175 protein-coding genes and 11 pseudogenes (1 of these 186 cut by a window edge) are annotated in these 230,686 nt (G+C 73.8%); 71 read left to right on the top strand and 115 right to left on the bottom strand.

All coding sequences use genetic code 11. The features are described 5' to 3' along the window. Positions 1–1,041 carry the 5' portion of an FAD-dependent oxidoreductase gene (locus ACYVOM_RS31930; RefSeq protein ID WP_460307268.1) on the bottom strand. It extends 84 nt beyond the left edge of the window, so only the first 1,041 of its 1,125 coding nucleotides appear in the window; its start codon is at positions 1,039–1,041; its stop codon lies off the left edge, out of view. 57 nt (positions 1,042–1,098) lie between these two features. On the opposite strand from ACYVOM_RS31930, the gene ACYVOM_RS31925 reads away from it, so the two are divergent. Continuing rightward, a complete protein-coding gene (locus ACYVOM_RS31925; protein WP_460307419.1) occupies positions 1,099–2,763 on the top strand; it encodes a BTAD domain-containing putative transcriptional regulator in 1,665 nt (554 codons plus the stop codon). Between the two features lie 47 nt (positions 2,764–2,810). Here ACYVOM_RS31925 and ACYVOM_RS31920 read toward each other — a convergent pair whose 3' ends face one another. After that, positions 2,811–4,226, bottom strand: a complete 1,416-nt coding sequence (locus tag ACYVOM_RS31920; RefSeq protein WP_460307267.1) for an MFS transporter — start codon at positions 4,224–4,226, stop codon at positions 2,811–2,813. 103 nt (positions 4,227–4,329) lie between these two features. On the opposite strand from ACYVOM_RS31920, the gene ACYVOM_RS31915 reads away from it, so the two are divergent. From ACYVOM_RS31915 to ACYVOM_RS31900, 4 genes are all read left to right on the top strand, one after another. After that, positions 4,330–4,926 (top strand): TetR/AcrR family transcriptional regulator, encoded by a 597-nt coding sequence (locus tag ACYVOM_RS31915; RefSeq protein WP_460307266.1) that lies wholly within the window; start codon positions 4,330–4,332, stop codon positions 4,924–4,926. Between the two features lie 89 nt (positions 4,927–5,015). Beyond that, positions 5,016–7,757 carry a LuxR C-terminal-related transcriptional regulator gene (locus ACYVOM_RS31910; protein ID WP_460307265.1) on the top strand — a complete coding sequence of 914 codons (2,742 nt, stop codon included), beginning with the start codon at positions 5,016–5,018 and terminating at the stop codon, positions 7,755–7,757. Positions 7,758–7,873: 116 nt separating this feature from the next. Continuing rightward, complete coding sequence (locus ACYVOM_RS31905; RefSeq protein WP_460307264.1) at positions 7,874–8,419, top strand: allene oxide cyclase barrel-like domain-containing protein; 546 nt, start codon at positions 7,874–7,876, stop codon at positions 8,417–8,419. A 2-nt stretch (positions 8,420–8,421) separates the two neighbouring features. Beyond that, complete coding sequence (locus ACYVOM_RS31900; protein ID WP_460307418.1) at positions 8,422–9,420, top strand: aldo/keto reductase; 999 nt, start codon at positions 8,422–8,424, stop codon at positions 9,418–9,420. Positions 9,421–9,654: 234 nt separating this feature from the next. Here the strand turns inward: ACYVOM_RS31900 and ACYVOM_RS31895 are convergent, their stop codons facing one another. The 19 genes from ACYVOM_RS31895 to ACYVOM_RS31805 form a co-directional block, all read right to left on the bottom strand. Further along, positions 9,655–9,849, bottom strand: a complete 195-nt coding sequence (locus ACYVOM_RS31895) for a ferredoxin (RefSeq protein ID WP_460307263.1) — start codon at positions 9,847–9,849, stop codon at positions 9,655–9,657. An 8-nt stretch (positions 9,850–9,857) separates the two neighbouring features. Then, on the bottom strand, positions 9,858–11,069 hold the full coding sequence (locus ACYVOM_RS31890; protein WP_460307262.1) for a cytochrome P450: 1,212 nt from the start codon (positions 11,067–11,069) through the stop codon (positions 9,858–9,860). A gap of 16 nt (positions 11,070–11,085) precedes the next feature. After that, on the bottom strand, positions 11,086–12,270 hold the full coding sequence (locus ACYVOM_RS31885; RefSeq protein WP_460307261.1) for an acyltransferase family protein: 1,185 nt from the start codon (positions 12,268–12,270) through the stop codon (positions 11,086–11,088). After that, positions 12,267–12,473 (bottom strand): ferredoxin, encoded by a 207-nt coding sequence (locus ACYVOM_RS31880; protein ID WP_460307260.1) that lies wholly within the window; start codon positions 12,471–12,473, stop codon positions 12,267–12,269. Before ACYVOM_RS31880 ends, ACYVOM_RS31885 begins: the two co-directional genes overlap by 4 nt. Continuing rightward, positions 12,470–13,657 (bottom strand): cytochrome P450, encoded by a 1,188-nt coding sequence (locus ACYVOM_RS31875; RefSeq protein ID WP_460307259.1) that lies wholly within the window; start codon positions 13,655–13,657, stop codon positions 12,470–12,472. The genes ACYVOM_RS31880 and ACYVOM_RS31875 overlap by 4 nt, the downstream gene beginning before the upstream one ends. 99 nt (positions 13,658–13,756) lie before the next feature. Then, the gene (locus tag ACYVOM_RS31870) at positions 13,757–15,361 is read right to left on the bottom strand and encodes a dipeptide ABC transporter ATP-binding protein (RefSeq protein WP_460307258.1); all 1,605 of its coding nucleotides are present in this window, start codon (positions 15,359–15,361) and stop codon (positions 13,757–13,759) included. Continuing rightward, positions 15,358–16,179: an ABC transporter permease gene (locus ACYVOM_RS31865; RefSeq protein ID WP_460307257.1), complete on the bottom strand. Its 822-nt coding sequence runs from the start codon at positions 16,177–16,179 to the stop codon at positions 15,358–15,360. Before ACYVOM_RS31865 ends, ACYVOM_RS31870 begins: the two co-directional genes overlap by 4 nt. Continuing rightward, entirely contained in the window at positions 16,176–17,162 is a 987-nt protein-coding gene (locus ACYVOM_RS31860) for an ABC transporter permease (RefSeq protein WP_460307256.1), read from the bottom strand. Before ACYVOM_RS31860 ends, ACYVOM_RS31865 begins: the two co-directional genes overlap by 4 nt. After that, positions 17,147–18,790: an ABC transporter substrate-binding protein gene (locus ACYVOM_RS31855; protein ID WP_460307255.1), complete on the bottom strand. Its 1,644-nt coding sequence runs from the start codon at positions 18,788–18,790 to the stop codon at positions 17,147–17,149. The genes ACYVOM_RS31860 and ACYVOM_RS31855 overlap by 16 nt, the downstream gene beginning before the upstream one ends. Before the next feature lie 96 nt (positions 18,791–18,886). Then, complete coding sequence (locus ACYVOM_RS31850; protein WP_460307254.1) at positions 18,887–19,861, bottom strand: LLM class flavin-dependent oxidoreductase; 975 nt, start codon at positions 19,859–19,861, stop codon at positions 18,887–18,889. Between the two features lie 71 nt (positions 19,862–19,932). Further along, positions 19,933–21,807: an HAD-IIIC family phosphatase gene (locus ACYVOM_RS31845; protein WP_460307253.1), complete on the bottom strand. Its 1,875-nt coding sequence runs from the start codon at positions 21,805–21,807 to the stop codon at positions 19,933–19,935. Beyond that, positions 21,804–25,016: a type I polyketide synthase gene (locus tag ACYVOM_RS31840; protein WP_460307252.1), complete on the bottom strand. Its 3,213-nt coding sequence runs from the start codon at positions 25,014–25,016 to the stop codon at positions 21,804–21,806. Before ACYVOM_RS31840 ends, ACYVOM_RS31845 begins: the two co-directional genes overlap by 4 nt. A 9-nt stretch (positions 25,017–25,025) precedes the next feature. Next, positions 25,026–34,970: an SDR family NAD(P)-dependent oxidoreductase gene (locus ACYVOM_RS31835; protein WP_460307251.1), complete on the bottom strand. Its 9,945-nt coding sequence runs from the start codon at positions 34,968–34,970 to the stop codon at positions 25,026–25,028. 12 nt (positions 34,971–34,982) lie between these two features. Beyond that, positions 34,983–53,405 (bottom strand): SDR family NAD(P)-dependent oxidoreductase, encoded by an 18,423-nt coding sequence (locus ACYVOM_RS31830; RefSeq protein WP_460307250.1) that lies wholly within the window; start codon positions 53,403–53,405, stop codon positions 34,983–34,985. A gap of 22 nt (positions 53,406–53,427) precedes the next feature. Beyond that, complete coding sequence (locus ACYVOM_RS31825) at positions 53,428–54,171, bottom strand: thioesterase II family protein (protein WP_460307249.1); 744 nt, start codon at positions 54,169–54,171, stop codon at positions 53,428–53,430. Continuing rightward, a complete protein-coding gene (locus ACYVOM_RS31820; RefSeq protein ID WP_460307248.1) occupies positions 54,168–55,241 on the bottom strand; it encodes an alpha/beta hydrolase in 1,074 nt (357 codons plus the stop codon). The genes ACYVOM_RS31825 and ACYVOM_RS31820 overlap by 4 nt, the downstream gene beginning before the upstream one ends. Then, positions 55,238–55,993: a 2-oxo acid dehydrogenase subunit E2 gene (locus ACYVOM_RS31815; protein WP_460307247.1), complete on the bottom strand. Its 756-nt coding sequence runs from the start codon at positions 55,991–55,993 to the stop codon at positions 55,238–55,240. Before ACYVOM_RS31815 ends, ACYVOM_RS31820 begins: the two co-directional genes overlap by 4 nt. Continuing rightward, positions 55,990–56,256 (bottom strand): acyl carrier protein, encoded by a 267-nt coding sequence (locus tag ACYVOM_RS31810; RefSeq protein WP_460307246.1) that lies wholly within the window; start codon positions 56,254–56,256, stop codon positions 55,990–55,992. Before ACYVOM_RS31810 ends, ACYVOM_RS31815 begins: the two co-directional genes overlap by 4 nt. After that, positions 56,249–57,286 carry a 3-oxoacyl-ACP synthase III family protein gene (locus tag ACYVOM_RS31805; protein WP_460307245.1) on the bottom strand — a complete coding sequence of 346 codons (1,038 nt, stop codon included), beginning with the start codon at positions 57,284–57,286 and terminating at the stop codon, positions 56,249–56,251. Before ACYVOM_RS31805 ends, ACYVOM_RS31810 begins: the two co-directional genes overlap by 8 nt. A gap of 289 nt (positions 57,287–57,575) precedes the next feature. On the opposite strand from ACYVOM_RS31805, the gene ACYVOM_RS31800 reads away from it, so the two are divergent. From ACYVOM_RS31800 to ACYVOM_RS31785, 4 genes and pseudogenes are all read left to right on the top strand, one after another. Further along, on the top strand, positions 57,576–59,183 hold the full coding sequence (locus ACYVOM_RS31800) for a hypothetical protein (RefSeq protein WP_460307244.1): 1,608 nt from the start codon (positions 57,576–57,578) through the stop codon (positions 59,181–59,183). Between the two features lie 34 nt (positions 59,184–59,217). Next, positions 59,218–59,664, top strand: a complete 447-nt coding sequence (locus tag ACYVOM_RS31795) for a universal stress protein (protein ID WP_460307417.1) — start codon at positions 59,218–59,220, stop codon at positions 59,662–59,664. A 57-nt stretch (positions 59,665–59,721) separates the two neighbouring features. After that, a complete protein-coding gene (locus ACYVOM_RS31790) occupies positions 59,722–60,288 on the top strand; it encodes a universal stress protein (protein ID WP_460307243.1) in 567 nt (188 codons plus the stop codon). A 96-nt stretch (positions 60,289–60,384) separates the two neighbouring features. Next, positions 60,385–60,483: pseudogene (locus ACYVOM_RS31785) on the top strand (cation-transporting P-type ATPase); the annotation flags it as partial. 280 nt (positions 60,484–60,763) lie between these two features. On the opposite strand, the gene ACYVOM_RS31780 reads toward ACYVOM_RS31785, so the two are convergent. The 9 genes and pseudogenes from ACYVOM_RS31780 to ACYVOM_RS31740 all read right to left on the bottom strand — a co-directional run bounded on the left by ACYVOM_RS31780 (position 60,764) and on the right by ACYVOM_RS31740 (position 65,074). Then, positions 60,764–60,991, bottom strand: coding sequence for an SHOCT domain-containing protein (locus ACYVOM_RS31780; RefSeq protein WP_460307423.1), 228 nt, complete (start codon positions 60,989–60,991; stop codon positions 60,764–60,766). A gap of 126 nt (positions 60,992–61,117) precedes the next feature. Beyond that, a complete protein-coding gene (locus tag ACYVOM_RS31775) occupies positions 61,118–61,954 on the bottom strand; it encodes a WS/DGAT domain-containing protein (RefSeq protein WP_460307242.1) in 837 nt (278 codons plus the stop codon). A 40-nt stretch (positions 61,955–61,994) separates the two neighbouring features. Further along, entirely contained in the window at positions 61,995–62,303 is a 309-nt protein-coding gene (locus ACYVOM_RS31770) for a wax ester/triacylglycerol synthase domain-containing protein (protein ID WP_460307241.1), read from the bottom strand. Positions 62,304–62,382: 79 nt separating this feature from the next. After that, positions 62,383–62,559: pseudogene (locus ACYVOM_RS31765) on the bottom strand (phosphotransferase); the annotation flags it as partial. Positions 62,560–62,580: 21 nt separating this feature from the next. Beyond that, positions 62,581–62,820: a hypothetical protein gene (locus tag ACYVOM_RS31760; RefSeq protein ID WP_460307240.1), complete on the bottom strand. Its 240-nt coding sequence runs from the start codon at positions 62,818–62,820 to the stop codon at positions 62,581–62,583. Between the two features lie 43 nt (positions 62,821–62,863). Then, positions 62,864–63,103 (bottom strand): annotated as a pseudogene (locus ACYVOM_RS31755) (ArsR/SmtB family transcription factor); the annotation flags it as partial. Beyond that, positions 63,100–63,255 (bottom strand): hypothetical protein, encoded by a 156-nt coding sequence (locus ACYVOM_RS31750; RefSeq protein WP_460307422.1) that lies wholly within the window; start codon positions 63,253–63,255, stop codon positions 63,100–63,102. The gene ACYVOM_RS31750 and the pseudogene ACYVOM_RS31755, both read right to left, overlap by 4 nt. Before the next feature lie 181 nt (positions 63,256–63,436). Then, the gene (locus tag ACYVOM_RS31745) at positions 63,437–64,039 is read right to left on the bottom strand and encodes a Uma2 family endonuclease (RefSeq protein ID WP_460307239.1); all 603 of its coding nucleotides are present in this window, start codon (positions 64,037–64,039) and stop codon (positions 63,437–63,439) included. Between the two features lie 747 nt (positions 64,040–64,786). Then, positions 64,787–65,074, bottom strand: a complete 288-nt coding sequence (locus ACYVOM_RS31740) for an SRPBCC domain-containing protein (RefSeq protein ID WP_460307238.1) — start codon at positions 65,072–65,074, stop codon at positions 64,787–64,789. Between the two features lie 366 nt (positions 65,075–65,440). Between ACYVOM_RS31740 and ACYVOM_RS31735 the strand changes: the two genes are divergently transcribed. After that, entirely contained in the window at positions 65,441–65,644 is a 204-nt protein-coding gene (locus ACYVOM_RS31735) for a cold-shock protein (RefSeq protein ID WP_049562746.1), read from the top strand. A 133-nt stretch (positions 65,645–65,777) separates the two neighbouring features. On the opposite strand, the gene ACYVOM_RS31730 is transcribed toward ACYVOM_RS31735, so the two are convergent. Next, positions 65,778–66,245, bottom strand: coding sequence for a Mut7-C RNAse domain-containing protein (locus ACYVOM_RS31730; protein WP_460307237.1), 468 nt, complete (start codon positions 66,243–66,245; stop codon positions 65,778–65,780). Between the two features lie 100 nt (positions 66,246–66,345). Here ACYVOM_RS31730 and ACYVOM_RS31725 point away from each other — a divergent pair, with 100 nt between their 5' ends. The 10 genes from ACYVOM_RS31725 (at position 66,346) to ACYVOM_RS31680 (ending at position 78,677) form a co-directional block, all read left to right on the top strand. Then, positions 66,346–66,585 (top strand): Hsp20/alpha crystallin family protein, encoded by a 240-nt coding sequence (locus tag ACYVOM_RS31725; protein WP_460307416.1) that lies wholly within the window; start codon positions 66,346–66,348, stop codon positions 66,583–66,585. Between the two features lie 222 nt (positions 66,586–66,807). Further along, on the top strand, positions 66,808–69,447 hold the full coding sequence (locus ACYVOM_RS31720; RefSeq protein WP_460307236.1) for an ATP-binding protein: 2,640 nt from the start codon (positions 66,808–66,810) through the stop codon (positions 69,445–69,447). 225 nt (positions 69,448–69,672) lie between these two features. After that, entirely contained in the window at positions 69,673–72,060 is a 2,388-nt protein-coding gene (locus ACYVOM_RS31715) for a glycoside hydrolase family 65 protein (RefSeq protein WP_460307235.1), read from the top strand. Between the two features lie 279 nt (positions 72,061–72,339). Beyond that, the gene (locus ACYVOM_RS31710) at positions 72,340–72,813 is read left to right on the top strand and encodes an SRPBCC family protein (protein WP_460307234.1); all 474 of its coding nucleotides are present in this window, start codon (positions 72,340–72,342) and stop codon (positions 72,811–72,813) included. Continuing rightward, positions 72,810–74,237 carry an MFS transporter gene (locus ACYVOM_RS31705; RefSeq protein ID WP_460307233.1) on the top strand — a complete coding sequence of 476 codons (1,428 nt, stop codon included), beginning with the start codon at positions 72,810–72,812 and terminating at the stop codon, positions 74,235–74,237. Before ACYVOM_RS31710 ends, ACYVOM_RS31705 begins: the two co-directional genes overlap by 4 nt. Positions 74,238–74,300: 63 nt before the next feature. Further along, positions 74,301–74,741, top strand: coding sequence for an SRPBCC family protein (locus ACYVOM_RS31700; protein ID WP_460307232.1), 441 nt, complete (start codon positions 74,301–74,303; stop codon positions 74,739–74,741). A 53-nt stretch (positions 74,742–74,794) separates the two neighbouring features. Continuing rightward, positions 74,795–76,141: a carotenoid oxygenase family protein gene (locus ACYVOM_RS31695; RefSeq protein WP_460307231.1), complete on the top strand. Its 1,347-nt coding sequence runs from the start codon at positions 74,795–74,797 to the stop codon at positions 76,139–76,141. A gap of 60 nt (positions 76,142–76,201) precedes the next feature. Beyond that, positions 76,202–76,759: a hypothetical protein gene (locus tag ACYVOM_RS31690; protein ID WP_460307230.1), complete on the top strand. Its 558-nt coding sequence runs from the start codon at positions 76,202–76,204 to the stop codon at positions 76,757–76,759. Continuing rightward, complete coding sequence (locus tag ACYVOM_RS31685; RefSeq protein WP_460307229.1) at positions 76,756–77,139, top strand: hypothetical protein; 384 nt, start codon at positions 76,756–76,758, stop codon at positions 77,137–77,139. The genes ACYVOM_RS31690 and ACYVOM_RS31685 overlap by 4 nt, the downstream gene beginning before the upstream one ends. Beyond that, positions 77,136–78,677 (top strand): multicopper oxidase family protein, encoded by a 1,542-nt coding sequence (locus tag ACYVOM_RS31680; protein ID WP_460307228.1) that lies wholly within the window; start codon positions 77,136–77,138, stop codon positions 78,675–78,677. Before ACYVOM_RS31685 ends, ACYVOM_RS31680 begins: the two co-directional genes overlap by 4 nt. A 563-nt stretch (positions 78,678–79,240) precedes the next feature. Here the strand turns inward: ACYVOM_RS31680 and ACYVOM_RS31675 are convergent. Both ACYVOM_RS31675 and ACYVOM_RS31670 read right to left on the bottom strand, forming a co-directional pair. Further along, on the bottom strand, positions 79,241–80,650 hold the full coding sequence (locus ACYVOM_RS31675) for a sensor histidine kinase (protein ID WP_460307227.1): 1,410 nt from the start codon (positions 80,648–80,650) through the stop codon (positions 79,241–79,243). Beyond that, positions 80,647–81,375 (bottom strand): response regulator transcription factor, encoded by a 729-nt coding sequence (locus ACYVOM_RS31670; protein ID WP_460307226.1) that lies wholly within the window; start codon positions 81,373–81,375, stop codon positions 80,647–80,649. The genes ACYVOM_RS31675 and ACYVOM_RS31670 overlap by 4 nt, the downstream gene beginning before the upstream one ends. A 119-nt stretch (positions 81,376–81,494) precedes the next feature. Here ACYVOM_RS31670 and ACYVOM_RS31665 point away from each other — a divergent pair, with 119 nt between their 5' ends. The 6 genes and pseudogenes from ACYVOM_RS31665 (at position 81,495) to ACYVOM_RS31640 (ending at position 86,838) form a co-directional block, all read left to right on the top strand. Further along, complete coding sequence (locus tag ACYVOM_RS31665) at positions 81,495–82,835, top strand: ferredoxin reductase family protein (RefSeq protein WP_460307225.1); 1,341 nt, start codon at positions 81,495–81,497, stop codon at positions 82,833–82,835. Further along, the gene (locus tag ACYVOM_RS31660; protein WP_460307224.1) at positions 82,832–83,281 is read left to right on the top strand and encodes an FMN-binding protein; all 450 of its coding nucleotides are present in this window, start codon (positions 82,832–82,834) and stop codon (positions 83,279–83,281) included. The genes ACYVOM_RS31665 and ACYVOM_RS31660 overlap by 4 nt, the downstream gene beginning before the upstream one ends. After that, a complete protein-coding gene (locus tag ACYVOM_RS31655) occupies positions 83,274–84,005 on the top strand; it encodes an FAD:protein FMN transferase (protein ID WP_460307223.1) in 732 nt (243 codons plus the stop codon). Before ACYVOM_RS31660 ends, ACYVOM_RS31655 begins: the two co-directional genes overlap by 8 nt. A gap of 213 nt (positions 84,006–84,218) precedes the next feature. Next, positions 84,219–85,274, top strand: a pseudogene (locus ACYVOM_RS31650) (HAD-IC family P-type ATPase); the annotation flags it as partial. Between the two features lie 121 nt (positions 85,275–85,395). Further along, positions 85,396–85,479 (top strand): annotated as a pseudogene (locus ACYVOM_RS31645) (hypothetical protein); the annotation flags it as partial. Then, positions 85,462–86,838, top strand: coding sequence for a cation-translocating P-type ATPase (locus tag ACYVOM_RS31640; protein WP_460307222.1), 1,377 nt, complete (start codon positions 85,462–85,464; stop codon positions 86,836–86,838). The pseudogene ACYVOM_RS31645 and the gene ACYVOM_RS31640, both read left to right, overlap by 18 nt. Here ACYVOM_RS31640 and ACYVOM_RS31635 read toward each other — a convergent pair. Then, a complete protein-coding gene (locus ACYVOM_RS31635; protein ID WP_460307221.1) occupies positions 86,816–87,079 on the bottom strand; it encodes a CBS domain-containing protein in 264 nt (87 codons plus the stop codon). The two genes, ACYVOM_RS31640 and ACYVOM_RS31635, sit on opposite strands and share 23 nt — an antisense overlap. Here ACYVOM_RS31635 and ACYVOM_RS31630 point away from each other — a divergent pair. After that, a complete protein-coding gene (locus ACYVOM_RS31630; protein WP_460307220.1) occupies positions 87,063–87,263 on the top strand; it encodes a hypothetical protein in 201 nt (66 codons plus the stop codon). The genes ACYVOM_RS31635 and ACYVOM_RS31630 overlap by 17 nt on opposite strands. A 69-nt stretch (positions 87,264–87,332) precedes the next feature. Then, a complete protein-coding gene (locus ACYVOM_RS31625) occupies positions 87,333–87,638 on the top strand; it encodes a universal stress protein (protein WP_460307219.1) in 306 nt (101 codons plus the stop codon). 12 nt (positions 87,639–87,650) lie between these two features. Here ACYVOM_RS31625 and ACYVOM_RS31620 read toward each other — a convergent pair whose 3' ends face one another. Beyond that, positions 87,651–88,364: an ABC transporter ATP-binding protein gene (locus tag ACYVOM_RS31620; RefSeq protein WP_460307218.1), complete on the bottom strand. Its 714-nt coding sequence runs from the start codon at positions 88,362–88,364 to the stop codon at positions 87,651–87,653. Beyond that, positions 88,361–89,449: an ABC transporter permease gene (locus ACYVOM_RS31615; RefSeq protein WP_460307415.1), complete on the bottom strand. Its 1,089-nt coding sequence runs from the start codon at positions 89,447–89,449 to the stop codon at positions 88,361–88,363. The genes ACYVOM_RS31620 and ACYVOM_RS31615 overlap by 4 nt, the downstream gene beginning before the upstream one ends. Before the next feature lie 169 nt (positions 89,450–89,618). Here ACYVOM_RS31615 and ACYVOM_RS31610 point away from each other — a divergent pair, with 169 nt between their 5' ends. The 3 genes and pseudogenes from ACYVOM_RS31610 to ACYVOM_RS31600 form a co-directional block, all read left to right on the top strand. Next, positions 89,619–90,821 carry a sensor histidine kinase gene (locus ACYVOM_RS31610; protein ID WP_460307217.1) on the top strand — a complete coding sequence of 401 codons (1,203 nt, stop codon included), beginning with the start codon at positions 89,619–89,621 and terminating at the stop codon, positions 90,819–90,821. Continuing rightward, the gene (locus tag ACYVOM_RS31605; RefSeq protein ID WP_460307216.1) at positions 90,818–91,465 is read left to right on the top strand and encodes a response regulator; all 648 of its coding nucleotides are present in this window, start codon (positions 90,818–90,820) and stop codon (positions 91,463–91,465) included. The genes ACYVOM_RS31610 and ACYVOM_RS31605 overlap by 4 nt, the downstream gene beginning before the upstream one ends. Beyond that, a pseudogene (locus ACYVOM_RS31600) lies at positions 91,360–91,602 on the top strand (hypothetical protein); the annotation flags it as partial. The gene ACYVOM_RS31605 and the pseudogene ACYVOM_RS31600, both read left to right, overlap by 106 nt. 57 nt (positions 91,603–91,659) lie before the next feature. On the opposite strand, the gene ACYVOM_RS31595 reads toward ACYVOM_RS31600, so the two are convergent. Further along, complete coding sequence (locus ACYVOM_RS31595; protein WP_460307215.1) at positions 91,660–91,848, bottom strand: SHOCT domain-containing protein; 189 nt, start codon at positions 91,846–91,848, stop codon at positions 91,660–91,662. 170 nt (positions 91,849–92,018) lie between these two features. Then, positions 92,019–94,526, bottom strand: coding sequence for a cation-translocating P-type ATPase (locus tag ACYVOM_RS31590; protein ID WP_460307214.1), 2,508 nt, complete (start codon positions 94,524–94,526; stop codon positions 92,019–92,021). 252 nt (positions 94,527–94,778) lie between these two features. On the opposite strand from ACYVOM_RS31590, the gene ACYVOM_RS31585 reads away from it, so the two are divergent. Together ACYVOM_RS31585 and ACYVOM_RS31580 are read left to right on the top strand one after the other, a co-directional pair. After that, positions 94,779–95,912, top strand: a complete 1,134-nt coding sequence (locus ACYVOM_RS31585) for a site-2 protease family protein (protein WP_460307213.1) — start codon at positions 94,779–94,781, stop codon at positions 95,910–95,912. A 638-nt stretch (positions 95,913–96,550) separates the two neighbouring features. Further along, complete coding sequence (locus ACYVOM_RS31580) at positions 96,551–97,753, top strand: cytochrome P450 (protein ID WP_460307212.1); 1,203 nt, start codon at positions 96,551–96,553, stop codon at positions 97,751–97,753. A gap of 299 nt (positions 97,754–98,052) precedes the next feature. Here ACYVOM_RS31580 and ACYVOM_RS31575 read toward each other — a convergent pair whose 3' ends face one another. Beyond that, positions 98,053–99,990 (bottom strand): WD40 repeat domain-containing serine/threonine protein kinase, encoded by a 1,938-nt coding sequence (locus tag ACYVOM_RS31575; RefSeq protein WP_460307211.1) that lies wholly within the window; start codon positions 99,988–99,990, stop codon positions 98,053–98,055. 297 nt (positions 99,991–100,287) lie between these two features. Between ACYVOM_RS31575 and ACYVOM_RS31570 the strand changes: the two genes are divergently transcribed. Then, a complete protein-coding gene (locus ACYVOM_RS31570; protein ID WP_460307210.1) occupies positions 100,288–100,452 on the top strand; it encodes a hypothetical protein in 165 nt (54 codons plus the stop codon). Between the two features lie 560 nt (positions 100,453–101,012). Here ACYVOM_RS31570 and ACYVOM_RS31565 read toward each other — a convergent pair. Continuing rightward, a complete protein-coding gene (locus ACYVOM_RS31565; protein WP_460307209.1) occupies positions 101,013–102,350 on the bottom strand; it encodes an MFS transporter in 1,338 nt (445 codons plus the stop codon). Here ACYVOM_RS31565 and ACYVOM_RS31560 point away from each other — a divergent pair. Further along, positions 102,330–103,163, top strand: a complete 834-nt coding sequence (locus ACYVOM_RS31560) for a cytochrome P450 (RefSeq protein WP_460307208.1) — start codon at positions 102,330–102,332, stop codon at positions 103,161–103,163. The two genes, ACYVOM_RS31565 and ACYVOM_RS31560, sit on opposite strands and share 21 nt — an antisense overlap. Before the next feature lie 2 nt (positions 103,164–103,165). Beyond that, positions 103,166–103,363 (top strand): ferredoxin, encoded by a 198-nt coding sequence (locus tag ACYVOM_RS31555; RefSeq protein WP_460307414.1) that lies wholly within the window; start codon positions 103,166–103,168, stop codon positions 103,361–103,363. A 115-nt stretch (positions 103,364–103,478) separates the two neighbouring features. Here the strand turns inward: ACYVOM_RS31555 and ACYVOM_RS31550 are convergent, their stop codons facing one another. After that, a complete protein-coding gene (locus ACYVOM_RS31550; RefSeq protein ID WP_460307207.1) occupies positions 103,479–103,703 on the bottom strand; it encodes a hypothetical protein in 225 nt (74 codons plus the stop codon). 53 nt (positions 103,704–103,756) lie between these two features. Between ACYVOM_RS31550 and ACYVOM_RS31545 the strand changes: the two genes are divergently transcribed. The 3 genes from ACYVOM_RS31545 (at position 103,757) to ACYVOM_RS31535 (ending at position 105,526) form a co-directional block, all read left to right on the top strand. Next, positions 103,757–104,071, top strand: coding sequence for an alcohol dehydrogenase catalytic domain-containing protein (locus ACYVOM_RS31545; RefSeq protein ID WP_460307206.1), 315 nt, complete (start codon positions 103,757–103,759; stop codon positions 104,069–104,071). A gap of 138 nt (positions 104,072–104,209) precedes the next feature. Continuing rightward, entirely contained in the window at positions 104,210–104,683 is a 474-nt protein-coding gene (locus ACYVOM_RS31540; protein WP_460307205.1) for an SDR family NAD(P)-dependent oxidoreductase, read from the top strand. Between the two features lie 105 nt (positions 104,684–104,788). Further along, complete coding sequence (locus tag ACYVOM_RS31535) at positions 104,789–105,526, top strand: SDR family NAD(P)-dependent oxidoreductase (protein WP_460307204.1); 738 nt, start codon at positions 104,789–104,791, stop codon at positions 105,524–105,526. A gap of 18 nt (positions 105,527–105,544) precedes the next feature. Here ACYVOM_RS31535 and ACYVOM_RS31530 read toward each other — a convergent pair whose 3' ends face one another. From ACYVOM_RS31530 to ACYVOM_RS31490, 9 genes are all read right to left on the bottom strand, one after another. Further along, a complete protein-coding gene (locus tag ACYVOM_RS31530; RefSeq protein WP_460307203.1) occupies positions 105,545–107,158 on the bottom strand; it encodes an aspartate aminotransferase family protein in 1,614 nt (537 codons plus the stop codon). Positions 107,159–107,184: 26 nt separating this feature from the next. Continuing rightward, positions 107,185–113,229, bottom strand: a complete 6,045-nt coding sequence (locus tag ACYVOM_RS31525; RefSeq protein WP_460307202.1) for an SDR family NAD(P)-dependent oxidoreductase — start codon at positions 113,227–113,229, stop codon at positions 107,185–107,187. 64 nt (positions 113,230–113,293) lie between these two features. Continuing rightward, a complete protein-coding gene (locus ACYVOM_RS31520) occupies positions 113,294–119,653 on the bottom strand; it encodes a thioester reductase domain-containing protein (protein ID WP_460307201.1) in 6,360 nt (2,119 codons plus the stop codon). After that, positions 119,632–125,013, bottom strand: a complete 5,382-nt coding sequence (locus ACYVOM_RS31515) for a type I polyketide synthase (RefSeq protein ID WP_460307200.1) — start codon at positions 125,011–125,013, stop codon at positions 119,632–119,634. The genes ACYVOM_RS31520 and ACYVOM_RS31515 overlap by 22 nt, the downstream gene beginning before the upstream one ends. Before the next feature lie 27 nt (positions 125,014–125,040). Next, positions 125,041–125,961, bottom strand: coding sequence for an NAD(P)-dependent oxidoreductase (locus ACYVOM_RS31510; RefSeq protein WP_460307199.1), 921 nt, complete (start codon positions 125,959–125,961; stop codon positions 125,041–125,043). Further along, entirely contained in the window at positions 125,954–126,976 is a 1,023-nt protein-coding gene (locus ACYVOM_RS31505) for a methyltransferase domain-containing protein (RefSeq protein ID WP_460307198.1), read from the bottom strand. The genes ACYVOM_RS31510 and ACYVOM_RS31505 overlap by 8 nt, the downstream gene beginning before the upstream one ends. Positions 126,977–127,073: 97 nt before the next feature. Next, complete coding sequence (locus ACYVOM_RS31500; protein ID WP_460307197.1) at positions 127,074–127,619, bottom strand: EF-hand domain-containing protein; 546 nt, start codon at positions 127,617–127,619, stop codon at positions 127,074–127,076. Positions 127,620–127,720: 101 nt separating this feature from the next. Next, a complete protein-coding gene (locus ACYVOM_RS31495; RefSeq protein ID WP_460307196.1) occupies positions 127,721–129,292 on the bottom strand; it encodes an aromatic amino acid lyase in 1,572 nt (523 codons plus the stop codon). A 114-nt stretch (positions 129,293–129,406) separates the two neighbouring features. Then, positions 129,407–130,252 (bottom strand): SDR family NAD(P)-dependent oxidoreductase, encoded by an 846-nt coding sequence (locus ACYVOM_RS31490; RefSeq protein WP_460307195.1) that lies wholly within the window; start codon positions 130,250–130,252, stop codon positions 129,407–129,409. 362 nt (positions 130,253–130,614) lie between these two features. Between ACYVOM_RS31490 and ACYVOM_RS31485 the strand changes: the two genes are divergently transcribed. Both ACYVOM_RS31485 and ACYVOM_RS31480 read left to right on the top strand, forming a co-directional pair. Next, complete coding sequence (locus ACYVOM_RS31485; protein ID WP_460307194.1) at positions 130,615–131,544, top strand: class I SAM-dependent methyltransferase; 930 nt, start codon at positions 130,615–130,617, stop codon at positions 131,542–131,544. Then, positions 131,538–133,568, top strand: a complete 2,031-nt coding sequence (locus tag ACYVOM_RS31480) for a carbamoyltransferase family protein (RefSeq protein ID WP_460307193.1) — start codon at positions 131,538–131,540, stop codon at positions 133,566–133,568. The genes ACYVOM_RS31485 and ACYVOM_RS31480 overlap by 7 nt, the downstream gene beginning before the upstream one ends. A gap of 272 nt (positions 133,569–133,840) precedes the next feature. Here ACYVOM_RS31480 and ACYVOM_RS31475 read toward each other — a convergent pair. Further along, a pseudogene (locus tag ACYVOM_RS31475) lies at positions 133,841–134,434 on the bottom strand (amidohydrolase family protein); the annotation flags it as partial. Positions 134,435–134,477: 43 nt separating this feature from the next. On the opposite strand from ACYVOM_RS31475, the gene ACYVOM_RS31470 reads away from it, so the two are divergent. Together ACYVOM_RS31470 and ACYVOM_RS31465 are read left to right on the top strand one after the other, a co-directional pair. Beyond that, on the top strand, positions 134,478–134,651 hold the full coding sequence (locus tag ACYVOM_RS31470) for an ABC transporter ATP-binding protein (RefSeq protein WP_460307192.1): 174 nt from the start codon (positions 134,478–134,480) through the stop codon (positions 134,649–134,651). A gap of 166 nt (positions 134,652–134,817) precedes the next feature. Further along, a complete protein-coding gene (locus tag ACYVOM_RS31465; RefSeq protein ID WP_460307191.1) occupies positions 134,818–135,780 on the top strand; it encodes a helix-turn-helix domain-containing protein in 963 nt (320 codons plus the stop codon). A gap of 23 nt (positions 135,781–135,803) precedes the next feature. Here the strand turns inward: ACYVOM_RS31465 and ACYVOM_RS31460 are convergent, their stop codons facing one another. Beyond that, positions 135,804–136,640 carry an alpha/beta hydrolase gene (locus ACYVOM_RS31460; protein WP_460307190.1) on the bottom strand — a complete coding sequence of 279 codons (837 nt, stop codon included), beginning with the start codon at positions 136,638–136,640 and terminating at the stop codon, positions 135,804–135,806. A 517-nt stretch (positions 136,641–137,157) separates the two neighbouring features. On the opposite strand from ACYVOM_RS31460, the gene ACYVOM_RS31455 reads away from it, so the two are divergent. After that, positions 137,158–137,811 carry a hypothetical protein gene (locus ACYVOM_RS31455; protein ID WP_460307189.1) on the top strand — a complete coding sequence of 218 codons (654 nt, stop codon included), beginning with the start codon at positions 137,158–137,160 and terminating at the stop codon, positions 137,809–137,811. Here ACYVOM_RS31455 and ACYVOM_RS31450 read toward each other — a convergent pair. Beyond that, on the bottom strand, positions 137,789–139,105 hold the full coding sequence (locus tag ACYVOM_RS31450; RefSeq protein WP_460307188.1) for a wax ester/triacylglycerol synthase domain-containing protein: 1,317 nt from the start codon (positions 139,103–139,105) through the stop codon (positions 137,789–137,791). The two genes, ACYVOM_RS31455 and ACYVOM_RS31450, sit on opposite strands and share 23 nt — an antisense overlap. Positions 139,106–139,333: 228 nt before the next feature. On the opposite strand from ACYVOM_RS31450, the gene ACYVOM_RS31445 reads away from it, so the two are divergent. Together ACYVOM_RS31445 and ACYVOM_RS31440 are read left to right on the top strand one after the other, a co-directional pair. Then, on the top strand, positions 139,334–139,534 hold the full coding sequence (locus tag ACYVOM_RS31445; protein ID WP_460307187.1) for a hypothetical protein: 201 nt from the start codon (positions 139,334–139,336) through the stop codon (positions 139,532–139,534). Positions 139,535–139,632: 98 nt separating this feature from the next. Beyond that, entirely contained in the window at positions 139,633–140,802 is a 1,170-nt protein-coding gene (locus tag ACYVOM_RS31440) for a site-2 protease family protein (RefSeq protein WP_460307186.1), read from the top strand. An 11-nt stretch (positions 140,803–140,813) separates the two neighbouring features. Here the strand turns inward: ACYVOM_RS31440 and ACYVOM_RS31435 are convergent, their stop codons facing one another. Then, positions 140,814–141,146 (bottom strand): hypothetical protein, encoded by a 333-nt coding sequence (locus ACYVOM_RS31435; protein ID WP_460307185.1) that lies wholly within the window; start codon positions 141,144–141,146, stop codon positions 140,814–140,816. An 81-nt stretch (positions 141,147–141,227) separates the two neighbouring features. Between ACYVOM_RS31435 and ACYVOM_RS31430 the strand changes: the two genes are divergently transcribed. The 5 genes from ACYVOM_RS31430 to ACYVOM_RS31410 all read left to right on the top strand — a co-directional run bounded on the left by ACYVOM_RS31430 (position 141,228) and on the right by ACYVOM_RS31410 (position 145,743). Beyond that, the gene (locus ACYVOM_RS31430) at positions 141,228–142,850 is read left to right on the top strand and encodes a molybdopterin-dependent oxidoreductase (protein ID WP_460307184.1); all 1,623 of its coding nucleotides are present in this window, start codon (positions 141,228–141,230) and stop codon (positions 142,848–142,850) included. Beyond that, a complete protein-coding gene (locus tag ACYVOM_RS31425; protein WP_460307183.1) occupies positions 142,847–143,455 on the top strand; it encodes a fasciclin domain-containing protein in 609 nt (202 codons plus the stop codon). Before ACYVOM_RS31430 ends, ACYVOM_RS31425 begins: the two co-directional genes overlap by 4 nt. 65 nt (positions 143,456–143,520) lie before the next feature. Next, positions 143,521–144,096, top strand: coding sequence for an ECF RNA polymerase sigma factor SigK (gene sigK / locus ACYVOM_RS31420; protein WP_460307182.1), 576 nt, complete (start codon positions 143,521–143,523; stop codon positions 144,094–144,096). Then, entirely contained in the window at positions 144,093–144,785 is a 693-nt protein-coding gene (locus ACYVOM_RS31415; RefSeq protein ID WP_460307181.1) for an anti-sigma factor, read from the top strand. The genes sigK and ACYVOM_RS31415 overlap by 4 nt, the downstream gene beginning before the upstream one ends. 118 nt (positions 144,786–144,903) lie before the next feature. Beyond that, positions 144,904–145,743, top strand: a complete 840-nt coding sequence (locus ACYVOM_RS31410; protein ID WP_460307180.1) for a potassium channel family protein — start codon at positions 144,904–144,906, stop codon at positions 145,741–145,743. A gap of 174 nt (positions 145,744–145,917) precedes the next feature. On the opposite strand, the gene ACYVOM_RS31405 is transcribed toward ACYVOM_RS31410, so the two are convergent. From ACYVOM_RS31405 to ACYVOM_RS31390, 4 genes and pseudogenes are all read right to left on the bottom strand, one after another. After that, entirely contained in the window at positions 145,918–148,251 is a 2,334-nt protein-coding gene (locus ACYVOM_RS31405) for a phosphoketolase family protein (RefSeq protein WP_460307179.1), read from the bottom strand. 70 nt (positions 148,252–148,321) lie between these two features. Then, positions 148,322–149,236, bottom strand: coding sequence for an amino acid kinase family protein (locus ACYVOM_RS31400; protein WP_460307413.1), 915 nt, complete (start codon positions 149,234–149,236; stop codon positions 148,322–148,324). A 220-nt stretch (positions 149,237–149,456) separates the two neighbouring features. Next, positions 149,457–149,570: pseudogene (locus tag ACYVOM_RS31395) on the bottom strand (Atu4866 domain-containing protein); the annotation flags it as partial. A 155-nt stretch (positions 149,571–149,725) separates the two neighbouring features. After that, positions 149,726–149,806: pseudogene (locus ACYVOM_RS31390) on the bottom strand (hypothetical protein); the annotation flags it as partial. On the opposite strand from ACYVOM_RS31390, the gene ACYVOM_RS31385 reads away from it, so the two are divergent. Together ACYVOM_RS31385 and ACYVOM_RS31380 are read left to right on the top strand one after the other, a co-directional pair. Next, on the top strand, positions 149,793–150,089 hold the full coding sequence (locus ACYVOM_RS31385; RefSeq protein WP_460307178.1) for a hypothetical protein: 297 nt from the start codon (positions 149,793–149,795) through the stop codon (positions 150,087–150,089). The pseudogene ACYVOM_RS31390 and the gene ACYVOM_RS31385 sit on opposite strands and share 14 nt — an antisense overlap. Before the next feature lie 718 nt (positions 150,090–150,807). Further along, on the top strand, positions 150,808–152,487 hold the full coding sequence (locus ACYVOM_RS31380) for a YVTN family beta-propeller repeat protein (RefSeq protein ID WP_460307177.1): 1,680 nt from the start codon (positions 150,808–150,810) through the stop codon (positions 152,485–152,487). Positions 152,488–152,810: 323 nt separating this feature from the next. Here the strand turns inward: ACYVOM_RS31380 and ACYVOM_RS31375 are convergent, their stop codons facing one another. The 7 genes from ACYVOM_RS31375 to ACYVOM_RS31345 form a co-directional block, all read right to left on the bottom strand. Further along, positions 152,811–153,422: a hypothetical protein gene (locus tag ACYVOM_RS31375; protein ID WP_460307176.1), complete on the bottom strand. Its 612-nt coding sequence runs from the start codon at positions 153,420–153,422 to the stop codon at positions 152,811–152,813. Between the two features lie 87 nt (positions 153,423–153,509). Continuing rightward, the gene (locus ACYVOM_RS31370; protein WP_460307175.1) at positions 153,510–153,644 is read right to left on the bottom strand and encodes a hypothetical protein; all 135 of its coding nucleotides are present in this window, start codon (positions 153,642–153,644) and stop codon (positions 153,510–153,512) included. Positions 153,645–153,866: 222 nt separating this feature from the next. Next, a complete protein-coding gene (locus tag ACYVOM_RS31365; RefSeq protein WP_460307174.1) occupies positions 153,867–155,129 on the bottom strand; it encodes an ABC transporter permease in 1,263 nt (420 codons plus the stop codon). After that, complete coding sequence (locus ACYVOM_RS31360; RefSeq protein ID WP_460307173.1) at positions 155,126–155,824, bottom strand: ABC transporter ATP-binding protein; 699 nt, start codon at positions 155,822–155,824, stop codon at positions 155,126–155,128. The genes ACYVOM_RS31365 and ACYVOM_RS31360 overlap by 4 nt, the downstream gene beginning before the upstream one ends. Next, positions 155,821–157,047 (bottom strand): efflux RND transporter periplasmic adaptor subunit, encoded by a 1,227-nt coding sequence (locus tag ACYVOM_RS31355; protein WP_460307172.1) that lies wholly within the window; start codon positions 157,045–157,047, stop codon positions 155,821–155,823. The genes ACYVOM_RS31360 and ACYVOM_RS31355 overlap by 4 nt, the downstream gene beginning before the upstream one ends. Continuing rightward, positions 157,044–157,952: a hypothetical protein gene (locus tag ACYVOM_RS31350; RefSeq protein WP_460307171.1), complete on the bottom strand. Its 909-nt coding sequence runs from the start codon at positions 157,950–157,952 to the stop codon at positions 157,044–157,046. Before ACYVOM_RS31350 ends, ACYVOM_RS31355 begins: the two co-directional genes overlap by 4 nt. A 28-nt stretch (positions 157,953–157,980) precedes the next feature. Then, complete coding sequence (locus ACYVOM_RS31345; RefSeq protein ID WP_460307170.1) at positions 157,981–158,364, bottom strand: hypothetical protein; 384 nt, start codon at positions 158,362–158,364, stop codon at positions 157,981–157,983. 288 nt (positions 158,365–158,652) lie between these two features. Here ACYVOM_RS31345 and ACYVOM_RS31340 point away from each other — a divergent pair, with 288 nt between their 5' ends. Continuing rightward, complete coding sequence (locus ACYVOM_RS31340) at positions 158,653–159,042, top strand: hypothetical protein (RefSeq protein ID WP_460307169.1); 390 nt, start codon at positions 158,653–158,655, stop codon at positions 159,040–159,042. A gap of 70 nt (positions 159,043–159,112) precedes the next feature. Here ACYVOM_RS31340 and ACYVOM_RS31335 read toward each other — a convergent pair whose 3' ends face one another. Beyond that, positions 159,113–160,372, bottom strand: coding sequence for an FAD-dependent monooxygenase (locus ACYVOM_RS31335; protein ID WP_460307168.1), 1,260 nt, complete (start codon positions 160,370–160,372; stop codon positions 159,113–159,115). A 113-nt stretch (positions 160,373–160,485) separates the two neighbouring features. On the opposite strand from ACYVOM_RS31335, the gene ACYVOM_RS31330 reads away from it, so the two are divergent. Beyond that, positions 160,486–161,022 carry a TetR/AcrR family transcriptional regulator gene (locus ACYVOM_RS31330; RefSeq protein WP_460307167.1) on the top strand — a complete coding sequence of 179 codons (537 nt, stop codon included), beginning with the start codon at positions 160,486–160,488 and terminating at the stop codon, positions 161,020–161,022. A 134-nt stretch (positions 161,023–161,156) separates the two neighbouring features. On the opposite strand, the gene ACYVOM_RS31325 is transcribed toward ACYVOM_RS31330, so the two are convergent. Next, on the bottom strand, positions 161,157–161,633 hold the full coding sequence (locus ACYVOM_RS31325; RefSeq protein WP_460307166.1) for a MarR family winged helix-turn-helix transcriptional regulator: 477 nt from the start codon (positions 161,631–161,633) through the stop codon (positions 161,157–161,159). Positions 161,634–161,726: 93 nt separating this feature from the next. Between ACYVOM_RS31325 and ACYVOM_RS31320 the strand changes: the two genes are divergently transcribed. The 4 genes from ACYVOM_RS31320 (at position 161,727) to ACYVOM_RS31305 (ending at position 164,537) form a co-directional block, all read left to right on the top strand. Further along, complete coding sequence (locus tag ACYVOM_RS31320; RefSeq protein WP_460307165.1) at positions 161,727–162,065, top strand: antibiotic biosynthesis monooxygenase family protein; 339 nt, start codon at positions 161,727–161,729, stop codon at positions 162,063–162,065. Then, positions 162,062–162,709 carry a DsbA family oxidoreductase gene (locus ACYVOM_RS31315; RefSeq protein WP_460307164.1) on the top strand — a complete coding sequence of 216 codons (648 nt, stop codon included), beginning with the start codon at positions 162,062–162,064 and terminating at the stop codon, positions 162,707–162,709. The genes ACYVOM_RS31320 and ACYVOM_RS31315 overlap by 4 nt, the downstream gene beginning before the upstream one ends. A gap of 71 nt (positions 162,710–162,780) precedes the next feature. Then, the gene (locus ACYVOM_RS31310; protein ID WP_460307163.1) at positions 162,781–164,331 is read left to right on the top strand and encodes an MFS transporter; all 1,551 of its coding nucleotides are present in this window, start codon (positions 162,781–162,783) and stop codon (positions 164,329–164,331) included. Continuing rightward, positions 164,328–164,537, top strand: coding sequence for an SDR family oxidoreductase (locus ACYVOM_RS31305; RefSeq protein ID WP_460307162.1), 210 nt, complete (start codon positions 164,328–164,330; stop codon positions 164,535–164,537). Before ACYVOM_RS31310 ends, ACYVOM_RS31305 begins: the two co-directional genes overlap by 4 nt. A 153-nt stretch (positions 164,538–164,690) precedes the next feature. On the opposite strand, the pseudogene ACYVOM_RS31300 reads toward ACYVOM_RS31305, so the two are convergent. From ACYVOM_RS31300 to ACYVOM_RS31240, 13 genes and pseudogenes are all read right to left on the bottom strand, one after another. Then, positions 164,691–165,087: pseudogene (locus ACYVOM_RS31300) on the bottom strand (DUF6069 family protein). Between the two features lie 178 nt (positions 165,088–165,265). Then, a complete protein-coding gene (locus tag ACYVOM_RS31295) occupies positions 165,266–166,456 on the bottom strand; it encodes a glycerate kinase (protein WP_460307161.1) in 1,191 nt (396 codons plus the stop codon). 38 nt (positions 166,457–166,494) lie between these two features. Further along, complete coding sequence (locus ACYVOM_RS31290) at positions 166,495–167,403, bottom strand: sugar phosphate isomerase/epimerase family protein (RefSeq protein ID WP_460307160.1); 909 nt, start codon at positions 167,401–167,403, stop codon at positions 166,495–166,497. Then, a complete protein-coding gene (locus ACYVOM_RS31285; RefSeq protein WP_460307159.1) occupies positions 167,400–168,557 on the bottom strand; it encodes a dihydrodipicolinate synthase family protein in 1,158 nt (385 codons plus the stop codon). Before ACYVOM_RS31285 ends, ACYVOM_RS31290 begins: the two co-directional genes overlap by 4 nt. After that, complete coding sequence (locus tag ACYVOM_RS31280) at positions 168,554–169,696, bottom strand: Gfo/Idh/MocA family protein (protein ID WP_460307158.1); 1,143 nt, start codon at positions 169,694–169,696, stop codon at positions 168,554–168,556. Before ACYVOM_RS31280 ends, ACYVOM_RS31285 begins: the two co-directional genes overlap by 4 nt. A gap of 106 nt (positions 169,697–169,802) precedes the next feature. Further along, positions 169,803–170,813, bottom strand: coding sequence for a LacI family DNA-binding transcriptional regulator (locus tag ACYVOM_RS31275; RefSeq protein WP_460307157.1), 1,011 nt, complete (start codon positions 170,811–170,813; stop codon positions 169,803–169,805). Positions 170,814–171,155: 342 nt separating this feature from the next. Then, a complete protein-coding gene (locus ACYVOM_RS31270) occupies positions 171,156–171,779 on the bottom strand; it encodes a DUF6461 domain-containing protein (RefSeq protein WP_460307156.1) in 624 nt (207 codons plus the stop codon). A 195-nt stretch (positions 171,780–171,974) separates the two neighbouring features. Next, complete coding sequence (locus ACYVOM_RS31265; RefSeq protein ID WP_460307155.1) at positions 171,975–174,782, bottom strand: heparinase II/III family protein; 2,808 nt, start codon at positions 174,780–174,782, stop codon at positions 171,975–171,977. Positions 174,783–174,944: 162 nt separating this feature from the next. After that, the gene (locus ACYVOM_RS31260) at positions 174,945–175,727 is read right to left on the bottom strand and encodes a sugar phosphate isomerase/epimerase family protein (protein WP_460307154.1); all 783 of its coding nucleotides are present in this window, start codon (positions 175,725–175,727) and stop codon (positions 174,945–174,947) included. 62 nt (positions 175,728–175,789) lie between these two features. Next, positions 175,790–176,830, bottom strand: coding sequence for a hydroxyacid dehydrogenase (locus ACYVOM_RS31255; RefSeq protein WP_460307153.1), 1,041 nt, complete (start codon positions 176,828–176,830; stop codon positions 175,790–175,792). Next, positions 176,827–177,810 (bottom strand): carbohydrate ABC transporter permease, encoded by a 984-nt coding sequence (locus tag ACYVOM_RS31250; RefSeq protein ID WP_460307152.1) that lies wholly within the window; start codon positions 177,808–177,810, stop codon positions 176,827–176,829. The genes ACYVOM_RS31255 and ACYVOM_RS31250 overlap by 4 nt, the downstream gene beginning before the upstream one ends. Beyond that, positions 177,807–178,688, bottom strand: coding sequence for a carbohydrate ABC transporter permease (locus ACYVOM_RS31245; protein ID WP_460307151.1), 882 nt, complete (start codon positions 178,686–178,688; stop codon positions 177,807–177,809). Before ACYVOM_RS31245 ends, ACYVOM_RS31250 begins: the two co-directional genes overlap by 4 nt. Positions 178,689–178,785: 97 nt before the next feature. Continuing rightward, positions 178,786–180,087 carry an ABC transporter substrate-binding protein gene (locus ACYVOM_RS31240; RefSeq protein ID WP_460307150.1) on the bottom strand — a complete coding sequence of 434 codons (1,302 nt, stop codon included), beginning with the start codon at positions 180,085–180,087 and terminating at the stop codon, positions 178,786–178,788. Between the two features lie 144 nt (positions 180,088–180,231). Here ACYVOM_RS31240 and ACYVOM_RS31235 point away from each other — a divergent pair, with 144 nt between their 5' ends. Beyond that, positions 180,232–181,326 carry a LacI family DNA-binding transcriptional regulator gene (locus tag ACYVOM_RS31235; RefSeq protein ID WP_460307149.1) on the top strand — a complete coding sequence of 365 codons (1,095 nt, stop codon included), beginning with the start codon at positions 180,232–180,234 and terminating at the stop codon, positions 181,324–181,326. A 77-nt stretch (positions 181,327–181,403) separates the two neighbouring features. Here the strand turns inward: ACYVOM_RS31235 and ACYVOM_RS31230 are convergent, their stop codons facing one another. Next, a complete protein-coding gene (locus ACYVOM_RS31230; protein ID WP_460307148.1) occupies positions 181,404–182,045 on the bottom strand; it encodes a hypothetical protein in 642 nt (213 codons plus the stop codon). A 207-nt stretch (positions 182,046–182,252) separates the two neighbouring features. Between ACYVOM_RS31230 and ACYVOM_RS31225 the strand changes: the two genes are divergently transcribed. Together ACYVOM_RS31225 and ACYVOM_RS31220 are read left to right on the top strand one after the other, a co-directional pair. Beyond that, complete coding sequence (locus tag ACYVOM_RS31225) at positions 182,253–182,759, top strand: DNA-directed RNA polymerase subunit alpha C-terminal domain-containing protein (RefSeq protein WP_460307147.1); 507 nt, start codon at positions 182,253–182,255, stop codon at positions 182,757–182,759. 1,146 nt (positions 182,760–183,905) lie between these two features. Next, entirely contained in the window at positions 183,906–185,123 is a 1,218-nt protein-coding gene (locus tag ACYVOM_RS31220; RefSeq protein WP_460307146.1) for an esterase/lipase family protein, read from the top strand. 60 nt (positions 185,124–185,183) lie between these two features. Here ACYVOM_RS31220 and ACYVOM_RS31215 read toward each other — a convergent pair whose 3' ends face one another. Further along, the gene (locus ACYVOM_RS31215; RefSeq protein ID WP_460307145.1) at positions 185,184–185,537 is read right to left on the bottom strand and encodes a hypothetical protein; all 354 of its coding nucleotides are present in this window, start codon (positions 185,535–185,537) and stop codon (positions 185,184–185,186) included. Positions 185,538–185,784: 247 nt separating this feature from the next. Here ACYVOM_RS31215 and ACYVOM_RS31210 point away from each other — a divergent pair, with 247 nt between their 5' ends. Beyond that, entirely contained in the window at positions 185,785–185,964 is a 180-nt protein-coding gene (locus ACYVOM_RS31210) for a hypothetical protein (protein ID WP_460307144.1), read from the top strand. Between the two features lie 109 nt (positions 185,965–186,073). Further along, entirely contained in the window at positions 186,074–187,165 is a 1,092-nt protein-coding gene (locus ACYVOM_RS31205; RefSeq protein WP_460307143.1) for a winged helix DNA-binding domain-containing protein, read from the top strand. 45 nt (positions 187,166–187,210) lie between these two features. Here the strand turns inward: ACYVOM_RS31205 and ACYVOM_RS31200 are convergent, their stop codons facing one another. The 20 genes from ACYVOM_RS31200 to ACYVOM_RS31105 all read right to left on the bottom strand — a co-directional run bounded on the left by ACYVOM_RS31200 (position 187,211) and on the right by ACYVOM_RS31105 (position 209,592). Further along, on the bottom strand, positions 187,211–187,810 hold the full coding sequence (locus tag ACYVOM_RS31200) for a TetR/AcrR family transcriptional regulator (RefSeq protein WP_460307142.1): 600 nt from the start codon (positions 187,808–187,810) through the stop codon (positions 187,211–187,213). A gap of 322 nt (positions 187,811–188,132) precedes the next feature. Further along, positions 188,133–189,806 carry a PucR family transcriptional regulator gene (locus tag ACYVOM_RS31195; protein WP_460307141.1) on the bottom strand — a complete coding sequence of 558 codons (1,674 nt, stop codon included), beginning with the start codon at positions 189,804–189,806 and terminating at the stop codon, positions 188,133–188,135. Between the two features lie 27 nt (positions 189,807–189,833). Next, positions 189,834–191,009, bottom strand: coding sequence for a M20 family metallopeptidase (locus tag ACYVOM_RS31190; protein ID WP_460307140.1), 1,176 nt, complete (start codon positions 191,007–191,009; stop codon positions 189,834–189,836). A gap of 94 nt (positions 191,010–191,103) precedes the next feature. Further along, positions 191,104–191,874, bottom strand: a complete 771-nt coding sequence (locus ACYVOM_RS31185) for an SDR family NAD(P)-dependent oxidoreductase (RefSeq protein ID WP_460307139.1) — start codon at positions 191,872–191,874, stop codon at positions 191,104–191,106. Then, the gene (locus ACYVOM_RS31180; protein WP_460307138.1) at positions 191,871–192,890 is read right to left on the bottom strand and encodes an alpha-ketoacid dehydrogenase subunit beta; all 1,020 of its coding nucleotides are present in this window, start codon (positions 192,888–192,890) and stop codon (positions 191,871–191,873) included. Before ACYVOM_RS31180 ends, ACYVOM_RS31185 begins: the two co-directional genes overlap by 4 nt. Next, positions 192,887–193,855, bottom strand: coding sequence for a thiamine pyrophosphate-dependent dehydrogenase E1 component subunit alpha (locus tag ACYVOM_RS31175; RefSeq protein ID WP_460307137.1), 969 nt, complete (start codon positions 193,853–193,855; stop codon positions 192,887–192,889). Before ACYVOM_RS31175 ends, ACYVOM_RS31180 begins: the two co-directional genes overlap by 4 nt. 27 nt (positions 193,856–193,882) lie before the next feature. Continuing rightward, positions 193,883–194,767: an allophanate hydrolase-related protein gene (locus ACYVOM_RS31170; RefSeq protein ID WP_460307136.1), complete on the bottom strand. Its 885-nt coding sequence runs from the start codon at positions 194,765–194,767 to the stop codon at positions 193,883–193,885. A 53-nt stretch (positions 194,768–194,820) separates the two neighbouring features. Continuing rightward, positions 194,821–196,629 carry a gamma-glutamyltransferase family protein gene (locus tag ACYVOM_RS31165; RefSeq protein WP_460307135.1) on the bottom strand — a complete coding sequence of 603 codons (1,809 nt, stop codon included), beginning with the start codon at positions 196,627–196,629 and terminating at the stop codon, positions 194,821–194,823. A gap of 47 nt (positions 196,630–196,676) precedes the next feature. After that, positions 196,677–197,564, bottom strand: a complete 888-nt coding sequence (locus tag ACYVOM_RS31160; RefSeq protein ID WP_460307134.1) for an SMP-30/gluconolactonase/LRE family protein — start codon at positions 197,562–197,564, stop codon at positions 196,677–196,679. Continuing rightward, positions 197,561–199,105 carry an amidohydrolase family protein gene (locus tag ACYVOM_RS31155; protein WP_460307133.1) on the bottom strand — a complete coding sequence of 515 codons (1,545 nt, stop codon included), beginning with the start codon at positions 199,103–199,105 and terminating at the stop codon, positions 197,561–197,563. The genes ACYVOM_RS31160 and ACYVOM_RS31155 overlap by 4 nt, the downstream gene beginning before the upstream one ends. Then, positions 199,102–199,917: an ABC transporter permease gene (locus tag ACYVOM_RS31150; RefSeq protein WP_460307132.1), complete on the bottom strand. Its 816-nt coding sequence runs from the start codon at positions 199,915–199,917 to the stop codon at positions 199,102–199,104. Before ACYVOM_RS31150 ends, ACYVOM_RS31155 begins: the two co-directional genes overlap by 4 nt. Further along, positions 199,914–200,735, bottom strand: coding sequence for an ABC transporter permease (locus ACYVOM_RS31145; protein ID WP_460307131.1), 822 nt, complete (start codon positions 200,733–200,735; stop codon positions 199,914–199,916). Before ACYVOM_RS31145 ends, ACYVOM_RS31150 begins: the two co-directional genes overlap by 4 nt. Beyond that, positions 200,732–201,550, bottom strand: a complete 819-nt coding sequence (locus ACYVOM_RS31140) for an ABC transporter ATP-binding protein (RefSeq protein WP_460307130.1) — start codon at positions 201,548–201,550, stop codon at positions 200,732–200,734. Before ACYVOM_RS31140 ends, ACYVOM_RS31145 begins: the two co-directional genes overlap by 4 nt. Next, positions 201,547–202,314 carry an amidohydrolase family protein gene (locus ACYVOM_RS31135; protein WP_460307129.1) on the bottom strand — a complete coding sequence of 256 codons (768 nt, stop codon included), beginning with the start codon at positions 202,312–202,314 and terminating at the stop codon, positions 201,547–201,549. The genes ACYVOM_RS31140 and ACYVOM_RS31135 overlap by 4 nt, the downstream gene beginning before the upstream one ends. A 101-nt stretch (positions 202,315–202,415) precedes the next feature. Next, positions 202,416–203,474, bottom strand: a complete 1,059-nt coding sequence (locus tag ACYVOM_RS31130; protein WP_460307128.1) for an ABC transporter substrate-binding protein — start codon at positions 203,472–203,474, stop codon at positions 202,416–202,418. Positions 203,475–203,785: 311 nt separating this feature from the next. Beyond that, the gene (locus ACYVOM_RS31125) at positions 203,786–204,409 is read right to left on the bottom strand and encodes a TetR/AcrR family transcriptional regulator (protein WP_460307127.1); all 624 of its coding nucleotides are present in this window, start codon (positions 204,407–204,409) and stop codon (positions 203,786–203,788) included. A 4-nt stretch (positions 204,410–204,413) separates the two neighbouring features. Then, entirely contained in the window at positions 204,414–205,538 is a 1,125-nt protein-coding gene (locus ACYVOM_RS31120) for a hypothetical protein (RefSeq protein WP_460307126.1), read from the bottom strand. A gap of 10 nt (positions 205,539–205,548) precedes the next feature. Then, positions 205,549–207,042: an FAD-dependent oxidoreductase gene (locus ACYVOM_RS31115; protein WP_460307125.1), complete on the bottom strand. Its 1,494-nt coding sequence runs from the start codon at positions 207,040–207,042 to the stop codon at positions 205,549–205,551. A 91-nt stretch (positions 207,043–207,133) separates the two neighbouring features. Then, positions 207,134–207,256, bottom strand: coding sequence for a hypothetical protein (locus ACYVOM_RS31110; protein ID WP_460307124.1), 123 nt, complete (start codon positions 207,254–207,256; stop codon positions 207,134–207,136). 101 nt (positions 207,257–207,357) lie between these two features. Continuing rightward, complete coding sequence (locus ACYVOM_RS31105) at positions 207,358–209,592, bottom strand: MMPL family transporter (RefSeq protein ID WP_460307123.1); 2,235 nt, start codon at positions 209,590–209,592, stop codon at positions 207,358–207,360. Between the two features lie 175 nt (positions 209,593–209,767). Between ACYVOM_RS31105 and ACYVOM_RS31100 the strand changes: the two genes are divergently transcribed. Together ACYVOM_RS31100 and ACYVOM_RS31095 are read left to right on the top strand one after the other, a co-directional pair. Next, the gene (locus tag ACYVOM_RS31100; protein ID WP_460307122.1) at positions 209,768–210,991 is read left to right on the top strand and encodes a sensor histidine kinase; all 1,224 of its coding nucleotides are present in this window, start codon (positions 209,768–209,770) and stop codon (positions 210,989–210,991) included. After that, positions 210,966–211,628 (top strand): response regulator, encoded by a 663-nt coding sequence (locus ACYVOM_RS31095; RefSeq protein WP_460307121.1) that lies wholly within the window; start codon positions 210,966–210,968, stop codon positions 211,626–211,628. The genes ACYVOM_RS31100 and ACYVOM_RS31095 overlap by 26 nt, the downstream gene beginning before the upstream one ends. Before the next feature lie 135 nt (positions 211,629–211,763). Here the strand turns inward: ACYVOM_RS31095 and ACYVOM_RS31090 are convergent. The 6 genes and pseudogenes from ACYVOM_RS31090 to ACYVOM_RS31065 all read right to left on the bottom strand — a co-directional run. Further along, positions 211,764–211,885 (bottom strand): annotated as a pseudogene (locus ACYVOM_RS31090) (DNA-binding protein); the annotation flags it as partial. 647 nt (positions 211,886–212,532) lie between these two features. Beyond that, the gene (locus ACYVOM_RS31085; protein ID WP_460307120.1) at positions 212,533–213,186 is read right to left on the bottom strand and encodes a CocE/NonD family hydrolase; all 654 of its coding nucleotides are present in this window, start codon (positions 213,184–213,186) and stop codon (positions 212,533–212,535) included. A gap of 27 nt (positions 213,187–213,213) precedes the next feature. After that, positions 213,214–213,891 carry a response regulator gene (locus ACYVOM_RS31080; protein WP_460307119.1) on the bottom strand — a complete coding sequence of 226 codons (678 nt, stop codon included), beginning with the start codon at positions 213,889–213,891 and terminating at the stop codon, positions 213,214–213,216. Continuing rightward, on the bottom strand, positions 213,888–215,102 hold the full coding sequence (locus ACYVOM_RS31075) for a sensor histidine kinase (protein WP_460307118.1): 1,215 nt from the start codon (positions 215,100–215,102) through the stop codon (positions 213,888–213,890). The genes ACYVOM_RS31080 and ACYVOM_RS31075 overlap by 4 nt, the downstream gene beginning before the upstream one ends. Before the next feature lie 55 nt (positions 215,103–215,157). Further along, positions 215,158–216,369, bottom strand: coding sequence for an acyltransferase family protein (locus ACYVOM_RS31070; RefSeq protein ID WP_460307117.1), 1,212 nt, complete (start codon positions 216,367–216,369; stop codon positions 215,158–215,160). Further along, positions 216,369–217,301, bottom strand: a complete 933-nt coding sequence (locus ACYVOM_RS31065) for an alpha/beta hydrolase (protein WP_460307116.1) — start codon at positions 217,299–217,301, stop codon at positions 216,369–216,371. Before ACYVOM_RS31065 ends, ACYVOM_RS31070 begins: the two co-directional genes overlap by 1 nt. A 271-nt stretch (positions 217,302–217,572) precedes the next feature. Here ACYVOM_RS31065 and ACYVOM_RS31060 point away from each other — a divergent pair, with 271 nt between their 5' ends. Then, positions 217,573–218,502, top strand: coding sequence for a hypothetical protein (locus ACYVOM_RS31060; RefSeq protein ID WP_460307115.1), 930 nt, complete (start codon positions 217,573–217,575; stop codon positions 218,500–218,502). A gap of 361 nt (positions 218,503–218,863) precedes the next feature. Here the strand turns inward: ACYVOM_RS31060 and ACYVOM_RS31055 are convergent, their stop codons facing one another. Beyond that, positions 218,864–219,439, bottom strand: a complete 576-nt coding sequence (locus ACYVOM_RS31055) for a helix-turn-helix domain-containing protein (protein WP_460307114.1) — start codon at positions 219,437–219,439, stop codon at positions 218,864–218,866. A gap of 106 nt (positions 219,440–219,545) precedes the next feature. On the opposite strand from ACYVOM_RS31055, the gene ACYVOM_RS31050 reads away from it, so the two are divergent. Next, positions 219,546–219,929, top strand: coding sequence for a hypothetical protein (locus ACYVOM_RS31050; RefSeq protein ID WP_460307113.1), 384 nt, complete (start codon positions 219,546–219,548; stop codon positions 219,927–219,929). 65 nt (positions 219,930–219,994) lie between these two features. Here ACYVOM_RS31050 and ACYVOM_RS31045 read toward each other — a convergent pair whose 3' ends face one another. From ACYVOM_RS31045 to ACYVOM_RS31035, 3 genes are all read right to left on the bottom strand, one after another. Further along, positions 219,995–222,460, bottom strand: coding sequence for an FG-GAP-like repeat-containing protein (locus ACYVOM_RS31045; RefSeq protein WP_460307112.1), 2,466 nt, complete (start codon positions 222,458–222,460; stop codon positions 219,995–219,997). Beyond that, entirely contained in the window at positions 222,457–223,383 is a 927-nt protein-coding gene (locus ACYVOM_RS31040; protein WP_460307111.1) for an FG-GAP repeat domain-containing protein, read from the bottom strand. Before ACYVOM_RS31040 ends, ACYVOM_RS31045 begins: the two co-directional genes overlap by 4 nt. Before the next feature lie 551 nt (positions 223,384–223,934). Then, positions 223,935–225,020 carry an alkene reductase gene (locus ACYVOM_RS31035; protein ID WP_460307110.1) on the bottom strand — a complete coding sequence of 362 codons (1,086 nt, stop codon included), beginning with the start codon at positions 225,018–225,020 and terminating at the stop codon, positions 223,935–223,937. A gap of 111 nt (positions 225,021–225,131) precedes the next feature. On the opposite strand from ACYVOM_RS31035, the gene ACYVOM_RS31030 reads away from it, so the two are divergent. Then, positions 225,132–225,515 (top strand): MerR family transcriptional regulator, encoded by a 384-nt coding sequence (locus ACYVOM_RS31030; RefSeq protein WP_460307109.1) that lies wholly within the window; start codon positions 225,132–225,134, stop codon positions 225,513–225,515. A 426-nt stretch (positions 225,516–225,941) separates the two neighbouring features. Further along, positions 225,942–226,283: a hypothetical protein gene (locus ACYVOM_RS31025; RefSeq protein ID WP_460307108.1), complete on the top strand. Its 342-nt coding sequence runs from the start codon at positions 225,942–225,944 to the stop codon at positions 226,281–226,283. A gap of 219 nt (positions 226,284–226,502) precedes the next feature. Here ACYVOM_RS31025 and ACYVOM_RS31020 read toward each other — a convergent pair whose 3' ends face one another. After that, entirely contained in the window at positions 226,503–227,954 is a 1,452-nt protein-coding gene (locus ACYVOM_RS31020) for an ATP-binding protein (RefSeq protein ID WP_460307107.1), read from the bottom strand. A 425-nt stretch (positions 227,955–228,379) separates the two neighbouring features. Between ACYVOM_RS31020 and ACYVOM_RS31015 the strand changes: the two genes are divergently transcribed. Further along, positions 228,380–228,943: an alpha/beta fold hydrolase gene (locus ACYVOM_RS31015; RefSeq protein WP_460307106.1), complete on the top strand. Its 564-nt coding sequence runs from the start codon at positions 228,380–228,382 to the stop codon at positions 228,941–228,943. 135 nt (positions 228,944–229,078) lie between these two features. Here ACYVOM_RS31015 and ACYVOM_RS31010 read toward each other — a convergent pair whose 3' ends face one another. Together ACYVOM_RS31010 and ACYVOM_RS31005 are read right to left on the bottom strand one after the other, a co-directional pair. Beyond that, on the bottom strand, positions 229,079–230,326 hold the full coding sequence (locus ACYVOM_RS31010) for an MFS transporter (protein WP_460307105.1): 1,248 nt from the start codon (positions 230,324–230,326) through the stop codon (positions 229,079–229,081). A 3-nt stretch (positions 230,327–230,329) separates the two neighbouring features. Continuing rightward, on the bottom strand, positions 230,330–230,530 hold the full coding sequence (locus ACYVOM_RS31005; RefSeq protein ID WP_460307104.1) for a hypothetical protein: 201 nt from the start codon (positions 230,528–230,530) through the stop codon (positions 230,330–230,332). Between the last annotated feature and the right edge of the window lie 156 nt (positions 230,531–230,686).

The raw sequence follows: 230,686 nt of genomic DNA, 5'->3' as shown, positions 1-230,686 counted from the left end.
CAGCGCCATGAGGCGCAGGGCGGGCTCGGACTGGGCCAGGGCGGCGGGGCCTTCGGCGTAGCGGGTGCGGCCGGCGACGAACGAGGCGAGGCGGGCGCGGCGGGCGCGCAGGGGGCCGAGGCGGGCGAGGCGGCCGGTGCGCACGAGGGCGAGAAGGACCGAGACGTCCTCAAGCCCCTGGTTGGCGCCCTGCGCGAGGATCGGGGGCATGCCGTGGACCGCGTCGCCGATGAGGACGCAGCGGTTCCGTCCCCACTGCCGCGGGATGCGCCGCCGGCGGTTCGGGTAGTGCTCGACGTCGGCGTCGGCCAGTTCGGCCAGCAGCTCGGGCACGGGGGCCGCCCACGAGCCGAAGCGGTCGGCGAGGTAGTCGAGCGGACGGGCCGTCGGGGCGGTCTCGGGCACGCTGAAGAACCACTGCAGGAGGCCGTCGCCCACCTGGGTGAACCCGGCGTCGCCCTGCCTGCCGAGGAGCAGGAGGGACCGCCCGCCGAGGTCGATCTTCGACGGGGTGAGCCCCTGCCATGTCGCCAAGCCCGTGGAGCGCGGGCTTTCCGCGCCGAACAGGGCGGCGCGGACGCGCGAGCGGATGCCGTCGGCGCCGACGAGGAGGTCGGCCTCGTAGGCGGTCCCCGCCGCCGTCGCGACGCGGACGGCACGGCCGTCGTCGGCGAACCCGGTGAAGCGCTCCCCGAACCTGACGGTCCCCTCCGGCAGCGCCGCGAGGAGCCGCCCGGTGAGGTCGCGCCGGGTGACGCAGACGCTCGGCGCGCCGAGCCGCTCCTCCAGTTCCGCGCCGGGCAGCTCCATCACCGGCCGGTCGCGCGCGCTCCGCAGGGAGACCCCGGACACGACGGTGCCGACGCCGTCGAGGCCGAGGTCGCGCAGGACCGTGACCCCGTTCGGCCACAGCATGACGGCTCCGCCTTCCGTGCGCGGCTCCCCCGCCCGCTCCAGCACCGTGACCTCGTGCCCGTCCCGCAGCAACCCCAGCGCCGCCGCGAGCCCGCTCACGCCCGCCCCCACCACCAGAACCCGCATCCCGGCCTCCTTGTCTACGATTTGTAGTACTACAAGTCGTAGAGCAATGTCGGCAGCCTGCCCAGGCCCAATTTCGAAGGCCCGGCGTGCGGAACCCTGCGAATATATGTAACGCTCATTGCGGCCGAGAGGCTGATGAGCGAACGCGGCTTCGCCGGCACCCCGGTGTCGGTCGTGTGCCGGGAGGCGGGAGTGCCCGCGCCGTCGGTGTACTGGTACTTCGGGAGCAAGGACGGGCTGCTCGCCGCCGTCATGGAGCGCGGCGCCGCGTGGTGGTTCGCCGGGCTTCCCGCCTGGGAGAGCCTCGAAGGGACCGCGGAGGAGCGGATGCGCGCGCTTCTGGCCGCGGGCGCCGCGGCGCTCGGCGGCCTCCTCACCTGGGCCGGCGACTGGCGCTGGAGCCTGCTCGTCAACGTCCCGGTCGGGCTCGCGCTCATCGCCGTCGCACTGAAGGCGCTCGGCCTGCGCGACCCGGAGACGAGACGGCGCCCGCTCGGCCTTCCCAGCGCGCTCCTGGTCACCGCGGCGCTCACCAGCGCCGTCTACGGCCTCGTGCACGCCGCGGAGAAGGGCTGGGGCGACCCCTGGACGATCGGGGCGCTCGTCTGCGACGCGGGCGTGCAGGTCGTCTCCGGGACCCGCACCACCGCCGACGGATTCGAGGAGACCTTCGCGGTCAACCACCTCGCCCATTTCGCCCTGGTCCGCCTGCTTCTGCCCTGGACCTGCAGGAGGGCGGCGCGGTCGGAGCCGGGTTCTCCCGGGCTGTCGGGGCGGCTGTGGGCGAGGGTGCGGACGGGGTGGGCGGGGCGCACGGGGTCGGTGGGGGGAGTAAGTGTGCGAAGTGGGGCGAAGTACGCATTTTCGCTGATGTGCGGGTGGGCCGGAGGGATGAAAATCTTTCCTGTCGGATTTGTCGGGAGTCGGCCGTCCACCCCGGGCCGCCGTGGCCTTGTGGGAGGACCCATGGACTACCAGTTGCTCGGACCGCTGCGGATGGGCGGCGCGGAGCCGCGGACGATCAGCGCGCCCAAGGTCGAGGCGCTCTTCGCCGCCCTGCTCATCCGCGCCAACCAGCCCGTCTCGACCGACGAGCTCATCGACGAGCTGTGGGGCGACGGGCCGCCGCGGCGGGCGCGCGCGGCGCTGCACGTCTATATCTCGCAGCTGCGCAAGAACGTGCTGCCGCCGGGCGGCGCGGAGATCCACACCCACGCCCAGCGGTACGTGCTGGCGGTGGACGAGACGCTGGTGGACTCCCATCACCTGCAGAGGCTGCACGCCCAGGGCGTCTCGGCGCTGCGCGACGACCCCGAGCGCGCGCTCGCGGGATTCACCGCCGCCGCCGCGCTGTTCCGGGGCCCCGTGCTCTCGGGCGTGCCGCAGGGGCTCATCGTGGGGACGTTCGCGCGGTGGGCCGAGGAGGTCCGGCTGGAGTGCCTGGAGGCCATCGCGCAGTGCTCGCTGCGCACCGGACGGCATCGCGAGCTCATCCGCGACCTGTCGCGCTGGGTGGAGGAGCATCCGCTGAACGAGACGTTCCGCGAGCAGCTCATGCTGGCGCTGCACCGGTCGGGCCGGCGGGCGGAGGCACTGGAGGCGTTCCAGGCCGCGCGCCGGGTGCTCCGCGACGAGCTGGGGCTCGACCCGCGCCACACGATGCGCCGGCTCCAGTCCGCGATCATGGAGGCCGACCCCGACCTGCTGGCCGTGGCGGGCTGAGCGCGGGCGGGGCGCGGGCCGATCGGCCCGCGCCCCGCCCGCCCCCTTCACTCCTGCGCGGCCTCGGCGCGCCGGGCGCCGGGCCCGAACCAGAAGGCCAGCGCGACCAGGAGGGCGAGGACGAGGATCCCCGCCGCCACCGTGAAGACCCCGGAGATCGTCTCGGCGGGACCGCCCGCCGCGGTGTAGGGCAGCAGGAGCACGGCGAGGCCGAGCGATCCGCCGATGGTGAGCGCGGTCTGCAGCACGCCCGCGGTGACGCCCGCGTACTCGGCGGGCGCCGTCGTCAGGATGATCATGTTGAAGGGGATGATGGCGACACCCACCCCCAGGCCCATGAGGACGATCGGGCCGAGTACCCCGGTGAGGTAGTCGCTGCCGCCGTCCAGCGCGGTGAGCCAGGCGACGCCGGCCAGGATCGGCAGCAGCCCGGCCACGCCGCGGGCCTTCAGCGAGAAGCGCGCGATGTGCTTGGTGAGCAGTTGGGTGCTCACCAGCAGGGCGAGCCCGAACGGCAGGATCGCGAGGCCGCTGCGCAGCGCGTCGAAGCCGAGCACGTTCTGCAGGTACTGCACGAGGTAGATCAGGAAGCCGGTGAGGACCGCGGCGAGGAGCAGCAGGTCGAGCACCGCGCCCGCGCGGTCGCGCGAGGCGAAGATGCGCAGCGGCAGCAGCGGGTCGGCCGCGCGCGCGTCGACGAGCAGCAGCACGGCGGCCAGGACCGCGGCGGCGGCGAGCGCCCCGATCGTCCAGGGGTCGCCCCAGCCCTTCTCCGCGGCGTGCACGAGGCCGTAGACGGCGCTGGTGAGCGCCGCGGTGACCAGGAGCGCGCTGGGAAGGCCGAGCGGGCGCCGTCTCGTCTCCGGGTCGCGCAGGCCGAGCGCCTTCAGTGCGACGGCGATGAGCGCGAGCCCGACCGGGACGTTGACGAGCAGGCTCCAGCGCCAGTCGCCGGCCCAGGTGAGGAGGCCGCCGAGCACCATGCCCGCCGACGCGCCGAGCCCGGTGACGGTCGAGTAGAGCCCGAAGGCGCGCTGCTGACGGTCCGCGGAGGAGACCGCGGCGAGGAGCGCGAGCCCGGTGGGCCCGGCCAGTGCGGCGCCGGCGCCTTGCAGGACGCGCCCGGCGATGAGGACCTCCAGGTTCTGTGCGAGCCCGGCGACGAGCGAGGCCACGACGACCAGGCCGATGCCGGACAGGAAGACGCGCCGGTGGCCGAGGACGTCGCCGAGCCTTCCGGCGAGCAGGAGCAGGCCGCCGAAGGCGAGGAAGAACCCGTTCGGGATCCACGAGCCGTCGGCGACCGACAGCCCCAGGTCGGACTGGAGCGTCGGCAGCGCGACGTTCACGACCGTGCCGTCGAGCTGGAGCATGAACTCCGCCCCGACGATCGCGGTAAGGGCCAAGGCCCAGGTACGGTCCACCGGCGCACTGGTCGGGCCGGGGACGGTCTCAGCGCTCACGGAGCCTCCAAGATGGGCGCGCATATTATGTTGAGACAGCCTCAGTTTAGGCGATGCGAGTTTAACCTGAGGCATCCTCAGTTAGTCAAGCGGGAGATCTGCCGTGGCGAAGACCAACCCGTCACCCGGGGACGGATCCGGCGTCGCCCGGCGCCCGGGACGCGCCGACGGGCGGCGCAACTACGACGCGATCCTCACCGCGGCCCGCGCCGCGTTCGAGGAGTCCGGCTCGGCCGCGTCACTGGAGGACATCGCGGCGCGGGCCGGTGTCGCGGTGGGGACCCTGTACCGGCACTTCCCGACCCGCGAGGCCCTGGTCGAGGCGGCCACCCGCGAGGGCCTCGCGGCCCTGGAGGCCGAGGCGGCGCGGCTCGCCGGCTCGCCCGACCCACTGGCCGCGCTCACCGCGTGGATGCGGGGCGCCGTGCGCCATCTCGGCACCTACCGGGGGCTGGTCGGCATCCTGGCCAACGGCGCGGAGGGCACGCCGTCGGGCGCGGTGTGCGGCGTCCTGCACGCGAGCGGCTCGGGACTGCTCGCCGAGGCGCAGGCCGCCGGGGCGGTGCGCCGGGACGTCACGCCCGGCGACGTCCTCGACCTCGTGACGGCCGCGGCCTGGGTACACGAGAACACGGGCCGTTACGACGGCGTCCGCTTCCTGCACCTGTTCCTCTCCGGCATCACCACCCACAGGATGTGATCCGAATCATAGGACCGGCCTCAGCCAGCCCCTCGCCTTGAAGTTCTACTAAATCTACTTTTTAAGTTGGGTATCCCTGGAGGTGAGTCATGACGGAGTCTCCGGAGCACGGTCCGACTTCGGCCCGCGGCGACCTGCTCGACCGGTTGGGCGCCCTCACCCACGAGGCGGGGCCGCAGGGCAGGCTCATCGCCGTCGTCGGCGAGCCCGGGTCGGGCAAGACCCACCTGCTCGCCGCGCTGGTGCGGGAGCGGCAGTGGACGGCGCTGCCCGCCACCGTGCACCGGTGCGCGCGCGACGGCAGCGGCGGGGCCGCGATCGACACGGCCCGCACGCTGCTGCGGCGGGCCCGGGCGCGCGCGGAGACGACCGAGGTCACGGTGCTGCCGCGGCGGCGCAGGCCCTCGCGCGAACTGCTGGTGCTGGAGGACGCCCACCTCGCCGACGAGCGGACGGTCCGCGAGCTCGTCGCGCTCGCGCACGGCGATCCGGCCCCGCTCGTCGACGTCGTGGTGTCGCTGCGCCCCGGCCAGGCGCCGCCCGAGCTGATCGAGGCGATCTCGCTCACCACCGCCTTCGGCAGGACCGCGCGGATCGACCTCGAACCGCTGACCGACGAGCAGATGACCGCCATCTCCGAGGTGCGGCCGTCCTACGAGCTGCGCCGCCGCAGCGGCGGCAACCCGTTCCGGCTGCGCGCGCTCCAGGCCCTGGAGCACGCCGCGCGCACCCGCGACGGCGCGGCGGTCGCGCCCTTCGAGTTCGCGGTGCTGCACGAGACCCGCGACCTCGGGCTGAACGAGCGGTACGTCCTGCACGCCGCGGCGATCCTGCGCAGCCGGTTCGACCTCGACCTGCTCTCCGAGGTCGCCGGGCTCGACCCCGTGGTGGTCTCCGCGGTCATCCGCAGCCTGGTCCGGCGCGACCTCGTGCGCGTCGAGCAGCCGATCGAGACGCTGTTCTCCATCCGCGACGAGGTGTTCGGCACGCTGCTGCGCCGCACGATCGACCCGTGCTGGGCGGCCAGCGCGCACCAGCGCGCGGTGCAGCGGCTGTCGGCGCGCGGCCAGGCCGGGCCGCAGCTCGGCTTCCACCTGGTCAGCGCCTCGGCCAAGGTGCGGGCCGGGGAGCTGGAGCAGATCGTCTCCGCCGCCGAGGAGATCCTCGACAGCGATGTCAGCGAGGCGGTCTTCTGCCTGACCCCCGTCCTCGCCGAAGCGCCTCCGGCCGACCCGCTGGGCGTCCGAGCGCGCCTGGCGCTCAGCACGGCGTTCGGCAGGCTCGGCCGCCTGGAGGAGAGCCGCGAGCTGCTGTTCCTGGTGCACGAGACCCAGGCCGAGCGCCCCGACGAGGACGCGATCGCCGCGTGCGCCGCCTTCGTCTCGGGAGTGGAGGCCGTGCTGAGCCAGGACGTGCAGACGCTCGCCCTGCTCCAGGAATACGCGCGCAGGCCGTCCCTGCGCGAGGGGCCCGCCCGCGCCCGCGTCGTGTTCGCCCGCGGATTCCGCGAGGTGATGTTCGGGGGTCCCGCCGACGCCGCGGAGGTCGCCGAGGCTCTGCGCGCCCATGACGCCGCCGACCCCGTGCGCGCCGGGCTGCTGTCCCTGATGGGGCTCACCGCGATCGCCGAAGGGCGGGTCGCCGAGGCCGCCGAGGCGGTGGCCGAGACCGGCAGGCTGCTCGACCGCCTCCCCGAGCACCAGCTCGCCCGCCACCTGGAGGCGGTGTGCACCCTTGCGCTGGCGGGCCTGTACCTCGGCCGCTACAGCGAGGCCCAGCGGCACCTGCGGCGCGGCGTGGAGATCGCCCGGCGCAGGCAGGGCACGTACCTGCTGCCGACGCTCCTGGTGATGCTGAGCGAGTCCGAGCGGCATCTCGGCCTGCTGCGCCAGGCGCGCGACTCCGCCGACGCCGCCATCATCGAGTCCGCCGTCGGCAACGCGCTGCGGCACTGCCAGGCGGTGGCGCTCAAATCCGCGGCCGAGGTGTGGACGCAACCCCCGGGCAGCGACCGGGCGCGGGCGTTGGCCCAGCAGGCGCTCGGCAGGCACACGCCGCTGCGGGTCAACGTCAACGGCAGTGCCTCGCTCGCGGTGCTGACCCTCGCCCAGTGCGCGTGGCTCGACGGCGACCCGGCGCACTGCGTCGCCCTCCTGCTCAACGAGGGCCGCGGCCCCGGCCTCCCGGGCGTCCCCTCGGGGCAGCGGACCATGATGTGGGAGCTGCTGTGCGCCGCGGGCATGGACGCCGGCACGCCCATACGGGAGTGGGCGGAGGCCGCCCGCGCGCACACGGCCGAGGCTCCCCTGCCGCACAACCTCGGCTACGCGGACCTGTGCCACGGCCACCTGTGCCGCGTGCAAGGCTCGCTCGCCGAGGCGGGCGGCCTCTATCGGCGGGCCGCCGAAACGTTCGCGTCGGTCGGGATGGCCATCGCCCAGTGCTACGCGCTCGGCCACGCGGCGCGCGCGCATGCCGAGCTGGGCCGTGCGACGCAGGCCGCGCAGTTCACCGACCTGGCGCTGGAGATCGCCCGCCGGGCGGGCGCTGAGACGATGACCGCGTGGCTGCGCGCCAAGGCCGCCGGCCCCGAGGGCGGCCCCGGCGAGCCGATCGCGGCATTGGAGGCGTTCGGCACGCTCACCGGGCGCGAGCGGGAGGTGGCGCTGCTGCTGTGCTCGGGCCTGAGCCGGCGGGAGATCGCCGAGCGGCTCTCGATCAGCCAGCGGACCGTGGACGTGCACCTGACCCGCGTGTACCGCAAGACGGGGGTCAATTCGCGGATGCAGCTCGCCCTCGCCGTCCGGCAGGCGGGCGCGGCAGAGAGCTGAGCACGGGAAAGAGTCGACATTTAGGACGGCTTTTGCGGGCTTGCCTAAGGTCGGCCTTCCGGAGGGCCGCCCGAGCGGCGGGCGGCCCGGCCTGCCCGACGGAGGCGACCGTGCCCGTGGACCTGCGCTTGCTTGCCGACCAGATCGGCCCCCTGCTGGACACCCTCGGCACCTGGGCGGTGCCGCTCGTGGCGGCCCCGCCCGCGACCGTGGACGACCGGATCGCGGGCCTGGCCAGGCCGGAGGCGGCGCTGCTGCTGCACGGGCTGACCGAGAAGGTCGTCAAGTACCACTCCACCAACCCCGACCCGACCGGCGGCACCCCCACCCTCGACGACTTCGCCGAGGTCGAGCTGGAGATCTTCGGCCCGGACGGCGAGCCGCTCGGCCGGACCGCCGGCGCGGGCCGCATGCTCTACCGGCGCGAGTCCGACGGCCACTTCATCGCCTACTTCGGCGAGCGGATCGAACTGCTGGACGGCAACGTGATCCGCGCGGGCGGCCTGGTGGACGACGCGCTGCTCACCGAGGGCGAGGCCGCGGGCTTCCCCGCGGTGGTCGTGGACGGGCCCTTGCGCGGCGCCATCGGCTTCCGCCAGTTCCGGCCGCTCAAGGACGCGCACACCACGTACGCGTCGTCGATCGTGCTGTACCGGGCGTGACCATGACGCTCACCCGCCTTCCCACCCGCAGGATCGGCGCGCTCACCGTCGGCGCCCAGGGCCTCGGCTGCCTCGGCATGTCGGAGTTCTACGGCCCGACCGACGAGCGCGAGGCGATCGCGACGGTGCGGCGTGCCCTCGATCTCGGCGCGACGCTCCTGGACACCGCCGACGTGTACGGCCACGGCGCCAACGAGGAGCTCCTCGGCAGGGCGGTGGCGGGACGTAGGGACGAGGCGGTGCTCGCCACCAAGTTCGGGGTCGTGCGGCCGGGTCCGGGCGTGGGCGCCGGCGTCCGCGGGGACGCCGCCTACGTCAGGCAGAGCTGTGAGGCCTCGCTGCGCAGGCTCGGCACCGACCACGTCGACCTGCTCTACCTGACGCGCGTGGACGCCGCCACGCCCATCGAGGAGACCATCGGGGCGATGGCCGAGCTCGTCCGCGAGGGCAAGGTCAGGGAGATCGGCCTGTGCGAGGCGGGGCCGCAGACGCTCCGGCGCGCCTGCTCGGTGGCCCCGGTCGCGGCCCTTCAGACCGAGTGGTCGCTGTGGTCGCGGGGGCTGGAGGACTCGATCCTGGCGGTCTGCCGGGAGCTGGGCGTCACCGTCGTCCCCTACGCCCCGCTCGGCCGCGGCTTCCTGACCGGCACTATCCGCTCGGCCGACCAGTTCGGCGACGGCGACTTCCGCGCGTTCGGACTGCCGCGCTTCGCCCCCGGCAACCTCGCGGCCAACCTGCCGCTCGTGGACGGCCTCTCCGCGGTCGCCGACGGCCTCGGCGCCACCGCGGCGCAGCTCGCGCTGGCGTGGCTGCACCACCAGGGCCCAGACGTGGTGCCGATCCCCGGCTCCAAGCGGCGCAGCCACCTGGAGGAGAACATCGACGCGGCGTTCCTGTCGCTCAGCCCGTCGGACCTCGCGGCGGTCGAGGCCGCCGTCCCACCGGCGGCGGTCGCCGGAACGCGCTGGAACGAGCAGAGCATGGCCTATATCGAGTCCTGATCCGGTGGATCCGGCCGCCGTCGCCCTCGGGCGCCGGCGGCCTTTCTGTGTCCCCGGCCTTTCTGTGTCCCCGGCCTTTCTGTGTCCCCGGCCTTCGGCGGCCCCGGCCTTTCGGCGGCCCCGGCCCTGCCCCGGAAGCGCTCCGGGCGTGCCGCCGCCCGGGGCACGGCAGGACGCGCCGTGTCACCCGGGCGGGGTCAGGGGTCCGGGACGCGCGCGCGTCCCGGAGCGGGGTCAGGCGTCGTGGGCGGAGACGGCCTGCGACGGGCACAGGCGCGCGGCGAGCAGCACGTCGGCGTGCGCGGCTGCGTCCGGGGCGGGGTCGGTGACCACGACCAGGCCGTCGTCGCCCTGGTCGAAGACCGTCGGCGCGGTCACGGCGCAGTGGCCTGCGGCCATGCAGCGGGTGCGATCGGCGGTGACCTTCATGGATGTCCTTACCACTCGACGGGGAGGCGGTGCACGCCCTGCATGGTGCCGCCCTTGCGGAAGGCGAGCTCCTCGCGCGGGACGGCGAGGCGGAGGCCGGGGAGGCGCTGGAACAGGACGGTGAACGCGACCTCCAGTTCCATGCGGGCGAGGTTCTGGCCGAGGCACTGGTGGATGCCGAAGCCGAACGTGAGGTGCTGGCGGCCGACCGAGCCCTCGGTCCTGCGGACGTCGAACCGGTACGGGTCGGGGTAGACATCCGGGTCGCGGTTGGCCATGGAGGACGAGACGAGGACGCCCTCCCCCTTGCGGACGGTGTGGCCGTCGATCTCGATGTCCTCCAGCGCCACCCGCACCCCGGACACGTCCGTCACCGAGACGATCCGCAGCAGTTCGTCCACGGCGGCCGGGACCCGGTCCGGCTCGGCCAGCAGTAGCTCCACCTGGTCGGGGTGCTCCAGGAGGGTGACGACGCCGAGCGCGATCATCTGGGATGTGGTGTCGTGCCCGCCGAGGAGCAGAGCGAGCGCGATCCGCAGGAGGTCGTCGCGGGTGAGGTCCGCGCCGTCCACGTGCGCGGCGAGCCTGGCGATCACGCCGTCGTCCGCGCCGTCGCGCTCCTTGGCGGTGATGAGCCGGTCGAGGTAGTCCCACAGGGCCTGGCCCGCCTGCTCGGCTCCCTCGGGGGACGTGGCCTGGAGCAGGTCGACGGTCCTGGCCTCGAAGAACTCGTGGTCGTCGTAGGGGACGCCGAGCAGTTCCGAGACCACCATCGACGGGATGGGCAGCGCGTAGGCGTCGAGCAGGTCGGCCGGGGCGCCTGCCTCGACGATCCGGTCGATGAGCCGGTGCGCCAGCGCGGTCACCTGCTCGCGGAGCGCGCGCACGTGCTTCAGGCTGAAGTCCGGCGCGAGGAGCCTGCGGTGGACGCTGTGCACCGGCGGGTCGAAACCGATGAGCGCGAGCGGCTTGAAGATGGGCGCCTCGAACCGCGGGAGCACCACCGGGAAATCCTCGCGGGACCGGTCGGCCGACATTCTCGGGTCGCCGAGCAGGCGCCGCCCCTGGGAATGGCCGGTGACGAGCCAGAGCCATTTACCGTCGAAAAGGCGGACCCGGTGCAGCGGACCCTGCTCGCCGAGTTCCTGATAACCGGGCGAGGGCTGGTAGGGACACTGCCGGTCCTGCGGATAGGCTGGCAGGTTCGTTTCGACGGTCATTGCCGCGGCCACCTTCTCACGAGAGTTCCGGAACGGGCGCCCCGCCGCCGGGAACGGCGGGACGGGAGGGCGGCCGGGTCCCGCGAGGACCGGCCCACAGGCGCATCGCCGGGGTCTCGGCGAAGCGGTAGAGCGCCCACGCCAGCGCCGTCGTGACGATCCACAGCCCCGCGACGATCGCGAAAGCGACCGGCGCGTCCCAGCTCCGCGTGGCGCCGAACGGCACGTGGGCGAAGGAAAGCACCAGGAAGTGCACGAGGTAGGAGGCGAAGGAGACCTCGCCGAGCCACCGCAGGGGACGGGTGCGCAGGAACGACCGGTCCCCGCGCACGTCGGAGACGGCGATGGCCGGGATGAGGAGGGCGATCGGGACGACGACGGCCGCGGTGAGCCCGTACACGGTGGGCCACAGCGCGATCTGCGCGGCGAACCCGACCGCGAGCAGGGCGAGCGCCGCGAGCGGCGGCAGGCCGATCCAGCGGCGGGCCCGGACGATCCGGGCCATCAGGATCCCCAGGGTGAAGTCCAGCGCGCGCACGGGCGGGAAGGACACCAGGAACCAGTTCTGGGTGAGCGACATCTCCTGGCCGGGCAGCCTCGGCTCACCGGGCAGCGCGGCGAGCGCGATCGCGGGGAGCGCGATGACGAGTGCGGCGACGGCGGCGGCCGAGGCCCACAGCAGCCGCTCGGGGATGCGCCGGACCAGCGCCCACAGGAACGGGAAGGCCAGGTAGAAGAACAGGTCGCAGGCCAGCGACCAGGTGACGACGTTGACGGTGAGGATGTACTCCGCGCGCGGCAGCCAGGTGTGCACGAGGAACAGGGACGGCAGCAGGTCCACCAGGTCGAGGGTGCGGCCCGCCCAGGCCGCCAGGGCGAGCGCGCCGAGCCAGGTGATGACGTGGTTGGGGTAGACCTTGGTCAGGCGGCGGCGCCAGAACTCCCTGCGGCTCTGCCCCTCCCGCACCGCCCAGGCCAGGACGAACCCGCTGAGGACGAAGAAGAACTCGACGCCGAGCCAGCCCGAGGCGAACGCGAAGTCGCCGAGGGCGGCCTGGGTGCCCGGGTGGAACCAGCCGGTGACCAGGGAGTGGCAGACGAAGACGAGGAAGGCGGCGAAGAACCGCATCCCGGTAAGGGAGGGCAGGCGGGTCAGGGAGGGCAGGCGGGAGCCGGACGGCGGCGCGGGGTGGGCGGTCACGGCTCGCTCCTGAGCTTGATCGCCCCGGCGGGGCAGAGATAGGCGGCTTTGCGGACGCTCTCGCGGTGCTCGGCCGCCGGAGCCGGCGCGAGCACGACGACGATGCCCTCCTCGTCCTGGTCGAAGACGGCTCCGTTCGCGGCCATGCAGCGGCCCGCGCTGATGCAGGACTCGCGGTCGGCTTCCACCAGCACGGCGCTCACCACTCCACCGGGAGGCTGAGGACGCGCTGGACGGTGCCCGCGCCCAGGATCGGCAGGTCGGCGACGTCGGCGGCGAGGCGCATCCCCGGAATCCTGGTGATCAGCTCGCGGAAGGCGATCTCCAGCTCCAGCCGGGCGAGGTTCTGCCCGAGGCACTGGTGGATGCCGAACCCGAACGTCACGTGGTGGGGATTCTCGCGGCGGATGTCGAGCACGTCGGCCTCCTCGTGCACCGCGGCGTCGCGGTTGGCCAGGGTGCCGGAGACCAGGACTCCCTCGCCCGCCCGGATCGTGTGCCCGGAGATCTCGATGTCGCCCTTGGCCACCCGGGTGGCCACGAGGTCGGTGGTGGCGATGAAGCGCAGCAGCTCCTCCACCGCGCCCGGCACCAGGTCCGGGTCCTCCCGGAGCTGCGCGATCTGCCCGGGGTGCTCCAGGAGGGTGATGACGCCGAGCGCGAGGGACGAGGAGGTGGTCTCGTGCGCCGCGATGAGCAGCACCAGCGCGATCGACACCAGCTCGTCGTGGCCGATGTCGCCGGTGGCGACGCGCTCGCGGACCAGCGTGCCCAGCAGGCCGTCGGTGGGGTTCTTCACCTGATCGGCGACCAGCCGGTCGATGTAGTCCACGAGCTGCTGCGCGGCGGTCGCCGACTCCTCCTCGGTGCCGAGCATGACCGCGCCGCTGGCGTCCTGGAAGAACTCGTGGTCCTCGTAGGGCACGCCGAGGTGGCGGCAGATCACCAGGGACGGCAGCGGCACCGCGAGGAGCTTGACGAGGTCGGCCGGCGGGCCGTGGTCGAGGATGTCGTCGACGTATCCGGCGACGATCCGCTCCAGCTCCGGCCGCATGCGCCGGACCGCCTTCAGGCTGAAGTGCGGGTTGAGGTAGCGCCGGTAGGTGTCGTGCACGGGCGGGTCCATCGCGATGAGCGCGAGGGTCCTGGCGATCTGCGAGCGGAACCGCGGCGCGACGATGGGGAAGTTCGGGTGGGTTCGCTGGGACGACAGGTTCTGGTGGGTGAGGATCTCGCGGGACTCGCGGTAGCCGGTGACCATCCAGGCCTCACGTCCGTCGTAGAGCCTCACCTTGAGCACAGGTCCGCGGGCGCCGATGTCGGCGTAGCCGGGGGGCGGCTCATAGGGGCATGTGCGGGGCTGCGGATACGGCGGAGCCTCCGTCATCTTTCGCTCCCTTTCGCTTCTTCTGCATTTTCCGGTCGATGCGCTGCTGCAAAAGGTAGGCATTATTCGAATGGGGAACAAGGGCGGTTAAGCCGGGCCTTAGAAGGGGTTAAGCCGAAGGCGGGGAACGGAGTCGAGTAGCTCTTTCGTATACGGGTGCTCTGGTGCGTCGAATACTTTCGACATTTCTCCGGATTCGACGATCGACCCGTCCTTCATGACCGCGACGCGGTCGGCGAGGCTGCGGATGACGCCGAGGTCATGGGAGATGAACACGTAGGCGACCGAGCGGCTCTCCTGGACCTCGGCAAACACGTCGAGGACCTGGGCCTGGACCGAGGCGTCGAGCGCCGAGACCGGCTCGTCGGCGACGATCACGTCCGGGTCGCAGGCCAGCGCCCTGGCGATGGCCAGCCGCTGGGCCTGGCCGCCGGACAGCTCGCGCCCCTTGCGGTCCAGCACGTCCGGGGACAGGCCCACCTGGGCGAGCAGCTCGGCGGCGCGTTCCGCGCGCTCGGTGGCGCCCGCGCCCGCCGCGCGCAGCGGCTCCTCCAGGAGGCGGCGCGCGGTGAGCCGGGGGTCGAACGAGCCGACCGGGTGCTGGTAGACCATCTGGACGCGGCGGCGCGCGGCCCTCAGGTCGGCGCCGCGCAGCTCGTGCCAGGCGCGCCCGCCGACCCGCACGGCGCCCGCGTCCGGCGTGACGAGCCCCATGAGCAGCCGTCCGACCGTCGTCTTGCCTGAGCCGGACTCTCCGACGATCCCGAGCGTGCGGCCCGCCTCGACGGTGAACGACACCCCGTCCACGGCGCGCAGGAGGCGCCCGCCGGGGAGCTTGAAGGACTTGGCGAGTCCTTCGGCGGCCAGGACCGCGACCGGTTCGGCCGGCGGCTCCGCGCGGCGGCGCCGCGCCGTGGCGCCGACGAGGGCGCGGGTGTAGGAGTGCCCGGGCTTCTCCAGCACCCGGCGGGCCGGACCCTCCTCGACGAAGGCGCCGTCGCGCATGACGTGCACGTGGTCGGCGATCTCGGCCACCACGCCCAGGTCGTGCGTGATGAGCAGGATCGCGGTGCCCGCGTCCGCGCGGGCGCGCAGCAGCCGCAGCACCTGGCGCTGGACCGTCGCGTCCAGGGCGGTGGTGGGCTCGTCGGCGATGAGCAGGTCGGGGCGCGCGGCGAGCGCGGAGGCGATGAGGGCCCGCTGGCGCAGCCCGCCCGACAGCTCGTAGGGGTACTGGCGGGCCCGCACCGCGGGCGCGGGCACCCCCGCCTCGTCCAGCAGCCGCTCGACCTCCGCGCGCATCGCGGACGGCGGTACCGTGCGGTGCTCGCGCAGGGGTTCGGCGATCTCGGCGCCGACCCTGCGCAGCGGGTCGAGCGAGCCGAGCGCGTCCTGCAGCACGAAGCCGACGCGCCGCCCGCGCAGGGCGCGCCAGCCCCGGGTGTCGAGGCGGGTGAGGTCCTGGCCGTCGAACTCAAGGGCGGAGGCGCGGACCTCGGCGCGCTCCCCCGCCAGGCCGACGAGGCTGCGCGCGGTGACGCTCTTGCCCGAGCCCGACTCCCCCACCACCGCGACCACCTGGCCGGGCGCGACGGTGAAGGAGACACCGCGCACGGCCTCGACCCGGGCGCGCCCGCGGGCACGGGTGAAGGCGACCCGCAGGTCGCTGACGGTGACGAGCGGCTCCGCCGCCGGATGGGTCACTGGTGCCTCCCGTCGGCACGGCGCTGGAGGTCCTGGCCTACCGCGGTCACGGCGAGGACGGCGAGGGTGAGGGCGATGCCGGGGAACGCCGCGGGCCACCAGGCGACCGAGAGGGTGCGGCGGCTCGCCGCGAGCATCGCGCCCCATTCGGCGGTGGGCGGCTGCGGGCCGAGCCCGACGAAGCTGAGCGAGGACCCGGCGACGATCATCGCGCCGAGGGTCACGGTGGCCACCGCGAGCACCGGTCCGAGCGCATTGGGCACGACGTGCCGGAGCGTGACGCGCGAGCGGCTCCACCCGAAGCCGCGGGCCGCCTCGACGAAGGGCGCCGCACGCAGGCGCAGCACCTCGGCGCGCACGACCCGCGCGAATCCCGGCAGGGTGACCAGGGCGAGCCCGACCATCGCGGGAAACGTGCCGGGGCCGAGGACCGCGACGACGAGGAACACCAGCAGGAGCCACGGCACCGACAGCAGCACCTCGAGGGAGCGGCTGAGGGCCTGGTCGACGAACCTGCCGAGCTGGGCCGCGGCGACGCCGACGACCGCGCCGCCGAGCAGCGCGACGACGACGGAGCCGGTGCCGATGAGCAGCGAAGGCCGGGCGCCGTAGACGATGCGGGCCCACAGGTCGCGGCCGTTCTCGTCGGTGCCGAGCCAGTGCTCGGCGCCGGGCGGGGCGAAGGTCGCCGACAGGTCGGCGGCGTCGGGGTCGGTGCCGGTGAACAGCCCTGGCGCGGCGGCCATCGCGGCGAAGAGCACCAGCAGGGCGAGCGCGGGCCACAGGGCGGGCCGCACGCCGGTGAGCGAACGCCTCACGCGTCCTCCCTGGTCCTGGGGTCGGCGAACCAGGTGACGAGGTCCACGACGATGGTGAAGAGCACGAAGACCAGTGCCGACAGGAGCACGACGGCCGTCACCAGCGGCAGGTCCTTGTTCTGCACGGCGGTCAGCACGAGCCTGCCGACGCCCTGGCGGGAGAAGACGATCTCGATGATCACGGCTCCGCCGATGAGGGTGCCGGCGATCCAGCCGAGGAGGCTCGTCGCGGGAAGCAGCGAGTGCCGCAGCACATGCCTGGCCCGCACGGCGGTCTCGCTGATGCCGCGGGTGCGCGCGGTGAGCACGAAAGGCTCCTCCAGCGCCCGCAGCATGCCCTCGCGCAGGACGCCCGTCACGAGCCCGACGGGCCCCGCGGCCAGCGCCAGCGTGGGCAGCACCAGCGCGCTCAGGGAGGAGCCGGAGGCCGGGAACAGCCTGAGCGAGAAGGAGAACGCCGTCAGCAGCATCAGCCCGAGCCAGAACGGCGGCACCGCGACCAGCAGGGCCTCGACCGCCGCGAACAGGGCGCGGGTGCCCCGGCCCGCCCCGGCGCTGACGAGGGCCAGGACCACCGACGCCGCGACGGTCACGACGAGCGTGGCGGCCAGCAGCGCCATGGTGTGCGGGATCTGCGCGCCGAGGACCTCGGTGACGGGCCTGCGCAGCACGTAGGACTCACCGAAGTCGCCGCGCAGGATCCGGCCGAGATAGGCGATGTACTGGGCGGCGACGGGATCGTCCAGGCGGTAGTCGGCGATGATCCGCGCCCTGGCCTCCGGCGTCACCGTCGTGCGGGCCAGCAGAACGTCGGCGGTGTCGCCCGGCATGAGGCGCATCAGCAGGAACGTGGCGGTCACCGCGCCCCACAGGACCGCGGCCGAGCCGCCCGCCCGGATCAGTACCAGGCGGGCCAGCTCGCCGCGGCCGGCGCCGGCGGGGGCGCCGCTCCCCGCCGGGCCGGTCTTCAGGACTCCAGCCATATCTCGGCGAGGTTGGCGGTCCCGTCGACGGCGAAGGCGACGCCGCCCACGCCCGTCCGCGTCGACAGCGAGGACAGCGGCGTGTAGATCGGCAGGACCGCCGCGTCCTCGGTGATCCGCCGCTGGACCGCACCGTAGACGCCGTACTGCTCCTCGGCGTCCTTGGCCCGCAGCGCCTTGTCGAAGTCGGCCTCGACCTCGGCGTTGTCGTACCGGGCCATGTTGTTGCTGATGCCGCGCTCGGGCGTGGGGATGTTCTCCTTGCCGAACAGGACGCGCAGCACGTCCGGGCCGGGCGAGGAGAAGCTCGTGTCGATGAGCTCGTAGTCGCCCTTCAGGAGGCGCTCGACGAACGTGCCGCCGTCGAGGTTCTCCTCGACGAGTTCGATCCCGAGCTCCTTGGCCGCCGCCTGGATCTGCACGGCGAGCGTCTCGACCGAGGGATCGGACCACATGTGCCGGAGCTTGAGCCGCTTGCCGTCCTTGGTGCGGTAGCCGTCGGCGTCGCGCGCGGTCCAGCCCGCCTCGTCCAGCAGCGCCGCCGCGGCGGCCGGGTCGTGGGCGTAGGAGGGCTTGACGGACGCGTCGAAGCCCGGCGTCGACTCGGACAGCACGCCTTCGGCGCCGGTGTAGACGCCGAAGAAGACGTTTCGCACGATCTTGTCCCAGTCGATGCCCGCGCGCAGCGCCTTGCGGATCCGCACGTCGCTCAGCGGGCCCTGCGCGGTGTTGGGCCAGTAGCTGTAGTTGGCGCCGGGGTAGGGCACCGTGTGCACCTTGAAGGAGGCGTCGCCCTTCAGCTCGCGGACGGTGGTGGGCGGCAGTGCCGTCACCGCGTCGACCTGGCCGCTGGTGAGGGCGCCCGCGCGGGCCGGGTCGTCGGGCAGGACCTGGACCTCGACCCCGTCCAGGTGCGCCGCGCCCTGGTTCGCCGCGCCCTCCGGGCCCCAGGCGTAGGCGGTGTTCCTGGTGTAGGTGATGCCCTGCTGCGGGACGAATCCGCCGGCGCTCGCGAACGGCCCCGATCCGACGATCTTCGCGCACAGGTCGGCGGGGTCGCCTTCGAGCGTCTTGGGCGAGTGGATCCCGAGGTTCGGGGTGGCCAGCGCCGCGAGGAAGCCGGAGTCCGGCTCGCTCAGGGTGACCTCGACGGTCTGGGCGTCGACGGCCTTGGCCGAGTCGTAGGCGCTGACGAGGCTGGAGGCCAGCAGCGACTTGGTCTTCGGGTCGACCACGTGGTCGAGGTTCGCGACGACCGACGCGGCGTCGAAGACCGCGCCGTCGGTGAAGGTGACGCCCTGGCGCAGCTTCAAGGTGTACTTCAGGCCGTCGTCGGAGACCGTCCACGCGGTGGCGAGCCACGGGTGCAGCGCGCCCTTCTGGTCCTGGTAGACCAGCGAGTCGAGGATCGGGCGGGACAGCAGCCGGCCCGACTGCGTCGGAGTCTGGTGCGGGTCGAGGCACTCCGGTTCCTTCTCGATGGCGAGCTTGAGGACCCCGCCGTCGCGCGGCTGCCCCGCGGCGCCGCCTCCGCCATCGCCGTCCCCGCCGGCGGAGCAGCCCGCCGCCAGGAACAGCGCCGCCGCGGCTCCCGCCGCACTCCATCTCAACGCTGTGCTCGCACCCATCCTCGTCCTTGTCCTCGGGCGGCCGTGTTGCGCACACCCTGCACGGGAGCGCTAAAGCGCGGCTGAAAACGCCGCCCGGGGACAGGGAACGCCCGCTCAGAGCGAGGAGACCGTCTTCGCCACCAGTTCGTAGGACCGGACGCGGGCCGCGTGGTCGGGCACCTGGGTGAGCACGAACAGCTCCTCGGGGCGGGTCCTGCGCAGCAGCGCCTCCAGCCGCGGCGCGACGGTCGCGGGCGATCCGACGAACTGCGGGTCGATGCGCTGGCGCAGGAAGACCTCCTCCGAGCGGGTGAACCTGTGCGCCGCGGCCTCCCGCTCGGTGGGCAGGACCGTCATCGGGTCGACGGTGCGCATGAGGATCTGGCCGAGGACGAAGGCGCCCGCGAGCCGGTGGGCGCGCGCCTCGTCGTCGTTCACCACGGCGATGACCGCGACGCCCGCGTAGGGCTCGGCGAGGTCCGCGGACGGGACGAAGGACTCCCGGTAGGCGTCCAGGGCCTCGGGGGCCCCTCCGCCGACGATCGCGTGGGCGTACACGTACGGCAGGCCGAGGCGTCCGGCGGTCGCCGCGCTGGACGCGCTCGATCCGACGAGCCACAGGCGCGGCGGGGTCTCAGGCTCCGGGATGGCGCGTACTCCGCCGTGCCCGCCGGAGAAGTAGCCGCGCAGCTCGGCGATCTGGTCGTGGAACGCGCCGCGGCGCGGGTCGCCGAGGCGGGCCGAGGCCTGCGGGGAGCCTCCGGTGGCCCTGCCGAGCCCGAGGTCGACCCGCCCCGGGTACAGCGAGGCCAGCACGCCGAACTGCTCGGCCACCGCGTAGGGCGCGTGGTTGGGGAGCAGGACCGCGCCGGACCCTGCGGTCAGCGTCGTGGTGGCGCTGAGGATCTGCCCCGCGAGGACGGCGGGGGCCGAGGTGGCCAGCGCCGGGGTGCTGTGGTGTTCGGCCACCCAGTACCTGGCGTACCCGAAGCCCTCCACCGCCTTGGCCAGGTCGATCGTCCGGCGCAGGGCGTCACCGCCGGTGTCCCCGCGCCATACCGGAACCGTGTCGTGGACCGAGAGCAACACGCAGAACCGTCCTTTCCCATCCTGAGGCAACCTCAGTTTAAAGTTGTGGCCAAGTTTAATTCGAGCGATCCTCAGGTTGTCAACGGCAGGGGGACCAGGCCGTCGGCGGCCGTCAGCGCCAGGTGCCCCGGGACCTCCGGGAGTTCCCCGAGCCGGTGGGTGTGCCGCACCGTCCCGTCCGGGTCGGCCCCGTCCACGGCGAACCCGTAGTGCGGGTACAGGTCCCGCACCTTGGCATTCTTGGCCGTCGGCCGGTAGGCGGCCCGCACCTCGGCGAACCCGGCGACGCGCGCCGCGGCGAGGACCGCGGCGAGGACCGCCTGCTCGATCCCGCGGGCGAAGACACGGCAGCTCAGCAGCATGTTCTCGACGCGCAGCGCGCTTCCCTCGGCGCGCAGGAACAGCGCCCCGACGGTCCCGTTGGCCCCGAACCTGTCCGAGGCGGTCACGGCAAGCACCCGGGCCGCGGGGTCGGCCGAGCGCGCCGCCACCTCCGCCTCGGTGAGGCGCTCGGTGGTCAGGTTGAACTGGTTGGTGCGCAGCGTGAGCTGGGCGAGCCGCCCGGCCTGCGCGGCCGCGGCCGGGGCGACCTCCACCGCGACCTCCAGGTCCGCGAGCAGGGACGCGGCCGGCCCCGCCGCGTCCAGGAACCGCGCCCGCTCGGCCTCCTCCCGGTAGAGGCGGGTCCGCGCCTTGTCCTCCGCGGTGAGGGCTGCCGCGGCGAACCAGCCGTCGGCCAGCAGCGTGCGGACGTGCAGGGCGGGATCGCCCGCCAGGTGCAGCACCGTCGTCTCGGGGACCTCCGCGGCGACGGACGCGCACTCGTACGCGCTGTCGTCGGCGAAGACGAAGGCGTCCGGGCCGAGGTTCAGCTCGCCGGCCAGCGCGCGCAGCGCGGCGGGCTTGGGCTGCCAGCTCGCCCGGACCGCGGCGAAGTGCTCCTCGCGCAGCCGCAGGTCCGGGTGGTCGCGCAGCGCCGCCAGCACCGTGTCCTGGTCGTTCTTGCTCACCGCGGCCAGCAGCACGCCCTGGGCCTGGAGCTGGCGGACCACGCCCTGGAACCGCTGGAAGGCCGGGCCCCGCCCTCCGTCGGCGACCTCGATGCCCTCCACGCCGTCGTCCCCGAGCACGCCGCCCCAGAGCGTCTCGTCCAGGTCGAGCGCCAGCACCTTCTTGGCCCGGCCCGTGTGCGCACGGACGAGGTGGCCCAGTTCCCGGGCGTAGGCGGCGAGGAGTCCGTCGGACAGGTGGGCGTGCGCGTAGACCGCGAACCGCGGCTCCGCCAGGGACTCCCCCTCGGTGAGCAGCGGGTCGAGGTCGAGGACGACGACGCGCGGCCCCGCGAGGCGCAGCAGCGCCGCGTTGGCCTCGCGCCAGACCGCGCCGAGCCGGGCCCGGCCCGGGTAGTCGAGGATCTGGACGTGAACGTCCCGGGGCAGCGGGACCGTGTTGAGCACCAGCACGCCCGCGCCCCGGTCGGCGAACCTCCCGGCGAGCCGCCGCCACAGGGCGAGCTTGTCGGCCAGGACCCGCGCGACGTCCTCGGGCGTGAACGGGACGGGGACCTCGTCGAACACCGCGGCGTGGTCGAGCACGCAGACCGCGAAGTCGGCGGAGTACAGGGCGCCGCCGGGGTCGTCGAGGTCGAAGGCGTAGGTGCCGAAGTCGCCCAGCGCGACCTCGGGCACGTAGCCGTGCCGGGCCAGCTCCCCGGTCAGGGAGGTGCGCAGCGCCTCCAGCATGCCGTGGCCGGTGACCGCGACGCGGACCGCGGGCAGCCCGGCGTGCGCCGCCCTGGCCCGCGCGGCGTCCACCCGCGTCAGCAGCCGCGCCGAGCGCGCCGCGTCCTGCGGCCCCATCTCGGCCAAGAGCCCGGCGACCTCGTCGTAGCGGGCCTCCAGCAGGCCGTCCTTGTGCAGCGACCGCAGCCGCTCCCGGGCGTTCACCGGCCGCCCGCCCACGCCGTCTCGGCCTCGCGGAGGCCGCCGGCCGCCGGTTCGGCGCCGTCCCCGGTCTCCAGCAGGCCGAGGAGGAGCCCGGCGAGCGCGTCGGCGGTGCGGTGGTCGAGGACCGCGCCGGGCCCGACCTCGACCCCCAGGTCGTGGCCCAGCCGCTCGGCGATCCGCACCGCGCCGAGCGAGGTGATGCCCACCTCGGTCAGGTCGTCGCCGGCGCCGATCCCGCCCTCGGGATGGCCGAGCGCGTCGGCCACGGCGGCGAGCACGATCCCGGTGACCGCGGCGCGCCGTCCCGCCTCCGGCACCCCGGCGAGCGGCGAGGGCTGGACCCGCGGCCCTGCCGGGGTGCCGCGGGCCGGTGCGTCCGGGGCGGCGCGGCGCCAGCGGCGGAGCGCGGCGAGCACCTCCGCGAGCGCCTCGCCGGGGACGGGCACGCCGCCCACCAGCGCGGCGAACCGTTCGGGGTCGGGGTCCTCCACCGCCTCCCACAGGGCGCGGTCGCGGCCCGTGGCGGGCGCGGCGTCCTGGACGAGCCAGTAGTGCTCGTGCTCGAACGGGTAGCTCGGTATCCGCGCGGGGTCGGCGGCGGGGCCCTCGCCCAGCAGGGCGGTCCAGTCCACCGCGACGCCGTGCGCGAACGCCTCTCCGGCGCCGAGCGCGGCCGCCCCCGCCTCGTCGGAGGGGTCGCGGACCAGGGCGAGGGCGGCGGCCCCGCCTCCGGCGCCGGTGAGGCAGTCGGCGGTCATCGCGGTCATCGTCGCGTCCGGGCCGATCTCCACGAAAAGCCGGACGCCGCGCTCGTGCAGGGCGCGGACGCAGGCGTGGAAGCGGACGGGCGCGCGGACCTGCGCGGCCCAGTGCGCGGGGGTCAGGTCGGCCGCGCCGACCGGCCGCCCGGTGACCCCGGTGACGAGCAGTGCGCGGGGTTCGGCGGGCGCCAGCGCCGCGGCCGCCTCGCGCAGCGGGCCGAGCGCCCCGTCCATGTGCGCGCAGTGGAAGGCGTGGGAGACCTTCAGCGCCTTGGTGCGCACGCCCTCGGCCCGGAACCGCGCGGCCAGCGCGCGCACCGCGTCCGCGTCGCCGGAGACCACACTGGAGCGCGGCCCGTTGACCGCGGCGATCTCCGCGGCGGCGCCGGACTCGGCGAGCACCCGGGCGACCTCGTCTTCGGACGCGCGCACCGCGGCCATGGCGCCGCCGCCCGGCGCGGCCTGCATCGCGCGGGCCCTGGCCACGACCAGGCGCGCGGCGTCGTCGAGGGTGAGCGCACCCGCGATGTGCGCGGCGGCGATCTCGCCGATCGAGTGGCCCGCGTGCGCGCTCGCGCGGATTCCCCAGCTCTCGGCGAGCCGGGCCAGCCCGGTCTGGAACGCGAACAGCGCGGGCTGGGTGAACTCCGTCCGGTCCAGGTCGGCGCCGCCCGCGGCGACCACGGCGCGCAGCCGCGTCCCGTCGCCGCGCGCCCGGTCCACCGCCGCGCAGGCCGCCTCGTACGCCGCGGCGAACACCGGGTGGCGCGCGCTCAGCGCCTCCCCCATGCCGGGCCGCTGGGTGCCCTGCCCGCTGTAGACGAAGGCGACCATGGGGGCGCCGTGCGCCTCCCTGACGGCGGAGGAGGCTCCGGACAGCGCGTCGAGGGCCTGGACGTCGCCGCCGGGGACTGCGGCGCGGTACCGGAAGGCGGTGCGCCGGAGGGCGAGGGCTCGGGCGACCCGCAGAGGGTCGGCGCCGGACAGGGCGGTGTCGCGGAGCCGGGCGGCCTGCCTGCGCACCGCGCTCTCGGTCCTGCCGGTGAGGATCCAGGGCACCGCTCCCGGGGACGCCTCCTCCGGATGCGGTTCCTCCGGATGCGACTCCTCGGCGGCGGGCGCCTCCTCGATGAGGAGGTGGGCGTTGGTGCCGCTGATGCCGAAGGAGGACACCGCGGCCCTGCGGAGCCTGCCGTGCGCGCGCGGCCATGGGCGGGGCTCGGCGAGGACCTCGACGCCGTCCGGCCAGTCGACCAGCGGCGAGGCCGCCTCGGCGTGCAGGGTCGCCGGGAGCGTCTCGTGCCGCAGCGCCTCAAGGATCTTCAGCACGCCCGCCGCGCCGGCGGCGGCCTGGGTGTGCCCGAGGTTGGACTTCACCGAGCCCAGGCCGAGCGGCGGCGTCCCGGCGGGCCGGTCGCCGTAGGCGGCGATGAGCGCGCCCGCCTCGATCGGGTCGCCGAGCGCGGTCCCCGTGCCGTGCGCCTCGACCGCGTCCACGTCCTGCGGGCGCAGGCCGGCGGAGTGCAGCGCGGCCTCGATGACCTTGCGCTGCGCGGTCCCGCTGGGCGCGGTCAGCCCGTTGCTCGCGCCGTCGGAGTTGACCGCCGAGCCGCGGATCACCCCGAGCACCGGATGGCCGAGGCGGCGCGCGTCGGCGAGCCGCTCCAGCACCAGGACGGCGGCGCCCTCGCCGAACCCCGTGCCGTCGGCCCCTGCGGCGAAGGCCTTGCACCTGCCGTCGGCGGCGAGCCCGCCCTGGAGGCCGAACTCGGTGAAGACCCGCGACGTGGCCATGACCGTCACGCCGCCCGCCAGCGCGAGGTCGCACTCGCCGCGGCGCAGCGACCCGGCTGCCAGGTGGATCGCCACCAGCGAGGACGAGCACGCGGTGTCCACGGTCAGGGCGGGACCTTCGAGGCCGAGCGTGTAGGCGATGCGGCCGGAGGCGACGCTGGAGGCGTTCCCCGTCATGAAGTAGCCCTCCAGCTCCGGCGGGACGGCCGAGGCGGGAGGCGCGTAGTCCTGGTAGATGACTCCGGTGAACACACCGGTGCGGCTGCCGCGCAGCGTCCCGGGGACGATCCCCGCCCGTTCCAGGGCCTCCCAGGACACCTCCAGGAGGTGGCGCTGCTGCGGGTCCATCGCGATGGCCTCGCGCGGCGAGACGCCGAAGAAGGCCGCGTCGAAGCCTCCGGCGTCGTCGAGGAACCCTCCGGGGAGGTCGCCTTCCCAGCCCCGCCCTTCCGGTGGAGGCCCGATCGCGTCCACACCGCCGGCCAGCGCCCGCCACAGGTCCTCGGGGGTCGCGATCCCGCCGGGGAACCGGCAGGCCGCCGCGACGACCGCGACGGGCCCCGCGTCGTCGAACTCGGCGAGGCGCCGTTTGGCCTTGGCCAGCTCCTCGCTCGTCCAGCGCAGGTACTCCACGAGTTTCTTCTCGTCGGCCATGGCGTCCCCCTAAGGTCGCAGCTCGGAGTCGATGAAGGCCAGCAGTTCCGCGACGCCGTCGCCGGCCTCGGCGGGGTCTTCGGGCGGGGCGATCAGGCCCAGGACGTGGGCGGCCAGCGCGGCCGGGGTGGGGTGGTCGAACACGACGGTCGCGGGCAGCCGGACGCCCGCGGCCTTGCCGAGCCGGTTGCGCAGCTCGACGGCGGTGAGGGAGTCGAACCCCAGCTCGCGGAAGCTGCGGCCCTCCTCCACGCCCTCGCCGGGGGCGCGGCCGAGCACCGCCTGGACGTGCTGGAGCACCGTCCGCGCGACGATCGCCTCCCTGTCTCCGGGCGCCGCCGCGGCCACCCGTTCGGCGAGGGCCCGCACGTCGGCGGGCGCGGCCTGCGCGGGCCCCGCCGGGCGGCCCAGGCCGCGCAGCGGCGGCGATGGCTCGGCGGGCAGCCTCGACGGGTCGAGCAGGACGGCGGCGAGGTCGGGGTCTCCCGCCGCGAGCGCGGCGTCGAGCAGGGCGAGGCCGCGGGCGGGCGGCAGCGGCAGCAGGCCGGAGCGCGCCATCCGGGTGGCGTCGGTGGCGGTCAGCGAGCCGAGCATCGTGCTCTGCGACTCCCACAGGCCCCAGGCGACGGACGTGGCCGCGAGGCCGCGCCTGGCCCGTGCGACGGCGAGCGCGTCGAGGAAGACGTTCGCCGCGGCGTAGGCCGCCTGTCCCGGGCTCCCGACGATCCCCGCGGCCGAGGAGAACAGGACGAACGCCGCGAGGTCGTGCCCTTCGGTGAGCCGGTGCAGGTTCCAGGCGCCGTCCGCCTTGGGGCGCAGGACGGCGTCCAGCCGGTCCGGGGTGAGCGAGGCGAGCGTCGCGTCGTCCAGGACGCCCGCCGCGTGGAACACTCCGGTGACGGGGCGGTCCAGGCCGTCCAGGACCGCGGCGAGCGCCGTCGCGTCGGCGACGTCCACGGCCGCCGCCCGCAGGTCGAGGTCCGCGGTTCCGGCGAGGCCGGACAGGTCGGGCAGCGCGCCCGACCTGCTCAGGACCAGGATCCTGCGCACCCCGTGGGCCTGGACGAGGTGCCGGACGACCAGCCGCCCGATCCCGCCCGCGCCGCCGGTCACGACGACCACCCCTTCGGGGTCGAGCGGGGCGGGCAGGCGGACGGCCACCTTGCCGGTGTGCCGCGCCAGGCCGAGGTGGCGGACCGCCGTAGAGGCGCGCGCCACGTCCCAGGCGGTGACCCGCAGGGGCCGCAGGACACCGGACGCGAACAGGCGGGAGAGCTCCGCGAGCATCGCGCCGATGCGGTCCGGGCCCGCCTCGTTGAGGTCGAGCGCGTGGTAGGCGACCCCGTCGGGAACGGTTTCCCGGATGTCGGTCTTGCCCATCTCCAGGAAGCGGCCGCCGGGCCCGAGCAGGCCGAGCGAGGCGTCCACGAACGGGCCGGCGAGGGCGTTCAGGACGATGTCCGCGCCGCCCAGCGCGGCGGTGACGTCCTCGGCGAAGGACAGGTCGCGGGAGCTGGACAGGCGCTCGGGCGGCAGATCCACCGAGGCCTGCTTGCCGGGGCTCGCCGTGCCGAAGACCTCAAGGCCGAGGTGCCGGGCGAGCTGCAAGGCCGCCCCGCCGACGCCTCCTGCGGCGGAGTGCACCAGCAGCCGCTCCCCCGGCCTCGCCCGCGCGAGGTCGTACAGCGCGTAGTAGGCGGTGAGGAACACGGCGGGGACCGTCGCCGCCTCGGCGAAGGTCAGTCCCGCGGGGATCGGCACCAGCAGCCGGTGGTCGGTGACCGCGACGGGCCCGATCCCGCCGGGCACCAGGCCCATGACGCGGTCGCCCGGCGCGAGCGTCCGCACGGCGTCCCCCGTCTCCAGGACGACGCCCGCGCCCTCGGTGCCGGGCATGGTGGCGCCCGGGTACATGCCGGTGACCAGCATCGCGTCGCGGAAGTTCAGGCCGGACGCCCGGACGGCGAGGCGCACCTCGGTCGGGGCCAGGGGCGAGCGCGGCAGCGGCCGGGGGACGAGGTCGCCTTCGACGGCCTCCAGCCGCCAGTCCTCCTGCGGGGTCGAGGGGCCGGGCGTCCAGGAGGCGAGCCGGGGGACGAGCACCCTTCCGGCGCGCAGCGCGATCTGCTCCTCGCCCGAGGTCAGGGCCTCCAGCAGGCCGTCGGCGTCGGCGCCGGAGTCGGCGGCGGACCCGACGTCCACCAGGACGATCCGTCCGGGCTCCTCCGACTGCACCGACCTCACCAGTCCCCAGACCGCGGCGCCTTCCAGCGACGGCACGCCCTCTCCTTCGACGGCCTCGACGGCGCCCCGGGTGCGGACGACCAGGAGGCCCTCCCCGGCGAGCCCCTCGCGCAGCCCGTCCAGGACGGCGAGGGCGGCGCGCCGCACGCCGCCGGGCACGTCCTCGCCGGCGCCCGGCACGTCCGGCACATTTAGAACACGGACGTTCTCCGGGCGCGGCACCTTGCCCGTCGCGGCGCCCTCCCAGCGCAGGCGGTAGAGCGCGTCCTCCCCCGCCGTCGGCGCCGTCCGGAAGGTCACCTCCGCGACGGACGCGACGGGCTCCCCCAGGTCGGTGGCGATGACGGCGCCCACCCCGCCGCCGGTCGCGCGCAGCCTCACCCGGAGGACGGCGCCCGTTCCCCTGCCGTGCGCGGTGAAGCCGCGCCACCCGAACGGCAGGCGCACCGCCCCGTCGTCGGGGAAGAGCCCGGCGAGGGAGGCCGCGTGCAGGGCGGCGTCCAGAACGGTGGGCGCCACCGCGAAGCCGCCCGGCTCCTGCGGGGCGATCTCGGCGAAGACGTCGCCGCCGCGCCGCCAGGCCCGGCGCAGCCCGCGGAAGGCGGGGCCGTACCCGTAGCCGCGAGCCGCCAGCGTCCCGTAGTGGCCGCCGACCGGCAGCTCCTCGGCCCCCTCCGGAGGCCAGGCCGCGGGCAGGGGCTCGGCCTCCTGCTGGGGCTCGGCGGTGAGGGTGGCCTCGGCGTGCGGCGTCCAGGGCTCGGTCAAGGGGTCGGCTGCGGCGGCGGGCCGGGAATGGACGGTGAGGGTGCGCGTGCCGTCGGCCTCGGGAGGCCCGACCGCCACCTGGAGGTCGGCGGGCTCGTCCACCGGCAGCGGCCGGCTCAGGACGAGCTCCGCGACGTGCGGCGTCCCGGTGAGCCCGCCCGCGTAGGCGGCGAGCTCGGCGAAGGCGGCCCCGGGGAGCAGGGCGGCGCCGCCCACCGCGTGGTCGGCGAGCCACGGCTGGTCCGCCGACGCGACCCTGCCGAGCAGGAGCACGCCGTCGGTGCCCGCGGGCCGCACCACGCCGCTCGCGAACGGGTGCGCGGCAGGGCCGACGCCGGGGGCCGCGCCGCGCGGCCGGGCGGCCTCCAGCCAGTGGCGGCGGCGGTCGAAGGCGTAGGCGGGCAGCTCGGGCACCGCCTCGCGGGCCCTGCCGGTGTGCGCGGCCCAGTCGACCTCGACGCCGTGCGTCCACGCCTCGGCCGCCGACAGGAGGAACCGGGCGAGGCCGCCCTCGTCGCGGCGGAGCGTGCCGACCGCGACGGCCTCCGCCTCGTCAAGGACGTCCTGGAGCGGCAGGCGCAGCACGGAGTGGGGGGCCACCTCGACGAACGCGTCGTGCCCGGCCGCGAGGGCGCCGCGCACCGCGTCCTCCAGCAGGACGGGACGGCGGAGGTTGTCGAACCAGTACGCGGGCCGCGCGAAGGCGGCGTCGGCGGGCGCGCCGGTGACCGTCGAGAAGACCGTCGTCCGCCGCGGAGCGTGGGGTCCGGGGTCGGGCAGGACCTCCAGCAGCTCCGCCTCCAGCCCTGCGACCTGGGGGGAGTGCGACGCGTAGTCGACGTCCACGAGCCGGGCGCGCACCCCCCTGCCGGTGAGGAGGTCCCGCACCCGGTGGACCGCCGCGGTCTCGCCCGCCAGGACCGTCGACTCCGGCCCGTTGACGGCGGCCACGGCCACCGCGGGGTCCAGCCCGGACAGCTCCGCGGCGGGAGCGGCCACCGACAGCATCGCGCCGGTCCCGGCGAGCGGCACCAGGGCCCGCGCGCGCAGCGCCACCACCGCGGCGGCGTCGGCGAGCGGCAGCCCGCCCGCCGCCAGCGCGGCGGCGATCTCGCCCTGCGAGTGTCCGACCACGGCGTCCGGCACCACCCCGAGGGACTCCCACAGCGCCGTCAGTCCGGTCATCACCGCCCACAGCACCGGCTGGACCACCTCGACCCTGGCGAGGTCGGCCTCACCGCGCAGCGCGCCGAGCAGCGACCAGCCCGTCACCGGGTCGAGCGCCGCGGCGCACTCGGCGATCCGCGCCGCGAACACCGGCGACTCCTCCAGCAGCCGCAGCGCCATGCCCCGCCACTGCGTCCCCTGCCCGGGGTACAGGAACACCGGGGACCTGCCGCCCGCGCGGGCGCGGCCCGTCACCGCGAACGCCGACGGCTCCCCGGCCGCCACCGCGCCGAGTCCCGCGAGGGCGTCGGCGCGGCTCGCGGCGACGACCACGGCCCGCCGGTCGAACACCGCGCGGGTCCGCACCACCTCGGCCGCGACGTCCGCGAGGTCCACCCGCGGGTGCCGCTCCAGGTACTCGCGCAGCCTTCCCGCCTCCGCGCGCAGCGAGTTCCCGGTCCGCGCGGAGAGCACCAGGACGACGGGGCGCGACGCGTACTCCGCCGTGCGGTCCGCGTCGGGCGAGGGCGCGGCACCGGCCGCGGCCGCGCGGCCCTCCGGCGGCGGCGCGTCCCCGGGTGCGGGCTCCTCCAGGATGACGTGGGCGTTGGTACCGCTCATCCCGAACGCCGAGACGCCGAAGCGGCGCGGCGCGCCGCCCGCGGGCCAGGGGGTGTTCTCGGTGAGCAGCGCGAGGCCCCCGCGCGACCAGTCGACGTGCCGGGTCGGCTCCGCGACGTGCAGGGTCCGCGGAAGGACCCCGTGCCGCAGCGCGAGGATCATCTTGATGACGCCGCCGACCCCCGCGGCGGCCTGGGTGTGGCCGACGTTGGACTTGAAGGAGCCGAGCAGCAGCGGCGGGCGGCCCTCCCGGGCCGCGCCGTAGGTGTTGAGCAGCGCCTCGGCCTCGACCGGGTCGCCGAGCCGCGTCGCGGTGCCGTGCGCCTCGACGGCGTCGACGTCGGCGGGGGTGAGCCCGGCGTCCGCGAGCGCCTCCTTGACCGCCCGCTCCTGCGCCGGCCCGTTGGGCGCGGTCAGGCCGTTGCTCGCCCCGTCCTGGGTGACGGCGCTGCCGCGCAGCACCGCGAGCACGCGGCGGCCGCCCGCGCGCGCGTCCGACAGCCGCTCGACCAGCAGCAGGCCGACGCCCTCGCTGAACCCGGTGCCGTCGGCGTCGTCGGAGAAGGCGCGGCACAGGCCGTCGGGCGACAGGCCGCGCTGCCGGCTGAACTCCACGAAGGTCTGCGGCGTCGCCATCACCGTCGCGCCGCCGACCAGCGCCAGGTCGCACTCGCCGCGGCGCAGGCCCTGCGCCGCGAGGTGCAGGGCGACCAGGGAGGACGAGCACGCGGTGTCCACGGTGACGGCGGGGCCTTCGAGCCCGAGGGTGTAGGAGATCCGGCCGGAGGCGACGCTGCCCGCGCTGCCCGTCCCGAGGTAGCCGCCGTGCTCGCGCGGGTCGTCCTGGGCGCGGCCGCCGTACTCGGTGTAGATCAGGCCGACGTACACGCCGGTACGGGATCCGCGCAGGCTCGTCGGGTCGATGCCCGCACGCTGGACGGCCTCCCAGGACGTCTCCAGAAGCAGGCGCTGCTGAGGGTCGGCGGCGCGCGCCTCGCGCGGGTTCATCCCGAAGAAGTCGGCGTCGAACTCGGCGGCGTCGTAGAGGAATCCGCCGCGGCGGGTGTAGGACGTGCCGGGCGTGTCGGGATCGTCGTCGAAGAGCGTCGCGAGGTCCCAGCCCCGGTCGGCGGGGAAGGGGCCGGAGGCCTGACCGCCGGACTCCAGCAGCTCCCACAGCGCCTCGGGCGTGTCGGCCCCGCCGGGGTAGCGGCACGCCAGCCCCACGACGGCGATCGGGTCGTCGTCGGTGGCGGGCGCGCGCCCGCGCGGCGCCTCGCTCCGGCTAAGCCCGTCGAGGTGGCGGGCGAGGTCGCGGGGCGTCGGGTGGTCGAACACGACGGTGCTCGGAAGACGGCGGCCGGTGGCCTCGCTCAGGTGGTCGCGCAGGCGGACCGCGAGCAGCGAGTCGAGACCGAGGTCGCGGAAGGGCCGGTCCGGCGCGACCGCACGCGGCGAGCCGTGCCCGAGGATCGCGGCGACGGCGCGGCGCACCGTGTCGAGGCCGTCGCGCGCCTCGGCCCGTGCCTTCGCCCTCGGGACGGGCGCAGGTGCCGCCGCGGACGGCGCGGGAGCCGCGGCGAGGTCTCCGGCGGGCCGCAGCCGCAGCTCGCCCGCGGTGAGGACGGTGCGGCCGGTCTCGTCCGCGGCGTGCACCGCGACGGCCTCCTCGCCCACCGGGACCAGGCGCACGCGCAGGGCCCGCGCGGCGTCGGCCCCGGACAGGCGCACGTCGCGCCAGGCGAAGGGGACGGACCGCGTCCGGTCCCCGGCCAGCAGGAACGCCTGGACGGCGCCGTCCAGCAGGGCCGGGTGGATCTCGTGGCCTCCGGCATGCCCGGACAGCGCGATCTCGGCGGCCAGTCCTTCGCCGTCGCGCCACAGGGCGCGCACCGACCGCAGGCCCGGCCCGTACTCGACGCCCAGGTCCGCCAGCTCGGCGTAGGCGGCTTCGACGGCGATCGGCTCGGCGTCCTCCGGCGGCCAGACGGCGTAGGGGAAGGCCGGCGCGTCGTCTCCCGCGTCCTCGGCGAGCAGGCCGGACGCCAGCGCGCGCCATGGGCCGGATCCGTGCCGTCCGTGCAGGGTCACCGTCCCGTCGGGGGCCGCCTCCGCCTGGAGGGTGACGGGGCCCTCGGGAAGGTCGAGCGGGGCGAGGAACGCGAGTTCGGCGAGCACGGGCAGGCCCAGGCGCACTCCCGCGGCCAGGGCGAGCTCGGTGAGCGCGCTACCCGGCAGGAGCGTGCGGCCGTCCAGGGAGTGCCGCCGGGTCCAGCCGCCCGGAAGCTGCCGGGTGAACAGGGTGCCCCGCCCGCTCGCGGCCTCCACGGGCGGCCCGAGCAGCGGGTGCCCCGGCGCGTCCGCGGTGTCCAGCCAGAAGCGGCGCTCCTGGAAGGCGTAGGTCGGCAGGTCGGTGAGCGCGCCGCGGGTCAGCGGCGACCAGTCGACCGCGCCGCCCGCGACGTGCAACTCGCCCGCCGCGGTGAGCAGGCGGCCGAGCCCCCCGTCGCCGCGCCGCAGCGTCGGCACCGCGGCCGCGGCGACGCCCGTCTCCTCGGCGGTGTCGAGCAGCGCGGGCACGAGCACCGGGTGCGGGCTCACCTCGACGAACAGGCGGTGCCCCGCCGCGAGCAGCCCGCCGACGGTCTCGGCGAGCCGGACGGGCTCGCGGAGGTTGGCGTACCAGTAGGCCGCGTCGAGCTCCCGCCCGTCGAGCGGGCCGGCCGTGACCGTCGAGTGGAACGGCACCCCGGCCGCCCGGGGCGCGAGCCCGGCGAACCGCTCGGTCAGCTCCGCCCGCAGCGGCTCCACCGAGGGCGCGTGCGAGGCGTAGTCGACCGGGACGAGCCTGGCCCGCACCCCGTCGGCGGCGCACGCCTCGACGTACGCGGCGACGGCCTCGGCCTCGCCCGACACGACGGTCTGGGCGGGGCCGTTGAGCGCGGCCACCGTCACCCCGACGCCCGCGCGGCGCGCGGCCTCGGCGGCGGGCAGCGCCACCGAGGCCATGGCGCCTCTCCCGGACAGCCGCGCCACGGCGCGCGCCCGTCCCGCGACGAGCGCGGCGGCGTCCTCCAGCGTGAGCGCGCCCGCCACACAGGCGGCGGCGATCTCCCCCTGGGAATGCCCGACGACCGCGCCGGGCTCGACGCCGAGGGAGCGCCAGGCCTCGGCGAGCGCGACCATCACGGCGAACAGCGCGGGCTGGACCACGTCCACCCGCTCCAGCGCCGCCCCCTCGCCGGTGACGGCGTCGAGCAGGTCGGGGGCGTCGTCGGCGAGGTGCGGCCGCAGCGCCCGCGCGCACCTGTCGAACGCGGCGCGGAACGGCTCGGACGCGGCGTGCAGCTCGCGCGCCATGCCCGCCCACTGCGCGCCCTGGCCGGGGAAGACGAAGACGGGCCGCTCGGCGGGTCCGGCCTCGCCCGCGGCACTCCGCGGCGTCGGCAGACCGGCGGCGACCGCGGCGAGGCCGTCCAGCAGCTCGGCCCGGCTCCGCCCGACCACGACCGCCCGCGCGCCCAGCAGCGCCCGGCCCGCCCGCAGCGTGTGCGCCACGTCCCCCGCCCGCAGGCCGTCCCGCGCGCCCAGCGCCTCCCGCAGCCTCCCGGCCTGCGCCCGCAGCGCATCCCGCCCCTCCCCCGACACCAGCCAAACGACGTGCTCCCCGAAGCGCTCCTCCTCCGTCTGCGCGGCGTCGTCGGCCTGGGCGGCGTGGGCGGGAGGGGCAGCCGGGTCGGCGTCGTCGGCGGGGGTGGGCGGGATGGCGGGGGCGGGCGGGGCTTCGAGGATGACGTGGGCGTTGGTGCCGCTGATGCCGAAAGAGGAGACGGCGGCGCGACGGGGACGCGGGCGGGCCGGCCAGGGGCGCGCGGAGGTGAGGGGGGCGAGGGCTCCGGACGACCAGTCGATGTGCGGGGACGGCTCGGCGAGGTGGAGGCTCGCGGGCAGGACGCCGTGGCGCAGCGCCCCGATCATCTTGATGATCCCGCCGACGCCCGCCGCCGCCTGGGTGTGCCCGAGGTTCGACTTCAGGGAGCCGAGCCAGACCGGGTCGTCGGCGGGGCGCGCCCCGCCGTACACGTCGAGGAGCGCGCCCGCCTCGACGGGGTCGCCGAGCGGGGTCCCGGTGCCGTGGCCCTCGACGGCGTCCACGTCGGCGGGGGTGAGGCCCGCGTCGGCGAGCGCGGCCCGCACCACCCGGCGCTGCGCCGAGCCGTTCGGCGCGGACAGGGTGCTGCTCGCCCCGTCGGAGTTGACGGCGCTGCCCCGCAGCACCGCGAGGACGGGACGGCCCGCCTCGACCGCGTCCGACAGCCGCTCGATCAGGACGAGCCCCGCGCCCTCGGCCCAGCCCGTGCCGTCGGCGCCCGCCGCGTAGGACTTGCACCGGCCGTCGGGCGACAGGCCGCGCTGCCGGCTGAACTCCACGAAGGTCTGCGGCGTGGCCATCACCGTCGCGCCGCCCGCCAAGGCCATGCGGCAGTCCCCGCGCCGCACGGCCTGGGCCGCGTAGTGCAGCGCGACGAGCGAGGACGAGCACGCGGTGTCGACGGAGACGGCGGGGCCCTCGAGCCCGAAGGTGTAGGCGACGCGGCCGGAGGCGATGCTCGCGGCGCTGCCCGTGCCGATGTGGCCCTCGAACCCCTCGGGGGCGCGAGCGTGCCGTGATCCGTAGTCGGCGTACATGATCCCGGCGAAGACGCCGATCGGCTCGCCCGCCAGGGAGCGCGGGTCGAGTCCCGCTCTTTCGAACGCCTCCCAGGCGGTGAGCAGGAGCAGCCGCTGCTGCGGGTCGATGCTGAGCGCCTCGCGCGGGCTGATCCCGAACGGCTCGGGGTCGAAGTCGGCGGCGCCGTGCAGGAAGCCTCCCCGCGCGGCGTAGGTCGTGCCCTCGCGGTCGGGGTCGGGGTGCACGAGGTCCTCCAGCGGCCAGCCCCGGTCGCCGGGGAACGGGCCGATCGCGTCGGTCCCCGCCGCGACGAGGTCCCACAGGTCCTCGGGGCTCCGGACGCCGCCGGGGTACCGGCAGGCCGCCGCGGTGACCGCGAGGGGCTCGCGGGCGGCCTGCTCGGCCCGTTCCAGGGCGGCCCGGGTGCGGAGCAGGTCCGCGGTGGTCCTCTTGAGGTAGTCGCGCAGTTTCTGCTCGTCGGCCATGAACCGCTCCTCTCACTCGCTCAGTTCTCGGTCCAGCAACCCGAAGAGTTCGTCGTCGGACGCCGAACCCACGGTGAAGCCGTCTTCGTCCGGGTTCTCTCCGTCCGGGTTCTCGCCGTCCAAGGCGACGAGCGCCGCGCGCAGGGCCGCGGCGAGGTCGTCGCGGGCGCGACCGGCCGCGCCGTCCACCCAGGTGTGCAGCAGGTCCGCGTCGAACCCGGGGGGCGCGCAGCGTTCCAGCAGGTGGCTTGTCAGCGCGCGGACCGTCGGGTGGTCGAACAGGACGGTCGCGGGGAGCCGCTCGCCCAGGTCGGCGCCGAGCCTCGTGCGCAGTTCCACCCCGGTCAGGGAGTCGAGACCCAGGTCGAACAGGCCACGGTCGCGCGGGACCCGGGACGCCTCGCCCAGCCCGAGCGCCTCGGCGACCCTCGCCGCGACGGCCTTCTCGATCTCCTCCTCGGCCGCCTCCTCGGTCAGCCCGGCCACCCGCTCCTTGAGGGGGACGCGGACGGCGGCGGCGCGTGCGGCGCTCGGCGGCAGGAGGTCGCGCAGCACCTCGGGCACGTCGGTGTCCGGGGCGGGGCTCAGCCGTGCCGGGACCGAGACGGCGCGGGCCGCCTGGGCCGTCCGGTCGAACAGCGCGAGCCCTTCGGGGACGCTGAGGGGGCGGATCCCGAGCCGGTGCAGGCGGCCCCTCCCGGCGGCGTCGAGGGAGGCGCCCATGCCGTCCTCCCACAGGCCCCAGGCGAGGGATGCCGCGGGCAGTCCCTCGTCGCGGCGCCGCTCGGCGAGCGCGTCCAGCCAGGCGTTCGCGGCGGCGTACGCGCCCTGGCCTGCGTTGCCCAGGGTTCCGGCGAGGGAGGAGAACAGGACGAAGGCCTTGATGTCGTGGCCTTCGGTGGCCCGGTGCAGGTTCCAGGCGGCGTCCGCCTTGGGCCGCAGGACGCGGTCGAGCGCCTCCGGGGTGAGGTTCTCCAGGACGGCGTCCTCCAGGGCGCCGGCGGCGTGCACGACGGCGGTGAGCCTCCGGCCCGCGACGAGCGCCGCCACCGCGGCGGCGTCGGCGAGGTCGCAGGCGGCGGCCTCGGCGTCCAGTTCCGCGGCGAGTCCGGCGAGCACCGGGTCCGCGCCGCCCCTGCGGCTGACCAGCAGCAGGTCGAACGACCCGGGCGCGCGGGCCGCGAGGTGGCGGGCGACGGCCGAGCCGAGCGCTCCCCCCGCCCCGGTGACCAGGACGGTGCCGTCGCCGAAGTCGGGCGCGGGAGGGGCCTCGGCCGCGGCGGGGCGCAGCCTCGGGACGTGCGGGACGCCGCGCCGCAGCGCGGTCTGGCCGGGGCGGGCCGCCGCGAGCGCGGGCAGCGCCGCCAGCGAGTCGGGATGCCCGTCGAGGTCCAGGACGCCGACGCGGCCCGGGTGCTCCTGGAGCGCGGTCCTGACCAGGCCCCACACGGCGGCGCCGTCCAGGCCGGTGACCGCGTCGTCCACGGCGGCGCGCACCGCGCCGCGCGTGACCACGAGCAGGAACGCCTCCGGCGGCAGCGCCAGCAGGAGGTCCCGAACGGCGAGGACGCCTTCGCGCAGGGCGCCTTCGGGGGCCTCCGCGATGAGCGTGCCCGCGGCGTCCTGAGGGGCCTCCGTCACGGGCAGTCCGGACGCCGCGAGGGCGTCGGCGCGGAACGGGCCGAAGGACAGCACGGAGACCGGGGCGGCGGGTGCGGGCGCCGCCTTCGGCGCGGGCACCCAGGCGAGTTCGTAGGGCCGCAGCGCGGGGGCCCGCGACGCCAGGGCGTCCGCGGGCAGCGGCCGGGTGCGGACCTCCGCCACGGACAGGACGGGGTCGCCGTCGGGCGTCGCGAGGTCGAGCGCGAAGGAGTCCTCGCCCGTGGGCGCGAGGCGGGCGATCAGGCGGCCGCGCGGGGCCGCGTGCAGGCGCACGGACCGGAACGTGTGCGGCACCTGGAGCGGTCCGCCGCCGCCGGTCGCCCTCGCCCCGGCGACGCGGGCGTGGAAGGCCGCGTCGATCAGAGCCGCCGCGACGTCCTCGTCCTCGCCGGTCCCTTCGGCCTCCACCTCCGCGTAGAGGGCGTCGGGCGCCCGGTGCAGGGCGCGCAGCGCGCGGAAGGGCCCGGTGTAGTCGTAGCCCTGTTCGGCGAGGGCGGGGTAGAGGCCGCCGAGGTCCTCCGGCGGCGTCGCGGCGGGCGGCTCGATCGGCTCGAAGGCGGGGGCCTGCGCGCTCAGGACCGCCTCGGCGTGCAGGGTCCACTCCTCGTCCGCCGCGGCTCGGGCGTGGACGCGCACGTCGTCGCCCTGGACGGTGACGCGCAGCCGCACCTCCTCGTCCGCCGCGACGGGCAGCGGGGCGTGCAGGGTCAGCTCGGCGAGTCCCGCGGCGCCGTGTTCGCGGGCCAGCGAGCCGAGCAGGTCGAGCAGGGCGGCGGCGGGCAGGACGGGGACGCCGCGCAGCGCGTGCCCGGCCAGCCAGGGGACGCGCCGGTGCGACAGCACCCCTGTGTGCACGGCCTGCCCGCCGTCGGGGGTGCCGACCGAGGCGGCCAGCAGCGGGTGCGCCGGCTCGTCCGCGCCGACCCCGGCGGCGGTGGCGTCGCCGGGCGGGGGCATGAGCCACAGCCGCTCGCGCCGGAACGGGTAGGTGGGCAGCGCGACGACGGAGGCGCGCGCGCCGAACAGGGCGCGCCAGTCCCAGGAGACGCCCGCGGTGAACGCTTCGGCGACGAAGGCCCACAGGGAGGCGGTGTCGTCCTGGCCGCGGCGCAGCACGGCGTGGGCCGCGGCGTCCGGGTCGCTCTCCTTGACCATCGCGGTGAGCGCGGCGTCCGGGCCTAGTTCCAGGAAACGGGCCGCGCCCAGGGCGCGCAGCCGGGTGACCGCGTCGGCGAAGCGGACCGTCCCGCGCACCTGCGCGGCCCAGTGCGCGCCGGAGCCGAGCACCTCGGCGGAGGCCTCGGCGCCGGTGAGGGTGGAGACGACCGGGACGCGGGGCGGCCGCGCGGGCAGTGTCCCGACCGCGGCGCGGAACGGCCCGGTCATGGGCTCCATGTGCGCGGAGTGGAAGGCATGGCTGACGGTGAGCCGCCGGACGCGGTGGCCGCGCGCGGCGAGTTCCGCCGACGCCCGCGCGACGGCCTCGGCGTCGCCGGACAGCACCACCGAGCCCGGACCGTTCACCGCGGCCAGGTCCACACCTTCCCCGAGGAAGGGCGCGACGTCGTCGGGGGACGCCTGGACGGCGGCCATCAGACCTCCCTCGGGGAGGTCCTGCATGAGCCGCGCCCGCAGCACCACGAGCGCGGCCGCCTCCGCCAGGCCGAGGGAGCCGCTGACGTGGGCGGCGGCCAGTTCGCCGATGGAGTGCCCGGCCAGGAGGTCCGCGGCCAGGCCCCAGGACTCCAGCAGCCGGAACAGCGCGACCTCGACGGCGAAGAGCGCGGGCTGGGTGTGCCGGGTCCTGTCGATGCTGCCGGGGTCGGCGATCGAAGCGGCGACATCGGGGCCGTCGGCGGCGCGCACGGCCTCGGCCGCCGCGGTGAAGGCGCGGTCGAACACCGGGAACTGGCGGCGCAGCGCCTCGGCCATGCCGGCGCGCTGGCTGCCCTGCCCGGTGAAGAGCACCGCGGTGCGGCCGCGGCGCGCCGTCCCGGTGGCGACGTGGGGGTAGCCGCCGCGCTCGGTCGGGGTGCCGGCGAGCAGCGCTTCGAGGCCGCGCAGCAGCTCGTCGCGGTCCCGGCCGGCGATCGCCGCGCGGTGCTCGAACGCGGTGCGCGCCGTCGCCAGGGAGAACGCGACGTCGGCGGGACGCAGTCCGGGGTCGGCCGTGACCCTGTCGCGCAGCCGCGCCGCCTGGTCGGCCAGCTCCTCCGGCGAGCGGGCGCTCAGCACCCAGACGACGGGGCGCGCCTCCTCCGGCGCGGCGGGCACCGGCTCGGGCTCGCCGCCCTCCAGGACGACGTGGGCGTTGGTGCCGCCGATACCGAAGGAGGAGACCGCGGCGCGGCGCGGGCCGCCGTCGCCGGGCCAGGCGACGGTCGCGTCCGGCACCCGGACGGTGCCCGGCGACCAGTCCACGTGCTCGCTCAGCCCGGCGAGGTGCAGGGTGCCGGGGACCTTTCCGTGCCGCAGCGCCTGGACGGTCTTGATGATCCCCGCGACGCCCGCCGCGGCCTGGGTGTGCCCGAGGTTGGACTTGACCGAGCCCATGAGCAGCGGCGCGCGTCCGGCGCGCTCGCCGTAGGTGGACAGGACGGCGCCTGCCTCGATCGGGTCGCCGAGGCGGGTCCCGGTGCCGTGCGCCTCCAGGACGTCGACGTCGGCGGGACGCAGGCCCGCGGCGCGCAGCGCGGCCCGGATGACCCGTTCCTGGGCGGGTCCGTTGGGCGCGGTGAGGCCGTTGCTCGCACCGTCCTGGTTGACGGCCGAGCCGCGCACGACCGCCAGCACGCGATGCCCGTTGCGGCGCGCGTCCGAGAGGCGCTCCAGCAGGAGCAGTCCCGCGCCCTCGCCCCAGGCGGTGCCGTCGGCGGCGGCCGAGAAGGGCTTGCACCTGCCGTCGGGCGCGAGGCCGCGCTGGCGGCTGAACTCGATGAACGTCGCCGGGCTCGCCATCACGGTCGCGCCGCCGGCCAGGGCGAGGCCGCATTCGCCGAGCCGCAGCGCCTGCGCCGCCTGGTGCACCGCGACCAGCGAGGACGAGCACGCGGTGTCGACGGTGACGGCCGGGCCCTCCAGCCCGAGGGTGTAGGAGATCCGGCCGGAGGCGACGCTGCCCGCGCTGCCGCTCACCAGGTAGCCCTCCAGGTCGCGGCCCGAGCCGCGCCGCTGGTGCAGCCGCGCCCCGTAGTCGGCGTACATGACGCCGACGAAGACGCCGCTCTGGCTGCCGCGCAGGGTCGCCGGGTCGATCCCGGCGTCTTCGATCGCTTCCCACGCGGTCTCCAGCAGCAGCCGCTGCTGCGGGTCCACGGCGAGGGCCTCGCGCGGGCTGATGCCGAAGAAGCCCGGGTCGAACTCGGCGGCGTCGTGCAGGAACCCGCCGTGCCGGGTCAGCGACGCGCCGGGCCGGTCGGGGTCGGGGTCGAACAGGTCGGCGTCCCATCCGCGGTCGTCGGGGAACGGGGTGATCGCGTCGCGGCCCTCCGCCACCAGCGCCCAGAGGTCGGCGGGGGTGCGGACGCCGCCGGGGAACCGGCACGCCATCCCGATGATGGCGACGGCGTCGTCGGCGGGATCCGGTACGCCGGGCCCGGGGAACGCGGCGCCGTCCGCCGCGGGCGGCTCGGCCGGGCCGTCCTGCGCGGTGAGGTACCGGGCGAGCGCCTCGGGCGTGGGATGGTCGAACACGACGGGCCCCGGCAGCCTCCGCCCGAGCTCAGCGCCGAGCCGGTTGCGCAGCTCGACGGCGGTCAGCGAGTCCAGGCCGAGGTCGGCGAACCCGCGGTCCTCCTCGATCTCCTCGGGCGCGTACCCGAGCACCTCCGCGACGGCCCCGACGACGAGCGCGAGCCGCTCCGCGAACCCCGGGCCGGCGGACCCCGCCGCGCCGCCGGGCTCCGCCCATCCGCCCTCCACGGCCCACGTCTCGACCTGTTCGACGCCCCCGCTCGCACCCACCGCACCCGCGGAGGCGCCCCCGGGTGTGGGGTGGGCGGAAGGCGCGAAAGCGGAGTTACCGGACAGCTCGTCGTGGGCGGGCCGCACGGCGGGGGTAAGCGCAGGGGCGGACCCGGCGGGTTCCAGTGCCGCGGCGACGACGGCGGGCAGGTCCGCGGCGAGGGCCGCGTCGAGCAGGGCGAGGGCGTCGGCGGGCGGCATCGGGGCGAGGCCCGCGGCCGACAGGCGGGCCAGGTCGCGCGGCGTCAGCGCCGCGCCCATTCCCGCGTCGAGGTCCCACAGGCCCCAGTGCACGGTCAGGGCGGGCCGCCCGGCCGCCCGGCGCTCGCGCACGACCGCCTCCAGCGCGGCGTTGGCCGCCCCGTAGGCGGCCTGGCCCGCGGTGCCGAGGATCCCGGCGACGGAGCCGAAGGCCACGAACGCGTCGAGGTCGAGGTCGCGGGTGAGCGCGTCGAGGTGCCGCGCGGCGTCGGCCTTGAGGGCGACGACGCGGGCGAGCGCCTCGGGGGCGAGGCGCGCGACGGTCGCGTCGCCGGTGATCCCCGCGGCGTGCACCACGCCGGTCAGGCGGGGAATCCCCGCGAGCAGCGCGGCGAGCGCGGCGCGGTCGGCGGGGTCGCAGGCGGCGAGCCGGACCGTGGCACCGGCCTCCCGCAGCTCCCGCTCGATCGGCCCGGCCTCCGGGTGCGCCGCGCCGCGCGCCCCGGCGAGCACCACGTCGCGGACCCCGTGCGCGGTCACGAGATGCCGGGCCACCGCCCTGCCGACGGCCCCGGTCCCGCCGGTGATGAGGACGGTCCCTCCGGCGGCGCTGCGCGGCCAGGGCCCTCGCCCGCCGCCCGGCGCACGCGGCGCGGCGCTCCTCGGGCCGGGGACGGCCGGGGTCCGGGGGCTGCGGGGCGGGAGCGGGGCGAGGACGGGGGCGAGGACCGGGACGAGGAAGGCACCGTCGCGCAGCGCGGCGCGCGGGGCCTCGGGCAGGAGGGCGGGCACGGGCGCGTCGGCGTCGAGGAGGAAGAAGATCCCGGGGTGCTCGGCCTGCGCCGCCTGGACGACGCCCCACGCGGCGGCCGCGTCCGCGCCGGCCGCCTCGCCGTCGCGGACCGCCCGGCCGCGGGTCACGACGGTGAGCGGCGCGGGGTCGGCCTCGGCGAGGCGTTCCCGGACCGCGCGCAGGGCGTGGTGCGCGTCCGTCACCTCGACGGTCTCGCCCGCGGCGCGCGCGGCGCCGTCCGCAGGCTCCCAGACCTGCGCGAGGAGCCGCGCCCTCGGCGGGAGCGCCCTGACCCGCAGCCTCTCGATGGTGAGGACCAGTCTGCCCTCGGGCGTGGCGGCCTCCACGCGGTAGGCGTCCGGCCCGGTCGGCACCAGCCTCGCGCGCAGCCGCGGCGTGGCGGGCGCGTGCACCCGGACCCCCTCCAGCGAGACGGGCACCCGCCGTGGGCCGCCTGCGCCGCCCAGCGGGAGCACGTGCAGCAGCGCGTCGAGGAGCGCCGGGTGCACGAGGAACCGCGCCGCGTCCTCGGCGAGCGCCGACGGCAGCGTGGCCTCGGCGTAGAGCACGCCGTCCTCGGCGCGGGCGGCCCGCAGCCCGCGGAACGCGGGTCCGTAGGCGAGCCCTTCTCCCGCCAGCCGCTCGTAGGCCTCCTCCGCGGCTCCCTCTTCGACCAGGACCTCGTTCCTCTCCTTGCGCGCCACTCCTTCGGGCGGCGGAGCGGGGCTGACGGGATCCGAGGTCAAGGAGGCGGTGCCGTGAGTGGTCCACGGGGAGGAGGGTCCGGGGCGGGTGCGGAAGCTGAGGGTGCCGTCGGGGGCGAGGGCCGCCTGGAGATGGAGGTCCGCGGTGAGGACGACGGGGACGTCGAGGGATAGGTCGGCCAGGTACGGGCGGGACGCGGCCGCGCCGACGGCGAGGGCCAGTTCGGTGAGGGCCGCGGCGGGCAGCAGGGGCGTCCCGTCGATCCGGTGGTCGGCCAGCCAGGGGTGACGGGCGGGCGACAGCGCCCCGGTGTGCAGGCGCCCGCCGTCCGGCAGGTCCACGGCGGTGCCGAGCAGCGGGTGCGGCGCGGCGTCGAGGCCGAGCGCGGCGGGGCTCGCGGCGTCGTCGGAAGGCAGCAGCCAGTAGCGGCGGGTCTGGAACGGGTACGTCGGCAGCGGGACGAGCCTCCCTTCCGGCGCGAAGGCGGTGAAGTCGACCGGGACCCCCGCCACGTGCAGGTGGGCCAGGGCGGTGCGGAAGGCCGCGGGCTCGGGCCGGTCCGCCCTGAGCAGCGCGACGGCGACCACCTCCTGCGCGTCGGCGCCGACCGTGTCGTCGCTCACCGTCTCCTGGACGGCCGCGGTGAGCGACCCGTCGGGGCCGAGTTCGGCGAACCGGGTCGCCCCGCCCGCGCGGGCCGCGCGCACCGCGTCGGCGAAGCGCACGGGGCCGCGCAGCTGCGCGGTCCAGTAGTCCGGATCGGCCATCTCCAGGTCCCCGGCGGGCCGCCCGGTCGCGGTGGACACGATCGGCAGCGCCGCCGGCCCGAAGGAGACTTCGGCGAGGAACTCCCGGAACCGCCCGAGCACGCCGTCCATGTGCGCGGAGTGGAACGCGTGGCTCACCTTGAGGCGGGTCGCGCGCCTTCCCGTCGCCTTCCAGCGCGCGACGAGCGCGTCGACGGCCTCGGCGTCGCCGGACAGGACCGCGGCCGACGGCCCGTTGACCGCGGCGAGGTCGGCGGTGCCCGCGGCGAGCGCGAGCGCCTCCTCCTCGGTCGCCTCGAACGCGGCCATGGCGCCGTCGGCGCGCGCCTCCTGCATCAGGCGGCCGCGCGCCTCCACGAGCGCGCACGCGTCGTCGAGGCCGAGCACGCCCGCGACGTGCGCGGCGGCCACCTCGCCGACGGAATGGCCGATGAGGACGTCGGGACGCACCCCGTGCGCCTCGGCGAGCCGGTAGAGCGCGACCTGCACCGCGAACAGGGCGGGCTGGGCGTTGCGGGTCTCGCGCAGCGCCGCGCCGTCCCCGGCGAGCAGGCCGCGCAACCCGCCGCCGAGCCTGCGGTCCACCTCGTCGAAGGCCGCCGCGAACACCGGTGAGGACGCCAGCAGTCCGAGTGCCATGCGGGGCCGCTGGGAGCCCTGCCCGGAGAACACGAACGCCAGGCGCTGGTCGGGGACCGCCGCGCCGGTGACGACCGCCGGATGCCGCCGCCCTTCGGCGAGCGCGTCCAGCGCCGCGGCGAGCCCCGCGGGCGGCGCGTCCACGACGGCGCGCCGCGGGAACCGGGTGCGCCGGGCCAGCGTGAAACCCGCGTCCGCGGCCTCCACCGCCTCCCGCTCCAGCGCCGCGCGCAGCCCGGCGGCCTGCGCGGCCAGCGCCGCCTCCGTGGCCGCCGACAGCACCAGCGGCGCTCCGCTCCCCGCGTCGGCCCGGCCTTCGGCGGCCCGGCCTGCGCCGTGTGCGGACCCCTCGGACGAGGCGGAGAGCCAGGCCGGGGGGTTGCCGGCGGGGACGGGGCCGGGGGTCGGGGGCTCCTCCAGGATGACGTGGGCGTTGGTGCCGCTGATCCCGAAGGAGGACACGCCCGCGCGGCGCGGCGCGCCCCGCTCCGGCCAGGGCGCGGGCTCGGTGAGCAGGGCCACGGGCGCCGCCGCCCAGTCGACGTGGGGCGAGGGCTCGTCGGCGTGCAGGGTCCGGGGCAGGACCCCGTGCCGCAGCGCCTGCACCATCTTGATGACGCCGCCCACCCCCGCCGCGGCCTGCGCGTGCCCGATGTTCGACTTCAAGGAGCCGAGGAGAAGGGGTTCGCTGCGGTCGGCCCCGTAGGCGGCGATGAGGGCGCGGGCCTCGATGGGGTCGCCCAGGCGGGTCCCCGTGCCGTGCGCCTCGACCGCGTCCACGTCCTGCGGATGCAGGCCCGCGTCGGCCAGCGCGCGGGCGATGACCTGCTCCTGCGCACGGCCGTTCGGCGCGGTCAGGCCGTTGCTCGCGCCGTCCTGGTTGACCGCGGTGCCGGCCACCACGGCGAGGACGGGATGGCCGAGCTCCCTGGCCCGCGACAGCCGCTCCACCACGAGCACGCCCACGCCCTCGGCCCAGCCGGTGCCGTCGGCGCCCGCCCCGAACGCCCGGCACCTGCCGTCGGGCGACAGCCCGCGCTGCCGCGAGAACTCCACGAACATCGACGGCGAGGCCATCACCGCGACGCCTCCGGCCAGCGCCAGGGAGCACTCCCCCGAGCGCACGGCCCGCACCGCGAGGTCCAGTGCCACCAGCGACGAAGAGCACGCGGTGTCCACGGTCAGGGCCGGACCGCGCAGACCCAGCTGATAGGCGATCCGGCCGGAGGCGACGCTGGACTGGTTCCCGGCCAGCAGCAGCCCCTCCAGGTCGGCGGGGGCGCTGCGCAGGCGGGAGGCGTAGTCGTCGTACATCGCGCCGACGAACACCCCGGTCGCGCTCTCCTTCAGGGCGCGCGGGTCGATCCCGGCGCGCTCCAGCGCCTCCCAGGCGACCTGGAGCAGCAGCCGCTGCTGCGGATCGGTGGCGAGGGCCTCGCGCGGGCTCATCCCGAAGAACGCGGCGTCGAACTCGCCGGCGTCGTGCAGGAAGCCGCCGTGCCGGGTGGTGGAGGTGCCGCGCCGTTCGGGGTCGGGATCGTAGAGCGCCTCGACGTTCCAGCCGCGGTCGGCGGGGAACTCCCCGACGGCGTCCCTCCCGGCGGCGACGAGGTCCCACAGGCCGTCCGGTGAGTCGACGCCGCCCGGGTAGCGGCATCCCATCCCGACGATGACGACGGGGTCCTCCTGCCGCCCGTCCCCGGTGGCGGGGCCGGAGGGCACGGGCGCGGCCTGCCCGTTGAGCGCCGCCTGCCCGTTGAGCTCCTCGGTGCCGTCGAGGGAGGCGAGGAGGTGCTCGGCGAGGGCCGTCAGAGTCGGGAACTCGAAGACGACGGTGGCCGGCAGGTCGAGCCCCGTCAGTGACGTGAGCCGGTTGCGCAGCTCCATCGCGGTCAGCGAGTCGAACCCGAGGTCCTTGAAGGCGCGGTCCGCGGGGATCTCGCCGGCCCCGCCCAGGACGGCGGCCACCTGCTCGCGCAGGAGCGCCGCCGCGGTCCGCGCACGGTCCTCGGGGCGTGCGGCGAGCAGCCGGGAGGCCCACGCGCCCAGCGGCCCGTCCGCGCGGACGGGGCGGCGCACGAGGCGGGCGAAGAGCGCGGGCAGCCTTCCGGCGGCGGCCTCGGCGCGCAGGGCCGGGAGGTCGGGCGGCGCGACGAACGCGCGCGGCGCGGTGAGGCGGTCCAGCACCTCCAGGCCGCCGGCGGCGGGGACCGTGCCGACGCCCGCCCTGGCCAGGCGGGCCCGGTCCGCGGCGTCGAGGTGCCCGGCCATCCCCGCCGCGGTGTCCCACAGGCCCCAGGCGACCGACGCCGCGGGCAGCCCGAGCGCGTGGCGGTGCTCGGCGAGCGCGTCGAGGAAGGCGTTGGCCGCGGCGTAGGCGGCCTGCCCCGCGGCGCCGACGACGCCGACCGCGGAGGAGAACAGGTCGAACCGCTCCAGCGGGAGGCCGTCGGTGAGCTCGTGCAGATGCCATGCCGCGTCGGCCTTGGGGCGCAGGACGCGGTCCAGGCGCGCGGCGTCGGCGCGGGCGACCGTCGCGTCGTCCAGGACGCCCGCGGTGTGCACGACGCCGCGCAGCGGACGGTCGGCCGGGATCGCCGCGAGGAGCGCGGCGAGCGCCTCGCGGTCGGCGACGTCGCAGGCCGCGAGCGTCGTCTCGGCTCCGGCCTCGGCGAGCTCCGCCGCCAGCGCCTCGGCGCCGGGCGCGGCGGCGCCCGCCCGGGACACCAGCAGCAGGTGCGGGGGGCGCGGGGCGGCGGCGAGGCGGCGCGCCACGAGGCCGCCGAGCACGCCGGTGCCCCCGGTGACGAGCACCGTGCCGGACGGCGCCGGACGGGGCTGCTCGGCGACCTCGCCGGGCACGAGGCGGGGCCCGTGGGCGATGCCGTCGCGCACCGCGGTCTCGGGCTCTCCGTGGTCGGCCGCGACCGTCGCCGCGGGCGCGGAGCCCGCGACCGACACCACCGCGACGCGGCCCGGATGCTCGGTCGCGGCGGTCCGCGCGAGCCCGAGCACGGGCGCGGAGGCCAGGTCCCCCTCCTCGACCGCGAGGACCAGGCGCCCCGCGCCCGCGAGCACGTCCTGGATCAGCCCCAGCGCCCGCGCGGCGCGCGCTCGCGCCTCCCGCGCGGTGTCCCCGCGCGCGCCGGTGACCGGCACCACGACGGTCTGCCCCTCGCCCGCGGCCCGCAGCACCTCCCCCGCCTCGGTGCCGCCCGGCGCGCGGGCGCCGTCCGGCACGTCGGTGAGGAACGCGGCGGCGCCGAACGCCGGGAGCAGCGTGAAGGAGACCGGGGCTGCGGAGGGAAGCGGTTCCCAGACGACGTCGTGGACGGGCGGGAGCGCCGCGGTGGGGAGGCCGAGGGGTCGGAACGACAGCGAGGCGATCTCGGCGACGGGCTCTCCCGCCTCGTCGGCGAGGGCGAGGCGGTAGCGGTCGGGGCCGAGCGGGCTGATCCGCGCGTGGAGGGTCTCGGGCACGGGCCGGTGGAGCCGCAGCCCCTCGAAGGCGAACGGGAGGAGGGGACGCTCGGGGGCGTCGCCGAACAGGCCCGCGACCACGGGGTGCAGGGCCGCGTCCAGCAGCGCGGGGTGCGCGGCGAAGTCGCCGGAGGGCCGCCCGTTGACGACGGCGTGGATCTCCGGCGCCCGGTCGGTTCCGGTGCGTGACGCCGAGATGAGCCCCTGGAAGGCGGGCCCGTAGTCGTAGCCGCGGGCGAAGAGGGTGTCGTAGACGGTCCGCACGTCCACCGGGACCGCCTCGCCCCGGACGGGCGGGGAGGGCGGGGTGCTCAGGGACTCGGCCAGGACCCCGCGCGCGTGCAGCGTCCAGGGCGCGTCTTCGGACGGGCGGGAGTGCACCGCGAGCGTCCTGCGCCCCTCCTCGTCGAGGGGTCCAGCGAGGATCTGGAGCCGGGCCGGGGCCAGGGCCAGCGGCGCGAGGACGGTCAGCTCCGCGACCGCGGGGGCGCCGGTGAGCGCTCCGGCGTGCAGGGCGAGTTCGGCGAACACCGTGCCCGGGACGAGGGCGCGGCCGAGGACGCCGTGGTCGGCGAGCCACGGCAGCCGGTCGGGCGCCAGGGCCGCGGTGAGCAGGACGCCGCCGTCCGCGAGCGGCACGGCGTCCTCCACCAGCGGGTGCCGGGACGCCGAGGGCCCGCGCCTGGACGGGGTGAGCCAGAACCGCTGCCGGTCGAAGGCGTAGGTGGGCAGGTCGAGGACGTCCGCGGAGGCGGAGGGCGTCCGCCAGGCGACGGGCACCCCGCCGAGGTGCGCCGCCGCGAGCGCGCGGCCGAACGCCCCGGGCCCGCCGTCGCCGCGCCGGAGCGTCCCGATGACGGGGCCGGTGACACCGCGGTCGGCGAGGACCTCCTCCAGCGCGAACGTCAGCACCGGGTGCGGGCTGATCTCGACGAACCTGCGGTGTCCGGTGTCCAGGAGCCCGCCGACGGCGTCGTCGAAGCGCACCGTGTCGCGGAGGTTGCGGTACCAGTGCGCGGCGTCGAACGTCCCGGTGTCGGCCGCCGTGCCCGTCACCGAGGAATGGACCGGGATCCGGGAGGGTCCGCCCACGATGTCGGCGAAGGTCTCCAGCAGTTCCGCGCGCAGCTCCTCCATGGCGGAGGTGTGCGAGGCGTAGGTGACGGGGATCCTTCGGGCCCGCACTCCTTCGGACTCGCAGCGCGCGACCATCCGGTCCAGGGCGTCGGCGTCCCCTGCGAGGACGACCGAGCGCGGTCCGTTGCGCACGGCGAGCTCCAGGCCGTCCAGGAGGCCGCGCGCCGCGGCCTCGTCCGCGCCCAGCGCCACCGAGGCCATGCCTCCGGCGCCCGAGACGCGCCGCAGCGCGATACTGCGCAGGGTGATCAGCCGGGCCGCGTCCGCCAGGCTCAGCGCGCCCGCGACGTGCGCGGCGGCGATCTCGCCCTGGGAGTGCCCGACCACCGCGTCGGGGACGACGCCCGCCTCCTCCCACAGCGCGGCGAGCGCGACCATCACCGCGAACAGCGCGGGCTGGACGACGTCCACCCGGTCGAGTCCCGGGGCGCCGTCGGCGCCGCGCAGCACGTCGAGGAGCGACCAGGACACGTGCGGCGCGAAGGCCCGCGCGCACTCCTCGACCTTGGCGCGGAAGAGCGGCGCCGCGTCGAGCAGCTCGCGCGCCATCTCGGGCCATTGGGAGCCCTGGCCGGGGAACACGAAGACCGTCCCGCCGCGCGCCGCCGTCCCGGTGACTGCGCCCGCGGGAGCCTGCCCCGCGGCGAGCGCGCGCAGCGCCTCGGGGAGGGACGCGTCCGCGGGCAGCGCGGCCCCGTGCGGGAACCGCGTGCGGCGCGCGAGCGCCGCGGCGACCGCGGTGGGCGCCAGGTCTGGACGGGCCCGAAGGTGGGCTTCCAAGGCCGCGGCCTGCCTGCGCAGGGCGGCTTCGTCGGGTGCGGACAGCAGGACGGGCGGGGTCGGCCCCTCCGCGGGCCCAGCGGGCTCCTCCTCGGGCGCCTGTTCGAGCACGACGTGGGCGTTGGTGCCGCTGATCCCGAAGGAGGACACGCCCGCGCGGCGCGGCGCCCCGCGCTCCGGCCAGGGCTCGGCGGCGGTGAGCAGGGCGAGGCCGGAGCCGGTCCAGGAGACGTGCGGGGAGGGCTCGTCGGCGTGCAGCGTCCGGGGCAGGACCCCGTGCCGCAGCGCCTGCACCATCTTGATGACACCGCCCACCCCCGCCGCGGCCTGCGCGTGCCCGATGTTCGACTTCAAGGAGCCCAGTCGCAGCGGCTCCCGCCTCTTCTCGCCCGCGTAGGCCGCGCTCAGGGCCTGGGCCTCGATCGGGTCGCCCAGGCGGGTCCCCGTGCCGTGCGCCTCGACCGCGTCCACGTCCTGCGGGTCCAGGCCCGCGTCGGCCAGCGCGCGGGCGATGACCTGCTCCTGCGCACGGCCGTTCGGCGCGGTCAGCCCGTTGCTCGCGCCGTCCTGGTTCACCGCGGTGCCCGCGACGACCGCCAGCACCCGGTGGCCGTGCCGCCGCGCCCGCGACAGCCGCTCCACCACGAGCACGCCCACGCCCTCGGCCCAGCCCGTGCCGTCGGCGCCCGCCCCGAACGCCCGGCACCTGCCATCGGGCGACAGCCCGCGCTGCCGCGAGAACTCCACGAACATGCCCGGCGACGCCATCACCGCGACACCCCCGGCCAGCGCCAGCGAGCACTCCCCCGAACGCACCGACCGCACCGCCAGGTCCAGCGCCACCAGCGACGAAGAGCACGCCGTGTCCACGGTCAGCGCCGGACCGCGCAGCCCCAGCACATAGGCGATCCGGCCGGAGGCGACGCTCATCGTGCCACCGGTCAGAAGGTAGCCGTCGGAGACGCCGTCGCCCTCGTGCAGGCGCGGCGTGTAGTCCGAGGCGGTCGCCCCCACGAAGACGCCGGTGTCGGTCTCCTTGAGCGCGCGCGGATCGATCCCCGCGCGCTCCAGCGCCTCCCAGGCGACCTCCAGCAGCAGCCGCTGCTGCGGGTCGACCGCGAGCGCCTCGCGCGGGCTGATGCCGAAGAACTCCGGGTCGAACTCCGCGACGCCGTCCAGGAACCCTCCGCGCCTGGTGCGGGACGTCCCCGGGCGGCCCTCCTCGTCGAACAGCGCCCCGAGGTCCCAGCCCCGGTCCTTGGGGAAGTCCTCCGTGGCGTCGCGGCCTTCGGCGACCAGGGTCCACAGGTCCTCGGGCGAGCGCACCCCGCCCGGGTAGCGGCAGCCCATGCCGACGATGACGACGGGATCGCCTTCGCCGCCGCGCGCCTCGGTCTCCGCCGCCTCCTCCCCTGCTCCGGCGAGGTGGTCCACCAGGGCGTCCACGGTCGGGTGCGCGAAGAGCGCGCCCGCGTCCAGCGCCGCCCCCAGTGCCTCGCCGACGCGCTCGCGCACCTCGACCAGGCCCAGGGAGTCCAGGCCGAGGTCGCGGAAGGCGGTGTCGCGGGCTACCCGTGCGGCGTCGGCGTACCCGAGGACCGCGGCGACGGTCGCGAGAACGGCGCGCTCCACCTCGGCCCTGTCGCGCGCCGCCGGCGCACCGGGCGCCTCCCGGCCGGAGGAGACGCCGCCCGTCGGCGCGGGATCCCGGCGGACGGCGTCCGTCGCGGGCCCGCCGTCCCGGGGCGCGGCGGGCAGCCAGTGGTGCTCGCGCTGGAACGGGTAGGTCGGCAGGTCTACGCGCGGCGCGGGCGGGAGCACCCGCGGCCACGCCGCCTCGACGCCCGCGGTGAACAGGCGGCCGAGGGCCGCGGCGGTGTCGCCGTCGCGGGCCAGCAGCGGCACGACCGGCGCCGTCCCCGCCTCGCGGGCGAGCGCGGCGAGAGTGGCGCCGGGGCCCGCCTCGACGTGGACGGCGGCGCCCAGGTCGGCGAGGCGGGCGAGGGCGCGCGCGAACAGCACGGGGCGGCGGGCGTGCTCGACCCAGTGGCCGGGGTCCGTGGTGGCCACGAGGTCGCCGGTGAGCGTCGAGACGAACGGCAGGCGCGCCTCATGGTAGGTCAGCCCGGACAGGACGTCCCGGAACTCCGCCAGCATCGGCTCCATGAGCGGCGAGTGGAAGGCGTGGCTGACCTCCAGGAACCGGGTGCGGTACCCCGCCTCCGCCGCCCGCCCGGCCGCGACGGCCAGCGCGGCCGCGTCGCCGGACAGCACGACCGCGGCCGGGCCGTTGACCGCGGCGACCCCGGCGCTGGCCTCGATCCCCTCCAGGAGCGCCGCGGCGTCCTGCTCGGCGGCGCCCACCGCGAGCATCGCGCCGCCCTCGGGCAGCGCGTCCATGAGCCTGCCGCGGGCGGCGATCAGCGCCGCGGCCGACTCCAGGTCCAGCACCCCGGCGACGTGCGCCGCCGCGACCTCGCCGATCGAGTGCCCGGCGACGAACGCGGGCCGCACCCCGAACGACTCCAGCAGCCGGTAGGAGGCCACCTCCACGGCGAAGAGCGCGGGCTGGGTGTACAGGGTCCTGCGCAGCAGCCCCCGTGTCCCCTCCGCCTCCGCGACGACATCGGCGAGCGGCAGCGGGAGCAGCGGGTCGAGCGCCTCGGCGGCCGCCGCGAAGGCCGCGCGGTAGACGGGCTCCGCCGAGCCCATCCCCGGCCGCTGGCTGCCCTGCCCGGGGAAGAGCACCCCCACCGGGCCCCGGACGGCGTTCCCGGTGACCAGCCCGGCCGCCGGGAGCCCTGCGGCCAGCGCCTCCAGGCCCGCCTTCCGGTCTCCGGTCACCGCGGCCCGCCGGGAGAACGCCGTGCGCGCGGTCGCGAGGGTGCGGGCCGTGCCCGGGGGAAGGTCGCCGAGCTCCAGCAGTCGCCGCGCGGACTCCTGCAGGGCGCGGTCCGTCCGCGCGCTCAGCAGCAGCGGTCCTTCCTGCGCCCCGTCGGCTTCCCGGAGGCCGTCCCCGTCCCGGTCCCGTGCAGGCGCCGCTGCGGGCGCGGACGCCACGACGAGGTGGCAGTTCGTGCCTCCCATGCCCCAGGAGGAGACGCCCGCGAGGAGCCGGGGGCCGTCGCCGGGCCAGGGGCCGGTGGCGGTCCGCACCTTCAGGCGCCATCCCTCGAAGTCGATGTCGGGGTTGGGATCGGTGAAGTTGAGGCTGGCGGGCAGCTCCCGGTGCGCGACGCTGAGGACCGCCTTGAGCAGCCCCGTCACTCCCGCGGCGCCCTCCAGGTGGCCGACGTTCGTCTTGACCGAGCCGACGTGCAGGACGGGGCCGTCAGGGCGGGCGAGGCCGAGCGCGCGCGCTTCCACGGGGTCGCCTACAGGCGTTCCCGTGCCGTGCAGTTCGACATAGCTCAGGTCGGCCGGGGAGATCCCGGACGCGGCGCACGCCTTGCCGATCACCTCGGCCTGCGCCCGCGCGCTGGGCACGGTGAGCCCCTCGGTCGCCCCGTCGTTGTTGACGGCGCCGCCCAGCAGCACCGCGTAGACGCGGTCGCCGTCGGCCACGGCGGCCTCCAGCGGCTTGAGCAGGAGCAGCACCGCGCCCTCGCCGCGCACGTAGCCGTTGGCGCGGCGATCGAAGGTGTGGCACGCCCCGTCCGGGGACAGCCCGCCGAACCTCGCGACGGCGGCGGTCCCGTCGGGGTCGACGATGAGGTTGACGCCGCCCGCCAGCGCCAGGTCGCTCTCGCCGCGGCGCAGGCTCTCGCACGCCAGGTGCACCGCGACCAGCGACGACGACTGCGCGGAGTCCACCGCGACGCTCGGCCCGCGCAGTCCGAAGGCGTACGACAGGCGGTTGGCGAGGATGCCCCGGGTGGTTCCGGTCAGGGTGTGCCGTCCGATGGCGGCGGGCCGCGACAGCGCCGCGTACTCGTCGGCGATCCCGCCGACGAACACGCCGGCGGCCGCGCCCCGCACCGTCTCCGGAACGGTCCCGGCGTCCTCGAACGCCTCCCAGGCCAGCTCCAGCAGCAGCCGCTGCTGCGGGTCCATCGCGGCGGCCTCGCGGGGGGAGATCCCGAAGAACTCGGCGTCGAAGCCCGCGATGTCGTCGAGGTATCCGCCGAAGCGCACGCCCGGATGGTCGTCGGCGAGCCGGGTCGCGCGGTCCGGCGGGGTCTCGCCCACCGCGGTGCGCGACTCGCGCAGCAGACTCCAGAACGCGGCGGGCCCGGACGCGCCGGGCAGCCGGCACGCAGCGCCCACGACGGCGACGGGGCGGACGGGCTCGTGCAGTTCGCTGGTCACAACGGCTCCCCGAGAACGAAGGTCAAAGGATCGCGGCGCGTATCGCCTCGGCTACTTCTCCTAGCCTCGGCGTCAGGTAGAAGTGGTCGCCTTGCAGCACCTTCAGCTCGAACGGCCCGGCGGTGCTGTCCTGCCAGGCCAGGGCGTCGCCGATGGGGACGAGGGGGTCGCGGTCGCCCGCGAGCGCGGTGACGGCGCAGCCGATCCGCGCGCCGGGCTCGGGCACGTAGGCGCGCAGCGCCCGGTAGTCGCCGCGCAGCGCCGGGAGGACCAGCTCGCGCAGGGCGGTGTCGTCGAGGAGTTCGCTGGAGGTGCCGCCGAGCTGGAGCACCTCGGCGATGAGCGCCTCGTCGTCCAGCAGGAGGGCGGGATCCACGCGGGTGCGCGCGGGAGCGCGCGCCGCCGAGACGAACAGCCGGTCCGGCGCGAGCCGCCCGGACCGCACCGCCTCGAAGGCGATGAGCGCGCCCATGCTGTGCCCGAACAGGGCGGCGGGTCCGGGTCCCGGCTCGGCGCGCACCGCCTCGGCGACCCGCTCGGCCGTCTCGCGCAGGTCGCCGGGCACGGGCTCCCTGCGCCGGTCGAGCCGACCCGGGTACTGCACGGCGAGGACCCGCACCCGGGGGGCGAGCGCCCTGGCCAGGGGGGCGAAGAAGCCCGCCGATCCCCCGGCGTGCGGAAGGCAGACCAGCCGGGGCGCGTCCGCGGCGGCGGGCGCGAACGCGCGCAGCCAGTCGCCGCTGACGGGCGCGCGCGCCGCCGTCACCGTCCCTCCCGTGCCGCGGCCAGCGCGGCCTCCAGGCCGCCGACGAGCGCGGGGTCGGCGTCGGGCCGCATCCGCAGCACGGCCAGCAGGCTCCACAGCCGGGTCTCGGCGAGATGGGAAGGCGCGCCGTGGACGTCGTCGTGCTCGATGACGCGCAGGTCGGGAAGGGTCGCGCGCAGAAGCGCGAGATCGCCCTGCGGGATGATCTCGTCGCGGCGCGCCGCGACGACCGCGACGGGGACCTTGACCGACCGCAGCAGGTCCGGGTCCAGCGCCCAGTCCCGCACCCTCCCGTACACCGCGCCGGGCTCGGTCCCCACGAGGTGGGCGAGGGTGTCGGTCGTGACGGCGGGCACGCGGGACTGCCAGGCGGCGTCGGTGAAGAAGTCGCTGACGGGCGGCCCGTTGCCGACCACGCCGCGGATCCTCGGGTCGTGCGCGGCGGCGGTGAGCGCGGCGTGCCCGCTGAAACTGAGCGCCAGCAGGTAGGACTCCTCCACCCTGGCCTGCGGCGCGAGCGCGTCGAGGATCGCCGGGAAGAGCCGCCAGCTCTCGCGGTGGTAGCGCAGCGGGCTCTCCCCGACGCCCGGAAGGTCCGCGACGGCGCCCGCCATGCCGAAGCCGGCGATCTGCGGGAGCACCGCCCCCCACTGCTCCTTGGGGCTGACGATCCCGCCGGTCATGAGCAGCAGCGGACGGGGTTCGCGCGCGGACAGGCCCGCCGTCCACACCCGGATCCGCGCGCCCTCGAACGGGACGGTCACCGGGACGATGTCCTGGTCGGCCCGCCAGGTGTCGAAGGCCGCCACCGCGAGGTCCAGCGCGCGGGCCCGGCCGGGGCCGTCCACGTAGGGGAAGCGTCCCATGATGTGGTGCTGGGCGGCGGCGAGGTGCGCGCCCTGCGCGGCGTGCTCCAGCCCGGCGCGGATCCACTCGTGCGGCCACGAGCCCGGGGCGTCGCCCTCGTCCCGCTCGATCGCGTCGAGGATCCGGGCGTAGTGGTCGGCGGGCAGGTTCTGGGAGACGGCGTGCGCGACGGCGAACCGCTTGAGCTCGGCGAGGTCGTTCATCCGGGGATGTCCTCCAGCGCTTCCTTGGTCTCGGTGAGGATGTCGGCGGCCTCCGCGCCGTCGATGACCCGGTGGTCGAAGGCCAGCGACAGCCTCAGCACCGGGGCGACGGCGAGCGCGCCGTCCCGCACGACGGGCCGGTCGGCGATCCTGCCGACCCCGAAGGTGAGGGTGGTGCCGCCCACGGAGTGGAAGCCGTCCACGGCACGGTGGCCGAGCGAGGTGACGCTGAACGTGCCGGTGAGCGCCGGGCGCAGGTCGAGCCGGCCGGCGGCGGCGCGGAACCGCTCCAGCGCCTCCGCCGCGGGCCCGTCCCGCAGCGCCCTGATCCCGGCGAACTCCGGCGCGGTGTCGGGGTCGGCGGCCACCGCGCGGTCCAGGTGCGCCTGGATCCCCGCCAGCTCGGTCTTCTCCAGTTCGGGGATCACGGTGGCCAGGACGACGCGCCTGCCGTCCAGCCGCTTGTCGAGCGTCACCTTGGCCGCGATGGTGGGGTAGCGGGCGACGACGGGCTCGGGCGCGGTGCCGGCGATCGCGGCGTTGGCGTCGGGATGGCGGGCCAGCACGCCCGCCGCGGCGTGCACGATGTGCGAAACGACCGAGCGCCGCTCCCCCGCGGCCCGCGCGCGTTCGCGGTCCGCGACCAGGGCCGTCGCGTCGACCTCGGTGTCGAGGAACACCGGGGCGAAGTCGCGGATCTGGTCGAGGAAGAACAGGGTGTGGCGGCGGCGGTCGTCGAACGGGGCGCTCACCGCGTCGCCGTCTCGTGCACGGCGGCGAGGGTGCGCGCCTCCAGCAGGTCGGGCAGCGACAGGGCGGCGCCGGTGCGCTGCTCCAGGGCGACGAGGAGGGTGAGCAGCTTCACCGAGTCCCAGCCGGGCAGCTCGTCCAGGGAGCGGACGAGGTCGGCGGGCTCGACGTCCAGGTCGAGCTCGTCGCGGAGCAGGTCGAGGAACCATCCGGGAGTCGGCTCGGGAGTCGGCTCGGGAGTCGGCTCGGTCGTCGGCTCAGACATCGGCGCTCCGTTCCAGGGCGAGGCCCGACCTGATCCACTTGCTCGACTCGATCGCCACGGCCAGCGCCCGCGAGGGGGCGGCCATGTCCGCCAGGAGCCGTTCCAGCTGGAAGAACAGCAGGGCGTTGCCGGTGTTGCCCGTGTCGGCGACGCACGAGATCTCCTTGGCCAGCGGGAACGCCAGCCGGGTGGTGATCTTGTCGGTCATGACGGGCGACAGCTGCGGCGGCAGCAGGTAGGACACGTCGTCGCGGTCCCAGTCCAGATCGTCGAGCAGCTCCTTCGCCATCTCCTCGGCGAGCTCGGGCACGAGGTGCTCGATGGCCTTGTAGTCCTCGCTGGCGGGCGGCTCGGCGGAGTCTCGGTCGGCGAGGCCGTACCAGCGCAGCGTCTGGCCGGGCCGCCGGTCCAGCCCGCACACCCTGGTCCGCACGGCGCGGACGGCGGGCGCGCCCGGCACGTCCTCGGTGGTGAGGACGGCGGCGCCCGCGCCGTCGCCGAACAGCACGTAGTTGACGAGTTCCTCCGGCGGCAGCGCCGCGAGGTCGGCGGTCACGTCGTAGTGCTTGGCGATGACGTCGCCGCCCAGCACCAGGGCCGTGCGGTAGGCGCCGCTGCCCAGCAGCGCGACGGCGACGTCGATGGCCTGCACCGCGCCCGAGCAGCCCGACTGGAGCTGGAAGGACGCCACCCCGTCGATCCGCAGCCGGTCGGCGACGACGTTGACCACCGTCGGCATGAGGGTGTCGGGGGTCGCGGTGCCGAGGACGAGCACGTCCACGTCCTCCGTCGACAGCCCCGCCCGGTCCAGCGCGCCGCGCGCGGCGGCGGTGGCGAGGTCGGCGAGGGTCTGCCGCTGCTCGCCGGTGGCGAGGTCCAGCGCGAGATGCCGCGTCCTGGTCCCGATGAAGGTGTCGACCCACTGGCGCCACAGCCGGTCCATCCCGAACCGCGCGGCCAGCGCCGCGGTGTCCAGGGGAGGCCCCGGCAGCGCCGTCCCGGCGCCGACCACCCGAACCGTCCGTCCCACCCGGCACCCCCTTCCCAACGTCCATAACCAACACCCCAGACGCTAAGAAACCCTTCTAAAGTCCCCCTAACCCGCCCCCAAACGCACAGTCCACCCACGGTCAGACCAATCCCCACGAACACCCGAGACCGGCAGGTGAATCAGGTGAACCAAGCGGACGGCGGATCCGCCACAACCCGGACCACCGGGATCACCTGGGCATTGGCGAAAGGTGAGTCGTGTCTGGCTTTGTTGGGATTGTGGGGTGTCTCGGGGGCGCGGTTGGGTGAGGGGCGAGGAGGAGGTGCGTGTGAAGTTCACCTGGATGAAGGTCAACGGCTCCGTGGTCGAGGTGGACACGGCGAACCCGAACCACCGGTCGAAGGGTGCGGCGAACCATCTGGCCAAGAACCTCGCGCGGATCTGCGGCGGGGACCTGGCCCGGCTCTCCGAGGCGCAGCGCTGGCTGGGCACCTTCATGCTGGACGGCAGCCGCGCGTCGCAGCGGCGCTACGCCGCGATCGACGAGATCAACGGCTTCCTGTCCCGCGCGGCCCGGTTGAGGTACGTCGAGTTCACCTCCCTGGCAGTGGAGGGCGAGAGCGCGGCCGCGGCACTGCACAGGCAGATGACAGACGCCGCCGTGGACTACCTGATGCTGTACGAGGCCGCCATCCTCACCTCGCGGCCGTTCCTCAGCCCGCTGCTCGTCCGCGGCGGGGAGGCCGCACCCGAAATCCAGCCGCAGGAGCCGCGTGCGGTCTTCGAGGCGCTGCTGTCCCTGCCCGCCGGACCCGCCGAGGGCGGGGTGTGGAGCCGGGACGGCCTGCGCATGCCGATCGCCCGCGCGCTGGACCGGCTCTACCCGCACGGCCGCTCCTGGATCGAGCCGCACGTCCTGGAGGCCTGGCACACCGCGCTCTACACCAAGTGGCAGCCCGGACTCCACCTGCTCCCGCTGATCCGCCGGCCCGCCGAACCCGCCCGAAGCCAACCGCCTTCCACCACTCCCCCACTCCAGCCGTCACCCACCCAGCAGACGCCCCCGCAGAGCCCCGGGGTCGTTCCCGCGCAGAGCACTCCCGTCCGGGTCCGGATCGTCACCACGCAGGAGGCGGAGCGGCAGCCGCAGCCCGAGCCCGACGGGGACCCCCACGATCAGGAACTCACCGCCCCCGCCCAGAGCACCGCCGAGGACGACATCCGGCATGCGAGGGAGCTCGCCCGACTGGAAGCACTGGTCGACAAGCAGATGGCGACGCTCAGTCGCCGCGACCGCGAGGCCCTCATCTCCGTACGGAACGGGGCACCGCTGCCGACGCTGCTCGCCCTGTCACCGACCAACACACAGCGCCTGGCCGCGCTGCGCGCGACGATCACGCAGCGCCGTGCCCTCACGGCCGAGCGGATCGAGCAGTGGGCGGAGGTGTTGATGGCCGACGGCTTCGACCTGCGCGGCATGCCCGCCACCATCAAGCGCCTGAAAGAGGAGGGAAAGACCGCCCAGGCGCACGGCTACGAGTTCCAGGTTCAGGAGACGCTCAAGGCCTGGTCGGAGTACCGGCTGGTCGCGGTGGAGGCCAAACTGCCAGGCGACACCCAGCCATGGCCCCGCAACGACCGCTTCATCGACACCCTCGAATGGATCAGCCCCGGCACCTTCCGGTTCCGCGAGTACAAGGCCTACAACGCGGACCTCAACCTGCCACTGGAAATGCAGACGTCCTTCAGGGACCAGAGCGACGACTACTGGGCGGCGATCTTCGGCAACCCCTTCGGCTACGCCGTCGAGTACATCTTCGAACAAGGCGTCCCCGAATGGGCGCGGAACTTCCTCATCGGCAACGCCCGCCACTTCCACAACGGCCTCGTCCTCACCGACCTCCGCGCCGGGGTCACCGAATACCTGAACGCCTGAGCGGCCCGCCTCGACCGAAGCCCGCCGCCCCGTCATCGTCGTCGGCGCGCGGCCCGAGACCGAGATCCGAGACGTCGTCGTGGGCGTCGACCTCGCGGAGGACTCGCCGGCGTCCACGGACTACGCCCTCGAAGCGGCGCTCAGCCGGGGAGCGCGCCTGCGCGCGATCTACGCCTGGGACTTCCCCGGATCGCCGAACGAACTGCACGGCTTCGACGGGCTCGTCGACCCGGCGGAGGAGCTCGCAAGGCGCATCCGGGACGCGGCCGCGCGCCATCCGGGAGTGGAGACCGAGACCGCCGTGCTGGAGGGGCATCCCGTGGAGGTCCTGGCCGAGGCCGCGAAGGACGCGGCACTGCTCGTCGTCGGCTCGCACGGGCGCGGCCCCGTCAAAGGCCTGATGTTCGGCTCCGTGGGCCACGGAGTCCTGCACCACGCGCACTGCCCCGTCGCCGTCGTCCCCGAGCCCGAAGCGCCGTGACACCGTCGACGGCCAAGGCGGGCCGCCGCCCGCTCCGCAGCGATCGAGGAGACAGTGATGCATCCGGCAGAACCCGTCATCGTCGGGACCGACGGCTCGGCTATCGCCGCCAAGGCGGTGCGCTGGGCCGCCCGGGACGCCGCGCTCCGCGGGCGCGGCCTGCTCATCGTGCGCGCCTGGAACCCCTGGGATCCGTGGCCCTCCGAACTCCCCCGCCGCGAACCCGGCGACGACGCGCAGGAGCCGGACATCGTGCTGCGCGCCGCGCGGGTCATCGCCGAAGCCGAAGCCGGCGACCCCGAGATCAGGACCCAGCCGGTCGACGGGCCCACCATCCCCGCGCTGCGCGCGCTGTCCCAGCAGGGACGCCTGCTCGTCCTCGGCCACCGCGGCGTCGGCCGGGTCGAGGGCCTCCTCATGCTCGGCACCACAAGTCTGGGCGTCGCCTGCCACACCGCGCTGCTCTTCGACCAGCCGCTCGCAGCGCTCACCGAAGAGTCCACCGAAGTCGACCTCATGGTCGTCGGACCGTCGCGCCGCTCAGACCTCAAACCGCACCTCGGCTCCGTCAGCAGCGGCCTCCTCCACCACGCGGCATGCCCCGTCGCGGTCGTGACCCACTGATCGGAGGTGTGCACACGGCCATCGATCTGACGGACGCCGGATGAAGGACGAGCCCGCGGCGGGCCCTACCTGCCCGATCCGCGTGAGCCGCTTCCGGTGCTGCGCCGGGAACTCGACGGCGGACCCGACGGCCTGTCCGAGCGCGAGGCCGCCCGCAGGGCGGCCGTGTACGGGCCGAACGAGGTCCAGCGCAGGCACGAGACCTCGTGCCGAGAAACCGTGGCTTCCCGACCACGCCCGACCCGCCCCGAGCGGCCGGTTCCGAGCGCCGCGCGCAAGCCGGAAGGAGAACGGGGCGTCGGCCGATCAAGTCGCGGAGGATCCGACCGGTGCGCGGCCGGGCGCCGGAGGCGCCGGTGCGGGTCCCGATCGTCCGAACGGCGGCCCTTGGGTCCGACTCAGCGCAGGGTGAGCGGAGCGAAGCCTCCGAGATCTTGCGACGTCGAGACCACCCCCGCAGGAGACGGACCGATCGTCAGGGCCCCAGGGCACTCATCCTGTCCCGGTACTCCTCGACATCGATCTCCCCGCGGGCGAACCGCTCGGCGAGGATCTCCTGCGGCCTTCTCGGGACGGCTGGCCCGCTGCCGCGCTCCGCGGGCGTCTGCCGAGCCATGTAGCGGACGAGAGCGATGATCCCGACCGTGATCAGCACCCACACCAGGAGCATCGAGAACCACATGAGCGGCCAGTAGGCACCCATTCCATATCCCCACATCACGCCCTCTCCTTTCGCGCTCAGCGCTATCGGCAGGACACCCTCAGTATAGGCGCGGGGAGCCTGACCGGCCTCGTCGACGTCGCCGTCGGCCCCGCGCCGAGCGAACGGTCAGCACCCTCGATCATCGGCGTTCTGATCCACCGTCCGGGACCTGCGGTCCGTGACGGTGCCCCAGGCGGAGGCGATGCCGCGGGCGAGTTCCGCGACGCCGGGGCCCGGACCGCGCAGGCCGGTCACGCCGAAGTGGAGCCGGCCTCGGTAGGACACCACGGCGATGGACGTCTCGACGCTCGCGCCGATCGGCACGTAGGGGTGCACCGCGTGGACGTCGCGACCGAGCAGGCGCAGGGACCCGGAAGGGCCCGGCACGTTGGTCACGACCGTGCGCAGGACCGGGCGTGCGAAGGACAGGCCCAGCCGCACCGCCACCGGAAGGAGAACGGGGCTCCGGCCGATCAGGTCGAGGAGGAGCTGGCCGGTGCGGGCCTGCCTCGTGTCCTTGAGATCGGCGGTGCGCCTCCGGATCGTCTGGGCGGCGGCCTTCGGGTCCGGTTCGGCGCAGGGCAGGTCGAGCAGGACCGCCGAGATCCTGTTGGCGCGGCCCGCGTCGTCGCCGGGGCCGCGCACCGAGACGGGCATCAGGCAGGCGACGTCGTGGGGCACGATGGTGCACGCAGGCGGCCATACGCGCCAGGCCCGCCCCGTAACGGCCCGGTCCGGGCGTCGGCGGGCGGACGGGCGGGGCGAGGGCCGCCCGGAGCCCGTCCGCGAGGTCACCGGCGGCGGCCCTGATGCGGCCGTGCGGGCGTCGCGGAACCCAGGGCGTGTGTTCCGGGCCGCGTCGGCGCCTTCGCCGAAGAGCGCGACCAGCAGGCCGATCCCGCCCACGCCGTCGACCGCGCAGTGGTGCACCTTGGCGAGCAGCGCCCAGCGGCCGTCCGCCAAGCCGGTCAGAATCCGCATCCGCCAGGGCGGCACGCCCAGATCAAGGAGCCTCGAAGAACGGGCACGCGGCCGACGCCAGATCGTCCGAGCCGGGAGGGAGCGCGGCCTCGTCGAGATGCGCTCGCACGTCGAACGCCGGATCACCCTCCCAGTACGGCCTCCCCGGCGCCGCCTCCCTGACCCTGCGCCGATAGCGGGGAAACGCGCCGAGCAGCCCGCCGACCGCCACGCCGAGTTCCCCGAGACCGGGCGCGGGACCCGAGCAGACCACGGCCGCACCGACATGCAGCGGTTCCCGAGCCGACTCGGCGAAGTAGCAGGCCGCATCCAGAGCTTCGAGCCTGTCCACCTCTCGCCGCCTTCCCCGTGCGCCGCCCCCGGGTGTCGGGGTCGATGGTCTGGAGAGGGACTCCGCAGTAGGCGGCGGGTTCGCCTTCGATGTCGGTGTTCCGCAGTGCTCTGACGAATTCGCCCAGGTCGCGTGCCAGTGCTTCTGGTGCGGTGAATGCGCCTTCCCCCGGGTTGTGGCCGTCGATCCACCGATGGACCGACCACGCCCAGGCGTAGCCGTGCGCGGATCGTCCGTGCGCGACCACGGTCGGCATTTCGCAGACCCTCGCGCCCGCTCACTGCGGCCGGCTCTGCGCGATCGCCGACCATCCCCGTCCTTTCCGGGACCGCGCCCTTCGCGGCCTCCACTGCCAGGCGACCGCGGTGGCGGAGGCGACCTCGATGACCGAATCGAGCCCGAACGCCACAAGCGCGCCGGACGAGGCGACCGTCCCCGCGCGCAGCGCCACGACCGCCTCGACGACGTTGCAGGTGATGGTCCCCGCGACCAGCAGGCGCACCCGCCGGGCGAGCACCGCCCGACGAACGGGCGAGGCCCCAAGGACAGGACGCCGCTCAGAACGACTGGCAGCCCTCGGCCCGGTAGTCCACCAGCTTGCAGCCCCGCAGGCAGCCCAGGTGCTTGGACACCGTCGACTGCGCGAGCCTCAGGGCCCGGGTCAGGTCCACCACCCGCGCCTCGCCGTCCGCGAGCCCCCGCACGATCGCCAGCCGCACCGGATCGGCCGGGGAGTGGAACAGCGCCGCCCCCGGCGCGGCGGGTACGGGCGCTGCGAGACCCCGCCGGGATCGGCTCAGCGCAGGGCCGTGAAGTACGCGGTGCGGGTCGGGAAGTCGATGCGGACGGTGCCGGAGCCGCCGAGGGCCTCGGCGGAGAACTCCGGGCTCGTGGACCACCGGCGGCTCGTCTGCGCGGGGTCGAGGCGGGCGGCCAGGCGGGGGCCCGGCAAGCCGACTACGGCGTCCCCTTCTACGGAGTGACGCTGCCGGCCGAGTTCGGCTTCGTCGCCGAACTGCGCGGCGATCCGCCGGGGTGTCCGGTGGCATCGTGACGCTTCGGTACTGCCAGATCGGAGTGGCGGATGTCGGGAACCGCGCGAACAGGGTGAGAATGCGCCTGACCCCGCACCGTCAAGCGTCCGGGCTCGTCTCTCCCGAAGCCGCGCGAGGCAGGAGGTCTTTCAGGTCCAGCCTGATCTCGAAAGGGACAGGACGCGCGATGAAGTCCCGGAAGATCCCGGCGGCCACGTAGGCCTTGGTCGGCGCATCCAGCTCATACACATGCACGACCGGTGCCGTTCCCTCATCCTCGATGCACCAGTAGTGCGGGATACCCGCCTCCGCGTATTTGCGGAGTTTGACGGTGCGGTCCCGGTGAGCGGACTCCGGTGAGACGACCTCCACGACCAGCAGCACGTCCTCCGGCGCGAACCAGGTGCGGTCCGGATCGTAGCGCGCGGACGTCACCAGGAGATCCGGCTCCGGACGGTTGCGCGCATCCAGCCGGATCGTCATCTCGCGCTCCACCTCGACGCCCTCACCCGCCTGCTCCATCAAGGCCATGGTCAAGGCCGTGACGAGGCGGCCGTGCCAGGCCCTCTGCGGCGACATCATGAAGACGAGGGCTCCATCGATCAGCTCGGTGTGACGCGGCGCCTCCGGAAGACGGTCGAGGTCTTCCGCGAACCATCCCTCCTCACGCGGAGGGATCATCCAGTCCGGCAGAGCGCTCATACGACCACCGTAGCGACTCGACCACCGCCCATGCCACCAGGTCAGACGATCACTCGACGCCCGACACTGCCCGCCCCCACTTCATGCCCTCGGCTCGCTTCGAACGCGCGAAACCGAGCCCGGCAGGGCTCGCCGCCGGCCTCGACGCACCCGCGAACCGATGACCGCTCTCCTCCCCGGAGCCGGCCGTCGCGCCCGCCGCTCCACCGGCTCCACGCGGCCGAGCCGGCACCGCTTCAGGGCTGCCGCCCATCTGACAGGCCCGAGGGCTCACGCCCGATCGGCCGCGCGCCGGGGGTCGCTCGCAGCGCAGCCGCCGCGTCACCTCGGAGCCACATCGTCCTTGCTCGCCCGTGGACGATCTCCGCTCCTTCGGCAACACCCCCGCCACCCCGCCGGGACCCGCGGCCCCACCGCCCGGCCCCCTCGATCGCGGACCGGCTGATGGACCGGCTGCGCTCCTGCGGCACCGCCCTCACCACCCGACGTGAGACCGAGGTGCTCGCCCTCGTCGCCGAGGGCCTGTGCAACCAGCGCCGCGGCCGTCGCCGCAGCCCGGCCCGGCCTCATCCGGCAGGTAGGGCCCTTCCGACCCCGGTCGAAGTCGTGCCCGGCCGCGCGGCGAGGGACGCGGACGGCGCGCCCCCACCCCTGGCCTTGTCACCGGCCGGTCGTCACGCGGGCTCTCCGGCTCCTTGGCCTCTCCATGGCCGACGAACCGGAGGCCCTGCCGCCGCCCCGGGAGGGTCAGGCGTCGTCCGGGAGCGGCTCGCCGGTCTCCAGCAGTGTCTTCAGGCTCGCCAGCACGCCCGGCCAGCCGTGGGTGACCATCTCGGCCATGCGCGAGCCGGCCTCGAAGCCGTCGTGCACGACGGTCAGCTTCACGACCGGCCCCGTCCCCCCGATCGTGAAGGTGACCTTCGAGCGGGCCTCTCCGGAGAGCCGGGCGAGCAGTTCGCCGTCCCAGCCGAAGCGCTTGGCGAGTGAAGAGGTCAGCGCGGAAGTAGCTCGTGGCGATACGGACCGGCACGTCATTGGCGAACATCATGTTGCGGCGAGCGATGACCTCGGCCCCGAAGAGTGACATCGATCCCCGAGTCCCGGGGTCGGTGGGAAGAGCCCTCTGCACAATCACTTGAGGCCCCTGGCTCACCGGCTGCTCGCGCCTGACCGCGGGGCGGTTCGATCTTCCCGTTCGCTTTTCGTGCGGCCGGGTGATAACTTGTTTCTCAGCTGTACTGTAGTTGTGGTTTCCATAAACTTTTTATGCGCTCCGCAGGCATCTGGCCGGCGGCAGCGCATTTTTTGTTTGGCAGGTTCTTCCTGACGGGGCCCAGTTCGGCAGCTGAGAGGCTCGTGAAGTGCGAGTCCCTTGCACGCCTTCCAGAGGAGATTTCACCCATGGCTACCGGCACCGTGAAGTGGTTCAACGCCGAAAAGGGCTTCGGCTTCATCGAGCAGGACGGCGGCGGCGCCGACGTCTTCGCCCACTACTCCAACATCGCGGCCCAGGGCTACCGCGAGCTCCAGGAAGGCCAGAAGGTCTCCTTCGACGTCACCCAGGGCCAGAAGGGCCCCCAGGCCGAGAACATCGTTCCCGCCTAAGAGCTCCACCTCCCACGGGGCCCGCGCACTCAGGTGCGCGGGCCCCGTGGGCTGTCCGCGCCGCACCCGCTCCGCGATCGCCTTCGCTCCCGTGAACCTTCCCGGGCGGTCTTCTCGTCAGCGCGGGAATCGTTCAGGAAAGGTGCGCCGTGGGCCGGGCCTTCGCCGCCGCGGTGATCCGCAGAGCCTCGGCGACGATCTGTTCGAGGCGGGCGTGGTGGGCTCCCCGCCAGTAGACCTGGCCGCAGGCGGCGCACTTGGCGAAGGCGTCGTAGGCGTGTCCCGTGCCGTCCTTGAGCTCGGCGCGGACCGACTCCTTGGCCGTTCTGATGAGGTCGTGGAAAAGCGTCCCGCCGAAGGTCTCGTCCCTGAGGTAGACGACGCCCGCGGGCGCGGCGAGGCCGAGCAGGGACGTGAACCGAAGACCGGTGTCGTCGAAGGCCTCCAGCGGGTCCGGGGCCGCGGGGACGCCGGCCCGGCGCCGCCACTCCCCCAGCGCCGCGTCCGCCGCCCAGTCCTCGACGACGTCGAGCCGCTCCAGCAGGGGTGCGAAATAACCCGGCCGTCGGGCAGGCCCTCGTCCTGCACGGGCACGACCCAAGCCTGCCCGCCGGGCACCAGCCGCTCGAACAGGCCGACCGCCGCGCGGTCCACCGTGAGCAGACAGTTGAGGTGGAACCCCATCGGACACCTTCCGGGACCTGGAGATCACCATCTCCGACAACGTCCTGCAGATCCGGGGCGAACGTCAGGAGGAGAAGGCCGAAGGGCGGCGCAGCGAGTTCCGCTACGGCACCTTCAGCCGCTCCATCATGCTGCCCCGCCACGCCGACCCCGACAAGATCCAGGCCACCTTCGAGAACGGCGTCCTGACCGTCCGGGTCCCGATGGCCAAGACCGAGGACAGCAAGCGGATCTCCATCCAGAAGATCGGATCCTGAACCCCGCCGCACGACCACGTCCGCCGCTCCCCGACTTCATCGGTCCGCAGGAGCGGCGGCGCGCTCCGGGACCGCGAGCAGCGGACCAGGTGAGACCTCCCGATCACAACCCCGAAACACACACTGCTCACACGGTTAATGTCGCCGTGAGACCATGAACTTGTGGACATCTTTGCTGATCAGAGCTATTTTCCGCCTGCCGGGCATACGGCCCTGGCCGACTTGATCGCCTCGGCAGTGGAGGGCCGCGGCGGTGCGCTCGTCGTGCGCGGAGAGGCCGGGATCGGGAAGACCACGCTGCTCCGACACGTCCTGGACGGGCGGGAAGGCTTGCGGGTCCTGTGGGTGAACGGGGCCGAGTTCGAGGCCGATTTCGCCTACGCCGCGGTGCACCAGCTCACCCGGCCCCTGCACGACCTGCTCGCCGCGCTCCCACCCCGCCAGCGCGAGGACCTGTCCGTGGCGTTCGGTCTCGGCGACGGCAGCCCGCCCAGCCAGTTCTCGGTGGCGCTCGCCCTGCTCGGGCTGCTGTCGAAGGCGGCCGAGCGGGGGCCGCTGATCTGCGTCGTCGACGACGCGCAGTGGCTGGACCGGGCATCGGCGCAGGTCCTGGCGTTCGCGGCCCGCAGGATCGCCGACGAGCCCGTCGCGATCGTCTTCGGAGTGCGCGATCCACATGCCGTCGCCGAACTCGACGGCCTGCCGGATCTGGTCCTGATCGGCCTGCCGGACCAGGCCGCGCGAGACCTCCTGGCCTCCGGGCTCCCGGTCCCGCTCGACGAGCAGGTGCGCGAGCGGATCCTGGCCGAAGCCCGCGGGAATCCGCTCGCGCTGCTGGAGCTGCCGCGCAGGCTCGGGCCCGCTGGGCTGGCCGGTGGGTTCGGCCTGCCCACCCCTGCGTCCCTGGCCAACCGCATCGAGCAGAGCTACCGGGAGCGGATCGCCCGCCTGTCACCTGGCGCGCGGACGCTGCTGCTCGTCGCCGCGGCCGAGCCGCTCGGCGACCCGGGGCTGCTGTGGAGGGCGGCCGACCTGCTCGGAGTGGGATCGGAGGCGGGGACCGAGATCGAAGCCGAGGAGCTCATCGAGCTGGGCGGCAGGTCCCGCTTCCGGCATCCGCTGGTGCGCTCTGCCGTCTACGCCGCGGCGTCGCTGGCCGAGCGCCGCCGTGTGCACAATGCGCTCGCCGACGCCACCGACCCGTGCACCGATCCCGACCGGCGATCCTGGCATCGGGCCCACGCCGCATCCCGACCGGACGAGGACGTCGCGGCCGACCTTCTGCGCAGCGCGCAGCGGGCGCGCAACAGGGGCGGGGCGGCGGCCGAGGCCGCCTTCCTGGAGCAGGCCGCGACGCTCACCCCCGACCCGCGGTCGCGGACCGTGCGCAGTCTCGCCGCGGCGCGGGCCGCTTTGGAGGCAGGAGCCTTCGAGACCGCGATCACCCTGGTCGAAGCAGCCGAGAACGGGCCGATCGACGACGCGGGGAGGGTCGCGGCCGAACTCGCCCGCGGGCAGGCCGCGTTCTTCCGCGACGGCGCCGCCGACGCCGTCCACCACCTCATCACGGCGGCGGCGCTCGACCCGGCCCGCACCCGCCTGCATCTGCTGGACGCCCTCCAGGCCGGGCTGGTCGTCGGCCGCTCCTCGACAGCGGCGCGGATCGCGCTCGACGCCGCCCGCAGAGCGCCCGCCCCTGTCGGTGAACGTGCCAAGGCAGACGACCTTCTGGACGCCCTCGTCGCCTATCTCGACGGTGACCTCACGGCGGTGCCCCGCCTGCTGCGGATGCTCGCGGACGTGGCGGACCCGCTGTGGACGCGGCGGCTCTCGCTTGCCGCGCTCCTGGCCGTCGAGCTGTGGGACTTCGCCCTGGAGGACAGGCTCGCCGCCCACGCGGTCGAGGAGGCCCGGGCCAGCGGAGCGCTGGTGATCCTGCCGGTCGGGCTCTGGATGCGGGCGATGGCCGCCGCCGAGCGAGGCGACCTGGCCGGCGCGTCCGCCCTGATCAGCGAAGCCGACGGCATCGCCGAGGTGACCGGCGTCCCGATCCACTGGTACGGCCACCTGCAGGTCGCGGCGCTGCGCGGCAGGCCGACCGAGGCCCGGCCCCTGATCGACCGGGTGCTGGCCGAATCCCACGCCCGGCGCAAGGGGATGCTGAGCGCGGTCGCGCACAGCGCCGCGGCGCTCTACGCCAACGGCATCGCCGACCACCGCGCGGCGCTGGAAGCCGCCCGGCCGGCCCTCACCGACGGCGACCTGCCGATGACCAGCCTCGCCCTGCCCGAGCTGGTCGAGGCCGCGGTGCGGTGCGGCGAGGACGCCGTCGCCCGCGAGGCGTTCGCACGGCTCACCGCGCACACCCGGGCCGCGGGGACCGACTGGGCGCTGGGCGTTCAAGCGGCTCTCGCCGCCCTGCTCTCGGAGGAACCGGAGGAGCTGCACACCGAAGCGGTGTCCCGGCTGGCCGCCAGCGGCATGCGCGTCTGGCACGGCCGGGCGCTGCTGCACCAAGGAGCCTGGCTGCGCCGCGACGGCCGCCGCCGCGAAGCCCGCGACGCGCTGCGCACGGCCCACGAACTGTTCGCCTCGATCGGCGCCGAGGGGTTCGCCGAACGGGCCAGAGCCGAACTGGCCGCCACCGGAGAGCAGGCGGCCAAGCCCGCCACGGTCGGGGTACTGGAGGTGCTGACCGGCCAGGAACTCAACATCGCGCGGCTCGTCGCGACAGGCGCCACCTCCCGCGAGGTCGCCGACCGGCTCTTCCTCAGCCCCCGCACCATCGACGCGCACCTGCGCAACATCTTCCGCAAGCTCGACATCACCTCACGCAAGCAGCTCACCGCCGCGCTCGCCTAGCCGCCCCGGCCACCCGCCGACGCAGATCCGGGCCGCTCTCCGCCGACCGGGCCGGAGACGGGCACACGGCGCGGGCGCCTTGTGCCGAGGCGGCCGCGGCGCTGGGCAGGCGAGCAGCGCCGGACGAGAGGTGCTGATCGTGCAGGTAAGAGGCATACGAGGAGGGAGGTACGGGCAGGAATAGGACATCTGGATGACGGGCCTCGGGAAGAGGCGAGGTGATCAGTGACCGGCTGGACCTGGTGCTACGAGGGCTACGAGCCCGCGGAGGAGGGGCTGCGGGAGTCATTGTGCACCGTCGGGAACGGCTATGTGGCCACGCGTGGGGCCGCGCCGGAATCCTCCGCCGACGGCGTCCACTACCCCGGAACCTATGCCGCCGGCGTCTACGACCGCCTGGACTCGGAGATCGGCGGCAGAACCGTCGCGAACGAGAGCCTGGTCAACCTGCCGAACTGGCTGCCCGTGCGCTTCCGTGCCGCGGACGGCCCCTGGTTCTCCGCCGACGCGGCCGACCTCCTGGAGTACCGCCAGTGCCTCGACATGCGGCGGGCGCTCCTGACCCGTCGGCTTCGGTACCGCGACGACGCGGGGCGTGTCACGCGGGTCGTCCAGCGGCGCTTCACCGGCATGGACCTCCCCCACGTCTGCGCGCTGGAGTCGACGTTCACGGCCGAGAACTGGTCCGGCCCGCTGGAGGTGCGCTCGGATCTGGACGGCGGGGTCGCCAACACGCTCGTCGACCGGTACCGGGATCTGCCGTCCCGCCACCTCGAACCGGTCTCCTCCGCAAGCCCGGGTGAGGACTCCTGCGCGCTGGAGGTGCGGACGGTGCAGTCCGCGATCCGGGTGGCCATGGCCGCCCGGAACTCCCTGTGGCGCGGCGAGCGACACTGCGACGCCGAACTTCGGTTCCTTTCCGAGGACTCCCGGGTCGGGCACCGGGCGTTGATCGACCTGGAGGAGGGCGTCCCGGTCACGCTGGAGAAGGTCGTGACGATCTTCACGGGCCGGGACCGGGCCGTCAGCGAGCCCGCGGAGCAGGCGGCTCGGTGGCTGCCGAGGCTGGGGCGCTTCCAGCGGCTGCTCGACGGCCACGCCCTCGCCTGGCACCACCTGTGGGAGCGGTTCGGCATCGGCATCGAAGGAGCGCCCGAGGAACTGCGCACCGTGCGGCTCCACCTGCTGCACGTGCTCCAGACGCTCTCCCCCAACACGGCGGAGCTCGACGCCGGGGTGCCCGCCCGTGGCCTGCACGGCGAGGCCTACCGGGGGCATGTCCTGTGGGACGAGCTGTTCGTCCTCCCGCTCCTGAACACACGTCTGCCCGACCTCACCCGGGCGCTGCTGCGCTATCGGTACCGCCGGCTGCCCGAAGCCCGGCAGGCCGCCGCCGCGGCGGGATTCCGGGGCGCGATGTTCCCCTGGCAGTCCGGCAGCGACGGACGCGAGGAGAGCCAGCGGCTCCACCTCAATCCGCTGTCCGGCCGGTGGAGCGACGACCCGACCTGGCGGCAGCACCACATCGGCATCGCCGTCGCCCACAACGTGTGGCAGTACTACCAGGCCACCGGCGACCGCGAGTTCCTCACCCACCACGGCACGCCCATGCTCCTGGAGATCGCCTGGTTCCTCAGCTCCCTGGCCGCCTACGACCACGAACGGAGCCGGTACGTCATCCGCGGCGTGATGGGCCCCGACGAGTTCCACTCCGCCTACCCCGACGCGCAGCGACCCGGAATCGACAACAACGCCTACACGAACGTCATGGCCGTATGGGTACTGCGGCGCGCACTCGACGCCCTCGCCCTGCTCCCCAGGCAGTCCCGCCGCGAGCTCATGCGGGCCCTCGAACTCCCCTCCGCCGAGCCCGAACGCTGGGCGGACATCGCGCACGCCATGTTCGTGCCGGTCCACGACGGCGTCATCAGCCAGTTCGAAGGCTACGCCGACCTCGCCGAACTCGACTGGGACGCCTACCGGCACCGCTACGGCGACATCCAGCGCCTGGACCGCATCCTCGAAGCCGAAGGCGACGACGTCAACCGCTACAAGGCCTCCAAGCAGGCCGACGTGCTCATGCTCTTCTACCTGCTGTCGGCCGACGAACTCCGCCCGCTCCTCGCCGGCCTCGGCCACGACCTCGACGCTCAGGCCATACCGAGGACCATCGACTACTACCTCGCCAGGACCTCCCACGGATCCACGCTCAGCGCCGTCGTCCACACCTGGGTCCTGGCCCGCGCCAACCGCGCCCAAGCCCTGGACTTCTTCACCCGCGCGCTGCGCTCCGACACCACCGACATCCAGGGCGGCACCACCCCCGAAGGCATCCACCTGGCGGCCATGGCCGGAAGCGTCGACCTGCTCCAACGCTGCTTCTCCGGCCTGGAGACCCGCGACGACCGGCTCCAGCTCAACCCCTACTGGCCCGAAGCCCTCGGCACCCTCACCCTGCCCCTGCACTACCGCGGACACCACCTCACGCTCCGCATCAACGGCCACCGCGTCGAGATCACCGCCGCCCACGGCGCGCAGCCGCCCATCCAGATCACCTGCCGCGACCAGACCGCCGGCCTGCGCCCGGGGACGACCGTGCGCTTCCCCCTTTGACGGGCCCGGCCCCGCACCGGCAAGAGCGCCGCAGCGCGGCCGGACACCTCTTACGGTCCGGCCGCGAACCGTGCGAACGCCGCGGACACGGCGACGAGCGGGGAGCCGGCCGAAAGCGACACGACGCTCACGGGGCGGGCGCAGGCCGGTCGGCGGGTCCTGCGGTGAAGGGGGTCCGGTCCCGAGTACGTACGTGACGGGCGGTGAGGCCATCTAGGTAGTGCGCTAGGCGACTTTCACCGAAGAGGGACCGGGGCGTTCCGGACGAGACTCGGTTCCATGAACAACCCGCCCACGGGTATCGACGAGGACGCCCCCGTCGTCGCCCGGCATGAACTGCCGATGAAGGCCTCTGTCGGCCTCGTCTGGCAGTTGCTGACCGACGTCCCGGGCTGGCCGTCGTGGCAGCCCGACATCGTCTCGGCCCGTGCCCGCACTCCGCTGACCCCGGGCGCTACCTTCCACTGGCGCACCGCCGGACTCGACATCGCCTCCACCGTCCACATCGTGCGGGCCCCTCACCTGATCTTGTGGGGCGGCCCGGCCGAAGGCATCGACGCCCTCCACCAGTGGACGCTCACCCCCTCCGGCACCACGACGGTCGTCGCCACCGAGGAGTCGTGGAGCGGACCCCGCGTCGTGGCCGACCCCTCCGCCATCCGGCAGGCGCTGAGCCAGTCCCTCGTGCAGTGGCTGGGCCACCTGAAGACGGCGGCGGAGCGGCGCGCCCGGCCTTCTTGGGCGACCCGGTGACGGGGCGGCCGGGCCGCGGCGCCGCGTTGACGGCGCTCGCCGCCGCTCAGTTCACCGTCATGCTCGCCACCTCGATCGTGAACGTGGCACTGCCCCAGATCCGCGACGGCGTCGGCCTGCCGGACGGCGGGACCACGTGGGTGGTCAACGCCTACGGGCTGGCGTTCGGAGCCCTGCTGCTGCCCGGAGGGCGCATGGCCGACCTGCTCGGCCGCCGCCGGGTCCTGCTCGCCGGGCTGGCGGTCTTCGGAGCGGCGTCGATCGCGGCCGGGCTGGCTCAGTCGCCCGGCGTCCTGATCGCCGCCCGCGTCGTCCAGGGGGCGGGAGCCGCGGTCATCGCCCCTGCGGCACTCGCGCTGGTGATGGATCTGTTCCCACCGGGCCCAGAGCGTGGGCGCGCCCTGGGCGTGTGGGGGGCGGTGTCCGGCGCGGGCGGCGCGGCGGGAGTCGTCCTGGGCGGAGTGCTCACCCAGGCATGGGGCTGGCCGTGGATCTTCCATGCGGTGGCGGGCGGCGCGCTCCTGGTCCTGGGCGCCTGCGCCGCCGTCATCCCGCGCAGCGAGACCAGGACGACGGCGCCGCTCAACGTGGTCGGCACCCTCGCCGTCGGCCTCTGCCTGACGGGCCTGGTATGGGGTCTGACCACCGCCCGCGGCACAGGGTGGGGCGACGGCCGGGTGCTCGGCGCGTTCGCGGCGGCCGCCGTCCTCGCGGTGGTGTTCGCCCTGGTCGAGCGCCGCAGCCGCAGCCCGCTGGTCCCGCCGCGGCTGTTCGCCGGGAGCCGGGTGGCCGCCGGGAACACGCTCATGGCCCTGTTCGGCTCGGTGTGGATCGCGCTGTTCTTCTTCCTGCCGCTCTACCAGCAGCAGGTGCTCGGCCAGAGCCCGCTCGTCACCGGGCTCGGCCAGCTGCCCCTGGCCGGCGCGAACATGCTCGGTGCGGTCCTGGCGCCGCGGATCGCCCGCCGGGTCGGCGATCGCGCCACCGTCATCGGCGCCCTGCTCACCGAAGCCGCCGGAATGGCACTGCTCGCGCGCATCGACGCCGACGGCGGATACGCGAGTGACGTGCTCGGCCCGAGCGTCCTGGTCGGCCTCGGCCTGAGCGTCGCGTTCGTTCAGCTGACGGCCCTGTCCGTCGAAGGCGTCGCGAAGGGCGACTCCGGGCTGGCCGGGGGCCTGGTGAACACCACCCGCCAGATCGGCGGAGCCATCGGCCTCGCGGTCCTCGCGACCGTCGCCGGATCCCTCACCTCCTCCGCCCGCGTGCCGCACCTCGAGGCGCTGACCGAGGGCTACCGCGCCGCGTTCGCCCTGTCCGCCGCCGTGCTCGCCACGACGGCCCTGCTCGCGGCCGTCCTCACCCGGCGCCGTGCCACGGCGGACGCCGCGGCACGGCCCACCGCGGCTTCGGCCGCCCCCTGAACCCGCCGCCCCCGGGCGGCGACCTCACCGGCTCATCCTCATCCCATCGAAAGGTCATCTCCCATGCGCACCATCGACGAGACCGCCCCCGTGATCGTCCGCCTGTCCACCACCATCGACGCCCCCATCGACCGGGTGTGGGCGCTGCACACCGGCATCGACGCCTGGCCCACCTGGAACGGCGACATCGACACCGCCGTCCTGGACGGCCCGGTCGAGCCCGGCAGCTCCTTCCAGTGGACCACCCACGGCCTGGACATCACCTCGACGGTCTACGAGATCGTGCCCGGCGAGCGCATCGTGTGGGGCGGCCCGGCGAGCGGCATCGACGGCGTCCACGTCTGGACGTTCACCGCCGACGGCGACCGCGTCACCGTGCACACCGAGGAGTCCTGGGCCGGCGCGCCCGTCGAGGCCGCGGTCGAGCAGCTCGGCCAGGCCCTGCACGCCTCCCTCGAATCCTGGCTCGCCGCCCTCAAGACCCGCGCCGAGCAGGCCGCCTGATGACGACGCCCGCCGCAGCACACGACAAGCACGTCAAGGAAGAGGAAACCTCCATGACCGCCAAGCCCTACCTGACCGGCCACTACACCCCCGCCGTCGACGAGATCACCGCGACCGGCCTGGCCGTCGAAGGCCACCTGCCGCCCGAGCTGAACGGGCGGCTCATCCGCAACAGCCACAACCCCAAGCCCGGCGTCACCCCGACCCACTGGTTCAAGGGCAGCGGCATGGTCCACGGCATCCGGCTCCAGAACGGCCGCGCCGAGTGGTACCGCAACCGCTGGGTCAAGACCCCGGCGCTCGAAGGCGCCCCCTACATGACCGAGCGCGGCGTGGACCTGACCGCGAGCGCCGCCGGCACGCACGTCATCGAGCACGGCGGCAAACTGCTGGCCCTGTGCGAGGCCAACCTCCCCTTCGAACTCGACGCCGAACTGGAGACCATCGGCGCCTACGACTTCGACGGCAAGCTCCGCTCGGCGATGACCGCCCACCCCAAGACCGACCCCGTCACCGGTGAACTGCACTTCTTCGGCTCCTCGCCCTTCCCGCCCTACCTCATCTACTACATCGCCGACACCAAGGGCCAGATCGTCCACACCGCCGAGATCCCCGGCGCGACCGCCTCCCTCAAGCACGACTTCGCCATCACCCGGCAGCACATCGTCTTCATCGAAGGCTCCGTCACCTTCGACCCGACCGAGCACTCCGGCATCCCCTACGGCTGGAGCGACACCCAGCCCTCCCGCATCGGCGTCATGCCCCGCACCGCCGACGGCGCGTCGAAGATCCGCTGGTTCACCATCGAGCCCGGCAACATGCTCCACGCCTCCAACGCCTACGAAGACCCGCAGGGAGCCATCGTCCTGGAAGGCCCCACCGTCGACCGGGAAGGCTTCCAGCTGTCCTGGAACTGGTGGGTCGGCGCCCCCGGCCGCGGCACCGAGCCCAACACCCGCTCCTACACCCGCCGCTGGCGCATCGACCTCGACCGGGGCAGCGTCGACGAGCAGATCATCGACGACCTCGCCGTCGAGTTCCCGACCCTCAACGAGGACCGCCTCGGATCGGAGAACCGCTACACCTACGCCGTCTCCTTCCCCGACCAGGACGGCAACGGCGGCTACGGCGTCGTCAAGTACGACCGCACCACCGGCGCCCGCCGCGTCCACCAGGTCGGCGACGCCCGCCTGCCCAGCGAAGCGGTCTTCGTCCCCGCCGAAGGCGCCGCGAACGAGGACGACGGCTACCTCCTCACGGTCATCTCCGACCTCAAGCAGGACTCCTCCCGCCTCCTCATCCTCGACGCCTCCGGCCTCGACCAGATCGCCGCCATCCAGCTCCCACGCCGCGTCACCGGCGGCATCCACGGCTCCTGGATCCCCGACACCGCCGCCTGACCGTCCCGCCACCGCCGGGGGGACGCAGCGTCCCCCCGGCCGCTTGAAGGAACCCCCGTCGTGACCCTAGAGAACACGCTTCTCACCGCGCACCTCCTCGCCGCCCTCACCATGCTGGCCAGCCTGATCACCGACTGGTTCGGCGTCCTGGCCCTCCGCAGCGCCACCACCGTCCCAGGGGCCCGCGAAGGCTTGAACGCCCTGACCGCATCGGCCGCCTTCGGCGTGTGGGGGAGGCTGGGCGCCCTCGCCGCCGGACTGTCCCTCGCCATCGCCGCATGGTCGTGGGAAGGCTGGATCATCGCCGGGATCGCCGGCTGGACCGCCATGGTCCTGCTCGGCGAACCCCTCACCGGCAAGGACCTTCGGCACATGGTCAAAGCCGCCCGGCAGGCCGAGGACGCGCTTCCCGCCGAGCTCGTGACCGCGATCCGCGACCCGCGGCTGTGGACGTCGGTCCTGACCAGGACCGGGGTCATCACCGCCGTCCTCGCCTGCATGACCGTCAAACCCGGCCTGCTCACCGGGCTCGGCCTGCTGCTCGCCGGGTACCTCGCCGGCCTCGCCGCCGCCCGTCTGACGGTCCGCACTCCCTCAAGCCCGGAGGCCGCCCGATGATGCTCCTCGCCCTGCGGGTCGCGACCATCGTGCACGCGATCTCCTTCTTCCTCCAACCCGTCCTCGCCGGCATGTTCCTGTCCGGCCGCGACGACGCGATCGACGGCCACAGCACCAACGCCGCCGCCCTGACCACCCTCACCCTGTGCCTGACCGTCCTCGCCGCGATCGCCCGCCGCAGGCACCTCATCGGGCCGAAGGTCGTGCCCGTCCTGGCCACGCTGTTCGTCCTGGAGATCGTCCAGCTCACGGCCGGCACCCAGCACCTGCTCTGGCTGCACATCCCCCTCGGCGTCGCGCTGTTCGGCGCCACCATCGCCACCCTGCCGCTGCTCCTCGGCGGCCGACGGCCCGCACACTCTCAGGAGGCCGGCGCATGACCGGACCATCCCGCCGCGGCTTCCTCAGAACAGCCGGGCTCGGCCTGGTCGCCGCTCCCGCCCTGGCCGCGTGCCAGGGCGGGGGGCCGCTCAATCCCGGCCCGCTCACCAGCAGCGCCCGCCTACCCCGGCCGTTCACCCTCCCGCTGACCAGGCCCCTCCCCGCCGCACCCATCCGGACCTCGGCGGAGGGCGACCACCACGCGATGACGCTCAAAGCCGCGAAAGCCGAGATCCTGCCCGGCTACGCCACCACGATCTGGGGCTACGACGGGACCTTCCCCGGCCCCTACCTTGAGGCCCGATCCGGCACCCCTCTCATCGTGACCCAGACCAACGAACTTCCCGTCCCGGTCTCCACCCACCTGCACGGCGGCCTCACCCCGCCCTCCCAGGACGGCTTCCCCACCGACCTGCTCCACCCCGCGGGCCACGCCGGCGCAGCCCACCACGCGGACGGCGGCATGCGCTCCATGCACGACCCGGACGCGAACATCACCACGCTCCGGCGCGACTACCGCTTCCCCATGCGGCAGCGCGCCGCCACCCTCTGGTACCACGACCACCGCATGGACTTCACCGGCGCCCAGGTATGGCGAGGCCTCGCAGGCCTGTGCATCGTCCGCGACGCCGAAGAAGCAGCCCTCCCGCTCCCCGACGGCGACCGGGAGATCCCGCTGCTCATCTGCGACCGCGCCTTCGACACCGACGGCCAGCTGATCTACCCCTCCACGGACCCGGCCCTCGCTGAGCCGGGCATGGCCGAATCCATCTCCGGCGGGGCCCTGGGCGACGTCATCCTCGTCAACGGCGTCCCCTGGCCCTACACCGAAGTCGCCGCCGCCCGCTACCGGCTGCGCCTGGTCAACGGCTCCAACGCCCGCCGCTACGAACTACGCCTGAGCGGTCCTGGAGAGAGCGAGTTCCTTCAGATCGGCGGCGACGGCGGCCTGCTCGCCGCACCTCTCACCCACCAGACCCTGCGGATCTCCCCGGGAGAGCGCTTCGACGTCATCGTCGACTTCGCCCGCTACGCCGTCGGCTCCACCGTCACCCTGGTCAACACCGCGGCATCGGGCGGCCCAAGCCGGGTGATGCGCTTCCACATCACCCGCAAGACCACCGACGACTCCGCCGTCCCGCAGCGGCTGGCCGACCTCCCGCGGCTCACGCCCACCGGCGCCCACCGGCGGCTCGTCTTCTCCCGCAACGGCACCATGTGGCGCGTCAACGGGCGGCCCTTCGACCCTGCGACCCCCCTCCTGCGCCCCGGATTCGGGCAGACCGAGCAATGGAGCATCCTCAGCGTCGAACGCCACCCCTTCCACCTGCACGGCGCGTTCTTTCAGGTCCTCGGGCGGGGAGCCGGCGGCCCGGGGCGCTACGACGCCGGATGGAAGGACACCGTCGAGCTGCCTCCCGGCACCGAGATCCATCTCGCCGTCCGTTTCGACTCCTACCGCGGCCGCTACCTCGCCCACTGCCACAACCTCGAACACGAGGACATGGCCATGATGGCCACCCTCCAGGTCACCTGACCCGGCACCGAGCGAGTCGAGCCGGCCGGGCCGCAACGGTGGATGGCCTCGCACTCGAATGGTTCGTCGCGGTCACATGGGTCGTGTGCGCCTGGTGCTTCCGTTCTCCGGAGCCACCGGCAGAGGGGCGGCTGGCTCCGATACGCCTTGATGCTCTTGTCCGTTCAGGTCTTCCCTTTAGGCGCTCGCGTTCAATCGTTGCCGGGTGATGGTGTCAGACCGGCCTGGCCGCGGGCGGGTGCTGCCTGAGCTGGAGTCGCCGTCGCCGCGGGAACCCGCTGTCGTCCTGGTGGTAGTAGGCGAGCCGCCCGTCTGCCTTGGCCGCTCCCAGGGTTCTTCCGGCCAGGCCGAGAGGGACGGAGTCCGGCGGCGGTCTCGAACTCGGCCGGGCTGCGGACGTCCAAGAGCAGCGCCTCCCCGGGGAGGCAGCGCGCGGACGGCCGTGATGCCGATCGTGGTCATGGTGGTGTCTTCCGTTCCGGGTGGAGGGTCAGGCGGCCGGGGCGGCGTCGGCGGCGCTCGCCCGATCGCCGTGCCCCGTTTCGCACGGAGTCCGGGCGGGATCAGCCGACCGGGAGAGCGATGCGGAAGGCGGTGTCGCCTGGCGCGCTCGCCATGGTGGCGGCGCCTCCGTGGGCTTCGGCGACGGCCTTGACGATCGCCAGGCCCAGGCCGGAACCGCCATCGGCACGGCTGCGGCCCGGATCGGCGCGGACGAAGCGGTCGAACAGGCCGGCCCGCCGGTCGGCGGGGATTCCGGGGCCATCGTCGTGGACCTCCAGGAGCACGGTGTCGGCTCCGGGGGTGAGGCGGAGGGTGACGGTGGTGCCCGGCGGCGTGTGGTGGCGGGCGTTCGCGACGAGGTTGCCCAGCGCCTGGTGGAGCCGGTGCCGGTCGCCGGTGACGGTGACGGGCTCTTCGGGAAGGTCGAGGCGCCAGCGGTGGTCGGGGCCGATGGCGCGGGCGTCGGCGGCCGCGTCGAGCATGAGCCGGGTGAGGTCGACGGGCTCGCGCAGCAGGGGCCGTCCGGCGTCGAGGCGGGCCAGGAGCAGGAGATCCTCGACGAGGTCGCCCATCCTGACCGACTCCGCCTGGATGCGCCGCAGGGTGTGCGCGACCTCCGGGGAGAGGCCGGCGTTCCTGAGCGCGAGCTCGGCGTGGCCGCGGACGACGGCGACCGGAGTGCGCAACTCGTGGCTGGCGTCGGCGGCGAAGCGGCGCAGTCGCTCCTCGCTGGCCTGCCGCCGGGCGAGGGACGCCTGGACATGGCCCAGCATCCGGTTGAACGCCCACCCGAGCCGCCCGACCTCGGTCTTCGGATCGCCGTCGGAGACCCCGGCGGGCAGGGCCACCTCGCCATCGGAGAGCGGCAGGTCGGCGACGTCGGAGGCCACCGCGGCGACGCGGCGCAGCGGCCGGAGCGCCAGCCGGACCCATCCGGCGGCCGCCGCTCCCGCGACCGCGAGGACGACGGCGAACAAGGCGGCCTCGACCACGAGCAGCCGGTGCCCGACCTCCTCGGCCTGTTCCAGCGGCAGCCCCGTGATCAGAACGTCGCCGTCCTCACCCTCGACGGCGCTCACCCGGTACTCGCCGAGGCCGGACAGGACGAGGGAGCGCGACCGCCCCGGTCGCAGCGCGGCGAGCGCGGCGGTGTCCGCGTCGGTCAACGCGACCCGATCGACGGTGCTTCCGCGGACGACGGCCTGGTCGGTGAGCCGCCCGCTGTCGAAGCGGGCACCGAAGGTGCCGTCGGCCTGGCCCCGGGTGTCGGCGCGGTCGTCGCGGCCGGGCGGCGTCTCGGAGTGTTCGAGGGTCGCGGGGAACCGTCCGCCGGCCGCTGCCAGCTGCTGGTCGATCCTGCCGACGAGGAAGTCCTTCAGCTGCGCCCGGGTCACCAGGCCAACCACCAGCCAGCTCAGGGCGAGCAGGACGACGAGCCCGGCGGTCAGCCGCACCCACAGGGACCTCATGGGCGTTCCGGCCGCAACACGTAGCCGACGCCCCGCACCGTGTGGATCAGCGGCGCGCGTCCTGCGTCGATCTTCTTGCGCAGGTAGCTGATGTACAGCTCGACGACATGGGCCCGGCCCCCGAAGTCGTAGCTCCAGACGTGGTCGAGGATCTGGGCCTTGCTGAGGACCCGGCGCGGGTTGCGCATGAGGAACCGGAGGAGTTCGAACTCGGTCGGGGTCAGATCGACCGGATCGCCGTCGCGGAACACCTCGCGCGAGTCCTCGTCCAGCTCCAGACCGGCCACCTTGAGCAGGCCGGGGCGGTCCGCCGTCCGCCGTGTGATCCCCGCCCGCCGGACCAGCCCGTTCAAGCGGGCGAGGACCTCCTGGAGGCTGAACGGCTTGGTGACGTAGTCGTCGCCGCCCGCGGTGATCCCCGCGACGCGGTCCTCAACGGCGTCCCTGGCGGTCAGGAAGAGCACGCAGACCTCCGGCAGGACCGCGCGGAGCTCCCGCAGGACGGTGAGGCCGTCCCGGTCGGGAAGCATGACGTCCAGAACGACCGCGTCGGGCCGGACCTCCCTTGCCAGGGCGATGGCCCTTGAGCCGTCCGCGGCCGAGGCCGTCTCCCATCCTTCCGCGCGGAGCATGCGCACGAGGACGTCGGCGATGTCGGGTTCGTCGTCGACGACGAGCACCCGGACGGGCGTGCCGTCGGGCCGCCGGGGCCCTTTACTGGTCATGGCCGCAGTCTGCTCTTCCCGCCTCTGAGTTCCCTCTGAGAATCCTCCTACCCCCGGCCTTTCAGAGGGAAATCAGAGGATGGCGGGCCACGGTGGGCGCAAAGGCAGGAAGGACCACCATGACCACATCGTCGCGGCCGCCCGTACCGGCGGTGCGGCTCAGGGCACCGGCCTGGGCGCCGCTCTCACTGATCGCGCTGGGCGGGGCCATGGTGCTCGCGCTGTGGTGGCGCACCACACCGAGCGTCGTCGGCCCGGCCGGGTGGATCACCGAGGCGGGCCGGATCACCGGGCTGCTCGCAGGCTACGGCGCCGCGGTCCTGGTGATCCTCATGGCCAGGGTCCCGGCGCTGGAGCGCGGCGTCGGCGCCGACCGGCTCGCCCGCTGGCACGCCTTCGGCGGCCGCTGCACCTGGACCCTCGCCTGCTGCCACACCGTGCTGATCATCGCCGGATACGCGATGACGGCCCGCACCGACCCGGTGAGCGAGACCGTCACCGTGGTGTTCGACTACCCGGAGATGCTGAAGGGGACCTTGGGCTTCCTCCTCCTGGTCGTGGTGGGCGTGACGTCGGCGCGGGCGGCTCGCGCGAGGATGCCTTACGAGATCTGGCATCTGGTGCATATGGGTACCTATCTAGCGCTCTTCCTGGCCTTCTCCCACCAGCTGGCGCTGGGCGCCCAGTTCCTCGCGGCCCCTGCCGCGAAGGGCTTCTGGTACGGGCTCTACCTGGGGGCGGCGGGTCTCATCCTGTGGTTCCGGTTCCTCGTCCCGGTCAGGTCTGCACTGCGGCACCGGATGCGCGTCGCCGCCGTCGTGGAAGAGGCGCCGGGCGTCCACTCGGTGCACGTCTCGGGCAGGCGCCTGGACGAGCTGAACATCGAGCCCGGTCAATTCTTCCGCTGGCGGTTCGCCGCTCCGCGGCTGCGGTGGGCGGCCAACCCGTACTCGCTGTCGGCTCCGGCACGCCCCGATCTGATGCGGATCACCGTCAAGACCGCGGGCGACCACAGCCGCGCGATCGCCGGGCTCGCACCGGGGACCAGGGTCTGGGCCGAAGGCCCCTACGGAGCGCTCACTCCGTCGAGGGGACGTGGAGAACGATCCCTCCTGATCGCGGGAGGCGTCGGGGTGACGCCTCTGCGCGCCCTGTTCGAGACGCTCCCCGGCGACGCCAGCCTCATCTACTTGGCCAGGACCCCGGCCGACCTGGCGCTGCGGCGGGAACTCGACGCCATCGCCCGGCGGGACGGACGGTGCGTCCACTACTTCGTCGACGAGCCCCGAAGCCACAGCCTGCCGCTCACCGCGACGGCGCTGCGCGCGGTCGTGCCGGACCTGGCCGAACGCGACGTCTATCTGTGCGGACCGCCCGGCATGGCGGACGTCGCGCGGACCGCCCTGCGCTCGGCCGGGGTGCCCCGCCGCCGCATCCACGAGGAGTCCTTCGCACTGTGAACCGGAGACCGAACATGCGCCGAGCCCTCGCCACCACCACCGCCACGATCGCCGGAGTCGTCCTGCTCCTGTCCCTGAAGCCGCACCACGCGTCGCTCCTCCCGGCCACATCCGGGACGTCCACCGCCGACGGTCCGAGCGCATCGGCCGAAACAGCAACACAGAAGACCAACGGGACGTTCCAGGGTGATCCGGTCCTCACCCGGTTCGGGCCCGTCCAGGTCTCGATCACCCTGCAGAACGGCGAGCTGACGGGCGTCGACATCATCCAGGTGCCCTCCGAGAACGGCCGGGACCGGGAGATCGCGTCATTCGCGGTGCCGATCCTCACCCGCGAGGCCATTGCCGCCGGAACCGCCCGGATCGACACCGTCTCCGGTGCCACCTACACCAGCGAGGGCTACATCGGGTCCCTCCAGAGCGCCCTGGACCGCGCCGGTGCCTGAGGGACTGCGCCACGTCGAGCACGCAATGGGCACCGTGTTCTCCTTCGACGTCCGCACACCGGCGACGCCCGAGATCCGCGCCGCCCTGGCAGAGGCGGTGGCGTGGCTCCATGACGTCGACGAGCGCTTCTCGCCCTTCCGGCGCGGCAGCGAGATCAGCCGCCTCGACCGCGGCGAGACCACCGTCGGAGAATGCACGCCCGACGTGGCCGAGGTCCTCTCCCTGTGCGCCGAGGTGGCGCAGAGGACCGGCGGCTGGTTCAGCGTCACCGCCACCGGACGCCTCGACCCCAGCGCCCTCGTCAAGGGCTGGGCGATCGAACGCGCCGCCTCGATCCTGCGCTCGGCGGGCGCCGAAGACCTATGCGTCAACGGAGGCGGCGACATCCAAACCTATGGGGAGGCATCACCCGGGCGGCAGTGGAACATCGGGATCACCGACCCCCGCGACCGCACCCGCCTTCTCACCTCGATCGAGGGCCGGAACCTCGCCGTCGCCACCTCGGGGACCTACGAGCGCGGTGCCCACATCCGCGATCCGCACACCGGATGCCCCGCACACGGGCTGCTGAGCCTGACCCTGGCAGGGCGCGACCTGACCACCGTCGACGCCTTGTCGACCGCCCTCTTCGCCATGGGCGGGGCCGCCCGCGACTGGCTCGCCGCCCATCCCGGCCTCACCGCCCTCGCCGTCACCGCTCAGGGCGACATCTGGACGACCTGAGCGGCGGACTTGCCCGTGCGGGCGCATTTCGTCTCAGCCACCCGGCCCCCGTCGTTGGCCAAGGTGGCGCAAACCATGGATCACCCGCGTCCGCGGCTTCGATGCGGCAGGCGAGAGCACCGCGATCATCATGTTCGTGACCCGCTCTCGCATCGCCGGAGGACTCCGGCCCCCACCGGAGACACCTCGCTGCCTTGACCTTCCCGGATCGCGATGAGGATGCCGCCGGCGCAGGAGGGACCCCCATGGCCCGATCCGCGCGAGCCCCTGCCCGCGCTGCGGAGGGAACTCGACAGCGGGCCGGAGGGCCTGTCGGAGCGCGAGGCCGCGCGCAGGGCCGCCGTGTACGGGCCGAACGAGGTCCGGCGCAGGCACCGGACGTCATTGTGGGGTGATCTCGGGCGGCAGCTCGTGCACCCGCTGGCGTTGCTGCTGTGGGGCGCGGCGGCGCTGGCCTATGTGGCGGGGACCGCGGTCCTGGCGGTCGCGATCCTTGCGGTGATCGTGCTCAACGCCGCGTTCGCCCTGTTCCAGGAGAGGCAGGCCGAGCGCGCCGTGGAGGCGCTGGCGAGCTATCTGCCCGAGCGGGCGACGGTGGTGCGCGACGGCCGCACCGCTGCGGTGGACGCCGTCGACCTCGTGCCGGGCGACGTCATCGTGCTGGAGGAGGGAGACAAGATCCCGGCGGACGCCCGGCTGGTGGACGGCGCGCTGGAGGTCGACCTGTCGATGCTGACCGGGGAGTCCGCACCCGTCGAGCGGCTACCCGGGCCCGCGGAGGCGGGCCGGACCCTGGTCCAGGAGCCGAACCTGGTGTTCAGCGGGACGACATGCGCGGGCGGGCGCGCGGTCGCGGTGGTGTTCGCGACCGGAGGCCACACCGAGATCGGCAGGATCGCGGCGCTGACCCAGCGCACCCGGCGTGAGGAGAGTCCGCTGGAGCGGCGGGTCAAGGGCGTCGCCTGGCTGATCGCGGCGGTGGCGGTCGGGATGGGCGCGGTGTTCCTGCTCGTCGGGATCGCGGCCGGGCTGCCCACCGAGGACGCGCTCGTGTTCGCCATCGGCCTGCTGGTCGCCAACGTGCCCGAAGGGCTGCTGCCCACGATCACGCTCGCGCTGGCCGTCGGGGTACGGATCCTGGCCCGGCAGGGAGCCGTCGTGAAACGGCTGAGCGCCGTGGAGACGCTCGGCTCCACCACGGTGATCTGCACCGACAAGACCGGCACCCTCACCCGCAACCAGATGATGCTCCACGAAGCCTGGCCGCCGGGCGAGCGCGCCGCGCTCCTGGAGTCCGCCGCCCGCTGCACCACGGCGGCCCGCGACGAGCGGGGGGGCGTGGCACGGGGACCCGACCGAAGTCGCCCTCGTCGAGGCGGAGGGGCCCGGCTTCGACCCGGCGGCCCGCGACTCGGGCCGCCGGGCGCTCTACGCGTTCGACCCGCGCCTGCGGCTGATGTCGGTGGTGACCGAGACCGATCAGGGTCTCGTCCTGGACGTCAAGGGAGCCCCTGAAGCGGTCCTCGACCGCGCCGCCCCGGGCACCGACAGGACCGCGGTGATGACCCAGGTCGACGCGATGGCCCGCAACGGCCTGCGCGTGCTGGCCGTCGCGACCCGGGCCCTGCCCGATACCCCCGCGCGCAGGCAGGACGCCGAGCGGGACCTGCGGATCATCGGGCTGGTCGGCCTGTACGACCCGCCCCGCCCGGAGGTCGCCGACGCCGTCGCGCAGTGCCACCGGGCCGGGCTCCGGGTGCACGTGGTCACCGGCGACAACGGCACCACCGCCGCGGCCGTCGCCGCGGAGGCCGGCATCGGCGGCGCCGCGCCCCGGATCGTGCCGGACGCCGAGAAGATCACCGACGCGGACCTCGACGCCCTGATCACCTCCGGCGACGAGATCGTCTTCGCCCGATCCGCGCCGGAGACCGAGCTCCATATCGCCGACGCCCTGCGCTCCCATGGGCAGATCGTCGCGATGACCGGAGACGGCGCCAACGACGCGCCCGCCCTGCACCGCGCCCACATCGGCGTGGCGATGGGCCGCTCGGGCACCGACGTGGCCCGCGAGGCCTCCGCCATGGTCCTCACCGACGACGACTTCGCCACGATCGTCACCGCCGTGGAGTCCGGCCGGAGGGTCTACGACAACGTCCGCAAGTTCATCGTCTACATCTTCGCCCACGCCGTCCCGGAGGTCGTGCCGTTCCTCGGCTTCGCGCTCAGCGCGGGCGCGGTCCCGCTGCCCCTGACCGTCATGCAGATCCTCGCGATCGACCTGGGCACCGAGACGCTGCCCGCCCTCGCCCTGGGCCGTGAGCCCGCCGAGCCCGGCCTCATGGACCGCCCGCCGCGCCGCGCCTCCGAGAGCGTGATCACCCGGGACATGCTCGTCCGGGCCTGGGGGGTGCTCGGCCTCACCTCGGCCGTGCTGGTGATGGCGGGCTTCTTCCTCGTCCTGTGGCGAGCCGGATGGACCCCGGGCGATCCGACCGGGCCCGGGACCCCGCTGCACGACGACTACCGGGCGGCCACGACGGCGACGTTCGCGGGCATCGTCCTGTGCCAGGTCGGGACCGCCTTCGCCGCCCGCACCGACCAAGCCTCGCTGCGGCAGGTCGGCCTGTTCACCAACCCGCTCCTGCTGTGGGGCATCGCCTTCGAGCTCGCCTTCACCGCCGCCCTCATGTACGTGCCCGTCCTCCAGCGCGTCTTCGGCACCACCCCGCTCCCGGCCGACGTCCTGGCCGTGCTCGCAGTCTTCCCGTTCATCGTGTGGGGCGTCGACGAGGCCCGCCGCGCCGCCCTCAGACGGAGGACGGCACGGTGAAGGCCCGCCGGGCGGTTCCCCAGCCGAGCGGAGCGGCAGAGCGCGGCCGCCGCCGCGCCGGCCGCATCACAGGACGGTGTCCGACGGCCTCGCTGATCATCCCGATCAGGTGGTGGTCCTCGATCACCGGGAGCCGCTTGATCCCGTGTTCCGCCATCTCCTGCATCACCTGTTCGATGTCGTCGCCGCCATCCGCGTAAAACGGCGTGCCGAGGTTCGTCGCCGTGCCCGTGAACGCCATCGAGGACAGCGCCGAGCAGATGACCCGCTCGGCCGTCGAACGGGTGAAGGCGAGCCACCCGGAGGTCGAGGTCCGCCGGGCACAGGTCCTGGCGCACACGCGCACACCGACCGTGCCGGTCCCCGACACGCCGCCGCCTCCCGCCGCCGTGCGCGGCGAGGTCCTCGTCGGCGCAGACGGCTGAGGAGGCCCTGCGCGCCGCCGTCCTGGAGGCTCATCTGCGCGGTCTGCCCCTGCGGGCGGTCTGCGCCTGGTGGCCGATGCCCGTGTCTCGCTCGCGCCGTTCCTCGACGACAAGGACCTGCCCGTAGTGTGCGCCGAGCGCTTCCACCGCTCGGTCGAGCGGATCTGTGCGGCTTACCCGGACGTCCACGTCGAAGCCGAGTTCGAGGTCGGCGGGGCCGCGGCGCTGATCCGCAAGGGGTTCGACCGGGCCCGTCTCGTGGTCGTCGTGGCTCGGGGCCGGGGCCCCGTCTCGGCGTCTTTCCTCGGGTCCGTCAGCCGCGAGGTCGTCCGTACCTCCTGGGTGCCCACCATGGTCATCCCGCCTGCCGCCTGACCGGCCGCCCCCTCATCGAACGCGACCGGGGTCTCCGGCACCGTCACCACCAGGGCGCGGGAGGCCGAGACGTCCGTCGCTGACCTCGGCGATCCGGTCGGCCGCGGCGAGGTGAGTGCGGTCGTGGGTGACCAGGACCGTCGCGGTGCCCCGTTCGCGGGTCAGGCGGGTGATCAGGTCGATGACGGCGGCGCCGCGGGCGTGGTCGAGGGCGCTGGTGGGCTCGTCGACCAGGAGCACGCGGGGTTCGTTCATCAGGGCCCTGGCGATGTTGACGCGCTGCCGCTGCCCGCCCGACAGTTCCTGGGGCCTGCGTCCGGCCTGGTCGGCGAGCCCGACGGCGTCCAGCAGCGCCATGGCCCGGTCCCGGGCGCCGCGCCGCTCGCGACCGCCGATCCGGGTCGTGACCCGGAGCTGCTCGGCGGCGGTGAGGGAGGGCAGCAGGCTGGGCTGCTGGAAGACGACGCCGATCTTGGCGCGGCGCAGGGCGGTGAGCTCTCTCCGGGACATGCCGGTGACGGCGGTGCCGTCGACGGCGACGGTGCCCGCGTCGGGAGTGATGAGGGCGGCGGCGACCGCGAGAAGGCTTGACTTCCCCGAGCCCGAAGGACCCACGATGGCGGTCAGACTGCCCCCGGGCACATGGAGGGTGACGTGGTCGAGCGCGGTCAGACGGGACGCCCCATCGGGGTAGGTGAGGGTGACGTCGGTCAGGTCGAGGCTCATCGGGCGCTCCCCAGAGCGGTCAGCGGGTCGACGGAGGTGATGCGGCGGACGGACAGGGCGGCTCCGGCCAGGCCGAGCGCGATCGTCATGCCGGCCGGGGCCAGGACGGTGCCGGGGGTGAGCAGGAACGGCACGGAGCCGCCCGCGACGAGCGCGCCGAGCGCGGCGGCGGTCCCGGCGCCGGCCGCGGTGCCGCCGACGAGGAGGACGGCGGCCTGGCCGAGCGCGTCGCCGAGCAGGTAGGCGGTGGAGGCGCCCAGCGCCTTGAGCACGGCGATGTCACCGCCGCGCTGGATGGTCCACACCGTGAAGAACGCGCCGATGACCAGGGCGGAGATCGCGAAGAGGAAGCCGCGCATCAGCTGCAGGGAGCCGTTCTCCGAGGTGTAGGAGCCGATCGCGGACAGCGCGTCGTCCCTGGAGACGGTCTTCGTGCCGATCACGCGGTCGGCGGCTTCGGTGTCGGCGCCGGGGCCGGTGGTCAGGGCGATGACGGTCGCGGTCGGCCCCTCGGCGCGGTCCCCGCGGGGCGCGATCTCTCGCCAGGTGTCGAGGGTGATCCAGACGACGGGGGTGTGGCTGAAGGAGGCGTCACCGCCCACCGCCGCGACGGTCATCCGGCGCCCGGCCAGGGTGACGCCGTCTCCTGCGACCGCGCCCAGGGCTTCGGCTGCGGCGGCCGACAGGACCGCCGTTCCGTCATCGATCATCGCCCCCTCGGGGGCGATCGCGGCGCCGGGCCGGACACCGAAGGCGGACACGCCGGTCCTCCTGCCGCTCGACTCGGCCCTGGTGGGGGTGATCCCCAGGGGCTCGGCGGCGGCCACCCCCGGCACCTCGGCCCACCGCCGCCACTGCCGCTCGGTGACGGCCGAATCGGCGAACGACGGGTCCGCCCGCCCGCCGGGCGCGCCGAAGGCGATGGCGTCGGCGGGCAGCGACGTGATCGCCGAGACGTTCTGCCGCCCGAGCCCGGCGGTGAGACCCGAGAGCAGCCCGACCAGCAGGGTGATCAGCATGATGACGGCGCCCATCAGGGCGAAGCGCCCTTTGGCGAACTTCAGGTCTCTCCAGGCGACGAACACGGCTCGGACCAGTCCTTCCATGGGCGAAGCGGGACGTCTCCAGCTTCTCCGCCGGTCTCCCCGCCGTGCATCGTGCGCAGGAGGGCACCTGGCGTGCCGAAGGAAGGCGCACGGTCTGCATCTTTCGACGGACGCGGCGACGAGGACCGGTCCCTAAGCTGGAGGCACCGTGAACGCCGCAACCCCTCCTCTGATCCCGACCACCCGTGCCCTCGCCTGGTGCCTGCACCTGCTGGTCGCCGCCCTGCTCGTGCTGGCGGCCGGCCGGGCCGAGGCCGCCGGTCTCCCGCACGCCGCGGGAGTCGTCGCCGTGGCCGCGATCTGCGCCCTGGTCTACGCGGCGGGCCCGGCGCTGCCCCTCGTGCGCCGCTCGCGCCGCGCCGCCGCGCTGTGGCTCGCCTCCATGGGCGCCCTGTGGCTCGTGCTGCTGACGCTGTCCCGCGACGGGGTGTGGCTGGCGTTCCCGCTCTACTTCCTCCAGCTCCACCTGCTGCCCCGGCGCGGCGGCCTGGCCGCCGTGACGGCCACCGCGGCGGCGGCCATCGGCGGCTTCGCCGCCCATCAGGGCTCCTTCGGCGCGGCGATGGCGATCGGACCGGCCCTCGGCGCCGCCGTCGCGATCGCGGTCGTGTGGGGCTACCAGGCCCTGTACCGGGAGAGCGAGAGCCGCCGTCAACTGATCGAGGATCTCACCGCCACCCGCGCCGACCTCGCCGCGGCCCAGCACACCGCCGGGGTGCTCGCCGAGCGCGAACGCCTGGCCCGGGAGATCCACGACACCCTCGCCCAGGGCCTGTCCAGCATCCAACTGCTGCTCCGGGCCGCCGAGCGGGCCCTGCCCGACCGCCCGGAGAACGCCGCCCGCCACGTCGGCCAGGCCCGCCGCACCGCCGTCGACAACCTCGCCGAGGCCCGCCGCTTCGTCGCCGCCCTCGCCCCGCCCGCCTTGGAGGGCGCCACCCTGGCCGACGCGTTGGCGCGCCTTTGCGCGAGCACCGGCGCGGCCCACCCGGTCACCGCTCGTTTCCGCCTCACCGGCGAGCCCGTCCCGCTGCCGACCGCGTACGAGGTGGCGCTGCTGCGCGTCGCCCAGTCCGCGCTCGCCAACACCGTCCGCCACGCCGACGCCGCCACCGCGGAGGTCTCCCTCGGCTACCTCGGCGGACAGGTCGCGCTGAACGTCGCCGACGACGGGATCGGCTTCGACCCCGCGGACCTTCCCTCCGCCGGCCCCGAGCAGGGCCGGTTCGGGCTGGCCGCCATGCGCGCCCGCGTGCACGACCTCGGCGGCTCCCTCGTCCTCGACACCGCCCCGGGCCGCGGCACGGTCCTGGCCGCCCTGCTTCCCCTCGACCCCGGGGACCGCACATGACCGGCTCCCCCATCCGGCTGCTGCTGGCCGACGACCACCCCGTGGTCCGCGCCGGGCTGCGGGCCGTCCTGGAGACCGAGGACGGCATCGCGGTGGCCGCCGAGGCCGCCACCGCCGAGGAGGCCGTCGCCCGCGCGGCCCGGGGCGACATCGACGTCGTCCTCATGGACCTCCGGTTCGGCAAGGGGATGAACGGCGCCGAGGCCACCGCGGCCATCACCGCGCGCCCCGGAGCTCCGCGCGTCCTCATCGTCACCACTTATGACACCGACGCCGACACCCTGCCCGCCATCGAGGCGGGCGCCACCGGCTACCTCCTCAAGGACGCCCCGCCGGAGGACCTGGCGGCCGCCGTCCGCACGGCCGCCGCGGGCCGTACGGCGCTGGCCCCCTCCGTGGCGGACCGGCTGATGAACCGGCTGCGCTCCCCCGGCACCGCCCTCACCCGACGCGAGACCGAGGTGCTCGCCCTCGTCGCCGAGGGCCTGTCCAACCAGGCCGTCGGAGCCCGGCTCCATCTCACCGAGGGCACCGTCAAATCCCACCTCGCCCGGGTCTACACCAAACTCGACGTCGACTCCCGCACCGCGGCCGTCGCCGCCGCCACCCGCCTCGGCCTCATCCACCGGACGGGGCCCTTCTGACCTCGCTCGGGACGCGGGCCGGCGATCATCTCGACCGCGGCCGAAACTCCGGCGAGACGTTCCGCGTCCTATTCGGCACCCACCTGCCCTTCACCGCGGAGAAGCTCGCCGCCCTCTACCCGACCCACGGCCACTACGTCGCATCCGCGACCCCCGGCCCTGACAACCGCCGCCCGGTCCGGGCCGGCCGAGGGTCAGCGTTCCCTGAGCTCCGCCATCCGCTCCCGGTACTCCTCGGTGCCGATCTCCCCGCGGGCGCAACGCTCGGACAGGACCTCCTGGGGCCCGCGGCGCACCGCCTCCTCGCGGCCGAGGCCCTCGGCCCGAGGGTCATGGCCCAGGTAGCGCACCGCCGCGATGACGCCGACGACGATCAGCGCCACCAGCAGCACCGCAGCCAGCGACGCTCCGAGGAGAACCCCGGCAACGCCGACATCACCGCCAGCGTCACCAGCTCAGCGTGGGCTCAGGTCTTTCGTCACACATCGATCCTGAACACCCTCGCCCCATGCCCGCAGGCGATCAGCCAACCTCAGCCCTTGGAATCGATCATCTAGACGTCCTCGGCGGACGCGGAGAGCGCCACCCGCTCGGGGTGGAGGCGCCGGTCCAGCCTTACGGTGACGTAGCCGAGTGAGGACAGCGCCACCGCGAGGCACAGGTCGGGGAGCGTGAGCGGGCGGGTGCCGAGGAGATCCTGGAGCAGGGGAAGATAGACGGCGGCGGTTTGGAGGGCGAAGGCGGCCGCGACCGCCGCGGGCAGGAGCGGGTTCTCGCGCGTCCGCAGGGTCGTGCGGGAGCCGAGGGCGGCCCACAGCTGAGCCGACCCCAGGGTGAAGAACGCGAGGGTCTGCCATGGGCGCCCCGTCTGCTCGGCCCAGAGCGCGATCGCGAGGGTGATCGCGGTGAGGACGACCGCGATCCGCAGGACCCGCTGCCACAGTCCGGCGCCCAGGATGCTCTCCGACGGCGGCCGCGGGGGGCGCCGCATGTCGCGGTCTTCGGCCGGTTCTCCGCCGAGGGCGACTCCGGGGATGCCGTGGGTGAGCAGGTTGATCCACAGGATCTGGCCTGGAGTGAGCGGCAAGGCGAGCCCGCACAGGGGCCCGAGGAGCATGACCGCGATCTCGGCGGTCCCGCCCGACAGCCCGTAGACGAGGAACCTGCGGATGTTGCGGTAGACGCGCCGTCCTTCTTGGACGGCCACGACCAGGGTGGACAGTTCATCGTCGGCCAGGACGAGGTCGGCGGCCTGGCGGGCGACCTCGGTGCCGCGCACGCCCATCGCCACGCCGATGTCGGCGCGGCGCAGGGCGGGCGCGTCGTTGACGCCGTCGCCCGTCATCGCCACCGTCTCGCCTCCGGAGCGCAGGTCCTCGATCAGCGCGAGTTTCTGCTCGGGGGAGGCGCGGGCGAACACGTCGCCCGCACCGGCCGCGGGTTCGCCCGTCCGGCAGTCCACGACGGGGTCCCCTGGGTGGATGAGTCCGAGCGCGGCTGCCACAGAGCGGGCGGTGCCGGGGTGGTCTCCGGTGATGAGCACGGGTCTGATGCCCGCGGCGCGGCACTCCGCCAGGGTCCGCGCCGCGGAAGCGCGGGGCGGATCATGCAGCGCGACGAGACCGAGCAGGCCGAGCCCCGTCTCGTCCGGCTCATCGGTCGCCCTGTCCGCCGCGGCGACCGCGAGGACCCGCAGTCCCTCGCGAGCCGACCGGTCGGCCTCTTGAAGGGCCCGCGCGCGGACCTCGGGGCCGTCGGTGAGGACGTCCGGGCGCAGCAGGACCTCCGGGGCCCCCTTCAGGACGACGCGGAACCCTCCGGGGATCTCGTGCACGGTGGTCATGCGTTTGCGGGCGCTGTCGAACGGGATCTCGGCGACCCGCGGGCAGGCCGCGCGCAGAGTCTCCGGGTCCAGGCCGGCCCGCGCCGCCGCGACGACCAGCGCGGCCTCCGTCGGATCGCCGAGCGCCTCCCATTCGCCGTTCCGGTACGCCGCCTGGGCGTCGTTGCACAGCGCCGCGGCGGCGAGCAGCGCCTCCAGAGCCTCCCTCGCCTTCGGGGTGAGGTCTCCCCCTCCGAGTGCCCCGACCGCGCTCTCGGGGGCGTGGCCGGCACCGTGGATCTCGGCGGCGCCCTCGACGGTCCAGGCGCGCGCGACGGCCATGCGGCCCTCGGTCAGGGTGCCGGTCTTGTCGGTGGCGATCACCGTGACCGAGCCGAGGGTCTCCACCGCGGGCAGCCGGCGCACCAGCGCCGCCCGCGCCGACATCCGGCGCGCTCCGAGCGCCAGCCCGACCGTCACCACGGCGGGGAGGGACTCGGGGACCGCGGCGACGACCAGGCTGATCGCGGTGACCAGCATCAGTCCCGCGGGCTGCCCCCGCACAACGCCCAGCACCAGGACGAGCGCGCACAGCACCACCGCGACGGCGGCCAGGGCGCGTCCCACTCCGATGAGCCTGCGCTGGAGCGGCGTCAGCGGGGCCGAGGCCCGCAGCGACCCGGCGATCCGGCCGGTCGCGCTGCTCGCGCCGGTGGCGGTCACCTCGACCGTCCCCCGGCCCCTGACCGCGACCGTTCCCGCCCAGACCGCCTCGCCGGGCGCCTTCTCCACGGCCGCCGACTCGCCCGTGAGCGCGGACTCCTCGACCATCAGGCGGGCCGCCTCCAGCACGGTGCCGTCCGCGGTGACGATGTCGCCTTCGGCCAGGACGAGCAGGTCCCCGACGACGACGTCGGCGGAGGGGATCTGCTCCCGGCGGCCGGCCCGGATCACCCTCGCGTCCGGTGCCGTGAGGTCGGCGAGGGCGCTGATCTCACGGTCGGCGCGGATCTCCTGGGTCACCCCGACCGCGGTGTTCACGACGATCACCAGCAGGATGACGGCCATGTCGGCCCGGTCCCCGATCACCGCGGTGAGGGACGCGGCCACCAGCAGCACCACGATCAGTGGGTCGGCGAGCTGCCTGCCGACCCGCCGCCACCAGCGCACGGGCGGGGGCCGCGGAGGCACGTTCGGTCCGTCGCGCAGCAGCCGGCCGGCGGCCTCCCGCTCGTCCAAGCCGGAACCGGCCCCGCCCTCGGGTTGCACCGATCACCTCCCACAGCGAACCGTGCCCAGGTCCAGGCCGCGATTCTTGGCGCACCCGGCAAAGAGAGCCCCTTGCCCGCCACTGAGCCTTGGGCGGGCCCGCTCACCTCGGGCCGCCGTGCCGCCCGCGCAGGAGACGCCGGGCCAAGGCCGTCCCAAGGTTCATGCACGATCGTCGAGAGGTTCTTTCGGAGGGCCGAAGACACTCGCAGAATCAGAGATATGAAACAAGGCGTCCGGTTGGGGCGGATCGCCGGGATCCCGGTGTCGGCACGATGGTCGGTCGTGGTCATCCTCGCGCTGATCATGGTGACGCTCGCCGGAGGGGTGCTGCCCCAGGCGGCGCCCGGTCAGGCCCGCTGGATCTACTGGGCCGCCGCACTTCCGACGGCCCCCGTGTTCCTGGCCTGCCTGCTCGCCCACGAGCTGGCGCACTGCGTCCTCGCGCAGCGGCAGGGCGTCGGGGTGAGGTCGATCGTGCTGTTCGCGTTCGGCGGGGTCTCCGAACTCCTGGACGAGCCGCCCGGCCCCCGCGCCGACTTCCTCATCGCGGCGGCGGGCCCGCTGACCAGCCTCGCGCTGGGCCTCTTCTTCGGGATCGGCGGCGTCGCCGTGGCCCTGACGTCGGGGCCGGCGCTCATGGCCGCGATCCTGCTGTGGCTGGGGCTGATCAACGCCTTCCTTGCGGTCTTCAACCTGCTGCCGGGCGCGCCCCTGGACGGCGGCCGGGTCCTGCGGGCCTTTCTGTGGTGGCGGTACCACGACCGCGATCGGGCGGCCGAGACTGCGGCGCGAGCCGGGATCGGCATCGGCTACGGCCTGGCGGCCGTCGGCCTCTTCGAGGCGTTCCTCGGCGACTCGGGCGGAATCTGGCTCGCCCTCATCGGCTGGTTCCTCACGATCATGGCCAGGGCCGAGGCCATGTCGGTGCGGATCAGGCGCCTGTTCGGCGGCGTCCATGTCGGCGACGTCATGCAGACGCGCTTCGACGTCGTCCCGGCCTCGGAAACCGCGCAGGACTGCGCCGAGCATCTCGGTGAGCGACCCGCGAGAAGACCTGTCATGGTCGTGGAAACCGATGGGCACCCCGTCGGAACCGTGCGGTCCGATGTGATCGCCCACCTGCGCCCCGGCCGGCGCGCCCGGCCCGTCCGCGAGATCATGACCGCGCTGCCCGACCGCAACGTCACCACGCCGGGCGCACCGGCGACCGCGCTGTTCACCGCCCCTCCCGCGGACGGGCTCGTGGTCGCCGCCGTCGTCGAGGCCGGCGAGACCGTCGGCATGATCACGACCGCGGACCTCGACGAGTTCGTCCGCCACCGCCTGGCCCGGCCCGCCGACGACCGACCGTGACCGCGCCCCTGCCCGGGACGCGCGGGCACGCGGCGCAGACCGGAACGCGCTTCCCGAGCCTTCGCGCGCACCGGACGCCGCCCAGGCCCCCGTCGATCTGCTCAGGCGGGGAGCCTGAGGGTCAGGAGGGGGGCGTCGTAGGCGCCGGGGACCCGGTGTCGGGCTCCACGGTGAGGCCGAGGTGGGTCGCGCGCCGAGGGCCGGGGTCAGGCGCGGGCCGGGATCCTGGTCGAGCAGGCCGGCGGCGCGCGGGGCCTCGGGCCCCATCAGCCAGAACTCGTAGGCGTGGCGGTGCGGAGCGTTCGGCAGGCCGATCCTCAGGACCCAGGGCCTCGTGGGCCTAGACCTCCCGCACCCCGTCGTCATGCCATATCTGGCCCGCCGCGGCCTGCCACGCCCACAGGTGCAGTGGTGGTACGTGCCGTTCGTACAGGCCGGACCAGGCCCGCCACTCAGTCCCGCGGGCTGTTAGCCCGCACCCGCCCCGGGGTCGCGCGGGCCCGGCCTGTCTGGGAGCCAACGCGCACGCACGGTTTGCATCCAGATCGTGCCGACAGTCACATTTTGGCTGATTCCGCAGGTTCGGCGGGTCGGTGATCTTAATCTCGGTGATCGGAACCTCTCACCAGGAAAGGCCCATGGAGCAGACACCTCCCCCACTCGCCTGCCCGTTCAGCCGCGACACCGTTCCCGTCTACCCCTTCGACTCCGGGAAGCCTGGACCGTTCCTCAACCCCATCTACGGGAAGCTGGGCCCCGGGGTGCACCCGATCTGGCTGGGCCCGTCCGACCGGCCGGCCTACCTCGTCAACGGACACGCCCTCCTCAAGCACGTCATGGAGTCCCACGAGGACTTCGGCCAGCTGCGCGAGCCGCTGCCCGGCGTCGTCCCGATCGAAGGGACGCTCCTCGCCCTCGAAGGCGAGCGGCACAAGCGGGTGCGGCGCCCAGCGGCGCCCAGCTTCACGCCCAAGGCCGTCGACGCCCGCCGGGCCCGCATTCGCGAGCAGGTCGTCGCGCACCTGGAGCGCGTCGCCGCGCTCGGGCGGCCGGTCGACATGGTCGCCGACTTCGGCGCGCGCCTCACCTTGGAGGTGCTCGGTGACACCATCGGCGTCCCGGCAGACGACCTCCCGCAGTTCCTCGGGTGGGGGGACAGGTTCCTCGACCTCACCGATCCCGCCGACGCCCGCGCCGCCGTCGGCGAGATGGCCGCCTACGTCGGGCGCCTGTTCCAGCAGCGGCAGACCGACCCCGGCACGGACGTGCTGTCGGCCTACGTCGGCGGCCGCGGGTCGGAGGTGTCGCAGGCCGACGCGGTGATGATGGGCGTCGCCGTCATCGTCGGCGGCTGGGAGACCACCACCACGATCATGACGTCCAGCCTGTACTGGCTGCTGACGTTCCCGCAACGGTGGCGGGAACTCGTCGACGACACCGGCCTGATCCCGGGAGCCCTCCAGGAACTGCTGCGCACAAGGCCCGCCTCAGCCGACGACGGTCCACCGCGGGTGGCCCGGCACGCTGTGGTGCTCGACGGCGTCGAGATCCCCGCAGGCTCGATCATCGTGGGGGCCAAGAGCGGAGCGAGCGCCGACCCCGGCGTCTTCCCCGACCCGGAGAAGGTCGACTTCAGGCGCCCTAACGCCAGTGACCACCTGGCGTTCGGCGCCGGACCGCACATCTGCCTCGGCAAGCCGCTCGCCGTGGCCGTCCTGGAGATCACGCTGGAGGAGCTGGCCATCCGCTACCCGAACGCGAGACTGACGGGCGAGCCGGTCGAGTGGAGGCAGGGCTCAGGAGCGCGCAGGCCACTGAGACTGCCGGTCATCCTGGACTAGTTCTCGCGGGCCGCGCGGGGGCCGTCCAGGACCAGGCGGGCGAGGTATCTGCCCGACGGGTCCTGGTGGGAGCAGTCCGCGAGCTTCCACCGGGTGCCGCCCGGGTGAGGTCCAGCGCGCGGCCCGCGGCGTGCAGAACGCCTTTCGTTCCCCGCGGTCAGCGGCCGGTGACGCTGAAACCAGGCCGGCCATGCTGAGGGGAGACCCCGACCTCCCGACAACGCCCCGACCCGACATCCGAGCCGCCCCCACCGGCCTGGCCGACCGCCCTCCCCGCCACGAACGCCGTTTTCTCCTGCTCAGGGACTCCACAACCGCACTGTGTCATCCCAGCTGCTGGTGGCCAGGGTCTGGCCGTCCGGGCTGAACGCCACCGACCAGACCTGGTCGGTGTGGCCGGTGAGGGGCTCGCCGATCGGGGTGCGCGTAGCCACATTCCACAACCGCACCGTGTGATCCGAGCTGCCGGTGGCCAGGGTCCGGCCGTCCGCGCTGAACGCCACCGAGGTGACGGCGTCGGTGTGGCCGGTGAGGGGCCGGTCGATCGGGGTGCCGGAGGCCACGTTCCACAACCGCACCGTGTCGTCATCGCTGCCGGAGGCCAGGGTTTGGCCGTCCGGGCTGAACGCCACCGACCAGACCTGGTCGGTGTGGCCGGTGAGGGGCTCGCCGATCGGGGTGCGCGTAGCCACATTCCACAACCGCACCGTGTCGTCCCGGCTGCCGGTGGCCAGGGTCCGGCCGTCCGGACTGAACGCCACCGACCAGACCCAGCCGGCGTGGCCGGTGAGAGGCCGGCCGATCGGGGTGCCGGAGGCCACACTCCACAACCGCACCGTCTCGTCATCGCTGCCGGAGGCCAGGGTCCGGCCGTCCGGACTGAAGGCCACCGAAAAGACGTCGTCGGTGTGGCCGGTGAGGGGCTCGCCGATCGGGGTCCGGGTAGCCACATTCCACAACCGCACCGTGTCGTCCCAGCTGCCGGTGGCCAGGGTCCGGCCGTCCGGGCTGAACGCCACTGAGGTGACGCGGTCGGTGTGGCCGGTGAGGAGCCGGCCGATCGGGGTGCGGGAAGCCACATTCCACAACCGCACCGTGTGATTCGAGTTGCTGGTGGCCAGGGTCTTGCCGTCCGGACTGAACGCCACCGAGTTGACGTCGATGTGATTGGCGAGGAGCCGGCTGATGAAGGTGGGGGTGGGAGTGGGGGTGGGGTTCCAGCGGGGGTCGGGGGGTCGCTGGTCGCGGGTGAGGAGGTAGCCGGTGGGGACGGCCGTGGCGAGGCCGACGGTTCCCAACCCGAGGATGAGGCGGCGGCGGGTCAGGAGGGGCGACCGGGCGGCCTGCGGGCGCGGTAGGGAGCCGGGCTCGATGAAGGGTGTGGCGCCGGCGTCGAACGCCTGTGGAGGCTGGGGCGGGACGGCGGTGTGCTGGCGCAGGGCGGCGGCAGTGCGCTCGGCGGTCGGCCGGCGCTCGGGCTCCTTGGTCATCAGGTCGTCCAGCAGCGGCCGCAGGGAGCCCGCGTGGACGGTGGGTCGGGGTTCGCCGCGGGAGACGGCCAGCAGCAGGGCGGCGGTGGTCGGGCCGGTGAAGGCGGGCCGACCTTCGACGGCGTAGTACAAGGTCGCGCCCAGGGACCACATGTCGGAGGCAGGCGTGGCGTGCTGGCCGTTGACCTGCTCGGGAGCCATGTAGGTCGGGGTGCCGAGCAGCCCACCGGTGGGGGTCAGGGTGGTCGCGCCGTCCAGGGCGGCGATCCCGAAATCCATCAGCACGGTGCGCGAGCCGTCCAGCAGGATGTTGGCGGGTTTGAGGTCGCGGTGCACGATCCCTGCCGCGTGCGCGGCCGCCAGGGCGTCGGCGACCTGCGCTCCGATCCGCGCGGCGTGCTCCGCCGAAAGGCGACCGACGTCCTTGACCCGCTGGTCCAGGGAATGGCCGTCGATGAGCTCCATCACGATCCACGGCATGCCGTCCTCGTCGTGGAACTGGTCGTGCACGGTGATGATGCCCGGATGGCGCAGCACCGCCGCCGCCCGCGCCTCGCGCTCCATCCACGCCACCCGCTGAGCACGCGCCTGCCCGTCCAGGCCGGGCGGCAGCCTCAGCTGCTTGACCGCCACCTCACGGCCCAGCCGCTCATCGCATGCCTTCCACGCCGAGCCCATCCCGCCCTCGCCCAACAGCACCGTCAGCCGGTAGCGGCCCGCGACCAGATCACCCGATCTCCCCGTCACACAGGCACACAACCACGCCGACGGGCGAATCCGACATGGCTTACGGCGAATTGTGATCGGTTCGCCGTGCCCGGGAAGAGATGTTCCCCCCGTTTCGCGGGCACCGAGGCTGGAAGAAACCTGGTCAGGCGTCGCGGTGCGCCCGGTCTTGGCCCCACCGGTTGAGCAGGGCAGGGGCGCCGCAAATGGGGCAAGACCTCGTTCCCTGCTCACGCTGCGGCCTTCCGAGTGCGCGGCCGGTACGGCGCGCGGGAGACCTGGTGGAGTTCCGCGCGTGAGGGACGGGAGGCGCAGCCGATGACGAACAGCCCGACCTGGACCGGCCCCGAGAAGGAAGGGGTCCACGAGGGCGACGGCGCCGAGGAAGACCCACAGTGCGACGAGCAGCCTCCCGGGCGGCTGCCGCTCCTCCAGCCCGTCATGCCTCGCTCGGAGCGCCGTCCCGCCGGCAACCGGAAGTGATGCCGGCGGCGTTCGAACGGCGGGCGGCCGGGGCCGTGGGCGCAGCCGTCCAGCGGCGAATGCGGTCTCCTCACCCGGGGTGAGGGGATCGCCGAGGGTCAGGCGGAGCCGGAGAAGTGGGCCTCGCCCAGCACCATCCAGCGCTTCATGACCTCGGGGTCGGCGTACTGCCCCTGGCCCGGCGTGTGGTCCTCGTGCGAACGGACGGACACCGATCATCCACGGTGGTCGAGGGATCCCCGTCGTCGCATCGATGAGCGCGAACTTCGAACGCGCTTCGGCCACCGGCCCGCGTGGCAGGGCGGACCCGGCGTCCCGGGCGGCCACCCGCGAGGCGGTCGCGACGTGTCCCGCGGGCAGAAGGCGCAGGGCGGAGGCGGCCGAGCCGACGAGGCGACGCACCATCGTCAGGGTCGCGGCGTCGCCCGCGGAGCGGGCCGCGGTGAGTTCGGGCCGGGCGGTCGGTCAGTGCGTGTGGTTTCCGCGCGCGCTGCGGAGTGCTCCTCCCGGGCTCTGTGGAGCCCGGGAGGAGCACTCGTCGGCTGCCGGTCCGGGTGGGGCTAGACGGTGGCCGCGTCGGTGAGCGGGTTCGGGTGGTCCGCGCGGACGTCGCCGGTCGACTTCTTGCCCGGGCGCATGAACAGGCCGACGATCAGGGCCAGGGCGGAGGCCACGGCGACCATCGCGAAGACCGTGGTGTATCCGGCCCGCGCGCTGAACGGGGTGCCCTCGATGAGGTGCTGCGAGAGCAGGACGGTGCCGATGGAGGCGCCGATGCCGGAGAAGGCGGTCTGGACGACCATGTAGACGCCCTGCGCCTCGCTGGTGTTGGCCTCCGGCGCGCCTTCGACGATCAGGTTGGGCAGCGAGCTGAGGATGAAGCCCGTCGCGCCGGTGAGGACGATCTGGGCGATCACGAATCCGAGGATCGTGTCCAGCAGGACGCCGGACAGGATCGCCGCGGTGATGCCGAGGATCGAGCCGATGATGAAGGCTCGGTGGGAGCGGCCGTTCCGGGAGATGCGGCCGCTGAGCGGGGAGAGGACGAACCCGATGAGGCCGATGCCGAAGGACAGGGCACCGGCGGTGCCGGCGCTGAGGCCGAGACCGACCGGCGCGCTCTCCGGCGTCTGCCAGATCATCTGGCCGATGAAGCCCGAGACGCCGAGGGTGCCGAAGGAGACCAGGGCGGTCGCGACGAGGGTCAGGCCGAGCTTGCGGTCGAAGAAGAAGCGGATGTTGATCAGCGGGGAGTCGACGCGCAGCTCCCAAGCGACCCAGGCGGCCAGGACCACGAGGCCGCCGAGGACGAAGCCGATGGTCTCGCCGCTGGTCCAGCCCCACTCGCTGCTCTCGTGGATGCCGTACAGGACGAGCGCGATGCCCGGGGCGAACAGGACGCCGCCGAGCCAGTCGACCTTCTCCAGCCCCGCCTTGGACTTCGGCCGGGGCAGGAAGCACGCGCCGATCGCGCTGACCGCCGCGAGGGCCGCGGCGACGACGAAGATGTAGTGCCAGCCCCAGGCGTCGACGATGTTGCCTGCGACGATGTTGCCTGCCGCGCCGCCCCACATGGCCGCGCCCGCCACGATGGCGACGGCCACCGGCAGGTTCTTCTGCGGCACGTTCTCGCGCAGGACGCCGATGCACAGCGGGATCAGACCGCCCGCGAGCCCTTGGACCGCCCGGCCGACGATGATCATCTCCAGGCTGCCCGCGGCGAGGCTGATCACCGATCCGATGATGGACGCGGCGAGCACGACGATGAGGACGTTGCGGCGGCCGAAGGCGTCGCCGAGCTTGCCGCTGATGGCCGCGGACGCCGCGCCCACCAGGAGGAAGCTGGTGAGGACCCATCCGGCGTCGCCGGGGGTGGTGTGGAAGTCCTTGATGAACACCTGCGGGCCGAAGCGCCGATCAGCCAGGTCGATCTGGTCGACGGGCGGCGGCTCTGGGTGCTGACACGGCACGAGCACGTGCGCGCGATGCTCAGCGACACCCGGTTCAGCTCGGACCGCCGGGACCCCCGGCACCCGAGCCACACCCCTTACATGAGCGGGCACCGCCAGCAGCTGATCGAGATGGATCCGCCGGACCACACGCGGCTGAGGCGCTCCATCGTCGGCGAGTTCACCGTGCAGCGCCTGGCGAAGTGGCGTCCGCGCATCCAGGAGATCGTCGACGAGGCCATCGACGCCATGCTCGCGGGCCCCGCGGAAGTGGACCTCGTCGAGGCGCTCTCCCTGCCGGTGCTCTCGGTCGCCACGCTGCTCGACAAGCGGGAGCACCTCGCGGCGCTGCGCGACGACCCGCGGCTCACGGTCGGCGCGGTGGAGGAGCTGCTGCGCTACTTCACCATCGCCGAGATCGGCGCCGCACGGCTGGCCACCGAGGACGTCGAGATCGGCGGCGTGCTGATCCGCGCCGGCGAGGGCGTCCTCGGCCTCACGAACACCGCCAACCGGGACGCCTCAGTCTTCCCCGAGCCCAACGACATCGACTTCACCCGCATGGCGCGCAACCATCTCGCCTTCGGGTTCGGACCGCACCAGTGCCTCGGCCAGAACCTCGCCCGCCTGGAACTGGAGATCGTCCTGGCCACCCTCGTGCGCCGCATCCCCACGCTCCGCCTCGCGACGCCGTTCGACGAGATCCCCTTCAAGGAGGACGGCCCCAACTACGGCGTCTTCGAACTGAAGGTGGCGTGGTGACCATGCGCATCATCGCCCACCAGGACCGGTGCGTCGGCGCGGGCCAGTGCGTGCTCGTCGACCCTGCGGCCTTCGACCAGAGCGACGACGACGGAACCGTCATCGTGCTGCGCCCCGAGCCGCGGACCGACGCCGAGATCGGCCGAGCGAGGGAAGCGGTCAACGTCTGCCCCGGGCGGACCCTCTCCTTGGAACCGTAGCGCTCGACCGGAGGCACTCCAGACGAGGCGAATCCGCGCAGCGCTCGGCGACGGTGCTCACCTCTCCGTCGACGCCTGGCGGGGCCCGGCTTCCGCGCGTTCCGGTCCGTCGAGGTCAGGCGGAGCCGGGGCGGGCGGAAGCCGCGTGGCCGAGGGCGTCGTAGCTGGTGGCGAGGAGGTGGGCGCGCCAGGCGGAGGTCTTGCCCGCCTGGTGGGCGACCAGGACGAGGATCGACGGGGCGGTCAGCGCGTCGGTGTCGAGGGCGGCGACGAAGGTCAGCGCGAGCGCCACCAGGCCGGGCCTGGCGAGCTTCCCCTGCGGGCCTCCGGCTTCGCGCACACCGCGCCGGAGGGCACCCGCACCGACCCGACCACCCGAAACGGAGCACGACCATGGAAGCCTGGCAGTTCACCGACACCGGCAAGCCGCTGGAACTCGTCGAGGTGCCCGACCCGGTGCCGGGCGCGGGCGAGGTCGTCGTCGACGTCCGCACCTCCGGGCTCTGCCACTCCGACATCTCGATCATGCAGCACCCGGCCGCCAAGCAGGCGCTGCCGTTCACGCCGCTGGCCCTCGGCCACGAGATCGCCGGCGTCGTCTCGGCCGTCGGCCCCGACGTGACCGAATGGAAGACCGGCGACCGCGTCGGCGTCTGGGCGACGCCCCGCACCGGCACCATCCCCGGCTACACCCGCCACGGCGGCTAAGCCGAACGCCACCTCGCCCCCGCCACCGACCTCACCGCCCTGCCCGACGGCCTCGACTTCGCGCTCGGCTCCGTCGGCACCGACGCCGGCCTCACCGCCCACCACGCCATCGTCGGCCGCGGCCAGGTCCGCGCGAGCATGAAGGTCGGGATCATCGGCATCGGCGGCCTCGGCCAGATCGGCGCCCGGATCGGCGTCCTGCACGGCGCCGAGGTCCACGTCGCCGAGCCGAAGCGCGACGTCTGGCACCTCGCCGAGAGCGTCGGCACCGCCTCCGTCGTCGCCGGCGCCAACGGCGGCACCGGCAAAGAAGCCGCAGCACGCCTCGCCGCGGCCGGCACCCACGTCGTCATGGCGGTGCGGACGCCCGCCAAGGGCGAGCAGGCCCGCACCGACATCCTCGCCCGGAACCCCGAAGCACAACTGGAGGTCCGCCGCGTCGACCTCGCCGACCTCGCCTCGGTGCGAACGTTCACCGACGGCCTCCTCACCGACGGCACCCCGGTCGACGTCCTGGCCAACAACGCCGGAGTGATGGCCCCGCCGACCCGGATGACGACCGACGCCACCGCCCGACTCTGGACCCTCACCCAGAACCCGCACCGACCCTAGAGGCGGCCGTGCGTGTCCTGTCGGTGGCGGCGGGCGGTCTGCGCGATGATCCCCTGACCGGCTCGCCGGCCGGTCAGGGGATCATCCAGGGGGCGAGGGGCGGGTATGGGCAGGGTGCAGGGGCGGGTCGCGATCGTGACCGGGGCGGCGCGGGGCATGGGGGCGTGCCATGCGCGCGTGCTGGCGGCCGAAGGGGCACGGGTGGTGCTGACCGACGTGGACGCGGCGGGCGCGGAGGTGGCCGCGGGGATCGGCGACGCGGCCCTGTTCGTCCGGCACGACGTGCGGAGCGCCGACGACTGGGCGCGGGTCGTCGCGGCGGCCGAAGGCGCGTTCGGGTCCGTGGACATCCTGGTGAACAACGCGGGCACGGCGGTGCACGAGCCGATCGAGAGCATGAGCGAGGAGCGGTTCCGGCGCGAGTGGGAGGTGAACACCCTCGGTGTCTTCCTCGGCATGAAGGCAGTCGCCGGTCCGATGGCGCGCGCCGGGCGGGGCTCGATCGTCAACATCTGCTCGATCTCCTCGCTGGTCGGCGAGGCCGGCGCGGTGGGGTACACCGCGTCGAAGTTCGCCGCCTACGGGATGACGAGGGTCGCGGCCAAGGAGTTCGGCCCCAAGGGCATCCGGGTGAACTCGGTGCATCCGGGGCCGATCGACACGCCGATGCTGCATGACGCCCCGGGGAGCGAAGAGGCGATCCTGATGATGAAGGAGATGTCGCCGCTCGGCCGGATCGGCGCACCGGAGGACGTCAGCGCCGTGGTCCTGTTCCTTGCCTCCGACGACGCCGGATACGTCACCGGATCGGGGTACGTCGTGGACGGCGGCCTGCTCGCCTGAGCGGCAGGCCGCCGCGTCCTACAGGCCGAGCAGGCGCGCCGCGTCCCGGGCACGAAGGACACCGCACAGGTCGCGCAGCGCGGCGCCGGTACGGGCGACGTCGGCGTCGGTGAGCCGGATCGACGGCTCGAAGCGGAGCGTGTGCACGGCGCTGGCCGTCGGGAAGATGCGGATCGCGTGGGCGCGCATGAGGTACCCGGAGGCGAAGTAGCCGAACATGCCGGCCCGCTCGCGGATCTCGGGCGCGGGCGACCCGGACTGGTCGTGGAACTCCAGTCCGGCCATCAGTCCTCGGCCTCGGACGTCCTTGACGACGTCCGGGAACTCGGCCTGGACGGCGCGGAGCTCCGCCATCAGGGCCGCGCCCCTCGCGGCGGCAAGGCGGTAGGCGGCGCCGCCGTCCGCCTCCAGGAGGTCGATGACCTTTCCCGCGATCCGGGTGGAGAAGCCGTCCTTCGCATAGGTCGAGCTGTGGATCAGGTCGAAGTCACGGCGGTACCGCGAGGCGCGCACGAGGGTCACCGCGGCTTTGGCGACGCCGCCCCCGAGGCTTTTGGCGAGGGTGTAGTAGTCGCCCCGCAGGCCGATTCCCGCGCTGGCGAAGAACGAGCCCGACCTGCCCATGCCGGACTGGACCTCGTCGATGACGATCGGGCAGCCGACCGACCCGCAGACATGCTGGATGCGCCGCGCGGTCTCCTCGGTGAGGACCCTGATGCCCGCCTCCCCCTGGATGGGTTCCAGGACGAACGCGCAGAAGACCGGCACGTCGCGTTCGACGACGCGGACGACTCCGGCGTCGAGTGCGAAGTCGCACACCGTCCTGCGCTCGCCCTCGACGATCCGCGCGAGCTCCCCGGGACGGTCCGCCGGGACGAACCTGCACTGCGCGGCCAGCGAGCTGAAGGGCGTCCGGAAGGACGGGTTGTGGGTCAGCTGGACGCTCCCGACGAGCTTGCCGTGGAAGGAGCCCTCCAGGGCCAGCAGGACCGGAGGCGCGGACAGGCGCTCGGCTTCGATGCGCTCGGCGGCTTCGAACAGACCGGTTTCCGCGCCTTCGACGCCGAGGGCGGCGAGAGCACCGTCCGCCAGGACCGCGCTTCCGTCGGCCAGTGCCGTCCTTGCCTTCTCCCGGTTCTCGCGCAGGACGTCGCGGAGTTCGGCGAGCCGCGTCACCCTGTCGAGTTCGGCGTGCTTGAGGGCGATCTCGTTGGCCTCGGCGCCGCTGTTGGCGAAGACCGCGAAGTAGGGTTCGGGCTCGCCGGACTCGCGCTCCAGGATGCGGTTGAGCCGCCGAGCCACCGCGTCGGCGTAAGGGTGGAGCGAGAACTGGGCGTACACCGGCACTCGGGCGTCCAGAAGGGACCGGGCGTAGGCGACGACGTCGGGATCGTGGTGGCCGAGGATCGTGGCGCCGAAGGCCCCGACCAGGTCGAGGACCGCCTTCTCCGCGCCCTGCCCGTCGCGGTGGTAGAGGGTGTCTCCCTCCGCCCGCACGTATTCGACGGCGAGGCCCAGGGCGGCAAGGGTCTCGGCCATGTGCGGCTCGGCGAGATCGATGTCGGCAGGGCCCGACGCGGCCGGGTGTGTTCCGGACGGGTCGGGCACGGCGGTCACGGCAGCGGATGACATGGGTGGTGGCTCCTTCGTGCGGCGGTTCACAGGCTCTGGTCGATGAACGCGAACAGTTCGTCGTCGGTCGCCGAGTCCAGGTCGGCGGGTCCGGCGGTCCTTCTCGCGGGGGTGCCGACGGGTGCGCCCAGGCGGTCGAGGACCGCGCGGAGGCGCTCGGCGACCAGGCGGCGTTCGGTCTCGTCGGCGGGCGGTTCGGCGAGCGCCTCCTCCAGCGCGCCGAGTGCGGCCAGGCGCGCGCGGGCGGCCAGCCGGGCCCTCAGGTGGGCGGCGACGGCGGCCGGCGTCGGGTGGTCGAACACCAGCGTCTCGGCGAGATCCACCCCGGTCGCGTCGCTGAGGCGTTCTTGGAGTTCCAGCGCGGTGATCGAATCGATCCCGGCGCTGGCGAACGAGCGCTCGGCGCTGATCGGCTCGGCGCCCTCCCGGCCGAGGACCGCGGTCGCCTCGGCACGCACCAGGGTGAGAAGGTCGCCGGGGCGGACCGCCTGTGGCTCGGAACCGGTCGGCACGGCCCTCGGGCGACGCGGCTCGACCAGGTCCCGGAACACGGCGGGCAGCCTGCCCGCGTCGGCCTGCCCGCGCAGCGCCGGCAGGTCCGGGGCGATCGGGAGGAGCACGGCGTGCTGGCGGGTCCGGCCTAGCGCGGTGTCCAGCAGCCGCAGGCAGTCCGGCGCGGCGACCGGGCGCAGGCCAGTGCGGGAGAGGCGCTCCAGGTCGGCGGCCCCGAGCCGCGCGCCCATGCCGCCCGCGACGTCCCAGAGGCCCCAGGCCAGGGACGTGGCGGGCAGGCCCCGCGCCCGGCGGGCGTGCGCGATCCCGTCGAGGAAGGCGTTGGCCGCGGCGTAGTTCGCCTGTCCGGCCGTGCCCAGCACGCCGGCGACCGACGAGAAGAGGACGAAGGCGTCGAGGGGCAGGCCGCGGGTCAGTTCGTCGAGCCACACCGCGGCGTCGGCCTTCGCCCGGAAGACCCGGTCAAGGCGGCCCGCGTCCATCGCCCCGACGGCCCCGTCGTCCAGGACGCCCGCGGCGTGGATCACGGCGGTCAGCGGAGCGTCGTGCGGGACGCGGCCCAGCAGCGCCCGCACCTGCGCCCGCTCCGCGACGTCGCAGGCGGCGATCTCGACCCGGGCGCCGAGCGCGCGAAGCTCCGCGCGGAGTCCTGCCGCGCCCTCCGCGGCCTCGCCCCGGAGGGACGCCAGCAGCACGCCGCGCACCCCGTGCGCCGACACGACGTGCCGGGCCACCAGCCCGCCCAGCGCCCCGGTGCCCCCGGTGATCAGGACAGTGCCGCCCGAACCGAGACGCCCCGGCGCCTCCGGCTGCGCCGCCCGGCGGAGCCGGGGAGCCCACACCGCGCCGCCGCGGACAGCGATCTCCGGTTCGTTCGCCGCGGCCGCTGCGGCGAGCACGGCGAGCGGTACTCCGTCGTGCTCACCGACATCGGCGAGCACGAACCGGCCGGGGTGCTCCCGCTGCGCCGCCCGCACCGCCCCCCGGACCGCGGAGCCGACGGGGTCGACGTCCTCCCCGTCGGCGACGGCCACCGCGCCCCGGGTCGCCACGACGAGACGCCTCCCCCGGGTACCGGCATCGGCACCGGCATCGGCAAGGAACGCCCTGACCGCGTCGAGCACCCGGTTGACCGCCGCCCGCGCCCGGACCGGATCCGAAGACGCCCCGCCCTCTTGCGGCATCAGCACCGGCACTGCGCCCGCGGCGACCGCCGCGAGATCCCGCGCGTCCGTCATGGCGACCGCCGGGGGCCCGCCACCGGCCGTCTCCACGAGCTTCCAGCCGATATGGAAGAGGCCCGGCGCCCCGTCCCCGCCCGCAGACCCGCCAGACCCGGGCCCCGCGTCCGCGGAGCTCCACCAGTACCGGCGGCGCTGGAAGGCGTAGGTCGGCAGCGGCACCCTCCGCCCCCTCCCGCCCAGCACCGGCGCGAAGTCGGCCTTCGCGCCCAGGACGAACGCCTCCGCCAGCGCACGAACGAAGGCTCCGTCGTGGCCTCCCCCGCACACGGCCGCCTCCGACCCGCCCAGGGACTCCCGCACGACGGACGCCGCGGGATCCGCCCCGATCGCGACGAACACGCCGAACCCTCGCGCCGCCAGCGTCCGTGCCGCGGCCCCCGGCTCCGCCGGCGCCCCGAACCGGTGCCGGCCGCCGGTGCCGCTCACCCAGCCGCCGTCCGCCGCGCAGTACCACGGCACCTCGGGACCGCGAACGACGACCGCGCCCCCCACCGGGTCAGCGGCCGATTCCGGCGAGGTCCGCTGCGGCGGAGGGGCGGAGGGGCTGGTGGTGCCGGATGCCGCGGCGAGGCGGGCGGCGTCCGCGAGGGAAAGGGCGCCGGAGACGCAGGCCGCCGCGATCTCCCCCACTCCGGTGCCCAGGACGGCGTCCGGACGCACGCCGTGAGCCCCCCAGAGGGCGGCGAGGGAGAGCATCAGGGCGAAGTCCCTGGGCCGGACGGTCTCCGGGCCGTCCCATGCGGCCGGGTCGGCGGGATCGGACAGGTAGGGGGCCAGCGCGGCGCGGCACTCGGCCATGCGGGCGGCGAAGGCGGGCTCCGCCGACCATGCCGGGTCGGCAGGCCAGGTCGAGGCATCCCCCGCGAAGACGAAGACGGTCCTGCCGGGCCCGCACGTCCCCGGGCCGACCAGCGGTGCGGCTTCGCGGCCTTCGGCGAGCGCGCGCAAGCCGTCGAGGGCCTGTTCCCGGTCCGCCGCCAGGACCACCGCGCGGTGCTCCCACACGGTTCTGGCCGTCGCGGATCTGGCCAGGTCGGCCAGCCCGACCCCCGCGTCCAGGGCCGACGCGAACCGCTCGGCCTGCTCGGCCAGGGCACGGGCCGACCGGGCCGACACGACCACCGGCACCGGCCCGTCCGCGGCCTCCGCAGCGGGTTCCGGCAGGGCCTCCTCCGGGGCCTGTTCGAGGATCACATGGGCGTTGGTGCCGCTGATGCCGAAGGACGACACCGCGGCGCGCCGAGGGCGCCCGCGGTCGGGCCAGGCGAGCCGCTCGGTCAGCAGGGCGACCGAGCCCGACGACCAGTCGATCCTCGCGGACGGGCGGTCGACGTGCAGGGTGCGGGGCAGGACGCCGCGCCGCAGGGCGAGCGCCATCTTCGCCACCCCCGCGACTCCGGCCGCGGCCTGGGTGTGGCCGACGTTCGACTTCAGCGACCCCAGCAGCAGCGGATCGCTCCGATCCGCCCCGTACACGGCGAGCAGGGCCTCGGCCTCGATCGGATCGCCGAGGACGGTGCCGGTGCCGTGCGCCTCGACCGCGTCGACGTCGGCGGGCGACAGCCCCGCGTCGGCCAGCGCTCGGCGGATCACCCGCTGCTGGGAGGCGCCGTTCGGGGCGGTCAGCCCGTTCGACGCGCCGTCCTGGTTGACGGCCGAGCCCCGGATGAGCGCCAGCACGTCGTGCCCGGACCGTCGGGCGTCCGACAGGCGCTCCAGCACCAGGACGCCGGAGCCCTCCGCCCAGCCGGTGCCGTCGGCGGCGTCGGCGAAGGACTTGCACCGTCCGTCCGGCGCGAGCCCGCGCTGCCGCGAGAACTCCGCGAAGCCCTCCGGCCCCGCCATCACCGTGGCGCCCCCCGCCAGCGCCATCGTGCACTCGCCCGCCCGCAGGGCCCGGACGGCGAGATGCAGCCCGACGAGGGACGACGAGCACGCGGTGTCGACGACCAGGGCCGGGCCGCGCAGCCCGAGCAGGTAGGCGAGACGCCCTGCGGCCATGCTCGTCAGCCCGCCGGTCGCGCGATAGCCGTCGAGGTCCGCGCGGGCCGGAAGGCGTTCGGTGTACCCGTTGGCGAACAGGCCGAGGAAGACGCCCACGTCGGACCCGCTCAGCGAAACCGGGTCGATGCCCGCGTGCTCCAGCGCCTCCCAGGAGGTCTCCAGGAGCAGGCGCTGCTGCGGGTCCATGGCCAGCGCCTCGCGCGGCGCGATCTGGAAGAACTCTGCGTCGAACAGCGCGGCCTCGCGCAGGAACCCGCCGTGCCGGGTGCACGGGCCGCCGGGCGAGCCGGGGTCGTGAAGGGCCGCCAAGTCCCAGCCCCGGTCCTCCGGGAACTCCGAGATCGCGTCGCCGCCCCGCTCCAGCAGCTCCCACAGCGCCTCAGGACCGCTCACCCCGCCCGGCAGCCGCACGCCCATCCCGACGATCGCGATCGGCTCTCCGGACGGGGCCGCGGCCAGGTCCCGGCGGACGGACCCGCCCTGGAGCCCTGACCGGAGGCGCTCGGTGACTGCGGCCGGGGTGGGATGGTCGAAGACGAGGGACGCGGGCAGCGCGAGCCCCGTCTCCGCGGCCAGGCGGTCGCGGATGTCCACGGCGGCGAGCGAATCGACGCCCAGGTCGGCGAACGCGGCCCCGGTGCGCAGCCCCGGCGGAACGTACCCCAGCGCGGCGACGGTCGCGCCTTCCACGAGCTCTTCGAGCCGCAGCCCGGCGGACGGCGGCGCCGCGAACCCGGGGGCCGGACACGGTCCAGCGGGCAGCAGGGCCCGCAGTGCCGGCAGGTCGATCTTGCCCGCGGCGTTGCGCGGCAGCGCCTCGACCAGGTGCAGGCGCACAGGCAGCTTGTAGGAGGCGAGCCGGGGCGCGGCGTAGGAGCGGACGCCGTCCAGTGTGGGTTCCGCGCCCTCGGCCGGGACCGCGACGGCGACGACCGCCTCGCCCCGCGTCTCGTGCGCGACCCCGGTGACCGCGACCTCCGCGAGGTCCGGGCATCCGGCCAGGGCGCGTTCGACCTCGGCGGGATAGACGTTCTCGCCGCCCGTGATGACCATGTTCTTCAGGCGGTCGACGAGGTAGAGGTGGCCGTCTCCGTCGAGTTCGCCGATGTCCCCGCTGTGGAACCAGCCGTCGGCGAACGCCTCGGCGTCGGCCTCGGGAGCCCGCCAGTACCCCGCGGTGACGTTCGGGCCGCGTACGCAGACCTCGCCGCGCACCCCCGGCTCGGTGATCGCCGCGCGGGTGGCCGGGTCGGCCAGCCGGATCCGGGTGAAGGGCATGGCAGGGCCCGCCGACCCGGTCTTGCGCAGGGTCTGGTCGGCCGGCAGGAGCGTCGCGAACGGCGCGGTCTCGGTGAGCCCCCACGCCTGCCGGAGCAGCACGCCCCGCGCCGCGTACTCCTCGATCAGCGCGGGCGGCACCGGCGCGCCCGCCACCACCGCGGTGTGCAGCGCGGACAGGTCGGCTTCGGCGAAGCCCGGCGTGCGGGCCACCGCCGAGTACACCGACGGCACGCCGAGGAGCGTGCCGACCCGGTGCCCGACGAGGTCCGCCAGGACCACGTCCGGATCGAACGCCCGGCGCAGGACCGTCGTCCCGCCGTGGGCGAGCGTGCGCAGGGTGAAGGAGTTCAGGCCGCCGATGTGGAACAGCGGGGTGGCGACCAGGTTGACCTCGCGGCCGGTCGTGCCGGTGGCCCAGCCGACGTTCGCGCCGTTCCACCAGAGGTTCCCGTGGGTGAGCCGGACGCCCTTGGCCCGCCCTGTCGTCCCTGAGGTGTACAGGAGGACCGCCAGGTCGTCGGCCTTGCATGCCACGGGTTCCCGCGGCGGGCCGGCCTCGGCCAGTGCGGCGCGCAGCGGCGTCCAGGACCGCCCCGTGAGGCCGGCGGGGCCGGCCGGGCCCGCCGCGGGGTCGTCGTCGACGAGCAGCAGGCGCAGGTGCCCCGCCGCGCGGACCGCCTCGACCGGGGCGACGTGCCCGGGCTCCACGACGAGGGTGTGCGGGTCGCAGTCGGCGAGGACCTCCCCGAGCTCGTCCGGCCGCAGCAGGTGGTTCACCGGGACGAACACCGCGCCCAGCCACGCGCAGGCCAGGTAGGCCGCGAGCAGGGTCGGGCTGTTGCGCCCGAGGTAGGCGACGCGGCAGCCCCGGGCCGCCCCGCCGGCGGCGAGCACCGCGGCGAGGCGCCCCGCCCGGTCCACGAGGGCCGGATAACCGATCTCGGTGCCTTCGTACCGCAGCGCGGGACCGGCGCAGGACCGGCCGGCCTGCCCGTGCACGGCGGGCACCGGGCTGAGATCAACACGCATTGCCACCTCCAGGGTCGTCACAGGGTCGTTCCAGGGGCTCGCCACAGGCCCGCCGCAAGGCTCATCACGGGGCCGGGACGCCTTCCCGGGCCCGGTCGGCGTGCCGTGGAGCCGCGGGCAGGTAACCCGAGGCGACGAAGAACTCCACGGACTTCGCGAACAGCCCGCCGTCGAGGGGCGGGCACACTATGCCGGTGCCCGAGAGCGCCTTCTCGGTCTCCGTCACATCGACCGGCGGGGTGCCTATCCCCCCGTCCAGGATCCGCAGGAAGACGTCGAGCAGGGGCCGGACCGCGTTGCCGGGGTCGTCCAGCACCGCGGCCCGCCAGGACGCCGGGTCCTGCTCGGGGATCCGGTAACCCGCCGCCCTGAGGCGGTCCACGAGATCGAGGTACGCGACGCCCTGCTCGGCGTACAGATGGAAGGTCCGCCCGGCGGCCTCCGGTCTGCGGGACAGCTCCAGGATCGCCGCGGAGGCGTAGTCCACCGGCACCATGTGCACGGTCCCGGACAGGCCGGCGGGCGCCCCGCCGGCCTGGATCATGCCCTTGAGGCTCAGCCACACGAAGTCGCGCGTCTGGCAGGCGCCGCCCGCCCGGTCGCCCCACAGGAAGTCGGGCCGGTACACCGTCACGGGCAGCCCCCGCTCGCGTGCGATCCCGATGACCTGCTCGGCCGCCCACTTGCTCTGCCGGTACCCGTTCGACAGCGCTTCCGGCGGGCCCACCGGGTCGCCCGCGGCGAACGGCGCGCGGCGTTCCGGCGCGTCGCGGAACACCCCCGTGCTGGACACGTAGTGCACCGGGACGGTCCGGTGCCGGGCCGCCAGCCGCAGGATCTCGCGGACGCCTCCGACGTTGGCGGCTTCGAGCGCCGCGTAGGGCAGGAGCCAGTTGACCGCGGATCCCGCGTGGTAGACGGCGTCCGCGCGCCGCGCGAGGTCGTCGAACTCCGCTTCGGCGAGGCCGAGGCGCGGCGCGGCGAGGTCCCCGGCGACGACCGCGAGCCGCGCCGGATCGACCTGGTCGGCGATCCGGTACCACGCGAGGTTCTCGCGCAGCCGCCGCTCGGCGTCCGCCCGGTCGGCGCCGCGCACCAGGCAGTGGATCCGGGCGCGCGTCGTGCGCATCAGGTCGCGGAGCAGGAACGCGCCGAGGAATCCGGTCGCGCCGGTCAGCAGGACCTCGCCCGGGTCACCGACCGCGCGGTCCACCGCGCGGGCGGGCCGCACGTCCTCGTCGAGGTGGACCCCGGCGGCGAAGTCGACGGTGCGGGCGGACGCCGTGCCGAGCAGTTCGGCGCACAGCCGGTCGGCCAGCTCCGCCGGGGTGGGGTGCTCGAAGACGACCGAGGCGGGCAGCCGGACCCCGGTCGCGGCGGCGAGCCGGTTGCGCAGGTCGACGGAGATGCGCGAGTCGAAGCCGAGGTCGGTGAAGAGGCTGCCGGGGCCGACCGCGTCCGGGCCCGCGTGGCCGAGCGCGAGCGCGGCCTCGGTGCGGACGACGCCGAGCACGAGCGCGTGCCCGCCCTCTGCGGGCAGATCCGCCAGCCGCTCGGCCAGCGGCTCGGCTCCGGCGGCGCCCTCGCGCACGTCCCGTCGGCCCGTGTTCCGGGCCAGGTCGCCGAACAGCAGGGATGCCGTGCCGCGTCCGGCGCGCAGTACCGCCAGGTCCATCGGGGTGGCCACGAGGGCGGCCGGCGCCTCGCCGAGGGCCGTGTCGAGCATGCGCGGGCCGGTGGCCGCGGTGACGGGGCGCAGGCCGGAGCGGGCCATGCGGGCCCGGTCGGCCTCGCTGAGCCCCTCGTCCATGCCGCCGACGCCCTCCCACAGGCCCCAGGCGAGCGACGTCGCGGGCAGGCCGAGTCCGGCCCGGTGCTCGGCGAGCGCGTCGAGGAAGGTGTTGGCCGCCGCGTAGTTCGCCTGCCCGGCGCCACCGAGGACGCCGCCGATGGACGAGAACAGCACGAAGGCCGACAGGTCGTGGCCGCGCGTCAGGTCGTGCAGGTGCCATGCGGCGTCCGCCTTGGGCCGCAGCACGGCGCCGAGCCGCTCGGCGCTCATCGCGGTGATCAGCCCGTCGTCGTGGACGCCGGCGGTGTGCACGACGGCGCTGAGCGGGCGGGGGATCGCGGCGAGGAGGCCGGCGAGGGCCGCGCGGTCGGCGAGGTCGCAGGCGGTGACGGTCACCTCGGCGCCGAGCCCGGTGAGCTCGGCGGCCAGGGCGGCCGCGCCGGGCGCTTCGGGACCGCGGCGGCTCACCAGCAGCAGATGGCCGACGCCATGGGCCCGGACCAGGTGCCGCGCGAACAGGCCGCCCAGGGCACCCGTGCCCCCGGTGATCAGCACCGTGCCGTCCCGCCGCCACACCTCGCGCACGGGGGCGGCACCGGCCCCGAGACGGGCCAGGCGCGGTACCAGCACCCGGCCGCCGCGGACCGCGGCCTGCGGCTCGCCGGACGCCGCGAGCGCGGGCAGGGCCGTCGCCGACGCCGGATCGCCGTCCAGGTCGACCAGGCTGATGCGGCCCGGCATCTCGGTCTGCGCCGACCGCAGCAGGCCCCAGATCGGGGCGGACACCAGGTCGGACACCCCGCCGGGCTCCGTCGCCACCGCGCCCCGCGTCACCACGACCAGCGGCAGCTCGGCGGCCCGCTCGTCCCGGGCCCACGCCCGGACGAGCTCCAGAGCCCGGCGCGTCGCGTCGTGGACGCGGGCGGGAACGTCGCCGCCCGGCGGGTAGAGGAAGGGGACGACCAGGGCCTCGCCTCCGGCGGTCGCGCGGAGCGCCGCGTCCAGGCCGCCGAACACCGCGGGATCGCCCAGCGCGGCGCGCACTTCCTGGCACGGCAGGGCCGATTCGCCCGCGCTGTCCAGGAGGATCCAGCGCCCGTCGCCTCCCCGGGGAATGAGGGCCACGGGATGCCACGCGATCCGGAACAGCGCGTCGCGGGCCCCCGACCGCACCGCCTCCACTTCCTCCGCCGCGACCCGGCGAACACCGAAGGCGCCGAGGGACGCCACGGGCCTTCCGGTCGGGTCCGCCACGCGCACCGTCCCGTCGGCGCCGAGCCGGGCGCGGACGGCGGTCGCGCCGACCGCGTGCAGACGGACGTCACGGCACCGGTCCACCTCGCCCGGCGCGCCCGCGCAGCGCAGCACGGCGTCCAGCAGCGCGGGGTGCAGCCCGAACCCGTCCGCGGGGGTACCGGGAGGCAGGACGGCTTCGGCGTACACGTCGCCGCCGTCGCGCCACACGGCCGTCAGGCAGCCCGCCTCCTCCAAGGCGACGGGCTCGGCACCGGGGGGCGGCCAGGCGGTGAGGTCCCACGCGGGTCCGCCGGCGCCGCGGCGCACCGTGCCGGAGGCGAAGGCCGTCCACTCAGGGCAGTCCCCGGCCCCGCCCGCGTGGACCGTGAACCCGCGTCCGCCCGTCGCGTCCGGCGGGCCGATGACGAGCTGGAGCCGCAGGGCCCCGCGTTCGGGCAGCACGACGGGGCCCGGCAGCACGAGCTCGTCGACGACGGCGCACCCCACCTCGTCGCCCGCCCGCACCAGGAGGTCGAGCAGCACCGCGGCCGGGAGGACGGGAGAGCCGGACAGAGTGCGCAGCCAGGGCGCCGACCGGGCGGACACCGTCGCGGTGCAGACCACCTCGTCGCGGGCCGCCAGGACGACGGGCGGGCCCGCGAAGGGATGCCCGCCCTGTTCCGCAGGCCCCTCCGGGGATTGCCGCAGCCAGTAGCGCTCACGCTGGAACGGGTAGGTCGGCAGCTCGACCGGGCGGGCGCCGCTTCCGGCGAAGAACGCGGGCCAGCAGACCCCCGTGCCGCGGACGTGCAGCGCGCCCAGCGCGCGGACGGCGCAGCGCGCCTCGGGCTCCCCGTGGCGCAGCGCGGGGATCACCGCCGCCTTCTCCGCACCGGTCTCGGCCATCGACGCCAGCACGTCGCCGGGCCCGATCTCGAGCAGCGTCGTCGCGCCGAGGGACTCCAGCGTCCGCACCGCGTCGAGAAAACGCACCGGACGGCGCACCTGCTCTGCCCAGTAGTCCGCCGACGTCCACCGGTCACCCGGCTCCGCCCGCCCGGTCACCGTCGACACGATCGGAACACGCGGCGGGCGGAAGTCCAGACCGCGCAACGCCGAGCGGAACTCCTCGACGATCGGGTCCATGCGGGGCGAGTGCGAGGCACAGCCGATCGGCAGCCGCTTGACCTGGCGGCCCCTTCCCTCCCAGTGGGCGGCCACCGCGCGCACGGCCTCCTCATCGCCGGAGACCACGACGTCGCGGGGCCCGTTGACCGCGGCGACGACCGCTCCGCCCGCGGCGTCCAGCGTCGGGTGCACCTCGTCCTCGGCGGCCTGGACGGCGATCATCGCTCCGCCGGACACCGAGCGCATCAGCCGTCCCCGGACGGCCACCAGCGCGGCCGCGTCCGGCAGGGACAGGACGCCCGCGACGTGGGCCGCGGTGATCTCGCCCAGCGAATGCCCGACCAGGAGGTCCGGAACCACGCCCCAGCTCTCGAAGAGCCGGTGCAGGGCCACTTCCACCGCGAACGTGGCGGCCAGCGTGGCGTCGATCCGGTCCAGCCCGTCCCCGGACTCGATCACCTGCCGCAGCGGACCCGGCAGATGGACGTCCAGCGCCGCGCAGACCGCGTCGAACGCCTCCGCGAACACGGGAAAGGCCGCGCGCAGTCCCCCGCCCATCCCCGGATGCTGCGCGCCCCCGCCGGTGAACATGAACGCGAGCCGCCCGTCCTGCTCCTGCCCGCGCGACCCGTCCGCGGCCTCCTCGGCGATCCCGCCGAGCCCGAGGATCAGCTCCGCGCGGTCCGCCGCCACGACCGCGGCCCGGTGCGGCAGCGCCGCCCGGGTCGTCGCCGCGGAGAAGGCGGCGTCCAGCAGGCCGACGCCCGGCTGCCCGGCGAGCAGCGCCGCGAGCCGCCGCGCCTGCTCGCGCAACGCCTCGGGCGACTTGGCCGACAGCACGCACGGCACCACCGGGAGCGGCACCGCGGTACCCGTCTCGGCGTCCGCGCCGGGCTCGGGCGCCTCTTCCAGGATCACGTGCGCGTTGGTGCCGCTCACCCCGAACGCGGAGACCGCGGCCCGGCGCGGCCGGTCCGTCCGCGGCCACGGCCGCCGCTCGGTGAGGAGCTCGACGGCCCCGGCCGACCAGTCGACGAGCGGCGTCGCCCGGTCGACGTGCAGGGTGCGGGGCAGGACGCCGTGCCGCAGCGCCTCCACCATCTTGATCACACCGCCCACCCCGGCGGCCGCCGCCGCATGGCCGATGTTCGACTTCAGCGAACCCAGCCAGAGCGGCCGGTCCACCGGACGCGCGGCCCCATAGGTCGCCAGCAAAGCTCCAGCCTCGATCGGATCGCCGAGGCGGGTGCCGGTGCCGTGCGCCTCTACCGCGTCGACGTCGGCGGGTCGCAGGCCCGCGTCGGCCAGGGCCTGGCGGATCACCCTTTCCTGCGCGGGCCCGTGCGGTGCCGCGAGGCCGTTGGACGCGCCGTCCTGGCCCAGCGCCGACCCGCGCAGGAGCGCGAGGACGCGGTGCCCGTCGCGCCGGGCGTCCGACAGCCGCTGCAGCACGAGGAGGCCGGCCCCCTCGGCCCAGCTCGTGCCGTCGGCCGCCGCGGCGAACGACTTGCACCGGCCGTCCGCGGCGAGCCCGCGCTGCCTGGCGAAGTCCACGAACCCGCCCGGCGATCCCATCACCGTCACGCCTCCGGCCAGCGCGAGCGACGACTCGCCCGCGTGCAGGGAGCGCGCCGCCAGGTGCACCGCGACCAGCGAGGACGAGCACGCCGTGTCCACGGTGATCGCCGGGCCCTCGAAGCCGAAAGTGTAGGAGACGCGGCCCGAGGCGACGCTGCCGAACTTGCCCGTCATCAGATGGCCTTCGAGCTCGGTCGGCCCGTGCAGCCCCAGGTAGGACTGCTCCACCGCCCCGACGAAGACGCCCACGGCCGTGCCCCGCAGCGTGGCCGGGTCGAGGCCCGCGTGTTCGAGGGCCTCCCAGGCCGTCTCCAGCAGCACCCGCTGCTGCGGGTCCATCGCGAGCGCCTCGCGCGGCGAGATGCCGAAGAACGCCGCGTCGAACTCCGTCGCGTGCTCCAGGAAGCCGCCTTCGCGGGTGTAGGACGTGCCGGGCGCGTCCGGGTCGGCGCTGTAGAGGCCGTCGAGGTCCCAGCCCCGGTCGGCCGGGAACTCCGTGATGGCGTCGCGGCCTTCGGCGACCAGCCGCCACAGGTCGCCCGCCGAGGCGACCCCGCCCGGGTAGCGGCACGCCATGCCCACGATGACGATGGGCTCCCGCCGCTCCAGCTCGGCGATGCGGCCGCGCGCCCTGCGCAGTTCCCCGGTGACCGACCTCAGGTACTCGGTCAGCCTTTCGTCGTCGGCCATGTCGGTGCCTCGTGTCCTTCCGGGTGCGGCGCAGGAGCCCAGGGCGCCGTATCGCCGAGTTCGCGGTCGATGAGCGCCATGAGTTCGTCGGCCGAGGCCGAGGCGAGGTCGTGCGCGGGGTCGTGCGCGGGGTCGTGCTCAGGGTCCTGGGAGCCGGCCGTGTCGTCCGGGTGGGCGGGCAGCCGGCGCAGCAGTGCCCCGAGCCGGTCGGCGACGGCCCGGCCGTCCTCGCCCGAAGCGGACGCCAGCGCCTCCTCCAGGCGGTCCAGCGCGGCGAGCGCGGGCGACGGCGGTGCTTCGCGGGGCGCGATCCGGGCGAGCAGGAGGTCGGCGAGGGCGGCCGGGGTGGGATGGTCGAAGACCGCGGTCACCGGCAGCCGGAACCCGCAGGCCGCGCCCAGCCGGTTGCGCAGGGCGACCGCCATCAGCGAGTCGAACCCGAGGTCGCGGAACCGCAGCCGGACGTCGACCGCGGCCGGGTCGCGCAGCCCGAGCACGGCGGCCGCCTCCGTGCGCACGAGGTCGAGCACGCGCCGCCCGCGTTCGGCGTCGGTCATCCCGGCGGGCCACCGGGACCCGGCGGTGCCCGCCTTGTCCGTGCGCGCGGCCGGGGCCGGGACGAGGTCCTGGAACAGCCGCGGCGGATCGGCCTGGACCGCCGCGAGATCGAAGGGGGCGACGAGCAGGGCGGGCCGGTCCGCGGCCAGCGCCGCGTCGAGCAGCTCCAGTCCTTCGGCGACCCCGACGGGCAGGAACCCGGCGCGGGCGTACCCGGCCCGGTGGGCGGCCGGCAGCCCCGCGTGGAGACCGCCCTCGACGTCCCAGAGCCCCCACCCCAGTGACGTCGCGGGCAGGCCCCGGGCCCTGCGGTGCTGCGCCAGGCCGTCGAGGAAGGCGTTCGCCGCCGCGTCGCCGGCCTGTCCTGGGCCGCCGAGGACCGAGGAGAGCGACGAGAACAGCACGAACGCCCGCACGTCGGCGTCGCGGGTGAGGTCGTGCAGGTGCCAGGCGGCGTCGGCCTTGGGGCGCAGCGCGGCGGTCAGGCGGTCCGGGGTCAGCGCGGCCGGCAGGCCGCTGTCGGGCACGGCCGGCAGGCCGCTGTCGGGCACGCCCGCGGTGTGCACGATCGCGGTGAGCGGATGGGCCGCGGGCACCTCGGCGAGCAGCGCGGCCAGCGCCTCTCGGTCCGCGACGTCGCAGGCGGCGATCTCGGCGGTCGCGCCGAGTTCCGCGAGGTCGGCGCGCAGCCGTGCGGCGCCGGTGGCCCTCTCGCCGCGGCGGCCGACCAGGAGCAGGCGGGTGACCCCGTGCACGGCGGCCAGATGGCGGGCGACCGCCGACCCGAGCGCACCGGTGCCGCCGGTGATCAGCACGGTGCCGTGCGGTGCCCACGCCGGGGGCCTCCCTCCGGCGGAGACCCGGTTCAGCCGGGGAAGAAGGATGCGGCCGTCGCGCAGGGCGGCCTGAGGTTCCGCAGCGCCGACGAGCGGGGACAGCGCGTCCGGCACGACGTGCTCGGTGTCGGCGTCCACCAGGACGATCCGCCCGGGGTGCTCGGCCTGGGCCGACCGGATCAGGCCCCACAGGGCCGCCGCGCCGGGGTCGGGCGTGTCGGTCTCCGTCGCGGCCACCGCTCCGGTGGTGACGATCACGAGCACCGCTTCGGGCGCGACATCGTCGGCGGTCCAGTCCCGCAGCAGCGCCAGGCACCGGCCGGCCGCCTCGTGCGTCGCGGCGACGGCGTCGGCTCCCCGAACGGGCCCCTGGTACGCCAGGACCGCGTCCACCGGCTCGCCCGCCGCGACGGCCCGGCGCAGCGCGGCGAGATCGTCGTGGCGCCGGACGCCGGGATCCGGGCACGGGCCCAGGGTCGCCCAGGCGACGGGCGCACCGGGCCGCCGCAGGGGGCGGGTGGTCCAGGTCAGGTGGTGCAGCGCGGGCGGACGGGATGCTCCGGCGAGGTCCGCGCGAGCGATCTCGCGGACCTCGACCGACGCGACGGACCCGACCGGCGCGCCGTCCCGGTCTGTCAGCAGCGCGGACACCGCTCCCCCGCCGATCGGGGTGTGCAGGGCGCGCACCGCCCGGCCGCCCGCGCGGTGCGTCCGCGCTCCGCGCCACTCCATGGCGAGGCGCGGTGGGCCCGCGTCGGCGGCCGGTTCCAGCAGCAGCGGATGCACGGCGAAGTCTCCGGTCTCCGCCGCGTGCTCCTGCGAAAGCATGATCTCCGGGGAGCCGGGGGCCTCCTCGAACGGCGCGGGGGCATCGTCCTCCGCGCGCAGCACCCCCGTGGCGAGGGCCGTCCACCCGCCTTCTCCTTCCGGCCTCGCGTGCACGGTGACGGGACGCCCTCCGCTCTCGTCCGGCGCGCCGATCGCGACCTGGAGCGGGACCTCGCCGTCTGCGGTGAGGGCGAGCGGGGCATGGACCGTCAGCCGCTCCACGACCGGGCAGCCCGCCGCGCCGCCCGCCCGCAGCGCCAGGTCCAGCAGGACGGAGCCCGGCAGGACCGGGACGCCGAACCTGACGTGTGCGGCGAGCCAGGGCGCCGCCCGCAGGGAGAGGCTGCCGGTGAAGACCGTCTCGTCGCGGCCCGCCAGGGCGACGGCGGGGCCCAGGAACCTGTGCGCACCAGCCTCCGCGGGGAGGGCGGCCGGGCGCAGCCAAAGGCGTTCGCGCTGGAACGGATAGGTCGGCAGATCGACGCGGCAAGCCCCGGTCCCGGCGAAGAGGCGCGCCCAGTCGACGTCCACACCGCGCGTGTGCAGCCCGCCGACCGCTTCCATGAGCGCGCGCGCCTCGGGTTCCCCGTGGCGCAGGGCCGGGATCGCCACGGCCTCCGCCGCGCCGGTCTCGGCCATCGAGGCCAGCACGTCGCCGGGCCCCACCTCCAGCAGCGTCGTCGCACCGAGGGATTCCAGCGTCCGCACCGCGTCGAGAAAACGCACCGGACGACGCACCTGCTCCGCCCAGTAGTCCGCCGACGTCCACCGCTCATCGGGCTCGACCCCACCCGTCACCGTCGACACGATCGGGACACGCGGCGGACGGAAGTCCAGACCGCGCAGAGCCGCGCGGAACTCCTCGATCATCGGATCCATGCGAGGCGAGTGCGAGGCGCAGCCGATCGGCAGCCGCTTGGTGAACCTGCCGCGCCGCGCCCAGTGCGCGGCCACGGCCAGCACCGCGTCCTCGTCTCCCGAGACGACCAGGTCGCGGGGCCCGTTGACCACGGCGATCACCGCGCGTCCCGCGGCGTCCAGCGTCGGGCGCACCTCGTCCTCCGAGGCCTGCACCGCGGCCATCGCCCCGCCGTCGGAGAGCGCGCGCATCATCCGTCCCCGGGCGGTGACGAGGGCGGCGGCGTCGGCGAGGGAGAACACGCCCGCGACGTGGGCCGCGGTGATCTCGCCCAGTGAGTGTCCGACCAGGAAGTCCGGGCGCACTCCCCACTCCTCGAGAAGGCGGTACAGGGCCACCTCCACCGCGAACGTGGCGGCCAGCGTGTGGTCGATCCGGTCCAGCCCGTCCCCGGACGCGATCACCTGCCGCACCGGGCCGGGCAGATGCGCGTCCACCGCGGCACAGACCTCCTCGAACGCCCCCGCGAACACCGGGAAGGCCGCGCAGAGCTCCGCCGCCATGCCCGCGCGCTGCGCTCCCCCGCCGGTGAACATGAAGGCCAGGCGCCCGTCCTGCGGTTCCCCGCGCACCGGGCCCGGACCGTCCGCGGCGATCTCCGCGAGTCCTCGGCTCAGTTCCGCGCGGTCCGCGGCCACCACCGCGGCCCGGTGCGCCAGGGCCGCCCGGGTCGTCGCCGAGGAGAACGCCACATCCACGTGGCCGGGGTGCGGGTCCTCGGCGAGCAGTTGCGCCAGCCGCCGCGCCTGCGCGCGCAGCGCCTCCGCCGACTTCGCCGACAGCACGCACGGCACCGGGAACGCGCCTCGCGGGGACCGCGGCGCGGGCACGTCGGCGCCGTCCGCCTCCTCCAGGACGACGTGCGCGTTGGTGCCGCTGAAACCGAACGCGGAGACCGCGGCGCGGCGGGGGCGCCCGTCCCGCGGCCAGTCGCGCGCGTGCACGAGCAGGGACAGCGGGCCGCCCGCCCAGTCGACGCGGGGTGTGGGCTCCGCGGCGTGCAGCGTGCGGGGCAGGACCCCGTGGCGCAGCGCCTCCGCCATCTTGATCACACCGCCCACCCCCGCCGCCGCGGCGGCATGCCCGAGGTTCGACTTCAACGAACCCAGCCAGAGCGGCCGGTCCACCGGACGCCCGGCACCGTAGGCCGCGATCAGCGCGCGGGCCTCGATCGGGTCTCCCAGCGGGGTTCCCGTGCCGTGCGCCTCTACCGCGTCCACGTCGGCGGCCTCCAGCCCGGCGTCGGCCAGCGCGCGGCGGATCACCTTCTCCTGCGCGGGGCCGCTGGGCGCGCTCAGCCCGTTGGAGGCGCCGTCCTGGTTGACCGCGCTCCCCCGGACGACGGCCAGCACCCGACGGCCGTCGCGGCGCGCGTCGGACAGCCGCTGCACCAGGAGCAGGCCCGCGCCTTCGGCCCAGCCGGTGCCGTCGGCGGCCGCGGCGAACGGTTTGCACCTGCCGTCGGGCGCGAGGCCGCGCAGCCGCGAGAACTCCACGAATGGCCTGGGCGTGGCCAGCACCGTCACGCCGCCCGCCAGCGCGAGGTCGCACTCGCCGCGGCGCAGCGCCGTCACCGCGAGGTGGAGCGCGACGAGGGAGGACGAGCACGCGGTGTCCACGGTGACCGCCGGTCCCTCCAGCCCGAAGGTGTAGGCCAGCCGTCCCGAGGCGACGCTGCCCGCGCTGCCGCTGAACAGGTGGCCTTCGAAGCCCTGCGGCAGGAGCGGGCGGGAGCCGTAGTCGTTGTACATGACGCCGACGTAGACGCCGGTCGGGCTGCCCCGCAGGGACTCCGGGACGATCCCGCCCCGCTCGAACGCCTCCCACGCGGTCTCCAGCAGGAGCCGCTGCTGGGGGTCGGTGGCCAGCGCCTCACGCGGCGACATGCCGAAGAAGGCCGGGTCGAACAGGTCGGCGCCGGTCAGGAAGCCGCCGTGCCGGACATAGGACCTGCCGGGCGCGTCGGCGTCGGCGTCGTAGAGGTCTCCGAGCGGCCAGCCGCGGTCGTCGGGGAAGGGGGACACCGCGTCCACGCCGTCGGCCACCAGGCGCCACAGGTCCTCGGGCGAGGTCACCCCGCCCGGGTAGCGGCAGGACATCCCGATGATCGCGATCGGCTCGCGCGCCCTCTCCTGGAGTTCGCGCAGGCCGCGCCGGCTCTCCACCGCGTCGGCCACGGCCCGCTTGAGGTAGCCGCGCAGCAGTTCCGCATCGGCCATGTGGACATCACCCCCGGTCCCGCATCGTCAGCCGGCGCCGCGCTCCAGCGGGGCCGGAGCCTTCCCGAACTGCTCGACGACGCTCGCGTAGCCGTCCTTGCCGCGGCCCTGCGCGACGGCCTTCTCGATGACGGCCCTGAGCCGCCTGGCCGGCTCGGCGTCCACACCTCTGGCCAGGCACTCGGCGATGAGGTGCCCGGTCGCCGGGAGGTGCGTCTCCAGGGTGGAGTCCTCGGCCTCGTAGGCTCCTTCATCGATCTGCCGGGCGCAGCGGGAGACGAAGGCGGGCAGGCCCGTGAACAGCAGGTCGGCGAAAGGCGCGAACTCCCCCGCCTTGACGTCCTCCGTGGCGACGAGGACCGCCGCGTGCAGGAAGCCGTTCAGGCTCGACCACAGGATGTCCAGGAGCGCGACGTCATAGAGCGCGGGCAGTCCCGGGTCGTCGCCGAGGAGGGTGGGGACGCCGCCGATCGCCAGGAGGGCCGCGCGGTGGGCGTCGAACACCTCGCGCCGTCCGCCGTAGAGCACCGCGGTGTCGGGTGCGCCGATGGTGTCCGGGGTCGCCAGGAGCTTGCCGTCGAGGTACTCCGCGCCCTGCCCGGCCGCCCAGGCGGCGAGATCTCTCGCCTCGCGCGACGTGCCGGAGGTGAGGTTCACCAGTGTCCGGCCGGCGAGCGCGCGGCCCGCACGTCCGCACGTCCGCAGGACCGCGTCGTTGTCACTGAGGCAGACCACCGCGAGGCCGCCCGTCGAGAAGGCCTCGGCGGCCGTCGCCGCTCGCCGGGCGCCCAGGGCGACGAGGGGCTCCGCCTTCTCCGGCGAGCGGTTCCAGACCGTGGTCGGATGCCCGCCCCGCAGGAACACGCCGGCGAGGGCGGAGCCCATCAGGCCGAGGCCGAGGACCGCGACGGGCCGCCGGTCGGGTGCCGCGGCCACGGGGTCAGCCATGCGCGGCGGCGGGTTCGAGCTCGAACATGACGCCGCCGGGAGGGGCGGTCACGTCGTGGGCGGCGACGCAGCGCCAGCCGGACGCGGCGAAGGCCTCCAGCCATTCGTCCCGGGTCGGCAGGTAGACGCCCATCAGGGCGTGGACCAGCTCGAACCCGAGGGTGAAGATGGGGGTGTCCGGGCCCGGCCGCCCGGTGGAGCGCGCCACGTCGCACAGCAGGAGGCGGCCCGCGTTGGGGAAGGCCCGGCGCAGCCCGCGCAGCGTCCTGACGCAACTGTCGTGGGGCCAGAAGTCGTGCCCCATGAAGGAGCAGGTGATCACGTCGACTTGCTCCCCGCCGGGGATCTCGGGCAGGTCGAGGACGTCGGCCTCGCAGACCGTGATCCGGTCGGCCAGCGCCGCGTCCTCGACGGACCGCGCGGCGAGCTTGACGGCCGCGGGCGCGATGTCCACGCCGATGCCCCGGACGCCGGGACGGTCCCCGGCGACGCGGATCAGCCGGCGGCCGGACCCGCAGCCGAGGTCGGCCAGGGTGCCGAACTCCCGCTCGTCCAGCAGCGTGTCGTACAGGCCCTCCACGGCGGTGTCGCCGATCAGGTGCGAGCCGACCGCGACCGCGCGCATGTCGCGGCTGTAGAAGGCGCCGTCGCGCTGATCGCGGCGGGCCACCCGGGGCGCCTCGCTGAACAGCGCGCCGCAGCCGCGCACCATCCAGTAGAAGTAGCCGCGGGCCGCGTAGGCGTCGGCGAATCCGGGGCCCGGCCGCGCCGCCCCGTCCTCGATCCGCACGATGCCGCCCCAGAGGAGCCCGTTGAGCAGGCGCTCCACCACGACAGGGTCGAGTTCCCGGTCGTCGGTGTCCAGGCGGTAGGAGCCCTCGGCGGCGAGGCGGTCGAGGATCCCGAGTTCGCAGGCCGCCGAGAGGGAGACCGCGAGGATGTAGGACGAGAAGTGCCCTGCCGTGGCTCCCCGCACGAAGGAGTCCGGTCGGGTGGGCTGAACTGCGGCGGTCATGCGGCTCCTCTGCTCGGTGGTCACGTGCTGCGGCACCCGTGGGCGGGCATGGCGCGGATCGGCCGGTGCGGCGCGGTCCGCGCCATGCCCTGCGGGATCAGGCGAAGATCGCGTGGAGCCCGTGGTCGGCCGGGTGCTGCCCGTCGGCCCGGTAGTAGATCTCCCAGGCGGTGCGGTACTCGTCCAGCGAGATGTGGCCGTCGCCGTCGGAGTCCAGGGCGTCGAAGGCCGCGACGGCCTCCTGCTTGTCGGAGCCGCGGCTGTCCAGGACGCGCAGGATCTCCTCCCGCGAGGCCCGGCCGTCGTCGTCGGCGTCGATCGCCTGGAACTCCGCCTGGCTCACCGCGTGGATGGCGGCGCGGAGCGAGTTCACCCCTTCGTCGGGGTCGCTGATCCGGGAGAGGAACTCCTCGCGGGTCACCCGCCCGTCCCCGTCGAGGTCGGCCGTGCTGGTGAGGGCCTCCCAGCCCTTGCGGTAAGCGTCGTGCAGAGCGCGGGCCCTCGACGAGTTCGGCGAGGTCTCGGTGCGGCCGATGATCTGCTGCGCCAGGATCTCGAAGTCCTGCCACTCGATGGAGCCTGAGCCGTCGGCGTCCAGGTGGTCGAAGAGGCGGTCGAACCGCTCGCGCTGGGTGTCGTTCATGGGGTGAATCTCCCTCGCGGCCCACGTGGAGGCCGATCGGCGATGGCCGGACGGACGCCGACCACGGACAGTGATCATGTAACAACCGCGTGCTGAAATTCTCAAGCACCGGCCAGTGCGCCGCGCCAGGGAGCCCGCGCCGCGGCGAGCCGGTCGAGCAGCTCGGCCGCCCGCTGGACGTCGCGGTCGAGGGGACGGTCCGGATCGATCGGCGCGACCTCCTCGCCCAGCTCGTGCAGCACCGCCGCGCACGCGGGCGCCGTGGTACCGCGCGCGCTGAGGTGTCCGGCCTGCCGCAGCGCCACGCCGAGCGCGCCCTGCACCCAGCGCAGATGCCCTGCCTGCTCCAGCGCGGTGAGGGCCGCCTGGGTCCCCAGCGGCACCACGTCCTGGTTGTGGCCGTTGGTCGGCAGGCTCTGGTTCGAGATCGGCGCGGACGCCCGGCGCATGGCCGCCACCGTCGCGGTCGCCGCGATCTGCATCCCGACCACGCCGTGCTGCCGGCCCGGCTCGGTCGCCAGCATCGGCGGCAGGCCGCTGTTGCGATGGGTGTCGGTGAGCAGGTCGAGCTGGCGTTCGGCGAGATTGGCAAGCTGGACCGCGACGGTCGACATCGAGTCCGCGGCGAAGGCCACCGGCTGGCTGAAGAAGTTGCCGCCGTGCGTGACCACCTGCTCTTCGGCGAAGAACAGCGGATTGTCGTTGATGCCGTTGAGGTCGTCGCCGATGACGGTCGCCGCGTAGTCCAGCGCGCCCGCCGCGGCGCCGATGAGCTGCGGGCTGCACCGGATGCTGTACGGCTCCTGGAGCGGGCGGGTGCCGGTCGGCACCGTCCCGTCCAGCAGGGCGCGCAGCCCCGCGGCGACGTCCTCGCCGTGCCGGTGGCCGAACGCGGCGAGGGTGGGCGCCGCGGCGAAGCCCGGATCGCTGCCGAGCAGGTCGGCGAGCAGCGCCGTGAGGGTGACCGCGGTGTTCACCGAGCGGACGAGGCTCGCCAGCGCCAGACCCGCCGCCGCGGCCGTCACCGACGTGCCGTTGACCAGCGCCACCGCGTCGCGCCCGGCCAGGTGCAGCGGGCCGATCCCGCAGCGGTCGAGCGCCTCGGCGGCGGGCAGGCGCACACCGTCGACGTAGGCGTGGCCCTGGCCCTGCATCGCGCGCACCGCGTAGGCGAGCGGGATGAGGTCGCCGCTCGCGCCGACCGAGCCCATCCGCGGCACCGCCGGGGCGAACGAGGTCTCCAGGACGGCGATCAGCGTCCGCAGCGCGGACGGGGACACCGCGGAGCGGCCCTTGGCCAGCGACCACACGCGGGCCAGCAGGGTAGCCCGCATGACCTCCGGCGGCAGGTCCTGGCCATGGCCCGCGGTCAGGAAGTCGAGAAAGCCCTCGCACTGCTCATGCTCCGTCGCGCGCCCGGCGAAGCCGACCAGGTTCCCGAACCCCGTCGTCATCCCGTAGATGTCGCGCCCCTCGGCGACGCAGGACCGCATGTAGGCGTGTCCCGCGGCGACGCGCTCGGCCGTGTCGCCGGTCATCGCCACGCGCACCGGACCGTGCGCGGCGGTCTCCAGGTTCGCGGTCGTCAGCCTGCCCGGTACCTCCAGTACCGGCGTGCCGCGCAGGTCCGCCGGCGCCCCCTGCCTGTCGTCGAGCACATCCTGTTGCGTCATGCCTGCCTCCTCGTCCGTGTGCGGGACTCGACTGCACCACATCAAGATCACCTGTCCGGTCAAACGACGGCATGGGGCGCTTCCGATTCCCTTTCCGGTCCGCCGCGCCGCGCGTCAGTCGTCGCCGACCGGTGTCCGGCCGCCGAGCGAGGCGAGCATCCCGCGCAGTCCGGGACCGGCGAGATCGACGCTCCAGCCGCCGTCCACCGCGAGGCACTGCCCGGTGATGTAGGAGGAGGCGTCGGAGGCCAGGAAGAGGGCTGCCGCGGCGATGTCGTCCGGGTGGGCCCAGCGTCCGGCCGGGACGGACGCCACCGCGATGTCGAAGCCCGCCGGGTCGCTGCTGACGGCGTGCGTCTTGGCGGTGTGCGTCCACCCGGGGGCCAGCGCGTTGACCCGCACACCGTGCGGCGCCCACTCCATCGCCAGCGACTGCGAGAGCGAGATCAGCGCGGCCTTGCCCGCCGCGTAGCTCGCCGCGAACGGCATGCCGCCCAGGCCCATGATGGAGGCGACGTTGACGACCGAGCCCGCGCCGCTCTCCAGCAGGTGCGGCGCCGCGGCCCGGCACGTCGCGACCGCGCCTCCGAGGTTCACCCCCAGGGTGGCGGCCCAGTCGGCCTCGTCAAGGTCGGTGAACGGGCCGACACAGCGCATCACCCCGGCGTTGTTGACCACCACGTCAAGCCCGTCCAGGCCGTCGACCGCGGTCTTCACCATGGCCTCGACCTGCGCGGAGTCGGCGAGGTCGCAGCCGATCACGACGGCGCTCCGGCCGCGGCCCTCGACCTCCTCGGCCACCTTCTTGAGCGCGTCCACGTCCCGCGCGGCGAGCGCCACGTCCGCCCCCGCCTCCGCGAACGCCACGGCGACGGCCCGCCCGATGCCCCGCGAGGCCCCCGTGACGAGCGCCGTCTTCCCCCCGAGCCCGAACCTCTCCAGCACCTTCCCACCGCGCATCAGAACCCCTCCCGAAGGCCGACGCCGACTCATGATCACGCCCAGCGTAGGAAGGGACCTGCCGGGCCGCGGGGATGCCGCACCCGGCGCGTCGACACCGCCCGCGGCCTCACCCCAAAAGAATTCCGCCCCTTTTCCAAGAATGCATAAAAAGGCCGGATGCGCCGACGCGATGTGCAGGAGTTGCGGGTGTCGGCGCATCCGGTTCCCTTGGGTCGTCCTATCGTCGGAGGCCGCCGAGCAGGCCCCGCGGCGATGGGAGGAGAGGCCGGAAAATGGTGAACGATGTCGCATCCGAAGTCGCCGAGCATTACACCCGGTTTCCCTTTCCACTCCCGGATGCCGCGCACCCGTCGAGCGGAATGGAGGCCATAGGAGGCCTGGTCCGCTCCCATGGGCTCGACCCGTCGCGGATCCTGGACGCGGGATGCGGCACCGGGAACAGGCTCCTGGGCCTGGCCGGAGAGTTCCCCCGGGCGCGGGTCACCGGGATCGACCTCGCACCCGGGCCGCTCGACCTCGCCCGCCGCTACATCGCCGAGACGGGCGTCACGAACGCCGCGGTCCGGCAGGGCGACCTCGGCACGGTCCCCCTTGACGGCCCGTACGACCTCATCTGGTGCTGCGGGGTCCTCCACCACATCCCCGACCCGCTCCCGGCCCTGGCCAACCTGCGCTCGGCGCTGGCGGACAGCGGCCTGCTGATCCTGTGGCTGTACGACAGCATCGGCACGATCAACGAGAGCCTCCAGCGGGAGCTCGTCCTGACCCTGGGCCGCGACCTGCCCCCGGATCGGCGCCTCGACCTCGCCAAGCGCGTCTGCCCGGCCCTGAGCGAGGACTGGTACGGCGAGGAGCGGCACGATTTCGGCGACATCTCCCCGGCCGCCTACGACTCCATTCTCGCCGACGCCCTCCTGACCCCGTACGTGCGCGAATACCGGCTTCAGGAGATGCTCGGCCTGCTGCGCCAGGGCGGGTGGCGGCATGTGCAGCTGGCCGGGATGTCGGTGCCCGACCACGCGCTCATCTCGTTCGAGCTCGACGGCATCGACGGCCTCCCGGTGTTCGACATCGGCGACCACACCGCCGACGGCACGGTCGCCGAGCTGTACCGGGAGCTGCCCCTGGAACTGCGCTGGCGGGCTGCCGAGCTGGTGACGCGGCCCACGGGCCTCCTCCTGCTGGGGTGGGCGCCGGACGCCTACGCGCGGCTCCGCCCCGAGCACCGGAGCCGCGTGCTCACCCTCGACCAGCCCGGCAGGACGATCGGAAAGGCGACGCCATGCTGACACTCGGCCTCAGCGGCAATTTCTCCCCGGAGGACAGGGACCTCGTCCCGCAGCTCCACTGGGGCGAGTTCCACGACGCCGCCGCCTGCCTGGTCGAGGACGGCGTCCTCCTGGCGGCGGTGGAGGAGGAGCGGTTCAACCGCATCAAGAAGACGACGAAGTTCCCGGCGAACGCCATTCGCGCCTGCCTGGAGGCGGCCGGCCGCTCCGTCCGGGAGCTCGACGCGGTCGGGTACTACTTCACCGAGAAGTTCGCCGACGACTCGCTCAACCACCTCTACCTGCAGCACCGGGGGACACCGGCGCGCTACTCGCGCGAGCTGATCAGCGGGTGGTTCGAGGAGCGGTACGGCCGGGGGCTGCGGGCCGAGGAACTGCACTTCGCACCGCACCACACCACGCATGGGATGTCCGCCTACGCCCGTTCCGGCATGAACGACGCGCTCGTCTTCGTGGTCGACGGCCAAGGCGAGGAGGAGTGCATCACCGTCTTCTTCGGCAAGGACGGCGAGCTGAAGCCGCTGGCCGACTATCCCCTGTCCAAGTCGCTGGGCTATCTGTACCTGTTCGGCACGATGCAGCTCGGTTACGGGTTCGGTGACGAGTACAAGGTCATGGGGCTCGCCCCGTACGGCCGACCCGAGGTCCACCGCGAGGTCTTCGACTCGCTGTACACGCTGCGTCCCGAGGGAGACTACGAGCTCGCTCCCGGCGGCTTCGCCCAGAACGTCCTGGGCCCTGCGTTCCTCGCCCGGGGTGTGCCGCCGAGGCGCAGTGGGCAGCCGATCACCCAGGACCACATGGACCTGGCGGCGGGGCTCCAGGAGATGCTGGAGAACATCGTCCTGCACGTGCTGCGGCACTGGGCCGCCGCGACGGGCCTGCGCACCGCGGTCTTCAGCGGCGGCGTCGCGCACAACTCAAGTCTCAACGGCCGCGTCCTCCGCTCCGGACTGTTCGACGAGGTGTACGTCCACCCCGCCTCGCATGACGCCGGAGCCGCCGAAGGCGCGGCGCTCTGCGCCGAGCGACGGCTGACCGGAGCCACGCCCCCGCGGCGCCGGCTGCGCCGCGCCGACTTCGGCCCCGACCTCGGCTCGCCCGCCGAGATCGAGCGGAGGATCAGCGCGTGGGGCGCCTGCGTCGACTTCGAGCGCTGCGACGACATCGTCGCGCGCGCCGCGCGGCTGCTCGCCGACGGACGCGTCCTCGGCTGGGCGCGGGGCCGGTCCGAGTTCGGCCCGAGGGCGCTCGGCAACCGCAGCATCCTGGCGGACCCGCGCCCCGCGGGCAACCAGACGAGGATCAACTCGATGATCAAGAACCGGGAGTCCTACCGGCCCTTCGCCCCGGTGGTCACCGCGGCTGCCGCCGCCACCTATTTCGCGTTCCCGGAGACGACCGCGGACTACGCTTTCATGTCGTTCGTCCTCCCCGTCCGCGAGGAGCGGCGGGCGGAACTCGGCGCCGTCACCCACGTCGACGGGACCGCACGGCTCCAGGTCGTGGACGAGGAGACCGGTGGGACCTACCACCGGCTGGTCTCCGCGTTCGGCGACCTCACCGGCACCCCGGTCCTGCTGAACACCTCGTTCAACAACAACGCCGAGCCCATCGTGCAGACCGTCGACGACGTCCTGACCTGCTACCTCACCACCGACCTGGACTACGTGGTCATCGAGGACTTCCTCGTCCGCCGCAGGTCCTCCCCCGCGGAGATCGACCACCTGGCCGTCCGGTTCCGGCCCATGACCCGTCTCGCCGAGCACACGAACCCGGGGCGGGACTCCGCGGGCTCCGTGGTCCACGAGATCTACCTTGACCACATGGACGGCCCGAGAGCGACAATCTCGCCCGACATGTACGATCTCCTCCGCCAAGTGAGCGAGCCCATCCCCTTGTCCTCCCTGGGAGCCTCTTTGACGGACGACCTCAGAATCGAACTCTTCCGCCTGTGGCAAGCCCGCCTCATCGCCCTCCTCCCCCCACCCGGACCGAACGACGGTCCGCGAGGGAACGCCTGACGGGACAGGAAGGCGCTCGCCCCTCGCCGTGTCTCCTCGATCGACGCCGTTGCGCACGGGCGGCATTCTGTTCGCATTCTCGGATCGCCACGATCAGGCCGTCTGCGGCCCGTTCCGCCCCGGCGACGCCGAAAGCGCCCCGCCGATGTTCGGCGGCCCGCTCCGCCGGGTGGCGGCGGGGTCAGCGAATCGTGCGGAGGCGGGCCATCTCCGCGCGGGCGTGCGGGTCTTTCCACTCCCCGGTGCACTCCCTCCCGGACGACCCGCCGTCCACGTACCAGGACGTCGGTGACGTCGGCGGCGGACGCGGCGAAGAACACGCCGTCCGGGTCCGCCCCGGCGGTGCGCGGGGAGGTGAGGGAGACCGTCACGAGGTCCGCTTCCGCGCCCGGCTCGATCCGCCCGGCGCCGGGGAACCCGAGCGCGCCGTGGCAGGTGGCCGCGGCGAACAGCTCGGCACCGGTAAACCTGCCGCGCGCCCGGTGGGCCAGCCGCTCGTCCAGCTCCAGCGCCCGGGTCTCCTCGAACGGGTCCACGATCGCCTGGCTGTCGCTGCCCAGGCAGAGCGCGACGCCGGCGTCCAGCAGGGCGCGGCCGGGGCCGATGCCGTCGCCGAGATCGCGCTCGGTCGTCGGGCAGAAGCAGGCCCGGGTGCCGGACGCGGCCAGCGCTGCCACGTCGCCATCGGTCCCGCGCGCGCCTCGCGCCGGGAGCGCCCGCCCAGCGTGGCCGCGGCGAGCGCGACGGAGTCGCCGACCCGGCGGCGGGGGTTGAGCGAGCCGTGCGGGTTCTGGGACGACGAGTACAACGCCCCGTACCACAAGGCCGTGCAGACCGTGGACGGACGTCTCGGTCCAGGCGGGCATCATCGACCTGCTCCAGTCGCTACAGCGCGAGCACGACCTGGCCATGCTCTTCATCACCCATGATCTGGCCCTGGCCCGCGTCGTCGCCCAGAACACCGCGGTGCTCCGCGCCGGGACCGTCGTCGAACAGGGGCCCAGCGACACCGTCCTGCACGCGCCGCAGCACCCTTACACGCGCGAGCTCGTCGAGGCGGCCCGCACCGCCCACACGCCCTGAGCATCCGGGCGCGGGCGCCGGTTCGTGAGGCGCCGGCGCCCACCGACTTTGCGCACAGCCGAGGGCACTTCGACCGAACTGTTCCGTTCGTGCACGGATGTTGTCCGTCCCTGCGGGCTCCCTGCCGGCCAGGGAAGGCGTTCTAGAATCGCCGCATGGAGTGGAGATGACCTTCACCCTCGACACCGACGCCGTCTCCCCCCGCGATCGTGCCGAGGCGATCCGCGAGGTGATCTGGGACGCGGTCGTGCGGGTCGAGATCGAGCACCAGCCGGATCCGGCCCGCATCATGGCCACGGGCAGGATCAGCGACGTGGCGGGGATCAACATCTGCACCGTGCGGTCGAACGCCACGACGATCCGGCGCACCCGGGCGCTGGTGAACGACGATCTCGAACCGTCGGTGTTCGTGAGCCTCCAGCGGTCGGGCACGAGCGGCGTGGTCCAGGACGGCCGGGAGGCGTCCCTGCGGCCGGGGGACTTCGCCGTCTACAACACCGAGCGGCCGTATGTGCTGGCCAACGACCACGGCATCGACCTGCACTACTTCCGGGTCACACAGCGCGACCTCGGGCTTACGCCGGACGCGCTCGCGGCGGTCACCGCGATCCGGCTCGGCTCCGGTGACCCGGTGGCCGAACTGGCGTCCGGGCATCTGCGCCGGCTCGGCGAGGCGCAGGAGCGGTTCACCGCCCGCCAGGCGCAGCTGCTCGCCCCGCCGACACTCGACCTACTGCGCGCCGCGCTCACCAGCCGCCTGCGCGACGACCGCGCTTCGGCCGAGGCCCTGGACTCCGCCCTGGAGAGCCGGATCCTGGAGTTCGTCCGCGCCCGCCTCACCGACCACGGCCTCACCCCCGCCCGGATCGCGCACGCGCACGGGATCTCGCTGCGCCGGCTCTACACCGTCATGTCGGGGGCCGGCGTCAGCCTCGCGCCCTGGATCCGCGACCAGCGTCTCGCGCACGCCCGTCGCCTTCTCGTCTCCGCCGGCGCGGAGCGTCTCACCGTCGAGGCCGTCGCGCACCGGTCCGGCTTCGTCAGCGCCGCTCATTTCAGCCGCGTCTTCAAAGAGGCCTACGGCCTCTCACCACGCGACTGGCGTCGTCACCGGCGCTCCGGCGGCTGACGCCGGCCGCCGGAGCGCGGCGATCAGGAGAACCGCCGGACGAACCGCAGCGAGGTCTCGGCGACCTCCCGCCAGCCGCTGTCGATGGTCAGCGCGTGTCCGCGGCCGGGGATTTCGACGATCTCGGTGACGGCCTCGTTGCGGGCCTGCTTCTTGTAGGCGGCGTTGGTGAGGGCCCACGGGACCGTGTGGTCCTTCTCGCCCGAGATCAGCAGCAGCGGCCCGCGGTCGGGGTTGCCGGTGTCGACCTTGGTCTCCGACCACGGGTTGAAGTTGGCCACCGCGGCCTGGAAGAGGGGTTCGCCCGGGGCGGGGACGGCGAAGGCGGCGTAGAGCTCGCGGGCTTCGTCCTCGGTGACGGCGTTGGCGAAGGAGTACCGGAACTGCTCGTAGGTGAGCGGGACCGCCCGGTGGTAGTTGGCGGGATTGCCCAGCACCGGCGCCGCCGATCGCAGCGAGGAGACGGGCAGCGGAAGCACCCCCTGGAACGGGGCGGGGTCGATGGCGACGGAGACCGCCGACAGCCCCCGTCCGGCGAGGATCTGGGTGATCAGGCCGCCGAAGGAGTGCCCGACGATCGCCGGCCTGCGCTCCAGCCGTCCTACGACCTCGGCGAAGTGGTCGGCGACCTCGGCGACGCCCTTGCCCGCGAAGGCCTCCGGATGGGCGTTGGCCTCCGCGACGGTCTCCGGGTCGTCGGGCCAGCCCGGCGCGACGGCCGCGTATCCGGCCTCCTCGAAGAGCGCGGCCCAGCGGTCCCAGCTGGTGGGCAGCAGCCACAGCCCGTGGACGAAGACCACGGGGGTCCTGCCCGAGGCGTTGGCCCGCTCGACGGCGGCGATCTCGTGTTCTGTCGGCATTGGTCTCTTGCTCTTCTCGTCTGGTTCCGGACGTCGGACAAGAAGGCGACCGCTCAGGTGGTCGCGGCGGGGGCGGCGTGGTCGTCGCGCGGTACGCGGAGCAGTGCCTCAAGGCCAATGATCACAACAGACCCACCCCCGTTGTTGACGCCCCGTGCCACCCCCTTGCCGATCCACGCACCTTCACCTGCAAGGGGTTCCTCGACGGGCGCCCCTGGATGTCCGAGGCCACCGTCACGCCGCCCGTGCCCGCCGGACAGTCGAGACGCGGCCCCGACGGCCCGCCCGCACCTCGTCGATTCACCCGTGGAGCGACGGGCGACGGCCGCATGTCCCGCTCCCTCCGCACGCTCATGATCGCCCGCGAAGGCTCGTGGTGAAATCGCTTGATGAGCGGCGTCTTGTACGGCCTTGTCCGGCTCGGAGGCCCGAGTGAGGGTCAAAGCCGTTTTGCCCTCCTCTGAATCGGCTCTGTCCGCGGCCTCCTACGGTGAAGGGACCTTCGGGAGGAGGCGGCATGAAGGGGCACTCCAGCGGACGCCCGGGTCGCGAGCCGCCATCGGCCGCGGCACGGCCGGGCGCGGAGGCGGTGGCCTCCGCGGCGCCCGCGGTCGCCGAGACCCACGTGGCCACCCTGTTCTTCACCGGCGACCGGGCCTACAAGAGGAAGAAGCCGGTGCGGCTGCCCTTCGTGGACTTCACGACCGTCGAGTCCCGGCGGCGGGCGTGCGTGCGCGAGGTCGAACTCAACCGGCGCTTCGCCCCCGACGTCTACCTGGGCGTCGCCGAGGTGCGGGATCCTTCCGGCGCACCGTGCGACCATCTCGTGGTGATGCGGCGGATGGACCCGGCGCGCCGGCTGAGCGCGCTGATCGGCCGGGGAGAGCCGGTCGAGGACGTCCTGAGGTCGATCGCCCGCATCCTGGTGACCTGGCACGCCCGTGCTCCGCGCGGCGCGCGGATCTCGCGGCAGGCCACGGCCGGCGCGGTCCGGGGCCGCTGGTGCGACAACATCGCCGAACTCGGCCGACGGGCTGCTCAGGGAGCAGGACCCCGACCGCGTCCTCGAAGGGCTCGCCCTCGCCGGTCGAGCCGAGTACGGCGTGGTGCTGGTCAGGTCCGAGTACCCCGCGGCGGTCGCCGGGCGCCTACCGGCTCGGCGGCGCGGTGAGGGTGTGCCAGGCGGAGGCGATGGCGCGGGAGAGTTCGGGGATGCCGGGGCCCGGGGTGCGCAGGCCGGTCACGCCGAAGTGCAGGCGGTCGCGGTAGGAGACCACGGCGATGGACGTCTCGGTGCCGGCGCCGATCGGGACGTAGGGGTACAGCTCCAGCACGTCGCGGCCGAGAAGGCGCAGCGGGTCGGCTGGGCCGGGGATGTTGGTGACGACCGTGCGCAGCACCGGGCGGGACAGGACGCGCGACGCGCGTACCGCCGCCGGGAGCAGGAAGGGCGCGCGGCCGGCGAGGTCAAGGAGAATCTGGCCCGTGCGGGCCTGCCGCGTGTTCTTGAGATCGGTCATCCGGCGCTGGATCGCGGCCAGGGCCGTGCGCGGGTCCGGTTCGGCGCACGGCAGGTCCAGGAGAACGGCCGAGACCCTGTTGCCGGGGCCCGCGTCGGCGCCGGGATCCCGCACGGAGACGGGGACCACGCACGTGACGTCGGCGAGAGGAAGGCGACGGGCCTGGAGGAACTCCCGGTACCCGGCGGTGGCCGCGCCGAGCACGAGGTCGTTGAGCGTGGGACCCGGCATCGCGCGTCCGGCCCCGGAGGCGTTCACCGAGAACGCCTCCCAGCTGCGGTAGTGGCACTCGGCCTTCGGGTCGGGCAGCGCCGACGGCCGCACGCTGCGGGCCATGCGGGCGAGGCCCGCGCCGTACGGGCCGGGCCCGGGGGACGGGAAGCGGACGGGCGGGGCGACGGCCGAACGCAGGGCGTCCGCCACTCCCCCGGCGACGGTGCGGATCCGGCCGGGCCGCCTTTGCGGAACCCACTCCGGTGCCCGGCCCTCGGCGCCGTCCTCCCCGAAGAGCGCGACGAGCAGGCCGATCCCGCCCACCCCGTCCACGGCGCAGTGGTGCGCCTTGGCCAGCAGCGCCCAGCGGCCGTCGGCCAGGCCCGTCAGGAGCCGCATCCGCCAGGGCGGGACGGACAGGTCCAGCGGGGCCTCGAAGAACGCGACCGCGGCCGGCGTCAGGCCCGTCTCGCCCGGCGGGAGCCCGGCCTCGTCGACGTGGGCCCGGACGTCGAATCCGGGATGGTCCTCCCAGTACGGCCGGCCGGGCGGGGCCTCCCTGACCCTCCGGCGGTAGCGGGGGAACCCGTCGAGGAGCCGGCCGACGGCGCGGCGCAGCTCCGGAAGGCCGGGGGCCGGGCCCGCGCACATGACGGCGGCTCCGACGTGCAGCGGCTCATGCGCCGACTCGGCGAAGTAGAAGGCCGCGTCCAGCGTCCCGAGCCGGTCCACCCCATCACCCCCGCACCGACCCTGCTCACGGGTCCCGCCGGAGGATCTCACCGCCATCGCCTCGCGCCAACCGGAGCCGTCGGCCAAGGAGCGACAAACCGCGGGCCGCGCCGGAGTCCGTGGCCGGGCCGTCGGAGGAGTGGGATCCCCCTACCGAGGATCATTACGTCCGGCGCCATCTGAAACGGGATCCCCGGCGCCGGGCTGAAAGTCGGAGGCCGCTTCACCATGGCCGTCGGAGATCCGCAGCGCGTCGCCGCGATCATGCTGGACGTCCGGCCTCGGTGGGGACTCACCCCCGCGCAGCGCGAGGAGCTGTACGCGGCGCTCGAACACTGCCCCGTCCTCGCCTCCCTGCGCACCCCGCCCAGGGTCTCGGCGACGATCACCTGCCCGACCGGCGGCGCCCGCCCCGTCGCCGCCGTCTGAGGCGCCGGGGACGGGCTGGGGCAAGGGTCGTCCAAGGTTCGCCCCCGGGGCGGCGGAAACCCTTTCGGCGCGGGTGCCAGGCCCGGAGAATCGGACATATGAGGGAAGGTGTCCGGCTGGGGCGGGTCGCCGGGATACCCGTGTCGGCCCGATGGTCGGTCGTCGTCATCCTCGGCCTGATCTCCTGGGTCCTCGCCGCGGGCGTGCTGCCCCTGGCCGCGCCCGGCCTGCGGGACTGGGTCTACTGGGCGATGTCCGTGCCCGCCTCGCTCCTGTTCGTCGGCTGCCTCCTCGCCCACGAGTTCGCGCACTGCGTCCTCGCCCGCAGGCACGGCGTCGGGGTGAAGGCGATCAGGCTGTTCGCCCTCGGCGGGGTGTCCGAGCTGTCGGACGAGCCGCCGGATCCGCGCTCCGACTTCCTGATCGCCGTGGCGGGCCCGCTGACCAGTCTCGCGCTCGGCGTCCTCCTCGGCTGTGCGGGCGTCGGCTCCGCCGTGCTGGGCGGCCCGGCGGCGCTGAGCGCGGTGCTGCTGTGGCTCAGCATGATCAACGTCTTCCTCGCGGTCTTCAACCTCCTTCCGGGCGCTCCCCTGGACGGCGGCAGGGTCCTGCGGGCCTTCCTGTGGTCCCGCTCCCGCGATCGCGACCGCGCGGCGGAGTCGGCCGCCCGCGCCGGCATCGGGCTCGGCTACGCGCTCGCGGCGGTGGGCCTCGCCGAGGCCTTCCTGGGCGACCCCGGCGGATTCTGGCTGGTCCTGGTCGGCTGGTTCCTCGCCGTCATGGCGAAGATGGAGACGGTGTCCGCGCAGATCCGGCGCCGGCTGCGCGGCGTCCGCGTCGGCGACGTGATGGAGACGCGCTTCGACGTCCTGCCCGCCTGGAGCCCGGCCGGCGAGTGCGCCGAACGGATCTCCGGGCGCCCGGCGGAGTTCATGGTCGTGGAGCCCGACGGACACCCCGTCGGCGTCGTGAACGCCGGCCTGTTCGCGCACCTCCGCCCCGAGCTGCGCGCGCTGCCCGTCCGAGCGGCCATGGTCCCGCTTCCCGAGCGCAACATCACCGCACCGGACGCCCCGGCGGCCTCCCTGTTCTCCGCCCCTCCCCCGGACGGCGTCCTGGTCGCCGCCGTCGTCGACGCCGGCCGCCCCGTCGGCCTGGTCACCACCGGCGACCTCGACCGCGCCCTGCGCCGCCTCCCGCAGGCGAGTCCGCCGGCCGTCGGCGATGGCCGGGACTCAGCCGAACGCAGCCGAAGGGTGACCGGGTGATCAGGGGCGGGTCAGAGCGAAGCCGATGGTGACGGCACCGGAGGTCCGCCTGTGCCTGGCAGCTCACCGTGAACACCGGCGATCTTGAGCTCGGGGTTGACGATGGCGATCTGCTCCGTGGCGGTCGCACCGAACCGGAAGGTGCCGCCGGGGCCGGAGACCGACATGACGACGGTCGCCTCCCCTTTCACGAGATCGATCTTCAAAGAGTAGGTCGCGTCCCGCTCCAGCGCGGTGCCGAAGAAGGAGAGCCGTACCGGGTCGTCATGCAGGTGAGCCTCATCCCGGACTCGATCCGGTGGTTCACCTCCCCGGACAGGTACAGGACAGCCATGAGGTCCCACCGGGCCGCCCGCCGTGGCGGAACCGGGTGAGCGCCGAGAAAAGTTCGCGCGGCGACCAATCCAGCGGGCCGTGTGCTCCGAATGAGGGGTGTGACAGGAGCAGGGGATCGGTGGAAGGGCGTGGTCGGCGGTGTCGCGGCCGCCGCCGCGGCGGTCGCGGTGGCCGAGGCGCTGGCCGCGGCCGCCTCGCCGCGGCCGGGACCGGCTCTGGCGGTCGGCTCCGCGCTCATCGACGCGGCGCCGCGCCCGGTGAAGGAGTTCGCGATCCGCTCCTTCGGCACGCACGACAAGGCGGTCCTGCTCGGCGGCATCGCCCTCGTCCTGGCCGCGGGGGCGGTGGCCGTCGGGCTGGTGGCGCGGCGACGACCGCGGCTCGGGCTGTGCGGTCTGGGCGCCTTCGCAGTCGCGGGCTCGCTGGCCTCCCTCACCCGCCCCGGCGCTTCGCCGCTCGACGCGCTCCCGGCCCTGGCGGGCGCGGCCGCGGGCGCCGGCGTGCTCCTCGCGCTGCGGGCGGCCACGGCACCGGCCCCCACCGGGACCGGGACAGGCCCCGGACCGCGCTCGCCGATCAGCGGACCGGAGGGCGCGAAGCCGAGCGCGGGCGGTGCGGTCGGCCGCCGGTTCGTCCTGGTCTCCGGCGGCACGCTGGCGCTCGCCGCGGGCACGGGGGCCGCGGCGGGGATGCTGCGGGCACGCGGGGGCGCGGAGTCCGCGCGGAGGACGGTGGCGCTGCCGGCCCCGGCGCGTCCGGCGCCGCCGCTCCCGCCGGGCGCCGATCTGCGCCTGCGCGGCTTGGCGCCCTTCACCACGCCGAACCGCGACTTCTACCGGGTCGACACCGCGCTCGCCCTCCCCCAGGTGGATCCGCGCGACTGGGTCCTGCGCGTGCACGGGATGGTCGCGCGGCCGGTCGAACTGACCTTCGCCGACCTGCTCGGCCGCCCTCTGGAGGAGCACGACATCACGCTCACCTGCGTGTCGAACGAGGTCGGCGGACCTTACGTCGGCAACGCCCGATGGCTGGGGGCGTCCCTGGGCGCGCTGCTGCGCGAGACGGGAGTGCGCGCCGGGGCCGATCAGCTGCTGGGGACGTCCGTCGACGGCTGGACGTGCGGGACCCCTCTGGCCGCGGTCCTCGACGGCCGCCCCGCGCTGCTGGCCGTCGGCATGAACGGGACCCCCCTGCCGGTGGGGCACGGCTTCCCCGTCCGCACGGTCGTCCCCGGGCTCTACGGGTACGCCTCGGCCACGAAGTGGGTGGTGGACCTGGAGGTCACCCGCTTCACCGACACCCGCGCCTACTGGGTGGCCCGGGGATGGGCGGAGAACGCGCCCGTCGAGACTCTCGCCCGCATCGACGTGCCCGCCCCCTTCGGCAGGCTCGCCCCCGGCCCTGCCGTCGTCGCGGGGGTCGCGTGGGCGCAGCGGCGCGGCATCGCGGCCGTCGAGGTCCGCGTCGACGACGGCCCGTGGCTCCCCGCGCGGCTCGCCGACGTGCCCGGCACCGACACCTGGCGCCAGTGGTCCCTCGACTGGGACGCCGCGCCGGGCACGCACCGCCTTCAAGCAAGGGCCACGGACGCGACGGGCGCACTGCAGCCCCGTCTGCGCTCCGCGCCCTTCCCCGACGGATCCACGGGGTGGCACACGTCGGTCGTCACCGTTTCATCTCGTCCGAAAACCGATCAAGGAGAACCCTCATGAAGCGCCTCACCGCCCTCGCCGTCGCCTCCCTCGCGCTCGCCCTCACCGCGGGCTGCGGTGCCGACGACACCGGCACGACCATGGAGACCCCCGGCGCCGCCGGGCAGAGCACGCCTTCCGCCATGGCCGGGGAGGAGAACTTCGGCGCGGGCTGCGCCGCCGTCCCGGCGGCCGGGGCGGGCAGCTTCGCCGGCATGGCCGCCGACCCCGTCGCGACCGCGGCGTCCAACAACCCGGTGCTGTCCACCCTGGTGACGGCGGTGAAGAAGGCGGGCCTGGTCGACACGCTCAACTCCGCCGACGGGATCACCGTGTTCGCGCCGACGAACGACGCGTTCGCCAAGATCCCCGCCAAGGACCTCAAGGCGGTCCTCGCCGACAAGGACAAGCTGACGAGCATCCTCACCTACCACGTCGTCCAGGGCCGCAAGACCCCCGCCGACCTGGAGATGGGCGAGTTCACCACCCTCCAGGGAGGCACCGTCGCCACCCAGGGCTCCGGCACCGCCTACACGGTCGGCGACGCGAACGTCGTCTGCGGCAACGTGCAGACCGGCAACGCCACCGTCTACCTCATCGACACCGTGCTCATGCCCGCTTCGTGACCAGCCGCCGGGGCCGCCCCGGGGCGGCCCCGGCCCTCCTGACCAGACGACACGAGACGGAACCCATGAGCGAACCGCTTCACCTGTTCCCCGTCCCGGAAGCCGACGCGCTCACCGGGCTCGTCCAGCGCGTCGCGCGCGGAGACCGGAAAGCCTTCGAGGAGCTGTACGGGCTGGTCGCCGGCCCGGTGTACGGCACGGTGCTGCGCGTGGTCCGCGATCGGGCGCAGTCCGAGGAGATCGCCCAGGAGGTCCTCGTCCAGATCTGGCGGCAGGCCGCGCGGTACGATCCGGCGAAAGGACGGCCGATGACCTGGGCGCTCACCCTCGCGCACCGCCGCGCCGTCGACCGGGTGCGCAGCGCCGACGCCGCCGCCGACCGGGAACGGCGCGCCCACCTGCCCGACCGCGACCACGACCATGTGGCCGAGGAGGTCGAGGACCGGCTGGAACACGAGCGGGTCCGCCGCTGCCTGGACGGCCTCACCCCGCTGCAACGCGAGACGGTGACGCTCGCCTACTACTCCGGGTACACCCATCCGGAGGTCGCCGAGCTGCTCGACGTGCCGCTCGGCACCGTCAAGACCCGGATGCGCGACGCGCTCATCCGGCTGCGCGACTGCCTGGGAGCCGACCGGTGAACGACGACCACGGCCTCATCGGCCCCTACGTCCTGGACGCCCTCGACGACACCGACCGCCACCGCTTCGAACGGCACCTCACCGGCTGCGCCGTCTGCCGCGAGGAACTGGGCGGCCTGCGCGCGACCGCGGCCAGGCTCGGCGCCGCCGCGGCGGTCCGGCCTCCGGCCGCGTTGCGCGACCGCGTCATGGCCGAGACGGCCGTGACCCGCCAGCTCCCCCCGCGCATCCTCACCCGGCCGCGCCTGCGGCGCTGGACGCCTCCCGCGCTCCTGGCCGCCGCGGCGCTCATCGCCGTGGCCCTGTTCGCAGGCGTCTCCGGCGTGGGCCGCGGTCCGGAGTCCCCGGCCCGCTCCGGCATCGACACCGTGCTGGCCGCACCCGACGCCCGCACCGTCACCGGTGGCCTCGACACCGGCGGGACCGCCACCGTCGTCGTCTCCCGGAGCCTGGACAGGGCCGTCGTCATGACCTCCGGTCTGCCGGACGCGCCGCACCGCCACGCCTACGAGCTCTGGCTCATGGGCCCCGGCGACCCCCGCCCCGCCGGCCTCCTCCACGACCCGTCCGGCTCCCACCTCATGCCCGCGCTCACCGACGCCACGCATCTCGGCCTCACCATCGAGCCCGACACCGGATCGGCCGCGCCCACGACCCCGCCCCTGCTGGTCCTCCGCCTTCCGGCCTGACCCGCGGCCCGACGTCCCGGGGGGCGGTTCCGGAATGACTGGCAGATCCCCGGTCCATCAGTAAATGCTCCGGCCCGGGGGTGACGGACGCCGTTGCGGCTTGGCAGTATCGGGGCGTATGAGCGGGAACGGACGCGAACAGCGCCGGCAGGCCTGGGAACGCAAGATGGAGTGGCCGCTGCTCGCGGCGGCGCTGGCGTTCCTCTTCTCCTACGCGATACCCATTCTCCTGCCCGGGGTCTCGCCCGGCGTCAGGCGGGCCGCCGAGGTGCTCTTCCTCCTGGTGTGGGCGCTGTTCGCCCTCGACTACGCCGTGCGCCTCGTCCTGGCCCGCGATCGGTGGAAGTTCGTCCGCGGCTCCCTGTTCGACCTGGCCCTGGTCGTCCTGCCGCTGTTTCGGCCGCTGCGCATGCTCCGCCTCGTCGTCGTGTTCAACGTGATCAACCGACGCGCCCAGATGACCCTGCGCGGACAGGTCCTCACCTACGTCGTCGGCTCGGCCGTCCTCGTCGTCTTCCTGGCCAGCCTCGCGATCCTGGACGCGGAACGCGCCAACCCCGACGCCAACATCCGCGGCCTAGGCGACGCCCTGTGGTGGTCGCTCACCACCATCTCCACCGTGGGCTACGGCGACCGCTACCCCACCACCGCCGACGGCCGCATCACCGCCGCCCTGCTCATGCTCGCCGGCATCGCCCTCATCGGTGTGATCACCGCGTCCCTGGCCTCGTGGTTCATCGAGCACCTCCAGGACGTGCAGCGCGAAGAGGAGCGCACCAACACCGCCCTCACCGAGGTACTCGCCGAACTCCGCCTCCTCCACGACCGCCTCGACCGCCTCGAACAGGGCACGGCCACCGGGCCCGCGCACGACGGCCCGCCCCCGGCCCTCCCCGGAACCGCGGACCACCTCGATCCGGTCGCCTCCGCGAACGGCGGCGCCCTGCCGGACCCGTGAGGCGCGGCTCAGCCCGCGCAGGTGAGGACGGGGATCGCGGTGGCCAGGAGGGCCGACAGGGTCTGGTCTCGGCGGGGGGCGGGCCGCGGCCTCGCCGCTGCGGTCGAAGAACGCCTCCCGGACGTCCACCCGGACCAAGGGCGCGGTCCTCGGCCGACGCCTCCACCAGGACGGTCAGGTGGCCGTGGGCCAGATCCAGGAGGTGACGGAGGGGGCGTCCTCGCCGTGGGCGCGGGTGTGGGCGCGGGCGTCGCGACGGGCGTCGGCCATGCGCTGGCGGACGGCGGCGGCGGGGACGCCGAGGCCCGGGACGCGGTCGACGACGTCCATGACGAGGTGGAAGCGGTCGAGGTCGTTCAGCATCACCATGTCGAACGGCGTGGTGGTGGTGCCCTCCTCCTTGTAGCCGCGCACGTGCAGGTTCGGGTGCCCGCGGCGGCGGTAGGTGAGCCGGTGGACGAGGTACGGGTAGCCGTGGAAGGCGAAGATGACGGGCTTGTCGACGGTGAACAGCGCGTCGAACTCGGCGTCGCTCAGGCCGTGCGGGTGCTCCGAAGGCGGCTGGAGGCGCATCAGGTCGACCACGTTGACGACCCGGACCCTGAGGTCGGGCAGATGCGTGCGCAGCAGGTCGGCGGCCGCCAGGGTCTCCAGGGTCGGGACGTCCCCGGCGCAGGCCAGGACGACGTCCGGCTCGCCCTCGCACGACGCCCACTCCCACACGCCGATGCCGCGCTCGCAGTGCCGGGCGGCGTCCTCGGGGGACAGCCACACCGGTGCGGGCTGCTTGCCGGCGACGATCACGTTGATCGTGTCGCGGGTGCGCAGGCAGTGGTCGCCGACGGCCACCAGGGTGTTGGCGTCCGGCGGCAGGTAGACCCGCACGATCTCGGCCTTCTTGTTCATGACGACGTCGAGGAATCCGGGGTCCTGGTGGGTGAACCCGTTGTGGTCCTGGCGCCACACGTGCGACGACAGCAGGTAGTTCAGGGACGCGATCGGCCGCCGCCAGGGCAGCCCGCGGGTGACCTTCAGCCATTTGGCGTGCTGGTTGAACATCGCGTCCACGATGTGGATGAACGCCTCGTAGCTGTTGAACAGGCCGTGCCGTCCGGTCAGCAGGTAGCCCTCCAGCCAGCCCTGGCACAGGTGCTCGCTCAGCACCTCCATCACCTGGCCGTGCGGCGCGAGGTGGTCGTCGGTCGGCAGGATCTCGGCCTGCCACGCCCGGTCGGTCACGTCGAAGACGTCCGACAGCCGGTTGGAGGCGGTCTCGTCGGGGCCCATGATGCGGAAGTCGCCTGGGTTGGCGGCGACGACGTCGCGCAGGTAGCGGCCGAGCACACGGGTGGCCTCGGCCGTCTCGGCGCCCGGCGCCGCCACCGGGACCATGTGCGAGACGGGGTCCGGCAGCCGCAGGTCGCGCAGCAGGATCCCGCCGTTGGCCTTGGGGTTGGCGCTCATCCTCCGGTCTCCCTCGGGGCTCTGCCCGGTGACGAGCGGGACGGGGCGCCCCAACTCGTCGAACAGCTCCTCGGGCCGGTAGGAGCGCAGCCACTCCTCCAGCTGGGCGAGCCGGGCGGGGTCCTCCCGCACGCCGGTCAGCGGCACCTGGTGGGCCCGCCACGTGCCCTCGACGGGCAGGCCGCCGACGGTCCTCGGCCCGGTCCAGCCCTTGGGGGTGCGCAGCACGATCATCGGCGACGGGCGGCGCCCGGCCCGACCGGCGCGGGCCTCCCGCCGGATACCGTCGATCTCGTCGAAGACCTCGTCGAGGGTGCGGGCCAGGAGCGCGTGCACCTCCTCCGGGTCATCTCCGGCGACGACGTACGGACGGTGCCCGTACCCCTCCATCAGGGCGAGCAGTTCGCGTTCGGGGATCCGGGCCAGTACCGTCGGGTTGGCGATCTTGTAGCCGTTGAGGTGCAGGATCGGCAGCACCGTGCCGTCGGTGCGCGGGTCGAGGAACTTGTTGCTGTGCCACGACGCGGCGAGCGGGCCCGTCTCGGCCTCCCCGTCCCCCACGATGCACGCGACGACGAGCCCGGGATCGTCCAGCGCCGCGCCGTAGGCGTGGGCGAGGGAGTAGCCGAGCTCACCGCCCTCGTGGATGGAGCCGGGCGTCTCGGGGGCGACGTGGGACGGCACCCCGCCGGGGAACGAGAACTGGTGGAACAGCCGGGCCATGCCCTCGGCGTCCTGGGACACGCCCGGGTAGACCTCGGAGTAGGCGCCGTCGAGCCAGGCTCCGGCGACGGCGGCGGGGCCTCCGTGGCCGGGGCCCATGATGTAGATCATGTCCTGGTCGCGTTCGCGGATGATCCGGTTCAGGTGGGCGTAGCAGAGGTTCAGGCCGGGCGAGGTGCCCCAGTGGCCCAGCAGCCGCGGCTTGATGTGCTCGGGGGCCAGCGGCTCGCGCAGCAGCGGGTTGGCCAGTAGGTAGATCTGCCCGGCGGACAGATAGTTGGCGGCGCGCCACCAGGCGTCGATCGCCTTCAGGTCGGTCATCGGTCCTCACTCGTCGTGCCGTGGCCGGGCCGCCGTGTGGCGGCCCGGCCGTCCTCGGGCGGGAGGGCGGTCATGCGGAGGTCTCGGAGGCCGCGGGCAGGCTGATGCGGGTCCCGGCCCGCCCGGCCACCAGGTCGGGTGCGTCGCCGAGCGCGCCGATCGCCGCCAGAACGCCGGGCCTGTGCTCGGCGAAGCGGCAGGCGGCCTCGGCCTTCGGGCCCATCGACCCGGCGGGCAGGTCGAGCGCGCGCACCCGCGCGGGCGTGGCGCGGCCCACCGGCTCGGCCGCGTCGGTGCCGTACCCGGCGATGACGTTCGGGACGTCGGTGAGCAGCAGCAGCACCTCGGCGCCCAGCCGCTCGGCCATGAGCGCCGAGGTGAAGTCCTTGTCGACGACCGCCTCCACCCCACCCGTCCCGTCGGACCTGACCGGAGCGCCGCCCCCTCCCCCGGCGACGACGACCCAGCCGGCGTCCAGCAGCAGTCCGGCGGCGGGCAGTTCCACCACGTCCAGGGGCGCGGGCGACGGCACGACCCGGCGCCAGGCGTCCCCGTCGCGGGCCACCGCCCAGCCGCGCTCCCCGGCCAGTCTCCCGGCCTCCTCGCGGGTGTACTGGCGGCCGATGAACTTGGTCGGGCGCTCGAACGCCGGATCGTCGGCGGCCACCACCGTGTCGGTGAGCAGGGCGACGACCCGGCGCCCCGGGAGGGCCGAGCGCAGCGCGCGGACCAGCCAGGAGCCGATGAGGCCCTGGGTCTGCGCGTTGAGCGCGTCCAGCGGGTAGGGCACGCTGAGCGCCGGGTCCGCGGCGCTCTCCAGCGCCAGCATGCCGATCTGCGGGCCGTTGCCGTGCGTGATGAGCAGTTCGTGCTCGGCGGCCAGCGGTGCGAGCGCCGCGACGGCCTCGGCCACGTGCGCGAGCTGCACCGCGGCGTCGGGCCGCTCCCCCCGCCGCAGCAGCGCGTTGCCGCCGAGCGCGGCCACGATCCTCAATCCGGGCTCCTTCCGGTCGGCGCCGGACACCGGGAGGCCCGCCGCCCGGGCTCCCCGCTGCTCTCCGCCCTACCCATTCCACGCCGTGCCTCCCGCCCCCGGACAGGGTCCAAGGTCCGCGACGCGGGCACCGACCGGCCTTCCTCACCTGGACCCGCGGGCACGGTTCCGGGGACGGCGCCGCGGCCGCGCGGAGCCGTCCCCGAGCGGGTCAGAGCTCGCGGTAGAGGACGAGGTGCTCGTGGTAGAGGACGCCGTCGCGGACGTCGCCGGTGGCGGTGAAGCCGAGGTCGTCGTAGTAGTCGATGTGGTCGCCGGTGACGGTGTAGCGGCCGGTCTAGGCGCGCTCGCGGCCGTCGCGGGCCTCTTCGTAGCGGCCGGTGGGCAGGAGTTCCTGGCGGATGCGGCCGTCGGCGGTGGGAGGTCCTCGGCGCCCACCAGCAGGAGGTCGGCCTGCTTGCCGGGGGTGAGGGATCCGGTGGTGCCGCCAAGGCCGATGCTGCGGGCGCCCGAGAGCGTGGCGAAGTCCAGGACGTCCGCGACGCCGATGCGCCGGGGCACCGCCCTCGTCCTCCTCGCGGTCACCCTGGAGTTCCTCGTCGACGGACGGCCCCTGTCGATCGCCGGGACCGCGCTGCGCCTCGCCGAGTCCTACGCCGGCGGCATCGCCATCGGCGCCGCCGTCGCCCACCTGCTGATCCCGCTGCGCCGCCGCCCTCACCGTCCCCGCCACCACCGCGACCGGCGCGTCGACCACCGAGCAGACGAGGCCGCGACGCCACGGCGGCCTTCGCCCACGCCCCGCGCGACCGCGAGGCCGGCTCGTGGAGATGGTGCCGGGTGACAAGGCCCGCCTCGACCCCCGGATGCGGCGCCACCTCGCACGATCCACGCGCCCGGTGCCGTCGGCCGCATGCGCGACTCGCCGGCCGAGTGGGCGGCCACCTCCGGGCCGCGGCGTTCCAGACGGTGGCCGAGGAGGCGGCGGTCATAGCGGCGGACGCTTGCTCGCGAAACGTTCAGACAACAGCACGAGTGGCCGGTATACGGCGATAAAGCCGTTAGCCAGCTGCCACGAATCCCAAAGATGAACTTTCCTCCTGATCGTCCGCACAGGTGGGAGGCCTGTGGGAATGCCGTGCACTGCCGACGGCTCGCGCCGCGAGGATCCCGTCGGTGGAATCGTATGCCGAGGGGAACGGCGGACTCCGGAACGGTTGACATGGGCGCGGGCGAGCCGTCCCGGCCTCCCGTCTCGCGCGCTGCGGTTATGGTCCGGCGGATATCACTCCATCGGCCAGAGTCGCACAAAGTTACGATATCTGACTGCTTGTGGCGCATGATGCCGCGTGTGATCCTGCGGAAGGACAACTCAGGGCGCACGGAAGACTCCTCCTGGTGATGGTGGTGCCATGGGGGACGCCATCTCCGCTCGCCCTGGGGTCGAGATCGCTGCCGTACCGGGCGGCCTCGCATGTCTGGAATCGACCGCGCCTTCCCCGGCCCCATGGGCCCTCCCCCCGGGCCCACCGGCGAGGGCGCGGAAGCCGAGAGGAGCCCCCTTGTCCCCGATCACCCCTGCCCGCCGTCCCTGGCAGGCAGCGCGCAGGCGTCTCACCGCCCTGGCCACGGGATTCGCCCTGGCCGCCACCGGCCTGACGGTGCTCGCCACGCCCGCCCACGCCGTCGGCCCGGGCGCGACGGCCTACGTCACGAACCTGCGAGGCAACTCGGTCTCGGTCATCGACGCCACCACCGGCACGGTCACCGCGACGATCCCGGTCGGGGCCTTCCCCTCGGACGTGGCCGTCTCCCCGGACGGCTCCGAGGTCTACGTCACCAACCAGGGCTCCAACAGCGTCTCCGTCATCGACGCCGCCACCGCCACGGTGGCGGCCACCATCCCGATCTCCCAGGTACCGGGCCCCGTGGCCTTCGCCCCGGACGGCGCCCATGCCTATGTGGGCGTCAGCCTCGGCGGAGGAGCCCAGGGAGTCCGGGTAGTCGACACCGCCACCCGCACCGTCAGCGCGACCGTCGCCGTCACCGCCCAGCCGTTCGACATCGCGGTGACCCCCGACGGCGGCAAGGCGGTCGTCGCCGGCTTCGTCGGGAGTGCCGTCTCGGTCATCGACACCGCCACGAACACCGTCACCGCGACCATCACCGGCCCCGGCGTCCAGACCCCTGCCGGCGTGGTGATCAGCCCCGACGGAACGCACGCCTACACCGCCAACTACAACAGCAACAACGTCTCCGTCATCGATCTCGCCACCAACGCGATCACCGGCACCGTCCCCGTGGCCGGCGGGCCGCAGGGTGTGTCGATCAGCCCGGACGGCGCCCACCTGTACGTGGCCGCGGCCGGGGCCGGCTCCGTCGCCGTCATCGACACCGCCACCTCCACCGTCACCGCCACCATCCCGGTGGGGAACTCGCCCGCGGGGGTCCGCGTCGACCCGGCCGACGGCACCGCCTACGTCACCAACGCCGGCGCCGACAGCGTCTCGGTCCTCGACCTCGACACCAACACGGTCACCGCCACCATCGCCGTCGGCGACACCCCCTACAACGTCGACGTCTCCCCGGCGGCGCCCGTCGTGACCGGCGTGGCCCCCGACACCGGGCCCGCGGCCGGCGGCACCGCCGTCACGATCACCGGCAGCCACCTGTACAGCACCAGGGCCGTGAAGTTCGGCGGCACCCCGGCCACCGACGTGACCGTGGTCGACGCCACGACCGTCACCGCGACCGCCCCGGCCCACGCCGCGGGCACCGTGGACGTCACCGTCACCACCGCGGCCGGCACCAGCGCCACCGGCAGCGCCGACCAGTACACCTACCTCCCCGAGCCCAAGGCCGACATCGACGTCGACCTGACCGCCCAGCCGCACCTCGGCATCCTCGTGCCCTACCTGACCTACACGCTCACCGCCCGCAACACCGGCCCCGACGCCGTCACCTCGGCCACCCTCACCGCCACCCTCCCGTCCGGTGCGACCGCCACCCATCTCCCGGCCGGGTGCACCTCCGCGGGTAACACCGTGACCTGCGTCTACGGAGCCATCGCCGACGGAGCCGGTGCCGGCAAGGCCTTCCGGGTCCCCCTGCACCTGCTCTCCCTCGGCAACGTCACCGTCACCGGCGTCCGCACCACCAGCGCCCCCACCGACCCGGACGCCGCCGACGACACCGCCTCCAAGACCTGCCACGTCATCTCGGTCATCCTCGCCACCTGCTGACCGACCCCAGCGGTACCGCGGCCGGGACCCGACGGGTCCCGGCCGCCCCGGCAGGCAGGCGCGACCGGCGCCGAGAACACGAACCCCGCGCAGGCCGGCCACGGGCGTGGTGGCAGCCGACCGCCGTTCCGTGACCTCAGGAGGGACGGAGCCGGGCGTGCTTCGCGTCAGCAGGCGGCCAGGACCGCAGCGTGCTCCGCGTCGGTGACGGGCTCCGGTCCGGTGGTGCCATCGCCTCGTCCAAGAGCGTCTCCGCGACCCGGAGCACCCGCAGCCGGGCTCCCGGGCCGGGGCGTTCAGGGATGCTCCGGAGCGCACGCGGTTCAGGCGCGTGCCGATCGCCGGTGGCGGAGGAGCAGGGCACGGAGCAGGGCCGCGGCGGCGGCCGCGTTGCGGGTCGTCGAACCCTGGCCCTCCGCGAAGGCGGTGAGGGCGGTCGGAAGGTGGGTGAGGCGGACCGCGCGGTTCCACTCGGGCAGACGTGCTCCGCAGCCCCGGCTCTGCGAGAAGTCCTCCGTGCGGACGTCCGGCGGGGGCAGCCTGACGTGGTCGTAGCCGACGGCCGCGGGAAGCACGTCGAGGAGCCCCTCGGGGGCGGCCCCGGCCCTGCGCCGGGCCGCGTCCTCGCCGCGCAGCCAGGCCACGGCCCCCGCGCCGCCGATCCACAGGACCGCGGCATCCGGCCCGTACCAGCTCGTCCCGGTTCCGTAGAGCGCGCTCGGCCGCCCGGCCCCTTCGGCCCTCCGCGCCCAGAGGAGGGCGGCGCCCACGGCGTCCACCACGCGGCCGCCCTCAGCGGGACCGACGATGAGGAACGCCTCGCGCTCCTCGTCGTCCCGGGGACTCAGCTCGCGCAGTCCGGCCGCCCGTGCGGCGAGTTCGTCCGCCCACGCGACGGCGAGCGCCGCGTCATCCGGCGCGTGCAGGCCCTCCACCAGAGCGAGCTCCTCGCCGATCCCGTCGAGTTCGGCCAGGTAGGCGGTGGCCCGTGCGAGCCGGTACGCCGCGACCCGGGCGTCCCTTCAATAGGCGGGATCGGCCGCGACCTCCGCGAGCCGCGCCGCCTCCTCGCACAGTCCCCCGGCCACGACGTCCTCCACGGCCTCCCCGTACATCCGCCTGCACCGCTCCAGCGAGCTCTCCGCCTCCCCGCGCAAAGCACACCCCTTCCCTCCGACGGGCTCCGCCCTCGGCGCCGGGCCCTCCTCCTCCGACGCCGCAGAAGAGGCGCGTGTTCGCATGCCACCCGAGAACCCTCGGGTGCCTCCGGGTGCCCGGCTGGAAGGACACGCTCGCCGACCCCGGCGAGGAGAAGGTCTTCGCCCTCTTCCACCCCGCGCGGGCGCCCGTGCCGCCGACCCGGGCGGCGGCGGGCCCGCTCAGCGCTGCAACGCCTCGATCGGGTCGATCCGCCCCGCCCGCCACGCCGGGTACAGGCCCGCGACCGCGCCGGCGACGGCACCTGCCACGGGTGCCGCCGACGTGAGCAGCGGATCCACCACGGGCGGCCAGCCTTTGAGGGCGCAGAGCAGCGACGTGAGGGCGAGGCCGAGCGACGTGCCGATCACCGCGCCGAGACAGCCCAGGACGGCTGTCTCCGCGAGGAGCAGCGCCATGATGTGGCCGGGCGACGCGCCCGTCGACCGGCGCAGCCCGATCTCGGCCCTCCGCTGCATGACGGACAGGAGCATCGTGTTGGCGATGGTGATGATCCCGATGGCGAACGCCACTCCCGCGATGGCCAGCAGCAGGGTCGTCACCGGCCCGCTGATCTGCTCCCGCAGCCGGGTCGGATCAGGCGGTGCGGCCGCCTGGATGCGCGAGGGATCGAGCACGGAGATCGCGTACGGGCCCTGGCGCGCGATCGTCTGCGCGGCGCCCGGACTCGTGCGCACCACCACGGTCGGCGAGGGCGGGTCGCTGACGAAGAGCCCCGCCACCGCCGGCGGGACGATGACCCGGGCCAGCAGGTGCGCGTCACCGGGCGCGTCCCCGACGATGCCGACGACCGTCAGCCGGACTCCCCCGACGTAGATGACGGGCGCGAGGCCGACGTCGGTCATGCCGAGCTGCTCCGCCGCGTGGACCCCCAGGAGGGCGACCCGGTCGGCGCGCCGGACCATGCCGTCGTCGTAGAGCCGGCCGTCGGACACCTTCGCGCCGAGCACGTCCAGCGCTCCGGGAGTAGCGCCGGCGAGCGCGAGCCGGGTCGCCGCCGATCCGTTGCCGGCCGACGGCGCGACCCTGCCCACGGAGTAGGTGTCGCCGCCCACCTCCCAGACGAGCCCGGCCGCCCGCACGCCGCTCAGCGCTCTGAGCGCCGACTCCGAGTCCGTGCCGATGACGGGCTCGGCGTCCGGATCGGGCGAGGTGTCGGAGAACGTGACGAGCGTGGCCCGCTGGGCGTCGAAGACGGCGGTCACCGCTCCGTTCGCCGAAAGCCCCAGATTGATCGTGGTGATCACGGTGGCGACCGCGAGGATCGTGCCGAGCGAGGTGAGGAACGAGCGGAAGGGAGCGCGGGCCGCGGACTTCACGGCCTCCGCCAGGGCGTCCCGCACGGTGAGCCTGCTCGCGGGGATGCCGAGGCCCGCGAGCGCCTGCGCCGAAAGCCTCTTGGCCCGGCGGCCCGTCGCGCTCACCGCCCGATCTCCGCGCCGGCCGAGTCGCGGACCGCGCCGTCGTCGAGCAGCAGGCGCCGGGGCAGCGCCGCGGCGATCTGCAGGTCATGGGTGACGACGACCACGGTCAGGCCGAGGAGGTTCAGCTCGCCGAGGAGTGCCATGACCAGGTCGGAGTTGCGCGCGTCGAGGCTGCCCGTCGGCTCGTCGCAGAGCAGGACGCGGGGTTCCTGCGCAAGCGCCCTGGCGATGGCCACGCGCTGGCGTTCGCCTCCGGACATGGTGCCGGGCAGGGCGTCCAGCCGGTGGCCCAGCCCGACCTTCTCCAGCGCCTCCACGGCCGCGCGCCTGCGCGCCTTGCGGGAGACCCGCCTGCTCAGCAGCCCGAGTTCGGCGTTCTCCGCGGCGGTCCTGTCCGCGAGCAGGTGGTAGGCCTGGAACACGAAGCCGAACTGGGCGCCCCGCAGGGCCGTCACCGCGTTCTCGGTGAGCGTTCCGGTGTCCACGCCGCGGACCAGATACCGGCCCTCGGTGGGGCGGTCGAGCAGTCCGAGCACGTTGAGCAGGGTGGACTTGCCGGATCCCGACCTGCCGACGATCGCCGTCATCTCGCCCGCGTCGATCCGCACGGACACCGGCTTCAGCGCGGGCACCGGTGGCGCACCCGGGTAGGTGACCGCGGCGCCGTGCAGCGCGAGTTCGGGCTCCCGGCTCATGGGCTGCTCGGCCCGGCCGTCGTGCCCACCAGCACCGGGTCCCCCTCGTCCAGTTCTCCTTCGACCGGCGTGACGGCCTGGCGCCCGCCGATCGACTGCCCGAGCCGTACCTCGACGGATCTGCGGGCCCCGCCTTCCACGACGGTGACGAACGTGCGCCCCGACGCGTCGGTCGAGATCGCGGCGATCGGGACGATCAGGGATTCCTCCGTCGTCCGCCCGCCGCCGATGGTCACCGCGACGTTCTCCCCCGCCATCGACAGCGGGGCGGCGCCCAGCGGGGCGAACCGCACGGCGTACGAGGGCACCCCCGCCTCGATCTTGGGCCGTGCGGCGATGGCGGCCACGCGCAGGCGCACGGTGTCCCCGCTGATGCTCGACTTCGCCACGGCCTTGGTGCCGACCTTCAGCGTCTCCCTGGTTCCGGCGTCCACGGTCCCGGTGAGCACGAGCCGGCCCGTCCCGATCTTGGCGAGGGTGCCGTCGTCCTTCACCAGGGAGCCCTTGCGCACGGGCAGGGCCACGACCCGCGCGGGCAGGCGCGGGACGAACACGACCTGTCCGCGCAGGACGACCGGCCCGGATGGCGCCCGCTCCGTCTGCGCCTGCCCGAAGGGTTCCTCCGGTTCCTCCGCCGCCCCGGCTTCTGGTGCGGTGGAGGGGGTGTCGGCCGCCGTCGCGGGCACGACCCCCGCCGCGCGGGCCAGGGCCGCGACCGCCGCCGCGGTCCCCGGGCCGAAGACGCCGCGAGTGTCGCCTCCGATCGGATGCCCGACGGAGCGGAGCCCGTCCTGCAGCTGCTCCACGTCGACGCCCTTCGTCCCCCGGACCATGTCGCGGAACGCGGGGACATCCCCCTCGAACACGAAGACGGGCTGCTCGGCGACGGTCATCAGGAGCGTTCCCGCGCCGATCCGCTGCCCTCGCTCCACCCGTACCGCGGTGACCACGGGCAGGGACGCGCCGAGGCCCGTCGGCACCTTCACCAGCACGGGATCGACTTCCGTGACGTCCGCGCGGATGACCGTCTCGGCGGAGAGGACCCCGGACTCGACGTCGACGGTGATCACCGACTCCTTCGGCGGCGCGGCGTCGGCCGCCCGCTGCTGCGGCGAGACGAACTGCCGGCTGAGCAGCACGGCCCCCGCCGCGCTGACCACCGCGACGAGGAGCAGCACGAGCAGCGGCTTCGCCGACTTCGGGCCGGTGAGCCGACTCGTCACCTGGTCACGCCGAATTCGCCCTCGGCGGCCTGGAGCTGCTGGTCCGCCTCGTTGATCAGAGTCTGGACCGCTTCGAAGTGATCCTGGAAGAACGCGCCCTGGGCCGCGGTGGTCCTGCCCTCCAGTGTCTCCATCACCGGTGTCGCGCACCGGACGAAGATCGGCACCCAGCGCTCGTTCAGCGTCTTGCGCGCGGCGTCGTCCGCCGCGCTGGCCATCAGACCCGTGTGCCAGCCGAGGAACCCTCCGAAGGCCTCGGAGGACGCGGTCGTGCGCACGAGGGAGACGTCGGCGCCTTCCTTCTCCATGCACGAGCGGAAGGTGGGAAGGAGCGCGCGCACGGGTTCGGACGCCTGTTCCCGCAGAACGACGGTCCACCAGGAATCGATGAGCGCCGCGTTCTTCTGCCTGGCCGGGAAGAGCTTTTCGGCCTCCTGCGCGCACGTCTCGGTGGCCGCCGCCTCCGCCTTCTCCTCCGGAGTCGACGGGGGAGGCACATCGGGGAAACTGACGTCGGGCACGATCAGATTATTGGCGGCCATCCATTTGAGATCGGGAAAGTCACCCGTGTTCAGGTTGGCGACGAGATCCAACGTCTCGCGATCGGCCTGGGGAGCGCCCGGCAAATCGCCGTTGAATCCGGCCTTGGCCATGCATTTCGCCTGGGCCACTCGCTTGACCTGATCCACCGCCGAAAGGTATTTGCCTCCGTCGATCCGCTGCGCCGCGCTGGCGGGAAAGAAATGGTGGAGCGCCTGGAGGCCCGTTACCGAGGCCCCCTCGAACTGACCGGCCCCCGCGCTGCGGGGGGCGTCGTCGGCCGCGGGGCTGCAGGCGCTGAGGAACCCCAGCGCCGCAGCCGCGGCCATCAACCTCGCCTTGCGGCGATGCGTGCGGAACCGCATGGATGATGGACCTCAGGAATCTTCGTCGCTAGCGGTTCACGTAGGCGGTGCCGTTGGTCGTGCTGAGCACGTGCATGGGCGCGCCGGTCGTGATGTTGCTGATCAGGACCCGCAGGCCCGTCCAGGAAGCCGTCACGGTGTAGTTGCCGGAGCCCAGGGCCCAGCTGCCGTCGGACTTCTGGTAGTTCGCTCCGTAGTTGCCGCCGTACTGCACGTCGACCAGGTTGAAGTCGTTGCAGCCGGGGGCGGCCTTGTAGTAGAGCTTCCCGTTGCGGACCCCGATGTGCGTGGTGGTGCCCGAGTCGGCGACGCCGCAGTAGTACGGCGCCGCGCTCGCGGCCTGCGGCGTGACGGCGACCACGGCGGCCGCCGCCGCGGCGACCGCGAGCCCGGTGGTGACGTTCTTGCTCATGCGAGAAGTGCTGCTCTGCGTGCGGGGCAAGGCTCTCTCACTTTCCTGAGGGATGATGCAAGACGTTTGGACACACGAACGGAAAATGCAAATTTCCGTCCGCAATGATCCGCGCACAAGTTACCCGAAGCACTTAAGCCGGTTCAACTTGACTTCCTGCCGCACACCACCATCCATTCGATTGACCCACTCCGATTTCCACCTCGACCAGCCTTCATGACCTACCGTCACGATTCATCGCACCGTTTCGGACACCCCCGCCCGCGTATACGGATCCCCCTATCGATCTTGAACGGAACGAACGACACAGAGAAATTGCCCGCACCCGGTACCTGCAGAGCCCTGCTTGCGGGCACCCGCTCCGGCCGCCCCGGCAACGAGGCGAATCCGAGGACTGTCGCCGCCCTGGTGGCGATACCCGGACCGCCGATCCAGCGCCGGGCGGCACACCGTGCCGAGGAACGCGCGGAGGTCGCGGGTGAGGAGTTCATCGATGACATGAAGGACGTGGCACTCCCCGCCGATGACCTGGGCGACGGGATTCCGCCGATGGAGTTCCCGGAGCACATGCCGGGCCATCTGGAGATCACCGACGCCGGCATGCGCATCGTGGTCCCCGCCGCCGAGGTGGCGGAGATGAACGCGTCTGCGATGCCGGACTGGGCGCGATCCTGTTGACCAGCAGCAGCGCCGCCTTCGCCGCGGGCGCGATCACGCTGGTCGCCTGCTTCGGGTTCACCGCGAACGCCTACGTCTGCAAGGGCCTGGCCGGGAGGATCGGGGCGATCGTCTCACGCCCCGATCCTCCCCTACCCCGGCACCCGCCCATCTCGTCGCCGCGGCCGACGGGAGTAGGGCGGGAGGGGGTGGGGGGGGTCTTGGGGCGGGTGAGGCGTTCGAGGGCGCCGAGCGTGTTCAGCAAGGAGAGGCGGGCCAGGGTGTTGCGCAGGTGCCGGCCGGCGGCGGTCTTGGGGACCATGAGGCGGACGTTGGGGCCGATCCGCTGCTTCCTGTCGACCAGGGGGCGGTGGGCGGTGTCGTAGCGGGCGAAGGCGATGCGGTGGTCGCCGGCGGCGATGGCGAGTTCTCCGGCGAGGCGGTAGGCGCCGACCAGGGCGAGTTCGGCGCCCGCGCCTGAGGCGGGCGAGGCACACCAGGCGGCGTCACCGACGAGCGCGATCCGTCCGCTCGACCATGAGTCCATCCGGACCTGTCCCAGGGCGTCGAAGTAGAAGTCCGGGTCGGCCAGCGCCGAGGCGAGCAGTTCCCGGGTCCGCCAGGACGTGTCGCCGGCGAACCGCGCGCCGATCAGGCGCTTGTGCTCGGCGACGTCGCGGTGGTCGTAGTCCAAAGGCGCCGAGCGGAACATGAAGTACGCCTTGGCCTGCGCGTGGTTGCCGGAGCGGTAGACACCGGTCATCGCGCCCGGGGTGTTGAACATCGTCACCCACCGGTCCTCGCCGAGCGAGGCGTCGGCGTCGGCGAAGGCGAAGTAGTGGTCCTTGAAGTCGATGAACCGCTCTTCGGGGCCGAAGGCGACCCGGCGGACGGCGGAGTGCATGCCGTCGGCGCCGACGACCAGGTCGAAGCGGCGGGCGGGCGCGTGCTCGAAGGTGGCCGTCACGCCGTCGTCGTCCTGCGCCAGGCCGCGGACGGAGTCGCCGAACAGGTACTCGGCGTCGGTCACCTCGTGCAGCAGCGCGACCAGGTCGCCGCGCATGATCTCGACGGATGCGGGGTCCCGGGTGTCGATGCGGGCGACGGCCCGGTCGGCGGCGTCGACGAACTTCATGCCCTGGACATCGGTGGCGAGTCCACGGATCCGCGGCATGATCCCCATCCGCTCGGCGACCTCGACGGCCTGGTCCCGCACGTCCACCCCGTTGCCGCCGGTGCGAAGGCCGGGGGCGCGCTCGACCACGGTGGGGTGGAAGCCGTGCCGGGCCAGCCAGTGCGCCAGGGTCAGTCCGGCGATACTCGCGCCCGAGATCAGGATGCGCTGGTTCATGGGCTCTCCCTCGCGGTAAGCTAACTGAAATGCACGTTCCAGTTGAGTATGTGGAAGGAACGTTTCAGTTGTCAACGCCCGAAGAAGCCGGACGAGGCCGAAGGGCCGACGCCGTGCGCAACAAGAAGCTCGCCCTCCAGGCGGCCACCGAACTGCTGGCCGAGCCGGGCGGCAGCCTCACGGTCGAGGCGATAGCGAAGAAGGCCGGCCTGGGGACCGCGACCGTGGTGCGGGCCTTCGGCGGCAAGGAGGCCCTGCTCGACGCCGCGGTCGCCGGCCTGCTCGCCCCGGTGGTCGACCGCGCCGGGCAACTGCTGGAGCAGACCGGACCCGAGCGGGCCCTGCGCACCTTCCTGGCCGAGCTGATCGCGTTCCAGTCCGCGCACCACGCCGTCAGCAGCCTGCTCGACGGCCTGGAGGCGCCGTCCACGACGGCCCTGCGCCGGCGGCTGGTGGGCGCCGTGGAGGAGATGATCGCCGGCGCGCGGCGGGACGGCGCGATCCGCACCGACCTCGACACCGGCGTCCTCGTCACCCTCGTCGGCCGGACCGCCTTCGCGATCGCGCAGGGGCGGCCCGCGTCCGAAGAGGTCGTGCACGCCTACCTCGCCGTCCTGATGGACGGGCTCCGCCCGCAGCAGCCCGAGTAGCGTCCGCGGTCGCAGCGCACCCCATGACCTGCCTCATGGGGTGCGCCGGAACCATGCCGGGCCGTGCTCAGGGTCGTTGGCCCGGTGGCCCGGCGCGAGGAGTCACCCGAGCGCGATCCGCGGCAGGCGGAGGATCAGAGGCCGCACTCGGAGTCGGACGTGGTGGGGTTGGCGGCGGTGAGGCGGTTGAGGACCTGCGCGGTGCGGCGGAGTTCGTCGCTCGCCAGGTGGTCGGCGAAGAAGGCCGACACGACGGCGTCGACGATGGGCTGGGCGGTGGCGAGCAGGTCGCGTCCGGCGGGGGTGAGCTCGGCGAAGGTCGCCCGGCGGTCGGTGGGGGGCGTGGTCCGCACCACCCAGCCGTCCTTGGTCTCCATCTTGGTGACCAGCCGGGTGGCGCCGCTGCGGGAGATCATCAGTTCGGCGGCCAGCGGGGCCATCCGCAGCCGTCCGCCGGACCTGTCGAGGGCGGCCAGCACCTCGCGTTCGAAGTAGGTCAGGCCGAGCTCGGCGCGCAGCCGGTTGTTGATGTGGGCGAAGAGCAGTGAGTCCGCCCGGTAGAGGGCCTGCCACGCGGCCAGTTGGTCGTTCGTCGCCCGCCTCGTCGCCATCGCAGGAGTCTACAAGCAGACCATTGACACGTGAACTGTCGCCCGATTAGCGTTCACGGGAGAATCATTCACATGTGAACTGTTGGAGCGGGGTTGGCGCACACGGAGTTCTGCACGGTCCTCGACCACGCCGTCGACGGGCCGACGGCGCAGCAGGGGCTCATCGACGCCCTGGCCGCCGTCCACGGACGCGGGCTGGGCCACCGGCCGGGCTACCTGTCGACGCGGTTCCTGGCGAGCGCCGACGGCCGCCGGGTGCTCGGCATCGTCCGGTGGAGATCCGAAGCCGACTTCCGGGCCTTCGAGGCCTCGCCCGACAACGCGACGGTCATGGCCGACGTCCAGCGCGCGCTCGACGGGGTGCCCGGCCTGAGCGGCACGCACGTCAGCCGGTACCGGCTCGCCCGCGAGATCGGACCGAAGAGCCCATGACGGAGGATCGGATGCGGATCGAGGTCTACGCCGACGTGCTCTGCCCCTGGAGCTACATCGGGAAGCGCCGACTGGAGCGGGCCCTGTCGGGCGCCGAGGGCGCCGACCGGATGCGGGTCGTGTGGCGCAGCTACGAACTGTCCCCGGACGAGGGAAAGGTCCCCGGACGCAGCGCCGCCGAGGCCCTGCTGGAGTGGCGGGGAGCCGAAGGGCCGGCCCGGATCGAGCTCATCCACTCCCTCGGCCGTGCCGACGGCCTCCCGCTCGACCTGCACGCCGCCCGCCCGGTCAGCACCTTCGACGCCCACCGGCTCATCCACCTCGGCGCGGCCCACGGGCTGGCCGACCAGACGGTGGAACGCCTGCTGCACGCCTACCTGGTCGAGGGCCTGAACGTCGCCGACCACGGGGTGCTCGCCAGGCTGGGCGCCGAGGCGGGCCTCCCGCCCGAGGCGGTCTCCGAGGTGCTGGCGGGCGACGCCCACGCCGCCGACGTCCGCGCGGACGAGCGCCGTGCCGCGCGGCGCGCGGTCACCGGCGTCCCGATGCTGATCGTCGGCGAAGGCCCCCCGGTCACGGCCATCCAGCCCCCCGAGGACCTGCGCCGGTTCCTCGAGGACGCGCTCGCGGCCACGGGCGGCTGAGCCTCCTTCGCCCGCGCACCGACGAGAAGAACGACACCCGGCACCCGCCCGACGAACCCGGAAGGGGCACGATGGTCACCGCCGCGCCGCGCGCGACCGCGCGGGAATGGACCGGTCTCGCCGTCCTCGCCTTGCCCACGCTCGTGATCGCGCTCAGCATGACGGTCCTGCACCTCGCCGTTCCCGAGCTGAGCGCCGCACTGCGCCCGAGCTCCACCCAGCTGCTGTGGATCATCGACGTCTACGGCTTCATGATCTCCGGTCTGCTCATCGCGATGGGCACGGTCGGCGACCGGATCGGCCGCCGCAGACTGCTGACGATCGGCGGCGGCGCCTTCGGCCTCGCCTCCGCGACTGCCGCGTTCGCCCCGACGGCGGAGGCCCTCATCGCGGCCCGCGCCCTGATGGGCGTCACCGCCGCGACCCTGATGCCCGCCACGATGTCCCTGATCCGGACCATGTTCCAGGACCCCCGGCAGCGGGCGGTGGCGGTGAGCGTGTGGATCTCCTGTTTCACCGGCGGCGCCGCCCTCGGCCCCGTCCTCGGCGGCGCGCTGCTGGAGCGCTTCTGGTGGGGCTCGGTGTTCCTGCCCGCCGTGCCGGTGGCGGCGCTGCTGGTCCTCGCCGGCCCGCGGCTGCTGCCCGAGGACCGCGATCGGCGGCCGGGCGACATCGACCCCGCGAGCGTGGCCCTGCTGCTCGCCGCGATCCTCACCGTCGTCTACGGGCTCAAGCAGTCGGCGGCCCACGGGGTGGCGGCCGTTCCCTCGCTCGCCGTCCTGCTCGGCCTGTCCGTCGGCACGGTCTTCGTGCTGCGCCAGCGCGCCCTCACCGTGCCACTGCTGGACCTGCGGCTGTTCGCCAACCGGTCGTTCGGCACGGCACTGGGCACCCTCGCCCTGGTGATCGCCGCGATGTCGGGGATCCAGTTCTTCGTCGGCCAGTACCTGCAGACCGTCGTGGGGCTCTCCCCGCTCCAGGCCGGTCTGGTGATGGTCCCCAACGCGCTCGCCGGGATCGCGGGCACCATGCTCGCCCCCGTCCTCGCCCGCCGCATCGCCCCGGCCCGGCTGATGGCCGCCGGTCTCCTGTGCGCCGCCGCGGGCCTGGCGCTCTTCGCCCGGGTGGGGCCGGACTCCGGCTACGGCCTGGTGATCGCGGCCGGCACGGTGATGTCGGTGGGCTTCGGCCCGACCCTGGCCCTGGGCAACGACCTGATCCTGGGCATGGTCCCGGCCCGTCAGTCCGGAGAGGCGTCGGCCATCGCCGAGACCGGCGCCGACCTCGGCGTCGCCCTGGGCATCGCGTTCATCGGCGGCGCCGGACTCGCCGTCTACCGGGCCGACCTCGCCGCGCACCCCCCAGCTGGCGTGCCCGCCTCCGCCCTCGAAGCAGCCCGCGACACCGTCGGCGGCGCGTTCGCCACCGCGGGCGAGCTGCCCGGCCGGACCGGCGACGCACTGCGCGAGGCAGCGGCCCTCGCCTTCACCCACGGCATGCGCCTCACCGCGACCATCGGCCTCACCGTGGCCCTCACCCTCACCCTCGTCGCCGCCTTCCTCCTCAGCCCTTCCACCGAGTCCACCGAGTCAGCCGGCCTGAGGCCCGAGTCCGACGGATGACCCTCACGACAGGTGAAACCACGCGACACACGCCGCTCGACGCCTCCCCGGCCGGGCGCATGGGCACCCCCGGCGACATCGCCGCCGCCGCGGCCTTCCTCCTCGGACCCGACGCCGTCTTCATCACCGGCACCGACCTGCTCGTCGACGGCGGCGCCGTCGCAGCCATCCGCCTCAACGCGGCCCGGTCGGCGCACAACGGCTGACCCGCACGCGACCGCACCGCCTCTCGGGAGATCGGGCCCGCATCACCCGCGCGGGCGGTCGGGCGCCTCGAGCGGGGGCAGGTCGCGTACCTCGGCCGGGCCCTCGGGGCGGGCGCAGGGCCCGGCGCGGGGTCGTCGTCGGAGCGGAACAGGTCAGGTGGGCAGGCTGCGGGCGACGGCCGGGATCACGATCGCGGCGGCGACCAGGTGCGTCAGCATCAGCAGCGCCTTCGTGGCCGCAGACGCGTCCGCGAGCATCCGGTACCAGTGACGGCGCGGTGAGCACGACCGTGGCGCGGACGAACGCCGCCCGCGGACGGCGGGCCCAGCGGACCAGCGCCAGCGAGAGCGCCAGGCTTATCAGCGAGAAGAAGACGGTCAGCATGGCGAACCCGGCCACCGGAATCGGCTCACCGCCGACATCGAGGCTGATCCCGGCGAACTCCCCCACCGCGGCGACCGTGGCGGACGCCGCGGCGGCCACCGCCGCGGCGACCAGACCGCGCACGACCAACGACCTCACGGAAACGGTCAGGCCAACGGAGATCATGCACCTCCCATGAGCGGCGACCGGCCGTCGCCGGTCCTCACCCATACGTCGAACGGCCCCGCCCGGAATCGACACGAATCACAGACCCGCCCGATGCACGTTCCACCGGCCTCTCCCCTGACCCGCAAGAGGAAGCACCCCGACCGGCCCTGCCGACCGACCGGGCGTTCCGTCGCCGCTATGCCCGGTGCTGCTCGGGGGCCGATGTGCTTGTGGGGCGGGGTCTGTTCAGGGTGGTGGCGATGCGCTGGCCGATGGTGTGGAGGAGGGGGCGGGTTCGGGTGAAGGAGGTCCGCGGGTCGCCGGCCAGGGCGAGGAGGGAGTGGGTGCCGGTGACGTCCAGGAGGTGCGGGTTCGAGACGGCTATGTCGCCGGCGACGAGGGTGACGGGGACGCCGGCGCGGCGGGACAGGGTCAGGGCGCCGTAAGGGGCCTTGCCGCGGAGGGACTGGTCGTCGAAGCGGCCTTCGCCCACCACGCACAGGGCGGCGTTCTGGAGGAGGCGGGCCAGGTCCAGTTCGGCCAGCATGAAGGCGGAGCCCTGGCGCCATCGGGCGTTCAGGGCGGTGAGGGCGGCGAAGCCGGTGCCGCCGGCGGCACCGGCTCCGGGGCTGGATCTGTGGTCCTGGGCGGTGTGCAGGACCATCAGGTCGGAGAACCTCTCCAGTCCGGCCTCCAGCCGTCTGATCTGGGCGGGGTCGGCGCCCTTCTGCGGGGCGAAGACCTGGGCGGCTCCTTCCGGGCCCAGGAGCGGGCTGTCGACGTCGGCGGCCAGGACGAACTCGACGGAGGACAGCCGGCGGTCGAGGCCGGACAGGTCCAGGGAGGTGACGTCGCGCAGATAGCCGCCGCCCAGGGGCAGCCGTGCGCCGAACTCGTCGTGGAGTCGCGCGCCCAGGGCGGCGAGCATGCCCGCGCCGCCGTCGGTGGTGGCGCTGCCGCCGACGGCGAGGACGATCTCGGTGCAGCCGAGGTCGAGTGCCCGGCCGATGAGCTGGCCCGTCCCATAGGTGGTGGAGGTGAGTGGGGCTCCCCCGGCGTCCGGGACCAGGTCGAGGCCGGACGCCTGGGCGAGTTCGACGACCGCTCTGGTGCCGCGGACGGCGAGGGACGCCGAGACCGTCATGCCTTCGAGCGGGCCCATGACGGTGACCGGGACGAGGGAGTAGCCGACGGTGGCCAGGGCCGCGGCGGTCCCCTCTCCCCCGTCGGCGAGGGGCCGTTCGACGACCGTCACCCCTGGGGCGGCCGCCCTGATCCCCGCGGCGAGCCACGAGCACGCCTGCGCGGCCGTCGCCGATCCGCGGAACTTGTCGAGGCAGACCACGACGGTCCCCGGGTGCGGGGGACGGGAAGGGGGGACGGTCATCGGTCCGGCCTTTCTTCGGTGGGGGAGGGTCGCAGGGATCAGATCACGTGCTCGGCCCAGCGGCGGCGCACCGTCGCGAGGGTCCGGGCGCCGTCGGCGGCCCACACGTCGGCGTTGAAGATCTCGACCTCGATGTCGCCGGTGTAGCCGGCGGCGTCGGTGAGCCCGACGAAGCCCCGCAGGTCGACGTGGCCGTCGCCGAGCATGCCGCGCGAAAGCAGCGCGTCGGGCGGCAGCGGGGTGATCCAGTCCGCCAACTGGACCGAGGCGATCCGCTCCCCCGCGCGGGCGAGCTGCGCGGGCAGCTGCGGATCCCACCAGACGTGGAAGGAGTCGGCGACCACCCCCACGGCGGCGGAGGGGAACCGTTCGGCCAGGTCCAGGGCCTCGCCGAGGGTGGCCAGCACGCCCCGGTCGGCGGTGTAGATCGGATGCATGGGCTCCAGCGCCAGCCGCACGCCCCGCGCCAGGGCGTCGGGGACGAGCAGGCCGAGTGCCTCGGCCATGCGGGCGCGGGCCGCGGGCAGGTCGCGGGAGCCGGGCGGGAGGCCGCCGACGACCAGGACGAGGCATCCTGCGCCGAGTTCGGCGGCCTCGTCGATCGCCCGCCGGTTGTCCTCCAGCGCCCGCCGCCAGGATTCGGGGTCGGGCGAGGTGAGGAAGCCGCCGCGGCACAGCGAGGAGACGCGCAGCCCGGCGTCGGCGACGAGCTTCGCGCTCGCCTTCACCCCGTACTCCTGGACGGGTTCGCGCCACAGGCCGATCGCCTCGACTCCCGCGGCGACGCATCCGGCGACGGCCTCCTGGACGCCCCACCGCTCGGTCGTCTTCTGGTTCAGTGACAGCCTGCGCAGCCGCGGGTCGCCCGGCTCCGGAGTGGGCACGGCCGCCGGGCGGCCGGACGGGACGTCGAGTTCGGGCAGGGCGGAGTTCACGCTGTGGGTCATCGGGCGAGTCCTGCGGTTTCGAGCAGCGACCGCATGCGGGCCGCGGCGAGGTCGGGGTCGGGCAGCAGCCCCGCGGTGTCCGCGAGCCGGAACGTCTCGGCGAGGTGCAGGGCGCTGCGGCCCGATTGCAGGCCGCCGACCATGACGAAGGCGGGCTGCAGGCCGGCGAGCCACGCCAGGAAGGCGATGCCGGTCTTGTAGTACGGGGTGGGGGCCGCGAAGACATGCCGGGACAGCGGCACGGTGGGGGCGAGCAGGGCGTCGTAGGCGGCCAGGTCGCCCTGGTCGAGCGCCCGCAGTGCGCGGGCCGCGACCGGGGCGATGCCCGCGAAGATGCCGAGCAGCGCGTCGGAGTGGCCGGACTCGTCGCCCCGGATCAGCTCGGGATAGTGGAAGTCGTCGCCGGTGTAGAGGCGGACGCCTTCGGGCAGGGAGCGCCGCAGCGCGATCTCGTGGCCCGCGTCCAGCAGGGACACCTTGACGCCGTCGACCTTGCCGGTGGTCTCCTTGATGAGGTCCAGGAACGTCGCGGTCGCGGCGCCGATGTCAGCCGAGCCCCAGTAGCCGCGCAGCGCCGGGTCGAACGCCTCCCCTAGCCAGTGCAGGATCACCTTGCCGCCGCACTGGCCGATCACCCGCCGGTACACCTCCAGGTAGTCGTCCGCGGTCCTGGCGGTGGCCGCCAGCGCGCGGCTGGCCATGAGGATCACGCCCGCGCCGGCGTCCTCGGCGACGGCGAGCTGCTCCAGGTAGGCCTCGGCGATCCGGTCGAGGCCGTGATGTCCGGCCGGGAGGTGGTCGGTGCCGACGCCGACCGCGACCGTGCCCCCGCACGCGCGGGCCTCGGCGGCGCTGCGGCCGATCAGCTCGGCCGTCGCGGCCCAGTCCAGGCCCATGCCGCGCTGCGCGGTGTCCATCGCGTCGGCGACGCCGAAGCCCTGCGCCCACAGGTGGCGGCGGAAGCCCAGGGTGGTCTCCCAGTCGACGGCGGCCGGCGCGCCCGGCACGTTGTTCCCGAGCGGGTCGGCCACCACGTGCGCGGCGGCGTAAACGACGCGGGACTTCGGCGGTCCCGGCGGCGGCGTCCAGTCGGCCGGGGCGCCGAGGGTGTGGACGGAGCCGCCGTGCTCGTCCGGCAGCCAGAGCGAGGTCACAGCTCCACCGCCGGGATCTTCACGCGGCGGCCCTCGGCCGACGACAGCAGCCCGAGCTCGGCGAGCTGGATGCCGCGGACCCCGGACAGGAAGTCGTACGGGTGCGGCGCGTCCTCGGCCACGTGCCGGACGAACTGCTCCCACTGCGCCTTGAAGCCGTTGTCCAGGTCGGCGTTGTCGGGCACCTCCAACCACTGGTCGCGGAACGGCTCGGTCACCGGCAGGTCGGGGTTCCACACCGGCATCGGCGTGTTCACCCGGTGCTGCACCCGGCAACCGCGCAGGCCCGCGACGGCGCTGCCCTCGGTGCCGTCCACCTGGAACTCCACCAGCTCGTCCCGGTAGACCCGCACCGCCCACGAGGAGTTGAGCTGGGCGATGATCCCGCCGTCCAGCTCGAAAATGCCGTAGGCGGCGTCGTCGGCGGTCGCCTCGTAGCGCTCGCCCCGCTCGTCGACCCGGGTGGGGATGTGCGTGGCGACCTTGGCCGTCACCGCCCGGACGCCGCCGAACAGGTTCTCCAGCACGTAGTTCCAGTGGCAGAACATGTCGACGGTGATGCCGCCGCCGTCCTCCTTGCGGTAGTTCCAGCTGGGCCGCTGCGCCCTCTGCCAGTCTCCTTCGAACACCCAGTAGCCGAACTCGCCGTGCACCGACAGCACCCGGCCGAAGAATCCGGAGTCGAGGAGGCGCTTGAGCTTCACCAGGCCCGGCAGGTAGAGCTTGTCGTGCACCACGCCGTTGCGGACGCCGGCCTCGGCGGCGGCCCTGGCCAGCTTCAGCGCGCCCTCCACCGACTCGGCGGTCGGCTTCTCGGTGTAGACGTCCCAGCCCGCGGCGATCGCGGCGAGGATCGCCTTCTCCCGCGTCTGGGTGACCTGGGCGTCGAAGTAGATGCCGGTGCCGTCCGCCAGCGCGGACTCCAGGTCGGTGGTATAGCGCCGCAGCCCGTGCCGGTCGGCGATCTCCTTCAGCCTCGCCTCGCTGCGCCCGACGAGGATCGGGTCGAGCATCACGCGGGACCCGTCGGCGAGCAGGACGCCGCCCTGCTCGCGGATCGCCAGGACCGACCGCACCAGATGCTGGCGGTAGCCCATCCGCCCCGTCACGCCGTTCATGATCACGTTGATCGTTCGCATGGGAACCCCTCTTGGAAATCGATTTCCAAGAGGCTAAGTTCTGAGCGGACGGCGCGTCAAGCCGGTCGCCGGCGGAACGGGAAGGGGAACGGCGGCGCGGGTGCGCTCAGGAGGCGGGCGGAGCGGTGCTGTCGCGCAGCACGACCTCGCCGGGCACGGTGAGCAGGGTCGGCCCTCGGCCGGACCGGCCGGCGAGCGCGAGTTCCAGGACCCGCTCGCCCATGTACTCCAAGGGCAGGCGCACCGTCGTGAGCGAGGGCACCTGGTCGCGGACGGCCGGGATGTCGTCGAAGCCCGCGACGGAGACCCGGTCCGGCACCGGCACGCCGCGCTCGCGCAGGGCCGTCAGGGCGCCGATCGCCATCACGTCGTTGACCGCGAACACGCAGGTGGGCAGCCTGTCCTCGGCGACCAGACGGGCCGCCGCGGCGTGGCCGCCGTCACGGGTGAAGTCGGAGTAGAGGACGTCGGCGGTCAGGCCCGCCTCCTTCAGCGGGGCGAGGAAACCCGCCATGCGCTCGTTCGCGGTGACGAGCGTCCGCTGCCCGGCCAGCACGGCGAAGCTCCGGTGGCCAAGGCGCAGCATCTCCTCGGCCAGCAGGCGCGCCCCGCCCCGGTTGTCGGGCAGCACCGCGTCCGCGTTCAGCCGGTCCTGTCCGATGATCGCGATCCGCCCGCCGGCCGCCTGCACCTGCCCCACCTCGGCGGCCAGGCGCTCGTTGAGCTTCCGGGAGGCCACCCGGCTGCCGGCCAGCACGATCGCCCGCACCCGCTGCCCGCGCAGCGCGGCGACGAAGTCGATCTCCCGCTCCGGATCCCGGAACGTGCTGCCGAGGAACACCAGCAGCCCGCGTTCGCCGGCCAGCCGCATCACGCCTGAGGCGATCGCGGCGAAGTACGGATCGGCGACGTCGTGGACGATGAGGCCCACCAGGTCGGACTCCGACCTCGACAGCGCCCGGGCGTGCGGATTGGGCGCGTAGCCCAGCTCCCGCGCGGCCGCCTCGACCCGCAGCCGCAGCTCCTCGCGGACCCGCCTGCCGCTCTCGTTGTTCAGCACCCGCGACGCCGTCGCCGCCGAGACCCCGGCCAGCGCCGCCACGTCCTGCAGCCGCACGACCCGCTCCTCGGCCACGGCCCCGCCCCCTGTCCACCGCCCGGCCCCACCCGGCGCCCGTTGACCGGCCCCGGACCTGAATCCTATGCTGCGGAAATCGCTTTCCAAATCGAGTCTCACATACCTCCCGTTGCACGCGGGACGCACGTCGGCCGTTCCGGTGGTTCAGGAGGAGATCGGGGGGAGGCGGCGGGAGGGCGAGTCGTTCAACGCGTCGGGTCGGACGCCGGGCGCTCCGATGCCCCCCTCCGGAGCGTGCTCGCTCAGACGGTGGCGTGCGGCGGCCAGCGAACCCCGCAGACGTCTTCGCCGGTCTCGACGGAGGGGAACGATCCTCCTGCCTTAGGCGATGGTGACCATGCCGGCGGTGTAGACGGCGTCGGTGAGGAGGTCGGCGGTGAGCCGGATCCCGGTGAGTTCTTCGGCGAGGGCGATCATGCCCGGGATGCCGAGAGCGACGGCGCCGTCAGCGGAAGGGTCGCTCAGGTCGTAGCCGACGGCGGCCATCTCGGTGAGCAGTTCGTCGGGCGTCGTGCCGGAACGCTGGTAGGGCGACTCGAATTGGGTGCGCATTGCGCCGTCTTCCCACCAGGTGAAGAGCTGCATGCCTTTGATGTTGAGGAAGTGGGAGACGATCCGGGTTCCTTGCGATGCCGCCTCCATGAACCGGCCGTCGGTGCCGGTGTAGCCGTTGATCTCCAAGGCGAGCGTCCACGGCCCGTCCGGCCCGTCGACCCGCGCGGCGCCCACGACCTGGTGATCGTCGCACCAGTCGTGCTCCTCGAGAACGTCGTTGTCCCTTGCGGCGAAGGCCCCCAGTCCCTCGCACGCTCCCAGCACCTTCGCGTCGAGCCTCGCCAGGAACTCCCGGGGGCCGAGCCCCTTGACCAGCGAGAGACAGTACTCATCGAGAAGACCGCGCCGAAAGGAACGGAACCACGAATGGTCGGCGACCGAAGCACTCATGATCGCGATGCTCGCACGGACCACGGACATTTCGGCCGACGAGCTCTTCACAAGCGCGGCGCTGGACCAGGCGCGGTCCCTGGCCGTGCCACGGTGCCGCCGGGGGCCGGGCGGAGGGCCCGGCCCCCGGCTGAGGGACCGGCTGCGGTGGGGCCGGTGCTCGGGTGACGCGTGGCGGGTAGAGGAGCGGGGCCGCTAGAGGGCGGCGATCGTTACGAGGTCGCCGTTGCGCTTGATGGGGACGCGCTGGCCGGCGACGGTGGCCTCGCGGGCCCAGGGCGCCGCCAGGTGCAGGGGCAGGCCGCCGGGCTTCGCGGCGGGGCCGGTCACCTCGATCGTCTTGTCACCCTGGTGCAGCCGCACGGCCAGCGTCGACGACAGGGCCTGGCCGGCGGCCAGCAGGGTCTTCCCGCGCTTCCTGAGCGCGGTTCCGCCGGTGAGGAGGATGCGCTGGGCGCCGTCGTGGTGGTCGACGTAGAGCAGCGATCCGTTGAAGCGGTACGAGTCGACCCGGCGGGTGATCCCGTCGTCCGGTCCGCGGAAGTAGTAACCCTCCAGGCGGCCCTTCGAGGCGGTCAGGCGCAGGACGCGCCCGCCGTCAGGGGCATCCTCGCGGCGCACGGTCGCCTCGGCGTCGCTGCCCGGCGGCACCGGCAGGAGGAGCGTGTCCAGGTTCACCGTGCCGGAGGCCTTCAGGGAGTACGAGACGTACTGGGCGGGGGTCACCTGGTAGGTGACGACCGAGTAGTAGCCGTCCCGGAGCGCCGGGGTCACCGCGGCCGGTTCGGCCGGGATGATGGCCAGCTGGGTGCCCGTGGCGAACCCCGTCCGGGCGACCGCTCCGTCGAGGACCGGGGCGGCGTCGGGGAGCAGGTGCCAGTTCTGCTCGTAGGCGTGCTCCCCGGCATCGGCCGGGGTGAGGGTGTCGGAGACCAGCCAGCCCACGTCGTGGAGGAACAGCACGGTGCGCCCGTGCCGGACACCGGGGGTCGCGTCGGTGTAGCCGTCCGCGAGATCGACCCACGGCATCGAGAGGTTGCCGACGGCTCCGGCGGCATTGGGGTTCTGCGCGGTTCCGTCGATGGTGATGGTGTTGTTGGCCTGGGTGGCCGTGCGAAGCCAGGCGGCGATGGGATCGACGGCATAGGAGTAGGTGCCCATCGCCGGAAGCAGCGGCCGGTCGTGGGCGTAGACCTGGACCGCCAGTTCGTCGGGGTGGCCGTGGTTGCCCCGGTCGGCGCCGATGCGCAGGTACCAGTCCTGCTCGGCCCAGCCGGTGCGCTGCACGGCGACGCGGGTGTCGGGATAGGCGACCGACGTGTGGTCGGGGGCGGTGCCGCTCTTGCCGCTGGTGGCCACGTGGCGCAGCCGCTCGTCCTTGAGCAGGTCCGCCAGCAGGGTCAGCGCGGGCCGCTGGTCGGTGTAGCCGGAGTCGCCGTAGGCGGGGTCGTAGCCGTTGGGATAGGTCTGGTCGGCCAGGAACCAGGACAGGTTCGTGAGCGGGGCGACCTCGCCGACGGAGTAGCCGTTGGCGACCAGCACGTTCGCGGTGCCGACGAAGGTCGTCGCGACGCCCATGGCATAGCTGGAGGACGCCTCGGTGTAACCGCCGTCGGGGTACAGCGAGCCGCCCAGCTGCTGGACCAGGAACACCTGCGCGCCGGCGCGCCAATCGGCCGCCGCGGCGAACTCGGGGAAGCACGCGCCGAGGTAGACCAGCGCGCTCTTGATGGTGATCATCCAGTTGGGCGTGGCGGAGGTCGTGGTCGTGAAGTACAGCCCGGCGGCGTGGATCGCCTTGAGGATCGAGGTGTTGGCGTCGGCCGTCAGCGACGGGCTCGTGCGCAGGATCTCGTAGGCGTAGGTCCAGTTCTGGAAGCGCCAGGCCGCGTCGAGGTTGCGGGGGAAGCTCGCGGCGTTGACCGACGCGCCGGCGCCGTTGGCGTCGGCGATGAAGTCGGTCATCAGGCCGATGAGCCCCGCGGCGATCTTCTCGTCCTTCTCGGCGCGGTAGGCGTCGGCGATCGGGCCGGCGAAGTAGAAGCGGGGCAGCTGGTAGGCGAACTCGTTGTCGACGTTGGCGCCCGTGGGCTTCTTCCAGGTGAAGCCGTTCGGGTCGGCCTGCCAGGAGAAGGTGTTCTGGACCGTGTTGTTCCAGCACTGGGTCTTCTCGTCGAAGGTCACCTGGACCTGGTACAGCATGATCTTCTGCGCGCCGGCGCTGGTGCGGCCGGTCAGGCTGAGCGTCGCGGACTCCGGCGCGGTCACGCCCGCCAGGTCGAACCACAGGTAGGCCTTGCGCGTGTTCGCGGCGAACGCCCCCGCGCCCTCGTCGTGGACCTGGAGGGTCTCGGCGGCGCCGAACGAGGTGGCCGCGTCGGCGCCCGCGGCGATGTAGTTGCTCTGGCTCGCCGCGATGGTGCGGACGGTGCCGTCGGCGTAGGTCAGCGTCAACTCCGGCGCGCCGTCGGCGGCGTGCCTGCTCGCGAACTCCGCGGTGCCGGCCTCCTTGTTGCGCGCCATGAGCATGAATCCGACGCCGCCGGAGGCGACCGCGGACCGCACCGCACCGCTGACGTCGGAGTTCACCTCGGCCCGGTCCGCGCCCACCGTGAGGGTGGTCTGGTAGATCTCGCCCTTGCCCAGGGTCCAGATGTGGTCGAGGAACAGCGGCACCAGCCCCGGGCTGAACACGCCGTTGTAGGCCCAGGCCGGAGGGGTGCGCTGCGGACGGGTGCGCATGTACTGCAGCAGCGCCGCGCGCGCCGCCGCGTAGTCGCCGGAGCGAGCGGCGGCGGCGACGTCCGCCAGGCCGGTGTTCGCCGCGTAGTCGAACGCCGGGAGGGTGCTCCAGGCGCCGGTCGTGGCGTTCCACGCGCCGAAGAAGGCGGCGTCGGAGACATCGGTCGTGGCCGCCGCGGCGGGGCCGCTCGGGAGGCCGACGAGCAGGGGGACCGAGCTGATCAGGGCTGCTTGGAGAACGGTTCGGCGGGTGAATGACATGGCTGTCTCCAGGACTGTGGTGATGCCGGGGGGTCGGTGGGGACGCGATCGTCCGCCTGGTGATGGCGTGCTGGGAGGTGCGCCCTTGCGGAGATAATCCGATATCGAATGAACTCCGTCAAGCGTTAATACGGAAACTGGCGTTAGATGATATCGATTCATCTACGCGTGGACGAGAGCGGCCAGGAACGCCGCTCCTCGGCCGAGCAGGGGGGGAAGGGGCGCGGCGTCCGGGTACCAGGGCGCCTCGTACTCCCAGGCCACCCAGGACCGGTCCGGGAGCAGGCGCACGCACTCTTCCAGCGGGAGCACCCCCTCCCCCAGGCCGAGGGGCGTCAGGTCCCGGAGACCGATGACGTCCTTGACCTGGAGGTAGCCGAGATGCGGGGCGAGCGCCGCGTACGACGAGTCAGGTTTCTCCTCGGCCCGGTAGGTGTGCAGCGCGTCCCACAGCGCGCCGACCCACGGATGCCCCACCGAGGCGAGCACGCGGGCCACGTCCTGCCCGCGCGGGTGCGAGTCGTGCGTCTCCAGGAGGATCCGGACCCCCAGCGCCTGCGCCTCGTCGGCGACGGCCCCCAGACGGCGCACGGACCGCGCGTCGGCGTCCGCCCGCGGCCCGTCGCCGCCCTGGGGAAAGACCCGCAGGTGCAGCGCGCAGAGGTCGGCGGCCAGCCTGAGTTCGTCGCGCAGGCCCGCGATGACCGGGCCGTCCGGTCCGGGCGCGGCGACGCCGGTGTACCCGGCGAGCGTGAGCGGGACGATCCCGCCGGAGGCGAAGGCCCGGACGGCGGCCCGGCGTTCCTCGGCGGTCATGCCCAGGTTGACGGTCTCCCCCGGGGCACAGCGCAGTTCGAGGCCTTCCCAGCCGTGTTCGCGGGCGAGATCGAGTGCTCGGGTCAGCGGCATGCCGGGCAGGCCGAGCGTGGACAGGGCGAGACGCATGGGCGATCTTCTCTTTCGGGGACACGTCACTCGGTCGGATCGGCGTCCTTTCCGGCGGCCGTTCAGGCCGACCTGGTCAGCTGGCCCGGCTGGACGGGGTGGGCGAAGGGCACGCCCGACGCGAGGCGGGCGAGTTCGTCGAGGGAGTGCTCGGCCAGGCGCTCGAGTTCGTTTCCCAGGGAGCCGGCGATGTGCGGGGTCAGCAGGACGCCGGGCAGGTCGTACAGGGCGGACTCGGGGGGCAGGGGTTCCGGGCTGGACACGTCGAGGACGGCGTGGATGCGGCCGGAGGCGAGTTCCGCGGTGAGCGCGCCGGTGTCGACGAGGGCGCCCCGCGCGGTGTTGATCAGGGTGGCTCCGTCGCGGAGCAGTCCCAGGCGCCTGCGGTCGATCATGTGGTGGGTCTCGGGCAGATCGGGGGCGTGCAGCGACACGGTGTCGGACGCGGCCACCAGGGTGTCGAGGTCGGTCAGGGTGGCACCGAGTGACTTGGCCTGGGCGCCGTCCAGGTAGGGATCGGCGACGAGCACCTCGAAGTCGAAGGGGCGCAGGAGGTCCAGCACCCGGCGGCCGATGCGCGAGGCGCCGACGATCCCGACGGTCCGGCCGTAGTTGCCGACGCTCGGGAAGTGCTCGGTCCACGGCAGGAAGGCGCGCTGCCGCCGGTAGAGGGCGTCCAGTTGCCACACCCGCTTGTGGGCGAAGAGGATCGCGGCCAGCGTGAACTCGGCGACCGGGACGGCGTTGGCCGCGGCCGCCGACGAGACCGCGATGCCCCGCTCCCAGCAGGCGTCGGTGATGTGGTGCTTGACCGAGCCCGCGGTGTGGATGACCGCGCGCAGCCGGGGAGCCCGCTCCAGCACGTCGTACTCGAGCGGCGGACACCCCCATCCCGTGATCAGCACGTCCACGGACGCGAGATCGGGCGCGTCGGCGAAGTCCTCGATGACCTCGTCGGGATCGATGTCCGCGAGCCGGGTGAGACGGTGTGCCGCGGCGGGAGGGAAAAGGGACTCTTTGACGGATCGGCTCATGGCGAGCTTCGCCCGGATCGGTCGTCCGGTGGTGGTCGGCATCGTGTTCTTCTCCAGGTGCGCGCTCATTTGCCGGCTCCGGCCGTCATGCCCGAGCGCCAGAATCGCTGGACCGCCAGGAAGAGCACGATGAGCGGGACGATCGCCACCAGTGATCCGGTGATGGCGAGCAGGTAGTCGTCGGGATTCCCCTGGCTCAGCGCGTTCGAGTTCCAGGTGTAGAGGCCGAGGTTGACGGGATAGAGGCGGTCGTCCGACAGCATCACCAGCGGGAGGAAGAAGTTGTTCCAGATCGCGGTGAACTGGAAGAGCCCGATGGTGACGACCCCGGGCCGCATCATGGGCAGCGCGACCGACCAGAAGGACCTCAGTTCGCCGGCGCCGTCCACCCGCGTCGCCTCGACGACCTCGTCGGGGATGTAGGAGGCGCTGAAGATGCGCGCCAGGTACACGCCGAAGGGGAAGACCAGTCCCGGCACGAACACGCCCAGGAATCCGTTGACCAGGCCGACGTTGGACGCGAGCAGGTAGGTCGGCAGGACCAGGGCGGCCGAGGGGATCATCACGCCCACCAGGACCAGGCCGTAGAGCGCCTCCTTGCCGCGGAACGCGAACTTGTCGAAGGCGTAGCCCGCCATCGCGCAGACGAATGCGGCCAGCACCGCTCCCCCGCCCGCGTACAGAAGCGTGTTCCACAGCCACCGGAGGTAGATGCCGCCGTCCGCGCTGAACAGGTGGTGCAGGTTGTCCGGCAGGTTGAAGTGCCGGCCGGGGGCGAACCCGTTCGTCCCGAACAGGTCGGTCAGGTTCTTGGTCGACGCCATCAGGAGCCAGAGCGGGGGCAGGACGGTGTAGCAGACGACGATCAGCAGGATCAGGTTGACGCCGACCCGTGACAGCGAGGCGGGAGTGCGCTGCCCTCTCCGCCGCGGCCGACCCGGTGCGGTGGCCGTACGGGGCGGCGGGCCGGAGGTGTGCCGTTCGGCCGGACGCGTGCCGGATCCGGCCGCCGAGGGGGCTGCCTGCGTACGCCGGAGGGTCTTGATCATGGCTGGCTCCGTCGGTCGGTGAGGCGCATGACGGCGAAGGACAGCACGGCCGCGATGGCCGCGATCAGGAGTGACGCGGCGGCGGCGAGGCCGTAGTCGTTGCGGCTGAACGCCGCGTCCTGGGTGTAGAGGTTCGGGGTCCAGGCGTTGGTGATCGAGGTGGAGGCCTGCGCGAGGATCTTCGGCTCGTTGAACAGCTGGATGCCCCCGATGATCGTGAAGAGGGCGGCCATGGTGACGGCGGGCCGGATCAGCGGCGCCTTGATCCGCAGGGCGATCTGCAGCCGGTTGGCGCCGTCCATGGTGGACGCCTCGATCACCTCGCGCGGGATCGCCTGCAGCGCGGCGTAGAAGATGACGACGTTGTATCCCATCCACTGCCACATCCCGATGTTGACCACCGACAGCAGCGGATGTGTGCTCGCCACGCTCGCACCGCCCTGCCCCTGCCCGAACCAGTCGGTCACCGGGCTGAGCCCCGGGGTGTAGAGGTAGAGCCAGATGAGGGCCGCGATCAGCCCGGGGACCGCGTGCGGGATGAACAAGGTCGTCTGGGTGAACCGCCGGGCCACGGCCAGCCCGGAGTCCAGGAGCAGCGCGACGGCCAGCGCACTGCCGATCATGACGGGGACGTAGACGGCCACATACGCGGCGATGGTGATGAACCCGTCCTGGAACGTGGCGTCGGTCGCCGCCTTGACGTAGTTGCCCAGGCCGGCGAACTCGCGCTGCGCGCCGCCGAGACCCAGGCCCGACGAGCGCTCGGTGAACAGGCTCAACCATGCCGCGTAGCACAGCGGCACGATGGTGACGATGAAGAAGAGGATGAGGAACGGCGCGAGGAACAGGCCGGCGCTGCGCCCTTGGCGCCGTGTCATGGAGGTCACCATGATCGACTCCTGTGCTGGTCTGCGGGCCGGCATGCGGGCGGAGCCGATGGCCCCGCCTGCGGACATGCCGGCCCTGGCGGATGGATCACTTGGCGACGGTCAGTCCCCGGTCCTGCAGCGCCTGCACCGTGGCGTCCTGGACCTGGGAGAAGATGTCGGTGAGCTGGGCCGAACCGTCCGCGGCCTTGCCGAGCCGGTCGTTGAAGGCCGATTCCGTGGTGGCCATGGCCGGGCCCCATCTCCAGCCGGGCACGGCGGAGTCGTAGGAGTCCGTGAGGACCGCGTAGATGTCCTGCCCGCCGAAGTACTCGGTGGTGAAGCCCTTCTTGGCGACGGGTACGAGGGCGGGGGACGCCGGATACATGCTGGAGACGCCGGTCCCGAACCACGCCGCGATGCCCTCAGGGTCGGTGGTGATCCACTTGATGAACTCCAGCGCGGCCGCGGAGTTCTTCGCCCCCTTGGGAACGATGAAGGACGATCCGCCCCACATGGCCGAGGCGCTCTCGCCGTCCCAGCTCGGCAGCTCCGCGACGGCCCAGTCGCCGCTCTGGTCCGGCACCGTCGCCTTCAGGTTGCCGGCGCACCAGGACGCGCAGAAGTACCCGACGAGGTCGCTGCTCTGGACGTCCTGCCAGAACTGGTCGGTGTAGTCGGGGAAGGGGGTGACCAGGTCGTTCTTCAGCAGGTCCTGCCAGTAGGCGGCGACCTTCAGGGACGGCTCGTCGGCGATGTCGACGGCCCAGGAGTCGCCCTCGGTGCCGAACCACTTGGCGCCGGCCTGCCAGGACAGCGCGCTGAGCAGGTTGTAGTTGCCGGTGAGGTAGGCGCCGGCCCTCTTGTCGCCGTCGACCGACTTCACCTTCTCCGCGAGCGCCTTGTAGTCGGCCCAGGTCTTGGGGACGGACAGGCCGTGCTCGTCGAAGAAGTCCTTGCGGTAGAAGTACAGCATCGCGGACGCGTCGCGCGGCACGCCCCAGGTCTTGCCGCCGAGCGTCACGAGTTCCTGGATCGCTCCGGGGAACGTCTTCTGCACCACCGGCCCCACCTCGCCGGTCAGGTCGGTGGCGCCGCCGAGGCTGACGATCTCGGGAAGCCGGGTGTACTCCGCCACCGCGGCGTCGGGTACCTGGCCGGACTTCATGGCGTTCGACAGCTTGGTGTAGTAGTCCGGGCCGCCGGCCTGGTTCACGAAGTTCACCTTGATGCCGGGGTGCGACTCGTTGAACGCGGCGGCGACCGCGTCGGAGCCCCTCAGGAAGGACCAGAAGGTGACCTGCCCCTCGCCGGGCTTGGCGTCGGCCTCCTGGCCGGCCGAGGAGCAGGCGCTGACCAGCGACAAGGCGGTGACCGCGGCGAGCGCGGCCAAGGGCTTCCATCGGAACATGTTCACTCCCATCGAGTTGGTGCGACATGACTATTTGATATCGAATGGACCCCTGTCAAGGGTCCTTCTTGTATCGCTGGCGTAAACTCCGGCGAAGCGATATCGTTTACCGACAGGCCGACAACGAGAGGGGACCACGTCGTCATGCTTGCGGACGACAGGCATCAGGCGATCATCAAGACGGTCAGGGCACGAGGGTCGATCACGGTCCGTGACCTCGCCGACGAGATAGGGGTCGCGGTCGTCACGGTGCGCAACGACGTGCGCGAGCTGGCGCGGCGCGGCACGCTGCTGCGCGTGCACGGCGGGGTCATGTGGCCTTCCGCGCAATCTGGGTCCGACCAGGCGGTCGAGCACGAGCGTCCGCCGGCCGGGCGGGACGCGCCGGGGCGCTCACCGAAGGAGGCCGCCGAGGGCTACAGCCTGGGCATGGTGGTCCCGCACTCGTCGTACTACTACCCGGAGGTCGTCAACGGCGCGCGGGCCGCCGCGGAGGCGCTCGGCGTGAGACTGACCCTGGGCGTGTCCCGCAACGCCTTCACCGAGGAGCACGCCCTGGTCGCCCAGATGGTGCAGGCGGGCGTCGACGGGCTGCTCCTGACGACGGCCGAGGATCCCCGCACCTCGCCCGCCACCGAGGAATGGCTGAGGGAACTCCCGGTCCCCGTCGTCCTCGTCGAGCGCCGGATCGGACTCGACACCGGCCCGGTCGAGCACGTGGCCACCGACCACGAGTGGGGGGCCTACCTCGCCGTGCGCCATCTGGCCGACCAGGGGCGCAGCCGCATCGCGCTGCTGCAGTTCGACACCCTGACCGCGCCCATGCTGCAGATCGGCCACCAGCAGGCCCTGACCGCCCTGGGGCTGCGGCCCTGCCCTCCCGAGGTCCCGTGCACGCTCATCGAGGACGACCCGGCGGATCTGGACGACAAGTGCGAGCGGCTCGTGCGCGCCGTGAAGGCGGGCCAGGTCGACGCGGTCCTGATCCACAACGACTCGATCGCCCTCCCCCTGGTGAACCGGCTGCAGGCCGCCGGCATCGAGATCCCGGACGACCTGGCCATCGTCACCTACGACGACGAACTGGCCCCGCTCGTCACGCCCCCCCTCACCGGCGTGGCCCCGCCCCGCCGCGCCGTCGGCGCCGAAGCCGTCGAACTGCTCGTCAGAAGACTCCAGGACCCCGACCGGCCCACCCACCACCTCATGCTGCGCCCCGAACTCAACATCCGCACCTGACCCCCTGCCCCTACACAGATGACTCAAGTGCCCCGGCGGGCGGCGCGGCGGGAACGGCGCCGGGCGCTGGTGGGGGCTCAGTACCACCGGCTGAGGGCGGCGACGCCCTGGCCGTTCGCCGCGGCATACCGCATCACCCGCAGCGGACCGCTGAGCAGGCCTTCGCCGTCGAACTCCGGCGCGTCACCCACCTCTTCCATCCATACACGCATTCGATGGACGGCCTCGGCGCGCCGGCCGTCCGAGAGATCGAAGGCGCTCTCGATCCGTCGCAGGCCATCGTTCACGTCGCCGCCGCGGAGCAGGAAGTTCCCGAACGTACCGGGAACCAGGGCCATGCGAGCAGCCTCGAGCGCGTAGCAGAGGGCGGCCACGGGCGACGCCTTGCGGGCCGACGCCACGAACACGGCACCGTCCTCGCTGGAGCTCATCAGTTTCAAGCAGTCGTCCCACACCGATGCCGATTCCTCGCTCCCGGGGTCCGCGAGGTCGACCAGCGTCATGAGCCGAGATGCCGCCTCGGTGTCACGCTCCCACGGCCTGCCCGGAACCGCTCCGAAGAACTCCTCGCCGTCGCCGCCGCGGTTCCACCACGCGGCCAGGTCGGCGAAGGACGCCGAACTCGGCTCATGCTCCTGCGCGGCGGAGAGCCGGATCGAGAGATCCGTCGCATCGGGCTCGGGGATCGCGCCGATGATCCACATGCCCGTGACACTCATCAGGACCCCCTCCACGGGACCGTCCGGCCGGCCGGCGCCGCCCGAGACACGCGTGATCGCGATCCTTGCACGGAGTGCACCTGCCCGCGCCCGGAAACCGGGTCGTCCTGACGCGGGTGGCCGGGTGACGGGCCGCGGGTAACCTGGGCCTCCCCTGCCGTCAGGTCCGACAGGCGCCTTCCTCGTGAGGCGCGGGAGGCGGGTGCCGTGGCGCGGGAGCAGGATGAGGGCGCCGAGCGGGCGGAGCGGCCCTGGGCGTCGCCCGGGGAGGTCTCGGTGCGTGAGCTGCCGCTGCCCGCGCGGGTCCGGGACGCCCTTGAGCGGGCCGGACTGGGCCGCGCCGACGCGGCCGACGGGTACGGCGCCGCCGGGCTGATGCTTCAGGCGCCGCTCCTCACCCCGCAGGCCGCGCAGGCGGTGGAGGCGGTCCTCAGCCTCCTCGCCGCGATGGCCGGCGACGACGACCTGATCGCGGAGCAGCACTGCACCCTGGACGGTTCAACGCTCTTCGAGCGCGCGGCGTACCCCATCGAGGAACTCGACCTGCCCGTGCGTCCCTACAACCTGCTCAAGCGGGCGGGCCTGCACACCGTCGGCGACCTCCGGGAGGTGCGCGGCCCACGACTGGCCGAAGCGGTCCCGCTCCTGGATCCGGCGGGCCTCGCCGCGATCGAGAGCGCACTCGTCCGCGTGGACACCGAGCCGGACGAATGACACTCCAGGACCGCCGAGCGTCGCGCCGAAGTCCCTCAACGACTGCGGGCCCGGCGCGTGATCGAAGCCGGGGAGCCGCACTCACGTGCGCTGCCCGATGCGGGGCGTGGTCCAGGCGAATCCCCCGATCGCCTGGACCACGAACCTCGTCGCACCCGTGGGCTCGGCCGTCGAGGTGGCCCGGCCGGGATCTCTGACCGGCGGCTGACGGTGGTGCGGTGGAGTCATCGCTGAACGCTGCCGTTCTGATGGTCCTGGAAGGGACGCTCGCGTGCGACGCTGAAGGCACTGCCCGGCCGGGCCTCGTTGCGGAGGTCCAGGCCCTGGGCAGGCCAGCGCCCGGCCGGGGCTGCGGGGCGCTCCCGGAAGACGTGCTTCCGGCCCGGGGCCCCGGGGGCGCCGAGCCGGAGTACGCAGGGGTCTGCGGCCTTCCGGAGTGGATTTTCCAAAGCGCTGAGCAGGGGGACGGTCTCCGTTCCTGAGGTCTCCGTTCCTGAGGAAGGCGGCGTGCTGATGGGGAGCTATCCACCGATCGCCGAGCACGGGATGGTCGGGGACCTGCAGACCGCGGCGCTGGTGTCCTCGGATGGGGACCGTCGACTGGTGGTGCACGCCGCGCTTCGACTCGCCGAGCGTCTTCGCCTCGCTGGTTGAACCCGCGTAGGTGAGGAGCTTCAACGTGATCGCCGACCGGTTCACCATGTCCAGCCACCGGCCCTTGTAGGTCGACCGGGAGGAGATCCTCGGCCATCTGGAGGGCTACCGGGGATCGGCGCCCGTGCGCGCGTTCGCGGGGCTGTCGAAGCACGTCGACTTGCGGCTCGTGGGCCGGCTGGAGTTCGAGTCGGGCGCGGTGGCACTGCGCTACGCGCCGCGAAAGTAGCCGTCGCGCCCGAACGGGGGCTCCGCGGGCCCGGACCGGACGCGCCTGATCGTCTGCTCCGACGGAACCTGGAACACACCCGACTCGGAGCCGGACCTCTGCCCGCGATGCAATTCCCTGTCAGAGAAGCAACACCAGCCGCACCGGACGACTACAGATAATGACTTAACGATCGCAATAAGTTACAGGCGGTGGCACTGGTCGCCTCGTGAACATCAGTGGGACCAGTGCTCCCGAGCCGGTTCCGACGATCGGGAGGTCCCATGTCCGAACAAGAGCAGCTCGCCCAGGCGATCGGGAGCATCGCCATCGGGAGCGGGGTCAATGCGCCGCGGGAGGAGGAGGTCGAGCCCGTCCCCTTCGACGAGGAGTGGGACGACCTGCCCTTCGGGTTCGCCCGCGTCTACTACGGCAAGGACGACACGCGGATCCGCCGGCCGGTGATCATCGCCGACGGGTTCCAGCTCAAGGAGACCGACCTCGACAAGCTGTACTGGGGCCTCGACGACCCCGTCCCGTTCCTGACCCGGCTGCGCGAGCGCGGCAACACCGTGATCCTGCTCGGATTCCAGGATCGGACCGCCTCGCTGTTCGACAACGCGCAGGCCGCCGAGGAGGCGATCCGGCGCACCCACCTCGCCACCGAGGGCGGCGAGCCGCTGACGGTCGGCGGGTTCAGCATGGGCGGGCTCCTCACCCGCTACGCGCTGACGAAGCTGGACCACGAGCAGGAGCCGCACAACACCAAGGTGTACTTCTCCTACGACAGTCCGCACCGTGGCGGCGTGGTCCCCGTCGGGCTGCAGGCCTTCGCGCACTTCCTCGGCCTGCCTCTCCTCAACCCCCTGCTGCAGATGGTCGACAGCCCGGCGGCGAAGCAGATGCTGTGGCGGCACTACGACCCCGACACCGGAGAGTCCGGCACCGCCCACCCCGACCGCGCCGCCTTCCTGCAGGCCCTGGCGGATCTGGGCGGCTGGCCGAGCACGCCCGACCTGCGCGTCGGCGTCGCCAACGGCACCGCCGACGGCACCGGCATCGCCGTGGACCCCGGAGACCTCGCCCTGCGCTTCACCGGCCCGAGCTTTCCGAACACCACGTTCTTCAACCAGGCCCGGGGACAGGACGTCGTCGCCGAGCTGCACCGGGCCTTCCCGAAGGCCGACAAGATCATCATCACCGAGGGCCTCCCCGAGCTCGACGGCGCCCCCGGCGGCACCCTGAACACCCACCAGATCGTCGCCGCGGCCCTGGCCAAGATCGGCGAAGGCGTCACGCTGAAGGTCCCGGACGTCTGCTTCGTTCCCACCGTCAGCGCCATCGCCCTCCGCGACCTCGACGCCCAGGCCGACCTCTACACCCCCGTCACCCCCGACGACCCCGCCAGCGAACTCGACGCCTTCCTCTGCTCGTCCACCACCACCCCCCACACCGCGGTCACCGAAGAACTCACCGACTGGCTCCTGACCAAGATCACCTGACCGTGCTCCCCGCCCGGGAACCCCTTCCCGGGCGGGCCGCTCGTACCGTGTTGCGGGGGCTCAGCGCAGGAGCGGGGCGATCAGGGATACGGCCTCGCGGATCGCCTGTTCCGGGAGGTTCCCAAAACCCAGGACGAGCCGGGGCGGGGTCGCGGCGCCGCCCGAGCGGTGCGTGCTCCCGCCGTACAGCGCGACGCCCCGCTCGCGGGCGGCGGCGATGACCTCGCCCTCGGACAGGTGCGCGGGCAGGTGCGCGACGGCGTGGAAGCCCGCCGCCAGCCCCGACAGGCGGACCTGCGGGGCGTGCCGGGCGAGTGCGGTGACCAGGGCCTCCCGGCGGGCCGCGTACAGGGTGCGCATCCGCCGCAGATGGCGGTCGTAGCGGCCCGAGGCGAGCAGCGCGGCCAGCGCCACTGGACGCGCAGCGGCCCCGCGCGGTCCAGCCGCACCAGCAGCTCCGGCGCCCGACCGGCCCACTCGACGGCCACGGAATTGGACCTTAGCGAAGGCCGACCCCCGCCTCTATCCCGCATGACCCCACCGCCCCCGGCTCGCCCTGCTGTTCACCACGACGTTCGGAGCGCTCACCGGCTTCTACCTGCTGCTGTCGTCGTGCCGCTCTACGTCGCGAGCGGCGGCGCGAGCCGCGCGGAGGCGCCCGGTGCCGTCCTTCGTCGTCACCCACCGCACCCGCGACGACCTCGCGATGAAAAGCACCTCATTCTGCTTCACCGACGACCCCGCCAAGGCCGTCCGGCGGGCACACGTGGACGAACGTCACCCGAGGTCTCGGCGGGGCCGTGGTGATCGCTTCGAAGCGGATCTCGGCACCGGTGAATAGAGGACGTGTTCCGTCCTCTATTGCGGGGAGAGTGGGGTCGTGACCGGGGAGTAGTGCCCTGGGAGAGGAAAGCGGCCCTCAGGGAAGCAGGGACGCGGGGTGGGGATGCGTGGACGTGTTGGACGGGCGGGCGCTCAATCGGGCCACGCTGGCACGGCAGTTCCTGCTGGGGCGGGCCGAGGCGGGGGTGCGGGAGGCGGTGGGGCATCTGTGCGGGGTGCAGGCGCAGGAGCCGCAGGAGCCTTTCGTCGGGCTGTGGTCGCGGTTGGCGGGCTTCGGGGCCGATGATCTGGACGCGGCGCTGACGGGAAAGGCGGTGGTGCGCACGCACCTGATGCGGCGCACCGTTCATCTCGTCACCGCCGACGACGCGCTGGCCTGGCGGGCCCGCCACGACGCGATGCTGCGCCAGAAGGTGCTCGGTACCTGGCGCGAACTGGCCGGCCTCGATCTCGACGAGGTCGCGGCGGCCGGCCATGCGGTGATGGCCGACGGAACACCCCGCAGCATGGCCGAACTGGTGCGCGAACTCGAAGACCGCTGGCCGGGCCGCCCGCGCCGCGCGCTCGGCGAGCTCCTGGTCGCCGCCCTCATCCCCATGGTCCAGCTGCCGCCCCGCGGCCTGTGGCAGGTGAAAGCGGGCGTGCGCACCATGCCGATGGCCGCCTGGCTCGGACGCGACGTGGAACCGCTCCCCGCCGGGAACACCGACCTGGTCGGACAGCAGCTGGTGCGCCGCTACCTCGCCGCCTACGGTCCCGCCTCCACCGCGGACCTGCGCGCCTGGTGCGGTCTCGCGGGGCTCCCCGCCGCCGTGAAGGCGGTCCGCGGAGAGCTCATCGCCTTCCGCGACGAGCGGGGCCGCGAGCTCCTCGACCTCCCCGGCGCCCCGCGCCCGCACCCCGACACGCCCGCGCCCGTAAGGTTCCTGCCCGCCTTCGACAACGCGATCCTCGGCTACCAGGACCGCAGCCGCATCATCGACCACGCCCACCTGGGCCTGTCCGTCGCCGGCCACCGCGCGGTCCTCGTCGACGGCCGCGTCGCCGCCACCTGGACCACCCGCGACGGAACCCTCGGCATCAGCCCCTTCCGCCCTCTCACCGCCCCGGAACACGAGGCCGTCCGCGCCGAAGCCGGACACCTCGCGGCCTTCCTCGACGACGGCATCACCACCGTGCATCTCGACCCTCCACCGTGACCGTGGCCGGTGCCGACCGCGACGCGGTCGAGTGGGGTCCCTTCCCTAGGTCGACGGCGGAGGGGTGAGCATACGGTCGACGACGATGTGCAGAATGGTTCGGAAGTACTTCCGGGCCTGCGGGTCGTCGGACCGCATCATGCCCTTCTTCGGGGCCAGCAGCCCGGTGCCCAAGAACCCGTTGACGCACCAGATCATGACGCCGAGAAAAGCGTAGGGGCCGAGGTCGGCCGGCACCGCGTCCTTGATCTTCCGGGCGGACATCTGCATCAGGGGCCGCGTGTAGACGTCTTCGATTTCGGGAATTCCCGTGGCGTCGGACGCCCACCGCTGCGCCCAAAGCGCAAGCAATTCGGGATTTTCGAGAAAGACGTCCAGATAGGCGTCCGCGATCTGGTGCGCCGCCACGTACGGGGATTCGGTCTCGTCCACGACCGTCTGGATCCTGGCCCGGTGCTCCTCGTACATGCGCTCCATCATCTGGTGGTAGAGCTCACGCTTGTCACCCCCCAGGGCGACGACCGTGGAGACGGGCACTCCCACCGAGTCCGCGACGAGCTCCAGGGAGGTCATGTCATAGCCGAGCCCGGCGAACAGCCGTGTGGCGACTTCGATGACCTGCTCGCGCGTGACCTCTTCTCCCACGCTCCCACTCTACGAGACGGTCGGGTGATTTCGCCGGGTCATCCTTAACAGAAATGCCAACGATCGGCCTTGAAATCCCATGACCCACCGAGAGCGCAGCCCGAACATGATTTTCCGTGCTCCCGTAGTAGTAAAAGCCGAAGCCGCCATGGGCGGCCATTCTTCTTGCGCACAGGAATACCGCTGATCGCAGATGAACATCCACTCGGGGCGGATCCCATTCGTCCGCAGAACGATATTCATCGGTTATTCGAACTCGACTCGGCGTTCGACGGGCGACCGGGCGATTGATCGCGTCCATCGGTGATGCCGGCGGGGGTGGTCAATCCCGCATGGCGTCCATGGCCATCAGGGCGACGGAGAGGGAGGTGCAGACGTCGTCGGAGTCGAGGTCTACGTTGAGGATGCCGCCGATACGGGCCAGGCGCTCGTACATCCAGGCGCGGGAGACGTGGGCGGCCTCGGCGGCGGCGGTCTTGTTGCGGCCGGAGTCGAGGTAGGTGCGCAGCAGGCGGACGAGGTCGGTGCCGTGCTTCTCGTCGTGCAGGAGGAGGGGGCGCAGTTCGCCTTCGGCGAAGGTCTGGAGCCTGGCGTCGTCGCGCATCAGCTGGAGCAGGCCGCGCAGCCGCAGGTCGGGGAGCCGGTAGTAGAGGCGGCGTTCGCCCGTGCGGGAGGCCGCGTCGGCGACCTGCATGGCGCTGAGCAGCATGCCGCGCACCTCGCTGACCGAGGACAGGACGTCGCCGACCGCCAGGATGTACCCGCTGTCGGGGTCGCCTCGGTGGACGCGGTGCGCCAGCCGCTCCACGGCCGCCTGGGGATCGTCGCCGGTGCCCAGGGAGAGCAGGATGCCGATCACGGCGTCCTCGACCGGGCCGACCAGGGCGAGCAGCCGGGTGTCGCGGACCGCGTCGGTGGCCACCCCGGCCGCGGTCCGCAGGACGTCCTGCCGGGCGCGGGCGTTGCCGGGGAGGGCGTCGCGGGTGGTGAGGACGACGGGCACGAGCCGGCGCCCTTCGAGCGGCACGCCGATGGCGCGGGCCTCGGTGGCGATCTCGGCGCTGGTCCTCTTGGGGGACAGCAGCCCGGACAGCAGGGTGCGGTGGGTGTGCAGGGCGAGGGTCTCCTCGTCGCGGGCGAGGAGCCGGCCGACGGCGAGCGCGGAGGCCGCCCGCTCGACGAGCATCGTCAGCCGCGGCAAGGGTGCGGGGACGGACATCAGCACGAGCCGTCCCCAGTCCTGGCCGCGGGCTCCGACGGTGCTGGTCAGCCAGCCGTTGGCCGTGTCATAGGCGGTGCGGGCGTCGGTCTGCACGGCCCGGGAGCGGGCCTCCCACTGGTCGAGGACGGTGTCGGCGGCCCAGCCCGCCGTGTCGTAAACGAGGACCTGGTGGGCGAGGTTCTCCAGCACTGCGGGGCGCCGGGCCATGCGGACGACCTGGTGGAGGACGTCGGTGGGTTCGGCGCCTTCGAGGGTGAGTTCGTTGAAGATCTGGTGGATCTGCTCGGAGGCGCGCAGTTCGTCGATGCGGTTCTCCAGGATGCGCCAGTGCACGTCCTCGGTGACCTCGACGAACCGGGTCGTGCGCAGCAGGGCGACCAGGGGCAGCCCGTGGCGTTCGGCGGCAGCCCGCATGGCCTGCGGGACGGAGTCGCGGAAGCGCGGGCCGAGGCCGACGACGATCCCGGCGGCGCCGATCCCGGCGAGTTCGTCGACGAAGCGGACCAGGGAGGCGTCGTCCGAGGGCAGGGCGATGCCGGTGGTGAGGATGAGTTCGCCGCCGCGCAGCATGGGGGCGATGGACGGCAGCTCGCTCACATGGACCCACCGCACCTGGCGGGTCAGGCCGGCGGCGCCGGCGACGACCTTCGGCCGGCCTTCGCGCAGGGAGGGGAACTCCAGGACCTCGGCCACGGTGGGAAGGCTCTCCACGGTGGGGAAGGCGGGACGGGTGGTGTCGGTGAGCTGAGAGGGGTCTTCGGGCCTGCCGTCCATCCACGTCCCGCCTTTCCTGTCTAGTCCCTAGAAAGCTGTTTCACCCCAATTGTCCACCAGAGTCCCGAGCATCCTGGCACCCAGGTCGAGGTCGGCGAGCGGGACGTACTCGTCCGCGGTGTGCGCCTGGTCGGTGGCGCCGGGGCCGAAGACGGTGCAGGAGGTGCTGCCGGTGAGGGCGGCGACCATGGAGGCGTCGGTGTAGGCCTCGTGCCCGTCGGCGCCGCCGACCGGCACGGCCCGTCCGGTGTGCTCCAGGTAGGCGGCACGCAGCCCGCGCACCATCGGGGCGTCGTCGGACGCCCGGACCGGAGGCCGCTCGGCGCCGAGCGGCTCGATCACGTACTCGGCGCCGGGGTGCTCGGCGACGACGGCGGCGGCGACCCGGTCGACGATCGCCTGGGCGTGGGCGGGGGTCATCGGGGGCACGATCCGCACATCGAGTCCGGCCTCGCAGGAAGGCGGCACGACGTTGGTGGCCACACCGCCGTGGAAGGTCCCGCAGGTGAAGCGGGGCCGGCCGAGGAGTTCGTCCTCATAGGGCAGGGCGTCGAACACGGTCTTCAGCCGGTCGACGATCTTGGCCATCAGGTGGTTGGCGTCGATGCCGAGGTGGGCGCGCCCGGCGTGGGCCATCCGGCCGCGGACGCGCAGGGTGAGCCAGCGCAGGCCCATCTGGGCGATCCGCAGGCGCATGCCGGTGGGTTCGAGGGCGAGGATTTGGTCGTCGGGGCGCAGCAGCCCGCTGTCGACGAGCCGGTGCGCGCCCGCCATGTCGGGGGCCTCCTCGTCGACGGTGGCGACGAGGAGCACGTCGCCCGCGGGCGGGCGCCCGCCGGCGGCGAGCGCGTCGAGCAGGTTGATGGACAGGGCCAGCCCGCCCTTCATGTCGCAGGCGCCGCGGCCGTAGAGGCGGCCGTCGGCGATGGCGCCGCCCAGCGGCGGGAAGGTCCAGCCCTCGCCGACGGGGACCGTGTCCATGTGGCTGAGCAGCACCAGGCGGGGGGCGGTGCCCTCGCCGGGGACCCGGGCCACGATGTTGTCCCGGCCCTCGGCGACGGGCATCCGCTCGACGGCCAGGCCCGCGTCGGCGAGGCGGTTGCCGACCCACTCGGCGCACTTGCCTTCCTGCGGTCCGGGGTTCTGGCTGTCGATGCCGATCAGGGAGCGGGTGTCGCTGATGACGCGGTCCAGGGAGATCATGTCGTTCCTCGGGTTGTGCGGGTGGGCGACCGGCGGAGGGGCCGTTCGGGGCCGTCGCCCGGCCGGTGGTGGGAGTGGCGGGACCGGGGGCCGGTCAGCCCGCCGGGGGGCCGTCGACGACCAGGTTCTGGCCGCTCAGTCCGGAGGACTCCGCCGACGCCAGCCAGGCGCAGACGCGGCCGACCTCGGCGGGGTCGATCAGCCTGCGGAAGGCGGAGGCGTCCGCGAAGCGGACCAGGATCTCCTCGGTCGTGGTGTGCTCCCGGTCGGCGACCTGGGCGGCCAGCCGGCGCAGCATGGGGCTGTCGACGTTGCCGGGGCAGACGGCGTTGGCCCGGCCGCCGTGCTCGGCGATCTCGGCGGCGAAAGACTGGACGAAGCCGATGAGGGCGAACTTGGAGGCGCTGTAGGCGGCGCCGCCGGCCTCGCCGCGCAGGCCCGCCGTCGAGGACAGGAAGACCGATCCGAAGGGCCGGGGATCGTTCTCCAGCAGCCGGGCGAGGGCCTGCCCGGTGCGGAACGCGCCGGACAGGTTGACGTCCATGAGACGTGCGTAGCCGGGCCAGTCGAGGCCGGAGACCGGGCCGGTCAGGTTGACGCCGGGGGCGTAGACGAGCCCGTCGAGGCGGGCGCCGGGGGCGTCCCACGCGGTGCGCAGGAGGTCGTCGACGGACCGCTGGTCGGTGACGTCCACGAGGGCGGCGCGGTGCCCGTCGCCGGGCAGGCCCACGAGGGCGGGTGCGGCGTCGGCGGCGTCGGCCGCCCAGACGGCGTGCCCTCGGGCGGCGAGGGCGGCGCAGGACGCGGCGCCGAGGGAGCCGGCGGCGCCGATGACGACGACGCGGGAGGAGTGCGGGGCGCTCACGCGGCGGCTCCCATGGCGCGGACGGCCTGCGCGATCGACGCGCGGCGGGGTACGACGGCCTCTTCGAGGCTGAGGGCGGCGGGCACCGGCACGTCCGGGGTGCCGTGCCGGGCGACCTGGCGCAGGGCCTGCGGGCCGAGGCGCTCGACGACGCCGGTGATGATCTCGCCGCTGAGGCCGAAGCCGAGGTAGTCCTCGTCCACGACCAGCAGGCGCCCGGTGCGGGCGACGGACGCGCAGACGGTGGCGAGGTCGAGGGGGACGACGCTGCGCAGGTCGATCACCTCGACGTCGACGCCCTCGGCGGCCAGGTCCCGGGCGGCGAGCAGGCTCTCGCCGACGGTCGCGCTCAGGGTGACCAGGGTGAGGTCGGAGCCGGGCCGGACGACGGAGGCCTGGCCGAGCGGCACGGTGTAGGCCTCGCGCGGCACCTCGGCGCCGTGGGTGAAGGTCCCCGCCTTCTGCAGGAGCAGTCCCTTGTGCTCGATGAACACCACGGGGTCGTCGCTGCGGACGGCCGCGGCCATCAGGCCCTTGGTGTCGTACGGCGAGGACGGCGCGACGACCCGCAGTCCGGGCAGGTGGGCGAAGGTGCCCCAGAGGCACTGGGAGTGCTGGGCTGCCGAGCCGATGCAGCCGCCCGCGGTCTTGATCACCATGGGCATGCCGACCCGGCCGCCGGTCATGTAGCGGATCTTCGCCGCGGCGTTGTAGACCTGCTCCAGGCAGACCCCGATGAAGTCGACGAACATCACCTCGACGACGGGGCGGTACCCCTCCATGGCGAGGCCGACGGCGGCGCCGGTGAAGGCCATCTCGGAGATCGGGGTGTCGCGCACCCGGTCCCGTCCGAAGGCCTTCTGGAGGCCGCGGGTGCTGCCGAAGACGCCGCCCTGGAGGCCGACGTCCTCGCCGAGCACGAGGACGCGCTCGTCGCGTTCCATCTCCAGGCGCAGGGATTCGGCGGCGCACTGGGAGACGTTGATGTTGCGCGCTGTCGTGGTGGTGGTGGTCATGCGCGGGGGCCTTTCGCGAAGACGTGGTCACGGGCGGTGGCGGGGTCGGGCATCGGGTCGGCGCGCACCTGGTCGAGGAGCGCCTCGATCTCCTCGGTGACCTCCTCCTCCCGCTCGTCCAGCAGGTCCTCGGCGATGAGGCCGCGGGCGAGGATCTTCGCCCGGGTCAGGGGCAGCGGGTCGCGTTCCTGGCGGCGCCGGTCCTTCTCGGCGGCGGGTCGGTACAGGTCGAGGTCGCCCTCGAAGTGGCCGCGGAAGCGGTAGCAGGTGGCCTCCAGGATCGCGGGCCCCCTCCCGGCGCGGGCGTGCGCGACGGCCTCGGCGAACGCCGCGTCGACGGCCTCGACGTCCAGGCCGTCGACCCTGCGGCCCCAGGCGCCGTAGGCGGGGGCGCGCTCGGCGAGGGTGGGGGTGGCGGTGGAGTCGGTGAAGGGGACGGAGATGGCCCACTCGTTGTTCTCGATGAGGACGACGAGCGGGAGCTTCCAGGCGCCGGCCATGTTGAGGGTCTCGTGGAAGCCGCCGGTGTTGGCGCCGCCGTCGCCGGTGACGCCCACCGCGACGGAGTCCCGGCCCTCGATCTGCGCGGCCCAGGCGTGGCCGAGCGCGACCGGGAGGTTCGCGCCGACGATGCCGGTGGTGGAGAACCGGCGCTTCTGGTCGAACAGGTGCATGTGTCCGCCGAAGCCGCCGCACAGGCCGGTGGCGCGCTCGTAGATCTCGGCGAGCAGCGGCCGGGCCTCGACGCCCTTGGCGAGGGCGTGCAGATGGCTGCGGTGGGTGCTGACGAGCGCGTCGTCGGGGCGCAGCGCGCCGATGAGGCCCGCGGCGACGGCCTCCTGGCCGATGCCGGTGTGCAGTTCGCCGTGGATCTCGCGGGTGGGCACGCCGGCCAGGCACGCCTCCTCGAAGCGGCGCATGCGCACCATGTCCAGGTAGCGCTGTACGAGAGTGGGTCCGTCCATGGGTGTGCTCCTCGGTTCTGCGGATGCTCAGCGGGGGTGGTGGTCAGGTGCGGGGCAGGGCTGCTCCTCCAGTTCCACGACGGTCCCCGAAGGCGTGCGGCAGTAGGCGGCGCGGCCCTCGGCGAACTCGGTGGGCCGGCCGATCAGGGTGCCGCCCGCGGCGGTCAGTGCGGCGAGCGCGGCGTCGAGGTCGTCGACGAGGTGGGCGGTGTGGGCGTCGCCGGGCCGGACCGGCAGCCACGCCGGGGCGTCGTCGGGGACGCCGGAGAAGGCGAGGAGTTCCAGGTGCTGCCCGGTGACCGGGGAGGCCAGCTGGACGAGGTCGCCGCGCAGGCCGGGCAGGCCGAGCAGGCTCTCCACGAGGTCCGTCATGCCGTACGCCTCGAAGGCCACCTCGAAGCCGAGGACCCGGCGGTGGAAGGCGACGGCCTCGGCGAGGTCGGGGACGACGGTCCCGGTGTGGTGCCAGGCCCAGGTGGCGGCCGTGCCCGCATGGGCGGGCGCGGGGCGGGCGGCGGCGTACGCGCGCCAGCCGCCGTAGGCGGAGATGTCGAGGTGACGGCCCTCGGCCAGCTCCCTCGGGTAGAGGATGCCGTCCAGGGTGCGCCCGTCTTCGAGCTCGACGGGGCCCCGGTACAGGCCCGGCGGTTCGCCCTCCTCGACGGCGCGCAGAACATCGGCGGGCACCCGGTAGACCTCGCCGGGGACGGAGATCCCCCGGACCGCGGCCTCGCCGGGCGCGAGCCGGTACATGCCGGGGTGCACGTCGCCGATCGAGTGCAGCCGGTAGGCGGGCACGGTGCGGGCGGAGCCGAGGAACGCGGCGCCCGCGAGGTTGGCGTGCAGCGCCAGGCCGCGCATCAGGGTGCCGTTGACGAACAGGTCGGTCGTGGGCGGGGGTTCGGGTGGCACGGGCGGCTCTCCTTGAGGCGGTGACTGTAGGGGCGTGGTGTGCGGGCCGGGGGTCAGCGGGCCGCCGCGTAGGCGCTGCGCCTCGGGTCGGCGCCCGCGGCCAGGACGCGCCGCCCGTCGGGGGACGGCGGGACGAGGTCGCCGACGGTCTGGACGGACCCGGCGTCGAACTCGTAGGCGGGCCACGGCCGCACCAGGTGGCCGCGGGCGGCGAGGCCGTCGCGGACGGCGGCCGGGATCCGGTCCTCGACGAGCAGCAGGCCGCCGCCGGAGGGGTGCGGGTGGAAGCCGCCGGGGAAGCTGGAGCCGAAGACCCGGGGCGCCTCGACGGCCTGCTGGGCGGTCATGCCGAACACGGCGTCGTTGAGGAACGCCTGGAGCATGGCCTGCACGATGACGTCCCCGCCGGGGCAGGCCATCGCACCGACCGCCGGCTCGCCGCCTTCGGGACCTTCGGTGAGGGTGATCAGGGCGGCCGGGGTGACGCAGGGCCGCTTGCCCGGCGCGATGGCGTTGGGGTGCCCGGCGACGAGCCTGCTCTGGACGCCGCGCGGGGAGCAGAGGATGCCGAGGCCGGGAATGAGGGGCGCGCCGTCGGCGGTGTCGCTGGGCGAGGCGGCGAAAGCGTTGCCGTCGGAGTCCATGACGACGATCGCGGTGGTGCTGCCGATCCGGGGCCGTCCGTCGTCGGGGGCGGGCAGGTCGGGCAGGGCCCGGTGCCCGATGCGGGCGCGCAGGGCGTCCAGCCGGGCGGGGTCGAGCAGGTCGGCGGGGCCGGCGTCGGTGAAGGCGGGGTCGCCGTAGTGCCGCTCGCGTTCGGCGAAGGCGAGCTTCAGCGCCTCGGTGACCAGGTGCAGATAGGTCTCGCTGTTGTGCCCGGCGGCGGCGAGGTCGTGGCCGCCGAGCACGCCGAGCGCCTGGGCGACGATGAGGCCCTGGCTCCAGGCGGGGGTGACGTGGACGGTGCGGTCGCCGAAGCGGACGGCGGGGGCCTCGGCGACCTCGGCGGTGAAGGAGGCGAGGTCCTCGGCGTCCAGGAAGCCACCGGCGGCGGTGACGAACGCGGCGATGCGGCGGGCCGGTTCGCCCCGGTAGAAGGCGTCGTGCGCGGCGCGCAGACCGCCGTCCCGGTCCGCGCCGGCGGCGAGGGCGGCGGTCTCGGCATCGGCCAGGGAGCGCAGCAGCGCGCCGAGTTCGAGCTGGACGAGGCGCTCGCCGGGCCGGGGCGCGCGGCCCTCGGGCCAGTACACGGCGCGGCTGGACTCCCACCGGGAGAAGCCGCGGCCCATCACGGTGAGACTGCGGGCGGTGCGGACGTCCAGCGGGAAGCCCAGCTCGGCGAGCTCGATCGCGGGCGCGGCGGCCTCGGCGAAGCTCAGGGTGCCGAACTCGCGCAGCGCGGTGATCCAGCCGGAGGGGGCACCGGGGACGATGGAGGGGGCGCCGCCCAGCGGGAGCGCGCCGCCGTGCCGGGCGAGCATGGCCTCCAGGGTGGCCGCGCGGCCCCACCGGCCGACCCCGGCGACGCTGTGCACGGTGGCGGACCCGGCGGTGCGGACGAGGACGGGGGCGATGCCGCCGAAGTTCGCCATGTCGGCCTGGACGACGTTGGAGGCCAGGCCCGCGGCGACCCCGGCGTCCACGGCGCTGCCGCCGCGGCCGAGGATCTCGGCGGCGACCTGGCTGACCAGCGGGTGCCCGGCGACGACCGCCCAGCGCTCGCCGAGCAGCGTGGGGCGCATCGACTCGGCCCCGGGGAACACCCCGGGCACCACTCCGCCGCCCATGCCCGCTCCCCTGGCGGCACCGGTGCCCGGCCCGCCGGGGGTCAGGGGCTGCTCGAATCCCTGCGCGATGGTCATCGTGTCTCTCCGTCCTTCGTTGTCTCTTCGCCGCCGGCGTTTGCCGGTCAGACCGCGCAGCGCGGCACCGGGAGGCCGGGGACGCCGACGTCGGCGGCGAACAGGGCGCCCGCGGCGGGTTCCGCGGCCAGCCGGCGGTCGCTCATGCCGACCCGGCCGGTGGTGACATAGAGCAGGCCGAGGCCGGGTCCGCCGAAGGCGCAGCTGGTGACCTGGCTGACCGGGAGCGGGAGGGTCATGTCGTGCGTCCCGTCGGGGCCGTAGCGGCGGACCTGGCCGCCGCGCCAGAGCGCTACCCACACTCCGCCCTCGGCGTCGACGGCGAGCCCGTCGGGCACACCCGCCTCGTCCTCGACGGTCGCCCAGGGGCGGCGTCCGGTGGCCGCGCCGGTGGCGGGGTCGTAGTCGAGGACGTCGACGCGGCGGGTGGCGCTGTCGATGAAGTACATGCGGGTGCCGTCCGGGGACCAGCCGAGGCCGTTGGCGACGCTGGTGCCCGGCAGGATCCGGCGGGGCGCTCCGGCGCCGGGGTCGAGCCGGTACAGGGCGCCGCGGCCGGGCAGCATGTCGAGGTCGAGGGTGCCGAACCAGAGCCGTCCGGCGGGGTCCACCCCGGCGTCGCCGAGCCGGTTGCCCTCGGGTTCGCCGGGCACGGCGACGGTCCGCTCGGTGCGGCCCTCCTCGTCGAGGAGCAGGACGCCGTGCCGGGCGGCGACCGCGTGGCCGCCTGCGGCGCGGGGCAGGACGGCGCTCACCGCGTGCCCGAAGTCGCGATGCCGGGCCGTGCCGGTCGGCGGGTGGTAGCGGTGGAGCCGGCCGGCCGGGATGTCCGCCCAGTGCAGTTCTCCGGTGGCGTCGTCCCAGGCGGGTCCTTCGCCCAGGTCACAGCCCGCGGCCACGACCGGCGCGGCCGGGCCGTGCAGGACCGGCATCATGCCTCCCCCTTGTCCCGGCGGCCGTACGAGCCGCCCGATCCGTACGGGCCGTGCGGGCCGTGCGGGCCGTGCGGCAGGTCGTGCGCGGCGGTCCCCGCGTACCGCCGTCGTGCCGTCGTGTCGTCCAGCAGGGCGCGCAGGGCCGCCTCCGGGGCGGCGAGGGCGGCCATCCGGCGCGCCCGGGCGACCCGGTCGGCCGAGAGGGCGGCCCGGAGCCTGGTCCGGGCGGCGGCCGCCTCGGGTCCGCGCTGGGTCACGCCCGCGCCGACCAGCCACCGTCCGGCGCGCAGCACGTCGCTGACGTCGCGGTACGTCGCCTCGTGGACGACGCGCTCCACGACGTCGGCGCCGCCCGCGCCGGGGACCGCGACGCAGACCAGGTCCGCGCGGTGGCCGGGGGCGATCCGGCCGAGGCGGCCGGTGTTCCCGGTCGCGGCGGCCCCGCCCTCGGTGGCCATGGCGAGCGCCTCCCTGGGCGTCAGCGGACCTCCGGCGCGTTCGGCCGCGGCCAGCGCGGCGCGCATCTCGGCGAACATGTCGGGCGGCCCCTGGTGCTGGCTGTCCAGGCCGAGCGCCACGGCCGCCCCGGCGTCGAGCCAGGACCGCACCCGGGCGTCGCCGGAGCCGAGCCGCAGGTTGGACGTCGGGCAGTGCACGAGGGCCGTGCCGCGCGCCGCGAGCAGGGCGGTCTCGGCGTCGGTGAGCCAGACGCCGTGGGCGGCCGAGGTGCCGGGGCCGAGCAGCCGGTGCCGGTCGAGCCGGGCCACCGGGTCGTCGCCGTCGGCGAGCCAGCCCCGCTGGTGGGGGCTCTCCAGCAGATGGGTGTGCAGCCGCACGCCGTCGGCCGCGCAGCGGCGCAGCGCGTCCAGTGCCTCGTCGGAGCACCACTGCGGGGCCACCGGTGCGAGGGCGATCCGTACGCCGGGCCATCGTTCGGCGGACCGAAGGAGCCCGGCGAACAGGGCGGGGAGCCGGTCGGGGCGCAGGCCGCGGTGCGGCGGCGCGGGCGTTCCCGCGGTGCCGGAGGCGGGCTCCGGAGCGAACTCGGCCTGGTCGGTGAGACCGACGGCGAGCTGGGCCCGCAGCCCGGCCAGCACCAGCGACCGCGCCACCGCGGTCACCGAGGCGGTGTACTCCTCGGGTCCCGCGAAGGTGTGGTGGACGGCCTGCACGGTGGTCACCCCGGTGGCCGTCAGGCCGTCCGCGGCGGCGAGGGCCTCGTCGCCGGGGTCGAGCGCGGTGGTGCCGGTCAGCCGGACGACCCAGCTCTCCAGGTCGGCGTCGGCGACGTCCTGCTCGGCCAGGGGCAGCGCCCGCAGATGGCTGTGGGCGTCGGTGAAGGCGGGCAGGACCACGCCGTCCAGTTCCTCGGTGTCGGCGGCGGGCACCTCGCCGGCCAGCCGCGCGTACGGCGCCACCCGGGCCACGGTGCCGGTGGGGTCCACCAGCACGCCCGCGTCGGCCAGCGGCGCGGCCGCAGCGTCGGCGACCAGGGTGCGGCAGCGCAGCAGCAGGGGGCCGTCGGCGGGCGCGCGGTTCATCGGCGCACCGCCCAGGGCAGCATGCGGCGCTCGGCGAAGGTGACGGCGGCGTACACCAGGCCCGCGACGACAGAGGAGGCGAGGATCGCGCCCCACATCGTGGCGGTGTCCTGGGCGAGCGCCATGCCGATGACGAGCTTGCCGAGGCCGTCGCCGCCGATCAGCCACTCCGCGGTCATCACGCCGAGCACCGCGGCCGGGGCGGCGATCCGCAGGGAGTCGAAGAAGGCGGGCATCGCGGCGGGCAGCCGCACCCGCCAGTAGACCGTTCCGGCGCGGCAGTTGAGGACGTGCATCAGCTCCAGCGCCTCGCGTTCCACCGAGCGCAGCCCGAGCAGGACGTTGACCAGCGTCGGGAAGAACACGATCAGGGCGGCGACCACGACGGTCGGCGCGGCGCCCCGGCCCGCGACCAGGGTGATGAAGGGGGCGAGCGCCACCACGGGCACGGCCCGCACGGTGAGCGCGAGGGGGTAGAGGACCGCGGCCAGCACCGGCGACGCGGAGATGAGAAGGGCGAGGAGCAGTCCGGCGGCGTTGCCGGCGGCGAAGCCCGCCAGGACCGCGACCACGGTGTCCCGGGCGGCGGTCAGCACGGCCGTCCAGTCCGCGGTGGAGACGATCAGGCTCGGGGCGGGGAGCGCGTAGTCGGGGGTGCCGCTGAGGCGCACCACGGCCTCCCACCCGAGGACCGCGAGGACGAGCACCGCGGACGACACGAGGGGTTCGCGCAGGCGGCGCACGAGGCGGACCGCCCGGCGGCCGGGCGTGGCCGGGGCCTTCGCCGTGGGCAGGGAGTCGATGACGGTCACCGTCCCTCCCCCGCCGCGCCGACCGAGGCGTGCCACGGGGTGGCGATCCGGGCGAGGCCGCCGAACAGCGCGGCCAGCAGCCCGGTGACTGCGGTGGACAGCACGAGCGCCGCCCACATCTCGGGCATCTGGTAGCCGAACATCGCGTACAGCAGGGCGAGTCCGAGGCCCTGGTCCGCGCCCACCCACTCGGCGATCATGGCGCCGATGAACGCGGCCGGCGCGGCGATCTTCAGGGACGCCACGAACGCGGGCAGCGCGTACGGCAGCCGGAGCCGCAGCAGTTCCTTCGTCCGGCCGAGGGCGAGGATCCTGCCCAGTTCGCGTACGCGGGGGTCGGTGGCGCGCAACGCGCCCACCAGATTGACCAGGACGGGGAAGAACGCGGCGAGCAGGGCCACCGCAGCCTTGGAGGCGAAGCCGAGGCCGAGCCAGGCGACGAGGGCGGGCGCGAGGCCGATCACCGGGATGCTGTAGAGCATCAGGGCGAGGCGGTGCAGCCCGTCGCCGACGGCACGGAAGCGGTCCACGACCAGGGCGAGCAGCACGGCGAGCAGCACTCCCCCGGCGAACCCGGCCGCGGCCTCGCCCACGGTCGCCCAGGTGTTGCGGGCGTAGTTGTCCCGGTTCTCCCACAGGACGCCGAGGATCCTGGACGGCGGAGGGAGCGCGCCGCCCGGCTGGTAGGCGGAGCGGCCGTAGATCTCCCAGGCGGCGAGGAGGACGGCGTAGACGGCCAGCCCGATCAGCAGGGTGGCGCGGCGGCTCAGCGCGTGGCGGCCGAGCACGTCGGTCCCGGCGGCGCGGCGCCGGCTCACAGGCCGGCTCCTTCGTAGGCGCCGGTCAGCAGGGCGGTCAGCTCGCGCTCGTACTCGGTGAACCGCGGCAGCAGCATGGTCTCGGCGGTGCGCGGACGGGGCAGGTCGATGTCCAGTTCGGCGATGACGCGGCCGGGGCCGCGGCCCATGACCAGGACCTGGTCGGAGAGGAACACCGCCTCGGAGACGTCGTGGGTGACCAGGACCGCGGTGGTGCCGGTGCTCATCCAGATGCGCTGGAGTTCGTCGTTCATCTGGCGGCGGCGGATCTCGTCGAGGCCGTTGAACGGCTCGTCGAGGAAGAGCAGCCGGGGCCCCAGGATGAGCGCGCGGGCGATCGCCACCCGGCGGGCCATACCGCCGGACAGCTTCGCGGGCAGGGCCTTCTCGAAGCCCTCCAGGCCGACGAGCCGCAGCAGTTCGGCGGCGCGCTCGCGGCGCTCGGCCTTCGGCACGCCGGTGACCTGCAAAGGCAGTTCGACGTTGGCCTGGGCGGTGCGCCAGGGCAGGAGCACCGGGTCCTGGAAGACGAAGCCGAACTCCCCGGCGCCGCGGGCCTCGGCCGGGGTGCGGCCGAAGATCTCGACGGTGCCGGTGGTGGGCGGCACGATGTCCGACAGGATGCGCAGGAGCGTGGACTTCCCGCAGCCGGAGGGGCCGATGAGGGTGCAGAAGCTGCCTTCGCGGACGGTGAGGGCGATGTCGTCGAGGGCGGTGAAGTCGCTGCCGCCGACGTCGAAGCGCTTGCCGATGCCGGTGGCGCGGACGACTCCGGTTCCGCCGCCCGCGGGCGGGGCGCCCTTCGCGGGGCTCATACCCGGCCCGCTTCCGGGGCGGTGGTCCGGTCGGGCAGGCCCAGCAGGCGGGCGAGGTTGGCGCCCTCGACCAGGGCCCGGTCCTTCTCGTCGGGGATCGCCCGGGCGATCTTCGCGCGTTCCAGGTCGAAGTGGCTGCCGGGCCAGTCGGTGCCCATGACGAGGCGGCCCGCGCCGAGCCGCCGGTAGGCCATCTGGACCTCGATGAGCTGGGTGCCGGAGGTCTCCAGGTAGATGTGCTCGTTGCGCTCGGCCACCAGGATGGCCTCATTGACGTTCCAGATCGTCCCCATGTGCGCGATGAGCAGCGGCACCTCGGGGAACGAGCGGGAGATCTCCTCGATGGACAGCGGCGCGCAGAACGGGTCGTCGAGCGCGTTCACCAGGATCATCAGGCCGTTCTCGCGGCAGGCCTCGAAGATCGGGTCGAGCAGTCCGTGGTCGGCGAAGTGGTAGCCGTGCATGGTGGGGTGGAGCTTCAGTCCGCGCAGGCCGTACTCCCGCGCGCACGCCGTGACCGTCTCGACGGCGTCGGGGCGGCGCGGGTCGACCTGGCCGAAGCCGACGATGCGGTCCGGGTACGCGGCCACGGTGCGGGCGATGAACGCGTTGTCGATCATCTGGCCGAGGGAGCAGCCCACCGCCATGTCGACGCCGGCCGCGTCCATCGACGCGATCATGTTCTCCGGGGTGTAGGACTCGGCGGTCAGGTAGTCCGAGGTTCCTCCGGCCTGCCAGACGTTGTTGTACGCGTCGATGATCACGGGTGCTCCGCTTCGTTCGGGTGATCGGGCCTGGGCGGTACGGCGCCCAGGGCGGCGGCGGGCCCGGGCCGCCGCGGGGAGGCGGCGCCCGGGGCGCGGGTTCAGGACAGGAGGGAGGTGCGCCCGCCGTAGGCGGCTTCCAGCACCGAGGTGTCGACGACGTCGGCGGCCTTGAGGCTCTTCGCGAGAGTGCCGACCTCCACGAGGTCGTCGATGATCGTCTGCATCTTCGCCGGGTCGACCTGCAGGACGCCCTTGGGCGAGGCGATGAGGTCCTTCTGGAACTCGGCGGTGGCGATCTCGTCCGCGGCCTTCAGGCTGCCGCCGTTCCAGTCCGTCGCCACCAGCTCGCCGATCTCTGCGGGGTGGGCGTTCATGTACTCGTGGCCCTTGATGGTGGCGCGCAGGAAGCGGACCAGCTCGTCGTGGTGGCCGTCCAGTTGCTCGCGCGTGGTGACCAGGACGTTGCCGTAGCTCTTGACCCCGAGGTCCTCCAGGTAGAGCACGTTCACCTCGACGCCCTGCTGCTGGAGGGCCACCGCCTGGGAGGTGGCGTAGCCGGAGTAGCCGGAGACCTGGCCGGTGGTGAGCTGGGTGGGGTCGGTGCCGGCCGGTACGAAGGTGACGTCCTTGACGCCCGCCTTCTTCACCAGGGACTCGAACTGCGCCCGGGACGCCTCGGTGACGGCGATGGTGCGGCCCGCGAAGTCCGCGATGCCGGTGATCGGGTCGCTCTTCTTGCTGATGATCGCGAAGGGCGACGTCTGGAAGATCGCGCCGTAGATGACCAGGGGCCTGCCCTTGGCGGCGGCGACGAGGACGTTGGTGTTGTCGTCGTCGCCGGTCATGGCGCGGCCGGAGGCGATCTGCTGCCAGGCGAGGATGTTCGGGCCGCCCGCGGTGAAGGTCGTGGAGATCTTCTCCGCGGCGTAGTAGCCCTTCTTCTCGGCGGCGTAGAACCCGCCGTACTGGGTGAGCTTCAGCCAGCCGAGCTGGTCCTTGACGGTGAGGGTGCCGTCCGCGGACGTCCCGCCGGAGGAGTCCCCGCCGCAGGCGGACAGCAGCCCGCCCGCGGCGAGCACTCCGGCGCCCGCGCCGAAGAGCCTGAGGACGTCGCGCCGCCCGTGCACACCGCCGCGCGCCTCACGTGACCTGTTCATGTAAATCCTCCAGCGCACATCTGCGAGGGAAACCGCAGGCCAGAGGGGGTCTTCCGGCCGCGTCACCTAGCCTCGCAACGCGGCCGCGGCACCCGCAATGAGCGATCCATCGGTGGAATCGCCCGGACCCTTGACAGAACGTCCACCCCGCAACAGCCGCACAAACGGGCGGAAACAAAGGGGCAACAACAGGCCCGTGAACACCGTTCGGCCCGTCGACCGGCGCAGGTGACGGTCCCCGTTTCGGGGATCGCCCTCACCGCGCGCACCCGCCCGGCACAGGGCGCCGGGCGGGTGCGCGCGGTACGGGCTCAGCGGTCGCCGGAGACCGGGGCCGGACGCCGGGTGAGGGCCGGGGCCAGCCAGCGGGTGAGGAGGGCGCGGAGGTCGGCTTCGGAGTGGGGCGGCGCGCTGGGGTTCTGGAGGAAGGAGGTGAGGAGACGCATGATCATCTCGGCGAGGCCGCCCAGCTCGTCGTCGGTGATTCCGGCGGCGGGCCAGTCGACGGGGAAGCGGTGCAGCATCCGGGCGCCGTAGCCGATCGCGTCGGCGGTGGTGGCGCCCCGGCCGAACGCACCGGAGTCGCCGACCTGGAGCAGCAGGCTCAGCCGCGGCTCGGTCGGGATCGTCCGGACGCAGAAGACCATGCCCTCGACGACCGCCTCGGCCGGCTCGGTGACGCCCTGGAGGTGGGCGACGAGCCGGTCGACGAACGACTCGGCGCCCTGCGCGGCGACCTCGCCGACGATGTCGCTGATCCGGGCGAAGTGCCGGTAGACGGTCTGGCGGGTGACCCCGAGTTCGCTCGCCACGTCGGACAGGGTCGTCTTCGCGACGCCGTGCCTGTCGATGCACCGCGCGGTGGCGTCGACGATGCGCTGCCGGGCCTCGGCGGTCGATGCGGGAGGCCGACCTCCCCAGCCGTGGTGCGCCATGCCCCTAGGATCGCACAGGCTCCGCCGCGGCCCGTGCCCTCGTCGCGGGCAGCGCGGCCGCCAGCAACCCGGCCGCCGCGACCGCGCACGCCGCCGCGTACCAGAGGCTGCCGACCGGCGTCCCCCGCTCGGTGACGCCGTCGGTCGCCCCGAAGTACGCGGGCAGCGCGACCAACCACAGGAGGACATGGACACCGAGGTACAGCGCCGGATAGATCCGCACGAAGACCGGCGACGCGATCGGGGGCACCGCGCCGGAGCGCACCGCCCGCCACCCGTCGAACAGCAGATAGAGGCCGACCACCCAGACGACGGCGAGCTCGGTGCCCGTGATCGCCTTCTGCACGCCGAGGCCGTCGCGGAAGGCCCCGGTGGGCGCGCTCACGATCATCATCGCGAGCGGCGTCAGCGCTCCGGCAAGGACGGTGCGCCAGCCGACCTGGAAGCCGGACAGCGCGCCCCGGCCGTCCTTCGCTCCGACGAGGCGGACGACCAGGTACGTCATCGCGCCGAAGGAGACCGAGGCGAAGAGCAGCATGCTGTTCAGCGGCACCGACGCGAGCGCGGGCTGGTTGATCATCGTGTTGTCCGGGTTCCAGGCCCACCACTGGAGCTGGGGGCCGAGGTGGTCGAAGATCTCGTAGAAGACCTGGCACGCGAACGCGACGGCCACCGAGCCGACCAGCGGGCCGCGCCGCGCGAAGACGCCGAGGGCGCGGACGACCTCGTAGGCGAGCTGCGAGATGGCCGGATAGAACGCGACGATGTACAGCGGCAGCCGGTCGAACATGAACTGCACGCTGAACACGTTGTGCGAGAAGATGAACCCGACGTGCTCCTCCAGACCGAACCAGCCGGGGAAGTACAGCGGCGGCTCGATCACCGCGAGGTACACCACCGAGGCGAACCACAGCGAGAGGTTGACGGGGTCGCCGTCGCGCCGCCACCTCCGCCACGCGAAGACGAGCGCGAACACCGCGCCGCCGACGATGAGCAGTTCCAGCACGGGCAGCGTCCCGTTCTCCAGCCCGAACGGGTTCCGGAACGTCACCACGGGATTCGCGTCCCGGCAGGAGAAGCCGAGCCCTTCGGCGATCCGGGCGGCGGTGTCGTCGCAGGTGTGGTCCATCACGGCCTCCTCACGCTTCCACGAGGTCGGACGAGGAGCGGGCGGGGCCCGTGTAGCCGGTGTAGTCGGTGCCGGGAGGGTCGGCCTGGTCGTCGAAGCCTCCGGGCACGACGGTGCGGCCGAGCCTCTCCCGGATCTTGTAGCGCGCTATGCCGAACCAGAAGCGCGGGTCCGTCGCCATCTGCCTGAGCGACTTGTCGAGGTTGAAGACCTCCGCGAACGTGCCCTCGACGTAGGCGTCCTCGCGGCTCGCGGCGTTGATGGCGTTGAAGATCGGCCAGCTGAAGCGGGCGGCGAGCCTGCGCTTCCAGGCCGGGGCGACCTCGGTGCCGGTCGCGAAGTCGTAGGCCTGGTCGCGGGCCATCGCGAGCATCCACGGCACGTCGAGGGACTTCTTCTGCTCGGCGAGGAACGCGGCGAAGAAGGCGGTGTCGAGGGCGTCGCGGTCGCGCAGCAACTCGCCGAGGATGAGGGCCGAGCGCGCGGCCGAGCTCATGCCCTGGGCGTAGAACGGGTTGAACGCGCAGATCGCGTCGCCGATGCAGACGAGACCGGCCGGGGGCGTGCCGAGGAGGTCGAAGCGGCGCCACTTGTTGCCGGTGGAGCGGGTCAGATGGACCTCGGACGTGGGCGTGCAGGCGCGGGTCGCGGAGCCGAAGGCGGCGGCCCGGACCCGGTCCGCCGCGGCCTCGAACGCGTCGGCCTTGCGCGGCATCTCGATCCCCCACGACCCCATGCACACGATCGCGCGGTCGCCCTCGATCGGGAAGAAGTTGCTGAGGAACTCGTGCTCCTCGGGGTGCGCCCCGGTGTCCTGGGTGGGCGTGATGACCAGGTGCTTCCACCACCAGGAGGCGGGGCGCTCCGCGGGCAGGTCGTACCAGCGCGAGGTGTAGGTGACCTTGGCGTCGAGGGTCTTCTCCGGCGGCGCGGCCCAGCCCGCCGCGCTCAGCCAGTCGGCCACCGAGGAGCCGCGGCCCAGCGCGTCCACCACGAGGTCGGCGGCGAGGTGCCCGTCGCCTTCCGCGGTGCTGAACTCGACGCCCTCGACCCGTCCGCCCGGGGTGCCTCCCCCGTTCGTCCGCAGGCCCGTGACGGTGACGCCCTCGCGGATCACGATCGCGGGCAGCTCGCGGACCTTCTCGCGCAGCACCCTTTCAATGAGCACCCGGGAGCTGTACACCATCGTCATGGAGCCGTTCTTGCGCGGCGCCCAGCCGTCGTTCTCGCAGTAGGCCGCGTCCATGGACGGCATCAGGTGCATCCCGCCCGCCGCGATCAGCGCCTCCTCGAACCCGGGGAAGATCTCCCCGATCGCTCGCCGACCGGAGTTCAGCAGGAAGTGCGGGTGCTTGCTCTGCGGCACGCCCCGGCGGTGCTCGGCCCCCGGCGGCAGGTCGTCCCGCTCCAGGACGACCACCTCGTCGAAGTGCCGCGCGAGCACCCCCGCGGCGCACAGCCCCGCCACGCTCCCCCCGAGCACCACAGCCGTCCGTCCGCGCATCGACGCCTCCATTCATACAGATTCTGGGTGAATGTATGATGGAGGCAGCGAAGGGTCAAGGCCCCATTTCTACGGACGAAGCGAGGCCGCGTCAGCGCACGGGGGTCCCCCGGAACTCCTCGGTGCCGAGGACGCGCAGGAGGTCGAGGCGATCACGGGACTCGGCGTCGGCCGGGGTGAGGACCAGCAGGAACTGGCGCTGATCAGGGGTCATCAGGGTCTCCGTGCCGACGGTGTCAGCGTGCCCGTCCGCTCCGCGAGCAGACCGAGGACGTCGATGTCCGGTTCGGCGTCGGCGGGCACCCCGGCCCGCCCTCACTCGGATTCCGCGTCGGTGCCGTCGGTGCCGACCGGGCCGCGGGGAAGCAGCCTGTCCAGCCACTTCGGCAGCCACCAGTTGGACCGGCCGAGGAGGGTCATGGTCGCCGGTACCAGCACCATGCGTACGACCGTGGCGTCGATGAGGATCGCGGTGGCCAGGCCGAGCCCGAACATTTTGGCGGAGGGGTCCGCGGAGGCGGCGAAGGACAGGAAGACGGCCACCATGATGAGGGCCGCCGAGGTGATGATCCGGGCGGTGCCCGAGACGCCCTCGACGATCGCCGTGCCGTTGTCGCCGGTGCGCAGGTACTCCTCGCGTACACGGGAGAGGAGGAACACCTCGTAGTCCATCGACAGGCCGAACAGGATGGCGAAGAGGAACATCGGGATGAACGACACGATCGGAACCGTCGCTTCCAGCCCGATGAGCGCGCCTCCCCAGCCCCACTGGAAGACCGCGACCATGATGCCGTAGGCCGCGCCGATGCTCAGCAGGTTCAGCAGTACCGCCTTGAGCGGTACGAGTATCGAGCGGAAGACCAGCATCAGCAGCAGGAACGACATCGCCAGCACGGCGGTGACGAACGCCGGCAGGCGTTGGCTGGTGCGTTGCCCCACATCGGACAGGCTCGCGGCGGCGCCGCCGACATGGGCCCTGGCCGGGCCGTGCCCGATCGCCGTGGGCAGCACGTCGGCGCGCAGCCGGGCGATGGTGTCGGCCGTGGCCTTGTCCTGAGGGCCGGTGGTCGGGAACACCACGAGGGTCGCGATGCCGGTGGCCCGATCGAGGTGCGTCGGCGCGACGGAGGCGATGCCGGGATCCGTCTCGACCGCTGCGACGAGTCGGTCCAGCGCCCCCGGATCACCGGTGGGGTCCGCGGCGATGACGAGGGGGCCGTTGGTGCCCGGGCCGAACCCCTCGGCGACGAGGTCGTAGGCGCGGCGCTCGGTACGGCTGTCCGGCATCGAGCCGTCGTCGGGCAGGCCGACGCGCAGGCCGAGCACGGGCAGCGTCGCGGTCAGCAGCAGCCCCGCCGCGCCGACCGCGTACGGCACCGGGTGCCGGCTGACGTGCCCGATCCAGCGACGCCACCCGGGGGCGTGGGCGGCGCCCGCCGCCGGGTCCCGCCGCCGTGCGGGCCGGCCCGGCTTCGTAGTCTGCAGGGCCCGGCCGATCCGGCCGGGCGGGGCCAGGCGCGGGCCGGCGGCGCTGAGGAAGGCCGGCAGCAGCGTCACCGACGCGACCACCATGGTGAGGACGACGATCGAGACGGCGAGCGCGCCCACCGTCATGAACGGCACGTTCGCGACCGCCAGGCCGAGGATCGACACGACGACGGTGCCGCCGGCGAAGACCACGGGCCTTCCCGCCGTGGCCACCGCTCGTCCGGCCGCCTCGCGGGGATCGAGCCCGCGGGCAAGGTACTCCCGGTGCTTGGCGAGCACGAACAGCGCGTAGTCGATGCCGACTCCGAGCCCGACCATGCTGCCCAGGACGGGTGCGAAGGCGGGGACGTCCGTGACCCCCGCCAGCACCGTCATCGTGGCGACCCCGAAGGTCAGTCCGAAGACCGCCATGCCGATCGGCAGCGCGGCGGCGACGAGCGAACCGAACGCCAGGAACAGGATCGCGGCCGCGGCGAGGATGCCGATCAGCTCGCTCGCACCGCTGTTGGGGGCGGCGAAGGCGTAGAAGAGGTCCCCGCCCATCTCGATGCGCAGAGGCAGCTCGGCACGCAGCCGGTCGCCGAGATCGACGAGGGCGTCGAGGTCCGCGGCCGACAGCCGGTTCTGGTCGGGGTACTGCAACCGGACGACCGCGATCCGCCCGTCGGCCGAGACGAGCCCGCCGCGCGCGGCGGTGTCCCCGCCCGCGTCGAGTGCTCCCACCGGGTCGCTCGTGCCGAGCACGTGCGGCAGCCGCTTCACCTCGGTCTGCAGCCGCGTGAGAGCCTGGCGCGCGCTGCCGTCGAAGAACGACGCACCGTCGTCGAGGGGGGTGACGACCACTTGGGCGGTCATCCCCTCCTGGCCGGTGCCGGCCCGCTCGATCAGTTCCGCGGCCCGTTGGGAGTCCAGTCCAGGAGCGGTCATCGAATCCGCCGTCCGCCCGCCGAGGGCGACCGCGGCGAGGACGGCGAGCGCGACGGCGACCAGCCATGCCGCGATCACCCGCCAGGGATGGCGGGCGGCGCTTGCGCCCAGGCGCAACAGGGCTTTCGAGAGCATCGGGTCCTCCAACCACCTCGTCGGCCGCCCTTGTACGGCCGACGAGGTCGAGGCTCGTCGCCGCGGCGCTCCGCGGCATCGGCTCGCGGGCCACGGATCCGTCGGCCCCAAGTCGGGGTGACTCCCCGTCCTTTCGGCCGATGCGCGGCACGGCGCGATCCCTACGCTGGGAACCATGCTGCGAGAAGACCTGCGAACCCTGTGGACCGAACCCCGGCCGCCCGACGCGCCCGCCCGGGTGCGGCGCGACTGGGCGCTGCTCGCCGCGAGCCTGGGCGGCGTGGTGCTGGAGGCCGCCCTGCGCGAGAACGTCGTGTGGCGGCCGGTGGCGGTGGGTTTCGCCGTGTGGCTGTGCCTGCTGCCCCTGTGGCGCCGGACCCGCCCGCTGGCGATGGTCGCGCTGGCGTTCGGCTCGACGATCCTGCTCCAGGTGGTCTCGCTCGTCGCCGCACCGTCCGAGCCGGTCGGCCTGGACACCAGCGCGGTCGTGCTCGTGCTCGTGTACGCGCTGCTCCGCTGGGGATCGGGACGGGAGATCGTGCTGGGCGGCGTCGTGATCCTGGCGACCTTCGCGCTGTGCGCCGTCACGGCCGAGATCCCGGCCGCCGAAATGGTCGGGGGCTCCGTCTTCCTGGCGCTGCCCGGCCTGATCGGGGCCGCCGTGCGGTTCTGGGGGGCCGCTCGCGAGCGGCAGTCGGAGCAGATACGCTCCCGCGAGCGTGCGGAGCTCGCCCGGGAACTGCACGACACGGTGGCCCACCACGTGTCGGCCATGGTGATCCGCGCCCAGGCGGGCCGGGTGCTCGCCGGCACCGACCCGTCCGCCGCCGTCGAGGCGCTGGAGGGGGTCGAGGAGGACGGGGCGCGCACGCTGGAGGAGATGCGAGCCATCGTCGCCGCGTTGCGCGACCATGGGGTCGGCGCCGCGTTGCGCGACCATGGGGCCGGCGCCACGTTGCGCGACCATGGGGCCGGCGCCACGCTGGCGCCGCCTGCCGGCGTCGCGGACCTGGCGCGCCTGGTGCGCACGCCGGGTGGTCGCCTCAAGGTCGACCTGGGGCTCGAAGGCGATCTGGACTCGCTGCCGCCGACCTTGGACGCGGCCATCTACCGCATCGTGCAGGAGTCGGTGACCAACGCGATGCGCCATGCGGTCAGTGCGACCGAGGTCGTGGTCCGGGTCACCGCGGAAAGGCACACGGTACGGGTGAGCGTGCGCGACGACGGCCAACGCGCCGGCCGAGAGCGTGCCGGATACGGACTCGCCGGACTGCGCGAGCGCGCGGCCCTGCTCGGCGGCGCACTACGCGCCGGCCCCGGCGCCGACCAGGGCTGGCAGGTCGAAGCCGAGCTGCCGAGGGCGAGGAGCGACCGTGGCCATTCGCGTCCTCGTCGCTGACGACCAGGCGATCATCCGCACCGGGTTGCGGATCATGCTGAACGCCCAGCCCGGGATCGAGGTGGTCGGCGAGGCCGCCGACGGACGGGAGGCAGTGCGTCTGGCCCGCGAACTGCGCCCCGACGTCTGCCTGTTCGACATCCGCATGCCCGTGCTCGACGGGCTCGAGGCCACCCGCTCGGTCGCCGGTCCGGGCGTCGCCGACCCGCTGGTCGTGGTCATCATCACCACGTTCGACCTCGACGAGTACGTCTACGGCGCACTGCGTGCCGGCGCCCGCGGGTTCCTCCTCAAGGACACGGGACCGGACCTTCTGGCCCGGGCCGTACGGTCGGCGTCCGACGGTGAGGCGCTCATCGCGCCCAGCGTCACCGTCCGGCTGCTCCAGACGTTCGCCGACCTGCCCGCCGGCCGGCCCGCGGCCCAGCCGGTCTCCCCCGTCACCGCCCGCGAGGAGCAGGTGCTCCTCGCCGTCGCCCGCGGGCTGACCAACACCGAGATCGCCGATGCGCTGCACATCAGCCTCAGCACGGTGAAGACGCACCTGGCGAGCCTGATGGCCAAACTCGGCGCCCGCAACCGCGTCGAGATCGCGATGTGGGCCTACGAAACACGCCGCATCCTCCCCTCGACCTGAGCCGGGTGCAGGCGATGACCCTGCGGACGGCGTCACCGCGTTCTCGGCCGACGCCAGGAGGATGGGCCGCAGCCGTCCTGGAAGAGCGCCGGTGCCGAGGCCGACGAGGTCCACGATCTGCCGCATCGCGGCGGCGCGTTCGGCAAGCCGTTCGTGGCATTGGGGGCGGCCTGCGGAGTGCCCAAGCGGAGTCCGAAGGCGATCTCCTGCCAGGTCATGCCGCGCCCCCGGGCCATCATGAGCACGCCGGCCTCCAGGTCGCCGACGGCGGAAGCGGCGAGCCGTGCACCGTCACGCCTCACGGCCCGCCTCTCCCGAGCCCACGCGAGGCAGGAGAGCCTTCACATCCAGCCTGATCTCGAAAGGGACGGGACGCTCGACGGAGTCCGGAAGATTCCAGCGGCCATGTAGGCCTTGGTCGGCACATCCAGCTCATAGACGTGCACGACGGGCGCCGTGCCCTCATGCTCAATGCACCAGTCATGCGGAAAGCCCGATGGCGTGCTACCCGAGGGGCGAGGCCGGGGGCGAGCCCACGACGGCGACCGGATTCGCTGGATGGTCGGAGGCCGCGTACCGGGACGTAGGAGCGCGAGGTCGCCGGAGCCGAGGCGGAACACGTCGGCCTATGCCTCCGGAGGGGAGGAGCCGGTCAGGACCCGACGGATCCCGGAAAGCCTGACCGAACGGCGGAGTCGGCTTCTCAGCCCGGTTCGCTGTTCTGGCCCAGCCGCTGGACCGTGACGGCCAGTGACGATAGGACGAGCCCTGTCGGGCTCCTGACGTCACTGGCCGTTCGACTTCCGCGTCAACCCCGCCCCAGGCCCGCTCCGGGCGCTGATGTGCGGCCCACCGCTTGGTGCTCATACCCGGACGGATGCTGCCGTTGCTCTTGCGAGGCTGGTCAGCGGATGACGGGCAGGATGAGGTGTGAGGGGTGCTGGGCGTCGTGGTGGATCGTCTGCTGGGCGATGCGGGGCTTGGTCGCCGTCAGTTCCGGTTCGCCGGTGTTGAGGTTGCGGTCCCAGCGGGGGAAGTTGCTGGAGGTGACGTGGACGCGCAGGCGGTGTCCGGCTTTGAACACGTTGCTGGTCGACCACAGGTCGATCTCGTGTTCGTCGACTCGTCCGGGCTCGGTCCGCACGCGGATGATCCCGTCGACGATGTTGCGTGAGGTTCCCCTGTCGTCGACGTCGCAGAGCCGGACGACCCCGAGCCTCAACATCGGAGGCTGGTACGACATCGGCACCGTGGCGCGGTCGTGGTGGCCGGACCGCCTCCTGCCCGACCGCGACGGACCGATCGAGCCGTTCATCGTGGCGTGGAGAACGCGGCATCGGTCGGTGTCTGGGCATTCGGGCAGGTATCCGATGCGCGGCCCGGTCTCCTCCAGGGTGAAGGTGACCTTCGAGCGGGCCTCGGCGGACAGCCGGACGAGCAGTTCGTCGTCCCAGCCGAAGCGCTTGGCGAGTTCCGGGGTGATGGTGTGCCAGGTGTAGGAGAGCCGGCTGTAGGGCTCGGCCTCCAGCACCACCTGCTCCGGATCGCTGATCAGCACGCCGTGGTTGTCCTCCGACGGGCAGGCCTATTCGCCCGGGGTCACCAGGCCCGACTCGTAGGCGAAGACCACCGCCTGGGCGCGGTCGCGGAGGTCGAGCTTGGTGAAGATGCGGCTGACGTGGGTCTTCACTGTCTGTTCGGCCAGTATCAGCGTCTGGGCGATCTCGGTGTTGGACAGTCCGCGGGCCACGAGGGTGAGGACCTCGGTCTCGCGTTCGGTCAGGCCCTTCAGCCGCAGCGCGGGCTTGCCCCTGGACACGGCGGGGCGCCGGGCGGCGATGTCCTCGATGAGGCGGCGGGTCACCGACGGGGCCAGCAGCGCCTCGCCGGAGGCCACGATCCGGACCGCCGCGATGAGGTCGGCCGGCGGCGCGTCCTTGAGCAGGAAACCACTCGCGCCCGCGCGCAGCGCCTCGTACACGTAGTCGTCGACGTCGAACGTCGTGAGCATCAGGACGCGCGGCCGGTGGGTCACGCCAGGAGGCGGGGACAGGATGCGGCGAGCGGCTTCCAGACCGTCCATCTCGGGCATCCGCACGTCCATGAGCACGACGTCGGGATGGGTGCGCCGACTCAGCTCGACGGCCTGCGCGCCGTCGGGAGCCTCGCCCACGACGTCGATGTCGCTCTGGGCGGACAGCAGTGCGGTGAAACCCGCCCGGACCATGGCATGGTCGTCGACAACGATGACGCGGGTCGTCACGAGAGGTCCCTTTCGGTCAGGGGAAGTCGGGCGGCGACCCGGAAACCGCCGTCGGGCAGCGGCCCCATGTCGGCGGTGCCGCCGATGAGCCGCACCCTCTCGCGCATGCCGACGAGGCCGTGCCCGGTGGCGCTCTCCTCCAGCGGCGCGGCGGGAGGGTTCGGCGGCGGACCGTTGACGACCACGATGGTGAGCCGCTCCCCCTCCTGCGCAACCGACACGTGGGTCGGGGCCCCCGGCGCGTGCCGCACGACGTTCGCGAGGGCCTCCTGGACGATACGGTACGCCGTGAGTCCGACCGTCTCGGAGACCTCGGCGTCACAGGGTGCGAAGTCGACCGGCACGCCCGCTCTCGCTGTCGCCTCCACGAGCTGCCCGACCTGCCGCAGGCCCGGCTGGGGCGCGAGTTCGCTGCGCGGTTCCTCGCGCAGGACGCCGAGCAGGCGGCGCATCTCGTTCAGCGACTGCCGCGCGGTCGCCGCGATGGACGTCAGTTCCTCCCGCACGGCCGGCGGCACACCGTCGTGGCGGTAGGCGGCGGTGTCCGCCTGGATCGAGATGACGGACATGTGGTGCGCCACCACGTCGTGCAGCTCGCGCGCGATGCGGGCGCGTTCCTCCAGCAGGGTGCGCCGCTCCCGCTCGGCCTCGCTGATCGCCTCCTGGGCGACGAGCCGGCGCTTCACCTCGTACTGCTCGCGGAGCGCACCGGCGAGCAGGAGCGCGACGCCGCTGAGGATGGTGAGCAGGATGCCGCTGCGGCTCGCGCCTTCCGGCGCCGCGAACTCCAGGCCGATGGTCGCGCCCACCGTCGCCAGCCACACGATCAGCAGGGTCCGGTGCCTTTCGCGGAGGCCCAGGGCGAGGCAGAGGCCCACGTACCCGACGATCTCCATGGGCGGGAACGGCCACACGAGCCCTCCCCCGGCTTCGACGGTGAGCAGGGCGAGCGCTCCGGCGACGTCCGCGGCGAAGATCACGTACCAGGCCCGCAGCGGGCGGACGACGGCGAGCAGCAGCGGGACGGTCTGCGCGACGGCCAGCGCGCTCGCGACTCCGCCGTTCAGGCCGTAGTCGACGGAGAGGACCTGCACGGTGGTGGGGAGCAGGACGACGCAGAGCACGAACGCCACACCCCACGGCAGCAGCCGCACCCACCACCGCGAGGCCTCGGCGAACAGCGCTCGGGGACCTTCCTTCACCGTCGGCACGAGCTCCGCCTCCCTCCTGTGCGTCGTCGTGGGCGTTCGCCACGTGTTCGCATGATCAGACCACCAGGGCGAAGCAGCCGAAGGCCACCGCCAGTATGCACGCCGCCGCACGACGGGCCGTCCCGGCGCGCTCCCACGGGCTCTCCAGCGGCCGGGCGAACCTGACGATCACCGCGAGCAGCCCGGCGAAGACCGGCAGCCAGGCCAGCCGCGCGGCGATCCAGCCCGCCGTGTAGGGCGCCTCGGTCAAGCCGGGGATCAGGCCGGCGTACGAGCCCGGGATCACCGCGGCGAGCATCGCCGTCTGGTGCCAGCACAGGATCGTCATCGCCGAAAGGTTGACGACCACCACCGGCGCCCACAGGCCGGGCCGTTCCAGCAGCCGGGCCAGCCGGTCGCGCAGCAGGATCGCCGCCCCGGACTGGGCGGCGGCGAGCGCGAGCACGAGCAGGGACGGCGGGTGGGAGTTGGTGCGGGCCTCGCCGGGCACGCCCACCATCGACGCCGGATAGTGGAAGGCGAGCAGCAGCGCCGCGAACAGCGCCGCGCCTCCCGCCAGCAGCAGCCAGGCCTCGGCGCGGCCCAGTCGCCCGTCCGCCCAGGACACGCCCAACTGGTAGGCGAACATCCAGCCCGGCAGCACGTTGAGCAGGCTCAGCCAGGACGGCATCGCGTCCGCGTACGGGCCGTACCGCAGGAAGTCGACCACCGCGACGGAGCCGATCAGCGGGACCGCGGCCCGGCAGCCGAGCCGCTCGGACGCGCGGACGCAGTACGGCGTGAGGGCCGTGATCACGGCGTAGACGCCGACGAACCACAGGGGCTGGACCACGAGCGTCGAGGCGGTGTGCAGCGTGGTGACCGGAACCCCGAGGCCGAGGTGGAGAACGGGGAGGAGCAGCGCCCACACCGCCATGACGCCGACGACCGGACGGCCCAGGCGCCGGAGACGGCCGACCGCCCACCGCCCCGCCGAGCCGGTACGACGCCGGTAGGACAGGCCGGACGAGTAGCCGCCGACCAGGAAGAAGACGCCCAGCATCTGGAGGATCCAACTGGCCGGGGCCAGCGCGCCGAACGCCGTCAGCGGGCTGGCGTTGCGCAGGCCGCCGTCGGGGCCGAGGGTGAAGCCGCCGACCAGCCAGTGGCCGGTCGGCACGGCCAGCAGCGCCAGCGCGCGCAGGCCGTCGACGGCGCGGTCGCGATGGGCGGGGGTCCGCTCGTCGAGCGCGGCGCCGAGCGCGGCGAGCCTCGTGCGGACGCGCATCACAGGTCACCTGCCGCGATGGCCGCGAAAGCGGTCAGGGTCGAGGTGCCGGGGGTGAAGTACCCGCTGTGCGCCGGAACGTCGTCCGCGGGCAGGACCGTCGCGCCGAAGCCGGGCGAGGTGGGGTCCGCGCCGTGCCCCAGGCCCAGGAGGTCGACGTTGGGAACGCGGTCGATCCAGTCGGCCGGGCACTTCGCCGCCCAGACGCGCGCCTCGGTGCCGAGCGCCGTCACGTCGTCCGCGCGCATGCCGGGCGAGCCCATGACCACGATGTCGGCGGCGTCCACGTCATCGGCGGCGAGGCCGCAGACGACCGAGCCGTAGCTGTGGCAGAAGAGGGAGGGGTCGGGGCCGCCGACCGCGTCCAGGCCCTCGGTGAGCCGGGTGAGGCGCTCGGCGCCCGCCTCGGCGAGCCGGCCCGTCGCCATCTCCAGGCCGAAACCGGAGGGTGTGGTGTAGTCGGCCCAGGCGATGACCGCCGTGTCGTCACCCGCCTGCTCCTGGAGATCGGTGGCCCACCGCATCGTGCGGGCGAACCTCGCGGCGTCGATGTCCGAGCCGGGGACGATCACGGCCACGTGGGCGGCATCGGCGAGATCGCCCACGACGCGCGCGATCAGTCCGCGCCCGCGCGGGTCGTACGCCAGCACCTGGTCGCCCGCGGCGGCGTTGGCCGCGTAGCGCAGGCGCACGGGTGCGCCGTCGAGATTGCCCACCACCCTGGGATGTTCTTCGACGAGCCTTCGCCGCTGGGCCTCGGTGAGACCGGCGAAGAAGGCCGCGACCTCGGACGGGGCGGCCGTCGCCGGGTCCAGCGTCCCGGCCACGAGGTCGTCCGCCAGCCAGGCGCCGAGCCCGGGGAGCGGTCCGACCGACGCGCTCACGCTGCCCGCCGCGGCCCACCCCGCCAAGCCGCTGATCAACGCGGTCACTACGACAGTGCCCAACCATGCCCCGATCCGACGCATTCGTCCGCCTTCCCCAGATTCGTCAGCAATGACGAAGCCGAAGGTAGGAAGACGGTCTACAGCGGGACATCACACCGGGGAGCCAAGCCCAAAGCGGTACCCCGGTAGCACGAAGGGGCGCGCGGCACTCGGCTCCGGAACACTCGGCGCCGCCCCCGCGAAAGCCGTCCGCATCCCCGGCGCCGGATCGGCGGCCTCGGCCTCGGTCTCCCCTGACCACCGCTACGCTCCGGGAATGGCCGCTTTTCCGGGCATCGTCACCAGGGTCGTGGACGGGCGCGTGTGCGCTTACGCGGTCTCCTCGGACGGCGAGGGGGTGCTGTCGCCTTCGGCGGTGTTCGCGCCGTCGGAGGGGGACGAAGTGCTCGACCACGCCGTCACGCCGGACCTCCGGCGGCTCGTCTACACCACGGGCGACGCCGTCGTGAGCGTCGTCGCGGGGGCCGAGACCTGGCGGGTGCCGTTCGCGCCCGGCGCAGGGCATGCGTTCCACCATCGGCCGGGCTGCGTGCTGGCGGACGGGGGCGGCGACGTCTGGCTGTTCCGGCCGGACGTGATGGCCGGGCGGGGCACCGCCGACCGCTGGCTCGTCCTGGACGCCGAGTCCGGCGCGGTCCGGGCGGAGGCGGAGACCGGCACGTCGGGGCACTCCGCGGTCCAGATCGCGCACCCCTCGGACGGCGGGGTGCTGCTGTGCGTCGGCGAGGGGCAGGACGGCGCGCCCATGCTCCGCGGCACGCTGAAGGACGGCCGGCTGGACATCGCCCCGTATCCGTGGACCGACCGGGTCCTCATCGCCGTCTCACCCGACGGCACCCGCTTCATGACCGCCGACCACTCCCAGGAGGACGTGGCCTTCCACGCCCACCCCGGCGGCGAGGCCGTCGCGCGCCTGACCGCGGCGGACTTCGGCCTGGACCCCGAGAAGGCCGTCGTGGCGTACGCCGGCGGCTTCCTCACCGCGGACACCGCGGCGGTGGCGTTCGAGGGAGAGGACGAGGCGGGCGACGACTGGTTCGCGTTCCGCCTCGTCTCCCTGCCCGACGCGTCCCCGGGCCCCGAACTCGCCACCGGCGCCGCCTTCGCGGAGGACGCGGTGTTCCTCGCCGACGGCTCCTGGCTCACCCCGGACCCCTCGGGCCACCCGTTCCGCCGCCGTCGCTGACCCGTCGGTCGAGGCAGAACCCTCGGCTTCGGGATCGGCCATGACGATGCGGCTCTCGCCGTGGTGTCCGCTGCCCTTCTCACCCCGATCGCCCGGATCGGGGACCGCGGGTCCGCACGATCGGCCGGGGCCGCACCGCGAGGCGTCGGAGGCCAGGCAGAGGACGGCTTCGGAGATGTCCTCGGGCTGGAGTGCGGCGACCGGGAGCCCGTGCAGGAACTGGAAGCCCGGCTGGGCGTCCTCCCAGGCGGAGCTCCCCAGGTCGGGGCGGAAGAGGCGGTAGAGCGCCTCGTCGCCGACCTCCACGGGAAGACCAGCCGATCGGGGCTCCTGCACCGCGGGGGCGGTTCGTGGGGCTGGGCTATTCGGGGTGGGCGATGGTGAGCAGGACGTGGGCGGGGTCGTCGCCCACCAGGAACCAGCGGTGGCGCAGGCGGGCGTCCTGGGCGAGGAGGTCGCGGGGGCCGAGGCGGTAGACGCCCGCGCCTTCGACCTCGACGTCGAGGGTGCCGGAGACGATGTAGAGGCCGATGTCTCCTTTGAGCTGGAACCACTCCTCCAGGTACTCGCCGGGCCGCACGACGTATTCGATGATCTCCAGTCTGGTGCCGGGGCGCATGAGCAGGGCGCGGCCCACGGCGGCGTCGGCGCGGGCGGCGACGGGGATGGGGCGGCCTTCGTCGGAGCGCGTCACGGACACCTGGGCGTTGTCCGGGGCGGGGAGCAGGGCGCCGGGCAGGACGCCCAGGGCCTCGGCGAGCCGGTAGGTGGTGATCATCGACGGGGCGCTGGCCCCGCTCTCGATCTGGCTCAGGAAGGGCTGGCTGACCCCCGAGCGGCGAGCCAGCTCCCGCATGGACAGCCCCGCCTCCTCCCGCAGCCGCCGCACCGCGGCGCCGATCCGCGCGTTGAGCACGGCCTCGGGGCTCGGCTCCACAGTTCACCTGACCCTTAGATAAACGATTGATATAGGCGGTCACTTAACTCATCTCGATTGATGCCAGCAATCAAGATGATCGCTCCTGTCCGTTGGAGTATGCCGGATGAACCTTCTCGCCGAAGAGCCCACCGGGCCGCCGTCGTCCACCTCACCTACCCCCGCGTTCGAACAGCGCGGCATCGAGCACGTCCCGGACTCCGAGCGCCGGGGCACCCCGCGCCAGTTGGGCTTCCTGTGGTCCGGGGTCGTCCTGAACGTCCAGACCGTCCATCAGCCGTCTCGCGCTGGGACGGCACGGCAACCGCCCCGTCGCCCTGCTCAACTGGTGCATGCAGGTCCGCTCGGCGGGGCGGTCCCGCAGATCCTGCTCATGGCCGTCGGGGCGGGCGCAGCCCTCGTCCTCCCGGACGCGACGGACCCGATCGGCGGCGGCGCGCTGAGCACCCTGGCCCGCGCGCGCAGGTGGTGTCGGCGCGGAGGAAGGTGATGAATCGCCCGCACCCGCAAGTCGGACGGGCGGCCCGGCCGCTTGGAGCGGCCGGGCCGGGGGCGTCAGTCGCCGCCGTGGTTGAGCCAGGCGGTGAGGGCGCCGTTGGAGGCGATCTGGACCCAGTCGGCGCGGCCGTCGCCGTCGATCTCGGGGAGGGCGATCCGCCCGCCGGTGCCGGTGGCGATCTGGCCGCGGTCGGCCCAGACGGCGCCGCCGGTGTTGAGCCAGGCGGTGGGCACGCCGTCGGGGTCCAGGGCGATGTAGTCGGCCAGACCGTCGGCGTCGAGGTCGGCGAACTCGATCTGGGCGTTGCTGCGGGAGGGGAGGTTGGTCAGCGTCTGGCCGCCTGGCTGCCAGCCGTTGTGACCGGGGGTGTCGCCGCCACGGTTGTAGAAGACCTCGACATTCTGGTTGAAGTCGATGAGGCGTATGTAGTCGGCGCGCCGGTCGCCGTCGAGGTCGGCGAACCTGATCTTCTGCAGGTTGGTGACGGTTCCGCCGCCGTGGTTCAGGTGGGGTTCCCAGCCCTGGTGCCATCCGGAGGCGTCGGTGGTGTCGCCGCCGCGGTTGTAGTAGACGTCGATGGCGTTGTTCTCGCGGATGACGATGTAGTCGTCCTTGCCGTCGGCGTCCATGTCGGCGAAGTGGATGCGGTCGGGGCCCAGACCCGTGCCCTGGGCGACCTCGGCGCGGTACACCCAGCCACCGCCTCCGGCGCCGTCGCCGCCGCGGTTGAGCCAGACTGTCGCCGCACCGGTGGGTGAGAGCCAGACGTAGTCGTCCTTGCCGTCACCGTCGATGTCGGCGAACCTGATGGAGTCGCCGACGTCGGGATTGCCGGGCAGACCGGCGGCGATGACGCCGAGCGGCTGGTAGCCGTCGCGCTGCGAGCACTTCGACACCATGGTCGACGGCCCCGGCTCGCCGACCCAGCCGGCCGACAGCACCGTCTGGATGCCCGCCAGGAAGACGTCGGCGATCTTGTCGTAGCCGTTGTCATTGGGGTGGACCACGTCGGCCAGGTCACCCGGGGCGACCCCGTCCATCTCGACCAGGAGCACGTGGTCGCCACCGGCCGTCCTGCCGTTGACCATGGCGCGGATCGCATTGTTGTAGGCGTCGATGCGGGCCTGGATGGCGCCGTCGGTGGACGGCGGCAGGGTGGCGACGACGATGGCGACGCCCGGCGACCCGGCGAAGATCTGGTCGATCAGCCCGCTCAGCCGGCCGGGCGCGTTGCCGACGTCGACGTTGCGGACCATGTCGTTGGTCCCGGCCATCAGCGTGACGATGTTGGGGCGCATGCCCGGCACCGCGTCCTGGGCCTCGGCGCCGATCTCGTCGATCGTGTAACCGGGCCAGCCCTCGTGGTCGCGGTCCGGGATGCCCACCCCGGCGCAGCGCTCACCGACAAGGTCGCGCTTGGCGAGCGTCGACCACAGGGCGCCGGCGAAGAACAGGGCCCACCCCAGCTTCTTCGGGGTGATGTCCCCGACCTTCTCCTGGACCTCGTCGCGGTAGCCGGAGGCGTCGCTGCTGCCATACCCAGCGGTGATGGAGTCGCCGAGGGGCATCTTCCGGATACTGTCGGGCAGCGCGGGGGCCGCGGCCCGCAACTGGCCCAACGCGACGGGCCTGTGGTCCGAGGGGGGCACATTGTTCTCGAACAGCGCCAGGCGCGCGTCGCCCACGACATTGTTGGTCGGGGCGGCGACAGGGTCGTCGGTGACGAAGTAGTCGAGCCTCCTGCCGCTGTTGTGCGTGGCCACGCCGCGGGGCGTGTTGACCGTGAACGCGACGGGGAAGCCGTTGCGCGCCGCGAGGTCCACGGGGTCGACGTTGAAGTCCCCTCCCACCGTCCACCGGTACTGCTCCCCGCGCTGGTCGCCCCAGGCGGTCACCGCGTCGTCGATGGCGTCCAGCAGCACGGCGGAGTCCCCGCCGCCGCCGCTCAGTCCGTGCACGGTGAAGTACCAGTGGGCGCCGAACCGCACGCCCAGGGCGGTACGGCCCGCGGTGACCGGGTTCTCCACCACGTTCACCTCATCGGGCACCCCCTCGACCACGATCGCAAGGTTGACCCTGCCTCCGGTCCCGTTCTGGGTGGGCAGGAAGTAGACCGCGCGGAGGTCCGGGGTCTGGTTGTTCCCCACGTTCCAGGTGTAGTGCTGGACGATGTGGGTCTGGGTGGCGCCGTTGTGCACCGTGGTCCGGACCAGGTCGTCCTCCCGCAGGGCCGATCCCGCCGGCCGCGGACCGGCCTCCTGGAGCATCACGATCTGCGCCGCTCTGGCGTGGGTCCTCACGAAGTTGAACCACTTGCTGGTGTCGGGATCGCCTTCGGTGGCTCCCTGCATGTTCCAGGTGATCAGGGGTGTGCTCTGCAGCGGCCGGTCCTCTGCCCAGGCCGTCCGGGCGGAGGCCACCGTCCAGGCGGCGACCAGCAGCACGACGGTCATCACGGCCGAGCCGGCCCGCAGGCCGAACGGCCACCGGGCCGGGGCCGCCGCGGCGTTCCGAGGGCTCACTGGTCGCCTCCGTCGTTGAGGTAGCCGACCAGGGACCCGTTCGGTGCCATCGCGACGAGGTCGACGCGCCCGTCCCCGTTGAGCTCGCCGAACATGATCCGGCTGATCGCGTCGCCTGTTCCGCCGGCGTACAGGGTGAGAGCACTCCAGCCGAAGACAGCCGCCGCGCCGCCGGGGGTCTCGCCCTGGTTCTCGTAGGCGTAGAGGCTGCTGCCGGTGGCGAGGAGAAGGTAGTCGTCCCGGCCGTCGCAGTTGAGGTCGTGGAACGCGGTCCTCCCGTAGTCGGAGGGGGTGATGAGGCCCGCGTGGGCCGTGCCCCATGCCGTCCAGCCGTTGCCGGCCGGTGTGTCGCCGCCGTCGTTGCGCCACGCCTGGATAGGCATGGTGCCGGTGGAGACGAGGTAGTCGTCGTCGCCGTCGCCGTCCAGGTCGGCGAAGAAGATCTGGGCGGCGGGCGCGCCGGTGCCCTGGGCGATCTGGCCGACCGGGGTCCACCCGGGGGTGATGCCGCCCGTGCCGGTGAGGTCGCCGCCGTTGTTGAGGTAGCCGTCGATGGCCCCGTTGTCCTTCACGACGAGGTAGTCGTCGTCGCCGTCCCCGTCCAGGTCGGCGAACCTGACGCGGTCCGGCGTGTATCCGGCGCCCAGCGCGATCCGGCCCAGGTAGGCCCACCCGCCGCCGCCGGACATGTCGGTGCCGTTGTTGCGCCAGGCCCGGACGCCGCCGATCTCGTCCAGGAGCACGAGGTCGTCGTCGGCGTCCCCGTCGATGTCGGTGAACCGGAGCAGCGTGGTGTCGGTGATGCCCGGGACGCCCTGGGCGATCGTGCCACGGGGAATCCAGCCGTTCCGTGTGGTGCAGGTGGCGGCCGCCGCGGCGGCGGGCGCTGCCGACGCCGTGAGGCAGGACGCGAGCACCGCCACCGCAGCGGCCAGGACCGCGGCCGGTCTCCTCCCGATGGGCCGGGCAGGGGCCGCTTCGCCAGGGGGCCGAGCAGGGCGTGTTCCTCCGGGGCGCATAGCCGAGCCTTCCTCTTGGGGGGTGGCCGCCGCAAGGACCCGGGGTCGGCCAACAGAGTTCGGAAGCCGCCAGGCTAAGCGCGCAGCCCCGGGAAATCTAGAAACAGACGATATAAGATCAACGACGGTGCGCCGGGCCGGGGCCATGTGATCTTCCCCCGGTAGCGCGGACGTGTTCGGCGTGGCGTCAAGCGCCTGATGTGGGTGTTGTGTGGAGTTGTTCGTAGGCGTTAGGGCTCAGCATTCCGAGGCCGGAATGTCGTCTGTGTGGGTTGTCGAGTAGCCGGGGGCGTTTCAGCCCCGGCTACTCGACAACCCCAAACGCCGCCACTCGGCACTCGGATACAAGGCACCCGACCAGGTCCACGTCGAGTACCTGAACCAGCTCACCGCATGAATCAGCCGCAATAAGAGCTGTCCGGAATCAGCGGGGCACATCACTGGCGGGAGCCGCCTCAGACGTACGTCGGGTGGTCTATGAATCCCGCGTCTCCGCCGCCGTAGTAGGTGGCCGGGTCGGCTTTGGCGAGCGGAAGCCCGCGGCGGAGCCGCTCGACCAGGTCCGGGTTGGCCAGGAACGCCCGCCCGAAACTGATCAGGTCGGCGCCGGCCGCCAGCCATCGTTCGGCCGACTCCAGATCGGTCGGCTTCGGACCGAAGGCTGCCTCACCGCGCTCCAGCCAGGAGCTCGGATTCACGATCAGGGTGCCGTCCCAGCGCTTGCGCAGGCCGAGCATCGTCTCCTCGTCGGTCGTGGCCTCCAGGTGCACGTAGCCGAGTCCGAGCCTGTTGAGTTCGGTGACCAGCGCGGCGTACACCTCGGCGTGGTCGGGCTCGCTGACATCCCAGAGCCCCGCGCCCGGCGAGAGCCGGATTCCGGTGCGTTCCGCGCCCACGGCGTCCACCGTGGCCTCGACCGCCTCGACGGCGAACCGAATCCGGTTGGCGACCGAGCCGCCGTATCGGTCGGTGCGCAGATTGGCGTTGGTCGAAAGGAACTGGCTGATCAGATAGCCGTTCGCGCCGTGCAGTTCGACCCCGTCGAATCCGGCGTCGACCGCGCGAACGGCCGCCTGCGCGTACGACCGGGCCTGCTCGCCGATCTCGTCGGTCGCCAAGGCTCGCGGAACCGGCGCAGGCTGCGGGCCCGCCGGGGTGAACACATGACCGGCGGCCGCGACAGCCGACGGGCCGACCGGCTGGACGCCGGTGGTCGATACGTGGCCGATCCGGCCGCCGTGCATGAGTTGCGCGATGATCCGGCCGCCGTTGATGTGGACCGCTTCGGTCACCTGCCGCCAGGACGCGGCCTCGGCGTCGGAGCGCAGACCGGCCGCGCCGGGGTTGGAGGTTCCGACGAGGCTCGGCCCGATCCCGTCCGAGATCAGCAGGCCGGCGCTCGCCCTCTGCGCGAAATAGGCGGCCATCGAGGGCGTGGCCAGGCCGTCGGCGGTACCGCGGGCGCGGGTCATCGGCGCCATCACGATCCGGTTGGGCAGGGTGAGCGCGCCGAGCCGATGGTCATCGAAAAGGCTGGTCATGTGGCTGGCCTCCGGTGAAGTGGAGTGAAGGGTGAATCGCCACGTACGCTAAACCCTGACATTGACGTCAGAGGCAAGCCTGCGTGGCAGGGATCACGAAGGAGCGATCGGATGCGTATCGGGGAACTGGCGAAGCAGGCCGGTGTCAGCGTGCGATCGCTGCGCTATTACGAAGAGCAGGGGCTGCTCGCCTCCGAGCGCAGCTCGAGCGGCCAGCGCCGCTACCCGGACGAAAGCGTGCAGCGAGTCATGTTCCTCCAGCGGCTCTACGCCGCCGGGCTCTCCAGCCGCACGATCGCCGAGGTCCTGCCCTGCGTCGATTCACCCAGCCCCGACACGAGCGACGACGCCTTCGAGCGCATGGTCGCCGTGCGCAACCGGCTCGACGCGCACATCGACGAACTGCTCGCGACCCGCGAAGCCCTCGATCAACTCATTGGCGTCAACCGCCGCTACCGCGCCACCCAGACACCGCTGCCCGCCACCGGAGCCTGATCCTCTCCCCCTCACCGGCGTGGAATCAGCGCCGGGCGGACTGCCTGCTGATGGTCATGCCACGCAAGGAAGGTGAGGGACACCACCGTCCGCCGAGCGAAGGCCGCCATGGGAAAGATCCGGTCCCTAGGCGGGTGGGCGCGGGAGCCTTGTCCCAGGTCTGTTCTGGGCAGTGGTCGCGCAACGACGGCGTCCGGCACATGCTCGGCGCCCTCGACCTGGCCACCGGCGCACCTTGCAGCGGCGCGTCGTCGCCTGGGATTGCACCAGAGCTCGATGTATTTGATGATGTCGCGGCGTGCGTGTTATCGGGTGGGATCTTCCGTCCGGTGGACGCGCTCGTTCTTCAGTGCGGCGAGGAAGGGTTCCGCGAGTGCGTTATCTCAGCAGACTCCGGTCTCCCGGTCGATTGCCGTAGCCGGAGCCATGTTCACGCGACTGGAGAAGCGCGCCCGGGCCAAAGGCTCACGAAACGGCACAACCCCCTTCGAGGCCGGAGATATCAAGAGCTTCCGCCGCATCTGGGGGCAGGACAAATTCCTGCGGACGGAGGTCGAAATCATGATCGTCCAGCCGGGCTTGTCGAAAGCGAAGGCCTCCGAAGAGCAACTCCTCATCATCGGCTCCACCGAGCGCTACGTAGAAGACATCGCCCAAGGCAAGTTGCTCGTTCACTGCTCCACCGATGCATCACCAAGAGTGGCGATCAATCACCTCAACACCACAAAGATGGGCTCGCGGCCACTGCCTGCGAGCCCATCTTTATGATTTAGGCCACACAAGAGCACTGCGAAGCAAGCGCCTCCACAGAGCTCCACAGCTTGCGGCAGAATCCATGATCACTACCATTGTTACCTACCCTCGCGGTAGCACACGGATCTCTGCGAGACATGAAAACCGCAGGTCAGGGCTACAATCCGAGGTCGCGGGAGAGGATCATTTTCATGATCTCGCTGGATCCGGCCTATGTGCCAACGGATCGGGGTCTCACGGGTAGAGATCGGAGATTCCGATGGGGATCTGTGTTTCTGAGAGGTCGAGGAGGTCGTCGGTGAAGCCGGCGCCGCTGTAGCAGACCAGTTTGGTCTCGGTGGTGTCGTAGCCGCGTTCAGCGAGGAGGTCCCGGGCACGGGCGAGGCGCGCGACATCGGATGCCCCCATCACCTTGCCCCACTTCGCCTCGCCGATGGACAGGACCCTCCTGCGCTCGCCTGGGTCGGCCTGGGCGAGGACGACGACGTCGAGTTCCAGCTTCGCTCGCATCTTGTGGTCGGTGAGGACGCCCGAGCCCACCTCCGCCGGCAGGTCTCCCCAGAGTTGCGTTGCACGGTCGGTGACGGCGAACCGGCGGCAGAGCTCTTCGAAGTGCGGGCCCGTCACTTGAGAGGCGAAGCGGGCTTTGGCCGCGTTCCACACGAGGTTCGCGCGGCCGCTCTCCAGCAGGCCCCACTGGGGGCGCATGACCACCTGGTAGAAAGTGATCAAGGGCTCGGCGATGCGGTAGTGGGACTTCCCGGAGTGGAAGAGATCCGGGTCCCGGCGCAGCAGCCCGCAATCCTCCAGCACGGTGAGAGGGTGGCCGATGTCGGTGCTCTTGCGTCCGATGTAATCGGCGATCCCGCCGCGGGACGAGCGACCGTGGGCGACGGCCGACAGCACCGAATGGAACAGACCGGGATCACGTGCCTCGGTCTCCTCGTCCAGCAGATACCGGGCCTCACGGAACAACGGCGTTCCCGGATCAAGGACGGTCCGCAGGACCCAGTCATCGAAATCCGCAAGGCCTTCCGGCGCGTCGTCGTTCACGAAGCGCCGGTACGCCGGAGTGCCGCCCACGACGGCATGCAACCGAACGGCCAGAGCCGGATCGACCGCCCCCCAGAACCCGGCGGCCATCTCGTAATCGAACGGCCGAACCACCAACTCGAGGTTCGCGCGTCCCCTCAACGGGGCGGTCCCAGCCAGCAGACGACCCATCACCGACATGGCCGAACCGCACAGCAGAAGCTTGATCGGATTCCCGCGGGACACCCCGCGATCGATCTCCCGCTGCAAGATGGACGGCAGTGCGGGCGCCACTTTGGTCAGATACGGAAACTCATCGATCACGATCGGCCCCGGCTTCTCGGCGCCCACCGAGAACAGGTGCACGATCGCCTCATCCCAGCTCGCGAACCGCAGAGGCGTCGGCGCGCCCACGTACTCCGACAGCGCCTCACCGAACAGCAGCAGCGACTCGGTCTCCGTCGCCTCGGTCGCCCCGAAGTAGAACCCGCCCGCCTCCCGCGCCAGCGCCTCCAGCAGGAACGTCTTGCCCATCCGCCGTCGGCCGCTCACCACCGCGAGCTGCGGCCGATCACTCCTGCGTTCCACGAACGCCGCAAGATGCCGCCACTCGAAGTCCCGGTCGAACACCTGGCCCGGCTTGATCACCAGCACCCCCGCGCTAGAGCCACAGTCCTTATAACCATACACCTAAGACTCGCGGCCCAGAGCGCACACCAGCCGGCTCCCACGGCACGCAAGAGCGGAACGAGCTGTGTCCCCCACCCCTCGCCACATGTCGCTACACCGGCCTCTTCAGCCGGATCAAGGCGGCGGTCGACCTGATCGAGGCCGAACTCAGGCAGACGCGGCGCAGGAACCCTCTGCTGCACAGACTGACGGGATCCGTGAGGGGTTAGAAACTCGCAGCGGCCGCCGGGATCCGGGCAGGGCGGTGCTTCCTGCGGTGAGACGCTGCGGGCTCAAGGCCGCCGGCCCCTGGCCGGCGGCCTTGAGCCTTGAGCTTCTCGGTGCGAACTCACGGAATATCTTCCGGCTGTCCGGTACGTGACCGAACGTACAAAAGTGACGATCCTAGGATGAAGAGGCGAAAACCGACCTCGTTGGAGCGGCGACCGATGGACCTTATCGAGGACATCGAGAAGACCTTCGGCCCCCGACCACGAGGGCTTCCGCCACATGGCCGACCGGTTCATCGTCTTCTTCCATCACCCGGAGACGATCCCCCGGTGGCGGCAGCGCAGCCTCGGACGCCGACGAACCTGCCCCATGTGGAGAGACTGTACGCCGCGCCGTCGCTGCAGGTTCCGCAGGATCGGATCCTCAGCCGCATCTATGACGAGATCGCCGCCGACCGGGCCGCCAAGGCCAACCGCCCGGACGTGCGCCGCTCCCACCTCGCCACCTTCAACCCCCAGTACGGCCCGGTGAGGTACGCCGAGGACGAGCTCGGCGAGATCGAGCACGAGACCCTCGTCCTGCACGGCCGCGAGGATCGGATGCTCCCGGTCGGTGCAGGCCGCTACCTCGCCGAGAACCTCCCCAACGCCCAGCTCCACGTGCTGCCGCACGCGGGCCACTGGATCCAGATCGAGCAGGCCGACCGCTTCACCGCGCAGGCCAAGCTCTTCCTCTCCGAGTAGGGCGGCTCCTGAACGCGGGGGATCCGCAGGGCGCCGGCGCGCTGCGGATCCCCCGCGGTTCGATCCGCACCTGTTCTTCGGGGCTGTGCATCCGGATCAGCGCGAAACGGCTGATCCGGATGCACGGGGATGGGGCTACGGGGCGGACGTCGGCCGGCCGGGCACAGCGTCCCCGGTGGGTGTCTGCAGGACCCACGGCCGCGGGTACTTCGGAAGCAGTACGGCGAGGACGACCGCGATCCCGGTGAGTCCGACGAGTATGAGGAGGGGGGCTGTGTAGCTGCCGACACCTGCCTGGATCGCGCTCACGGCGTACGGGGCCAGCGCCAGAGCCGAGCCCGTGATCGCCAGGGCCAGGCCTTGCAGCGCGCCGAAGGACTTCAGCCCGAAGTACTTGGCGACCAATGCCGGGCCGAGGGCCGATTCCGCGCCGGTCGCGAAGCCGAGGAGCGCCATGGAGACGTAGAGGAGCGCGACAGAGCCACTGTTGATGAGCGCGAGTGCCAGACCGACCGGCACCGTCGCGATGAGCACCGCCACGATCCACGGATGGCGCGCCCGGTCGAGGACGGTCCCGCCGAGGAGCAGCCCGACGACCGACATGCTGAAGAGCACGGAGAGCCCGAGCGACACGGTCGCGGCGTCGATGCCGGCCTGCCCGAAGAGGTCCACGGCGTTCTGGCGTATCGCGACCGGTCCGGTGGAGGCGAGCGTGAGGAGCAGCACGATGAGGATCCAGGCGCGGGTTCGAATCGCCTGCCGGAACGGCAGACCGGGCAGACCGGCCTCCAGGAGCTTCGGCCCGGCGACCGGCGTGACCTTTGGTTCGGAGATGAGCCAGACGACGGCCAGGATGCCCAAGACGGCGATCGCGATCGCGATCAGGTAGTACACGCCGTCCCAGCCGAATCCCGTGAACACTCCGGGGTCGACCGCGGAGACCGGCGGCGCGCCGCCCGGCGGCGCCGCAGGGAGATCGGCTCCTCCGGCGGGAACGGCCGGGGCGTCGCCGTTCACGAGCCACTGGAACACCGGAGAGAGAATGGCGCTGGCGAGACTCGACACCACCCCGACGAGTCCGAACCCGATCCCCCGGTGTTCGGGAAACCACGTTGAGATGATCTTGAAGATGACCCCGAGGCTCGCCGCGAATCCAAAGATCGACGCAAGGATGAGGAGCGTTTCGAGCAGCCAGGTCCTGCCCTCGGCGAGCGGGATGGCCGCCATGGTGATCGCGTACAGGATCACCGCTGGAAGCGCGACGCTCCGAGCGCCTCGCTGGTCCACCCAGCGACCGACGACCGGCAGGAGAAGGGGGCCTATGACGAGCGGCAGGGTGACGAAGAGCAGGATCGCCTGCGACGGCGCCGTGCCGGTCTTCATCGCTTAGGCCGGCACGACGAACGGGGTGAGTGCCGAGATGGCGGAAGGGCTGACGGCCACGAGCATCAGACTGCCCATGAGTGCGGCCTTGGCTCGACGTGGCGCCTTCATGAAGTCCGCGACGTACTGTCTGCCGCTGATCTTCGGCGGAGCGCCGTCGCTCGTCGGCATCGTGGTGAACGGGTCCGGGGTGGGGGGAGGCATCGGAACTCCTTGAACTCCGTGGAAGCGGGCGTCGGCGGCGACGCCCGCCCTATTCAGTTGTCGGGGATGGGGATCGGGCGCTGCCACAGCGGGCTAAGAACTCCTAACAAAATGTGTCTATCGGGCGACGTGTGGTGACGTGATGGTGTTGCATCC

The organism is Actinocorallia aurea, from assembly GCF_054783995.1.
This window is presented reverse-complemented; position numbering and strand designations above follow the sequence as displayed.

Coding starts and splice junctions, on each gene's coding strand:
- ACYVOM_RS31540 (WP_460307205.1), top strand. CDS start 104,210: ATGAAGGTCGGGATCATCGGCATCGGCGGCCTCGGCCAGATCGGCGCC.
- ACYVOM_RS31505 (WP_460307198.1), bottom strand. CDS start 126,976: ATGACCGCCGCAGTTCAGCCCACCCGACCGGACTCCTTCGTGCGGGGA.
- ACYVOM_RS31455 (WP_460307189.1), top strand. CDS start 137,158: ATGAAGGGGCACTCCAGCGGACGCCCGGGTCGCGAGCCGCCATCGGCC.
- ACYVOM_RS31470 (WP_460307192.1), top strand. CDS start 134,478: ATGCTCTTCATCACCCATGATCTGGCCCTGGCCCGCGTCGTCGCCCAG.
- ACYVOM_RS31860 (WP_460307256.1), bottom strand. CDS start 17,162: ATGGCTGGAGTCCTGAAGACCGGCCCGGCGGGGAGCGGCGCCCCCGCC.
- ACYVOM_RS31010 (WP_460307105.1), bottom strand. CDS start 230,326: ATGAAGACCGGCACGGCGCCGTCGCAGGCGATCCTGCTCTTCGTCACC.
- ACYVOM_RS31155 (WP_460307133.1), bottom strand. CDS start 199,105: ATGAACCGCGCGCCCGCCGACGGCCCCCTGCTGCTGCGCTGCCGCACC.
- ACYVOM_RS31025 (WP_460307108.1), top strand. CDS start 225,942: ATGTTCACGCGACTGGAGAAGCGCGCCCGGGCCAAAGGCTCACGAAAC.
- ACYVOM_RS31425 (WP_460307183.1), top strand. CDS start 142,847: ATGAAGCGCCTCACCGCCCTCGCCGTCGCCTCCCTCGCGCTCGCCCTC.
- ACYVOM_RS31250 (WP_460307152.1), bottom strand. CDS start 177,810: ATGATCAAGACCCTCCGGCGTACGCAGGCAGCCCCCTCGGCGGCCGGA.
- ACYVOM_RS31490 (WP_460307195.1), bottom strand. CDS start 130,252: ATGCGCGGTGGGAAGGTGCTGGAGAGGTTCGGGCTCGGGGGGAAGACG.
- ACYVOM_RS31255 (WP_460307153.1), bottom strand. CDS start 176,830: ATGAGCGCGCACCTGGAGAAGAACACGATGCCGACCACCACCGGACGA.
- ACYVOM_RS31605 (WP_460307216.1), top strand. CDS start 90,818: ATGACCGGCTCCCCCATCCGGCTGCTGCTGGCCGACGACCACCCCGTG.
- ACYVOM_RS31695 (WP_460307231.1), top strand. CDS start 74,795: ATGACCGCCAAGCCCTACCTGACCGGCCACTACACCCCCGCCGTCGAC.
- ACYVOM_RS31335 (WP_460307168.1), bottom strand. CDS start 160,372: ATGAACCAGCGCATCCTGATCTCGGGCGCGAGTATCGCCGGACTGACC.
- ACYVOM_RS31105 (WP_460307123.1), bottom strand. CDS start 209,592: ATGCTCTCGAAAGCCCTGTTGCGCCTGGGCGCAAGCGCCGCCCGCCAT.
- ACYVOM_RS31545 (WP_460307206.1), top strand. CDS start 103,757: ATGGAAGCCTGGCAGTTCACCGACACCGGCAAGCCGCTGGAACTCGTC.
- ACYVOM_RS31890 (WP_460307262.1), bottom strand. CDS start 11,069: ATGACCGTCGAAACGAACCTGCCAGCCTATCCGCAGGACCGGCAGTGT.
- ACYVOM_RS31245 (WP_460307151.1), bottom strand. CDS start 178,688: ATGACACGGCGCCAAGGGCGCAGCGCCGGCCTGTTCCTCGCGCCGTTC.
- ACYVOM_RS31060 (WP_460307115.1), top strand. CDS start 217,573: ATGGCCGCTTTTCCGGGCATCGTCACCAGGGTCGTGGACGGGCGCGTG.
- ACYVOM_RS31840 (WP_460307252.1), bottom strand. CDS start 25,016: ATGGCCGACGAGAAGAAACTCGTGGAGTACCTGCGCTGGACGAGCGAG.
- ACYVOM_RS31500 (WP_460307197.1), bottom strand. CDS start 127,619: ATGAACGACACCCAGCGCGAGCGGTTCGACCGCCTCTTCGACCACCTG.
- ACYVOM_RS31350 (WP_460307171.1), bottom strand. CDS start 157,952: ATGCGGTTCCGCACGCATCGCCGCAAGGCGAGGTTGATGGCCGCGGCT.
- ACYVOM_RS31240 (WP_460307150.1), bottom strand. CDS start 180,087: ATGTTCCGATGGAAGCCCTTGGCCGCGCTCGCCGCGGTCACCGCCTTG.
- ACYVOM_RS31235 (WP_460307149.1), top strand. CDS start 180,232: ATGCTTGCGGACGACAGGCATCAGGCGATCATCAAGACGGTCAGGGCA.
- ACYVOM_RS31735 (WP_049562746.1), top strand. CDS start 65,441: ATGGCTACCGGCACCGTGAAGTGGTTCAACGCCGAAAAGGGCTTCGGC.
- ACYVOM_RS31780 (WP_460307423.1), bottom strand. CDS start 60,991: ATGGGTGCCTACTGGCCGCTCATGTGGTTCTCGATGCTCCTGGTGTGG.
- ACYVOM_RS31270 (WP_460307156.1), bottom strand. CDS start 171,779: ATGAGTGCTTCGGTCGCCGACCATTCGTGGTTCCGTTCCTTTCGGCGC.
- ACYVOM_RS31675 (WP_460307227.1), bottom strand. CDS start 80,650: ATGAGGTCCCTGTGGGTGCGGCTGACCGCCGGGCTCGTCGTCCTGCTC.
- ACYVOM_RS31700 (WP_460307232.1), top strand. CDS start 74,301: ATGCGCACCATCGACGAGACCGCCCCCGTGATCGTCCGCCTGTCCACC.
- ACYVOM_RS31635 (WP_460307221.1), bottom strand. CDS start 87,079: ATGGCGTTCACGGGCACGGCGACGAACCTCGGCACGCCGTTTTACGCG.
- ACYVOM_RS31260 (WP_460307154.1), bottom strand. CDS start 175,727: ATGCGTCTCGCCCTGTCCACGCTCGGCCTGCCCGGCATGCCGCTGACC.
- ACYVOM_RS31835 (WP_460307251.1), bottom strand. CDS start 34,970: ATGGCCGACGAGCAGAAACTGCGCGACTACCTCAAGAGGACCACCGCG.
- ACYVOM_RS31405 (WP_460307179.1), bottom strand. CDS start 148,251: ATGACCGACCTGAAGGCGATCGACGCCTGGTGGCGCGCCGCCAACTAT.
- ACYVOM_RS31325 (WP_460307166.1), bottom strand. CDS start 161,633: ATGGCGACGAGGCGGGCGACGAACGACCAACTGGCCGCGTGGCAGGCC.
- ACYVOM_RS31910 (WP_460307265.1), top strand. CDS start 5,016: ATGACGGAGTCTCCGGAGCACGGTCCGACTTCGGCCCGCGGCGACCTG.
- ACYVOM_RS31175 (WP_460307137.1), bottom strand. CDS start 193,855: ATGGACGGACCCACTCTCGTACAGCGCTACCTGGACATGGTGCGCATG.
- ACYVOM_RS31120 (WP_460307126.1), bottom strand. CDS start 205,538: ATGGACCACACCTGCGACGACACCGCCGCCCGGATCGCCGAAGGGCTC.
- ACYVOM_RS31900 (WP_460307418.1), top strand. CDS start 8,422: ATGACGCTCACCCGCCTTCCCACCCGCAGGATCGGCGCGCTCACCGTC.
- ACYVOM_RS31385 (WP_460307178.1), top strand. CDS start 149,793: ATGCGCCGGGGCACCGCCCTCGTCCTCCTCGCGGTCACCCTGGAGTTC.
- ACYVOM_RS31345 (WP_460307170.1), bottom strand. CDS start 158,364: ATGAGCAAGAACGTCACCACCGGGCTCGCGGTCGCCGCGGCGGCGGCC.
- ACYVOM_RS31195 (WP_460307141.1), bottom strand. CDS start 189,806: ATGGACGGCAGGCCCGAAGACCCCTCTCAGCTCACCGACACCACCCGT.
- ACYVOM_RS31485 (WP_460307194.1), top strand. CDS start 130,615: ATGGAGGCCATAGGAGGCCTGGTCCGCTCCCATGGGCTCGACCCGTCG.
- ACYVOM_RS31740 (WP_460307238.1), bottom strand. CDS start 65,074: ATGACGTGCCGGTCCGTATCGCCACGAGCTACTTCCGCGCTGACCTCT.
- ACYVOM_RS31030 (WP_460307109.1), top strand. CDS start 225,132: ATGCGTATCGGGGAACTGGCGAAGCAGGCCGGTGTCAGCGTGCGATCG.
- ACYVOM_RS31855 (WP_460307255.1), bottom strand. CDS start 18,790: ATGGGTGCGAGCACAGCGTTGAGATGGAGTGCGGCGGGAGCCGCGGCG.
- ACYVOM_RS31115 (WP_460307125.1), bottom strand. CDS start 207,042: ATGCGCGGACGGACGGCTGTGGTGCTCGGGGGGAGCGTGGCGGGGCTG.
- ACYVOM_RS31585 (WP_460307213.1), top strand. CDS start 94,779: ATGAAACAAGGCGTCCGGTTGGGGCGGATCGCCGGGATCCCGGTGTCG.
- ACYVOM_RS31360 (WP_460307173.1), bottom strand. CDS start 155,824: ATGAGCCGGGAGCCCGAACTCGCGCTGCACGGCGCCGCGGTCACCTAC.
- ACYVOM_RS31465 (WP_460307191.1), top strand. CDS start 134,818: ATGACCTTCACCCTCGACACCGACGCCGTCTCCCCCCGCGATCGTGCC.
- ACYVOM_RS31530 (WP_460307203.1), bottom strand. CDS start 107,158: ATGTCATCCGCTGCCGTGACCGCCGTGCCCGACCCGTCCGGAACACAC.
- ACYVOM_RS31110 (WP_460307124.1), bottom strand. CDS start 207,256: ATGACCCCTGATCAGCGCCAGTTCCTGCTGGTCCTCACCCCGGCCGAC.
- ACYVOM_RS31165 (WP_460307135.1), bottom strand. CDS start 196,629: ATGACCATCGCGCAGGGATTCGAGCAGCCCCTGACCCCCGGCGGGCCG.
- ACYVOM_RS31125 (WP_460307127.1), bottom strand. CDS start 204,409: ATGGCGCACCACGGCTGGGGAGGTCGGCCTCCCGCATCGACCGCCGAG.
- ACYVOM_RS31875 (WP_460307259.1), bottom strand. CDS start 13,657: ATGACGGAGGCTCCGCCGTATCCGCAGCCCCGCACATGCCCCTATGAG.
- ACYVOM_RS31290 (WP_460307160.1), bottom strand. CDS start 167,403: ATGACCCACAGCGTGAACTCCGCCCTGCCCGAACTCGACGTCCCGTCC.
- ACYVOM_RS31685 (WP_460307229.1), top strand. CDS start 76,756: ATGATGCTCCTCGCCCTGCGGGTCGCGACCATCGTGCACGCGATCTCC.
- ACYVOM_RS31140 (WP_460307130.1), bottom strand. CDS start 201,550: ATGAGCCCCGCGAAGGGCGCCCCGCCCGCGGGCGGCGGAACCGGAGTC.
- ACYVOM_RS31535 (WP_460307204.1), top strand. CDS start 104,789: ATGGGCAGGGTGCAGGGGCGGGTCGCGATCGTGACCGGGGCGGCGCGG.
- ACYVOM_RS31230 (WP_460307148.1), bottom strand. CDS start 182,045: ATGAGTGTCACGGGCATGTGGATCATCGGCGCGATCCCCGAGCCCGAT.
- ACYVOM_RS31440 (WP_460307186.1), top strand. CDS start 139,633: ATGAGGGAAGGTGTCCGGCTGGGGCGGGTCGCCGGGATACCCGTGTCG.
- ACYVOM_RS31710 (WP_460307234.1), top strand. CDS start 72,340: ATGAACAACCCGCCCACGGGTATCGACGAGGACGCCCCCGTCGTCGCC.
- ACYVOM_RS31295 (WP_460307161.1), bottom strand. CDS start 166,456: ATGACCGTCCCCCCTTCCCGTCCCCCGCACCCGGGGACCGTCGTGGTC.
- ACYVOM_RS31570 (WP_460307210.1), top strand. CDS start 100,288: ATGACGAACAGCCCGACCTGGACCGGCCCCGAGAAGGAAGGGGTCCAC.
- ACYVOM_RS31580 (WP_460307212.1), top strand. CDS start 96,551: ATGGAGCAGACACCTCCCCCACTCGCCTGCCCGTTCAGCCGCGACACC.
- ACYVOM_RS31160 (WP_460307134.1), bottom strand. CDS start 197,564: ATGATGCCGGTCCTGCACGGCCCGGCCGCGCCGGTCGTGGCCGCGGGC.
- ACYVOM_RS31480 (WP_460307193.1), top strand. CDS start 131,538: ATGCTGACACTCGGCCTCAGCGGCAATTTCTCCCCGGAGGACAGGGAC.
- ACYVOM_RS31265 (WP_460307155.1), bottom strand. CDS start 174,782: ATGTCATTCACCCGCCGAACCGTTCTCCAAGCAGCCCTGATCAGCTCG.
- ACYVOM_RS31820 (WP_460307248.1), bottom strand. CDS start 55,241: ATGAACGACCTCGCCGAGCTCAAGCGGTTCGCCGTCGCGCACGCCGTC.
- ACYVOM_RS31130 (WP_460307128.1), bottom strand. CDS start 203,474: ATGAACAGGTCACGTGAGGCGCGCGGCGGTGTGCACGGGCGGCGCGAC.
- ACYVOM_RS31100 (WP_460307122.1), top strand. CDS start 209,768: ATGCTGCGAGAAGACCTGCGAACCCTGTGGACCGAACCCCGGCCGCCC.
- ACYVOM_RS31315 (WP_460307164.1), top strand. CDS start 162,062: ATGACGGAGGATCGGATGCGGATCGAGGTCTACGCCGACGTGCTCTGC.
- sigK (WP_460307182.1), top strand. CDS start 143,521: ATGAGCGAACCGCTTCACCTGTTCCCCGTCCCGGAAGCCGACGCGCTC.
- ACYVOM_RS31050 (WP_460307113.1), top strand. CDS start 219,546: ATGAACCTTCTCGCCGAAGAGCCCACCGGGCCGCCGTCGTCCACCTCA.
- ACYVOM_RS31680 (WP_460307228.1), top strand. CDS start 77,136: ATGACCGGACCATCCCGCCGCGGCTTCCTCAGAACAGCCGGGCTCGGC.
- ACYVOM_RS31220 (WP_460307146.1), top strand. CDS start 183,906: ATGTCCGAACAAGAGCAGCTCGCCCAGGCGATCGGGAGCATCGCCATC.
- ACYVOM_RS31005 (WP_460307104.1), bottom strand. CDS start 230,530: ATGCCTCCCCCCACCCCGGACCCGTTCACCACGATGCCGACGAGCGAC.
- ACYVOM_RS31745 (WP_460307239.1), bottom strand. CDS start 64,039: ATGAGCGCTCTGCCGGACTGGATGATCCCTCCGCGTGAGGAGGGATGG.
- ACYVOM_RS31555 (WP_460307414.1), top strand. CDS start 103,166: ATGCGCATCATCGCCCACCAGGACCGGTGCGTCGGCGCGGGCCAGTGC.
- ACYVOM_RS31190 (WP_460307140.1), bottom strand. CDS start 191,009: ATGATCTCCCTGGACCGCGTCATCAGCGACACCCGCTCCCTGATCGGC.
- ACYVOM_RS31070 (WP_460307117.1), bottom strand. CDS start 216,369: ATGCGCGTCCGCACGAGGCTCGCCGCGCTCGGCGCCGCGCTCGACGAG.
- ACYVOM_RS31510 (WP_460307199.1), bottom strand. CDS start 125,961: ATGGCTGACCCCGTGGCCGCGGCACCCGACCGGCGGCCCGTCGCGGTC.
- ACYVOM_RS31515 (WP_460307200.1), bottom strand. CDS start 125,013: ATGGCCGATGCGGAACTGCTGCGCGGCTACCTCAAGCGGGCCGTGGCC.
- ACYVOM_RS31305 (WP_460307162.1), top strand. CDS start 164,328: ATGACCCTCACGACAGGTGAAACCACGCGACACACGCCGCTCGACGCC.
- ACYVOM_RS31495 (WP_460307196.1), bottom strand. CDS start 129,292: ATGACGCAACAGGATGTGCTCGACGACAGGCAGGGGGCGCCGGCGGAC.
- ACYVOM_RS31790 (WP_460307243.1), top strand. CDS start 59,722: ATGCATCCGGCAGAACCCGTCATCGTCGGGACCGACGGCTCGGCTATC.
- ACYVOM_RS31280 (WP_460307158.1), bottom strand. CDS start 169,696: ATGCGAACGATCAACGTGATCATGAACGGCGTGACGGGGCGGATGGGC.
- ACYVOM_RS31620 (WP_460307218.1), bottom strand. CDS start 88,364: ATGAGCCTCGACCTGACCGACGTCACCCTCACCTACCCCGATGGGGCG.
- ACYVOM_RS31460 (WP_460307190.1), bottom strand. CDS start 136,640: ATGCCGACAGAACACGAGATCGCCGCCGTCGAGCGGGCCAACGCCTCG.
- ACYVOM_RS31665 (WP_460307225.1), top strand. CDS start 81,495: ATGACCACATCGTCGCGGCCGCCCGTACCGGCGGTGCGGCTCAGGGCA.
- ACYVOM_RS31180 (WP_460307138.1), bottom strand. CDS start 192,890: ATGACCACCACCACCACGACAGCGCGCAACATCAACGTCTCCCAGTGC.
- ACYVOM_RS31670 (WP_460307226.1), bottom strand. CDS start 81,375: ATGACCAGTAAAGGGCCCCGGCGGCCCGACGGCACGCCCGTCCGGGTG.
- ACYVOM_RS31520 (WP_460307201.1), bottom strand. CDS start 119,653: ATGGCCGACGACGAAAGGCTGACCGAGTACCTGAGGTCGGTCACCGGG.
- ACYVOM_RS31445 (WP_460307187.1), top strand. CDS start 139,334: ATGGCCGTCGGAGATCCGCAGCGCGTCGCCGCGATCATGCTGGACGTC.
- ACYVOM_RS31430 (WP_460307184.1), top strand. CDS start 141,228: ATGAGGGGTGTGACAGGAGCAGGGGATCGGTGGAAGGGCGTGGTCGGC.
- ACYVOM_RS31810 (WP_460307246.1), bottom strand. CDS start 56,256: ATGTCTGAGCCGACGACCGAGCCGACTCCCGAGCCGACTCCCGAGCCG.
- ACYVOM_RS31640 (WP_460307222.1), top strand. CDS start 85,462: ATGTCGGTGGTGACCGAGACCGATCAGGGTCTCGTCCTGGACGTCAAG.
- ACYVOM_RS31525 (WP_460307202.1), bottom strand. CDS start 113,229: ATGCGTGTTGATCTCAGCCCGGTGCCCGCCGTGCACGGGCAGGCCGGC.
- ACYVOM_RS31015 (WP_460307106.1), top strand. CDS start 228,380: ATGAAGAGGCGAAAACCGACCTCGTTGGAGCGGCGACCGATGGACCTT.
- ACYVOM_RS31410 (WP_460307180.1), top strand. CDS start 144,904: ATGAGCGGGAACGGACGCGAACAGCGCCGGCAGGCCTGGGAACGCAAG.
- ACYVOM_RS31895 (WP_460307263.1), bottom strand. CDS start 9,849: ATGAAGGTCACCGCCGATCGCACCCGCTGCATGGCCGCAGGCCACTGC.
- ACYVOM_RS31035 (WP_460307110.1), bottom strand. CDS start 225,020: ATGACCAGCCTTTTCGATGACCATCGGCTCGGCGCGCTCACCCTGCCC.
- ACYVOM_RS31310 (WP_460307163.1), top strand. CDS start 162,781: ATGGTCACCGCCGCGCCGCGCGCGACCGCGCGGGAATGGACCGGTCTC.